The 167,364-nt window shown below is 66.1% G+C and carries 134 protein-coding genes and 1 tRNA gene (1 of these 135 cut by a window edge); 69 read left to right on the top strand and 66 right to left on the bottom strand.

Features of this window, described 5'->3' with window-relative positions:
• Positions 1-128 precede the first annotated feature (128 nt).
• The gene (locus AC07TU_RS19000; protein ID WP_495189499.1) at positions 129-635 is read left to right on the top strand and encodes an O-acetyl-ADP-ribose deacetylase; all 507 of its coding nucleotides are present in this window, start codon (positions 129-131) and stop codon (positions 633-635) included.
• Between the two features lie 58 nt (positions 636-693).
• On the opposite strand, the gene AC07TU_RS18995 is transcribed toward AC07TU_RS19000, so the two are convergent.
• On the bottom strand, positions 694-2,292 hold the full coding sequence (locus tag AC07TU_RS18995) for a peptide MFS transporter (protein ID WP_495189498.1): 1,599 nt from the start codon (positions 2,290-2,292) through the stop codon (positions 694-696).
• A 194-nt stretch (positions 2,293-2,486) separates the two neighbouring features.
• On the opposite strand from AC07TU_RS18995, the gene AC07TU_RS18990 reads away from it, so the two are divergent.
• On the top strand, positions 2,487-3,086 hold the full coding sequence (locus AC07TU_RS18990) for a nitroreductase family protein (RefSeq protein WP_495189497.1): 600 nt from the start codon (positions 2,487-2,489) through the stop codon (positions 3,084-3,086).
• A gap of 64 nt (positions 3,087-3,150) precedes the next feature.
• Positions 3,151-3,507 carry a GntR family transcriptional regulator gene (locus AC07TU_RS18985; RefSeq protein WP_495189496.1) on the top strand — a complete coding sequence of 119 codons (357 nt, stop codon included), beginning with the start codon at positions 3,151-3,153 and terminating at the stop codon, positions 3,505-3,507.
• A 3-nt stretch (positions 3,508-3,510) separates the two neighbouring features.
• Here AC07TU_RS18985 and AC07TU_RS18980 read toward each other — a convergent pair whose 3' ends face one another.
• The 3 genes from AC07TU_RS18980 to AC07TU_RS18970 form a co-directional block, all read right to left on the bottom strand.
• On the bottom strand, positions 3,511-3,936 hold the full coding sequence (locus tag AC07TU_RS18980) for a VOC family protein (protein WP_495189495.1): 426 nt from the start codon (positions 3,934-3,936) through the stop codon (positions 3,511-3,513).
• 110 nt (positions 3,937-4,046) lie between these two features.
• Positions 4,047-4,550: a hypothetical protein gene (locus AC07TU_RS18975; RefSeq protein WP_495189494.1), complete on the bottom strand. Its 504-nt coding sequence runs from the start codon at positions 4,548-4,550 to the stop codon at positions 4,047-4,049.
• Positions 4,547-6,253 (bottom strand): acyl-CoA dehydrogenase family protein, encoded by a 1,707-nt coding sequence (locus tag AC07TU_RS18970; RefSeq protein ID WP_495189493.1) that lies wholly within the window; start codon positions 6,251-6,253, stop codon positions 4,547-4,549. The genes AC07TU_RS18975 and AC07TU_RS18970 overlap by 4 nt, the downstream gene beginning before the upstream one ends.
• 45 nt (positions 6,254-6,298) lie before the next feature.
• Between AC07TU_RS18970 and AC07TU_RS18965 the strand changes: the two genes are divergently transcribed.
• The gene (locus AC07TU_RS18965) at positions 6,299-7,249 is read left to right on the top strand and encodes an L-threonylcarbamoyladenylate synthase (protein ID WP_495189492.1); all 951 of its coding nucleotides are present in this window, start codon (positions 6,299-6,301) and stop codon (positions 7,247-7,249) included.
• A gap of 98 nt (positions 7,250-7,347) precedes the next feature.
• Positions 7,348-8,049 (top strand): aquaporin Z, encoded by a 702-nt coding sequence (gene aqpZ, locus AC07TU_RS18960; protein WP_495189491.1) that lies wholly within the window; start codon positions 7,348-7,350, stop codon positions 8,047-8,049.
• A gap of 61 nt (positions 8,050-8,110) precedes the next feature.
• Here aqpZ and AC07TU_RS18955 read toward each other — a convergent pair whose 3' ends face one another.
• Complete coding sequence (locus AC07TU_RS18955) at positions 8,111-9,202, bottom strand: amidohydrolase family protein (RefSeq protein WP_495189490.1); 1,092 nt, start codon at positions 9,200-9,202, stop codon at positions 8,111-8,113.
• Positions 9,203-9,240: 38 nt separating this feature from the next.
• On the bottom strand, positions 9,241-11,421 hold the full coding sequence (locus tag AC07TU_RS18950) for a TonB-dependent receptor (RefSeq protein WP_495189489.1): 2,181 nt from the start codon (positions 11,419-11,421) through the stop codon (positions 9,241-9,243).
• A gap of 137 nt (positions 11,422-11,558) precedes the next feature.
• On the opposite strand from AC07TU_RS18950, the gene AC07TU_RS18945 reads away from it, so the two are divergent.
• Positions 11,559-12,143, top strand: coding sequence for a TetR/AcrR family transcriptional regulator (locus AC07TU_RS18945; RefSeq protein ID WP_495189488.1), 585 nt, complete (start codon positions 11,559-11,561; stop codon positions 12,141-12,143).
• 9 nt (positions 12,144-12,152) lie between these two features.
• On the opposite strand, the gene msrA is transcribed toward AC07TU_RS18945, so the two are convergent.
• Positions 12,153-12,698 (bottom strand): peptide-methionine (S)-S-oxide reductase MsrA, encoded by a 546-nt coding sequence (gene msrA, locus AC07TU_RS18940; RefSeq protein WP_495189487.1) that lies wholly within the window; start codon positions 12,696-12,698, stop codon positions 12,153-12,155.
• Between the two features lie 68 nt (positions 12,699-12,766).
• Here msrA and galE point away from each other — a divergent pair, with 68 nt between their 5' ends.
• Both galE and AC07TU_RS18930 read left to right on the top strand, forming a co-directional pair.
• Entirely contained in the window at positions 12,767-13,768 is a 1,002-nt protein-coding gene (galE, locus tag AC07TU_RS18935) for a UDP-glucose 4-epimerase GalE (RefSeq protein WP_495189486.1), read from the top strand.
• Positions 13,765-14,388 (top strand): MarC family protein, encoded by a 624-nt coding sequence (locus AC07TU_RS18930; protein WP_495189485.1) that lies wholly within the window; start codon positions 13,765-13,767, stop codon positions 14,386-14,388. Before galE ends, AC07TU_RS18930 begins: the two co-directional genes overlap by 4 nt.
• A 3-nt stretch (positions 14,389-14,391) precedes the next feature.
• Here AC07TU_RS18930 and AC07TU_RS18925 read toward each other — a convergent pair whose 3' ends face one another.
• Entirely contained in the window at positions 14,392-16,194 is a 1,803-nt protein-coding gene (locus AC07TU_RS18925; protein WP_495189484.1) for an AcrB/AcrD/AcrF family protein, read from the bottom strand.
• Positions 16,195-16,343: 149 nt separating this feature from the next.
• Here AC07TU_RS18925 and AC07TU_RS18920 point away from each other — a divergent pair, with 149 nt between their 5' ends.
• From AC07TU_RS18920 to AC07TU_RS18910, 3 genes are all read left to right on the top strand, one after another.
• Positions 16,344-16,796, top strand: a complete 453-nt coding sequence (locus AC07TU_RS18920; protein ID WP_495189483.1) for a GtrA family protein — start codon at positions 16,344-16,346, stop codon at positions 16,794-16,796.
• A 1-nt stretch (position 16,797) separates the two neighbouring features.
• Positions 16,798-17,529: a class I SAM-dependent methyltransferase gene (locus tag AC07TU_RS18915; protein ID WP_495189482.1), complete on the top strand. Its 732-nt coding sequence runs from the start codon at positions 16,798-16,800 to the stop codon at positions 17,527-17,529.
• Positions 17,530-17,605: 76 nt separating this feature from the next.
• Positions 17,606-17,971 carry a hypothetical protein gene (locus tag AC07TU_RS18910; protein ID WP_495189481.1) on the top strand — a complete coding sequence of 122 codons (366 nt, stop codon included), beginning with the start codon at positions 17,606-17,608 and terminating at the stop codon, positions 17,969-17,971.
• Between the two features lie 274 nt (positions 17,972-18,245).
• Here AC07TU_RS18910 and dacB read toward each other — a convergent pair whose 3' ends face one another.
• A complete protein-coding gene (gene dacB, locus AC07TU_RS18905; RefSeq protein WP_495189480.1) occupies positions 18,246-19,685 on the bottom strand; it encodes a D-alanyl-D-alanine carboxypeptidase/D-alanyl-D-alanine endopeptidase in 1,440 nt (479 codons plus the stop codon).
• Positions 19,682-20,800, bottom strand: a complete 1,119-nt coding sequence (locus AC07TU_RS18900) for a glycosyltransferase family 2 protein (RefSeq protein WP_495189479.1) — start codon at positions 20,798-20,800, stop codon at positions 19,682-19,684. The genes dacB and AC07TU_RS18900 overlap by 4 nt, the downstream gene beginning before the upstream one ends.
• Before the next feature lie 150 nt (positions 20,801-20,950).
• Here AC07TU_RS18900 and AC07TU_RS18895 point away from each other — a divergent pair, with 150 nt between their 5' ends.
• From AC07TU_RS18895 to AC07TU_RS18885, 3 genes are all read left to right on the top strand, one after another.
• Positions 20,951-23,125, top strand: coding sequence for a TonB-dependent hemoglobin/transferrin/lactoferrin family receptor (locus AC07TU_RS18895; RefSeq protein WP_495189478.1), 2,175 nt, complete (start codon positions 20,951-20,953; stop codon positions 23,123-23,125).
• A 32-nt stretch (positions 23,126-23,157) separates the two neighbouring features.
• The gene (locus AC07TU_RS18890) at positions 23,158-24,153 is read left to right on the top strand and encodes a DUF6607 family protein (protein WP_495189477.1); all 996 of its coding nucleotides are present in this window, start codon (positions 23,158-23,160) and stop codon (positions 24,151-24,153) included.
• A gap of 167 nt (positions 24,154-24,320) precedes the next feature.
• On the top strand, positions 24,321-26,921 hold the full coding sequence (locus AC07TU_RS18885; protein WP_495189476.1) for a TonB-dependent receptor: 2,601 nt from the start codon (positions 24,321-24,323) through the stop codon (positions 26,919-26,921).
• A gap of 180 nt (positions 26,922-27,101) precedes the next feature.
• On the opposite strand, the gene AC07TU_RS18880 is transcribed toward AC07TU_RS18885, so the two are convergent.
• From AC07TU_RS18880 to AC07TU_RS18870, 3 genes are all read right to left on the bottom strand, one after another.
• Entirely contained in the window at positions 27,102-28,934 is a 1,833-nt protein-coding gene (locus AC07TU_RS18880; protein WP_495189475.1) for a DUF885 domain-containing protein, read from the bottom strand.
• A 64-nt stretch (positions 28,935-28,998) separates the two neighbouring features.
• Positions 28,999-31,086 carry a RelA/SpoT family protein gene (locus tag AC07TU_RS18875; RefSeq protein ID WP_495189474.1) on the bottom strand — a complete coding sequence of 696 codons (2,088 nt, stop codon included), beginning with the start codon at positions 31,084-31,086 and terminating at the stop codon, positions 28,999-29,001.
• Between the two features lie 101 nt (positions 31,087-31,187).
• On the bottom strand, positions 31,188-31,496 hold the full coding sequence (locus AC07TU_RS18870) for a CC_3452 family protein (protein WP_495189473.1): 309 nt from the start codon (positions 31,494-31,496) through the stop codon (positions 31,188-31,190).
• A gap of 146 nt (positions 31,497-31,642) precedes the next feature.
• On the opposite strand from AC07TU_RS18870, the gene AC07TU_RS18865 reads away from it, so the two are divergent.
• A complete protein-coding gene (locus tag AC07TU_RS18865) occupies positions 31,643-32,146 on the top strand; it encodes a winged helix-turn-helix transcriptional regulator (RefSeq protein WP_495189472.1) in 504 nt (167 codons plus the stop codon).
• Positions 32,147-32,150: 4 nt separating this feature from the next.
• Here AC07TU_RS18865 and AC07TU_RS18860 read toward each other — a convergent pair whose 3' ends face one another.
• From AC07TU_RS18860 to AC07TU_RS18850, 3 genes are read right to left on the bottom strand one after another with little or no spacing between them, the layout of a single operon-like run.
• A complete protein-coding gene (locus tag AC07TU_RS18860; RefSeq protein ID WP_495189471.1) occupies positions 32,151-33,926 on the bottom strand; it encodes a sensor domain-containing diguanylate cyclase in 1,776 nt (591 codons plus the stop codon).
• A 52-nt stretch (positions 33,927-33,978) separates the two neighbouring features.
• A complete protein-coding gene (locus tag AC07TU_RS18855; RefSeq protein ID WP_495189470.1) occupies positions 33,979-34,395 on the bottom strand; it encodes an acyl-CoA thioesterase in 417 nt (138 codons plus the stop codon).
• Positions 34,396-34,400: 5 nt separating this feature from the next.
• Complete coding sequence (locus AC07TU_RS18850; protein ID WP_495189469.1) at positions 34,401-35,606, bottom strand: LL-diaminopimelate aminotransferase; 1,206 nt, start codon at positions 35,604-35,606, stop codon at positions 34,401-34,403.
• Between the two features lie 182 nt (positions 35,607-35,788).
• On the opposite strand from AC07TU_RS18850, the gene AC07TU_RS18845 reads away from it, so the two are divergent.
• The 5 genes from AC07TU_RS18845 to AC07TU_RS18825 all read left to right on the top strand — a co-directional run bounded on the left by AC07TU_RS18845 (position 35,789) and on the right by AC07TU_RS18825 (position 42,192).
• Positions 35,789-37,552 carry a PHA/PHB synthase family protein gene (locus tag AC07TU_RS18845; protein ID WP_495189502.1) on the top strand — a complete coding sequence of 588 codons (1,764 nt, stop codon included), beginning with the start codon at positions 35,789-35,791 and terminating at the stop codon, positions 37,550-37,552.
• 91 nt (positions 37,553-37,643) lie between these two features.
• Positions 37,644-38,369: a phasin family protein gene (locus AC07TU_RS18840; RefSeq protein ID WP_495189468.1), complete on the top strand. Its 726-nt coding sequence runs from the start codon at positions 37,644-37,646 to the stop codon at positions 38,367-38,369.
• 157 nt (positions 38,370-38,526) lie between these two features.
• Positions 38,527-38,856 (top strand): ATP-dependent Clp protease adapter ClpS, encoded by a 330-nt coding sequence (gene clpS, locus AC07TU_RS18835; protein ID WP_066580901.1) that lies wholly within the window; start codon positions 38,527-38,529, stop codon positions 38,854-38,856.
• A gap of 270 nt (positions 38,857-39,126) precedes the next feature.
• Positions 39,127-40,410: a UDP-N-acetylglucosamine 1-carboxyvinyltransferase gene (gene murA, locus AC07TU_RS18830; RefSeq protein ID WP_495189467.1), complete on the top strand. Its 1,284-nt coding sequence runs from the start codon at positions 39,127-39,129 to the stop codon at positions 40,408-40,410.
• A gap of 48 nt (positions 40,411-40,458) precedes the next feature.
• Entirely contained in the window at positions 40,459-42,192 is a 1,734-nt protein-coding gene (locus tag AC07TU_RS18825; RefSeq protein ID WP_495189466.1) for a bifunctional metallophosphatase/5'-nucleotidase, read from the top strand.
• Between the two features lie 258 nt (positions 42,193-42,450).
• Here AC07TU_RS18825 and nusB read toward each other — a convergent pair whose 3' ends face one another.
• Genes nusB through hisG form a run of 3 tightly spaced genes read right to left on the bottom strand, consistent with a single transcriptional unit; the run spans position 42,451 to position 44,912 of the window.
• Positions 42,451-42,912 carry a transcription antitermination factor NusB gene (nusB, locus tag AC07TU_RS18820; protein WP_495189465.1) on the bottom strand — a complete coding sequence of 154 codons (462 nt, stop codon included), beginning with the start codon at positions 42,910-42,912 and terminating at the stop codon, positions 42,451-42,453.
• Between the two features lie 57 nt (positions 42,913-42,969).
• Positions 42,970-44,256 (bottom strand): histidinol dehydrogenase, encoded by a 1,287-nt coding sequence (hisD, locus tag AC07TU_RS18815; RefSeq protein WP_495189464.1) that lies wholly within the window; start codon positions 44,254-44,256, stop codon positions 42,970-42,972.
• Positions 44,253-44,912, bottom strand: coding sequence for an ATP phosphoribosyltransferase (gene hisG / locus AC07TU_RS18810; RefSeq protein WP_495189463.1), 660 nt, complete (start codon positions 44,910-44,912; stop codon positions 44,253-44,255). The genes hisD and hisG overlap by 4 nt, the downstream gene beginning before the upstream one ends.
• 86 nt (positions 44,913-44,998) lie before the next feature.
• Here hisG and AC07TU_RS18805 point away from each other — a divergent pair, with 86 nt between their 5' ends.
• Both AC07TU_RS18805 and AC07TU_RS18800 read left to right on the top strand, forming a co-directional pair.
• On the top strand, positions 44,999-46,063 hold the full coding sequence (locus tag AC07TU_RS18805; protein ID WP_495189462.1) for a DUF2332 domain-containing protein: 1,065 nt from the start codon (positions 44,999-45,001) through the stop codon (positions 46,061-46,063).
• On the top strand, positions 46,060-46,440 hold the full coding sequence (locus AC07TU_RS18800; RefSeq protein ID WP_495189461.1) for a DUF6157 family protein: 381 nt from the start codon (positions 46,060-46,062) through the stop codon (positions 46,438-46,440). Before AC07TU_RS18805 ends, AC07TU_RS18800 begins: the two co-directional genes overlap by 4 nt.
• A gap of 184 nt (positions 46,441-46,624) precedes the next feature.
• Here the strand turns inward: AC07TU_RS18800 and AC07TU_RS18795 are convergent, their stop codons facing one another.
• From AC07TU_RS18795 to AC07TU_RS18780, 4 genes are read right to left on the bottom strand one after another with little or no spacing between them, the layout of a single operon-like run.
• Entirely contained in the window at positions 46,625-47,509 is an 885-nt protein-coding gene (locus AC07TU_RS18795) for an alpha/beta fold hydrolase (RefSeq protein WP_495189460.1), read from the bottom strand.
• A 55-nt stretch (positions 47,510-47,564) separates the two neighbouring features.
• Positions 47,565-48,467 (bottom strand): pirin family protein, encoded by a 903-nt coding sequence (locus AC07TU_RS18790; RefSeq protein ID WP_495189459.1) that lies wholly within the window; start codon positions 48,465-48,467, stop codon positions 47,565-47,567.
• On the bottom strand, positions 48,464-48,907 hold the full coding sequence (locus AC07TU_RS18785) for an NUDIX hydrolase (RefSeq protein WP_495189458.1): 444 nt from the start codon (positions 48,905-48,907) through the stop codon (positions 48,464-48,466). Before AC07TU_RS18785 ends, AC07TU_RS18790 begins: the two co-directional genes overlap by 4 nt.
• Entirely contained in the window at positions 48,904-49,191 is a 288-nt protein-coding gene (locus AC07TU_RS18780) for a BolA family protein (RefSeq protein ID WP_495189457.1), read from the bottom strand. Before AC07TU_RS18780 ends, AC07TU_RS18785 begins: the two co-directional genes overlap by 4 nt.
• A 36-nt stretch (positions 49,192-49,227) precedes the next feature.
• On the opposite strand from AC07TU_RS18780, the gene AC07TU_RS18775 reads away from it, so the two are divergent.
• Positions 49,228-49,833 carry a J domain-containing protein gene (locus tag AC07TU_RS18775; protein ID WP_495189456.1) on the top strand — a complete coding sequence of 202 codons (606 nt, stop codon included), beginning with the start codon at positions 49,228-49,230 and terminating at the stop codon, positions 49,831-49,833.
• A 25-nt stretch (positions 49,834-49,858) separates the two neighbouring features.
• Here AC07TU_RS18775 and AC07TU_RS18770 read toward each other — a convergent pair whose 3' ends face one another.
• From AC07TU_RS18770 to AC07TU_RS18730, 9 genes are all read right to left on the bottom strand, one after another.
• Entirely contained in the window at positions 49,859-50,695 is an 837-nt protein-coding gene (locus tag AC07TU_RS18770; protein ID WP_495189455.1) for a TIGR04222 domain-containing membrane protein, read from the bottom strand.
• Between the two features lies 1 nt (position 50,696).
• A complete protein-coding gene (locus AC07TU_RS18765) occupies positions 50,697-51,272 on the bottom strand; it encodes a glycine-rich domain-containing protein (protein WP_495189454.1) in 576 nt (191 codons plus the stop codon).
• Positions 51,273-51,404: 132 nt separating this feature from the next.
• Entirely contained in the window at positions 51,405-52,163 is a 759-nt protein-coding gene (locus AC07TU_RS18760) for a VOC family protein (protein ID WP_495189453.1), read from the bottom strand.
• Positions 52,164-52,233: 70 nt separating this feature from the next.
• Positions 52,234-52,959 (bottom strand): DUF1428 domain-containing protein, encoded by a 726-nt coding sequence (locus AC07TU_RS18755; RefSeq protein ID WP_495189452.1) that lies wholly within the window; start codon positions 52,957-52,959, stop codon positions 52,234-52,236.
• 31 nt (positions 52,960-52,990) lie between these two features.
• The gene (locus AC07TU_RS18750; RefSeq protein WP_495189451.1) at positions 52,991-53,674 is read right to left on the bottom strand and encodes a glutathione S-transferase family protein; all 684 of its coding nucleotides are present in this window, start codon (positions 53,672-53,674) and stop codon (positions 52,991-52,993) included.
• Positions 53,675-53,694: 20 nt separating this feature from the next.
• Complete coding sequence (locus AC07TU_RS18745) at positions 53,695-54,342, bottom strand: glutathione S-transferase family protein (protein WP_495189450.1); 648 nt, start codon at positions 54,340-54,342, stop codon at positions 53,695-53,697.
• Positions 54,339-54,569 (bottom strand): DUF4287 domain-containing protein, encoded by a 231-nt coding sequence (locus AC07TU_RS18740; protein WP_495189449.1) that lies wholly within the window; start codon positions 54,567-54,569, stop codon positions 54,339-54,341. The genes AC07TU_RS18745 and AC07TU_RS18740 overlap by 4 nt, the downstream gene beginning before the upstream one ends.
• 12 nt (positions 54,570-54,581) lie before the next feature.
• Positions 54,582-55,076 carry a VOC family protein gene (locus AC07TU_RS18735; RefSeq protein WP_495189448.1) on the bottom strand — a complete coding sequence of 165 codons (495 nt, stop codon included), beginning with the start codon at positions 55,074-55,076 and terminating at the stop codon, positions 54,582-54,584.
• Between the two features lie 82 nt (positions 55,077-55,158).
• A complete protein-coding gene (locus tag AC07TU_RS18730; protein ID WP_495189447.1) occupies positions 55,159-55,287 on the bottom strand; it encodes a hypothetical protein in 129 nt (42 codons plus the stop codon).
• Positions 55,288-55,383: 96 nt separating this feature from the next.
• On the opposite strand from AC07TU_RS18730, the gene AC07TU_RS18725 reads away from it, so the two are divergent.
• The 9 genes from AC07TU_RS18725 (at position 55,384) to AC07TU_RS18685 (ending at position 67,651) form a co-directional block, all read left to right on the top strand.
• Positions 55,384-56,085 (top strand): winged helix-turn-helix transcriptional regulator, encoded by a 702-nt coding sequence (locus AC07TU_RS18725; RefSeq protein ID WP_495189446.1) that lies wholly within the window; start codon positions 55,384-55,386, stop codon positions 56,083-56,085.
• Positions 56,085-56,378: a DUF6958 family protein gene (locus AC07TU_RS18720; protein WP_495189445.1), complete on the top strand. Its 294-nt coding sequence runs from the start codon at positions 56,085-56,087 to the stop codon at positions 56,376-56,378. The genes AC07TU_RS18725 and AC07TU_RS18720 overlap by 1 nt, the downstream gene beginning before the upstream one ends.
• Positions 56,379-56,484: 106 nt before the next feature.
• Complete coding sequence (gene cobS / locus AC07TU_RS18715; protein ID WP_495189444.1) at positions 56,485-57,489, top strand: cobaltochelatase subunit CobS; 1,005 nt, start codon at positions 56,485-56,487, stop codon at positions 57,487-57,489.
• Between the two features lie 10 nt (positions 57,490-57,499).
• Entirely contained in the window at positions 57,500-59,332 is a 1,833-nt protein-coding gene (gene cobT / locus AC07TU_RS18710) for a cobaltochelatase subunit CobT (protein WP_495189443.1), read from the top strand.
• On the top strand, positions 59,329-59,607 hold the full coding sequence (locus AC07TU_RS18705; protein WP_495189442.1) for a ribbon-helix-helix domain-containing protein: 279 nt from the start codon (positions 59,329-59,331) through the stop codon (positions 59,605-59,607). The genes cobT and AC07TU_RS18705 overlap by 4 nt, the downstream gene beginning before the upstream one ends.
• Before the next feature lie 57 nt (positions 59,608-59,664).
• Positions 59,665-62,148, top strand: coding sequence for a TonB-dependent receptor (locus tag AC07TU_RS18700; protein ID WP_495189441.1), 2,484 nt, complete (start codon positions 59,665-59,667; stop codon positions 62,146-62,148).
• A gap of 79 nt (positions 62,149-62,227) precedes the next feature.
• Complete coding sequence (locus tag AC07TU_RS18695) at positions 62,228-62,911, top strand: Fe2+-dependent dioxygenase (RefSeq protein ID WP_495189440.1); 684 nt, start codon at positions 62,228-62,230, stop codon at positions 62,909-62,911.
• 216 nt (positions 62,912-63,127) lie between these two features.
• Positions 63,128-63,343, top strand: coding sequence for a hypothetical protein (locus tag AC07TU_RS18690; protein WP_495189439.1), 216 nt, complete (start codon positions 63,128-63,130; stop codon positions 63,341-63,343).
• A gap of 78 nt (positions 63,344-63,421) precedes the next feature.
• On the top strand, positions 63,422-67,651 hold the full coding sequence (locus AC07TU_RS18685) for an RHS repeat-associated core domain-containing protein (protein WP_495189438.1): 4,230 nt from the start codon (positions 63,422-63,424) through the stop codon (positions 67,649-67,651).
• A 339-nt stretch (positions 67,652-67,990) separates the two neighbouring features.
• Here AC07TU_RS18685 and AC07TU_RS18680 read toward each other — a convergent pair whose 3' ends face one another.
• The 6 genes from AC07TU_RS18680 to AC07TU_RS18655 all read right to left on the bottom strand — a co-directional run bounded on the left by AC07TU_RS18680 (position 67,991) and on the right by AC07TU_RS18655 (position 77,176).
• Positions 67,991-68,872 carry an FAD:protein FMN transferase gene (locus AC07TU_RS18680; RefSeq protein ID WP_495189437.1) on the bottom strand — a complete coding sequence of 294 codons (882 nt, stop codon included), beginning with the start codon at positions 68,870-68,872 and terminating at the stop codon, positions 67,991-67,993.
• An 89-nt stretch (positions 68,873-68,961) separates the two neighbouring features.
• Positions 68,962-69,792, bottom strand: a complete 831-nt coding sequence (locus tag AC07TU_RS18675) for a DUF4198 domain-containing protein (RefSeq protein WP_495189436.1) — start codon at positions 69,790-69,792, stop codon at positions 68,962-68,964.
• Positions 69,793-69,807: 15 nt separating this feature from the next.
• Complete coding sequence (locus tag AC07TU_RS18670) at positions 69,808-70,311, bottom strand: DUF2271 domain-containing protein (protein ID WP_495189435.1); 504 nt, start codon at positions 70,309-70,311, stop codon at positions 69,808-69,810.
• Positions 70,312-70,323: 12 nt separating this feature from the next.
• Entirely contained in the window at positions 70,324-70,971 is a 648-nt protein-coding gene (locus tag AC07TU_RS18665; protein ID WP_495189501.1) for a PepSY-associated TM helix domain-containing protein, read from the bottom strand.
• Positions 70,972-71,116: 145 nt separating this feature from the next.
• Positions 71,117-75,733, bottom strand: coding sequence for an NAD-glutamate dehydrogenase (locus tag AC07TU_RS18660; RefSeq protein WP_495189434.1), 4,617 nt, complete (start codon positions 75,731-75,733; stop codon positions 71,117-71,119).
• A gap of 165 nt (positions 75,734-75,898) precedes the next feature.
• Positions 75,899-77,176 carry a PAS domain-containing protein gene (locus AC07TU_RS18655; RefSeq protein ID WP_495189433.1) on the bottom strand — a complete coding sequence of 426 codons (1,278 nt, stop codon included), beginning with the start codon at positions 77,174-77,176 and terminating at the stop codon, positions 75,899-75,901.
• A gap of 169 nt (positions 77,177-77,345) precedes the next feature.
• Between AC07TU_RS18655 and AC07TU_RS18650 the strand changes: the two genes are divergently transcribed.
• Positions 77,346-77,421 (top strand) — tRNA-Thr (locus AC07TU_RS18650).
• Positions 77,422-77,723: 302 nt separating this feature from the next.
• On the opposite strand, the gene AC07TU_RS18645 is transcribed toward AC07TU_RS18650, so the two are convergent.
• The gene (locus AC07TU_RS18645; protein WP_495189432.1) at positions 77,724-79,031 is read right to left on the bottom strand and encodes an MFS transporter; all 1,308 of its coding nucleotides are present in this window, start codon (positions 79,029-79,031) and stop codon (positions 77,724-77,726) included.
• Between the two features lie 96 nt (positions 79,032-79,127).
• On the opposite strand from AC07TU_RS18645, the gene AC07TU_RS18640 reads away from it, so the two are divergent.
• The 3 genes from AC07TU_RS18640 to AC07TU_RS18630 all read left to right on the top strand — a co-directional run bounded on the left by AC07TU_RS18640 (position 79,128) and on the right by AC07TU_RS18630 (position 83,936).
• Positions 79,128-80,300 carry a TetR family transcriptional regulator gene (locus AC07TU_RS18640; protein ID WP_495189431.1) on the top strand — a complete coding sequence of 391 codons (1,173 nt, stop codon included), beginning with the start codon at positions 79,128-79,130 and terminating at the stop codon, positions 80,298-80,300.
• Between the two features lie 124 nt (positions 80,301-80,424).
• The gene (locus AC07TU_RS18635) at positions 80,425-82,713 is read left to right on the top strand and encodes a TonB-dependent receptor (RefSeq protein WP_495189430.1); all 2,289 of its coding nucleotides are present in this window, start codon (positions 80,425-80,427) and stop codon (positions 82,711-82,713) included.
• Between the two features lie 17 nt (positions 82,714-82,730).
• Positions 82,731-83,936 carry a Ca2+-dependent phosphoinositide-specific phospholipase C gene (locus tag AC07TU_RS18630; protein WP_495189429.1) on the top strand — a complete coding sequence of 402 codons (1,206 nt, stop codon included), beginning with the start codon at positions 82,731-82,733 and terminating at the stop codon, positions 83,934-83,936.
• Between the two features lie 82 nt (positions 83,937-84,018).
• Here AC07TU_RS18630 and AC07TU_RS18625 read toward each other — a convergent pair whose 3' ends face one another.
• From AC07TU_RS18625 to AC07TU_RS18610, 4 genes are all read right to left on the bottom strand, one after another.
• Positions 84,019-85,326, bottom strand: a complete 1,308-nt coding sequence (locus AC07TU_RS18625; RefSeq protein WP_495189428.1) for a DUF5690 family protein — start codon at positions 85,324-85,326, stop codon at positions 84,019-84,021.
• 61 nt (positions 85,327-85,387) lie between these two features.
• The gene (locus AC07TU_RS18620) at positions 85,388-85,681 is read right to left on the bottom strand and encodes a hypothetical protein (protein WP_495189427.1); all 294 of its coding nucleotides are present in this window, start codon (positions 85,679-85,681) and stop codon (positions 85,388-85,390) included.
• Positions 85,682-85,702: 21 nt separating this feature from the next.
• On the bottom strand, positions 85,703-86,224 hold the full coding sequence (locus AC07TU_RS18615; protein WP_495189426.1) for an HAD family hydrolase: 522 nt from the start codon (positions 86,222-86,224) through the stop codon (positions 85,703-85,705).
• Position 86,225: 1 nt separating this feature from the next.
• Positions 86,226-87,380, bottom strand: coding sequence for a TIGR03364 family FAD-dependent oxidoreductase (locus AC07TU_RS18610; protein WP_495189425.1), 1,155 nt, complete (start codon positions 87,378-87,380; stop codon positions 86,226-86,228).
• A gap of 134 nt (positions 87,381-87,514) precedes the next feature.
• Here AC07TU_RS18610 and AC07TU_RS18605 point away from each other — a divergent pair, with 134 nt between their 5' ends.
• Positions 87,515-88,423, top strand: a complete 909-nt coding sequence (locus tag AC07TU_RS18605; RefSeq protein WP_495189424.1) for a LysR family transcriptional regulator — start codon at positions 87,515-87,517, stop codon at positions 88,421-88,423.
• A gap of 9 nt (positions 88,424-88,432) precedes the next feature.
• On the opposite strand, the gene AC07TU_RS18600 is transcribed toward AC07TU_RS18605, so the two are convergent.
• Positions 88,433-90,106, bottom strand: coding sequence for an amidohydrolase (locus tag AC07TU_RS18600; protein ID WP_495189423.1), 1,674 nt, complete (start codon positions 90,104-90,106; stop codon positions 88,433-88,435).
• A gap of 587 nt (positions 90,107-90,693) precedes the next feature.
• On the opposite strand from AC07TU_RS18600, the gene AC07TU_RS18595 reads away from it, so the two are divergent.
• On the top strand, positions 90,694-93,651 hold the full coding sequence (locus AC07TU_RS18595) for a TonB-dependent receptor (RefSeq protein ID WP_495189422.1): 2,958 nt from the start codon (positions 90,694-90,696) through the stop codon (positions 93,649-93,651).
• Positions 93,652-93,722: 71 nt separating this feature from the next.
• Positions 93,723-94,853, top strand: coding sequence for an alkaline phosphatase (locus tag AC07TU_RS18590; RefSeq protein WP_495189421.1), 1,131 nt, complete (start codon positions 93,723-93,725; stop codon positions 94,851-94,853).
• Positions 94,854-94,923: 70 nt separating this feature from the next.
• Here AC07TU_RS18590 and AC07TU_RS18585 read toward each other — a convergent pair whose 3' ends face one another.
• The 4 genes from AC07TU_RS18585 to AC07TU_RS18570 all read right to left on the bottom strand — a co-directional run bounded on the left by AC07TU_RS18585 (position 94,924) and on the right by AC07TU_RS18570 (position 101,103).
• Entirely contained in the window at positions 94,924-96,597 is a 1,674-nt protein-coding gene (locus tag AC07TU_RS18585) for an FAD-dependent oxidoreductase (protein ID WP_495189420.1), read from the bottom strand.
• A 14-nt stretch (positions 96,598-96,611) separates the two neighbouring features.
• On the bottom strand, positions 96,612-99,560 hold the full coding sequence (locus AC07TU_RS18580) for a TonB-dependent receptor (protein WP_495189419.1): 2,949 nt from the start codon (positions 99,558-99,560) through the stop codon (positions 96,612-96,614).
• Between the two features lie 75 nt (positions 99,561-99,635).
• Positions 99,636-100,583 carry a FecR family protein gene (locus AC07TU_RS18575; protein ID WP_495189418.1) on the bottom strand — a complete coding sequence of 316 codons (948 nt, stop codon included), beginning with the start codon at positions 100,581-100,583 and terminating at the stop codon, positions 99,636-99,638.
• Positions 100,567-101,103, bottom strand: coding sequence for an RNA polymerase sigma factor (locus AC07TU_RS18570; RefSeq protein WP_495189417.1), 537 nt, complete (start codon positions 101,101-101,103; stop codon positions 100,567-100,569). Before AC07TU_RS18570 ends, AC07TU_RS18575 begins: the two co-directional genes overlap by 17 nt.
• A 412-nt stretch (positions 101,104-101,515) precedes the next feature.
• Here AC07TU_RS18570 and AC07TU_RS18565 point away from each other — a divergent pair, with 412 nt between their 5' ends.
• Together AC07TU_RS18565 and AC07TU_RS18560 are read left to right on the top strand one after the other, a co-directional pair.
• Positions 101,516-104,236 (top strand): autotransporter family protein, encoded by a 2,721-nt coding sequence (locus AC07TU_RS18565; RefSeq protein ID WP_495189416.1) that lies wholly within the window; start codon positions 101,516-101,518, stop codon positions 104,234-104,236.
• A gap of 189 nt (positions 104,237-104,425) precedes the next feature.
• Positions 104,426-104,932 (top strand): ECF-type sigma factor, encoded by a 507-nt coding sequence (locus tag AC07TU_RS18560; RefSeq protein WP_495189415.1) that lies wholly within the window; start codon positions 104,426-104,428, stop codon positions 104,930-104,932.
• 135 nt (positions 104,933-105,067) lie between these two features.
• Here AC07TU_RS18560 and AC07TU_RS18555 read toward each other — a convergent pair whose 3' ends face one another.
• Complete coding sequence (locus tag AC07TU_RS18555) at positions 105,068-107,407, bottom strand: protein kinase domain-containing protein (protein ID WP_495189414.1); 2,340 nt, start codon at positions 107,405-107,407, stop codon at positions 105,068-105,070.
• Positions 107,408-107,546: 139 nt separating this feature from the next.
• Here AC07TU_RS18555 and AC07TU_RS18550 point away from each other — a divergent pair, with 139 nt between their 5' ends.
• Entirely contained in the window at positions 107,547-110,702 is a 3,156-nt protein-coding gene (locus tag AC07TU_RS18550; protein WP_495189413.1) for an autotransporter outer membrane beta-barrel domain-containing protein, read from the top strand.
• Between the two features lie 76 nt (positions 110,703-110,778).
• Here the strand turns inward: AC07TU_RS18550 and AC07TU_RS18545 are convergent, their stop codons facing one another.
• Positions 110,779-111,675: a LysR family transcriptional regulator gene (locus tag AC07TU_RS18545; RefSeq protein ID WP_495189412.1), complete on the bottom strand. Its 897-nt coding sequence runs from the start codon at positions 111,673-111,675 to the stop codon at positions 110,779-110,781.
• A gap of 76 nt (positions 111,676-111,751) precedes the next feature.
• Here AC07TU_RS18545 and AC07TU_RS18540 point away from each other — a divergent pair, with 76 nt between their 5' ends.
• From AC07TU_RS18540 to AC07TU_RS18525, 4 genes are all read left to right on the top strand, one after another.
• Entirely contained in the window at positions 111,752-112,996 is a 1,245-nt protein-coding gene (locus tag AC07TU_RS18540; protein ID WP_495189411.1) for an MFS transporter, read from the top strand.
• Positions 112,993-114,105: an alpha/beta hydrolase gene (locus AC07TU_RS18535; RefSeq protein WP_495189410.1), complete on the top strand. Its 1,113-nt coding sequence runs from the start codon at positions 112,993-112,995 to the stop codon at positions 114,103-114,105. Before AC07TU_RS18540 ends, AC07TU_RS18535 begins: the two co-directional genes overlap by 4 nt.
• Before the next feature lie 294 nt (positions 114,106-114,399).
• On the top strand, positions 114,400-114,573 hold the full coding sequence (locus AC07TU_RS18530) for a hypothetical protein (protein WP_495189409.1): 174 nt from the start codon (positions 114,400-114,402) through the stop codon (positions 114,571-114,573).
• Between the two features lie 241 nt (positions 114,574-114,814).
• Positions 114,815-116,146, top strand: a complete 1,332-nt coding sequence (locus AC07TU_RS18525; RefSeq protein WP_495189408.1) for an exopolysaccharide biosynthesis polyprenyl glycosylphosphotransferase — start codon at positions 114,815-114,817, stop codon at positions 116,144-116,146.
• A gap of 114 nt (positions 116,147-116,260) precedes the next feature.
• Here AC07TU_RS18525 and AC07TU_RS18520 read toward each other — a convergent pair whose 3' ends face one another.
• From AC07TU_RS18520 to AC07TU_RS18500, 5 genes are read right to left on the bottom strand one after another with little or no spacing between them, the layout of a single operon-like run.
• Positions 116,261-117,655 (bottom strand): HlyD family type I secretion periplasmic adaptor subunit, encoded by a 1,395-nt coding sequence (locus AC07TU_RS18520; RefSeq protein ID WP_495189407.1) that lies wholly within the window; start codon positions 117,653-117,655, stop codon positions 116,261-116,263.
• Entirely contained in the window at positions 117,652-119,805 is a 2,154-nt protein-coding gene (locus AC07TU_RS18515; RefSeq protein ID WP_495189406.1) for a type I secretion system permease/ATPase, read from the bottom strand. The genes AC07TU_RS18520 and AC07TU_RS18515 overlap by 4 nt, the downstream gene beginning before the upstream one ends.
• Before the next feature lie 26 nt (positions 119,806-119,831).
• Positions 119,832-120,833 carry a polysaccharide pyruvyl transferase family protein gene (locus tag AC07TU_RS18510; protein ID WP_495189405.1) on the bottom strand — a complete coding sequence of 334 codons (1,002 nt, stop codon included), beginning with the start codon at positions 120,831-120,833 and terminating at the stop codon, positions 119,832-119,834.
• The gene (locus AC07TU_RS18505) at positions 120,830-122,311 is read right to left on the bottom strand and encodes a lipopolysaccharide biosynthesis protein (RefSeq protein ID WP_495189404.1); all 1,482 of its coding nucleotides are present in this window, start codon (positions 122,309-122,311) and stop codon (positions 120,830-120,832) included. The genes AC07TU_RS18510 and AC07TU_RS18505 overlap by 4 nt, the downstream gene beginning before the upstream one ends.
• Positions 122,301-123,062 carry a glycosyltransferase family 25 protein gene (locus AC07TU_RS18500; RefSeq protein ID WP_495189403.1) on the bottom strand — a complete coding sequence of 254 codons (762 nt, stop codon included), beginning with the start codon at positions 123,060-123,062 and terminating at the stop codon, positions 122,301-122,303. The genes AC07TU_RS18505 and AC07TU_RS18500 overlap by 11 nt, the downstream gene beginning before the upstream one ends.
• A gap of 225 nt (positions 123,063-123,287) precedes the next feature.
• Between AC07TU_RS18500 and AC07TU_RS18495 the strand changes: the two genes are divergently transcribed.
• From AC07TU_RS18495 to AC07TU_RS18475, 5 genes are read left to right on the top strand one after another with little or no spacing between them, the layout of a single operon-like run.
• Complete coding sequence (locus tag AC07TU_RS18495) at positions 123,288-124,157, top strand: glycosyltransferase family 2 protein (protein WP_495189402.1); 870 nt, start codon at positions 123,288-123,290, stop codon at positions 124,155-124,157.
• Positions 124,157-125,110 (top strand): glycosyltransferase family 2 protein, encoded by a 954-nt coding sequence (locus AC07TU_RS18490; protein WP_495189401.1) that lies wholly within the window; start codon positions 124,157-124,159, stop codon positions 125,108-125,110. Before AC07TU_RS18495 ends, AC07TU_RS18490 begins: the two co-directional genes overlap by 1 nt.
• Positions 125,107-126,024, top strand: a complete 918-nt coding sequence (locus AC07TU_RS18485) for an endonuclease/exonuclease/phosphatase family protein (RefSeq protein ID WP_495189400.1) — start codon at positions 125,107-125,109, stop codon at positions 126,022-126,024. Before AC07TU_RS18490 ends, AC07TU_RS18485 begins: the two co-directional genes overlap by 4 nt.
• Positions 126,021-127,319, top strand: coding sequence for an outer membrane beta-barrel protein (locus AC07TU_RS18480; protein WP_495189399.1), 1,299 nt, complete (start codon positions 126,021-126,023; stop codon positions 127,317-127,319). The genes AC07TU_RS18485 and AC07TU_RS18480 overlap by 4 nt, the downstream gene beginning before the upstream one ends.
• Positions 127,320-127,332: 13 nt before the next feature.
• Positions 127,333-132,144 carry a hypothetical protein gene (locus AC07TU_RS18475; protein WP_495189398.1) on the top strand — a complete coding sequence of 1,604 codons (4,812 nt, stop codon included), beginning with the start codon at positions 127,333-127,335 and terminating at the stop codon, positions 132,142-132,144.
• 2 nt (positions 132,145-132,146) lie between these two features.
• Here the strand turns inward: AC07TU_RS18475 and AC07TU_RS18470 are convergent, their stop codons facing one another.
• From AC07TU_RS18470 to AC07TU_RS18460, 3 genes are read right to left on the bottom strand one after another with little or no spacing between them, the layout of a single operon-like run.
• Entirely contained in the window at positions 132,147-132,851 is a 705-nt protein-coding gene (locus AC07TU_RS18470) for a serine acetyltransferase (protein ID WP_495189397.1), read from the bottom strand.
• Positions 132,852-132,856: 5 nt separating this feature from the next.
• A complete protein-coding gene (locus AC07TU_RS18465; protein ID WP_495189396.1) occupies positions 132,857-133,414 on the bottom strand; it encodes a polysaccharide biosynthesis/export family protein in 558 nt (185 codons plus the stop codon).
• Complete coding sequence (locus AC07TU_RS18460) at positions 133,411-134,604, bottom strand: glycosyltransferase (RefSeq protein ID WP_495189395.1); 1,194 nt, start codon at positions 134,602-134,604, stop codon at positions 133,411-133,413. Before AC07TU_RS18460 ends, AC07TU_RS18465 begins: the two co-directional genes overlap by 4 nt.
• Before the next feature lie 198 nt (positions 134,605-134,802).
• Between AC07TU_RS18460 and AC07TU_RS18455 the strand changes: the two genes are divergently transcribed.
• Positions 134,803-135,972, top strand: a complete 1,170-nt coding sequence (locus AC07TU_RS18455) for an acyltransferase family protein (protein ID WP_495189394.1) — start codon at positions 134,803-134,805, stop codon at positions 135,970-135,972.
• Positions 135,973-135,981: 9 nt separating this feature from the next.
• On the opposite strand, the gene AC07TU_RS18450 is transcribed toward AC07TU_RS18455, so the two are convergent.
• Positions 135,982-138,165 carry a calcium-binding protein gene (locus AC07TU_RS18450; protein WP_495189393.1) on the bottom strand — a complete coding sequence of 728 codons (2,184 nt, stop codon included), beginning with the start codon at positions 138,163-138,165 and terminating at the stop codon, positions 135,982-135,984.
• Positions 138,166-138,247: 82 nt separating this feature from the next.
• On the opposite strand from AC07TU_RS18450, the gene AC07TU_RS18445 reads away from it, so the two are divergent.
• Entirely contained in the window at positions 138,248-138,547 is a 300-nt protein-coding gene (locus AC07TU_RS18445; RefSeq protein WP_495189392.1) for a hypothetical protein, read from the top strand.
• A 23-nt stretch (positions 138,548-138,570) separates the two neighbouring features.
• Here AC07TU_RS18445 and AC07TU_RS18440 read toward each other — a convergent pair whose 3' ends face one another.
• The 3 genes from AC07TU_RS18440 to AC07TU_RS18430 are packed head-to-tail and all read right to left on the bottom strand — an operon-like array spanning position 138,571 to position 142,161.
• On the bottom strand, positions 138,571-139,761 hold the full coding sequence (locus AC07TU_RS18440; RefSeq protein ID WP_495189391.1) for a glycosyltransferase family 4 protein: 1,191 nt from the start codon (positions 139,759-139,761) through the stop codon (positions 138,571-138,573).
• 37 nt (positions 139,762-139,798) lie between these two features.
• A complete protein-coding gene (locus AC07TU_RS18435) occupies positions 139,799-140,809 on the bottom strand; it encodes an NAD-dependent epimerase/dehydratase family protein (RefSeq protein ID WP_495189500.1) in 1,011 nt (336 codons plus the stop codon).
• Positions 140,809-142,161, bottom strand: coding sequence for a UDP-glucose dehydrogenase family protein (locus AC07TU_RS18430; protein WP_495189390.1), 1,353 nt, complete (start codon positions 142,159-142,161; stop codon positions 140,809-140,811). The genes AC07TU_RS18435 and AC07TU_RS18430 overlap by 1 nt, the downstream gene beginning before the upstream one ends.
• Before the next feature lie 536 nt (positions 142,162-142,697).
• Between AC07TU_RS18430 and AC07TU_RS18425 the strand changes: the two genes are divergently transcribed.
• The 6 genes from AC07TU_RS18425 to AC07TU_RS18400 all read left to right on the top strand — a co-directional run bounded on the left by AC07TU_RS18425 (position 142,698) and on the right by AC07TU_RS18400 (position 149,128).
• Positions 142,698-143,636 (top strand): hypothetical protein, encoded by a 939-nt coding sequence (locus AC07TU_RS18425; RefSeq protein ID WP_495189389.1) that lies wholly within the window; start codon positions 142,698-142,700, stop codon positions 143,634-143,636.
• 274 nt (positions 143,637-143,910) lie between these two features.
• Positions 143,911-144,768, top strand: a complete 858-nt coding sequence (locus tag AC07TU_RS18420) for a UTP--glucose-1-phosphate uridylyltransferase (RefSeq protein WP_495189388.1) — start codon at positions 143,911-143,913, stop codon at positions 144,766-144,768.
• A 1-nt stretch (position 144,769) separates the two neighbouring features.
• On the top strand, positions 144,770-146,950 hold the full coding sequence (locus AC07TU_RS18415) for a GumC family protein (RefSeq protein WP_495189387.1): 2,181 nt from the start codon (positions 144,770-144,772) through the stop codon (positions 146,948-146,950).
• A gap of 12 nt (positions 146,951-146,962) precedes the next feature.
• Complete coding sequence (locus AC07TU_RS18410; protein WP_495189386.1) at positions 146,963-148,303, top strand: O-antigen ligase family protein; 1,341 nt, start codon at positions 146,963-146,965, stop codon at positions 148,301-148,303.
• A gap of 175 nt (positions 148,304-148,478) precedes the next feature.
• A complete protein-coding gene (locus AC07TU_RS18405) occupies positions 148,479-148,955 on the top strand; it encodes an SRPBCC family protein (RefSeq protein WP_495189385.1) in 477 nt (158 codons plus the stop codon).
• 38 nt (positions 148,956-148,993) lie between these two features.
• The gene (locus AC07TU_RS18400) at positions 148,994-149,128 is read left to right on the top strand and encodes a hypothetical protein (RefSeq protein WP_495189384.1); all 135 of its coding nucleotides are present in this window, start codon (positions 148,994-148,996) and stop codon (positions 149,126-149,128) included.
• 18 nt (positions 149,129-149,146) lie between these two features.
• On the opposite strand, the gene AC07TU_RS18395 is transcribed toward AC07TU_RS18400, so the two are convergent.
• On the bottom strand, positions 149,147-149,464 hold the full coding sequence (locus AC07TU_RS18395) for an ACT-like domain-containing protein (RefSeq protein WP_495189383.1): 318 nt from the start codon (positions 149,462-149,464) through the stop codon (positions 149,147-149,149).
• Entirely contained in the window at positions 149,442-150,374 is a 933-nt protein-coding gene (locus AC07TU_RS18390) for a dihydrodipicolinate synthase family protein (RefSeq protein ID WP_495189382.1), read from the bottom strand. The genes AC07TU_RS18395 and AC07TU_RS18390 overlap by 23 nt, the downstream gene beginning before the upstream one ends.
• Before the next feature lie 129 nt (positions 150,375-150,503).
• On the opposite strand from AC07TU_RS18390, the gene AC07TU_RS18385 reads away from it, so the two are divergent.
• From AC07TU_RS18385 to AC07TU_RS18340, 10 genes are all read left to right on the top strand, one after another.
• Entirely contained in the window at positions 150,504-151,832 is a 1,329-nt protein-coding gene (locus AC07TU_RS18385) for a metal-dependent hydrolase family protein (protein WP_495189381.1), read from the top strand.
• 68 nt (positions 151,833-151,900) lie between these two features.
• Positions 151,901-153,583, top strand: a complete 1,683-nt coding sequence (locus AC07TU_RS18380; RefSeq protein ID WP_495189380.1) for an alpha/beta hydrolase-fold protein — start codon at positions 151,901-151,903, stop codon at positions 153,581-153,583.
• A gap of 12 nt (positions 153,584-153,595) precedes the next feature.
• Positions 153,596-154,330 carry a hypothetical protein gene (locus AC07TU_RS18375; RefSeq protein ID WP_495189379.1) on the top strand — a complete coding sequence of 245 codons (735 nt, stop codon included), beginning with the start codon at positions 153,596-153,598 and terminating at the stop codon, positions 154,328-154,330.
• Between the two features lie 155 nt (positions 154,331-154,485).
• On the top strand, positions 154,486-155,055 hold the full coding sequence (locus AC07TU_RS18370; RefSeq protein ID WP_495189378.1) for an RNA polymerase sigma factor: 570 nt from the start codon (positions 154,486-154,488) through the stop codon (positions 155,053-155,055).
• Positions 155,024-156,004, top strand: a complete 981-nt coding sequence (locus AC07TU_RS18365) for a FecR family protein (protein WP_495189377.1) — start codon at positions 155,024-155,026, stop codon at positions 156,002-156,004. Before AC07TU_RS18370 ends, AC07TU_RS18365 begins: the two co-directional genes overlap by 32 nt.
• A 152-nt stretch (positions 156,005-156,156) precedes the next feature.
• Positions 156,157-159,405 (top strand): TonB-dependent receptor domain-containing protein, encoded by a 3,249-nt coding sequence (locus AC07TU_RS18360; protein WP_495189376.1) that lies wholly within the window; start codon positions 156,157-156,159, stop codon positions 159,403-159,405.
• Positions 159,405-161,333, top strand: a complete 1,929-nt coding sequence (locus AC07TU_RS18355) for an alpha/beta hydrolase family protein (RefSeq protein ID WP_495189375.1) — start codon at positions 159,405-159,407, stop codon at positions 161,331-161,333. Before AC07TU_RS18360 ends, AC07TU_RS18355 begins: the two co-directional genes overlap by 1 nt.
• Positions 161,330-163,132: a DUF885 domain-containing protein gene (locus AC07TU_RS18350; RefSeq protein ID WP_495189374.1), complete on the top strand. Its 1,803-nt coding sequence runs from the start codon at positions 161,330-161,332 to the stop codon at positions 163,130-163,132. Before AC07TU_RS18355 ends, AC07TU_RS18350 begins: the two co-directional genes overlap by 4 nt.
• Positions 163,129-164,934, top strand: coding sequence for a DUF885 domain-containing protein (locus AC07TU_RS18345; protein ID WP_495189373.1), 1,806 nt, complete (start codon positions 163,129-163,131; stop codon positions 164,932-164,934). Before AC07TU_RS18350 ends, AC07TU_RS18345 begins: the two co-directional genes overlap by 4 nt.
• Complete coding sequence (locus tag AC07TU_RS18340; RefSeq protein WP_495189372.1) at positions 164,931-166,157, top strand: M1 aminopeptidase family protein; 1,227 nt, start codon at positions 164,931-164,933, stop codon at positions 166,155-166,157. Before AC07TU_RS18345 ends, AC07TU_RS18340 begins: the two co-directional genes overlap by 4 nt.
• Positions 166,158-166,183: 26 nt before the next feature.
• On the opposite strand, the gene AC07TU_RS18335 is transcribed toward AC07TU_RS18340, so the two are convergent.
• Both AC07TU_RS18335 and AC07TU_RS18330 read right to left on the bottom strand, forming a co-directional pair.
• Positions 166,184-167,008: an ABC transporter permease gene (locus AC07TU_RS18335; RefSeq protein WP_495189371.1), complete on the bottom strand. Its 825-nt coding sequence runs from the start codon at positions 167,006-167,008 to the stop codon at positions 166,184-166,186.
• Positions 167,005-167,364, bottom strand: the final stretch of a protein-coding gene (locus AC07TU_RS18330) for an ABC transporter permease (RefSeq protein ID WP_495189370.1). It continues 804 nt past the right edge of the window; 360 of the gene's 1,164 nt are visible here — the last part of the coding sequence; its start codon lies off the right edge, out of view — the gene reads right to left on this strand; the stop codon is at positions 167,005-167,007. The genes AC07TU_RS18335 and AC07TU_RS18330 overlap by 4 nt, the downstream gene beginning before the upstream one ends.

Raw genomic sequence — 167,364 nt, 5'->3', positions numbered from 1 at the left:
ACCCGCTCCGGCAAGATCATGCGCCGCATCCTGCGCAAGATCGCCGAAGGCGACACCTCCTCCCTCGGCGATACCTCCACCCTCGCCGACCCCGCAGTCGTCGACGACCTCGTCGCCAACAGAGTGGGGTGAACCTTCGGGTTCTTGAAGGGGACATCACCCGGCTTGAGGTTGATGCCATCGTCAACGCCGCCAACAGCTCCTTGCTGGGTGGCGGCGGGGTCGATGGCGCGATCCATCGCGCGGCGGGGCCGGGACTATTGGAGGAGTGCCGCAAGCTTCGCGCGCTCGGTGGCTGCAAGACCGGTGATGCCAAGCTGACCCGGGGATATAATCTGCCCGCGCGGCATATCATCCACACCGTCGGCCCGGTCTGGCAGGGCGGGGAGAAGGGCGAGCCTGATCTCCTCGCCAGCTGCTATCGCCGCTGTTTCGAGATCGTGCGCGCGAACGCTATCCGCAGCATCGCCTTCCCGGCGATCAGCTGCGGCGTCTATCGCTATCCGGTCGATCAGGCGGTCGCGATCGCGGTGCGTGAGAGCCGCGTGGCGATTGCGGCTGATCCCGGCCTTGACGTGACCTTGGTGGCGTTCGGCGCCGGTATGCGCCGCATCTACGAAGAGGCGCTGGCCTGAAGACATGAAAAAGGGCGCGGGGAGTGATCCCCGCGCCCTTTTTTCGTTCGCCCGGCGATCAGGCCGGCTTGGTCTCGAGATCCGGACGCGTGCCTGCGCCCTGGTTCTCGGCCAGCTCGGCCTCGCCTGCCAGCGCCTCGTCCTTGAGCGTGTCGAGGTGCATCAGCTTCTTGATCAGCGGCGAGATGACCAGCACCGCGACGCCGAAGCCGATCGCGACCCAGCCCACCGTCGAATAGACGTCGAGCACCACAGCCTTGCCCGCGCCTGCGCCCGATGCGGCTTCCGAACCGGTCGCCGCGGCGATCAGGCCGGCGGCGAAGTTGCCGGTCGCCGAGGCGAAGAACCAGGTGCCCATGATCAGCGACGCCATGTGCGCCGGGGCCAGGCGGTTCATCGCGCTGAGGCCGACCGGCGACAGGCAGAGCTCGCCGGTGGTGTGCAGCAGATAGATGAGGAAGATGAAGATGACCGGGGTCAGGTTCTCCATCCCGGCCGCCTGAGCGCCCCAGACCAGGACGAGGAAGCCGAGGCCCAACTGCAGCATCGCGAGGCCGAACTTGGCTGGCGCCGACGGTTCCAGCTTGCGGCGGCCGAGCAGCGTCCATGCCGCGGCGAACAGCGGCGCGAGCAGCACGATGTACATCGCGTTGACCGACTGGAACATCGACGCGGGCACGTCCCAGCCCAGCAGGTTGCGATCGACATGGCGGTCGGTGAACAGGTTGAGCGACGACCCGGCCTGTTCGAACAGCGCCCAGAACAGGATCGAGCCGAGGATCAGGAACATCGCCGCGAAGATGCGGTCGCGATCTTCCGCAGGCAGCTTGACCACCGCGGTCAGCAGCACATAGCCGACCAGGAGGATGCCCGCGACCAGCAGCAGCCAGCCGACCACCGCCTGATACTGGATGAGCTGCCAGATGCCGACTACGGCGACGATGCCGACGAGGTAGAGCAGCCATTCGAGCTTGATGCCGACCACAGGCTGCTTGAGCGCGGCGGGGTCGGGTGCTTCGCCCTTGCCCATCAGCAGCGGCTTGCCCAGCACGAACACGATCAGGCCGAGCAGCATGCCCACGCCCGCCGCGCCGAAGCCGTAGCTCCAGCCATAGGTCTGGCCGAGATAGCCGCACGCCAGCGAGCCGAGGAACGCGCCGAGGTTAATGCCCATGTAGAAGATGGTGTAGGCGCCGTCGCGGCGCACATCGGTGCGCGGATAGAGCTGGCCCACGATCACCGAGATATTGGCTTTCAGGAAGCCCGAGCCGACGATGATGAAGCTCAAGGCCAGCCAGAAGATGCTGAGCGAGGCCGGATCCTGCCCGCCAGTGCCTTCAAAGCCCATCAGGAAATGGCCGAAGGTCAGCAGCACCGCGCCGTAGAGCACCGCCTTGCGTTGTCCCAGATAGCGGTCGGCGAGATAGCCGCCGAGCACCGGGGTGATGTAGACCAGCGCCGTATAGGCGCCGTAGATCACGCCCGACTTCTCATCCGAGAACAACCAGTGCTGCGTCAGATAGAAGATCAGCAGCGCGCGCATGCCGTAGTAGGAGAAGCGCTCCCACATCTCGGCGAAGAAGAGGATGAAAAGCCCGGCCGGATGGCCGAGGAAAGTTCGCTCGCCGCTTGGTGCGGCCGCGGGTGAGTGCGCCATCGGCACCTAGCTCCCTGACAGTTTTCTGAACCCATGTGGGTGGTGGCAGAGAGACTAGCGGCGAAACCCCGCAGATTGAAGCATGATTGTTACAAGGGAAACCGGGGTTGGAATCGCGCAGGAATTATCTGGCCCATTGCGAATCATTCGCAATGGGCCTTTGCGGCGCGCGGCGAAGGCGCTAACGGGCCGGCATGACCTTCAACGACCGCTCCACGCCGCTCTCTTTGCTTGCCACCCGCCGCTCCGCCAAGGCGCGCGACCTGATCGCACCGGGACCGGATGCCGGCGAGCTCGACCGGATTCTCCAGATCGCCGCGCGCACGCCGGACCACGGCAAGCTGGCTCCGTGGCGTTTCGTCGTGGTGCCCGCGGATCAGCGCGATGCGCTCGCCGCCGCGATCGTCGATGCCTATCGCGCCGAGAAGCCCGGGGCGGGGCGCCTGGAGATCGAGGCGATGGACCAGTTCGCGCGGCAGGCGCCGGCTTTGGTCGTCGTGCTCGCTTCACCCAAGGTCGAAAGCCATATCCCGCTTTGGGAACAGGAATTGTCGGTCGGCGCCGCGACGATGAACCTCAAACATGCCGTCCATGCGATGGGTTTCGCCGCCTGCTGGCTCACCGGCTGGGCAGCATTCAGCGACCGGGTGCGCGACCTGTTCGGCACGGCGCCCGAGCGAATCGCCGGCTTTGTGTTCATCGGCACGCCGGGCAAGCCGCTCGAGGAACGCCCCCGGCCGGACATGACGAAAACCGTGTCGATCTGGAACGGCGCCGTAGCATGCGGCGCCTGAAGCGGTATCGGACGAAACCTTCTTAGGAGTGGAACTTTCCGCTCCCATGCTGTATTAAGGCAGCATGACAGCGCTAGAGCATGAAGACAGCCCGGTTTATCTGAAGCTGCGTGCCAGCATCGCGACGGCGATCCTGCGCGGCGAATACCGGGCAGGGGACCAGTTGCCGTCGGTGCGCGCGCTCGCCGCCGAACACGGCGCCAACCCGCTGACCGTGGCCAAGGCCTATCAGAGTTTCCAGGACGACGGCTATGTCGAGGTGCGCCGCGGCGTCGGCATGTTCGTGCTGCCCGGTGCGGTCGAACGGCTCAAGGTCGCCGAGCGCGATCGCTTCCTGTCCAGCTACTGGCCCAAGGTGCGCGAGCATATCGCACTGCTCGGCCTCAATGCGCACGAATTGCTCGATCGCGAGATCGCCTGAACGTCAGACTGTGGTCTGAAAGCAGAGGCAATATCCGTCCGGATCGCTCAGCCAGAGCTGCCGCATGCCATAGGGCGCATCGCGCGGCGGTTGGATAGTAACGCCGGCATCGCGCAGATAGGCGTAGACCGCATCCGGGTCCGGGCAGCTGAAATAGAGGCCGGTATCGCCATGCATCGCCTGCCGGACCGGATCGCGTTCGGGCGGGCGCTCGCCCTCGTCATAGGCGGTGTTGAACATCAGGTGCGCACTGCCGCGGCGCAACCATGCCCAGTGGAAATAGCGGCCCTGCGGCGAATCGATCTCGGGCGAATGCTCGACAATCTCGAACCCCAGGAGGTCGCGATAGAAGGCGATCGCCTCGGGCATGTCGTGGACCTGGATCAGCGGCGTCATGTGATCGAGCTGAAGCGTCATATCGATCTCCATCAATTCTGGCTGAGAAGCCCCCGCCGGAGACGAATTTAGCACATCCGCCGTGGTCATTGCGTGCCTTCAACTCAATGCCCCGGGCGGCAACTGGCCGGGGCATCGGCGGTTCAGCGCCGATAGTCGGGCCTGCTGCCGTGCGCTGCAGCATCGCGCCAGCCGTCGTTCATCCGGTGCCGGCCGAGACCAACCGTATCGAACGCGTCGCTGCCGCCGCGCGCGGCGACCCCGAGCAGCGACAGAATCTGGTTGATCGGTCCGCCCCGATCGTTCTCCGGGCCCCATGCGACATGCCCGCCGGTGAACAATATGGCCCCCTGGCCGCCCTCTCCGCCGAAATACTGCGTCTCGACATAGGCGATCGATCCCAGGTCCGATTGCGCCGAGCACCACTGAATGAGCTCGGGCGTCAGATAGTCGAACGCCTCCCCGTCATCGGCATCGTCTGGCCGGTCGGCGTGGACCGCGCCGACCAGCGGGCCGAGGTTGCTCTGGTCCAGTGGCAGAAATCCCAGCCCTTCGTGCAATTCCGCCGGGGGGTTGAGTGCATGCGACGCCGCGATCTGCTCAAGCACCGCGCGCGCGGCGATGATGCCCGAGATCCAGTGCGTCACGCCGCGAAGGTCTCCGCATCCACTACGTAGAGCACCTCAGCGCTTGCCAGCGCCGCGGCCTTCAGTCCCATCGCCTCGGGCACGATCTGCTCGACATGGAAGCGCGCTGCGGCCTGCTTCATCGCGAGGAAGGCGGGGTCGCCCTCGGCGCCTGCCGCGATGCCACCCTGCTTCTCCATCAGCCAGCCGCATACTGCGACCGACAGCATCGTCAGGAATGGGTAGGAGCCTGCGAGACGGTCGTCGACCTCGCTTGCCAGCATGTGGCGGCCGACCTCTTCGCATGCGTCGATCAGCGCGATCAGGCCTGCATCCCCGGCCTCGCCGCGCATCTGTGCGGTCAGCGCGAACAACGTGCCGCCATTGTCCATGCTGAGCTTGCGGCCGACCAGATCGGCGGCCTGAATACCGTTGGTGCCTTCATAGATCGGGGTGATGCGCGCGTCGCGGAAATGCTGGGCGGCGCCGGTCTCCTCGATATAGCCCATGCCGCCATGGACCTGGACGCCAAGGCTGGCGACCTCGTTGCCGATGTCGGTGCCGTGCGCCTTGGCGAGCGGGGTGAGCAACTCGAGCCGCGCCTTCGCTGCTGCATCGCCCGCGTTCGCGCGATCGACCTGGCTCGCGGCGAGATAGACCAAAGCGCGCGCCGCCATCGTCTGCGCCTTCATGCGCAGCAGCATGCGGCGGACGTCGGGATGCTCGATGATTGCCACCGGTTCGCGCCCATGGCCCGCACGGGCGGACTGGACGCGCTCGCGGGCATAACCCACCGCGCGCTGGGTCGCGCGCTCGGCGACCTGCACGCCCTGCAGCCCGACATTGAGCCGCGCATTGTTCATCATCGTGAACATCGCGCGCATGCCGCCCAATTCCGGTCCGATCAGCTCGCCGACGCAATCGCCATTGTCGCCGAAGGAGAGGACACAGGTGGGGGAGGCGTGAAGCCCCATCTTGTGCTCGATCGAGACGACGCGGACATCGTTGAACTCGCTGGGGTTTCCATCTGCATCCAGCCGGTACTTCGGAACCAGGAACAGCGAGATGCCCTTGGTCCCCGGCGGTGCGTCGGGGGTGCGGGCAAGGACGAGGTGGACGATATTGTCCGCCATGTCGTGATCGCCGAAGCTGATGAAGATCTTGGTCCCGGTGATCGACCATTTGCCGTCGGCACGCGGCGTGGCGCGGCTCTTGAGCGCGCCGACATCGCTGCCCGCCTGTGGTTCGGTCAGGTTCATCGTGCCGGTCCATTCGCCAGTGGCGAGCCTGGGCAGCCACAGGTCCTGCTGTTGGGGCGTGCCGTGATGGACGAGCGATTCGATCGCGCCGACATTGAGCGTCGGGCACAGCGCAAAACCGGTGTTGGCGGTGCCCAGCGTCTCCAGTACCGCGGTCGCCAGCGTGAAGGGCAAGCCCTGGCCGCCAAAGGCTTCGGGCGAACCGATCGTGCCCCAGCCGCCCTCGACATAGGCCTTGTATGCCTCCGGATAGCCCGCGGGCATCTTCACACCCTCGGGCGTCCATTTGGCGCCGACAGTATCGCCCGCGCGGTCGAGCGGCGCCCATTCGCCGGCGGCAAAGGCGCCCGCGCCCTCCAGCACTGCATCGACAAGATCGGGGGTGGCGGCCTCGGACAGGTCCGAAATGCCGGCGACATGCTCAAGCACGAAACGCTGTTCTGCGGTGGCGGGGGTGAAGCTCATCGGTCCTCTCTTGCCGTCATTTTTGCGTCGCTATAGCCAGAGGGCATGTCCGTTCCAAATCCGCCTGTCGAGACCCTTACCTTACCCTACGGCGAGGCGGCGGTTGCGCGCGCCGCCGGGGTGATCGATGGGGGGGGATGCGTCGCGGTGCCGACCGAAACCGTCTATGGGCTCGCCGCCGATGCCACGAATCGCGATGCGGTGGCGGGAATCTACGCGGCCAAGGGCCGCCCGTCGTTCAACCCGCTGATCGTCCATGTTGCGGACCGGCAGGCGGCAGAGAAGATCGCGCTGTTCGATCGCGACGCCCGCGCGCTCGCCGATGCCTTCTGGCCGGGGCCGCTCACGCTCGTGCTGCCGCTGCGTCCAGAGGCCGAGATTGCGGGGATCGTGACGGCGGGGCTCGATACGGTCGCGATCCGCGTACCGCAGCATCGCGCGATGCAGGCGCTGCTCGCGGCCACCGGCAAGCCACTGGCCGCGCCTTCGGCCAATGCCAGCGGCACGATCAGCCCGACGCGCGCCGCGCATGTCGCCACGAGCCTGCATGGCCGCATCCCGCTGATCATCGACGATGGCCCCACCAGCGGCGGCATCGAATCGACCATCGTTGCGCTCGGCGGCAATCCGCGCCTGCTCCGCCCCGGCCCGATTCCGGCCGAGGCGATCGAGCGTGAGATTGGGCGCTGGCTTGCGGGCGGGAGCGAAGCGATCGAGGCGCCCGGACAGCTCGCCAGCCACTATGCGCCGGCCAAGCCCGTGCGGCTCGACGCGACCGAACGCTGCGCCGACGAATGGCTGATCGGGTTCGGTGCGGTCGCGGGCAACGACACGCTCTCCGCCTCCGGAAACCTGATCGAGGCGGCAGCGAATCTGTTCGATGCGCTTCACCGCGCGGACGATTCGGATTGCGCCGCGATCGCCGTTGCCCCCGTGCCGGACGAAGGGATCGGCATTGCGATCAACGATCGCCTCCGCCGCGCTGCGCACCGGTAAGGTCACGAATCTAGGCCTTTACACCCACGCAACGACCCCTAGTCTCCCGCTTGCCGCGTACTGGGCGAGTGTTCGAACACGAGAGTGGGAGAGACATGATGACCAATGTGCAACGGGGGCTGGCCGAACTGGTCGGCACATTCTGGCTGGTCTTTGGTGGCTGCGGCAGCGCGGTGCTGGCTGCGGCGTTTCCGGAAGTGGGGATCGGCTTGCTGGGCGTCAGCCTTGCGTTCGGCCTGACCGTGCTGACCATGGCCTTCGCGATCGGCCATATCTCGGGCTGCCATCTCAATCCGGCGGTGACCTTCGGCCTGTGGGCCGGCGGCCGTTTCGCGGCGAAGGATATCCCGCTCTACGTGATCGCGCAGGTGATCGGCGCGGTGATCGCGGCGTGGCTGCTCTACACCATCGCGAACGGCGCGCCGGGCGGCTATGACCTGGCAGGCGGGCTCGCTGCGAACGGCTTCGCCGATCACTCGCCCGGCAAGTTCAGCATGCATGCTGCGCTGACGATCGAGGTCGTGCTGACCTTCATGTTCATCTTCATCATCATGGGGGCGACCGACGGCCGCGCGCCGGCTGGCTTCGCACCGATCGCGATCGGCCTTGCGCTGACGCTGATCCACCTCATCTCGATCCCGGTCACGAATACATCGGTGAACCCGGCGCGGAGCACCGGACCGGCACTCATCGTCGGCGGATGGGCGATCCAGCAGCTCTGGCTGTTCTGGGTGGCGCCGATCGTCGGCGGTATCTTGGGCGGGATCGCCTACAAGACGCTCGCCGGCAAGCCGGAGTAGCGCGCTGTCCTGAACCGCTCATCCGTCGCCGCGGCACTGCCGCGGCGACGGATGAGCGGGGTCAGCCTCGTTTCCAGCCCCGCCGCAGATAGGGTGCGACATTGCTGCACAACGCCCGCCATTCGGCGTCGGTGACGGGCAGCAGCTTCCGTTCGATCGCGAAATATTCGGCCGGCGGGTGGATCGCTGGCCAGTCGCTCGCAAGGACGAAGCGGTCGAGGCCGATCTGGCGCATCGCCGCGACATAGGCGATCCGCATCTCCTCGACCGTCCGCGTATCGGCGGGGTCCCTGGGGGTTGGCGCCTTGGCAGGGTCGAACTGCGCGACGGCGGACAGGTCGATGACGAGATTGGCCGTCCCCGGCGCCTTGCGCGCGATCGCCGCGCCATAGATTGCGAGCGCGTCGAGCGTCGGCTGGTCGATCCCGCCATAGCCGCCGCCATGCGCGATCTGCACCGGCAGATCGCCTGCCTGCGACAGAACCCTGTCGACGAAGATGCCGATATTGGCGGCCGTGAAGGGCGCCGCACCGCGCAGATGGACGACCAGCGGCATCCGCGCCTTGCTCGCGGCGGCGAAAAAGGCTGCGAGCTGGCGGACCTGCTCCGCATTCGCCGGATCGAATCCGCTGTTCCCGAGGTGCAGCTTGACCCCCGACACGCCGCGCCGGCGCGCCCAGTAATCGAGTTCCTTCAGCGCATTGGGCTTGAACGGGTTGATGCCGACAAAGGCGAGGAGGCGTCCGCGCGAGGCGCGTGCGGCGTCGACATTGAATCGGTTCTCCGCCCGCATCCGCCTTGCCATCTCGTCGGGGGCGAGCGGCACGGCTGCAAAGCCGAACATATAGCCCATGGACAGGATGACGCCTTGCCGGACCTCGGCGCGGTCGAGTTCGCGCACCGCATCGGCGCCGCTGCGCACGGCGAAGAGATCGTCGGAAATCCCGTCAAAGGCGTTCGGCATCGCCGCCTTCATTTCGTGCAGCCAACTGGCGATCAGCTTGCTCTGGATGTGCATGTGGTGATCCGCCAGCGGTGCCGGGTCGGCGCGCTGCACTTCCTGCGCATGGACCGGGCCGGCAGCCAGCAGCACGGCGCTTGCGGCGGCCAGGATCATGCGTGCCGCTCCGATGCGGCGGCTGATGATGGTCATGACGTCCATTCCTTCATTTCCCCTCATGCCGGTCCGCATCAGAAGCGTGTGCTTGCGCTGATCCCGATCGTGCGCGGCTGCAGGACCGCGACCTGTGCCGGACCGCCTAGGAGTGAAAGCAGCGTGAGCGCGGACAATTGCCCGCGCTCGTCGAGCAGGTTTCGAACGAAGAACTGGGCATCGACCGGTCCGAAGCTGGCCCCGGCGCGCAGGTCGATCGTCGTATAATCGGGCAGCGCGTATTGGGGGAACGACGCGCTGCCGTTGAAGCTGGCGCGCCTGTCTGAAACGAAGCGCAGCGTCGCGCCGAGCGCGGGCCCGACCGGGCTGCTGGTAAGGCGATAATCGGCGTTGATCGCCGCAGTGAAGCGCGGAACATTGGGCAGACGCTCACCCTTTGCGGCACCCAGCGCAGCATCGGTCTCCGCGAGCCGCGCATTCTGATAGGCGAAGGCGCCGGAAACGGTGACGGCGGACGATGGACGCGCGGTCATCGACAGCTCAGCGCCGTCGATCCTTGCCTTGCCGGCGTTGGCGATGATCGTTCCGCCGGCGCGCGCGGTGATGACCTGGATGTTGCTCCAGTCGATATGATAGGCCGATGCATCGATCGCGAAGCTCCGGTCGCGCGTTTCGGCCTTGAAACCGGCCTCATAGCTTTTGAGGCTGTCGGATTCGAAGGTCGCCGGACCGGTCGGCAGCCCGGTCGCCGGGTCGTTTACGACGAAATTGGGTCCGCCGGGCCGATAACCGGTGGCATAGCGCAGATAGGCGGTCGCGCGGTCCCCGACCTTGTAGCGGGCATTGGCAAGCCAGGTGACGACATCGTCCTTGGATGCAAGCGCGGGAATGGTGGTGCCGAGCAACCCCGACCCGTCCTGCCGATAGCGCTGGCGGTTGGCCGCGTAGCGAAGACCGCCCGAGACGTCGAAGCGATCGCTGAGGTGCCAGGTCAGGTCGCCAAAGGCGGCATATTCCTCGTAGCGGGTCGGGATCGACAGGGTGGCGAGGTTGATCGCCGCTGGCTGCCCGGCCGGATCGCGGGATACCAGATGCTGCCGGTTGCCGCTCTTCTCATGGGTGTAGAAGCCGCCGATCGCCCACTCGATCGTGCGCTTGCCGGTCGAACCCAGCCGGACTTCCTGCGCGAACTTGTCGAGGTCGCGATTCTGGTCGATCGCGATGGCGCTGAACGGCAGGCCGATCGATCCGAACAGTGGCACATAATAAGCGGAAAGGTCGCTGCGATAACGGACCCGTGCGGTCTGATAGCTGGAGATGGAGGTCAGCGAGGCGCCGCCGAAATCATAGGTGATGGTGCCGGCGACAAGGCGGAATTGCTGGTCGAAGGGTTCGGCGTAGAGCCGCCGCTGGTCGAGTCCGCCATCGACCGGCTTTCCCGCCAGCGTGAAGTCGGCCATGCCCATGCCATCGCGCGCGACATTCTGAAGATAGCCGCTGATCCGGATCGAGAGTGTCTCGGCCGGGGTCAGCAGCAGGTCGAGCCGTCCGCCGTAGATGCGGGCACGATTGACCTCTTTCTGTCCCGGCGAAAGATTGTCGATATATCCGCCGTCGCGGGAATAGAAGCCCGATGCACGAAGGGCGGCCTTGTCGCGCGCGATCGGGATGTTGAGCGCGGCCGCGGCATTGTAACTGATCCCGCCATTGCGCGTGTCGCTGATGCTCGCCTGCGCCGCGCCGCCGAAATCGGCGAGGGAAGGGCGTTTGCTGACATATTTGATCAGCCCGCCCATCGTGCTCGCGCCATAGAGCGTGCCCTGCGGCCCGCGCAGCACTTCGATCCGCTCGACGTCGAACAGGCCGACATCAAGTGCGAGCGAGGCCGCATTGGCGAAGGCGCTGCTCGATCCATAGGGAATTTCATCGACATAGATGCCGACCGTCGGGCCGACGTCAGTACCGGTCGTGACGCCGCGCAGCGAGACTTGCGTCTGTCCGGCGCCTTGCGTGGTGAAGGTCAGTGCCGGCACCATGGTCGCGAAATCGCGGAACTGGGTGGCATTGACCTTGGCAAGATCGTCGGCCGACAGCGCGGTCACCGATTGCGGCGTGTCGAGCAGCCGTTCCTCGCGTTTCTGTGCGGTCACGACGACTTCGGCGGGTTCCGCCTCGTCCGCGCCGGTCTGCGCCATCGCCGCACCCGGAAGAAACGCGCCAATTGCACACCACGAAAGCCACAGCCGCTTCACCGCCATCCTATCTCTCCCCGCGATATCTCGTTCTCTGTTTATAAAAAACAATCATTCGTTTTTCATTGTGGCAAGCGCTTGTCAAGCAGCGATCGCGCGGCCAATGTGAATTAAAGAATGATCGATCTTTTTGAGAGTGAGCGATGCCCAAGCGCGATCCCGAACATATGCAGGCCCAGCGGGAGCGCATCATCCAGGCGACGTTGATCTGCATCTCGCGCAAGGGGGTCGAGGGAACGTCGATCGCCGATATCTGGAAGGAGGCAGGGCTGAGCGCCGGGGCGCTCTACGTTCATTTCAAGAACAAGAACGACCTCGTCACCCAATGCCTGCGCTACACCCGCAAGCCGGTGCACGAGGCACCCGCGACCTGGGACGATCTGAAGCAGCGGCTATTGGGGTTCGAGACCAGCATCGGCTGGGACGCGGCGACGATCGCACGCGTGCGCGTCCATCTCCACGCCGAATGCGTGAACCCCGGCGAACTGCATGACATCATGCGCCCGATCCTGGAGGAGCAGTTCGGCATTCTCGCGGGATGGATCGAACAGATCGCCGACCGCGGGCTGATCACGCTCAGGATGAACGCGCGTCAGACCGCGGCCGCCATCTCCGCGCAGATCGACGGGATGCTGTGGATCGCGCTCGCGAGCGACCGGCCGCTCGACGACAGCATCCCCGAAATCTCGCGGGCGCTGGACTGTTTCGTGTCGTTTCCGTCCGCGTAGCGGACAGTCTCAGGCCTTTGTGCTTTCCTTGATCCGGTTGGCAAAGCTCTTGCGCAGCTTGTTGAGCTTCGGCGGGATCACCGCCAGGCAATAGGGATTGCGCTGGCCTTCGCCCTCCCAATAATCCTGATGATAGCCCTCTGCCGGCCACCAGGTGTCGTTCGCCTCGATCGTGGTGACGATCGGCGCGGGCCATTCGCTCGCATTGCGTTCGATCCCGGCCTTTGCCGCTTCTTCCTGCTCGGGTGACTGGGGGAAGATGGCCGAGCGGTATTGCGTGCCGATGTCGTTGCCCTGGCGGTTTAGCTGGGTCGGATCATGCGTCGCGAAGAAGATGTCGAGCAGGTCGCCGTAGTTGATCTGCGCCGGATCGAACACGACCTTCAGCGCCTCGGCATGGCCGGTATCGCCACCGCACACCGCCTTGTAGGTCGGTTCGGGGACATGCCCGCCGATATAGCCGCTTTCGACCGACTCGACGCCGATCAGGTCCTTGAACACGGCTTCCACGCACCAGAAGCAGCCGCCCGCGAGAATTGCGGTTTCGGTGGTCATTCGCTTCAACTCCTTGCTAGGCCATGCAAGATAGGGTTGAGCGGGGCGTGTAACTAGAGGTGAGCTTTATGCGTGACGGCGCGGTGATGGTGACGGGTGGAGCGGGTTATATCGGCAGCCATGCGGTGCTGGCGCTGCTGGGCGCGGGATGGCGGGTCGTGGTGCTCGACAATCTTGTCACCGGATTCGACTGGGCGGTCGACCCGCGCGCGGCGCTCGTGGTCGCCAATGTCGCCGATGACGACAAGGTCCGTGCCGCGATCCGTGATCATGGGGTCACCGCCATCATGCATTTCGCGGGATCGATCGTCGTGCCGGAATCGGTCAGCGATCCACTCAAATACTATCGCAACAACACTGCCGCGAGCCGCAGCCTGATCGAAAGCGCGGTGAACGAGGGGGTGAAGCACTTCATCTTCTCATCCACTGCCGCGACCTACGGCATCCCCGAAGTGGTTCCGGTGCGCGAGGATTCGCCACAGCTGCCAATCAATCCGTACGGCATGTCGAAGCTGATGACCGAGCATATGTTGCGCGACGTTGCCGCGGCGCACCCGCTCAATTTCGCGGCACTGCGCTATTTCAACGTCGCGGGTGCCGATCCGCAGGGCCGCGCGGGCCAGAACACCGCCGGCGCGACGCACCTCATCAAGATCGCGGCCGAAGCGGCGACCGGAAAACGTGGCCATGTCAGCGTCTTCGGCACCGATTTCGCGACACGCGACGGTACCGGGGTGCGCGACTATATCCATGTCAGCGATCTCGCCGACGCACATGTCGATGCGCTTGACCTGCTCATCGCCGACCCGGGCAAGAGCCATTTCCTCAACGCCGGTTATGGCCGCGGCTATTCGGTGCTCGAAGTGCTCGACGCGGTGGACCGCGTGACCAACATGAAGATCGAGCGCCGCTTCGAAGGTCGCCGCGCGGGCGATTCGGACGAGCTGATCTCGGACAATCGCGCGATCCTTGCGGCGCTTCCCTGGCGCCCGAAGCATGACGATCTCGACCGCATCGTGAAGGACGCGCTCGCCTGGGAGCGGCACCTGGCCGAACGCAGGCCCGCATGATCGAGCTGTTCCTTTCCGCCTTCGCGACGCTGTTCGTCGTGATCGACCCGCCGGGCTGCGCGCCGATCTATGCGGGGCTGACCAAGGGCGCGACACTCGCCCAGCAGCGCAGCATGGCGATCCGCGCCGTGGTGATTGCCAGCGCGATCCTGCTGGTCTTCGCGCTGGTCGGAGAGGCACTGCTCAAGACGCTCGGCATCAGCCTCAATGCCTTCCGCATCGCGGGCGGGATCATGCTGTTCATCATCGCGCTCGAGATGGTGTTCGAGAAGCGGCAGGAACGCCGCGAGGACCGCGCAAACAAGATCATGGAAACGCCCGAGGTCGAGGATGTCTCGGTCTTCCCGATGGGCATGCCGATGATCGCAGGCCCCGGCTCGATCGCCACTGTCATGCTGCTCGTCTCGCGCAGCGACGGGGCAGGCGAGACCGCGGTGGTGTTCGCCGCGCTCGGGCTGGTGCTGGTCATCACCCTGATCGCGCTCCTCGCCGCCGGACCGCTGATGCGGCTGCTCGGCGCCAAGATCGAATCGGTCATCACCCGCCTGCTCGGCGTGCTGCTCTCGGCGCTGGCGATCCAGTTCGTGATCGACGGGATCAAGCGCAGCTTCGGGCTCTAGCGCCTATTTGTCGTAGCGGATGCGCCACAGCCGGTACGGCGCCTTTTCGGGCAGCTTTACCGGATCGAGCCAGACGGGCACCCTGCCCTTGGCAAGCTGGCCATAGAAGCCGTTCGGCGCGCGGCTGCGGTAGATGGTCGTCTCGGCCATGTTGGGGCAGACGAGCAGATACTGAGCGCCATAGCGTTTCGCGATGCCGCGGAACGCGTCCGGGCTGCCGGCAAAGGCGTGGTGCACGTCGAGGATCGCCCGCTCGTTGCGGTGATACGGCCCGGCGATGCCCTTGTGATGCGTCATCACGATCAGCCGCGGCCCAAGATCGACATGGGTGAACAGCGTCGAGGGCGGCAACGCACGATCGATCAGTGACATGCCCGCCGCACTCGCGCAGCGCGCATTGGCCCGCGCCACGACGCTGCGCGCCTTTTGCGGCTTGTCGACCTTCACATATTTGACGACGAACCCGGTGAAGAGGCCCGAGAGCAGCAGGAACGCGACGACCGCGCCGATGACGCGCACCGCCATGTACTTCTGGTTGAGGAACCAGGGCACCACCATCCACACCAAAGCCGTCGCACCGGGGATGGCGAGCAGCTGCGCCGCGGGCCCCGCGCGGACCTGCCAGAGCAGCATCGCCCCGGCGAAGGCGGTGAACAGTCCGATCGCGATCCAGCTGCTGAGCTGTGCCGCCGAGGTGCGGGCGCGCCATGCCGCCACGCCGGCGCCGATCAGTCCGATCACCGGCAGCACCGCGATCGGGAAGGCCATGGCGAAGCTGTGGCGATAGATCGGCCGCGCTTCGCGGACATTGCTCAGCCAGATGTCGTAGAGCTCGTCCGAAACGCCTTCGGGCCGCGACAGGCATTGCGGGAACAATCCGGCGAATCCGCCCGCGATCACCGCGCCGGCGACCGCGGCGAGGCCCAGCCGCGCAACCCGGTTCGCGGGATTGAGCAGGCTGATCGCGAACAGCAATACGCCCGCCGCAATCGTCACGGACAACCATACCGGGGTCAGCGCGTCGCAGCGCATCGCGTAGTTGGCGTTTGAGGCGAAGGCCGCGAAACCCACCGTGCTGCCGCCTGCCAGGGTCAGCGCATAGGCCTGCATGCGCCGTACCTCGCCGCCGTCCCACACCCAGCGCAGCGTCACGATCGCGCCGGCAATGGCGCAATAGGGGAGCAGCTCCAGCCCGATGGTCAGCGACGCGGCACTGGAAAGCCCCACGATCAGCCCGCCGCGCGCGCCTTTGGGGTCGGTGATCCCCGCCAGCGTCAGCGCAAGGCAGGCGAGCTGCCAGCCATGATGATCGATGCGCAACGGCATGAACATCACCATTGCCGCGCCGCAGCCGAGCAGGATGATCGTGGCGATCGGCCAGACGACCGGCGCGACCAGCCGCCGCACGGTTGCGCTCAGCGCCGCCGTCGTCACGGCAAGCGGCAGCAGCGGGGCGATGCCGCAAGCCAGCCGCTCGGCCATCGGCGTGCCCACGAACGGCTTGAACAACAGGATCAGCGCGGCCAGCGGCAGGTCCACCAGCCGCGACCAGTGGATGTCCAGTCCGCCTGGGGGGCTTAGGCGATACTGGCGCAGATCATACCAGCCCTGCCCGTCGAGCAGCGCACGGACCTGCATCAGCCGCATATTGTCATCGGTATCGCCGAGGCCCAGCGCGTTGATCTGCCCCCAGCGGTCCCACAGGAACCATGCGGCAATCAGCGCCCAGGCCAGCAGCGTCCAGCGCAGCCAGTGGACCGACAATTCCCGTTCAAGGTCAAAGTCCGAAAATCGCTTCGAGTCCAAAACCGCTTCCCCTTCGGAGCGAGCCGCTCTAATGGCCCCGCCGTTCGCCCTGACCCCGGACTTGATCCGGGGGAAGGGCTGTCCTTCTTCTTTCCATGGCAAAGAAGCAAGACAGGGCTTCGACAGGCTCAGCTCGAACGGATAGAGTCTTGGAAATTCGCGACAGCAAGGCAGGCGTGACGGCGATCATCCACAGAATAGGCGAATTGCAGCGTAGCGGGGTGCTGGGGCAGATCGTGCGCTTCGGTATCGTCGGCGTCGCTTCGACCGTGATCTATTCCGCCGTCTACCTGCCGCTCGTCTGGTGGGTGTTCCCCAATCTTGCGGTCGCGGCGGTGCCTTTCGCGTTCGCCGTCGCGGTGACCTGCGGCTTCTTCATGCACAGCGCCTGGAGCTTCAAGGGGCACGGCACGCGTGAGAATAGCGGGCGCCAGCACTTCAAATTCCTGATCGTCCAGGGTTTCGGGCTGCTGCTCAACGCGCTCTTCACCTGGCTGATCGCCGATCTGATGCACTATCCCGAATGGGTGCCGCTGATCCCGATCATGACTGTCACCCCCGTCGCGACTTTCGCGCTCAACCGGCAATGGGTATTCGGCTGAAATGGACCGTATCGTTTACGACCGCATGGCCGAGCATGATTCCACCCATTGGTGGTATGTGGCGCGCCGCGACATCCTCGCCGACTTCATCGCGCGTGAGGTGAACCCGCCCAAGGGCGCGCGCATCCTCGAAATCGGCTGCGGCACCGGCCACAACCTTCCGATGCTGGGTGCGTTTGGTGAGGTCGATGCGATCGAGATCGACCCCGCCGCGCGCGACATCGCGAGCAAGCGTCTCGGCAAGGAAGTCGGCAGTTCGCCGCTTCCCGAGCTGACGGGTGTCGCCGACGGCCAGTATGACATGATCGCCGTGCTCGACGTGGTCGAGCATATCGAGGACGATGTCGCCGCGCTCGAAGCGATGGCGAAGCGGCTCAAGCCCGGCGGCACCATCCTGATCACCGTCCCCGCGCACCAGTGGATGTGGAGCGCACACGACGTGGTGAACCACCACAAGCGCCGTTACTCCAAGGCGACGCTGGTCGCCGCGCTCGAACGCGCTGGCCTCAAATGGCGCAAGCTCGGCTATTTCAACTCGCTGTTGTTCCCGGCGGCGGTCGCCGCGCGGCTCGCGGGCAAGCTCACCGGCAAGGACGACAGCGACGATTCGCCGCCTGCAAAGCCGCTCAATGCGATCTTCGAGAAGGTGTTCGGGCTCGAACGCCACCTTGTGGGCCGCGTGCCCCTGCCGCCCGGCCTATCGCTGATCGTGCTGGCTCAGCCCAAGGGGTAGTCCACTGTCCGAGAGGGGCAGCCAGTCGGCTGGCGACCCCATTGCGGACATTTGATTTTTCAGCAGAGCGACCTTGATGAACCAGTATCATTGGCCTGATCAGGAAGCTGTCGAGCTCCTCAACGCCATGCTGGGTCTTCCCATTTCCGGCAACGAGCAGGATTGGGAAATCGAGCTTGCCGACCCAACTCGCGTGGCTGAGTGGCTCGAAACTTTGCAGGCTGGAAATCTTGGATTGGAACTACGGTCTGCCCTCGCATTGCTCGTGTCACATTCATTGTTTGACCCGACAGCGCCCGAACTGACTTCTCGGACTTTATCTCAGCATTTTTGTGCCATTCTGCGTCTGGACCCTGACGTGCAGGCTCGACTGATTAGTTATTGGAGTAGGGGTGACTGGCTTACCGAAAGCCCCGAAGTACGACTGATGCTCGGGCAGTAAAAAGTCGATGAGCGTCCGCTTCCCACCATTAGCCGCCGTGCTTGCAATGTTGGAATTGGTTTGCTTGCATTGGCGGGCCGCGGGGCGGCCGCTCTTTGATTGCGTCGATCCGTTTGGTTCAATGGTCCCCGGAACCTCCGCCGGACAAGGGCGACAAAGTTGGCCGGATGAATCGCGTTCCGCGTAACTTCGTCAACTTCCGGGCGGTCTGCCGTCGGTCGGCAATTTCCGGAAGTCACCCAATTCCGGCCGTTCCCATTGATGTGCTCAGGACTCAGTTCGCCTCGGCGATCGCTACCAGTGCCGCGTCCATCGCCGGCGTCGCTGCGGTGCCCGACGGCACGTCATTGGCATAGGCGGCGAAGGTCAGCGTCTTGCCGCTCTTCGTCGTCATATAGCCCGCCAGCGCGTTGGTGGCGTTGATCGTCCCGGTCTTGGCGAAGATCCGGCCCTCCAGCACCGTGCCCTTGAACCGGCGCGCCAGTGTGCCGTCGACCCCGCCGACCGGCAGCGTCTCGCGCCATGCCGCGCCCCAGGGCTGGGCACCGATCCAGCCGAGCAGCTTGACCATTCCACGCGGGGCGATGCGGTTATAGGTCGACATGCCCGACCCGTCGGAAAAATCCCATGACGTGCGCGGAACGCCCGCCGCGGCGAACATCGCCTCGACCTGGACGTGCCCGTCGGCGACCGACCCGGTGCCCTTCACCAGTCCGACCCGGCGCAGCAGCAGCTCGGTGTGCAGGTTCTGGCTGACCTTGTTGATGACGCGCAGGTCCTCGCTCAGCGGCGGCGGGGTCAGCGTCGCAAGCGGGGCAGGGGGCGTCGCGCGCGGTGGCGGTGCGCCGTTGCGCTGGCGCGGGTCGTCGCTCGCGTCCGGCGTGCGGTACCGCGACTGGAGGGTGCCCGACACCTTGACCCCGCGCTCGCGCAGCAGCGCGGCGAGGCGCCAGACGGCATAGTGGGCAGGATCGTCGATCCCCATCCGGATCTTCTGCGGGACGGCGTCCGCGGCGATCGTGCCGGTCAGGCGGATCGTGCGGTCGAAGGGCAGGCGGTCGACATTGAGGTCGGTCTTGCCGCCCGCCGCCACAGTGACGGCGCGGTTGTCGATCGTGAGATAGCCGAGATGCGCGACACCCGGTGCTGCACCAGTCTTTCCGGGTGTTGCGGTGGCGATCAGCTCATTGTCGTCGAGCGTCAGTGCGGTGAGCGCGGTGCCATAGGGGCTCGGGATGTTGTTCCAGCTCATCCCCGAACTCCAGCGCTCGTCGGGGAACAGGGTCGCGTCGCCGGTGATGTTGTGCACGCGCTTCGTCTTCGCGGCGACCGCATCGGCAAGCTGCGCCAGGCAGTCGGTTGCGCAGTCCGCCGCGCTCGACAGCCGCGCGTCGCCGCGGCCGGTCAGCACCACGTCGCGCCCTTCCAGCCGGACGCTTGCTCCGCCGTCGCTATCGGGCCGGTCGATCCCCGGAAGCGTCATATAGGCCGCAGCGGTGGTGACGATCTTGGTGTTCGACGCCGGAATGAAGCGCTGGTCGGGATTGACCGCGACGATCTCGTGGCCCTGCGCATCGGTGACCACCAGGCCGAAGCGCGTGCCGGGCGCGGCCTTGGCAAGCTCGGTCTCGACACGGCTCTGAAGCGGCGCAACCTGCTCCGCGGCGAGCGGCGTCGCGGTGGCGAGCGCGAGAAGGGTGAGCGGGCGCTTCAAAGCAGCGTGGGCGGCTCGTCGGCGCCTTCGGCCACGCTCTGCGCGGGCTTGCGGCGGGGCGTCTTGTCCTGAAGGGCGCCCGGGGTGGCATCGATCTGCCCGGATCGGGCCGGGGCATGCGGCGACACGGTCACCTCACCCGAATCGGCGAAGCGATAGCCGAGCGAAGCATGGCCCTTCACCGGCCCGGCGACGTCCGCGACCAGATAGAGCGGGCGCCGCTTCGATTCGACATAGAGGCGGCCGAGATATTCGCCGATCATGCCCAGCACGAACATCTGCACTGCGCCCAGGAACACGACGACCAGCATCGTCGAGGTCCAGCCCTGCACCGCATTACCGAGCAGCCAGCCGATGACGATGTAGAGAAACAGCAGCGCCGACAGGCCGGTGAGCGCGAGACCGGCATGGCTGGCGAAGCGCAGCGGCGCGGTCGAGAAGCCGGTGACCGCGTCGAGCGCGAAGCGGATCATCTTGGCGAGCGGATATTTGGTCTCGCCTGCGTGCCGCTCATGCCGGTCATAGACGAAGGGCACCTGGCGGAAGCCGACCCAGGCGACCATCCCGCGGATGAAGCGCGCCTGTTCGGGCAGCGACAGGAACGCATCGAGCGCGCGGCGCGTCATCAGGCGGAAGTCGCCGGTGTCGAGCGGGATCGGCGTGTCGGTGATGCGGTCGAGCATGCGGTAGAAGAACGCCGCCGTGACCTTCTTGAAGAAAGTCTCGCCCTCGCGCTTGCGGCGCACGGCATAGACGACGTCGGCGCCCTGCTCGCGCATCGTCGCGCGCATCTCGGTCAGCAGTTCGGGCGGGTCCTGCAGGTCCGCGTCGATGATCAGGATTTCCTCGCCGGCGCACAGGTCGAGGCCCGCGGTGAGTGCAAGCTGGTGGCCGTGGTTGCGCGAGAGGTTGACCGCGACGAGGCGCGGATCGGCGGCCGACAGCCGCTGCATCACCGCCCAGCTGCCGTCGCGCGAGCCGTCATTGACCAGCACGATCTCGTAATCGTCGCCGACTGCGGCGCGTGCGGCGGCCGAGACCCGGCCGTGCAGCAGCTCGAGACAACCTTCTTCATTGTAACACGGTACGACGACCGAGAGCTTGGGACGTTGCATGACGAGCGGCTTTAGCGCGCCGCCCGCGAAACGTCATGCGCGATTTGCACACGATTTCGTCACCTCCACCTAATTGACAATGGTTCGCAACAAGCTTAGGCGCCAAGGCTAATGCGAGTCAGTCGCAATCAGTATATCCAAGGGGAAATCATGTACGGATCACGCAGCTTCCTTGCCGCCGGAGCCAGCCTGCTGGCACTCGCCGCGGTCCCGGCATTTGCCGAGGAAGCCGATACCGATGCGCGCGACACGGTCACCGTCACCGCGACGCGCTCGCCGCTGGCGACGCAGGATGCGCCTGCGACCGTCAGCGTGATCGGCGAGGAGCAGATCGCCGACGAGCTGGTGACCGACATCAAGGAACTGGTGCGGTTCGAGCCGGGCGTCAGCGTCAACCGTCAGCCGGCCCGCTTCGGTGCGGCGCTGGGCACGACCGGGCGTGCGGGCAATGAGGGCTTCAACATCCGCGGCATGGGCGGCAACCGCGTCCTGATCCAGGTCGATGGCGTGCGCGTGCCCGACGGGTTCACCTTCGGTGCGCAGGGCGTAGGGCGCGGCGACTATGTCGATCTCGGCCTGATCAAGTCGGTCGAGATCCTGCGCGGTCCGGCCTCGGCACTCTATGGCAGCGATGGTCTGGCGGGTGCGGTGAGCTTCATCACCGCCGATCCGAAGGACTTCCTGCGCGAGGGCGAGAGCTTCGGTGGCCGTGCCCGCGCCGCATATTCGTCCGCTGATAACGAGTTCAGCGAGACGCTGATCGTTGCCGGGCGCTCGGGGGATTGGTCGGCGATGGCTGCCTATACCCGCCGCGACTTCAACGAGTATGAGAATCACGGCAGCGTCGGCGGCACCGGTGCGGCGCGCACCAAGGCGAACCCGCAGGACGGGCGCTCGAATGCGGCGCTGGGCCGGATCGTCTATGAAAGCGGCGGCCACCGCTTCCGCCTGACCGGCGAATATCTCGACACCTACCTCTTCTCCGATATTCTGTCGGGGCATGCGACGCCGCCGCTGGCTGCGACCAGCGTCCTTAACCTCGACGCGACCGATACCGGGCATCGCTGGCGCGGCGCGTTCGACTGGACCTGGACCGGCAACGGCACGGTCGAACAGGCGCGGCTGACCGCCTATCTTCAGGATTCGGAAGATCGTCAGTTTACTGCGGAAGACCGCAACACCGCGGCCGACCGCACCCGGCTCAACACCTTCGAGAACCGTGTCTATGGCGCGGCGGGTGATGTGCGGATCAACTTCGGCTCGGCGGAGGCGCCGCAGCGCATCGTGCTGGGCGGCGACATCAGCGTCACCACCCAGAAGGGGCTGCGCAGCGGCACCGTGCCGACCCCGCCCGACGTCTTCCCGTCGCGCGCCTTCCCCGAGACCGATTACACGCTTGCTGGACTGTTTGCGGCCGGTGAGGTGACGCTGGGGCCGGTGACGCTGCATCCGGCGCTGCGTTTCGATCACTATAATCTGTCGCCGGACAAGGATCCGCTGCTTCCCAACTTCGCAGCGGCGAAGCAGGACGGCTCGCGCGTCTCGCCCAAGATCGGCGCGGTGGTGAAGCTGGGCGAGACGGTCCGCTTGTTCGCCAACTATGCGCAGGGCTTCAAGGCGCCCGAGCCGAGCCAGGTGAACCAGTTCTTCGAGAACCTCGCCTTCGGCTATACCTCGCGGCCCAATCCCAACCTCAAGCCCGAGACCAGCGAGGCGTTCGAGGCCGGTTTGCGCATCATCGGCAGCAACGTCCGGGTCGATCTGACCGCCTTCCATGTCGACTATGACGACTTCATCTCGCAGGAAAGCGTCGGCGGCGCTGGCACTGCGGCCAATCCCACGACCTTCCAGTTCATCAATATCGATCGCGCGCGGGTGAAGGGTGCCGAGGCGAGGTTCGAGGCGTGGAACGACGCAGGCTTCACCGGCCGCCTCGCCATTTCCTACGCCACCGGCGACGAGATCAGCCCGGCGGGCGTCAAGACGCCCTTGCTCTCGGTCGATCCGCTCAAGGTCGTCGCGGGCGTTGGCTGGCGCGATCCCGGCGGCCGTTTCGGTGGGCAGCTGATCGCGACCCACAGCGCGCAGAAGGAGGCACGCCGCGCCGGCGGCCAGTACACGCCGCCCGGTTTCACGACGCTCGACGTCACGGCGTTCGTAAAGATCGCGGACATGGTCACGCTGCGCGGCGGCCTCTTCAACCTGACCGACGAGAAATATGCCTGGTGGAGCGATGTGCGCGGCCTGTCGCCGACCTCGACCATCAAGGACGCCTACACCCAGCCGGGACGCAACGGCAGCGTGTCGGTGAGCGTGCGCTTTTGAACTTCGAACGATCAAAAAAGAGGGCAACAAGAATGAAGACAATGATGTGGATCGCCGGGGCCGCGCTGATCGCGTGCGCCACCCCCGCGCTCGCCGACGGTCCGGTCAAACAGGGCAGCGAAGCCGAAGCCAAGGCATCGTTCGAAGCCGACCGCAAGGACATCCTGGCGATGGCCGGCAACTACAAGGTCAGGTTCGACATGCAGGAATCGACGCCCTGGCGCGCCGATTACACGCCGATCTCGGCCAAGGTTTCGGGCGGCCATGAATCGGTCCGCGTGATCGAGGACACCGGCCGCGTGATCCGTCTCCAGCACCTTCTGGTCGTGAGCCATGAGGGCAAGGACATGATCATCAAGCACTGGCGCCAGGACTGGGAATATGAGCCCGCCAAGGTACTGGTCTATTCCGGCCCCGACAGCTGGACCTGGGAAGAGGTGCCCGAGCGGATGCGCAAGGGCCGCTGGTCGCAGACCGTCTATCAGGTCGATGACAGCCCCCGCTATGGTGGCTGGGGCCAGTGGACCACCGAAGCGGGCGTTCGCCGCTGGCGCTCCAACTGGACCTGGCGCCCGCTCGCCCGCCGCGATGCGGTGCGCGGCCCGGTCTATGACCGCTATTACGGGATCAACCGCCACCAGATCAGCCCGGCGGGCTGGATCCACTGGCAGGACAATACCAAGATGGGCCAGTTCGACGGCAAGCTCGAGCCGGTGGTCCAGGAATATGTCCTGAACAGCTACACCAGATTCGACGGCTATGCCGTGAAGGCGGCCGACGATTACTGGGCGGCAACCAAGGGCTATTGGGCCGCGGTCCGCGGCGAATGGGATCGCATCGCCAGCGCCAAGAACGGCATCCGCATCACCGAGGCGGCCGAGGCCGGCACGGTGATCGCGAGCCGGCTGCTCGGCATCGCCGACGATATCCAGAGCGGCAAGGCCAAGGAAGCCGACGGCATCAGGACTGCCAAGGCGCTGATGGATCAGGCCACGCGTGCGGCAGGGCAGGGCGCCGCCGCCAACTGAGTTTTACGAGACCCTCCGGCACCCCATGTGCCGATTCCCTCGCCCGTCCGGCCTTGTGCCGGGCGGGCATTTTTCTTTGCGCAATGGTGCGCTGCAACAGGTTCGTCACCAATTGCCGACATGAGGCCGCAGGGACATTCCGTCCGCGTCAACAGGGGCTCTCAATCATGTCGATCCGCTTCCCGATACTTACGCTTGCCAGCCCGATCGCGCTCGCTGCAGCCGTTCCCGCGCTGGCGCAGGAAGCGCCCGCAGAAGCTCCGTCGGACGACGAGATCGTCGTGACCGCCCAGTTCACCAAGCAGCGCCCGATCGAGGTGCCCTTCGCGCTCACCGCCTATGACGACCGCTTCCTTGAGCGTCTGAACATTCAGGAGTTCGATGCGCTCTCGCGTTACGTTCCGGGCTTCGAGGTGCAAAATCAGTCGCCCAACAACCCTGGCTTCGTGATGCGCGGGATCACTTCGGATTCAGGCAGTTCCTTCAACGAGCCGCGCGTGTCGGTTTTCCAGGACGGCGTCTCGATCTCCAAGTCGCGTGGCTCCTATGTCGAGCTGTTCGATATGGAGCGGATCGAGGTCGCCAAGGGACCGCAATCGACGCTTTACGGCCGCGGCGCGCTGATCGGCGCGGTCAACCTGATCCAGGCCAAGGCCGATCCGAAAGCGGGCTATGGCATGCTGCGCGTATCGGGTGGCGACTATGGCATGTACCGGGTGGACGGCACCTGGAATATCCCGCTGGCCGACAATCTCGCGATCCGCGCCGCTGGGCGCGTCAAGAAGCGCGATGGCTTTGTCGAGGATCTGCTGGACGGCCGCGACTTCAACGGGATCGAGAGCGAGGCGGTGCGCGGCAGCATCCGCTGGGAGCCCGCCGGTTTCACCTTCGACCTGATCGGCAACTACCAGACCGATCGCGCGACGGGCACCGCGTTCAAGTCGATCGCCTATAATCCGACCGATACGATCACCGGCGCGGTCATCGGCAATCGCGGCCGCAACACCGGCGCGGCGCTTGCCGCGGGGCCGGGCTTCGAGGGCGGCAAGCGGCTTGGCCTCGAGCGTGAAGTGTGGGGTGTCACCGGCATCGCCAATGCGGAACTCGGCAACGGCTTCTCGCTCAACGGCACGGTCGCCTATCGCGCGTTCAGCGGTACCGAGATCTTCGACGCCGATGGCATTTCGCTCCCGGCGCTGACTGCTGCAGAGGATGCGGCGGGGACGCAGACCATGGCGACGCTGCGCCTCAACTGGGACAATGGCGGTCCGTTCAAGGGGTTTGTCGGCGCGACCTATTTCTATGAAGACGGCCACCAGCGCGCGCCGTCGCAGTTCGACGAGCGCGTCGCGCTGGCGCGGGTCGCGAACGCGCTGAACGGCGGCGGTGCGATCCCGGGCCGTCCGGCGACCGATCCGGCGCCGATCTCGGTATTCAGCAATACGGCCTTCACCAGCCAGCTGCTGCGCGGCATCGTGCGTCAGAATGTCTCGGCGCTGGTTCCGGCGGCGACGCCCAACCGCGACGCGGTGATCGACGCGCAGACCAACGCGATCCTTCCGGTTGCCACCGCTGCGGGCATCGCCGCGAACCTCAAGAGCGCGCATCGCGAGACCAGCACCAATTTCAGCCGCACCAAGGCATGGGACCTGTTCGCCGATGCCACCTTCGATGTGACCGATGCATTCCAGATCGGCGGTGGCATCCGCTACAGCCGCGACGACAAGCGGACCCGCTACACTGCGTCGGTGCAGAATGGCCGGTCGATCCTCGGCGGCTTCATCGGCGCGCTCAGCCAGAGCGAGCCGACGCGGACCGCACTGCTGAGCGCGCTTGCTGTGCCCGGGGCGGCGAACATTCCGCAATCGGCGCTCTATCCGGTGCCGATGTTCGGCCTCGGCCTCCAGCCGACCGCGGGCAACGGCAATCTGGCCGAAGCGACCAACGACAGCGGCGGCTTCACCTGGCGTGTCACCGCCCGCTACGAACTCAGCCCGCAGGCGAGCGTCTATGCCAATTATGCCCGCGGCCGCCGGCCCGAAGTGCTGGGCGTCTCGCCGCCTGCGGCGCCGGGCGGGGCGGCGCGGTTCAACCTGCTTCCGGCCGAGACGGTGGACAGCTTCGAGCTGGGCGTGAAGACCGAACTGGCGGACCGCACGCTGTTCGTCGACGGCGCCGTCTTCTACTACGACTACAGCAACTTCCAGACGACCGAGCAGGTCGGCACCAGCTTCGTCACGATCAATGCCGGCAAGGCGCAGAGCTATGGGTTCGAGGGCCAGATGCGCTGGAACCCGGCGGATTGGGTCAATCTGTTCGCGACCTACGCCTATAACCACAGCCGCTTCAAGGCGGGCGCACGCGACGGCAACCGCTTCCGCCTCTCGCCCGATCACAGTGCGTCGGCGGGTGTGACGCTGCGCGGCGACGTCGGGCCGGTGGCGATCGATTTCACCCCGGACGTGACCTGGCAGTCGCGTGTCTTCTTCGATGACGACAACGACATCGCCCGACTGCAGACCGGCAACCTGATCCCCGACACGGTTCAGGACGAGGTGCAGGGCGCATTTGCCACGGTCAATGCGCGGATCGGCATCGAAACCGCCAATGGTCGCTGGCGGATCGAGGGCTTCGTCACCAACCTGTTCGACAAGGAATACATCAAGGACGCGGGCAACACCGGCGACGGCCTAGGCATGCCGACCTTCATCGCGGGCGAGCCGCGGATGTGGGGGGCGTCGGTCACGCTGCGGCTGGGCGGGAAGTAAGGAGATACTCCTCCCCAAATACTTCCTTCGTCACCCCGGCCTTGTGCCGGGGGCCACTCAGTCTCGCGGACCGACCTTTCGCTTCTATTCCTGGACTTGCCTCCCGGTGCACCCCGGCACAAGGCCGGGGTGACGGTGGAAAGAGCGGCGAAAGACTGGCGCTTCGGGCGCCAGTCCGCCTTACCCCGCTGCCATCCGGCACGCGTCCTCCTCCACCAGCCGTTCGAGCGTGGTGAGCGGGACGGCGCCGCGGCGGATCACCTCGTGGAAGCGCTTGAGGTCGAACTTCGCGCCGGCGATCTCCTGCGCCTTCTTGCGCGCACGGACCCAGCTGGTGTGGCCGATCTTGTAGCTGCACGCCTGCCCTGGCTGGGTGCAGTAGCGCTCGATCTCGCGCTGTGAACGCGGGCGGGCGAAGCCGACGGTGTTGACCATATAGTCGGTCGCCTGCTCGCGGGTCCATTTCTTGGCGTGGAGGCCGGTGTCGATGACGAGGCGCGCGGCGCGGAACAGGAAGGACTGGAGATAGCCCGCGCGCTCGAGGTCGCTCGCATAGGCGCCCAGCTCGTCGGCGACCTGTTCGGCATAGAGCGCCCAGCCTTCGCTATAGGCGCCGAAGAAGCTGAACTTGCGGATCATCGGTCCCTCGGCACCCTGCGAGGTGCTGATCTGGAGGTGATGGCCAGGCAGTCCCTCATGATAGGTCAGCGAGGGCAGGGTGTATTTGGGCCAGTCGCCGACGCTCTTCAGATTGATGAAATAGATGGCCGGGCGTGAGCCATCGAGCGCAGCGCGGCTGTAATAGCCGTTCGACGCGCCGTCCTGGATCTCGACCGGCACCGCACGGATCTCCAGCGGCGCCCTGGTCGGATCGATGAACATCCTGGGCAGCAGCTTGGCGACCTTGTCATTGTCGACGTTGAGCGACTTGATGAGGTCGATCCGCCCCTGGGCCGTGTCGGGCCAGAGCTGGTCGGGGCGCTGGTTGAGCGCGGTCAGCCGTTCACCGACGCTGCCCTTGGTCAGGCCCTGCGCCTTCAGGATCTTGTCGAGTTCGGCGCTGATCTCCGCGACTTCCTCCAGCCCGATCTTGTGAACTTCGTCGGGGGTGAAGTTGGTTGTGGTCGCCTGCATCAGCGCGGCAGCGTAGATGTCGGCGCCCTGCGGTACGTCCCATACCCCTGCGGTAGCCCGTGCCTTGGCGCGCTGTTGCTTGATCAACGTGATCTGACGGTCGAGCGCCGGATAGACCGTGCCCTCGATGATCTTCGCTGCCCGCGGACCCCAGTCGCCCGCGATGCCCTTGGCTGCGGTGCGCTGGACCAGCGATTTGGCGATCGTGTTGTCGATTGCGGCGGGCGCGCGCAGCTTGGCCATCTGCTCGATGGTCAGGTCGAGACAGAAATCGGGTGCGACGACACCGCGCCTGCCCAGATCGGCCTGTTCCTGCGTGTTGTAGTCGAGTGCCTGCCCCATTTGTTCGAGCCGCGACAGCAGCGCTTCAGCGTCGTCCGCCGTAGCGATCGTGTGCGATGTATTGAGAAAATCGGGCATCGAGAAATAGATGCCGCCCTGCTGGAAGATCGCGAACGGGCGCATGACCGCATCGAGGTCGAACCGCTCGCGGGGCACAAGCTGGGTCTTGAGCGAATAGGCAACGATCTCGCGGTCGAGCTTCGAGGCTTCGGAGAGGGTTGCAGGACTGACTGCTTCGATCCGGGCGAGCGCATCCTTGGTCTCGGCCTGCGCCTTGGCCTTGGCGGCGGGCGAGCGGTCGGTCAGCTGGCGCTTGAGCGCCGCGCCCGGCCCCTTGTCGAAGCCGATCGAGGTCGCGAGTTCGGGCGAGCGCTGGATCGTCTTCTTGAGGACATCGTCGAAGATTGCGTTGAGACCGGCATCGCCCGGCCCGGCGGCGGGCTTGGCAGTCGAGGCTTGCAGCGTGCGCGCGACGGCGGGGGAGGCGGCAAGCGCGGCGGTCGCGGTTCCGGAAGCAAGGAAGGTGCGGCGGTCCAAGGGAGGGTCCTTTCGGCTGGTGTGCTGCCAGCCTAGCGCACCCGTTTGCCGCCGCAAGAATCTTTCAGGCCCGCTCCGCCGAACTCACGGCATCCGCTGCGCGCAAGGCGCCGATCAGCTTCATCAGATGCGCCGCGTCGCGCACCTCCAGGTCGATCATGTTTGTGTGGAAGGTCGTGTCGCGCGTGTCGAAGCGGATGTTGAGGATGTTCGCCTTGTGCTGGCCAAGTAAGGTCGCGACCGCGCCGAGCGCACCGGGCTCGTTCTTCACCGTCACTGCAATGCGCGCGGTACCGCCTTCGGCCTTGTCGCCCCAGCCGATGTCGATCCAGTCCTTGTCCTCGACATTGTCGAGCTTGGGGCAGCTGATCTGGTGGATCTCGATCGGCTCGCCGGGTTGGCGCACGCCGACGATGCGGTCGCCCGGGATCGGGTGGCAGCAGGGCGCGAGGGTGAAGGCGACGCCGGGGGTGAGGCCCTTGATTGAGATCGGATCGCGTGTCGCGGGGAGGGGAGCAAGGTCGCCCTCGGTCGATCCCGGCATCAGCGCTTCCATCACCTGGATATCGGAAAGCTTGCGCCGCGCGATCGCCTCCATCAGCGCATCGGCGTCGTCCAGCTTGAGCCGCGTCAGCGCGGCGCCCAGCGCTTCCTCGCCGATCGGCACGGGCAGGCGGCGGACGATGTCGTCATAGAGCTTGCGGCCGAGCGCGATCGTCTCGTCCAGCTCCTTGTGCCGCAGATGCCGGCGGATCGCGGCGCGCGCCTTGCCGGTGATCGCGAAGTTGAGCCAGTTATCCTGCGGCCGCTGCGCCTTGGAGCGAAGGATGGCGACCTGATCGCCCTGCTGGATTTCGGTGCGGAGCGGTACGACCTGGCCGTTGATCTTGGCGCCGACCGCCTGGTCGCCGAGATCGGTGTGGACGGCATAGGCGAAGTCGATCGGGGTCGCGCCCTTGGGCAGCTGAATCAGTTCGCCCTTGGGCGTGAAGGCGAAGATCCGGTCCTGATACATCGCCATCCGGGTATGCTCGAGCAGCTCCTCCGGGCTTTCGGCGGTCTCGAGGATCTCGACCAGATCCTGGATCCAGCGCACCTGCGTATCAGGGCGCACGCCGGACTGCTTGTATGCCCAGTGGGCGGCGAGCCCGTGCTCGGCCTGGGCATGCATTTCCTGCGTGCGGATCTGGATTTCGACCCGGGTGTCGCCCGCGTGCATCACCGTGGTGTGCAGCGAGCGATAGCCGTTGCGCTTGGGCGTCGAGATATAGTCCTTGAACCGCCCCGGCACGAACGGCCAGCGGCGGTGGATGATGCCGAGTGCGCGGTAGCATTCCTCTTCGGTGCCGACGATGGCGCGGAAGGCCATGATGTCCGAAAGCTGCTCGAAGCTGACGTGCCGCTCCGACATCTTCTTCCAGATCGAATAGGGGTGTTTCTCGCGCCCCAGCACTTCGGCATCCACCCCGCCGCGCGACAGCAGCAGCTTGAAGCCCGAGCCGATCTTGGCGATGCGGTCCTCGCCTTCGACCTTCAGTCCCTCAAGCCGCTTCGTGATCGATTCATAGGCCTCGGGCTCGAGCTCGCGGAAGGCGAGCGTCTGCATCTCTGTCATGAATTCGTACATGCCGATCCGCTCGGCGAGCGGCGCATAGATATCCATCGTCTCGCGCGCGATGCGGCGGCGCTTCTCGGGCTTCGGGATGTGATGAAGCGTGCGCATGTTGTGCAGCCGGTCGGCCAGCTTGACCAGCAGCACGCGAATGTCGTCCGACATGGCGAGCAGGAATTTGCGGAGATTCTCCGCAGCGCGCTCATTCTCGGTCTGTGCTTCGATCTTCGAAAGCTTGGTGACCCCGTCCACCAGCCGCGCGACGCTGGGGCCGAACTTGCTCAATATCTCCTCGGGCGTCGCGACCGTGTCCTCGATCGTGTCGTGGAGGATCGCGGTCGCGATCGTCTCGTCATCGAGATGCAGGTCGGTCAGGATGCCCGCCACCTCGATAGGATGGCTGAAATAGGGATCGCCCGATGCGCGCTTCTGGCTGCCGTGCGCGTGCATCGAAAACACGTAAGCGCGGTTGAGAAGCGCTTCATCCGCTTCGGGATCGTAGCTCAGGACCCGATCGACAAGTTCATATTGACGCAGCACGGCTCCAAGATGGTGCGGCGGGCTGCTGCTTTGCAATAAGTTTCAACGCAAAGCGGGCACCGGCAATGCCGATGCCCGCTCCGGTGTGGCTTTGGTGTGACTTACTTGGCGCGCGCGTTGCAGGCGGCGAGCGCCTCGGCGTCGAATGCGGTGCCGCCTGCCGTGAAGGCGGACAGGGTGCCGACGTTACGCACGACGCGCTCGCACACCACCTTGTCCTGCGACGAGGCGCGGGGGGCGGTGCACACGGCGTCCTTGCACTTCCAGATCGTGTTCTGCGTGACGAAGCTGCTCTTGCCGGGTGCTTCGACCGCGGTCGCCGCATAATGGGCGCCCGACTGGGCGTGTGCGGCGGGCATGATCGCCGCGAGCGACAGCGCGGCGGCGGCAAGCGAAACGAGGCGGGTCATGATGCAATTCTCCCTGGGGATACGCAACAAAGGTTGCGAATCGCTACTTATATCGATAGACATTAAGTTGCAATCGGAAACTAGTGCTGCATTGCGGCAACTTAAGCGGTTTGTCCACCACGGAATTTGGAGTAGGTTCGTCGGTTATGGGTCAGAATGGACTGCGAGAACCGCTTCGTCAGTTGGCCAACAACTGCAGCCTGCCCGCCGCGCTGGAGGCGATGGGCGAGCGATGGTCCTTCCTGATTTTGCGCGGGTCGTTCAACGGCCTCTATCATTTTGAGGAATTCCAGTCCGAACTGGGCATCGCCCGCAATATCCTGGCCAACCGCCTCGCGCGGCTGGTCGATCACGGAATCCTGGCGCGCCAGACCTGCGACGATGACCGGCGCAAGGTGGAGTACCGTCTGACCGACAAGGGCTTTGCACTGCTGCCGACGATGGTGGCGCTGCGCCAGTGGGGCGAGCGCTGGGAGACCGGGATGCCTGCGACCCCGGTGCTGGTCGATGCGCGCGATCACCGGCGGATCGCGCCTGTGCAGGTGATGAGCCATGATGGCCGCCCGCTGACCAAGCACGATCTGCTCTGGTCGTTGCCCGAAGATGTCGCGGGCGAGGGGCGCAATGCCGCGCAGGAGGCGGCGGAGTAATCCCTCAACTGTCGGCGAGGACGGTGCGGTTGCGGCCCGCGGACTTGGCGCGATAGAGTGCGGCGTCGGCGCGGCGCATCAGCTCGTCCGCAGGGATGCCGGGCTGCATGGGCGCGAGGCCGATGCTGACCGTGACACGGAAATTCCCCTCCGCCGCGGCGATGTCGGTCCGTTCGAGCGCACGGCGCAGGCGTTCGCAAGTGGCGAGCGCCGCGGGCGCGGAAAGCGTCGGAAACAGAATGGCGAACTCTTCGCCGCCAAGGCGTGCGATCGCGTCCTCCCCGCGCAGATTGGCACGCATCAGATCGGCAAAGCTGAGCAATGCGGCATCGCCCGCGGCGTGGCCGAGCCGATCGTTCACCCCCTTGAAGTGATCGAGATCGAGCACCGCCAGCGTGCCGACATGGCCGAATTCGCGCGATGCGTTCTCCGATAACCGCCGCTCGAACGCGCGACGGTTGAGCACGCCGGTCATCGGATCGGTCGTCGCCTGGCGTTCCAGATCGGCTTCGCGCGCCTTGTACTGGCTCAAGTCGCGAACGACGCTGACGATGCTCGCGACGCGCCCGTCTTCCTTGGCCACGGCGCGCGCGGTTGTCTCGAACCAGCGCGTGGCGCCGGCCGCGGTCAGGCCGCGATATTCGACACGATGTGCCGAATCGGGCGTGGCGATCGCCGCCAGATGGACGGTGCGGACATGCTCGCGATCCTCTTCAGCGATCAGGCTGAGTGCGTTCCGGCCGATCAGCGCCAGTGGCTCGAAGCCGGTGAGCTCGCGCACGGAAGGGGAGGCGAAGCGGATCGTGCCCCAGGGGTCGAGCGTCAGCATCGCGTCCGACGCGTGGTCGGCAATCATCCGGTAGCGCGCTTCGCTCGCCGCGACGGCATCGGCGAGGCGGCGATTCTCCGCCATCAGCGTGGCGAAGGGCAGGACGATCAGGAAGACGATGCCGAGGTAGAACTGGAAGAACTGGAGGTGGAGCGCCTGGCTCCCGATCACCAGTTCGACTGGCCCATAGCCTGCCATGGTGAAGATCGCGCCGATCGCCGTGATCGCGAACACGCTGAGCGCCGCGCCCGCGAAGCGGAACATTGCCGTCGCGATGATCGCCGGAAGGATCGGCAGGAACAGCAGCGGCAAGTGGTTCTGGGCGAAGGTTGCGGTGACGACCGCGATCGTCCCGGTCATCACCAGGATCAGGCGAGCGACGTCGATCCGGCGGGTCAGCCCCTCCCAATAGGCACGTCCGCCCAGCGCGAGCAGGGCAACCGGGGTACCGATCAGGACGCCCAGGCCATGGCCGATCATCCAGTTGGTCCAGGTGAATGCCGGTTCAGTGCCATGCGCGAGCCACAAGGTGATTCCGGCGATCGAGCCGCTTGCGGCTGGCGCGATGAACCCTGCCGACAGGACGAAGGCCGGAATAGAGCGCAAGCGCAGGAAGACACCGCGTGCCTGGCCCAGATAGCGCAGCAGATACCAGCCGAGCACGACTTCGCCGATATTGGCTAGGATGAAGATTGGCGCGAGCGGCGAGAAGGGCGAGATCACCGTCGTCGCCAGCCCGGACGCGACTGCGGTGACGAGCAGGAGCTGCCGATGCTCGCGCGCCGGACGGGTGCAGAGCGCGGCCAGCAACGGCGCGTTGGCAAGCCAGAGCAAGGCGACGTTGTCGGAGAGCCGGGTGAAGGAAATTGCAGCGAGTGCGAGCGCGAAATATGCGACACCCACGCCCCCGGCAATGAGCGTGCTGCGGCCTGGACGCGCGAACTCCAACATCGTAGCGCGATTCTAACCGGGCAGGGTTAAGAGGCGGTTTCCCTTCGGCAGTTCAGCGGGTGGGAAGCATGCGCTCACGAATGGCGGGCGGGACCGGCGACGAAGTGCCGGCATCCAGATCGACATTGACGTAGACCAGCTCGATCACCGTATGGAGCGCGCCGGTTTCGGCGTGGCAGAGCTCGACCCGGCTGGTGAGGCTGGAGGTGCCGATCCGGTCGGTACGGGCCCAGGCGTCGATCTCGTCGCCATAGCGGAAGGGCGCTTGGAAATCGACGGTGGCGCGGGCGACGTGGAACTCCATGCCTTCCCATTCGGACAGTTCGGAGAGCTTCAGCCAACGCCAATATTCGCTGAGCGCGACGTCCGCATATTCGAGATAACGCGAGTTGAAGACGACCTTTTGCCCGTCGATCTCCGAATAGCGGACGCGAAGGCGCGTCGAGAAGTCGAAGCCTTCGCGTCCCATATCCGTCAGGCCGATTTGACGCCGGTGTTGACGCCCATCGACTGGAGATATTTGCGCACGTTGCGCGCCGCTTGGCGCAGGCGCTGCTCATTCTCGACCATCGCGATGCGGACGAAGCCTTCGCCATTCTCGCCGTAACCGACGCCCGGTGCGACCGCGACCTTGGCGTGACTGAGGAGCTGCTTCGAGAATTCGAGGCTGCCGAGATGCGCGAGCGCCGGGGGCAGTGGCGCCCAGGCGAACATCGACGCGGCGGGCGAAGGGATGTCCCAGCCCGCGCGGCCGAAGCTTTCGACCAGCACGTCGCGGCGCTTGTGATAGAGCTGGCGATTGGCCTCGACGATATCCTGCGGGCCGTTGAGTGCGGCGCAGGCCGCGGCCTGGATCGGCGTGAAGGCGCCATAGTCGAGATAGGATTTCACCCGGCTCATTGCCGCGATCAGATCCTTGTTGCCGACCGCGAAGCCGATCCGCCAGCCGGCCATCGAATAGGTCTTCGACAGCGAGGTGAACTCGATCGCCACGTCCTTCGCGCCCTTGACCTGAAGGATCGAGACGGTCGGCTTGCCGTCATAATAGAGCTCCGAATAGGCAAGGTCGGAGATGATCCAGACCTTGTTCTCCTTCGCCCAGGCGACCAGCCGTTCGTAGAAGGCGAGGTCCACCGTCTCCGCCGTCGGGTTCGACGGATAGTTCACCACCAGGATGCTGGGGCGCGGCACGGTAAAGTTCATCGCGCGCTCGAGGCTCTCGAAATAGCGCTCGTCGGGCGTGGTCGGCACCGCGCGGATCGTCGCGCCCGCGATGATGAAGCCGAAGGTGTGGATCGGGTAGGACGGGTTGGGCGCCAGGATCACGTCGCCCGGCGCGGTGATCGCAGTGGCGAGGCTGGCCAGCCCCTCCTTCGACCCCATCGTCACGACGACTTCGGTCTCGGGATCGACATCGACGCCGAAACGGCGGCCATAATAGTTCGCCTGGGCGCGGCGCAGGCCGGGAATGCCCTTGGACTGCGAATAGCCGTGTGCGGAGGGCTTCTGCGCAACCTCGCACAGCTTGTCTATGACATGCTGGGGCGGCGGCAGGTCGGGGTTGCCCATGCCGAGATCGATGATGTCCTCGCCTGCCGCTCGTGCTGCTGCCCGCATGCCATTGACTTCGGCGATGACGTAGGGCGGCAGGCGCTTCATGCGGTAGAATTCTTCGGACATCGTATTTCTCGGTGAGCTCCTCTTGAGGTCGCGCTGGATGCGCGGGGCCGTTATACAGGGGGCGGGCGGGCATGCCAGAGGAGAGGCGAGTGGTGGCGGAAAAGAAAAAGACTGCGGCTCCCAAGACCGCGAAATCGACCAAGCCCCGCAAACCCGCCGCCAAACCGAAACCGAAACCCGAGGTGAAGGCGGAAGCGCCCTCGGCGGCAGCGCCCGAGGCAGCGGCCCCGAGCCTCGAGGATCTCCAGCACTGGACCTGGGTCTGGGGCCGCGCGCAGCAGATGCTGATGGAGCAGGGCTTCGACCTGATGGCCAAGGCGCCGCAGATGCCGTCCTTGCCGAATCTGCCGGCCATGGCCCCGGTCGATCCCGCCGCGGCGATGCGGGCGGGCGCCGATTTCTGGGCCGATACCATGACGCTGTGGCAGCGCTTCCTCGACCCGTCCAAGGCGGGGACGTTCGAGGAGACGCCCGAACAGGCGCGCGACAAAAGGTTCAAGGCGCCGCAATGGCGCGAACAGCCGGTGTTCGATTTCATCCGGCAAAGCTATTTCACCGTTGCCGATCACCTGCTCAAGGGCGTCGATGCGATCGACGGACTGACGCCGAAGCAGAGGGAGCAGGCGCGGTTCGCGACGCAAGGATTCATCGATGCGATGAGCCCGTCCAACTTCCCCGCGACCAACCCGGTGGTGCTCGAGAAGATCGTCGAGACCAAGGGCGAGAGCCTGCTCAAGGGCCTGGCGCACATGCTCAAGGATCTGAGCAAGGGCCAGATGACCCAGACCGCCGAGGGCGTGTTCGCGCTGGGCGAGAATATCGCGATGACCCCTGGCAAGGTCGTCAAGCGCACCCCGCTCTACGAACTGATCCAGTATTCGCCGACGACCGACACGGTGATCGAGACGCCGCTGCTGATCTTCCCGCCGTGGATCAACCGCTTCTACATCCTCGATCTGAGCCCCGAGAAGAGCTTCATCCGCTGGGCGGTGGCGCAGGGGCTGACGGTGTTCGTCGTCTCCTGGAAGTCTGCCGACGCGTCGATGGCCGATGTCGTGTGGGACGATTATGTCCAGCATGGCCAGATCGACGCGATCGACAGTGTGCGTGAACTGCTGGGCGTCGATGGCGTCCATACGATCGGCTATTGCGTTGCCGGGACGACGCTCGCTGCGACGCTGGCGGTGCTCGCCGCGCGCGGGCAGGCGGAGAAGGTGAAGAGCGCGACCTTCTTCACCGCGCAGGTCGATTTCAGCGAGGCAGGCGACCTCAACGTCTTTGTCGATGACGAGCAGTTGGCGCTGATCCAGTCGCTGACTACCGATGGCTTCCTCGACGGGCGCTATATGGCCGCGACCTTCAACCTGCTGCGTGGCCGCGACCTGATCTGGAACTATGTGTCGAGCAACTATCTGCTCGGCGAAGACTATATGCCGTTCGACCTGCTTCACTGGAATTCGGACGTCACCAACCTGCCCGCCAAATGGCATGCGAGCTATCTGGCGGACCTCTATCGTGACAACCGGCTGGCACAGGCGGGCGCGCTCAGCATCGGCGATACGCCGGTCGATCTCGGCAAGGTCGCGACCCCGGCCTATATCCAGGCGGGGCGTGAGGACCATATCGCCCCGGCGCGCAGCGTATGGAAGATCACTGAGCATTTCGCGGGCCCGCTGCGTTTCGTGCTGGCCGGATCGGGGCATATCGCCGGGGTGGTCAACCCGCCGTCCGCGCAGAAATACCAATATTGGACGAACGAAGCCGCTGCCGCGACTCTGGAAGAGTTTGTTGCGGGTGCGACTGAGACCAAGGGCAGCTGGTGGCCCGACTGGATGGGCTGGATCGAAGGATTCGGCGAGCCGCGAACTGCGGTGAAGGGGCCAAGAATTCCTAAGTCAAAAGAAGGGCTTGGTGATGCTCCCGGGAGCTATGTGAAGACCCGCTGATGGTTTTTGTGCAGTGCACAAAAAACTGTCTTGAAACTGTCTCGCTCGAAGCGTATATGCTGCATCGCAACAATCGCTGCGAGGACGTTCAATGGCCAGCAAGGCTCCACGTACCGGTGCGAAGAAGCCCGTCGCGAAGACCCCGGTGATCAAGCCCAAGGCCGCTGCGCCGAAGGTGGAAACGCGGAAGGTTGAACCGATTGCCGCCGAAGTGGCGCCGGTCATCGAAGCTCCGGCCGCTGCGCCGGCGATCGAAACCGTGACAGAGGCCGCCGAAGTGTTGGCGGATACGCTTACCGAGACTGTCGAGGAAACCGCCGCGCCGGTCGCCGAGATCATCGAAGATACCGCCGCCAAGATGGCGGAAACCGCAACCAAGGGAACTGACATCATGGAAAACACGATCGAAAAGACCCAGGCTCTGTTCGCCGACTTCAACGAGCGCGCCAAGGCCGCCGTCGAGAAGAACACCAAGCTGGCCGGTGAATTCACCGATTTCGCCAAGGGCAATGTCGAAGCGCTCGTCGAGAGCGGCAAGATCGCTGCCAAGGGCTTCGAAACCCTGGGTCAGGACGCCGCCGAGTACAGCCGCAAGTCGTTCGAGAACGCGACCGCGACCCTGAAGAACCTGTCGGCGGTCAAGACCCCGGCCGACTTCTTCAAGCTGCAGAGCGACTATGTCCGCTCGGTCTTCGACTCGGTCGTCGCCGAGACCTCGAAGAACACCGAAGCCTTCATCAAGCTGGCCGGCGACGCCGCGCAGCCGATCTCCAGCCGCGTCGCGGTTGCGGTCGAGAAGGTGAAGACCGCGGCCTGATCGCCCCGGTACGGAACGAACAAATGGGGCGGCCGCGCGAGCGGTCGCCCTTTTTGCTGTTCGGACCTGCAGAAAATCGAGGTTAGCGCCCTTGCCCTCGATTCACCGCTATCATATTTTTGAAGTCCTCATGACAGTGCCGTTCCAACCGATTTCGATGGCTGACGATGCCGACCGCGACGACGATGGCGACGCCTCGACCGGCGTTGCGACCCGCACGCGTGCCAGGACCAAGAAGCCGACCCCCTATCGCGTGCTGATGCTCAACGACGATTATACGCCGATGGAGTTCGTCGTGCTGGTGCTCCAGCGCTTCTTCAAGATGGACATGGAGCAGGCGACTCAGGTGATGCTCCACGTCCACCAGCGCGGCGTAGGCGTGTGCGGCGTGTTCACTTATGAGGTCGCGGAGACCAAGGTGGCGCAGGTGATCGACTTCGCGCGCCAGAACCAGCACCCGCTCCAGTGCACGCTGGAGAAGGCGTGATGCCGGTCAAGGATCTCGAGGGTCCCCCGCCCCGCGATCCGCGCGATGAGACGCTCTTCTGGCAGATCATGACGCGCGTTCGTCCCGATCTGAACTGGTGGCCCCGCTGGCGGGGCGGCGGTGGGGATGCGGTGGCCGCGATAGTGCCGGGTTCTCCCACCCGTGGGTCGGGTGGTGCGGAAGCGACGCCCAGCGACTGATTTCCGTGTCGCCTCCGGTTCGTGTCCGTGCGCGCTTGCGTGACGCCCGCGAGTCGATAGAAGCCCGAAAATGGACCGTATCCTCATTCGCGGCGGCAAGCGCCTTTCCGGAACCATCGCCATCTCTGGTGCGAAGAATTCGGCGCTCGCGCTGATGCCCTGCGCGCTGCTGACCGACGAGCCGCTGACGTTGCGCAATCTGCCGCGGCTGGCCGATGCCGACGGGTTTGGACACCTGCTCAACGAACTGGGTGCCTCGACCGCGATCGAGGGGACGCGGCCCAACGATTTCGGCCGTGTGCTGACGGTGCGCGCCTCGCGCCTGACCTCGACGGTCGCGCCGTACGACATCGTGCGGAAGATGCGCGCGTCGATCCTGGTGCTGGGACCGCTGCTCGGTCGTGCGGGCGAGGCGACGGTGTCGCTGCCGGGCGGCTGCGCGATCGGCAACCGCCCGATCGACCTGCATCTCAAGGCGCTCGAGGCGATGGGCGCGGAGATCGAACTGGCGGCCGGCTACGTCAAGGCGACCGCGCCGGGCGGGCGTCTGGCAGGCGGGCGTTACCGTTTCCCGGTGGTGTCGGTGGGCGCGACCGAGAATGCGCTGATGGCAGCTGCGACCGCACGCGGCACCACAGTGCTGGAGAATGCGGCGCGCGAGCCGGAGATCGTCGACCTCTGCAACCTGCTGGTGGCGATGGGCGCCTCGATCGACGGGATCGGCAGCGAGACGCTGACGATCGAAGGCCGCGACCGGCTGTATGGCGCGACCTACAAGGTCATGCCCGACCGGATCGAGGCAGGCAGCTATGCCTGTGCCGCGGCGATCACCGGCGGTGACGTGTTCCTTCAGGGCGCCAAGGGCGACGACATGCGCGCGACGCTCGACGCGCTGGTCGAGGCGGGGGTGACCGTCGAGGAGAAGGCCGATGGCGTGCGGGTTGCCGCCAACGGCCCGCTCAAGCCGCTGACGCTCTCGACTGCGCCGTACCCCGGCTTCGCGACGGACATGCAGGCGCAGTTCATGGCGATGCTGTGCAAGGCCGATGGCGCGAGCGTGCTGACCGAGACGATCTTCGAGAACCGCTACATGCACGTGCCCGAGCTGGCGCGCATGGGGGCGAACATCGACGTGCGCGGGCGGACCGCGGTGGTGCATGGGGTTGACCGGCTGGTCGGCGCGCCGGTGATGGCGACCGACCTGCGTGCGTCGATGAGCCTGATCCTCGCCGGCCTGATCGCCGATGGGGAGACCCAAGTCAGCCGCATCTATCACCTCGACCGTGGCTATGAGCGGCTTGAGGAAAAGCTGCAGGGCGTGGGTGCGGATATCGAACGCGTCGGTGACGGCTAGGGTCCGCACTGGTATCCGCGGTCACGAACGAGTCGCGGGAGCATTTCGATGAAGCGGATCACTGTGACGGCGCTGGGCGCGCTGGCGCTGGCAGGCTGTGCGCAGCAGCGGGCCGAGGGCCCGGCCGCGCCGGTGACGGTCAAGATCATCGCCTTCAACGATTTCCACGGCGCGCTCGAGACGCCGGGGCGGGCGATCGACGTGCAGGCCGCCGACGGATCGGTGGCCAAGGTGCCCGCGGGCGGCGCGGCCTATTTCGCGAGCGCCGTGAAGTCGCTGAAGGCGAAGGCAGCACACAGCGTCGTGGTCGCGGCGGGGGATCTGACCAGCGCCAGCCCGCTGGTCTCCTCGCTGTTCCTCGACGAACCGACGGTCAAGGCGCTGAGCATGGCCGGGCTCGAGATCAACGCCGCGGGCAACCATGAATTCGACCGCGGGACAGGGGAGCTGAAGCGGCTCCAGAGCGGCGGCTGCGCCAAGCTGACCAAGGTCGAGCCGTGCCAGATCGAGCCGTTCAAGGGCGCGAGCTACACCTACCTTGCCGGCAACACGATCCAGGCGGACGGGACCAGCCTGCTGCCCGGTACCGCGCTGCGGAGCTTCGGCAGCGGGCGGGGCAAGGTGACGATCGGGTTTATCGGGCTGACGACGCGGCTGACCGGCAATTATGTCGATCCGGCGGGGATCAAGGGCATCACCTTTGCCGATGAGGCCGAAACGGCGAACAAGCTGGCCGCGGATCTGAAGGCCAGGGGTGCGGATGCCGTCGTAATGCTGGTGCATGAGGGCGGCTACCCCGCGCGTAGCGACCAGCCCGCGAAGTGCGACGGGCTGTCGGGGCCCATCCTCGACATCATGGATCGGCTGACCCCGGCGGTTGACGTGATCGTCTCGGGTCACACCCACCGCGCCTATATCTGCGACTATTCGGCCACCAACCCCGCCAAGCCGGTGCTGCTGACCAGTGCGGGCAATAATGGGGTGATGCTGACCGATATCGATCTGAGCTTCGATCCCGTGACGAAGCGAGTGACGGCCAAGCACGCCAATCAGGTGATCGTGCAGGGCGATGGCGTGACGAGCAGCGCGGGCCCGGTGCGGCCGAGCGCGGCGTTCCCGACCTTTGCCGCCGATCCGGCGGTGGCGGCGCATGTCGCGCGCTATGCCGCGGCGGCGGAGCCGCGGGCGAAGCGGGTGGTGGGCACGGCCTCCGCGCCGATCCTGCGCGACGAGGACGACGACATGAAGGAGTCGCCGCTAGGTCTGCTGATCGCCGACTCGCAGCTCGCGGCGACGCGGGCGAGCGGGGCGCAGGTGGCGCTGATGAACCCGGGCGGCGTGCGCGCATCGATCACCGCGACCGACGGCAAGGTGACGTTCGGCGACATCTACACGGTGCAGCCGTTCGGCAATAACCTTCAGGTCAAGGAGCTGACCGGGGCGCAGCTGCGCGCGGTGCTGGAGCAGCAATTCGCCAAGAAGGATGGCACGGCTTTGCTGTTCCCGTCAGGGCTGACCTACAGCTACGACCTGTCCAGGCCCGAGGGGCAGCGGATCATCATGCCGATGGTGGATGGCAAGCCGATGCGTGACGATGCGGTATACCGCGTGACGGTGAACAGTTTCCTTGGCGGCGGCGGCGACGGTTTCACGACGTTCAAGGCGGGCAAGGATGTCGCCGGCGGGATGCTCGACCTCGACGCGCTGGAGGCGTTGTTCGCCGGCGGGCAGGTGGTCGCGCCGCCCCAACTGGGCCGAGCGAAGGATGTGACGCCGCGCTAAGTTGACAGCGCCTACCCGGAATGAGCGAAATTGATAGGGCTCTGAGGGGACGTTGACGCGGAAGACATGTTTTTCGCGCGCAGTGTCAGGTGGCGCGCATATGCGGTTGTCAAAGGGCGGGCCGGTAATCCGGCACGCCCTGAGCCGAGCAAATCAGTTCCAACATTGCAAGCAAGGCCAGTCGAGCGCGGGCAGAGAAGGGCTTGCGGCGACTGCCCCACCCCAACCCCTCCCCTGAACGGGAGGGGCTAGTTCAGGTCAGCTCCGCACCGCCTTGGCGATGGCGTCGAGCAGGCCGTTGACGAAGCCCTTTTCGCGGCGGTCGTAAAAGGCGTCGGTGACGTCGAGATATTCGCTGATCGCGGCGCCGGTGGGCACGTCGTTGCGGGCAAGCAGTTCGTAGGTGCCGGCGCGCAGGATCTGGCGCATCGGGCGATCGAGCCGGTCGAAGCTCCAGTCGCTGCTGAGCTTGGACGCGATCAGTGCGTCGATCTCGTCACGGCGCGCATCGACGCCCTTGACCAGGTCGTCGAAGAAATTCGGGTCGGCGTCGATATACTCCGCTTCCTCGATCGTCGCGCCAAGCCGGTGCTGATGGAACTCGTTGAGCAGCTGGGGAAGCGGAGTCTTCTCCATTTCCTGCTGGTAGAGCGCTTGCACGGCGGCGAGGCGCGCAGCGGCGCGGGCTTTGGAACGGGTCTTTGCGGTTGGGCTAGGCATGGCGCGCGCATATAGGCCCGGTCGCCCGGCGCGTCACCCCCTCGCGAAACGCATGTCTCAGCCGAGCCGCTTCGCCACGCTGGCGGCGTGCGCCGGAAGACCTTCCGCCTCAGCCAGCGCGACCGCTGCGGGACCGATCGCGGCAAGGCCGGCGGCATCGAGCGCGAGGAAGCTGGTGCGCTTCATGAAGTCGAGCACCGACAGGCCGCTGGCGAAGCGTGCGCGCCGCCCGGTGGGGAGGACGTGGTTGGGACCCGCGACATAATCGCCGATCGCCTCGGGCGTCATGCGGCCGAGAAACACCGAGCCGGCGTGGCGCACGCGCGCGAACAGCCCGTCGGGATCGTCGCAGGCGAGCTCGAGATGCTCGGGGGCGAGCCGGTTGACCAGCGGAATCGCCTCGTCGAGCGAACCGGTCAGGATGATCGCGCCATTGGCGTCCCAGCTCTGGCGCGCGACCGCCTTGGTCGAGAGCGTGCCGATCTGGCGGTCGACCGCTTCCGCCACCTTGCCCGCGAAGATCGCGTCGTCGGTGAGCAGGATCGACTGGCTGGTGGGGTCATGCTCGGACTGGCTGAGCAGATCGGCGGCGATCCATTCGGGATCATTCTTGCCGTCGGCGATCACGACGATCTCCGACGGGCCGGCGACCATGTCGATGCCGACCACGCCGTAGAGCTGGCGCTTCGCCTCAGCCACCCAGGCATTGCCAGGGCCGGTGATGACGTCGACCGCGGCGATGCGGCCGGTGCCATAGGCAAGCGCAGCGATCGCCTGCGCGCCACCAATGCGCCACATCTCGTCCACCCCGGCGATATGCGCGGCGGCGAGGACGAGCGGATTGACCTCGCCATTCGGGGTCGGTGTGACCATGACGAGGCGATCGACGCCCGCGACCTTGGCCGGAATCGCGTTCATCAGCACCGACGACGGATAGGCCGCGCGCCCACCGGGAACATAGACGCCCGCGGCCTCGACCGCCTGCCAGCGTGCGCCGGTGCGGACGCCCGCGGCGTCGGTGGTATCGCTGTCGGCCGGCTTCTGCTTCTCGTGATATGCGGCGATGCGGTCGGCGGCGAGCTGGAGCGCGTCGCGCAGCTTCGGCTCGAGCGCGTCGTACGCGGCTACGCAATCGGCTTTCTCGATCCGCCAGCCGGTCTCGTTGAGGTCGTGGCGGTCGAACTTCTTGGTGAAGGCGTTGAGCGCGGCATCGCCTTCGTCACGGACCGACGCGACGATGGTGCGGACATCGCGCGCGACATCGGCATCGGCTTCGCGGCGGGCATCGACCAGCTCACGGAACGCCTGGGCGAAGCCGGGTTCGGAGGTGGAGAGGCGGATCATGCTGCTTTGGCCTCGACCGCGCGGCGGAAGGCATCAACCAAGGGGACGATCTCCGGCCGGGTCTTGAACGCAGCGCGGTTGGCGACGAGCCGGCTCGACACTTCCATGATCGTCTCGACCTCGACCAGGCCGTTCTCCTTGAGCGTGCGGCCCGAGGAGACGAGATCGACGATGCGCGGGGCGAGGGCGAGCAACGGCGCCAGCTCCATCGCGCCATTGAGCTTGATGCACTCGGCCTGCACGCCGCGTGCCTCGAAATGGCGGCGGGTGAGCGAGGGGTATTTGGTCGCGACGCGGACATGGCTCCAGCCGCGCGGATCATCGGTCGCGGCGAGCTCGGCCGGTTCGGCGACCGACAGGCGGCAATAACCGATGCCGAGGTCGACGGGAGCGTAGAGCTCCGAATAGGCGAATTCGGCGAGTACGTCCGATCCGACGATGCCGAGCTGTGCTGCGCCGTGCGCGACGAAGGTCGCGACATCGAACGCGCGGACGCGGATCAGGTCGATATCCGGGCGGTTGGTCTTGAAGCGCAGCGCGCGGCTGTTTTCATCGACAAAAGCCGGCTCGGGGATGATCCCGGCGTGCGCAAGCAGGGGAAGCGCCTCTTCGAGGATGCGACCCTTTGGCACGGCGAGGATGATCGGTTCGGACATCGGCTGACTCTCTGAGGCAGCGCGCCTTTACTTGGGGGGGCGTGCGGGCGCAACAAGCGCGGGCGATTCGGTGGAGGATAGCGGCGATGCGCGACTGGATGACCTCGAACGATGTGCGGGCGGCCTTCGCCAACCAGGTCGCCTATTGCCGGGCGAATGGCGGGACGATCACCATGCGCGTGGTCGAAGGGATTCTCGCCAATCTCGACGGTCCCGGCGCCTTCCTGAAGGCGATCCGCGAGTGGCCGGGCATTCCGATGGCCGATGCGCTGCCGCTGCGCGCGGCGGCGGGGCTGCATGCGTTGAACCTGAGCGGGGCCGAGCCGGGGCTGGCGCCGCTCTATGCCGGTGAGCCGGAAGCGCTGGCCGATGCCGAGCGGCTGGTGGGCGATGCGATCGCGCGGCACGATGCGGAGCTGCTGCCGTGGCTCGACGGGCCGCCGCAGACCAATGAGGCGGGGCGGTCATGGGGCTATGTCGCGGCGTTGCTGTGGCTGGCGGGGCAGGGGCTGCCGCCGCGCTGGGACTGTATCGAGATCGGATCGAGCGCGGGGATCAATCTGATGATCGACCGCTATCGATATGAGCTGGGCGGGGTCGGCGTAGGGCCGGTCGAGTCGGGGATGCGGATCGCGCCCGAATGGCGGGGGCCGCCGCCGCCGGGAGTGCCGGCCGGATGGGCATTCGCGTCGATCAAGGGGTGCGATGTCGCGCCGGTGGACTTGACCGACCCGGTACAGCTGCTGCGGCTGCGCGCTTTCGTGTGGCGCGAGCATGTCGAGCGGTTCGCGCGGCTGGATTTCGCGGCGCAGTCGGCGGGGGAACAGAAGCCCGATCTGGTGCAGGCCGATGCCGCCGAATTTGTGGAGGCGCAACTGGCGTTGCCGCAGGCGGCGGGGACGACCCGCGTGCTGATGCACTCGATCGTCTGGCAGTATCTGGGCGACGCGCGGCGGGCGCGGATCACCGCGGCGATGGAGGAAGCGGGCGCCAGGGCAAGCGCCGATCGGCCGCTGGCGTGGATCATGCTGGAGGCGAATCGCGAGACGCTGCAACATGAGCTGGTGGTGCGCTACTGGCCGGGGGGAGGCGAACCGCGCCTGCTGGGCAAGGCCCATCCGCATGGCGCATGGGCGGAGTGGGTGGCATGAAGACGACCAACTATCGCGATACGCTGATCACCGCATCGCCCGACACGCCGGTTTCGGTGGGGACGATCCCCGAGAAGCCGGAAACGGTGGCCGGGGCGCAGCATGCGCTGCTCGACGGGCGGCCTTATGCGATGACCAGCGACGACCTGCTTCATGCCGCGCATCTCGCACGCGGCGGGGACAAGGATCGCGAGACCTTCTTCGCCAAGCCACAGGCGTGCCTGCGTGCGTCGCCGCTGGTCAAGCAGTTCGGTTGGGGCGTCCATCATGATGGCGAAGGCCGGATCGCGCTGGTGGCGATGGAGAGCGAGGACTATGCGCGCCTGCTGGCCGATCCGGAGGTGAAGAAGGCGCCGGGTATGCGGCGCAGCCGTTAGGGCGGGTCGGCATCTGAACCTTACATCTCTTTCCTCGTCACCCCGGCCTTGTGCCGGGGTCCACTCAGCCTTGCGGACTGAGCTAGCGCCTCTTCTCCGGCGCATGCCTCCCGGTGGACCCCGGCACAAGGCCGGGGTGACGGTTGGGAATGACGCTAACCAAGACCCCAGGCCTCGACCGGTTCTAGTCAATCCAGTCGCGGATCGCGGCGTTGACGGCTCCGGGATTCTCCCAGGGGACGAAGTGGCCAGCGTCGACCTGCACGACCTTGAGATCGGGGACCAGTTGGTCGAGTCCTTCGAGCTGGACGGGGAGCAATGCCTTGTCGCCCATGCCCCAGATGACCAGCACCGGCATCTGAAGCGGCGGGAAGGGGCCGTCGAGGAAAGCGGGGCGTTCGGGCGTCTCGTCCATGCCGGGGACGACGATGGCGCTGGCACGATACCAGTTGAGCATTGCGGTCATCGCGCCGGGCTGGCCCCATTCGTCGAGATAGGCGTCGCGCTCAGGCGCGAGCAAGGCGGGGTCGGCGTGCCGGGCGAAGGTGGTGTCGAAGAAGGTGCCGAGGCCCATCGCCTCGAGCTGAGCTTCGAGGCCGGTGTTGCGGAAGAGGCGGATATACTGGCTGGCGGCGCGCTGTTCCATGTCGTCGAACAGCGATTTCTGGAAGACGAAGGGGTGGGGGGCGTTGACGATGATCAGGCGCTCGATCCGGTTCGGATGCTGGAGTGCGGCCATCCATGCGATCGCGCCGCCCCAGTCATGGCCGATCAGGACGAAGCGGTCCTTGCCGAAATGGTCGGCGAGCGCGATCAGGTCACCGACGGTCTTGTCGGGGGTATAGTTCTCCGCACCCTCGGGCTTGGACGAGCGGGCAAAGCCGCGCTGGTCGGGGGCGATGACGAAATGGGTCTTGGCCAGTTCGGGTATCTGGTGGCGCCAGGTGCGATGCGATTCGGGAAAGCCGTGGAGCAGGACGATCGCCGGCGCAGCGGGATCGCCCGCAGTGGGGACGTCGAGCTCGACGCCGGTTGGCAGTGCAATCCGCTGAAGCTCGAAACCCGCCATATGTCTCTCCTCTTTCGAATGGAGGGTATGGCGGGTTGCGGCCGGGTTCAAGCCCTCAGGGGTAGCTGACGGTCTTCGGGACTTCGGGGATCGGGATGAATTCCTTGTCGTCGCCGGGGACCTTGGGGAAGAGGCCTGCCTTCCAGTCCTCCTTGGCCTGGTTGATCCGGTCGCGGTCCGAGGAGACGAAGTTCCACCAGACATGGCGCGGGGTGGTGAAGGCCTCGCCGCCGCACAGCATCACGCGGCCGCCCGACGCGGAACGCAGCGTCGCCGCGATGCCGGGGCGCAGGACGTAGAGGGTCTGCGGCTCGAGCTCCCAGCCGTCGATCGAGGCCTGGCCCATGGCGAGATAGATGGCGCGCTCGTCGGCTTCGGCGTCGATCGGCACGCTGGCGTTCGCCGCCAGCTCGATATCGGCATAGATGGTGCCGGCATAGGTGGTGGTCGGTGCGCTGGCGCCCCAGAGCGAGCCCATGATGACGCGCGCGCGGGCGTTGCCGCTGTCGACGATGGGAAGGTCGGCGGCGGCGACATGCTCGAACGCCGGGTCGATCTCCTCGAACCGCTCGGGCAAAGCGAGCCAGGTCTGGATGCCCGAGAGTTCGGGGCCGACGTCGCGCTGGGCCTGGGGCGAGCGCTCCGAATGGACGATGCCGTTGCCGGCGGTCATCAGATTGACCGCGCCCGGCTCGATCGTGGCGAAGGTGCCGATGCTGTCGCGATGGTCGATCGCACCGGCGAAGAGATAGGTGACGGTGGCGAGGTTGATATGCGGGTGCGGGCGCACGTCGATGCCGGTGCCGACCTCGAGGTGAGCCGGACCCATCTGATCGAAGAAGATGAACGGGCCGACCATCGTGCGCGGGCGCGAGGGGAGGGTGCGGTGGACCTTGAACCCGCCCAGATCGTGCGTGGTCGGCAGGATCGTCTGGGTGAAGAGATCGTCGGTCATCATCGTGTCTCCGTCAGTGCGAGCATCGTCCCGAGGTCCTCGGGGAAATAGGGTTCGTCGTGCTGGTCCAGCTCGGCGCGGTCGAACCAGCGCCATTCGCGCATCACGCGCTGTTCGAGGTCGGTATGGCCGTCGCTGGCGATGACCGTGGTTTCGGTGCGCACCGCGAAATAGCGTTCGTCGGCGCTGACCGGGACACCCTCGATCGTCACGAACTCGACCTGGCGGCGCGCGACTTCGGGCCCGCAATCGAGGTCGAGCCCGGTCTCCTCGCGTAGCTCGCGCCGGGCGGCTGCCTCATAGCTTTCGCCCGGATCGAGCGCGCCGCCGGGCGTGCACCAGAAGGGCGGGCGATCGTCCGGTGTGAAGCGGAACAGCAGCACGCGCCCGTCCGGATCGGTCAGCAAGATGCGTGACGCGGGGCGCGGTGTGCGCCCGCTCATACTTCGCCGGGCGCGGTCGCGCGGATGGCGAGGGCGTGGACGCGCTCGACCATGATGTCGCCGAGCGCGCGATTGACCATGCGCTGGCGTTCGAGGCGGGACTTGCCGGCGAAGGCCGCGCTTTCGATCACCACGGTGAAGTGCGATTCGCCGCTGCCGTCGTCGCCCATATGGCCGCGATGCTTGGCGCTGTCGTTGATCACATCGAGCTTCGACGGGGTGAGTGCGGCGGTCAGGCGAGCGGTGATGTCGCGGGCGGCGGGTCCGGTGGCGGTATCGGTCATCGCGCCTATATAGGCGGTTTTCCGCCCGGAGTTCGAGTGTCTCGTCAGCCGCCCAAATATCGTCCCAACACACGCTTCCACGGCCGGGTGGAGGCGCCTGGGCGGCCGTGCGCGGAGCCGGGCTGTACGGAACCCGGCGAATTCCGCGCGCCGCTGCTGGGCGCCGGGCGTCCGAGTGACCAGCCGCCCGAATATCGCTGGCTGTGCCTCGATCATGTCCGCGCGTTCAACACGAGCTACAACTTCTTCACCGGGATGAGCCCGGATGAGATCCATGACGCGCAGCGGCCGCTGGCGGGATGGGAGCGCGAGACGCGGGCCTTCGCGACGAGTGGCGGCGCGGACCGGCCGCCGCGCTGGGCCGATTTCAGCGATCCGCTTGATGCGATCGGTGCGCGCTGGCGCAACGCCATGCCGGCCGAGCGCAAGGACGGACGGCCGCTGTCGGGCAAGGACCGCGAGGCGCTGCGCACGCTGGCGCTGGAGGTCGATGCGGACCGGACGGCGCTGCGGCGGCGCTATTCGGAGCTGGTGCGGAAATACCATCCCGACCGCAATGGCGGCGACCGCAGCCATGAGGCGATGCTGCAACGGGTGATCGAGGCGTATCAGCAACTCAAGGCATCGCCTGCCTTTGCTTAGGCCTGCCTTTGCTTAGGATTGGCGCCTAGCCCCCGCAGCCCCCGCAGCCCCCGCAGCCACCACCGCCGCAGCCTCCGCCATCACCGCCGCCGCCGTCTCCGCCCGAGGAGCCGCTGTCGCCGCCGCTCGCCGCGCGCATCTTGTGGAAGGCATCCAGATCGGAGCCGAGCAGCACTGTGGTGCCGAACAGCGCCACCGCCAGCCCCATCTCGCCCGCGAGCGGGGCGCGGCGAATGCGGTCCGCTTCCTCGCGCGCGTCGCCGAGGGCGGCGATGCCCGCACTCGTGAGCTTGGGGATGGTGAGGGCGCGGATCAGCGCGAAGATCGCGGTGACGATCAGCAGCACCGTGAGGAAGCCGATCGGCCGGTCGCGGGCCTCGCCGATGAGCCATTTGGTCGCACCAAACATCAGCAGCGTGAGATAGGGCAGCAGCGCCCAGTAGCGCAGATTGGCGCGCTCGCTGCTGGTGAGCATGAGGCCTGCGCGCTGGAGACGATCGTTCAGGCTGTCGGCGGTAGGTCGCAGCGTACGTTCGATCCGCGTCCAGTCGAGCGGGGAGGTGAGCGCGAGCACGCTGTTCTCCGCGGCGCTGGCGCCATTGCGCATCCGCACGTCGAGCTTGTCCTTGCCGTCCATCACCAGCGCACGCCCGGCGAGCAATCGCGCGACGATGCTGTCGGCGAAGCGCGCCTTGCCGCCGGCGAGGAAGGCAAGCTGATCAGGATCGCTGACCTTCTGGCGGCGGCCTTCGGGCAGTTGCCAGGCGGGAATCAGCACCCCCGCGATCACGACGATGACCAGCAAGACCAGATAGAGAATGAGAAAGGGTCCGCCGGTCCAGTCAAGGGGGCCGAGAGACATATCAGGTCACTCCCAGAAAGAGCGCGAGCGCGACAAGTCCGATAAACGCCAGCAGGATCAGCGCGGCCTGCGGGCGTGAAAGGAGGATCGCGTCGCGCGGATGCACCCGCCGCGCGCGGGGATCGTCCAGCAGCCGCTGCGCGGCCGATGGCCAGATATCGGAAGGGGGCAGGGCGCCGAACGCTGCCTGATAGCGGGCGAGCGTATCGGCATATTGGGCGAAGAAGCGATTGCGCTCGTCGGGCCCGCCTGCGGTGGGGCCGTGGTGGAGCGGCTTGCCCAGCACGTCGGGGCAGAAGCGCTCCCAATAATCGCGGGTGTAGGTGAGGTGGAGGTGCCAGACCTGATCGACCGCGTCGGATGGGGTGACCTGGGTTTCGCCGGTTGCGGCGAGGAAGGCGAAGCGGCGATATTCCTCGATCACGCGCTCGGTCTTCGCGGCGCTCCAGCCATTGTCGCGTGCAAGCCGTGCACTGAAGGGGAGCGAGGCTTCGAGAGGGCCGAACTGGTAACTGGAAATCCGTTGCCAGACCGGGTGTCCGGCGGTTGAGGCGGGGACGGTATCCGCTTCGCGCATCTAATCTCCTACTATCACAATAGGAGATTTTGTCAAGGTAGCGGGCGGCGGAGCCGCTTCCACGGATGATTGTCTCGGCGAGAAATCCTCCACCCCAACCCCTCCCCTGAAGGGGAGGGGCTAATTACCGTGCTACTTGGGGGCGACGAGGCCGAAGCCGGCGCCCTGGGGGTCGATGGCGAAGAAGACGCGTTCGCCGCCGGGGACCTCCATCGGTTCCATCACCGGGTTACCGCCCAGTTCCTTCACCTTGGCATAGGCGGCGTCGATATCGGGGACGCGGAAGTAGAAGCTCCATGCGACCGGATGCTCCGCCTTCTCGCGCGGCATCACGGCGCCCCACATTGCGTCGCTGCCGCCGCCCTTAAGGAAGGTGTAGTCGCCCCAGGGCATCGGCATCGCGCCATCGGTTTTCCAGCCGAACAGCGTGCCGTAGAAATCGAGCGCGGCGGTATCGTCGGTGGTCTGGAGCTCGTTCCAGCTCGCCTTGCCCAGCTCGGTTCGGCCAAAGGCCTTGCTCGCCTCGGGCGAGGCACCGCGCATGACGTAGAAATGGGCGCCCTGAGGATCCTGAACCATCGACATGCGGCCGACGCCCGGGAGATCCATCGGCGGCACATGGACCTTGCCGCCCAGCGACTCGACCGCCGCGACGGTCGCATCGACATCGTCGACGCCGACATAGCCGAGCCAGGCGGACGGGGTCGGGGCGGGGTTCTTCATGATCCCGCCGACACCCTCCTCGCCTGCCGACATGATAGTGTAGTCGATTGTTCCGCCAGGGAATTTGCTCGGAGTCCAGCCGACGATCTGACGGTAGAAATCGATCGCCGCATCGGCATCGGTGGTCAACAGCTCGTACCAGATCCAGCTTCCGTTCGGGTTGCTCATCGCGTGGCTCCTCGAAGAACGTGGCGGGGCGGCACTGGGCAAGGGATCCGGCACCGCCCCGCGCGGGGGCTCAGGCCTTGGTGTCGAGGATCGGCGCGAAGCCGCCCCACATCATCCGCTGGCCGTCGAACGGCATATTCTCGAAGTCCGGCTTCATCCGCTCATCTTCCATCAGCTTGGGCCAGGCGGTGTCGCGCGCTTCCTTGCTGGGCCATTCGACCCAGCTGTAGACGACGCGCTCGCCGTCCTTGCGCAGCGTGGCGCGGTTATAGTCGGTCTTCTGGCCGTCGGGGATTTCCTCCCCCCAGGCCTCGACCACGCGCAGTGCGCCATAGTCCTGGAACACGGCGGCAGCCTTGGTCGCCATGTCCCTATAGGCGTCGCGGTTCGCCTCCGGGACAGGGAGGACATAGCCGTCGACATAGCCGGTGCCGTCGCCGTTGCCGACATCGACGAAGGAGTCGAACCCGGCGAAGATCATGCGGCTGCCGTCGAACGGCATGTCCTTCATCTGCTCGGCGGTGGCGGGATCGCTCATCATCTTGGCGTTGGCGGCATCGCGCGTCGCCTTGTCGGGATATTCGAGCCAGCTGAACAGCACGGTCTCGTCATCCTTGAGATCGACGGCCTTTTTGAGGTCGTTGGTCTTGCCGTCGGGTACGTCGTCGCCCCAGGCTTCGACGAAGCGGGTGGCGCCGAGATTGGTGAACAATGCCACCGCGCCCTCGGCATGCTTCTTGTACTCGTCCTTGTTGGCGGTGGGGACGGGGGTGAGGAATCCTTCAACAAAGGTCATCTTCTCTCTCCTTGGGGACGTAGGTTTCAATTCAGGCCGCGGCAGCGGGGGACGGCTTGAAATCGGCGAGCTGCGCCGCGAGCGCGGCCTTGAACGCCGGACGGCTGATGGCGCGCTCCAGATACGCCATCAGGACGGGGCGCTCTTCCAGCAGGCCGCTGCCCTCGATATCGCGCAGCACGGTCGCCATCGCGATATCGGCGATGCTGAACTGACCCGCGAGCCATTCGCGCCCGTCGATCGCCGTGGCGAGCCGATCAAGCCGCTGGCCCGCGAATTCAATGAGGCTGGGGCGACGAAGTTCCGCCCATTGCTCGCCGGCCGAGAAAATCTCGATATTCGAGAGTTCGAAGGCTGTCGGCTCGACGCTGTTGTACGCGGCGAACAGCCAGCTGATCGCGGTCGCGCGCGCCTGCGGATCACGGGGCAGGAGGCGTTCGTCCTTCTCGCCGAGATGGAGCAGGATCGCGCCGCTTTCGAACAGGTTGAGGTCGCTGCCCTGATCGACCATCGCCGGCACTTGGCCCCAGGGCTGTTCCTTGTAATAGGCCTCGGGACGCGGTCCGGCGGCGTTGAGCAGCCGCATCGAATAGGGAAGGCCGATCTCCTCGCACGCCCAGCGCGGGCGAAGGTCGCGAACGAAGCCCCGGGCGAAATCGGGCACCCAGTTGAAACCGGTGATCTCGAGCTGGGCGGGTTGCGGGGTGGCTGACATGCTTCTCTCCTTCTTCTTGTTCAGTAGCCCGCAGGCCACTCAAAGGGTGTGCCGGGGCGATAGGGACGGCCCTCATCGATCATGCGGGCGACCGAGGGACGGGCGCGCAGTCGATCGAACAGGCTGGCGAGCAACGGGCGATCACCGATCGGGACCATCAGGTTGGCGTAGAAGAGCGACGGCGCCGCGGCGCAGTCGGCGAGACTGAACTCCGCGCCCGCGGCCCATGTACGGCCGGGCAGTCGTGCCTCGATGAAGTCATAGGCGGTGGCGATCAGCGCCCGGTCGGCATCCTCGTCGCACGGCTTGCCCATCAGCCTGGCGAGCACCAGCCGGGTGAGCGGATCGGCGACATAATTGTCGAATACCCGTTCGAGCGTGCGCGGCTCGAGCCCCGCGAGCCGGTCTTCGGGCACCAGCGGGGTACGGCCGGGCGCCAGCGTATCGAGATACTCGACGATCACGCCGGACTCGCCCAGCACCGTGCCGTCGCCGGTCTCGAGCGCCGGGAATTTGGTGAAGGGCCAGACGCTGGCGAGCGCCGCGCGATGATCGGGATTGCCGAGATCAACGAAAACCGGCTCGAACGGCAGATCATGCTCGTAGAGCGCGATCAGCACCTTCTGACAATATTGCGCGAAGGGATGGTAGTGGAGGCGGAGCGTCACGCGTCGCCCTCCTTCTTCAGCCCTTTGAGCAGGGCGACCACGGCCATCGCATGGCCATGGCCGAGCCCGAGCTCGTCCTTGAGCGAGGCGACGATCGCCATCGGCTTGACCCTCTCGGCGAGGGTCGCGCCAGCGGTCCAGCCGCGGGCCGCGCCCATCGCCCGCAGGTCGGCCGGTGACTTGCCGGTCTTCTGCTCGATCGTGTTCAGATAGGCCTGGAAGGACATGGAATCCGCTCCTCAGGCGTTGACCGGCGAGCCGGCGGCAGCGGCCTCGACCGTGGCGATGTCGATCTTGCCCATCGTCATCATCGCATCCATCGCGCGCTTGCTTGCGGCGGCGTCGGGATTCTCCCAGACCAGCTGCATCAGGCGGCGCGGCGTGATCTGCCAGTTGACGCCCCATTTGTCCTTGCACCAGCCGCAGGCGCTCTCCTTGCCGCCATTGCCGACGATCGCGTTCCAAAGCCGGTCGGTTTCTTCCTGGTCCTCGGTGAAGAGCATGAAGCTGACTGCTTCGGTCTGGGGGAAGATCGGGCCGCCGTTGAGGCCGATGAACTTCTGCCCCGCCACTTCGAAATCGACGGTGATCACCTCACCCGCCTTTTGCGAGGGGGTATCGGAAGGGGTCCGGTGGACCGCGACGACCCGGCTGTCGGGCAGCACGGAAGCGTAGAAATTCGCGGCTTCCTCGGCGGTGTGATTATACCAGATGCATGTAGTGAGCTGAGTCATGGTGATTTTCCTCTCGAAATCTATGTCGGACTCGCGGCGGTGAACCCGCCAATGTTTTTCGATCAACGACCTGCCGGTGCGGTCAGGCGAAAGGGCCTGCGCCGTTGAGGGCGCCGTGGCCGAGCATCGCCACCGCCGTGAAGCAGAACGCAGCAACGCCGATTGCGATGCTTTGGGCGACGGGCAGATATTCGCGGAACAGGCTACGCATCGGACATCTCCATTCGGGGGCGGCTCATTCGTCGATTGGGGGCGCCGCGAATCGCTTGCTTGATGTTGATGCGCGTTTGAGTTATCAAAAGCAACCATGAAGTTAGAAAAAGTGACTAAAGAGGAAAAAGTGGCGGAAAAGCGCTGGTATGACGATGCGTGCGGCACTGCGCTGGCGCTGGAGTTTCTGGGCGAGCGCTGGTCGATGCTGATCGTGCGCGAGCTGATGCTGGGGCCGCGCCGCTTTGGAGAGTTGAAGGCCGACCTGACCGGGATCAGCGCCAATGTGCTGACCCAGCGGCTCGAAAGCCTCGAACAGGCCGGCGTCCTCATGCGGCGCAAGCTGGCGCCGCCCGCCAATGTGCAGGTCTATGAGCTGACGCCCTGGGGCTATGAGAGCGAGCCGATCTTCCAGGCGACGGGGCGCTGGGCAACGCGCTCGCCGCGGCATGATCCGACACTGCCGCTCTCGCCCGTCTCGGCGATGCTGTCGTTGCGCACGATGATCGATCCCAACCGGCCGGACATCCGGATGACGATCGGTTTCCGCTTTCCGGGTGCGTCGTTCGTGGGGAGGCTCGACCGGCATGATCTGGCGATCACCCCCGGCAGCGCCGATGACGCGGACGTCGTGTTCGAGACCGACACCACCCGCTTCGTCACGCTCGTCTACGGCAAATGGCCGTTCGAGGAATCCGAGGCCGAAGGGCGGCTGAAGCTGATCGGCGACCGCGCCAAGGCGCAACAGTTCGTCGACCTGTTCGCGCTGCCCGAGAAACTAACCCCTGGAGACGCATGATGGCCAAGCCCGAACGGATCGAGATCGAGAATGTCCTTCAGCCCGGCAAGACCTATCGGGTCGAGGCAGGCAAGTTCGCGGCGATGCGCGATGCGATGCTCGCCGTGCTTCCCGCCGAAGCGCCGGGGCTGACCCCGGGCGAGATCAAGGCGGCGGTGCTGTCGCGCCTGCCCGAGGATCTGTTTCCGGGCGGCGACAAGGCCGGGTGGTGGATCAAGGCGGTTCAACTCGATCAGGAGGCCAAGGGCGTATTGGCGCGATCGACGGCGCCGGTGCGGCTCTATCGGGCCTGAAGGATCGGGCGGATCGGGCACGGAAATGATGCGGCGCGGCACAAGTGTCTCGACTTGGGGTCGCGCTGGGGGCTAGGGACTGCGGCGACTCTTCGAAGGCCCTGCCATGACCGACATCCCGAACACCCAGCCCGACAGCCGGGAAACCACGATCCTCGAAGCGCCCGACAAGCAGGTAAGCGTACGCGACCTCTTCGGGATCGACATCGACATGCAGGTGCCGGCGTTCAGCGAGGCGGACGAGCGCGTCCCCGATCTCGACCCCGCTTATGTGTTCGATCCCGACACCACGCTCGCGATCCTGGCGGGCTTCGCGCACAACCGCCGCGTGATGGTGCAGGGCTATCACGGCACCGGCAAGTCGTCGCACATCGAACAGGTGGCGGCGCGCCTGAACTGGCCGTGCATCCGCATCAACCTCGACGCGCATATCAGCCGTATCGACCTGATCGGCCGCGATGCGATCGTGCTCAAGGACGGGCAGCAGGTCACCGAGTTCCGCGAGGGGCTGCTGCCCTGGGCGATCCAGACGCCGACCGCGCTCGTCTTCGACGAATATGATGCAGGCCGTCCCGACGTGATGTTCGTGATCCAGCGCGTGCTGGAGACCGAGGGCAAGCTGACCCTGCTCGACCAGAACCGGGTGATCCGCCCGAACCCCTATTTCCGCCTGTTTGCGACCGCGAACACGGTGGGCCTGGGCGATACGAGCGGGCTGTATCACGGCACGCAGCAGATCAACCAGGGCCAGATGGACCGCTGGAACATCGTCGTCACGCTCAACTATCTGCCCGCCGCGACCGAGGCGCAGATCGTGCTCGCCAAGAGCGGCGACTATGACAAGCCGGGCGGCAAGGAGCTGGTCGAGAACATGGTCCGCGTCGCGGACCTGACGCGCCGCGGCTTCATCAACGGCGATATCTCGACCGTGATGAGCCCGCGCACGGTGATCACCTGGGCGCAGAATACCGAGATATTCAAGGATGTCGGCTTCGCCTTCCGCCTGTCGTTCCTGAACAAGTGCGATGAGGCGGAGCGGGCGCTGGTGGCGGAATATTACCAGCGCGTGTTCGGCAAGGATCTGCCCGAGAGCGTGGTGGGGAAGGCGTAAGCCGGCCGCCATGGCCACCGACTCTCCCCTCGACCAGTTCAAGTCGGTCCTGACCGGGGCGACGCGCGCGCTTGCCAATGAGCCGGAGATCGAGCTGGCGTTTACCGCGGACGCGCCCACTCAGTCGGGGCGGCACATCAAGGTGCCGATGCCGGGCCGCAACTTGCCGCCCGAACAGGTCGCTGAGGCGCGCGGCTTTGCGGACGGCTTCGCGTTGCGCATGCGGCTGCACGACGCAGCGCTGCACCAGAAGCGCGCGCCAAAGGAAGCAGTTGCGCGCGCCGTGTTCGATGCGGTGGAAACGGCGCGGGTCGAGGCACTGGGATCGCGTGGCTATGCGGGGATCGGCGAGAATCTGGATCATGCACTGCATATGCGGATGCGGTCCGATCCGATCAGTCGTGCGCGCACGCGCGACGAGGTGCCGCTGTCCACCGCGATCCAGCTGATGGTGCGCGAACGGCTGACCGGGCGCGAGGCGCCGGCCGAGGCTGCGCTGGGCCTTGCACTGGTGCGCGACTGGATCGAGGACAAGGGCGGCGCCGATCTGGATGCGCTGGCGCTGGCGATCGACGATCAGGCGGCGTTCGCCAAGCTGGTCGGCGACCTGCTTGAGGATCTCGAACTGACCGAGGGTGATCTGGTCCCCGACGAAGCCGATGAGGGCGGCGGCGAGGACGAAGGGGCCGAGGAGCAGGAACAGGACGAAGGCGAGGACGGCGAGCAGGACGGCGAGACCGGCGAGGGTGAGGTCGAGGCGCGCGGCGAGCAGAACGAAGCCGAGACCGAGGACGGCCAGGAAAGCGAGCAGGAGCAGGGCGAGTTCGACGACGCCGAAGGCGAGCCGGGCGACGAGGGCGAGGAAGGGATGATGCCCGTCCGGCCCAATCGCCCCTGGTCCGATCTGCCGCCGCAGTTCGACTACAAGGCCTTCACCACGCAATATGACGAGGTGATCGCCGCGACCGAGCTGTGCGACGAGGAGGAGCTGGAGCGGCTGCGCGCCTATCTCGACCAGCAGCTGCTGCATTTGCAGGGCGTGGTCACCAAGCTCGCCAACCGGCTCCAGCGGCGGTTGATGGCGCAGCAGTCGCGCAGCTGGGACTTCGATCAGGACGAGGGGATGCTCGACGCGGCGCGGCTGGCGCGCGTGGTGGTCAACCCGATGCAGTCGCTGAGCTACAAGGTCGAAAAGGACGCCAAGTTCCGCGACACGGTCGTCACGCTGCTGATCGACAATTCGGGATCGATGCGCGGGCGGCCGATCTCGATCGCGGCGATCAGCGCCGACATCCTTGCGCGTACCCTGGAGCGGGTCGGGGTCAAGACCGAGATTCTCGGCTTCACGACCAAGGCGTGGAAGGGTGGACAGAGCCGCGAGAAATGGCTCGCCGAGGGGCGGATCCCGCAGCCGGGGCGCCTCAACGATGTGCGCCACATCGTCTACAAACAGGCCGACGAGCCGTGGCGGCGGGCGAAAAAGTCGCTCGGCCTGATGATGCGCGAGGGGCTGCTCAAGGAGAATATCGACGGCGAGGCGCTGCTATGGGCGCATCACCGGCTGATCGCACGGCCGGAGGATCGCAAGATCCTGATGGTGATCAGCGACGGCGCGCCGGTCGACGACTCGACACTGTCGGTGAATAGCGGGTCGTATCTGGAGCGGCATCTGCGGCAGGTGATCGGCTGGATCGAGCAGCGCTCGCCGGTCGGGCTAGTCGCGATCGGTATTGGCCATGACGTAACGCGCTATTACAGCCGCGCGGTGACGATCATGGATGCCGACCAGCTGGCCGGCACGATGATCGAGCAGCTGGCGTCCCTGTTCGACATCGACGCATGATCGAAGCCCCGCCCGGCGGGTTTCAGGGGCCGGTCAAGCGGTCGATCACTATCGCGGGGCACCCGACATCGATCAGCCTGGAGCCGGTCTTCTGGGCTGCGCTCGAAGCTGCGGCAGCGCATCGCGGCCTGCCGATCAATGCGATCGTTGCCCAGATCGACCATCTGCGCATCGGTGCGGAGGATCCCCCAAATCTGGCGAGCGCGATCCGCAGCTGGCTGTTCGGGCTGCGACAAAATTGCGACACTGATGAAAATGATTCGCAACTTCGTTGACTCTGCGAACGACTCTCAATAGCTGGCCCCAAAATACATAAGGCTAAAGGGGCCAATATGACTCGCACGACTTCCGACGGCCGCAAGGCTGCGCCCGCCTTCCTCGCGCTCGCCGCAGTCGGCTTCATCGCCTCGGCGCCCGCGCACGCCGCGGATCCGGTGGCGGGTGAGGACACCCCGGCCCAGCAGCGCGACGATGTGGTCGTGATCGGCCAGGACACGGCGCCGGAGCAGGAAAGCCCCAAGGCGACCGCACCGCTGCTCGACACGCCGCAGACGGTGACGGTGATCAGCGACCAGACGCTGCGCCGCCAGAACCTGCTGACGCTGCGCGACGCGCTGGCCACCGTGCCGGGCATCACCTTCGGCGCCGGCGAGGGCGGCGGCGGCTATGGCGATTCGATCAACCTGCGCGGCTATTCGGGCAGCAACGACATCACCGTCGACGGGGTTCGCGACAGCGCCCAGTACAGCCGCACCGATCCGTTCAACCTCCAGCAGATCGAGATCGTCAACGGCGCCAATTCGGTGTTCGGCGGTTCGGGCAGCGTCGGCGGCACGATCAACCTGGTGTCCAAGACGCCGCAGGCCAGTGACCTGACCATCCTTCAGGCCGGGATCGGCACCGACGACTATTATCGTGCGGCGGTCGACAGCAATGTGCGCGTCAACGAGCTGATCGCGGTGCGCCTGAACGCGATGTACCATCGCAACGACTATCCCGGTCGTGACTTCGAGAAGTATCGCCGCTGGGGCGTCGCGCCGTCGATCACCCTGGGGATCGAGGGGCCGACCAGCCTGACGATCGCCTACGTCCACCAGCGCGACGACAATATTCCGATCTATGGCGTGCCGTTCTTCCGCAACCAGCTGAACGCTGGCGCGCTGCCGGGATCCGACACCAGCGACTATTATGGCTATCGCAACCTCGACACGCAGGAAACGACGGTCGACCGGCTGACCGCGACGTTCCGGCACCAGTTCAGCGACGGCCTGTCGGTGCGCAACCTCACCCGCTGGCAGCGGGTCGGCCAATACAGCCAGACCAGCGCGCCGCAGGGCACCTTCTGCCTGGCCGGCACCGGCCTGCAGCCGGTACCCGCCAACGGCACCGCGACCACCGGCATCGGTTGCACGACGTCATTCACCAACGTCGTCGATTCGGCTGGCGTGTTCCGTACCGCCGCCAACCCGCTCACCGTGACGATCGCGCCCGGTTTCTGGCAGCCCTCGGGACCGCGCGGGTTCGTGCGCGACCAGGAGAACCAGCTCTTCTACAACCAGACCGATCTGCGGTTCGTGACCGGCGAGGCAAACCGGCTGCGTAACACGCTGGTGGTCGGCGCTGCCTTCGCCTGGGAAGACTATAGCATCGAGACGGCGTCGCTTACGCGCGACGCGCTGGGCCGGCAGGTCGTGCTGCCGCAGCAGAGCATCGTCAATCCGACCGGCATCTATACCGGCCCGATCAATTACACGGTGACCGCGCGCTCGCGTGCCAGCACCAAGAATCAGGCGATCTACGCGTTCGACACGCTCGAGATCGGTTCGATGTTCGAACTCAACGGCGGCGTGCGGCTGGAGTGGAACGATGCGACCTTCCGCAACGTGCCGCTCGCTTCCTATCCGCCGGGCACGACGCCGCTGACGGCGCTTCAGGCCGCACCGCAGCGCAGCGACGAGCGCCTGTTCTCCTACCGCATCGGCGCGGTGTTCAAGCCGTCGGCGAACAGCAGCCTCTATGCGGCATTCGCCAATTCCAAGACGCCCTCGTCTTCGACGGTGCGGCTCGGCTGCGGCGTGATCGGTGCCGGCGCGAACCAGGCCGATCCCTGTGCGGTCGCGCCGGAAACCGCGCGCAACTACGAGATCGGCGGGAAGATCGAGCTGATGAACCGCAAGCTGCTGCTGACCGCGGCGGCGTTCCGCAACGAGCGCAGCAACTTCCGCGTGGCCTCCAACGATCCGGCACAGCCGGTCGCGTTGCAGGTGCTGGACGGGCGGTCGCGGGTCGATGGCATCGCGCTCGGCGCAAGCGGCTTCATCACGCCCGAGTGGCAGATCTTCGCCAACTACACCTATCTCGATGGCGAGATCCTTCAGGCGACGTCGAACTTCTGTCTCGCCAATCCGGGCGCGACCGGGTGCGGTAACAGCGCGGCCAATCGCGATCCGCAGCGCGGCAATTTCATCGTCCAGACGCCGAAGCATTCGGGCAGCCTGTTCACCAGCTATCGCCTGCCGTTCGGCCTGGAGCTTGGCTATGGGTTCACTTACCAGGGCAGCTTCGCGCTCAACAATGCGACGCTGGCCAACCCCAACCAGTATCGGTCGGACGACTATCTGGTCCATCGCGCGTTCCTTTCCTACGCGATCACCGACGGCCTGACCGCACAGCTCAACGTCCAGAACTTCACCAACGAGAAGTATTTCACCAACATCCGCAACAACATCAACACCACCTCCGGTGCGGTGACGGGCGGCTGGGCGATGCCGGGTGAAGGACGGTCGGCGGTGCTGAGCCTGTTCTACAGCTTCTGAACAAGGGGGAGGAGCGGGTGCGGTCCACCTGTCCCCCGGACCGTTGCCCGCTCCCACCCCTTGAGGCTAGACCAGTGCCATGATGATCGCGATCCCCGAGCTGTTGGACGCCGAGACGGTGGCGAAGGTGCGGGCGATCATCGATGCGGCCGACTGGGTCGACGGCAACGTCACCTCCGGCCACCAGTCGGCCCTGGCCAAGAAGAACGAGCAGCTGCCGGAGGGAAGCCCGGCAGCGCTTGAGGCCGGGGGCATCATCCTTGATGCCCTCGGCCGTTCGCCGCTGTTCTTCGCCGCGGCGTTGCCGCTGAAAGTCTTTCCGCCGCTGTTCAACCGCTATGGCGAAGGCCAGACCTTCGGCACGCATGTCGACAATGCGATCCGCATCAGGCGCGGCAGCGAGTTCCGGATCCGCAGCGACCTGTCGGTTACGGTCTTTCTAGAGGATCCCGCCGCCTATGATGGCGGCGAGCTGGTGGTCGAGGACCATTTCGGCGAGCAGCGGGTGAAGCTGCCTGCCGGACATGCGGTGGTCTACCCCTCATCCAGCCTGCATCATGTGACGCCGGTGACGCGCGGCGTGCGGGTGGCGAGCTTCTTCTGGCTGCAATCGATGGTCCGCGACGATGGCGCGCGGCGCATCCTGTTCGACCTGGACGGGAGCGTGCAGCGGTTGAGCGGTCAGCTGGGTGGGGAGGATCGCAGCGTGATCGAGCTGACCGGCGTGTATCACAACCTGCTGAGGCGCTGGGCGGACGCCTGAGCCGGTCTCCAATGCCGGAAAGTCGCGAACGTCGCCCGACTGCGTCATGGCACCGCGAATCCAACAAATTCTCAGACTCGTATGAAGTCGTGTTGGAATAATCCAACATGCTGGCAAGTCACTGCCGCGGCAGGACTATTCCCGCCGTAAGTATTTGTGCTTGCAATGTTGGAATTCAAATGTTCCTAGAATGTTCCTCAATGGCGGAGTGGGAACATGAAGAACGTCAGGACCGGCGCGGTGATTGCGATCGCCGCATTGACGGGGCTCGCGGTCGCGGCTGCGAGCGAGACCGTCACCTATAGCTATGACGCGCGCGGCCGGCTGGTCGCGACGAAACACAGCGGGACGGTGAACAACAACGTCCAGTCCAACTACACTTACGACAAGGCGGATAACCGCACCAACAAGACGGTGACCGGCGCGCCGTAACGGGCGCGCATAGCAGCCAGAAGCTGAGGCCGGGTCGCGAGCGATCGCGCCAGCCACGATTCAAGATTGGAGTAATATATGACGACGAACCCAAGGTTCGGCGCGCGTGGACGCGCGTGCCTCAAATCCCTGCTTGCAGCATCGACCGTGCTCGCGGCCGGCATGGTCGCCGCGCCGGCGCTGGCTCAGGAGGCCAGCATCGTTGCCTATCCGGTCCGCCAGTATCCCGACGAGAACGGCGTCGATCTTCTGACCGGCACGTTCACGGCTAACAGTCCGGGGCTTACCGTTGGCGACCAGGAGACAGGCCTTACCTACATCCGGCAGATCCGTGCCAACAAGTATCGCGACAGCATGATGGGCTCGATTACGGTTTCGGGGAGTACATACACGGTCGCGATCGGCTCCGCTTCGGAGCAGTTTACCTTGGCTGGCAGCACGTTCACACCGGTTGAGCAAAATGGATCGACGCTCACCTCGAGCGTTGCCGGAACCCAGTTTACTTATACTCGCGCAGACGGAACGGTGGCTACATTTGCCTTCCGTCCGAACAACTTCGGCATTGCACAAGGTATCTGGATAGACAGTCTGGCATATCCGACGGGTCGGAGCCTTATTTTCCACTATCACGATGACAGCTGGACCAATGAACGCGGTGTGACGCGTCTGGGCAGGCGTCTGGCAGCTGTAACCAGCAACAATGGCTGGCACATCAAGTTCAACTACGAGAGCGACGATCCGCAGGACATGGTTTCCTGGGGGCGTATCACCAAGGTGTCCGGCCTCAACACGCTAACCGACAGCTGTCTGCCGTCCGCCTTGTCCTGCTCCGTTCCGGGCAGGCCGGAGCTCACCGTGTCCACCCCTGCTGGCGGAACGCACGAATATACGGATAGTGAAGGGCGAACGACCCGTTTCACGATTTCCGGAAGCGATGTGACGGGCATCCGGTTTCCCGGCAGCGCGAGCGACGATGTCACCGTTGCCTACACGTCCGGGAAGGTGAGTTCGGTCACCAACCGCGGGGTGACGACCGCCTATGGTTTTTCGGATGCATCCGGCATCCGCACGGTGACGGTCACCAAGGGCAGCAACCCCGCGCGAACGGTCAAATTCGACATCGCCAAATCCCGCATGACCTGGTCGCAGGACGAACTGGGGAAGGTGACCGAATATGAATATGACGCCAGTAATCGTCCAAGCAAGGTCATCGCGCCCGAGCTGAATTTCGTTCAGTTCGGCTATGATGCGCGTGGCAACCTGACCGAGACGCGTCGGCGCGACAAGGCGGGGGACAGCGCCAACGACATCGTGACGAGCGCGGCCTATCCCGCATCGTGCACCAGCGCGATCACCTGCAACCAGCCGTCGAGCACGACCGATGCGCGTGGCAACACGACCGACTACACCTATGACACGACGCATGGCGGGGTGCTGACCGTTACCGGTGCGGCGCCGGTGTCAGGGGGTGACCGGCCGCAGACCCGTTACGCCTATACGCGGCTCGACGCCAACGGTGCTTCGAGTGCGACCGGCATCTACAAGCTGACTTCGGTCTCCGCATGTGCTGCCGGAGCGGCGCCCGGCTGCATCGGCACGGCGAACGAGAGCAAGACGGCGATCGTCTATGGGAGCAATCTCAACGCTGCATCGGTAACGAGCGGCGCGGGTAACGGCAGCCCGAGCGCGACGCAGGCGATGACCTATGACGCGGTGGGCAACCTGTTGACGGTGGATGGCCCGCTTGCGGGAACAGCCGACACCACGCGGGTACGCTACAACGCCGTGCGCGAAGTTGTGGGTGTTGTCGGGCCGGATCCGGACGGCGCCGGCGCGTACAAGCACCAGGCGTCGCGCACTACCTACAACGCCAAGGGGCAGGTCACGAAGAGCGAGACCGGCGCGGTCGATAGCCAGTCGGACGGCGACTGGGCGGCGTTCGCGCCGATACAGGCGGTCGAGACGGGCTATGACGCCAACGCCCGGCCGGTCGAGCAGAAGCTGACCGCGGGCGGGACGACCTATCAGCTTGCGCAGGTGAGCTACGACACGGTCGGCCGGGCTGAATGCGTAGCGCAGCGGATGAACCCGGCGGCGTTCGGATCGCTGCCTGCCTCAGCCTGCACCCCCGGCACGGCTGGCGGCAACGGACCGGATCGTATCGTCAAGAACCATCATGACGCCGCGGGCCGGGTCATCCGCACCGAAAGCGCGGTGGGTACGGCCGATCAGGCGGACGAAGCCGTGGTTACGTTCACCGACAACGGTCAGGTTGCGACTGTTGCCGACGGCAAGGGCAACAAGACGACCTATGAATATGACGGACATGATCGTCTCAAGAAGACGCGCTATCCCGATCCCACGACAGCCAGCGCCAGCTCGACCACAGACTATGAGGAGCTGGGCTATGATGCCGGTTCGAACGTCACCAGCCTGCGCAAGCGCGACGGGCGGTCGATCGCGTACGGCTATGACGCGCTCGACCGGCTGACGAGCCGGACCTATCCTGATGGCGGGGCGCGACCGGTCTACTATGCCTATGACCTGCGCGGACTCCAGACGGCAGCGCGGTTCGATTCCGCGTCGGGCAGCGATGCGGTGCTGAGCGCATGGGACGCGCTTGGACGCCAGACTTCGAGCACCACCAGTATGGGCGGAACAAGCCGTACGCTCACCCAGGGCCATGACGCCAATGGTAACCGAATCTGGATCACCCATCCGGATGGCCAGTATTTCGACTATCACTATCATAGCAACGGCCAGCTCTATTTCGCGCAGCACAATGATGTGACGCCGCTGTTCTACCCGACTTACGACGCGGCGGGGCGTGTCGCTTCGTTGCTGCGATTGAACGTCCCGGCGTGGAATTGGACGTTCGGAACCAACTTTGCCTATGACGGCGTCTCGCGGCTGTCGAGCCATGGGCATGTGTTCACGAATAGCGGCGCGAACGTCACCACGTCGCTCACGCACAATCCGGCCAGCCAGATCGCGACGCGTGCGCAGGACAATGACGATTACCGGTTCACCGGCTTTGCGAACGTCAGCCGCAGCTATGCGGTGAACGGGCTCAACCAATATACCGGTGCGGGCGGCGCGACGCTGACCCATGACGCGAACGGCAACCTGACCTCGGACGGGACGACCAGCTACACTTATGACATCGAGAACCGGCTGACGGGCACCAGCGCCGGCGTGACGCTGACCTACGACCCGCTGGGGCGGCTTGCGCAGACCTATGGTCCGAGCACCGGCACGACGCAGTTCCTGTATGACGGTATTGCGCTGGTCGCGGAATATGACGGGTCGGGCAGCATGCTCAAACGCTATGTCCACGGGCTGGGCGTGGACAATCCGCTGGTGGAATATGTGGGCGCCGGTACCAGCGCGCCGCGCTACCTGTTCCCGGACCAGCAGGGGTCGATCATCGCGATCGCCGACGCCAATGGCAATCGGATCGCCGTCAACAGCTATGACGAATATGGCGTCCCGGCGAGCGGCAACACCGGGCGGTTCCAGTATACCGGTCAGGCGTGGATCCCGGAGCTTGGCGCTTACTACTACAAGGCGCGTATCTACAATCCGGCGCTGGGGCGGTTCATGCAGACCGACCCGATCGGGTACGGCGATGGGATGAACCTGTATGGGTATGTTGGTGGTGATCCGGTTAATTTTGTGGATCCGCTCGGGCTGAAAACGGAGTGGCCGCAATGTCCCGAGGGTTATAGCGATGCCGACGAGTGTGAAGTCAAAATTGGTAAAGGTGGGTTCTGGCTACCGGGTTGGAGTTGGGTACGTAGTTGGCCGGGCGGTGAGGATGGCGGCCGTAGTGTTACGCAACGGCTTCTGGGCGATCTTTTCGACGGTCTCTCAGCGGTGGTTACGGATGCAATCTGCGCGCTGCCTCCCTTGGAAGCTACAGTTGGTGGAGATGCGTACTCTCCGATTGTCGGAGCGAGTGCCGGGTTCGGTGGCTCTCTTGATCTTAGTACGGGTCAGCTTCGGTTTGTTACAACGGGCGCATTAGGCGTTGGCGCAGGCGGCGGCTTGGGAGTGTCGGCGGGTCCTGGGGATAGGCAGGAGGGAACTTCGATCTCTTCCAATATTACAGGGGGCGCGCTTGTGACTCTCACGATGACTAAGCCAAGTGACAGTTTTAGTAAGCCTATTGACAATTTTAAGAACTTTCAAATGCCAGATAGATTTGGCGGTCTTGCCACGGGTTGGGGTGCAGAGGCTGGGTTGTGGGCAAATCAACAAGTTAAATACACGTCAAGTCCAACCAGGCCGCTCTACAGGATTTGTTGATATGTTGTGGTTTTCCAAAATATATATAGTATTGTCGCCGATTTTTGCGATTATATCAATGTATTTCAATAGTGTTGTTCTGACTTATGTCGTATTTTCTCTAATGGTAGTGTGCTCTGCTATAGTCATATTTGGATTCTGCGTGAAATGTGGAAAGCTGATTGTGCGCATGGATTTCTTATATGGGAAATTTCCGAGCGACGATGCAGTTAGTATATGTAGATCCTGTTCTACAAGTGATAAATAGGGGTTGTTATTTATCAGGCGATCTATTTTCTTAATGAATTTATGTAGTTGGTGTAAGTATTCTTTGAAAGTTTTGTTATAGATCCGGTTGATCTACTGTCGCGTTAGAAGGTGTGTCGTTACTCCTTCTAGCGCGACAAGTGTTTTTCCCTCAGATATCCCGAGGGTAGTCATGACACTCGCCCAGGCGTCAGCCTGGGCGCAGTCGCGATGGAGGGCGGTGGCGCTAGCAATCCCGTTAGTCGCCGGCCGACCGGTACGCGGATCGAGGGTATGACTGTAGGTCGTGCCACCCTCCACGAAATTCCGCCAATAGTCCCCCGACGTCGCCACGGCCATCCCGTGCAGCGCAATCCGCAACGGTTCGGCGTCCACGCCCGGCGGGGTCTCGACATCGACCCACCAAGGCTGGCCGTCGGGCTGAATGCCTTCGCCGACCAGCTCTCCGCCGATCTCGACCAGGAAGTCGAGGCAGCCCATGGCCTTCAGCCGGGCGGCGACCGCATCGACGGCATAGCCCTTGGCGATGCCCGAGAGGTCGAGCCGGACGGGGCGGGTGAGGCGGAGGCGCAGGAGCAGGGGATCGAAGTCGATCGCGTCGTACCCACATAGGGCGCGGGCGGCTTCGATCTCGGCTTCGCTGGGCAGGGCGGCGCCCAAAGCACTTCTAGGCCCGGGCGGGCCGAAACCCCACAGATCGACTGCCACGCCCATCGCCGGATCGAATGCGCCGCCGGACTTCTCGGCGATGTCGAGCGCGATCGTCATCACCTGTGCGAATTCGGGGCCGATGCGGTGCCAGGTGTTGGGCGGGGAATTGTTGATGCGGCTGAGCTGTGACGTCGGCTCCCAATGGCTCATCTGGGCGATGATGGTGGCGAGCACGCTCTCGATCGCGGCCTGAACGCCGGCGGGCGGGGCGACGATCTTCGCGGACCAGGTGGTGCCCATGGTTTCGCCGCCGAACGTCTCCACACGTGCATTCGCCCGCCGCCTGTAGAAGGCTGCGGGCGAAATCTCGTTCGGGATGATGATCCGGGGTTCGCGGGGCGCCTTGAGGGTGGTCAGGGGGCCATTACCTCGAGCGTCGTCACATAGCTGGCGCGGCGGGCGCCGGGAGCGGGCGCTGCGCCTTCCTCGCCAGCGGGGCGCGGCGTGGTGACGTTGATCCAGTACATGCCGGGATCGCCCCACTTCACCACGACCTTGCCGTCGGCGCCGGTCTTGAGGTCCTGCTGGTTGAGCTGGTTGCGGTAGCGGATGCCGCCCGGGATGACGGTGACGGGCAGCCCCGAAGCGGGCTTGCCGTCGAGCAGGAACTGGAAGGTCGCGGGCTCGCCCGAAACGAGGTCGTTGGGGTGGGTGACCGGGACCAGCTCGATACCCTTGCCGGTGGGCTTGAACACGGTGGAGGTCGGCTCGCCCGCGGTCACGAAGATCTCGTTGCGGTTGCTGGACTCGGTGGTCTTCACGTCGGTCGCGCCGGCGGGGATGGCCGCGGCCAGGTTGGCGGTTGTGGTGCCGCGGGGCAGCCGCTTCTCCTCGCCATTGAGCTTGTACGTGCCCATAACGCCGTCGATCGCGTAGAAGATTTTGTAGGTGCCGCGCTTGCCGATCTGCACGTCGAAGGTGGTGCGGTAACGGCCGGTGGCCTTGTTCTTGACCTCACCCGGCGTGCCGTCGGGCAGCAGCACGCTGACATCGGCGCGCATCGGCTGATGCTCGAAATAGAAGAGGTCGTTGGAGACCGCGGCATCGACCGTGACCCAGACGTCGTCGCCTTCGCCCGAGACGACGGTCATCGATGGGAGCATCCACTGGCGGTGGGCCTGGACGGCGGCAGGAACGGTGATCGCAATGCCCGCGGCGGCGATCAGCAGGTTGCGGAACTTCATCAGGCTATCCCCTTGTTAGCGCTTGACGGTGAGGGTGACGGCGCCGAGCTCGGACGTGCCGGCGGCGCGGGCGGTATCGCCCTTGGGCAGCGAGAAGGGCAGGCGGAGCAGCTCGCGGCCGCCGACTTCGCGTGCGGCCTCGACGACCAGCGTGTAGTTGCCGGGGGCTAGCTGCGGCTTGAAGCTGAGTTTGTGCGTGCCGGGCGCCTTGGTCGCGCCGGTGACGCCTGCTGCGGGGAACTTCATCGTGCGGCCGGAGACACGCCACCACTGGCGGATGTCGCGCAGCCATTTGGTGCCTTCATTCGCTTTCATGTCGTCGTCGTAGAAGACGGCGAGGGTCTTGGCGGGCGCGCCCTCCTTCTCGATCCAGATCGCGACATAGGGCCGGTGATATTCGGCGACGCTGAGGCGCGGGATGGTGAGGCTGACGTCGAGCGTCTGCGCCGCCGCCATGCCGGGGGCGAACAGGCCCGCGCCGATCGCGGTGGCGGTCAATCCGGTGATGCGAAGCTGCATGACGGCGTTCCCCTAGTGGATGAAATAGATGGCCAGGATGGCAGGAATGATCAGGCCCGCGGCGACCAGCGGCCAGGTGCTGGGCCGGTGGCGCGCATGGAGCTGGAGCAGAACGAGGCCGGTGAGCGAGAAGATCACGCAGGCGACGACGAAGATGTCGATGAACCATTTCCACACGGTGCCGGCGTTGCGGCCCTTGTGGAGGTCGTTGAGCCAGGCGATCCAGCCGCGGCTGGTGCTCTCGTTGGTCACCTCGCCGGTCTCCCGGTCGATCGCGACCCAGCCGTCGCCGCCGGGACGGGGAAGGGCGAGGTAGATCTCGCCCGAGGACCATTCGGCCTCACCTGTGGCGCGGGTGACGGGGAGGTTGGCCTGAACCCAGTCGGCAACGGGCTTGGGCAGGGGCTTCTTGGCGTCGGGCGCGTCGTCGGGCTTGATCGTCGCGAGCAGCGGCGCGGGAAGCTGTGCCTTCTTCTCGACCGTGACCGGCGATCCCTCGATCTCCGCGGCGTGATTGAGGGTGAAGCCGGTGATCGCGAACAGCAGCAGGCCGATCAGGCTGATCGCAGAGCTGACCCAGTGCCAGGTGTGAAGCTGCTTGAGCCAGAAGGCTTTCCGGCTTTTCTTGCGAGGGGCCGGTTTGGCGGCGGTGCCGTGCATCGGGCGAGGTCGTTCCAATTGCGAGTCGCTCGCGGGATTAGCGAGAATGATTCGCAATTACAACGTGTGTGAGGTGCCGATTCTACCCGAGCGTCGCCGTCACCCCAGCCCTGTGCCGGGGTGACGGTTGATGGCGCCGGGACGCCTACCGGCCCAGCAGGACGCGCGCCTGCCCGGCGATCTGGGCGAGCATCGCAGCGTTGGGCGACGATGCCTTGCGCGCGCGGTTCACCAGTGCGGCGAACTGGGCGACGCGCGGGCCGTGGTCGGCAAGCCAGCTATCGACCGCGGCGCGCGGATCCTTGCCCTCGGCACGTGCGAGGAACTCGAGACGCAGCTGCTGGAAGTCGCGCGCGAGGCCCGCGATCAGCAACCGCTCCCACGGATCGCCCGCAACGATGCGCGCGGCCACCGCCTGTGCCCAGTCGAGGCCAAGCTCCTGGCCCAGATGGGTGAAGGCGTGGGTCAGTTCGGTCTCGTCGATGCCGCGGCGCTGGCCGAGATCGGCAAGGCCGACCGCACCGTCGAGCTCGAAGATGCGGACGATCTTGGTGACCAGATCGTGCGGCGCGCCGGCTTCCTCAAGCTTCGCGGCGATGCGGCCCGATTGCGCGCGCGCTTCGTCCTTGAGCAGCTTCTTGGTCTGGCGGTCGAGGCCGGCGATGCCGGGCTTGAGGCGCGCAATCAGTTCGCCCGGCCCTTCGTCCGGACGATCGACGCGAAGCAGATCGGCAATCTGCGCGCGCGTCGCGACGGCGACCTCGTCGAGCAGCGCAAGGCGCGCCTGTTCGCTGATCGCTGCGGTCTCGATCGCTGCCCAGATCGCGGGCAGGCCGAACAGCCGCTCGGCGACGACGAACATCGCGGCGATGTCGCGCAGCGAGGCGCCTTCCTCTTCGGCCAGCTCGAACGGGTGCAGCACGCCGAGCCGGTTGACGATGCGGTTGGCGAGCTTGGTCGCGACGATCTCACCGCGCAGGCGATGCTCCTCGATCGGCTTCTTGAACTTCTTCTGCATCGCCGGCGGGAAGGCGGCGATCAGATCGGGTTCGAGTTCGGGATCGAGGCCGAGATTATCCTCCTCGATGGCATCCTGCAGCGCGAGCTTGGACGTAGCGAGCAGCACTGCGAGTTCGGGCCGGGTCAGGCCGCGGCCTTCCTGCGCGCGGCGCAGGAAATCCTCGTTCGAGCCGAGGCCTTCGACCGCGCGGTCGAGCCGGCCGGCGGCTTCGAGGATCTCGATCACGCGCACGAAGCTCGGCACCGCGACCGCGCCGTCATTCTCGAGGAACGAGAGCGCGAGCGTCTGGAGGCGGTTATCCTCCAGCACCAGATGCGCGACGTCGTCGGTCATGCTGGCGAGCAATGTGTTGCGATCGTCGATCTTCAGGCGGCCCTCAATCACCTCGCGGTTCAGGGCGATCTTGATGTTCACCTCGTTATCCGAGCAATCGACGCCTGCGGAGTTGTCGATGAAGTCGGTGTTGAGGCGGCCGCCGCGCAGCGAGAAGGCGATGCGCGCAGCCTGGGTGACGCCCAGATTCGCGCCTTCGCCGATCGCGCGGGCGCGCATGTCTTCGGCATTGACGCGCAGGCGATCATTGGCGGGGTCACCCACCTCGATATGCGCTTCGGACGCCGCCTTCACATAGGTGCCGATGCCGCCGAACCAGATGAGGTCGACGGGCGCCTTGAGGATCGCGGAGATGAGCGCGTTGGGCTCCATCTCCTCGGCATCGATGCCGAGCACTTCGCGGACCTGCGGGCTGAGCTTGATCACCTTCTCGGTCCGCGCGAACACGCCGCCGCCCTTGGAGATCAGCGCAGGGTCGTAATCGGCCCAGCTCGACCGCGGCAGCGCGAACATGCGTGCACGCTCGTCCCAGCTTGCGGCGGGGTCGGCGGGGTCGGGATCGAGGAAGATGTGGCGATGGTCGAACGCCGCAACGAGCTTGATCGCCTTGGACAGCAGCATGCCGTTGCCGAACACGTCGCCCGACATGTCGCCGCAGCCCGCGACGCGGATGCTCTGCGTCTGGACGTCGGTGCCCATTTCCAGGAAGTGGCGCTGGACGCTGACCCACGCGCCCTTGGCGGTGATGCCCATCGCCTTGTGGTCGTAGCCGACCGATCCGCCGCTAGCGAAGGCGTCGCCCAGCCAGAAATTCCGCTCGATCGCGATCGCGTTGGCGACGTCGGAGAAGGTCGCCGTGCCCTTGTCCGCGGCGACGACGAAATAGGGATCCTCGCCATCGAGGATCGCGACGCTGTCCGGATGGACGACCTTGCCGCTGACGATGTTGTCGGTGATCGACAGCAGCGAGCGGATGAAGATGCGGTAGCTTTCCTTGCCCTCTTCGAACCACGCGTCGCGATCGATCTGCGGCGAGGGGAGCTGCTTGGGATAGAAGCCGCCCTTGGCGCCGGTCGGCACGATGACGGCGTTCTTGACGCGTTGCGCCTTCATCAGCCCGAGGATCTCGGTGCGGAAATCGTCGCGCCGGTCGGACCAGCGCAGGCCGCCGCGTGCGACCGGGCCGGCGCGCAGGTGGATACCCTCGACCCGCGGGCTGTAGACCCAGATCTCGCGCCAGGGGAGCGGCGCGGGAAGGTTCGGCACCTTGGCGCTGTCGAGCTTGAACGCCAGCGCCTCGGCCGCCGCCGGGGCAAAGGCGTTGGTACGCAGCGTCGCACGGATCACCCCTGCGATCGCGCGCAGGATACGGTCGTCGTCGATCGCCGACACGGCATCGAGACCAGTCGCGATGGCGGCGTCGGCGGCCTTGATCGCATCCGCGCTGCCCTTGGCCCGGGCAGGATCGTGCGCGGCGGCGAACCGCTCGACCAGCGCCGTGGCGACGGCCGGCGCGCGGCGCAGTGCTTCGACTACGGTGACGAGCCCATAGGTGAGGCCGGTCTGGCGCAGGTAGCGGAACCAGGCACGGAGAAGGACCACGGACGCGGGCGCGATGCCCGCCTCAACGATCAGGCGATTGAAGGCGTCATTCTCCGCGCGCCCTTCGAGCACGGCGGCGATCGCGTCCTCAACGGTCGGGATTTCGCCCTTGAGCCTGGCTTCACCGCTCAGCTCGACTTCGAAGTCGTGGATATAGGCGCCGGTTTCACCCGGGAGTGCGGTCGGCAGTTCCTCGATCACGCGGAAACCGAAATTCTCGAACACCGGTACCGCATCCGACAGCGGCAGCGCACCACCGAGGCGATAGAGCTTGATGCGCAGCTTGCCTGCCTGCTCGAAGAAGCGGACCGATCGCGCGCCGGCATCGGCGAGGCCGGCGATGCGGACGATGTCGCGCGCGGCTTCTTCCGGCGGGTTGTTGTTGCGGTAGCCAAGCGGGAAGGCGGGGGCATGGCGCAGCGCGAGCCGTGCGGCACGGGCGGCGGCAAGGCCGTCCTCGATCAGCGCGGCCTCGACCGCGGGCAGCCAGCCGCGAACCATCCGCTCCAGCTCGGCGTCGAGCGTCGCGGCATCGGGCATGCGGCCCTCGCCGCGCAGATCGAGCGTGTAGCGCAGCAGTGCGACCGGCCCGTCCTCGAGCGCGATCGACCAGCTGATCTGGGTGGCATTGGCGGCGCGCTCAAGCATCTCGCCGATCGCGACGCGGCGGCCGGTCGAGACGTCGTCGCGCGGCAGCCACACAAATGCGAAGAGGTGACGGCCGAGCGCGCTGCGGACCAGGATGAGCTTCGATCGCGGCCGGTCGGTCACCGACATGGCGGTGAGCGCGATCTTCTCCAGCGCTTCCTGCGGGAAGGCGATGGTGAGATCGTGCGGGAGACCGGTCAACGCATGCGCCAGCGCCTTACCGGTATGGCCGCGCGGGTCGAAGCCGAACTTGGTTTCGAGCGAGGACAGGCGCGCGCGCAGCAGCGGCACTTCATCGGGCGTCGAATGGAGCGCGGCGCTGGTCCACAGGCCCGCATGGATCGACAGGCCGGTGACCTTGCCGCCATCGCGCAGCGGCACGAGCACCAGATCGAGCGGTGCGCGGCGATGGACGGTAGAGATCAGGTTGGACTTGAGCAGCAGCGGCGGCTGTCCGCCCTTTTCGAACCACTCGACCGCGAGTGCGCGCGAGGCATCGGCGAGCAGCGGCGTGTCGAGCTTCATGCGGCAGATGCCGGCGGCGTCGGTGACGCTGCCATCGACATGCCAGGTCTCGTGCCCGACCAGGGTCATGCTGCCGCCCTGGAACCAGCGCAGCAGCGAAGCGCCCTCAGGATCGCCGACGCGGTTGGCGTCGTCACTCATCGCCCGGCGCAACTCGGGCCAGTCGGTCACTGCGGCACGAACATGGCCGAGATTGCGTTCGAGGTCGCGGACAAGACCGGTGCGGTCGCGCGCATCGGCGCGCTCCAGTTCCATATAGACCATTGATTCGCGGGCGCCGCCGGCACCGATGCCGGTCAGAGCGCCGTCGCCGGTGCGTTCGACGGCGACAACGGGATGGATCACGCGGCGGATGGCAATGTCGTGGGCAGCAATGGTGGCAGAGATCGAATCAACGAGGAAGGGCATGTCGTCATTGACGACGGCAAGGCGCATCGTGCGGCTGTCCTCGCCAAGACCGGTTTCAAGCGCGATTCCCGGTACACCAGGCGGACGGGTCGCGGCGGCCTCCGCGACGAACCGGGCGGCAACGGCGCGCTCGGCATCGCCGAACCCCTCTAGCTCTCCCGGCAGGGCTCCATCGGTAAGACGCGCCTGCAGCGCATCGGCGAGCGACTTGATCGGCTTGCTCATGCCCGCGGGCTATGCGCCGGGATTCGGCGCGGCTCAAGGCTTGCTGCACTGCAACGTGACAATTGAGACGAAGTTGCGATGTCACCGGTGACATTCGATACAAAGATGCGCGGCGCGCGCGGGACCGCTAAGCTCGTGTCGATGCCGTTACGGGAATTGCGCGGGTCAGGCCGCGGCTTTGCGCACCACGCGTTCGGCGAAGGCCGCATCTCCCTCAACCTTGGCCAGGATGTCGAGCATCCCGTCGCTTCCGGCACGGGCCAGCAGGACGACGAACTCCGATTCGCCGGCCTCGATCTCGACATGGGCGAGCGGCGGACGGCTGCGCAGCTCTTCGGCGGCGCGGGCATAGACGTCGGGCTGGGGTGCGGGCTTGCGGAGCGCGCGCTCGTTCTTGACGATCGCCTTGATCCCGCCCGGTTCCGCGGTGAGGAAGGCGTCGAGCCCGCCTTCGCCGACTTCGTTGCGGCGTGCGTTGTTCATCACCGCGGCGAATTCGGTGAGGCGCGTCTTGTCATAGCCTGCGCCGAAGACGAGCTTTGCGGCGGCGGTCATCGGCGCGCGCGCCTGAACGGTGATCGATGCGTCGCTGAGCAGTTCGGCATAGGCGTCCGCGTCCGACTCCGCGGCGCGCACGAAGTCATAGGCACGCGAAAGCGCGCGGTAGAGTGAGGCGTGGCTGCGGATATCGGCGGCGCGCGCCATGGCGGCGCTTTCGCGCGCAAGCATCAGGCGGCCGGCGAGCGTATCGGGGACGGCGGCGACGTCGTCGTGCGGAACCGCGGGTTCGACGGCTTCTTCGACGATCGGTGCGCTGGGGCCATCGGCCCAGACCGGCGCGGCGGCGGTCGGCGGCGGCGCGGCGCGGCGGGCTTCCTCGACCTCGCGTTCGAGCTTGGCCTGGGTCTCGGCGTCGACCATCTCCTTCCAGTTGATGACGCCGTAGATGAAGTCGATCGTGTCCTCGTCGGACGAATAGGGCATCAGGATGCCGCGATAGAGCGTGTTGTGGCCGCGCTGACCGACGAATTCGGCCTCGAAGCCAATCGGCGAGCGATTGGCGATGATCTGGAGATAATGATCGGTCAGGCGCGAGAGCAGCGAGCGGGTAGGCACTTCGCCGACATGGGTGATCAGGTTGGTGACCCCGCATTCCTCGCGAAGCGACGCGCCGAGATAGCGGATCGCGGGATTTTCGACACCGCCACTGAAGTCCAGCAGCACACTGTGCGGGCCAAAATCGGCGATGCTTTCGGGATCGAGATCCTCGATCGACGGATAGGCGCGTCCGCGCAGCAGCGATACCCAGTGATTATATGCGCGCACATGCATCCGGCGCTCGTCGGTCCCGATATCGAGCCGCTGCCGGCCGTCACCCGAATCGCCGACGCCGGTGTCGTCGTGGCCGGTTTGGTGGCGGTCTTCGAGTCCGCGGGTGTCCATGCGCATGCTCCACAGAGGGCAGTTGCCCTTGAATATCCCGAGTCTGCGCATGGCATGGTAAATCTTGCGTAAAGACGGGCAGGGCTTTCGGCGCGTATCTGGAACGCTTGTCAGCCGCGAAAGAGGCTGGTAAGCGCCGCCACCTTCCACCGGCGGTTCCGCCGGCCGGGCCGCTTTAGCTCAGTTGGTAGAGCATCGCATTCGTAATGCGGGGGTCACAGGTTCGAGTCCTGTAAGCGGCACCATTACATATTGGGAACATTGTAGAAATCCGCAGAAATCTGCGGCATGTTGCCTCCTGTTTGTCCGGCAAAGCCCCACTTTGTTCCGCCGTGGTCCGCTCAAAGTGGGCCAGGAATCGGTGGGCCACGAACAGTGCAGGAGACGTGGTCCACCCTGCTTACGACGGTTCAGATTCGCCCGCTCAAGCCTGGGCAGCGGCCATATAAGGTCGCAGACTCGGACGGCTTGCTCCTGCTGGTGTAGCCAACAGGCGCTTTGCTCTGGCGATTTCGGTACAAAGTGTTCGGGCATGAACGGAAAGGGTTCACTGAAGCGTTTCAACGGAAGATCTCGGCCCAATGGCGGCCGTTCGTTCGAGCCGCTCAAGGACCCCGCCCGGCCCGTCATAGGCGTGAGCCCGCCACCATTCACAGGCGGCACACAGCAACGCTGCCAATGCAAGCAGCATCGCCAGCCCCGACAGCGAAGCACCTTGTGTGTTCGCCTGGTTCACGCCTCCAGCCAGCCAGTGCCCCGCCAGATATGCCGAGCCACCCAGCCCGATCTTGGACGACGCCGTGAAGATGCCGTAGCGCGACGCCGCCATGCCGGGCACGGTGGCGCAGACCTGCTCGAGCAGTTGCGAGAAAGCGGACCATATCAACAGGATCACGCCGCCAAGCCCAATACCCAGCAAGGCGAAGGCAAGGGCGGTTCCGGCCATTCCTGACGCAAGTCCCGCCGGCAATGTCACGATCGCCACCGCGCTCACGCCATAGGCCAGTACTAACCCGCCGGTAACTCCCAGCCTACGCGCGAGCCCCGACCATAGCGGAATCGAGCCGAGCCGGGCAGCAGCGAGCAGCAACGGTACCGTCGTCACAATCCCGGCATGCGAAGCGTCCAGATGGAGCGCCGCCTTGCCCACCGCCGCGAGTGCACCGATGCCGACCATATGGACGAGACAGAAGGTGAGCACGGGCGTTAGCCGCCCGCGTTCTTGCGAGTTCGTCACGCCGGGTGACTGGTCGGCTGGAGCCTGCAGCGGAATGGCCAGCAACCACGCCAGCGGCATCAGGAGCAGCAGGGCCGCCGCGCCGATCGTCATCATCGCGGCGACAGGCAGTACCGTTCCCTTCGCCGCGAGCAGCGGGATCGCCGCCACGGCCACGACGATCCCCGCCGCGCTGCTGCCGGCGGTGCGCAACCGCATGAAATGCAGATGCCCGTGGCGTGCCGCAAGGATCGCGGAAAGGGCGTTGTGCGGAACATCGAACAGCGCGAAGGCGGTGCGAAAGAGGATCAACAGGATCGCGGCGGACGCCAGTGATCCGCTTGCGGCCAGTGGCAGAGCGGCAAAGCTCAGACAGGCAATGAGCGCCGCACCGCCGCCGATTTGCGGCGTCCAGCGGCGCAGCCGGTCGAAGCGTGCCAGCGCCGCGCCCCAAGCCGCGTCCAGCGCTGCGTTCCAGAGCGATCCGGCGAGGAACAACGTCCCTGCCGTCACTGGCGGCAGCTTCAGGAGCGCCACCATGATGTAGAGCGCGAACGCATCCCCGGCGACCCAGAGCAGGCTCTTGCCGCAGTGCGATGCCATGAAGGCGTAGAGCGCCAACCTCCGGACCGTCGTCATGCTGCGCCCCTAGAGCGGTGCCGTGACTGTTTGGCGTCTTCGGCCAGCCCGCGAGCTCTGGACTGGTCCCTGCACTCCACTAAGACCGCAGGCGAAATGAGCAAACACTCCCCATCCATCCGCGAACGCCCCGGCGACGCCGGTTCCGCGATCCTCGATGCGGCGCGCGAAGTGGCGGCGGAGCGCGGGCTCGGCCAGCTCAGCCTGCGCGTCGTCGCGGAGCGGGCGGGCGTATCGGTTGGCACGATCAGCTATCGCATCGGTGATCGCGGGGCGCTGATCGAGGGGCTCGCACGGCGCGAGGTGGTGCTGACGGAAACTCAGGCAGCGCACTGGGCACGCCGAATGGGCGGAATCGCGCCCGGAAATACCGACTTCCTGTCGGATATGGTCGAGGCATGGCTGGGCGAATGCGGAAATGCGAACCGCGTCCCGGCGGTGATGCAGAGCGAATTGCTGTCGGCCGCCTATCGCGACGAGCGCCTTGCCGAACCTGTCGCTGCGATCACCGGCGCGCACGCCGATATGTGGCGCGCGATGCTCGACGGCTGGGATGAAGCGGACCGGCTGGCGCGCCGCATCGCCGCCTACTGCGCCGACGAGCGGCCTTTCTCGACCCTGCTCGGCGCAGACACCGACTATGGCCTGCTGCGCGCCTCCACCATCCGTGCGCTGCTGCGCGATCGCAATGCGGCGCCCGGCTCCCCGACGGATGCCTGGCACATGCGGCTGGTCGCGCGGCTGGAGGAGCCGGCGCGCGCCGCCTTCGATGCGGGCGAGCCGCCGCTGGGGGCCAAGGCCGCTATCGCCGAGCACATCGCCGACATGATCATTGCCGGCGGGATCGAGACGCTGTCGCACCGCTCCATCGCGCAGGCGCTGACGATGCCCGTCTCCAGCCTGGCGCATCACTTCCCCATGCAGCGCGACATCCTGCTTGGCGGTGTCGAGACGCTCTATCGCCGGCTTCGGTCGGAGGTCCAGGATGCCACGGGCGAGCGGCCGGCCGGTGCAACGGTTATCGTGCTGGGGCACGAGATGGCGCTGGCCGCACGGCGCGAGCCCGGATTCCTGCCGTTCGCGATCGATATGCGCCGCCGCCGCGCCGAGAACGTCCATCCGATCATCAGCCGCATCCTCACTGGCAGCGAAGACGCCGACCATGCGCTGACCCAGGCCTATGTGATGGCGATGATCGGTTTCGGGCTGGGCGGGTTGATGGGACACGAGCATCGCTACGACTATGAGGAGATCCTGCGTCTGATATGAAATCCTGATCCAGTACGACTGTTTTTTTTGTACAAAAATTCGCTGATATTTTACCGTACGATCGTCTCAATACCGTAACAGTCCATGGCTAGGAGCCCCTGACTCGATTGATCAGGGGAATACGATGACTCGTTTCGGATCCATGGTGCGGTCGCGCACCGCATGGGCGCTGCTGCTGGCCGGCACCGCCGTGCTGCCGCTATCGGCGCAGGCGCAGGAGGCGAAGGATCCTTCCGCCGAGGACGGGCTTCAGGACATTGTCATCACCGCCCAGCGCCGCGAGGAACGCGTCCAGGACGTACCGCTCTCGATCCAGAGCGTCACCGGCGAGGCGCTGGCGCAATCAGGCTATACCGACTTCACCGACCTCCAATATCTCGTGCCGGGCGTGCAGTACGACCCGACCCAGGGAGCGGCCTTCCAGATCCGCGGCGTCGGCAGCACCTCGTTCGACTTCTCCAACGCCAAGTCGGTCAGCGTCGTCGTCGACGACGTGGTGATGGACGGCCAGCGCGCCAACGGCCTGATCGGCATGGTCGATATCGGTCGCGTCGATGTCCTCAAGGGTCCGCAGGGCACGCTGTTCGGCAAGAATTCCACGTCGGGCGTGATCGCGGTCAGCACCAACCGCCCCGCGCTCGGCACCTTCTCGCTGCGCGCGAGCGCGAGCTATGGTGAGCACAACGAACGCATCCTCAACGCGACGGTCAACGTGCCGCTCGGCAGCATCGCGGCGCTGCGTGTTTCGGGGTTTGACCAGGCACAGGACGGTTTCGGGAGGAACGTGACGCTCGACCGTCTCGTCGGCTCGACCCACGACTATGGCGGCCGCGCCCGCCTGCTGATCGAACCGTCGAGCACGCTCAGCATGCTGCTCTCGGCCGACTATGCCCATCATTGGGACAGCAGCGTCCGCACGCCCGTATCCGGCCAGCCCGCCGCGGTCACGGCAATGCTCCGCGAACTCGGTGTCTTTCCGGGGCCGAAGAGCGCCGACACCGCCGACGGCAGCTTCGGCGAGATCGCGACCGAGGAATGGGGCACATCGCTCAATATCACCGCCAAGCTCGGCAGCCATGAGCTGCGATCGATCTCTTCCTTGCGCTTTACCGGCTACAACAACTCGACGCCGGTCAACCTGCTGCCGCTCGACAAATATGCCTATGTCCCGTTCAACCTGGGCGAGCTCGACACCGACAAGCTGAGCCAGGAGATCCACCTCGCCTCACCGACCGGCGGCTTCGTCGAATATGTGGTGGGCGCGTTCTACAACCGGCTGCATGCGCGCCAGACCCAGCTGCAATGGGCAACGCTCGGCCAGCCGCTCTACCGGCCGAACGGTACGCCGCAGCCGACGCTCTATGCGCTGACCGGCGCGATCGGCGTCAACGCCAACGCCTCGCTGTTCGACACGGTGAACGAAACCGCCGCCGCCTTCGGCCAGTTGAAGTTCAACCTGGCGCCGCGCCTCAGCCTGACGCTCGGCGGCCGCTACACCAAGGACTGGAATTCGCAGCGGCTGACCTTCATCACCATCGATCCGCTGCCCATCGCCGGCTATCGCCCGACCTTTGTCGGCAGCAGCGCTGCGCCCGCCTATCCCTATGGCAAGGTGACCGGCGACAACTTCTCCTATCGCGTCTCGCCCGAATGGCAGATCAACGACAATGCGATGCTCTATGCCACCTATTCGACCGGCTACAAGCCGGCCGGTATCGCCTTTGTCGGCAACAAATATAACCCGTATCGCGCCGAGACGGTCAAGGCGATCGAGCTCGGCATCAAATCCGAATGGTTCGATCGGCGCCTGCGCGTGAACCTCGGCATATTCCGGTCGGACTTCACCGATTTCCAGACGACCATCCTCACGACCATCCCGGACGGCGCGGGCGGCGTGATCCAGACAACCGCCATCGGCAATGCCGGCGGGCTTCGGTCGCAGGGCGTCGAGGGCGAGATCGCGATCGCGCCGGTTCGGGGCGTGTCCCTGACCGGCAACTTCACCTACACCGACGGCCATTTCACCGATTACGTCTACAACAAGACCACCGACTATACCGGCACGCGCCTGACCAACTCGCCCGACTGGGCGGCGAGCGTCGCAGCCGATTTCAGCCATGAGTTCGCGTCCGGCTTCAGCGCCCGGGCCCATATCGATTACGCTTGGCGCAACGACTATTGGACCGTTGTCGGCCAGCCCGAATATTCGCGCGTGCCGAGCTACGGCCTCGCCAACATGCGCGTCACCTTCACGCTCCCGGACCGGAATGTCGAGTTCGGCGCCTATGCCCGCAACCTGTTCGACACCTATTTCTCGACCGGTTGGCAGAATTACGGCGCGGTCGGGCTGCTCCACTACACCTCGCCGGGCGCGCGCCGCACCGCCGGCGGTTTCGTCAACTTCCGTTTCTAAGCCGGGGAGCCTGATCCATGCTCAGCAACAAGCTCCTTCTTATCGGCGCGGCCGCACTGGCACTGTCGGGTGCGGCCATGGCAGGAAAGCCAGGCCCTGAAGCCGCGGATCTTCCCGCGTCGCTCCCGATCAACCGCATCCAGATCCTGGGCACCCACAACAGCTATTCGCTGCCCATCGATCCCCAGCTGCGCGTGCTGTTACGCCCGATCTTCGCCGGCTTCGACAAGATGATTCAGGCAATGCCGGACGCGCAGAAGAAGCTCTTCAGTGAAGAGCATCCCAATCCGATCACCATCGAGGAGGGGTTGAACTACACGCACGACAGCCTGACCGCGCAGCTCGACCTTGGCGTGCGCAGCCTTGAGATCGACCTCAATCCCGACCCCAAGGGGGGACAGTATCTCGACCCCGCCGGCTATCGCCAGTTGCGGGCGCAGGGGGTGCACGACCTGCTGCCGATCGACACGGCAGCTCTCGCGAAACCCGGCTTCAAGGTCCATCACATCACCGATGCGGACTTCCGCAGCCACTGCCCGCTCTTCACCGATTGCCTGCGCGAGATCCGGGATTGGTCAGATGCGCATCCGGGCCACGTCCCGCTGTTCATCCTGATCGAGGCGAAGAGCCAGGCGATGCCACTCTTCAAGGACGCCACGCCGCCGCTCCCCTTTTCGCCGGAACGGTTCGACGACATCGACCGGGAGATTCTGTCGGTGTTCCCGCGCCAGCGGATCGTGACACCGGACGATGTGCGGGGACGCCATCCCACGCTGAACGCTGCGGTCCGTGCCGGCAGCTGGCCGACGCTGGCGAAGGCGCGCGGCAAGATCGTGTTCCTGATGATCACCGCCAACGGCCCGAAGGGAGCCGAAGGCTATCTGGCAGGCCACCCCTCACTTGAGGGCCGCATCGCCTTCCTCCGGGCCCAACCCGGCGAAGACCATGCCGCTTTCCTGATGTACGACAATGCGCTGCTGCGCGAACGCGAGATCCGCGCTGCCGTGGCGCAGGGCTATCTCGTCCGCACACGTTCGGACATCGAGACCTATGAGGCCAAGGTGAATGACCGCAAGCGTGCCGACACCGCGTTCGCCAGCGGTGCCCAGATCGTCTCGACGGACTTTGAGAAGCCCGGCAACGCTTATGGTACATCCTATTTGGTCCGACTGCCGGGTGGTGAAGCGGCGCGGGAAAGTCCTGTCTTCAAGTCTCAGCGCTGAAAGCAGACGGTAGTGCTTGCCGCGCTGCCGCTCTCCGCCGCCGCGATGATCGTTCCCCGATGATCCCGGCAACGAAGCGCCGTCATACGGGATATGGTGCCGGCCGAGGGGGGGGAGACGCTGACGCCGCCGCAGTCCCGATGCCTGCCATTGCCTTGTCCGAAATCGGTGCCAGTTGCGCGCGGCCAGCAAAATGGGTCAGGAGCATCATCAGCAAGATGGCTGCCGCACCGAGATAGTTCAGCGAAACGACGAATTGCAGCCAATCGACGGAAAACGTCATGAAGCTCTTCGCGAACATCACGACAACGCTGCCGAGATACCCCGAGGCGTCGGCGACATAAATCAGAAAGCCGGCATTACCCGTCCGGCCCGTGGCAGCGAGCAGCCGATCGAAGTAAATTGCGTTGAACGGGGTGTAGCCAAGATAGAGACCCGCCCCTGACAGGATCATCCACCCTATCGGTCCGAGCACGCCGTTCTGGAACGCCAGCGTTGCCAGGAAGATCGTCGTGGCCCCCAAGCATATCAGGAGATTGAGACAGCGTAACGCCCGCGCGCTGTCGCGGATCGCGATGAAGCCCCCGAGTACGATCAACAGCGCGATGGCGATCGGCGCCTCGGTCGCGGTGAATAGGCCCGCGACGCGTCCGAAGCCCATTTCGGCCCAAATCTCTGCGGAAAAATTGTCCCGAAGGTCGCGGATGATCGTGAAGATCACATAGCTTGTGACGAGGGGGAGCATGAGCGGCCAATGCGCACGCAGGAAGCGCCAGCGCTCCACCTTGTCCATCGGGGCCCGCTCGATCCGCTCAACGATGTCCCGCGCGTCGGGCGGCGGCAATCGCGACAGTCCTAACACCGAGACGAGCAGCAATGGCAGGAACAGCGCACCGGTCGCCGCCGGCATCCAATATTCCGACACGCCGAAGTCGGCCATCAGCCACGCGCCGATGCTTTTGACCATGCCGGACGAAACGATGAAGCTCGCGCAGAGCATCGCACCAACGATATCGCTGATCCGGCGGCCTTCGAGATAGCCGAACACGAGACCCCAGATCATGCCGAGCGGCAGACCGTTTAGAAACAACACCGCCGGCTTCCAGGCGATGGGGACGATCGCGAACAGCACGAGCGCGACCCAGGAGAGACCGATCAGTCCGAGGATCGCTGCTGCACGATGCCGCGGATCGATTTCGGAGACGACCTTGAGGCCGATGAACTTGGACAGGGCATAACCGGCGATCTGCGCGATCACCAATGCGATCTTGAAATCGAGCGCAAACGCCCAAGCGCCCGCATCGGCATAGCTCGCTGCGGTGAACGGCCTGCGAAAGGCGTACATCGAGAAATAGGCGCTGAATGCGGCCCCGCCGGCCCAGAGGATCAACAGCGCGCGGTTGATCGGCGCACCGTCGGCCTGGTCGCGGGGCGAGAAACGCATATCGGCTTCAGCCGGCGAGGCAGATCGTGGCCGGGTGGAGGCCTGGCCGCTCGCCGCGAAGCAACGCCGCCTCGATCCGTTCGATCGCATTCGGCAGATCCGCGACGGTCGGTATCACGAAGTCTGCACCGGCTTTCGCCAATTCGCTGGCCGCATTCCGCAGCCGCTCGCGACCCTCCGCTGCGGGCAATGCCTTGTAGGCCGCCAGCGGCAGCCCAATGCCGTTACCCGACGCGGCAACGCCGACCGTCCAAAGCCCGGCGTTCCGTCCGGCCACGATGCCGACCTGCGCGTCATCCACGGCCACACAATGCGACACCGGCTAGGCGCTCAGCATTTCGAGCGCGCGCCAGAGCATGAGCGGGGCAGGTCTGCCGGCTTCGGTCTCGCCTGCGCAAACCACGATTTCGGGCGCATAACCCTGGCTCTCGGCAGCGGGGAGGATGCCGCGCATCATCGCCCGGGTATAGCCGGTGGTGGAGCCGATCCGCGCGCCGCGGTCGCGTAGCCACGCTGTCACCTCGGCCGCGCCCGGCACTAGATCGCGGTGTTCGAACGCAGCTGCGGCCATCGCAGGTTCGAGCGCGCGCATCAGTGCGTCGATGTCCGCTTCGCTTCCGGCGCGGCCCTGCGCATGCCGCCAGGCAGCGTCGCCCTCCGCCTCAGCCAGAATCGCAGCGACATGGTCGCGCTTGGCGCGGCCCATATGCCGGCGGATCAGGCGTTCGGATACTGGCGCACCCGCCTCGTCGAACACCGATTCCATCGCGCGGACCGGTGCGCAGGATCCGAAATCGACCATGGTTCCGGCCCAGTCGAAGACGACGGCAGCGATCTTGTCCATGTCAGCTAGCGCCCTTCATGGGCGCGCCGAAAGCGGCGCGAACCACATCCTCACCGATCGCGAAGGCAGTCGACATGCCTGCGCCGCATGTCACGACGGTGACATGCACGCCGGGCTCGACCTCGCGGCTGAACCAATTGCGGTCGGGCGACCAGGCATAGGAGCCGACCCAGCGCTCGATCACCGGCGGCGGCTCGCCCAGGACCTGACGGAACTCATCGAGAATCAGGTCGTCCACACCGGCGTGCTGGAACGGATCTATGACGTCGCCATAGGCATGGCTGTCACCGACGACGAGGCTGCCATCCGCGGATTGTGCGACGATCAGGTGCACACCCGCTGCGCTTTGCGCCTCTTGCTCCCGCTCAAGCCGGTCGCGCAGTTTCGCCGCCTGCGGTAAGGCGGCATAGCCCTCGTAGCGCGTGAGGCCGAGGTCGCTCATGACCGGTGCGGGCAGCCGGTATCCGGGATCGGCGAGACGCAGCATCTGCAGCTTGCAGCGAGAGACGCCCATTTCGTTGGCCAGTGCGGGATAGAGCGCGGCCAACTGATCGCCCGGACACACGAAGATCCGTTCGCTCCGGATGACCCGGTCCGCCGTCACGATCTCACCCGCGGCTACGTGGCGGATCTGCGCAGGCGGCAACAGCGTGACACCCCAGCGATCGACCAGCCAGGCAAGCAGACGCGGCAGCGCGTCGCGCGCTTCGACGCGAATTTCGTGCGGACTGAGCAAGACCGCCTCGCATTGCGGAAAGGTCATCCGCTCCATCGATGCTGCGAATTCGCCGCCACCGACCAGCCGGCATTCCGCGCCCATCTCGGTCGCGAGGAACGCTTCAAGCACGGCGACGGCTTCGGGCCGGCGCGCGACCATAGCAAGGCCGGTCTGCACCACTTCGATCCCGGCCGATGGCGCGACCTGCGCCCAGATATCCCGGCTCCGACGTGCGAGATTCCACATCTCGTGGCGTTCCTGCCCGGTGACTGTGATGAAGCCGAAATTGCGGATACTTGCGCCGACCGCCCGTGCCGATGCGTCGATCAGCGCGACCTGCGCGCCGCTACGAGCGGCGGCGAGCGCGTGGGCGATCCCGATGATACCGATTCCGACCACGACAACGTCGAATGGGCCGGCCTTGCCAACAGTTTCCATGACGACGCTGCTACGCACCCGGCCGGTGCGGAACGAATAGCTTGTGTGCATGAGGGGCATAGCCAATGCCCCTCGCGCCGGCGTATCGCCGCTCCTGTCACATGCCGGACGCGGATCCATGTCAGCGGGCCGGGATGAGCATCAACTTTCAGCATTTGCGGTCCTTCTACGCGATCGCATCGGACCGCAGCGTCTCGCGCGCCGCACGGCGGCTCAATATCTCTCAGCCGACGTTGTCGAAACAGCTGCGGGCGTTGGAGGACCGGTATCAGGTCAAGCTGATCGACGGCGTGCGGCCGCCGCTCATGCTTACGCCGGCGGGGCAGGCGCTGTATGACAAGGCGCATATCCTGTTCGACGTGGCGTCCGAGATCGCCACGATGCTGGCGGAGGCGACGACCGGCTCGATCGGCACCGTGCGCTTGGGTACGGATTCCCCGCCCTTCGCCGCCCGGTTCATGACGGCCCTGCGCGCGGCGCTGCCGCAGATTGACTTCAAGGTCGCGATCGCCAACGCGAGCACGACCAACGACGCGCTCATCCAGGCGCAGATCGATATGGCGATCGTGTGCGAGCCGCGCGTGCATGCCGACTATATCTATACCCCGCTATATCGCGACGAGCTGGTGGCGGTGGTTCCTGCTGGCTGGGACGGGTCGCAAGGCGCCTATTTCCCGCTCGATGCGCTAACCCGCGAAACGCTGCTGGTGCGGGAGCCGACATCGCGCACGCTTGGCGCGACGCGGCAGGTTCTGGAGGAAGCTGGCATCCGCCCTGCGCGGACGATGGAGATGCACACGCGCGAAATGATCCGCGAGGGCGTGGCGCACGGGCTCGGCATCACCTTCATGTTCCGCGAGGAGTGTCCGCCGGACACGCGGCTGCGGACGATGCCGGTCGATTCAGGGTCGAGCGCGCGCTTCGTCCACGGCTATTTCGCGATCCGCGCGGAGCGCTTCCGGATCGCGGGGTATCGCAGGGCGCTGGAGGTGGCGAAGGAGATCGCCGCCGCGCGCAGCATCGGTCATCCGGTGACCGAATAGGCAACAAGGTCACCAGCAATATTGCGGCTGGCCCTTGTCGTCCTTCCGGTAACAGATCTTACCGCCGATAATCGTGTAATCGACCGCGACGCGTTCGATCCTGTCCGGCATGACCTTGGCCGGATCGATGGCGAGGATCACGAGGTCGGCGCGCTTGCCTACAGCGATCGTGCCGCGCTTCCGTTCCTCGAACTGTAGGTAGGCGCTGCCCTTCGACCAGATTGACAGCGCTTGTGCGACGCTGACGCGCTGTTTCTCGCCATAGACCTTGCCATTGCCGCGCGCGCGGCGCGTCACCAGGCTCTGGATGCGCTCCATCACCCTCGCCGGGCTGACCGGGCTATCCGAACTGCCGCCCACCGGAATGCCGAGTTCGAGCGCGCTGTGATTGGGATGCATCATGTTCCAGCGCGCCGCGCCGAAATCCTCCATCTTCTCGCCGTGGTTGATGACGTAGGAATGGAGCGACACCGCAACGCCGCTTGCCTTCATTCGCTGCAGGATGCCGGGGTTGACGACGCTCGCATGCTCGATGCGATGGCGTGGATCAGGCCGCGGATTGGCACGCTGGGCGGCGTCGATGGCGTTGAGCACCATGTCGATCTCGCGGTCGCCATTGGAATGCACCGCGGCCTGCAGGCCAGCATTGTGGACGCGCGCGACCATGCGGTCGAGCTCGGCCTGATCGCGGCCCGGGGCGATGCCGTGATAGCGCGCGTCATGGGCATAGGGTTCGTAGAGCCACGCGGTGCGGCCCGACAGCGAATTGCCGTGGAACAGCTTCACCCCGTCCAGCGTCAGGCCGGGCACGTTCCATTCCGTCTTGAACCGGTTTTCGATCAGCCAGTCGAGATGGCGATACGAGGTCAACGCATAGACGCTGACTGGCATCCCGCTTTTGAGCAGGGCACGATAGATGCGCAGTTTTTCCGGGGACGCACCGGCATCGCCGACGCCGACGATGCCGTAGGACAGCAAGGTGCGGAATTCGGTGCGATAAGCCTCCAGCGTCTCCGCTTCGGTCGGTTTGGGCGTGGTGTCGTACAGGCGGGCGAGACCCGGAATGCCTTCGAGCAGGATGCCGGTCGCCTTGCCAGCGGCATCCCGTACAATTTTGCTGCCTGGCGGGTCGGGCGTATCGTCGGTGATATTGGCCATCTTGAGCGCGAGCGAGTTCACCACGCTGCGATGTCCGCTTGAATGGCGCAGGATGACAGGGTGATCCGGCACGACCGCGTCGAGTTCGCGCGCGGTGGGATGGCCGTCGATTAGCTCGTCATAATAGCCGCGACCGGCGACGAGCTGCCCATTCGGCGTCAGCGCCGCCTTGCGCCGCAGCTTGGCGAACAGTGCGGCGCGTGAGCCGACGCCGCCCTCGGGTGTCAGGTCAAGCAGACCGTACACCCCCATCTCGTCGAATTGCGCGCGCGGGTGGATGTGGGAATCGATGAAGCCCGGCAGCACGGGGCGTCCGCGCGCGTCGATCACGGTCGTATCGGGTCCGGCCAGCGCCATCACCTCGGCCTTCGCTCCGATCTTCACGATGACCCCGTCATCGATCGCCATTGCCGTGGCCGGCGCCTGACCCTCGGCGCGGATGTCGCCATCGACGATGATCAGCCTCGCCGTATCATCGCGCGCGTCTGCGGGCGAAGCGGTCATCGTGCCGATCAGCGACAGCACCGGCAAAGCGGTCCTGATCCATGCGCGCAATGAATGGGAGCGAGCGTCAGTGAGGGCGTGCATCATCGTTCAGGTTCCCGACAAGACGTGTTTCGGCGTCGAGAGCGCCACTTCAGCATCCACCGCCGGCACGCCAATTCATTTGAGGAATGGTGATGATAGCGCTGGCAACTGCCTATCGGCCGCGCCGCGCCACTGAAGATCAGCGGCTTAGCCGTTGTGTTCCATGGCAGAAGCTCGACAAGGATCAGGCCGTCATCACGACCCCGGACCGCAGTCGAAGCAATCGCGCACGCGCATTCGCGGCGCGGCGACGGGCAGGATGTCACGCTCAAGTCATTTAAGAACTTCCTGCTGTCGCGAAACGGTCATCCCGCACGGCCACCCGCCGCTTCGAATTCGGAAGGGGGCCATGCGGGATCAATCGACTTCGGCGTGCCGGGCATCATCGCCGTGGCATGTGCGCATCAAGCGCATGTGCTCCGGCTGGTCGCCATGACCCGGTCCGAGAGCGCCAACCACCTGCCGCACGGCGGCGACTGAAGCCTTCTCAGAAACATAAACCCATATCATCAAGGAGACTGAAAATGACGGGCCACCCCGCCATTGCGCGTATCGTTTTGCTTTCGACCGCGGCACCGCTCGCCCTTGGCCTGGCGCTGCCGGTACACGCGGCGAACGGACGTGATGACGATAGCGCGGCAGTCGCGGCCGACGGCACAGCGCTTGCCGACGCCGCACTGGGCCAGGTTTCCGGCGTCGTCACCGATGAGTCCGGCCGCTTCATCAACGGCGCCGAGGTGCGAATTGAGGGATCGGCGGTCGTCGCGACGACGGATACCGAGGGCCGCTTCCGCCTGTCGCGCGTCCCGGCCGGCGCACATACGCTGGTCGTCACCTATATCGGCTTCGACGCCGGCCGCCAGCAGGTCACCGTGCAGCCGAGGGTGCCGATCGACATCGCCGTGTCACTCAACGCGACGTCGGAGGGCGGCGATATCGTGGTCACCGGTTCGCGCCCCATCGCCGAGTCCGAAGCGGCCGCCTTGCAGCTGCAGCGCTCGTCGCCTGCGCTGGTCAGCGTGGTCGCGGCGGACAGCATCGGGCGCTTCCCCGACCAGAATATCGCTGCCGCGCTGAGCCGTTTGCCCGGCATCGCGGTCGAGCGTGACCAGGGTCAGGAGCGGTTCGTCAGCCTGCGCGGCGCGCAGTCGAGCTGGACCACCATCTCGTTCGACGGCATCAACGTGATCAGCCCGGCGGGTCGCACCACCCGCTTCGACACCATCCCGTCCTCGATCGCCAGCGCCGTCATCGTGCGCAAGGCGGTGACCGCCGACATGACCGGCGAAACCGTCGCCGGCAATATCGACGTGCGCACGCGCGGTGCGTTCGACTACCCCGGCTTTCGCGCGGCGGGCGACATTGGGCTCGGCTTCAACGATCTGGGCGGCGGCAAACAGTATAATGCGAGCGGCTACATCTCCGACCGCTTCGCCAACGACACCATCGGCATCCTGCTGACCGCCTCGCGCTACGAGCGCGACATGGTCACCGACAATTTCGAGGGCAGCTGGCAGTTGCGCAACAACGTGGTCTGGAACAACAACACCCAGAACAAGCTGTATCGTCTCACACGCTCCAACACTGCGTTCGGCGGCCGGCTCGACTGGCGCCCTTCGCCGGAGCACCAGTTGTTCCTGATGTCGGTCCACACCGAATTCCGCGACGACGAACTGCGCAACCAGTATCAGTTCGACGTCGACGACAGCCGAAACGGCCCCGGTTACGCCAATGCCGCGCTGGGCAACACGCCGTACAAGGGCACCATCTATGGCGTCGAAATCGACTCCACGCTGAACAGCAACTCGTCGCGTCAGCGCATCTTCACCAACACGCTCGGCGGCAATCACGATCTGGGCAACAGCTGGGACGCGAGCTGGCGGTTCAACTTCACCCGCGCGCAGGACGATAGCCGCGGGCCGTTCAGCTCGACCTGGCTCAGCCCGCGCGACGTGCTGCTGCGGCCGACGGTCGACTATGATCTGACCGACCCGCGTCTCGCCAAGGTCCGGCTCTACCAGACGCTCCGCAACGCGGCCGGCGTGTACAGCAAGGGTGCCGAACGTCCGTTCATCGGCGCCAGCGAACTCGACTATTCGACCATGACGCGCACGCGGCGTCGCGACCAGACCGACGCCTACACCGCGCGTCTCGATCTGACGCATGATCTGAACTTCCTCGGCAACGAGACCAAGCTGCAGTTCGGCTTCAACTTCAACGACCGCACCAAGGAATCGAACCGCACCGTGCTGGAAGCGCGCGCGGCCGATCTGACTGCGGCTGGCATCGCGCTGCCGCGTCAGCAAGCGTTCTCGATCACCGACCCGTTCAAGGGCGCGATCCCGCTCGGCTACAGCTTCCGTTACTTCTCATCGGATGCCGGCGCGGCGCTGTTCGACTCCTTCATCGCACGCGGGGGTACGCGGGTGCAGCCGAATACGGCGGAGCAGAACTACTACAAGGTGAATGAACGCATCTATGCTGGTTATGCCATGGGTACGTCGTTCTTCGACTGGGGCAACATCCTGGCGGGCGCGCGCATCGAGCATATCCGCAACGACAGCCGCGCCAACATCCAGACGACGGTGGGCGGGGTCACCCGCTTCACCCCGGCGGAACTGACCTCCAGCACGACGATGGTCTTCCCCAGTGCGCACATCAACTGGGACGTGACGCAGGACATGAAGATGCGCCTCTCGCTCAACACGGGCGCGGCGCGGCCCGATTATTCGGACCTGCGCCCCAACCTGTCGATCAGCGACGAGGCGCAGACGGTTTCCGGCGGCAACCCGCGGGCCAAGCCGGAAAAGGCCAAGGGTGTCGATCTCTATTATGAATGGTACATGCCCTCGCGCGGCTTCTTCTCGGTCGGTGTCTTCTACAAGGACATCCGCGACGTCCTGTTCGACATCGAATATCCGCAGTTCGACATCACCGATTTCGACACGCCGGAACTGAAGCGTTCGACATACCTCTATTCGACGATCGGCAACGGCGCGAGCGGATCGATCAAGGGCTTTGAAATCGCCTTCTCGCAGCCGTTCGAAGGGATCGCGCGCAGCCTCGGCCTGCCGGACTGGATGGGCGGCTTCGGCGTCCAGGCCAACCTCACCTACAATGACTCCGAAGCGACCACGCCGGACGGCCGCAAGGTAGCGCTGCCCGGGTCGTCCAGGACCGTGTACAACGTCTCGGGCTATTACGAGAAAGCCGGCTTCTCGGTTCGCGCCAGCTGGCAGTATCGTACCAAGTGGATCGAATCGCTCGGTTCGAACGCCGTCGTGGGCGACAATTATTGGGGCGATGTAGGCCGCCTCGACGTGTCGGCGCGCTATGCGATCAACAAGAATATCGAACTCTACTTCGATGCCAACAACCTGCTGAACGAGCCGGGCGTGCGCTATGTCGGCGACGCCCGCCGCTCGCTCGAGGTCGAGACCTTCGGCGCGCGCTACATGTTTGGCGCCCGCTTGAACTTCTGATCCATTTCCCCCTGACTGACCGGAGTGCCGCGCGCGGTGCTCCGGTCTCTCGTTCGACAAGGATGCCTCATATGCGCCGCTTCAAGACCCTGTTCCTCGCCTGCACGCTGCTGGCGCCGCCCGCACTCGCCCAGACCGCCGAGCAGGCACCAGCGCCCGTACCGAATGCGCGCAACGTGATCGTCTTCATGGGTGACGCTGGCGGCTTGCCGACGCTCAGCGCGGCGGGCATCCTCGCCCATGACAAGCCGCAGTCGCTGTTCATCCAGTCGATGCCGCACATCGCGCTGTCCGACACCTCGTCGCTCAATCGCTGGGTGACGGATTCGGGTGCGGGTATGACCGCGATCATGACCGGCCATAAGACCAACAACGCAATGGTGTCCGCCATCCCGACGGGTCAGGGCGATGCGGTCACCCCGGTCAAGACGCTGCTCGAATATGCCGAGCAAAGGGGCCTCTCGACCGGCGTCGTAACCAACAAGGCGATCTGGGACGCGACCCCCGCTGCCACTTATGCCCATGTCGCTGCACGCCGCGACAAGGACGAAATCTTCCGACAGATGCTCGCGCCGCGTTTCGGCGATGGGGTCGATATCCTGATCGGCAAGGGCCGGGCCGACGCCATCGCGTCATTCGCAAAGGCTGGAGTACCTGCGGAGCAGGCATTCGCCAAAGCAGGCTATCGGTTCGGCGAAGATCCCGTACTGGTGCGTGAGGCGAAGCGCGTCGCGGTGTTCCGCGATGCGGATTTCGAGCCGCTCCCGGCGGTCGAGGCGACGATCGCCCAGCTTGCCAAAAACCCCAAGGGCTATTTCCTGATGGTCGAATGGGACATGCATACCGACAAGCCCCAGGCTGGCCTGCGTCGCGTGATCGAAATGGACGACATGATCCGCCGCGTCAGTGCGATTGCCGGCAAGGACACGCTGATCATCTTCACGGCGGACCACAGCTTCGGACTGCGCATGGGTGGCGGAACGCGGGGTACGCCGCTGGCCGGGCAATATGCGGCGGAAGCCGCGAAGCCCGACGCAACCAGCGCGAGCAACAAGGTGATCGGTGTTCAGGACGGCCATACCGGCGAGGAAGTGATCGTTGCCGCCTCCGGCCCCGGTGCCGAGAAGGTGCGCGGCTTCATGCCAAACACCCGTTTGTTCCAGATCATGATGGATGCCTACGGGTGGAAGGCTGACAAGTAGGGCTTGCGCTGATCTGGCGGGACATTCCCGCCAGATCAGGCGCGAAGCCGTGCGCCCATCCGGAAGCTGCTCATTCGTCTGTCGCGTCTTCGGGCAGACTCAGTATCTGCCCGTTGGCGATCAACCGTTCACGCAACCCGGCGTAGTCGATATCCTGCACCGGGCGACCGCTCGCGATGGCGAGCGAGGCCGCGGCCGCGGCGGATTCGCCGAGGATCATGAACACCGGCTCCATCCGGATCGAACCATAGGCGATGTGTGATGCGGACAGTGCCACCGGCACCAGCAAGTTGCTCGCCTCGCTCCGCTTCGGGATGATCGCGGCATAGCTGATCGGGTAAGCACGGCCGGGGCTGATCTCGATATTGCCCTCGTTGCGCGCGAAGCCGCGGGCGTCGACGATGCGCTGCACATTATGCGAATCCATGTTGTACGAGCCCATGCCGATCGGCTTGGGGGTCGGTTTGCTGCCGCGCAGATGCGGTTCGGCCATCACGAAATCGGAGACCATCCGCCGGGCTTCGCGGACATAGACTTCGCGCGGCCAGTGGCCGTTGCCGGCGAACTCGTCCTTGCACAGACCCCATTTCGACATTTCCGCGCGCGTCTCCGCCGGAACGCTGGCGTCGTTGGCCATGAACCAGAGCAGGCCTTGCTGATAGGTGACATGCTCCGCGACGATCGCGGCGCGCTCCGCGTCGGTGCCCGTCGGATAACCATAGTTCATGCCGATATTGTCGAATGAGAAGGCGCCGAAATTATTGGTGTCGGTCTTGCCATTCGGGATGCGATCGAACTTGCGGAAGAAGTCGCGATAACCCGCATCCATATAGCGCTTGAGCAGCGTGTACTGGCTCGCATCATAGCCGCGCGGCCTGGGGAGGGGGACGCGATTGGCGGGCACGTCGGTCAGGCACATGCGGAAGGTGTAGGCCTGGATCTTCTTGTCGGCGCTGCCGTGCGGCCCGACGGTGTTGCCGCTGATCCGCGGTACCAGGCCGCTCGCGGGATCGCCGGGCACGCGATAGGGGTCGATGTCGAGCGTGAACTGGTGGTTGGTCGTGTTCTTGAGCTGCACGCCGTTCAGCGTCTCGCCATATTGGCTGTTCGCCTCGCGGCCGGTGGCGAAGGAGACGCCGGCGCCGGCCATCAGGTCGCCTTCATAGGTCGCGTCGATGAACATCGCGCCCTCGAAGCGCTGGCCGGTCTTCGATTGGAAGGCGACGATCCGGTTGCCCTTGCGCGTGACGCCCCTGCGATCGCGCTGCAGCGGCTGGTTGCGGACCACCGTCACGCCGGCCTCGCGCACCCAGTCCTCGAAGATGCGTTCGGCGACCTTGGGTTCGAACTGCCACATCGCATCGTCGTCGACGAAGTTCTCGGTGGCTTTGGCGGGACGCTCCGACCAGATCCACACGGCGGGATCGTCATAATATCGCTTCACCCGGCGATAGAATTCGCGCGAGAGTCCGCCGATCGCACGATGCTGGCCGGTATCCGACCAGCCAAGCCCGTTGGTGGTCATCCCGCCAAGGTAGCCGGCGGTGCAGACGAGTAGCACCGAGCGATCCAATCTCCGCGCTTCGATCGCGGCAATGACCCCGCCCGAGGTGCAGCCATAGATGACGATGTCGGCGCGCATCGGCGTCGACGGCTCGGCGGCTGCAGGGGCGGAAAGTCCGGCCGCGGCAGGGATCAGGCAGGCAGCGGTTGCGGCCAGCCGGCGAAGCAGGTTCCGGTTCATATCGTTCCCCGCTCTCAGAAGTTCGCTGCAATGCCGAAGAAGATCCGGCGATCCTCGCGCGCGGTGAACGTCAGGCGATCGGGCTCGCCCAGATATTGCCGGTCGATCGCCTTGGTGAGGTTGATGCCCTCGACCGTCAGACGGACATTGGGTGTCAGGTTGATCTGCGCTGAGGCATCGAGCTGCCCGCGCCCGTCGACATAGGTATTGCCGCCGCTCGCCGCGCCGCCCACCGAGTTCAGATATTTGCTGCGATAGGTATAGGCCGCACGGAGCGAGAAGGTGTCGTCCTCATAATAGCCGATCAGCGTATAGCTGTCGCGCGACAGGCCGGGCAGGGGCAGGCGCTCGCCGGTAATCGCGTCGACAAGCGGGGTCTTGCTGTCGACATAGGTGTAGTTGAGCTGCACGCCGAGATTGTCGAACGGCGCGGGCAGGAAGCGGAAGGCGTGTTGATAGGCGAGTTCGAAGCCCTGGATCGTGCCGTCCTCGCCATTCTGCGGCTGCGAGATGTCGAACAGGCCGAAGCGTTCGGAAAAGCCCGGCACAAATTCGCGCGTGACGGTGGTCACCGTGAAGGAGTCGACCTTCTTGTAGAACAGCGCGCCGGTGAGCGAACTGGCCGGGGCGAAATACCATTCGAGCGTCGCGTCCGCCTGAAGCGCCTCGAACGGGCGCAGGTTGGGATTGCCGCGCGATCCGGTCATCGAAACCGTGTTCGGGACGAAGCTCGCGCTGACCTGGTTGAGGCCCGGCCGCGCAACGACCTTGGCGCCGGCGAGGCGGAGCGTCAGATCCTCATTGAAGTCGATCGACAGGTTTGCGCTCGGCAGCCAGTAGCCGAAATCGGCCTTCACCACGGTGGTAGCCGTGGGTGACAGGAAGCCGGTCGTCGCACGCGCCGTGTCGATATAGCGCAGGCCGAGATTGCCGCTGTAGCGCGTGCCCCCGATCGTGCCCTTGAAATTGCCCTTCACATAAGCGCCGAGCGTCTCCTGCCTGACGTCCTTGATCGAGGTCGGGCCGACAGTGATCGAGGTGTCGTAGGGATCGGGTGCCATCAGCCCGAAGCCGTCGCGGGCAACGCGCTTGTCGAGCGTTCCGCCGAGCAGATCGCGCGGAAACGTGCCGTTTGTGCCGGGAAAGAAGTGGGCGGGAGCCGTGCTGTAGCTCAGCCCGGGCAACTCATCGATGGTGAGAATGCCGTCGCCGTTGCGGTCTCCCCTCGCGAGCAGGCTCGCCGCGACCGGGAGGTTCTGCGGATCGGCGGCAAGCAGTTCGACCCGCTCGTAGCGGACGCCGGCCTCGACTGACGAGAGGATGCCCCAGTCGGTGTCATACCCCCAGTCGAGCCGCGCATCATAGCCGCGATTCTCGGTCACCGCGTCATAGTCGAAGACCGAAAGCAGCTGGTACTGGCCGGGATCATTGGGGTTGAAGTTGGCGTCGATCGACAGGTCGGGTACGGGATTGCCGCTGCGGAAATCGTAGCTTGCATTGGCGGTATTGCCGGCGCGCGGCACGACGACATAAGTGAAGGAGGCGCCGGGTCCGCCGTCGCTGCCCTTGCCGTGCGCATAGGACATGTCGAAGCGGATGCGTGCCCGATCCTTCTCCCACTTCAGCGATCCGCCGAGCAGGGTGGATTTGAGATCGGTCGGCTCGTCATAGATCAGCGGCCGTACCGTCACGCCTTGAAAGGTGCCGGCGACCACCGTGCCCTGGTCGTTGACCACGGCTGCCGTGTCGTTGTTGTTGAACAGCACCTGATAATTGACGCTGTTGCGCTGGCGCTTGAGGTGATTGAACGTGGCGTCGAGGATAATCTCGAGCGTGTCGGTCGGCCGCCATTGCGCGGTGCCGTTGACGGTCAGGCGCTGCTCGGCTCGGTCGAATATCCGCGCCATGAAGCGATTGGGCCGGAACAGCCCGGGATCGTCGATCCCATCGCCATTGCCGTCGATCGCATTGGTCCGTGTCCAGCCGCCCGCGTCGAACGAATGGCCGCGCGTCTTCGTGTCCGAGTAGGCGACGCTGGCGAGCAGACCGAACCGGTCGCCAAAGCGCTTCGAGACCATCGCCGATCCGCGATAGCCGATATGATCCGCCTGATCGGCATGGGCGCCCTGAAGGCGACCGGCGACGACCAGATCCGCAAGGTCCAACGGGCGCTTGGTCTTGAGGTTGACGGTCGCGCCGAGCGCGCCTTCGGGCATGTCCGCGGTTGGCGACTTGGCCACAACGATTGAGGAGAGGATCTCGGGGCTGACCGATTCCAGCGCGGCATTTCCACCATTGCCCGGCCCGATATAGTTGCGGCCGTTGATCTCGAGCCGGTTCTGCGAGATGCCGCGGATCGTGAAGTTGGAGCCGTCACCCTCGCGCCGGCTGATCTGGACACCGGTCACACGGCTCATCGCTTCGGCGACATTCTGGTCGGGCAGCTTGCCGATATCCTGTGCGCTGATCACGTCGACGATCGAATCCGCTGCCCGCTTGGCCGCGATCGATTCCTGCAGCGAGGCGCGGATACCGGTGACGACGACCTCTTGCGCCGCGTCTGGCGCCGGCTCCGTGCTGTCCTGCGCCGGCTCAGGGGACTGGGCGGCATAGGTTTCGGGCGCCGCTGCCGCGGTGGTGCGGACGGCCGGTGCGGACGATCGCCGCTTCAGCGCGATGGCGCGCCCGACCCTGATGGGGACAAGGTCGGTGCCCGCCAGCAGCATCTGCAATGCGGCGGATACCTCCATCGACCCTTGAACACGGTTGACCCGGATTCCGTCCGTGACCGTTCCGGAGGCCAGGATCTGGACCCCGGCCTGGTGTGCGAAGAGCGGGATGCCGGTTCGGGCATCTTGAGGCTGGATGTCGAAGCGCCGGACCTGTGCAGCGGCCTCGGTGGGTATCGAGAGCCCGCAGGCAAGCGCCGCGGATGCCAGCAAACACGAACGCAGGTTAGTCATTCGATCCTCCCCATATCGGGCGTCCGTTTTTCGGTACGCTCTCGACTGACAAGAGTCGGGGCTGGTTCTTTTCCGTCAGGGTGAGGCGATCTTTTTTCGGCTCAGCCGGATATCCGAAGGGGTCATGGTGACGCTGACCTGGTGTGAAACGGCCAGCGTTTCGGCAAAGGCCGCAGGGTTGTCGAGACGGAACAGGCCGACCAGCCGCTCTCCGGCCAAGTCCGGATCGGCGAGGATCAATTGCTGACGATTGTAGCGGTTGAACTGGGCCACGGCGTTACCCAGCGTGTCGTTCTCCAGCGCGATCTCGCCGCCGCGCCAGGCCAGCGAACGCTCGATCGCAGCAGGAGCGGTGCCGGTCACCGGCGCGGACTGGCCTTGCCGGAAGGTGGCGTATTGCCCGGCCTGAAGGATGGTCATCGCGCCACTGTCATTGCCGGCCCAGACACCGACGATGCCCTCGGTCACCGCCACCTGCACGCCGTCTTCAGTCCGCCGCACGGAGAAGGCGGTGCCGAGCGCGCGCGCCTGGGCGATCCCGGCATCGACGATGAAGGGGCGCTTGCGATCCTTGGCGACCTGAAAATAGGCTTGGCCCTTGTCGAGCGCGATGCGGCGTCGGTCGTCGCCGAGTACGACCCGCAACGCGCTGTTCGTGTCGATCGTCGCGACCGAGCCATCGGCTAGCGGCAGGCGCCGGATTTCACCGCGTTCGGTGGTGACTCGCGCGCCGGCCAGCTGGGACCAGCCGACGAGACCGGCGATTGACGCGGCAACCGCGCCGCCCGCTCCCATAAGCATCCATCGGCGTGTGGGGTGCGGCGCCGGGAGTTCGTGCGCGGTTTCGGCGGGATCGGGTGCCAATGCGCGATCGATTGCACTCAGCGCGGCCTGCGCGCGGAGCAATGCGCCGGCGCGGCGAGGGTCCTGTGCCAGCCATGCATCGAGCTCAACCTGTCCGGCGGCGTCGAGCGGATGGCGCAGGGCCCAGCGGGCGGCGGCATCTTCAACGGGATCGTGCATGGCTGACACCTCCCGTGCTCACATCGTCCTCTGTCTCGGCATGGGTCAGCAGTCGCACGACCGCGCGCAGCGTGCGACTTGCTTCGTTCTCGACAATCGTTTCGCTCACGCCAAGGGCCTGCGCGATTTCCTTCTGCGAAAGGCCTTCGACCCTGCGCATGATGAAGATCTGCCGCGCGCGATCCGAAAGCGTAGCAAGCGCCGCCTGCACGCGTCCCAGCTCCTGCCGGGCGCTGGCGACCCGGTCCGGAGACAAAGGGTCGCTTTCCAGTTGCGCCTCCGCTGCATCAGTCAGGGACTCGATCCGCACCACACGGGCGCGCTTCCGCTGCTGCTCGGCGAAGTTGCGGGCCATGGTGAAGAGATAGGCGCGCGGCACCGTGATGTGGGAAACATCGGAAAGCTGCGCGAGCCGACAGTAACATTCCTGCACCACATCCTCCACGTCGGCGGCAGCCACGAGCCGCCGCCGGAGCCAGATCCGCAGCTCGCGTTCATGGGGCAGGATCTCCCGCCCCACCCATTCGGCAAGCGCCTCCCGTTCCGTCGTTCCTCTCCTCTCTCGTGCGTATAGAGCTTGGCGATCGGTGTTTCCGTCAATGAAGACACAATTTCCGCAAGGCCCGGAAGTCCATGCCGCACCACGGAGGGGTTGTTCAGGAAATCAGCGAAGCGGCCCCATAGCCAGCGCCCTGCTTGCCACGGGCACAAGCTTCTAGTGATCAAGCACCCGAAAGTGGCCGCGAGTCCGCCGTCGTCGCGCAAATTGGTAATTTGGTAACGCTCTCGTATCTAAGGGCAAAATAGGGGGGCAGTCGACCCAATAGGGGAGAGTGCTCATGATCTTGCGCGTATCGCAGCGTTGTTCGGTCGGGCTGGTTGCCGGCCACAAGCATGTTCTGCTTTGCACGGCTGCTGGCATGGCGTTCTGCATGGCATCGCCCGCCCGTGCCGACTGCGTCCTCACGCCGACCCCCGGCGACGATATCTATATCTGCGATAGCGGCACCGATCCCGGCGGGCTCAACGATCCTGGCGGGAACAACCGCCTCACGCTTCCCGCGGGCGGAAGCGGGACGATCGATGGCAATGTGACCTTCGGGGGCGGTGCCGACACCGTGATCATGGCTTCGGGCCGGGTCAATGGCTCGATCGACCAGGGCAATGGCGACGACCGGTTCGAGATCAGCGCGGGAATCGTCGCTGGTCAGGTGCAGCAGGGCGAAGGCGTCGATCATTTCGCGATGACCGGTGGCGAGATCAACACGCTCAACCAGGGCGGCGCGCTCGACACGTTCGTCATGTCCGGCGGACGGATCGTCGATGCCTTTGACGATGGCGATCATGCGGTGATGACCGGCGGCCGCATCGGCCGAGTCAACATGAAGCTGGCGGACAATCTGTTCGACATGTCGGGCGGCACGATCGACCGCAACCTCGTCACCGGGTTCGGCAACGACACGATCATTGTGTCGGGCGGGACGATCGGCGGCAACATCAGCGTGTCCGGCGGCACCGACAGCGTCACCGTCACTGGCGGATCGATCGGCGGCGACGTGCTGCTGAGTGTCGGCACCGACCGCTTCGTCTGGAACGGCGGCGGCGTGGTCCACGGGACCGTCGATCTGGGCGGCGACAACGACAGCGCGCAGCTCACCAATCTGACCGATGCCAATCTGGGCCGCAGCCCGCGGATCGCGGGCGGCGAGGGAATGGATTCCCTGGTTTTTGCCAACATCACGACCAACAACGTTGCACGGTTCGACGGCTGGGAGCGCATCGACGCGACGAACGACACCGAACTGACATTCGACCGCTTCCTGACACTCGGCGATGCCGGGACCGGGACCGGCGTCATGACGCTCGATGCATCGAGCACGATCTTCGGCGGCGGCGCGAACGGAGGCATCGCCGCCTTTACCGCCGGCCAGCGCGCTCGGCTGATCAATGCCGGCCGTATCGACCTCACCAACGGCAGCGGCGGGGCGGGGGACCGCTTCACCGTGCGCGGCGATTATGTGGGCAATGGCGGGCTGCTGCTGCTCAATACCGTGCTGGGCAACGACACGTCGGCATCGGACAGGCTGGTGATCGACGGCGGCTCGGCGACGGGGGCAACCAGCGTCACGATCTTGAACGCCGGGGGAAGCGGGGCGTCGACGACGCAGAATGGCATCCTGGTGGTCGAAGCGATCAACGGCGGGACGACGGCCAGCGGCGCCTTCTCGCTCAACCATCGTGTCGCGGTCGGTGCCTTCGAATATTATCTGTTCAAGGGCGGCGTTTCGGCGGGTACCACCGACAATTGGTATCTGCGCTCGACGCTGGTGACTCCGCCCGCCGCGACACCGCCGCCCGAGCCTGCCCCGGCTCCGCCGGCGCTCACCCCGCTGCCGCCGCCACCTGCGCCGGCGCCGCCCGAACCGCCGGCGCTGCCGCCGCCGCCGGCTCCGCCACCGCCACCACTGCCGCCCGAGCCGACCCCGGTCGATCCCAATCCGGTCGATCCCGCGCCGCCGGTGACCGTGACCGATCCGGCGCCGCCGCCGACGCCTGCGCCACCGCCCGCACCGCCGCCCGCGCCACCGCCCGCACCGCCCGCGCCGCCGGAGGAACCCGCGCCGGTGCCCTCGCCCGTTCCGACGGTCGTGGTCGAACCACCGACGCCGGGCGCGACGCCCGTGGTGGCGGAGCTCGTGCCGCTCTACCGCCCCGAGGTACCGGTCTATGTCGCCGCGGTGCCGATCGCGCACCGTCTCGCTGCGGCGACGCTCGGTACCTTCCATGAGCGTCGGGGCGAGCAGGGGCTGCTTCGCGGCGGCGGGGTGCTTCCGGCGACCTGGGGGCGCGTATTCGCCGAAGCTAGTGAGATCGGTTGGAAGGGCGATGTCGCCCCCTCGTTCGACGGCGATCTCACCGGCTTCCAGATCGGGCAGGACCTGGTCGGCTGGGGCGAGGAGGGGGGCGTCAACGCGCGCCTTGGCGCCTTTGTCGGGCGGACGGGTACCGACGGTATTGTGCGCGGTCGCGCGCTGGGCTGGAACAACCTCACCGTCGGCCATGCCGACCTCAAGAGCACCAGTGTCGGCGGCTATGTCACGCTGGTTGGCGACAGCGGTTGGTATGTCGATGCCGTGGGGATGCACAGCTGGTTCGACGGCGAGACTGTCGCCAGCACCGGGCTCGGCGTCGATGTCGATGGCCGCGGCTGGGCTGCCTCGCTCGAGGCGGGCTATCCGCTCGCGCTATCCGGTCGCTGGACGCTGGAGCCGCAGGCGCAGATCGTCTGGCAGCGGATTACGCTCGACGACGGCGTGGACTCATTCTCCACGGTCGATTTTGCCGCGGGCCAGTCATGGACCGGACGCCTCGGCCTGCGTCTGCAGGGGGACTATGGCGACGAGGGGCGGCGATTGCACCCCTATCTCCATGCCAGCCTGTGGAAGGGCTTCTCCGGGAAGCAGGACACCCGTTTTGGTGCCAACCCTATCCGCACCGAGCTCGACCGCAACGAAGCCGAGGTCGGGCTGGGCTTTGTCGCGCGTTTCGGCGGAAACGTGGCGGTCCATGCCAGGGGCGATTACGGCTTCGAGATCGATGGGCCACGAAGCCGCCGCTGGAGCGGGACCGCGGGCCTGACGATCGGCTGGTAGTGAGCTCGCGGCCGCCGCGGACAGGTTGTACCTAGGCGGTGGGCGCGGTGGCGTTGGTGCTGGGCTCCCGGATTGCGCTTGACAGGGCAAGATGACGGCCAGGGCCCTCATCCCGGACGCCCAGTCCACCGCCGCTACAGAAAGTTTCGCTTCCCCAAAACAGCCGTTGCCCGATATTCCATGGCGTGCATGAGTGATCCGAGCGACAGCGACCGAGATCGGATGTTGAGCGATCTCTACGATGAGCTGCGCGCAGCCGCCGCGCGGCTGCTGCGCCGCGAGGCTTCGTTCCTGACCCTGCAGCCAACCGAACTGGTCCACGAGGCGGCGATGCGGATCGTTCAGCTCGACCGGATGAGCTGGCACGATCGACAACATTTCTTCGCCACCGGCGCGCGCATCCTGCGTCAGGCGATGATGGACGAGATCCGCAAGAAGCGCAGTGCCAAGCGGCAAGCACCGACCGTGAGGGTCACGATGGACGCGTCCGTCGGCATCGACGTCGAGGCACTCGACGCGGCTTTGGTCAAGCTGGAGTCGGCTTCACCCGACCTCGCGCGTCTGGTCGAACTGCGCTATTTCGTCGGTCTCGGCATCCCCGAAATCGCCGCCGTTTCGCAGGCATCGGAATCGACGATCAAGCGGCGATGGCAGACCGCCCGGCTCTGGCTGGCGAGCGAGCTGAAGGCCGCCTAGAGTGGGATTCAGCTTCGCTGATCGCGGTGCTGGCCCGCTCCCCCACCCGGCCACCCATATCATACGATGCCGTTGGGTGGCCGGGTGGGGGAGCGGGCCGGCACCGCAACCGATCCAGCGTTGCTGGATCAACGTCTAGCAATAGCGGCGTACGGCTGTGGTGACCGGCGCGATTTCGTTCTCGGCGTCGCGCGCGCCGAGGTCACCGGCATCGCGGAGCGCCTCCCACGCTTGCCCAGCGGCACGCGCGGCGGCGCAGGCCTCGCCCCGTGCACCCGCCTCGGCCAATATTCTGGCGTGATTGGCGCCCGCGACACCAACCTCGCGACGATGCTGGGGGTCGCCGGGCGACCGCGTGAGCCGTGCCGCGCGCAAGGAGAATCCCAACCGCGACATCGCGGCGGCTTCGTCATGACGGCCAAGGCCGTTCAGCACGAGTGCGCCCTGGCCGTAGAGGATCGACAGGCGACGCTCGAGATTGACATCCGGTCCGAAGCTCAGCGTCCGTTCCAGCGCGGTTATGCCCTCGCGTGCCTGCGCCAGCGCCTCTTCGCGGCGGCCGGGCAATTCGGCCAGCGTCCCGGATAGGTTGAACTTCGCCTCGCCCAGCTTGTCCGTCCAGACCGCCGAAGGGTGGCGAGCCAGTTGCGCGCGGACGAGGGCGTCTTGCTGGCGATACCAGGGCAGCGCGCCGGCGACGTCGCCCGAATAATAGACTGCATCGCCGATCCGGCTCAACATGCTCGCTTCCAACGCGCGGGCGTCGCGTTCGAGCCGGCCGCTGAAATGCGCGCGCCGCAGGTCGGCAAGCGCGGCCCGAATGACTCTGGCGGCAGAGCGCGGCCGATCGGACCAGAGCAGATCATAGCCGCGATTGCGGCGCGCGGTGAGCAGGCCGAGACGTGCCTCCGGCAGCCCGGGGTCGCGCCGCAAGGCTGCCGCGAACAAGCTCGCCGCGCGCCGTGTGGTGGCTTCACTGTCCGGTCCGTTGCCGAGCAGCGTCCAACGCCCCAACGTGACCCATCCGGCCTCGGTGAGGGCGCCGGCGTCGGCAGGATCTGTGGCCAGAATCGCCCGAACCTGAGCTTCGGCGCGATCAAGCGACTGCCGGGCACGCTCGGGCTGGCCAAGGCTCGAGACGCCCGACAGCCCTTCCACCGCCGCCAGCCGCCGCCAGCCGCGCGCGATATCGAGCTGGAGGTCGACCGGCGCATCCGGGACCCTTTGCAGCCGCTCCAGATAACGGCGCGCGGTCTCGGCGAGCCGGAGCCGGCTCGGCAAGGTGCCGGGAGAGTCTGCCAGCTCGTCATAAAGGTCGAACAGCATGAAGCGCGACAGCGCGCGCACCTCCATGAAGCGCCGCTCAGCCTCGATCCGTGCCTGCTCCGCGCGCACATAGAGGATGGTCGAGACGATTGCCGCCGCACCAAGCAGGAGGATGATGGCGGTCGTGATCATCGCGCCGGTGCGATGCCGGCGCAGAAACTTGCGGGCGCGATAGACGGCCCCCACCGAAGCCCGCGCCGCCACCGGAAAATGCGCCTGATAGGCTCCCAGATCCGCGACCAGCGCGGGAACGTCCGGATAGCGGTCCGCGGGAGCGGGCGCGCGAGCCCGCGCGACGATCGCGTCCAGATCGTCGTCGCGGACCTGATCCTTGAGAAGCGCGTCGAGCAGGACGCCGAGGCTGTAAATATCCCCGGCGACGGTCGGAGCGCCGCCCTTGACCCGCTCCGGCGCGGCATAGCCCGGGGTCAGCGGATAGGGCGCGCCGGTTTCGGCGGGCTCGATCTCTCCGATCAACCGGGAGATTCCGAAATCGAGCAGTTTCACCACGCCGTCGGCGCGCAGCACGACATTGGCCGGCTTGATATCAGCGTGGACGACAAGGGCACGATGCGCGAAGGCGACCGCCTCGCAAATATCGAGAAAGGCGGCGAGCCGCCGTTCGCGCGCTGCGGCGGCACGGTCGAGCGCCGTCGTGACCGCCTCGCCGTCGACATATTCGATGGCGAGCCAGGGCCGGCCGTCCTGGCTGCCGCCATCGACCACCCGGGCGATGCCGGGATGGTCGAGCCGGGCGAGGATCCGGCGCTCCTCGGCGAAGCGGCCTTCGGCGTCGGCGGCGGAAAGGTCGGCGCGGATCAGTTTGATCGCGACGGTCTGGACATAGACGCCGTCATCGCGCTCGCCGCGGACGACGCTGCCCATGCCGCCTTCGGCGATCAGCCTGGTGATGCGGAACGGGCCGACCCGCTCGGGCATCGGCAACGGCGCGACACTGGTAGCGACGAAATTTCGGGTGGCGAGCGCCTGGAAATCGTCGCCGGCGCGGGAAAGCAGTTCCGCCACGCGCGCGCGGAGCGCCGGCCGGTCTCCGGTCAGCGCCCGGACGCGGGCATCGCGCGCGGCGCCCGCGGGCAGGTCGAGGCATTCCTCGACGATCGCCAATGCGTCCGCGTCAAGCTGCGCCACAGGACCACCCCCGCCAAATGCTCGCATAGCGGCGGCAAGGGGAACAGCCCCCGCAAATATTTTTCAACCGTGCTGAACCGTCCCGCCCGCGGATCGCGCCTTGGTCTTTCGGAAACGCATGAGAGTGGGGGACTGGGGCATGGCGAAGACGATCGGCGAAATCGCGAAAGGGCTGCGGTTGAGGCATCTCGTCGCGGCGACATCCTCATTGGCAGCGCTCGTCATGGCCGATCCGGCTTTCGCGCAATGCGCAACGACGACGGCACCCGACGGCACGGTGACGCTGGCCTGCGGCGACACCATCACCAACTCCCGCGTCAATCGGAGCGGTAACAACCCCTCGACCAACGCGAACTACCAGGCTTTGGAAGCCCCGCTCAACGTGACCGTGAACAGCGGCGTCACGATCAGCGGATGGGGGTTGTACGTGTACAATGGCACCCAGCCCGCGAGCACCACGCCACGGCCGCTCAATGTCGTCAACAACGGCAGGGTCAGCCACACTGTCGCCTGGAACGATGCTGACGAGAACGATGGTTTCAACATCGGCAGCAACAGCGGTCCGATCCGCTATTCCGGCAATGGCAACGTCACCACCAACGGCACAGTGGATGTCTCTAGTTTCGTCGGGGCAACCGCCCTCGTGATCCACGCGTCCGGTCTGGGGCATTCCGTCACGTTCGGATCGCAGGCGGCTCCTGTCAGCGCCACGTTCAGCGGCGAAGGGGGCATCCGCATGGTCGCGGAGAACAGCAGCCTCGATGCATGGTTCGCGGGCGGCACGATCACCGCGACACGGCGGGACAATGGCGTGGGCGCGCTCGACATCCAGGCCGCCGACAGCATCAACCTGACCATGACCGGCGGGACAGTCGTGAACGGCGGCATTTCCGTCTCCCTCACCGCTGGTTCCGGACATAGCGTGTCGTCGCTGCTCTCGATCACCACCGATGCGCGGGTGACCAACAGCTATTCGGCCGGGGCGGGACTGACCGCCTTCAGCCGGGAAGCCGGCGCCAACGTGGCGCTGACCAGCGGCGCATCGATCAACGTCGCGAATGTCGGCGTCATACTCGTGCCTATTGGGGGCGAGAGCCGCTTCACGACGGCGTCCGGCACGGCGATCAGCCAGACCGGGCCGACCGGCGCCGTCCGGGCCGGCCTCTGGTTCAATCCGACCGGCACGGGTTCGCTGGCGGCCGACCTCTCCGGCAGCATCACCGCCAGCGGCACCGGTATCATTCTTCAGCCTGCCAACGGCAATGCCAGTGTCACGATCCGCGCGGGCGGCAGCGTCGGCGGCGATCAGACGGGCATCCAGGTTTTCCAAAGCGCGGGGGCGACGGGCGCGGTCGATATCCGGAACTTCGGGACGCTCAGCGGCGGCGTGGCCGTCGCGGGGACACCCGCCGGAACCGCCTTCACGCTGACCAACAGCGGCACGATGACCGGCAGGGTCAACGTCACCGGATCCTCGGTCGCCGCGTCGCAACTGACCAATTCGGGGACGTGGAACCTCGGGACAGGCGATTCCGCATTCTCGGGCAATATGACCAGCAGCGGTACGCTCAACATGGCCGACGGCGCGATCAACACGCTGACCGTCAACGGCAATCTCTCCTTCGGCACGGGAAGCGTCTTCCGGGTCGATGTCGGCAATGGCGTCAGCGATCGCGTCAACGTCACCGGTACCGCGACGTTGAACGGCAGCCTCCTGGCGTTCGCGACCGGCTCGGTCTTCACCGCCGGTACCTACACCTTGCTCAACGCCGCCGGCGGGATCAGCGGCACGTTCAGCACGCTGGCAACAACGCCGAACACGCCGGCACTGTTGCGCTACGATACCAGCAACGTGATCCTCGAAGTGGCCAACAACCAGGTCTTCACCACCTCCACGCGCGAAGCGCTCGTCTTCAACGCGCCGGCCGTCACGACCAACCGGGTGAATGTCTTCTCGACGCAGATCATCGGGCGTCTGCTGGGCGGCCAGCCGCTTTATGATCAGACCTTCGCCGCCGCGTTCAACAGCGTCGCCGTCCAGAACGGCCTGACGGCCGCGCGCGCAGCCATCACGACGGCAGGCGGCCCAGGCGTGATCATCGGCGATCCGGTCCGCACCTCGTCCACAACATCCAGCGCGACCAGCTCGGCCACCACCTTCTCGCTCGCCGGACCCGGCGTGGCGACGCAGACCGTGCAGACCGTTTTCGGTCCGGCCACTTTCCAGATCGGCGCACTGTCGACCTGCAATGTCTCGTCTCTGCCCTCATCGACTCGGCCGGCCTGCACAACCGGCGGCACCGCCTTCAACCTCGGCGATGCGCTCGAGGGGTTCAACATGATCACCACTACTACCTACACGGTCAACGAGACGCGCACCGACACGATCACCGAGACGCTGCGCGAGGTCTATGAACTGACCGGCCAGGTCGCCGCGGTCGGCATGATCCATGCCGAGGTCCAGTCGGGCGTGCTCGATCTCGGCGGGCGGCTGCTCGGGCGGCTGGTGGCGGTCAATGGCGGCAATGAAGGTTGGGGCGAGGTCTATCGCTTCCGGGTGAACCAGAGCGGGCGGCGGGACGCCTGGGGATTCGCGGGCGGCTTCGGCGTCGCGGTCGCGCCGGGAATCACGCTCGGGCTGGGAGTCGACCATGGCAATCTCGACATCGGCGTGCCGGGCGCCAACGAGGAAGGCGATGTCGAGCTGACCCAACTCGGCGCGCTCCTCAGGATCGAGAGCGGCCCGTTCGCCGCCAGCCTGGCGCTGGTTCACGGCTTCGGCAAGGCCGGGACGCTGCGCACGATCATCGGCTCCTCGCGTGCCGACTATGATGTTCGCGTCACCGGCGGCGCGCTAGATTTCGGCTATGCGATCGAGGCAGGTGGCTGGATGGTGCGCCCGGTCGCGGCGCTCGACTTCCTCCGTCTGTCGACCGAGGCCTTCGCCGAAACTGACACGCTCGGCCTGATCGCCGCGGAGCGGAGCGTCGATCGGGTGCGCGCCTCGGCCGGTGTCGAGGTCGCCCGCGATTTCGGCGGCATCGCGGTCGGCACTTCGGCGCGCTATCTCGCCGTCCTGGACGGCGACGAACGGACGCTTCCCGTCGCCTTCGCCGCGGCGCCTGGCCGGTTGCTCGACATGACCGGGCCGAGCGAACCGGACACATTGATGGTCGGTGCTCGCGCCCGCATTCCGCTGGCGCGCAACGCCGCGTTCAGCGTCTCCTACGGCGGGCGGTTCGGCGGCGGCTATGACGGTCATGCGATCGCCGCAGGGATCGGTGTCTCGTTTTAGAGCCATCCGATTCTGCTCGGCGGGAGACGCCCGAAGCAAGTTTGCGTGCCGCCAACAGCGGAGCTCCGCATGCCCGTTAGTCGCCGCGATAGCGCAGTGCCTCCACCAGCAACGCAAAGGCCGGTGATTGCTGACGACGGCTGGGGTAATAGAGGTGGTAACCGGGAAATGGAGGCGTCCAGTCGGCCAGCACCCGGATCAGGTCGCCGGAATCGAGATGGGGCTGGGCCACATCTTCGGGCATGAAGGCGATACCGAGACCATGGAGCGCGGCATTCCTGATCACGACGATGTCGTTGACGGTCAACTGCCCTTCGACGCGCACATTGATCTCGCGCGTCCCCTTTTCGAACTCCCAGACATAGACCCCGCCCAGCGTCGCCAGGCGTAGATTGATGCAGACATGGTTCGCCAGATCCTGCGGGATCTTCGGCTTGCCATGTTCCCTGAAATAGGCCGGCGCCGCGACGGCGGCCATCCGGAGGTCCGGTCCGATCCGCACGGCGATCATGTCGCGGGCGACGCGTTCGCCCATCCGGATGCCGGCGTCGAAACGCTCGACAACGATGTCCCGCAGCGTGTTGTCTACGATCAGATCGACCTGAATGTCCGGATACGCCGCCAGGAAGGTCGCAAGAGCGGGCCAGAGAACGGTTTCCGCCGCGTGATCGACAGCGGTGATCCGGATCGTACCCGCGGGCTTGTCGCGAAACGCGGTCAAGTCCGCGAGGCCCATCTCGATTCCTTCCAGATGCGGGCCCACCGTCGCGATCAGCCGCTCGCCCGCGTCGGTCGGAGCGACGCTGCGCGTCGTGCGGGTCAACAAGCGCACGCCCAGCCTTTCCTCCAGCGCGCGCATGGTCTGGCTGAGGGCGGAAGGGGACACGCCCAGTTGCGCGGCCGCGCGCGTGAAACTGCGTTCACGCGCCACCACGATGAAGGCACCAAGATCGGCGAGCTGGGAACGGGACATTTTGAAGTACTGCTTAAAGATGCATGCCGATTATAGCATCTAATTGCTCGTACATGCAGCCGCTATCTGAGCTGCCATGCAAATCGATACGACCTCTTCCCCGGCCGGCACCGGGTGGCAGGCCGCGCCTGCGCGAGCAGCAAGCTGGAGCTCGGTGTTCGCGCTGACACTGTGCGTATCGACGCTGATCGCGTCGGAATTCATGCCCGTCAGCCTCCTGACGCCGATCGCATCCGATCTTCACCTGAGCGAAGGTATGGCCGGGCAGGCGATCTCGGTATCCGGGCTGTTCGCCGTGCTGACCAGCCTGACCATCGCATCGCTGACGCGCGGTATCGATCGTCGCACCGTCCTGCTCGGTCTCACCATATTCATGCTGCTTTCGGGCCTGCTCGTCAGCTTCGCCCCGAACTATGCCGTGCTGATGATCGGACGTGCGGTGCTCGGCATCGTCATCGGCGGCTTCTGGTCGCTGTCCATTGCTACCGTCATGCGCCTTGTGCCGGAGGATCAGGTGCCGCGCGCGCTGGCGATCCTCAACGGCGGCAATGCGCTGGCGACGACGATCGCCGCCCCGCTCGGCAGCTTCCTCGGTCAGTTCATCGGCTGGCGCGGGGCGTTCTTCGTGGTCGTTCCGTTCGCGGCGGTCACGTTCGCGTGGCAATGGCTCACATTGCCTTCAATGCCTTCGGATCGCTCGGTCCGCAGCGCCGGCACGCTTGGCGTGCTGCGCCTGCCGAAAGCCGCCAGCGGCATGGTCGCGGTCGCGTTGCTGTTCGCGGGTCAGTTCGCGCTGTTCACCTATCTGCGGCCCTTTCTGGAGAGCACGACGGGCGTGAGCGTATCGCTTCTGTCGCTCATCCTGCTGGTGATGGGCGGGGCGGGCTTGATCGGAACCTGGCTGATCAGCCGCGTCGTTGCCAGGAATCTGACCGTGGCGCTGGTATTTGGGCCGTTTGCCATGGCGGTGGTTGCCGTCGCGCTCGTGCTGCTGGGCACTGTGCCGCTGCCGACCGGGATTCTGCTCGCGATCTGGGGCCTCATCGGGACTGCGATGCCCGTTGCCTGGAGCACATGGATGACCCGAACCCTGCCCAACGACGCCGAGGCGGGCGGCGGGCTGATGGTCGCGGTCATCCAGCTCGCGATTACGCTCGGCACCGCAGGAGGCGGCCTGCTGTTCGATGCGGGCGGCTATCGGGCGACCTTCCTTGTCAGCGCGGTCCTGCTCGGCGCCTCCGCCCTCGTCGGTACCGCCATCGCACGCCACTCCACCGCTGAACCCGCCATTCTCCAGCCCCCACAAGGAGCGATTTCATGAGCCTTGCCGACCTCACACTTCCGCCAGAGCGCGAACCCGCACCTTCGCTCAGCCGGCGGCGGTTGCTGCACCTTGCCAGCGCTGGTGCCGCGGCGCTCGGCATCTCACTCTTCACCCCGAATTTCGCGAAGGCCCGGGACATGACCAGCGGTGCTGACAATTTCTACAAGAGCGATGCCGTCGATATCCGGAAGGTGACGTTCAGAACCCAGTACAACATGCGGGTGACGGGCAACCTGGTATCGCCCAAGGCGAATGCCGCCGGACGGAGTCCGGCGATCATCGTCGGCCATCCGATGGGCGCGGTGAAGGAGCAGAGCTCGATGCTCTATGCACAGAAGCTGGCCGAGCAGGGGTTCGTGACGCTGGCGATCGACCTGCCCTTCTGGGGCGAGAGCGAGGGCGAGACGCGCAATCTGGTCGCGCCCGAACACTATACGGAAGCGTTCAGTGCCGCGGTCGACTATCTCGGCACCCGCGACTTCATCGACCGCGAGCGGATCGGGGTGCTCGGCATTTGCGGGAGCGGCAGCTTCTCGATCAGCGCCGCGAAGATGGACCCGAGGCTGAGGGCCCTCGCCACGGTCAGCATGTATGACATGGGCGCGGCCGCGCGCGATGGGCTGGGTCATTCAGTATCGGTCGAGCAGCGCAAGGCCATGCTCGCGAAGGCGGCGGAGCAGCGCTATACTGAATTCACGACCGGCAAGCCGATTTTCCAGAATTATCTGCCCGTGCGATTGGGGGCAGATGCCGATCCGGTCACGCGCGAATTCTGGGACTTCTACCGCACGCCCCGCGGCATCGCGATCCCCGCTGGCCGGACGCTGGAGCAGACCCAGAACCGGACGCTGTCGAGTGAGGTCCGCTTCGTCAATTTTTACCCGTTCAACGATATCGAGACGATCTCGCCCCGTCCGATGCTGTTCATCGCAGGTGATCAGGCGCACTCGCGCGAGTTCAGCGAGGACGCCTACAAGCGGGCGGCCGAACCGAAGGAACTGTTCATCGTTCCACGCGCCGGCCACGTCGACCTGTACGACCGGGCGAATCTTATCCCCTTCGACAAGCTCGCCGCGTTCTTCCGCCAGCACCTGGCGGCTCGCTGATGCTCCTTCATCCGCTTTCAGGGACTCGCGCCCTGAAAGCGGACAAGTCGCTTGCAGTCCAAGAGACCGCCGGACGGCTATGCGCCCTGACATCAGCCATGCAGCATTTAGGGCAATTGCGAGCTCTGCCGGGGCTATCGTGCCACGTTGATGCAGAGGCCGCTGCTGCCCAGTAGCTCGTTTCGGAATGGGAAACGGGATCGCCCCGGCCAGATTGGATCGAGGCGTTTTACTCCTCCGCTCATCTCGGCTATAGGTCGTCCTGTCTTAAACAAGCGATTCACGTGGGAGAGGATGGGCGTGTTCGTGGACGATCCGATCGTTCCATTGGCGCAGCGTCAGGACCTGTCGTCGAGCCCGGTGCACGACGATGATCCCGTCGAGCGAATCATTCGCCGTCTGTCGCGTCTCGCGGGCTATGTTGCGCTGGCCGCGGCAGTGGGCGGGTTGTTCTTCCTTCTTCGCTGATCCTGTTCCTGTATCGCCGGGACGAGCAATGCTCGCATATCGCTGCGCTGCGGCGTCTGCGGCGAACGCGTCGTCGGATGGAGCCAACGGCCAGTCGCTAAACGTTGCCGGCGGCTGGCTCCGCGGGTTGCATTGCACTGCAGTATAAATACCCTTTGAGCGCACCCGGACAGCTGTCCTAGCCCAAGGGATCCCGCCAACGATGGACGCATCTACTCACGGAGAGTTCATCGCCCCGCGCGTGCGATCGAAACGCCTCCAGCGCATTCAGCTCTATCTTGAGCTGTTGATGCTGGATTGTGTGGCGATCGTTTCGGCATTCCTGATCTCCAGCCGTTTCGGTGGTGACACGAAAGTGTTCGACGGCTGGCAGCTCGCCCTGATGGCGCTGATCGGCTATCTGGGCTTTGCGCTGGCAGCCAATGTCTACAGCGCGACCAACTTCACCAATCCCCGCGCCAGTCTCAAGCGTTCGGTCTCGGCGCTTCTCTATGCGCTGGTGGCGATGGTGTTCTTCACCTATGTCGTGCACGCGAGCCAGCAGATCTCGCGGATTGCCTTTGGTTTCGGCGCCATGCTGGCGCTGTTTTTCCTGGTCGCCGGGCGTGCCCTGTTCGTTCGCGTCGCGCTTCGTCGGCTCGAAGGATCGCTGCTCAACGAACTGGTGATCTGCGACGGCGTGGAGACGCCAACGCTTCCCATCCGCCACCGGCTGAACGCGCGCGCACTCGGGCTTCGCCCGGACCTCGACGATCCCGAGATGCTCGATCGCATCGGCCGGCATCTTCGGGGGTTCGATCGGGTGGTGGTCTCCTGCCCGCCCGAGCGGTGCGACGCCTGGACGCTGCTGCTGCGCGGCGCCAACATCGACGGCGAATTCCTGTTGAGCGATCGCACGGCGGCCGACGTCATCGCGCTGGGACGAGTCGGCTCCCATTCGACGCATATCGTGTCGCGCGGGCCGCTCAGCACCAGCAACCGCGCCGCCAAACGCTGCCTCGACCTGGCAATCACCGTGCCGGCAATCCTTCTGTTCAGCCCGCTCCTGCTGATCGTGGCGCTGGCGATCAAGCTGGACGGCCCGGGACCGGTCTTCTTCAACCAGCTGCGCGTGGGCCGCGGCAACCAGCTGTTCCGCATCTACAAGTTCAGGACGATGCGAAGCGAGCAGAGCGATCACGCTGGCACGCGATCGGCGAGCCGCGACGATGATCGCATCACCCGGGTCGGCCGGTTCCTGCGCCGGACCAGCATCGACGAACTGCCGCAGCTCTTCAACGTCCTCGAGGGCGATATGAGTCTGGTGGGACCACGCCCGCACGCGCTGGGTTCACTCGCCGGCGACAAGCTGTTCTGGCAGGTCGACCGCCGCTACTGGCTCCGCCACGCGTTGAAGCCGGGTATCACCGGCCTGGCCCAGGTGCGCGGCCTGCGTGGGGCGACCGAGTCCGAAGCGGATCTGGAGGACAGGCTGGCAGCGGACCTCGAATATCTTCAGGGCTGGTCGCTATGGCGCGAGGTCATCATCCTCATTTCGACCGCAATGGTGGTGGTGCATCGCAAGGCCTTCTGACAGCGGATGGTTCTGAAGCGGCGGGCTCTTCCGGCCGTTGCCGCGTGAGTGGCCCCGGGAAGAATTCCACTTGGGTGCTGCGCGATTGCAGGGGCCGTCAGAGCAGGGAGAGAGCTAGCGTTCCCGCGCTGCGGTCGTGCGGATCTCGTCGATCGGGCTCAGCAGATATGAGGCAAGCGAACGCCGGCCGGTGCGGATGTCGGCGGTGACTGCCATGCCCGCGGTAAGGGGAACATTCGTACCGTCGCGTCGTATTGTTGCGCGGTCGAGGGTGACGCGGGCGGTGTAGATCAGCCCGCGCTTCTCGTCCTGTATCGCGTCCGAGCTGATCTGTTCGAGCCGGCCCGGCACTGCGCCGTAGCGCGTAAAGGGGAAGGCCTCGACCTTGAGCGCGACCGGCTGGCCGGCGCCGACGAAGCCGACATCCTTGTTGGCGATCGCCACTTCGGCGACCAGCTTCCCGCGCGCAGGCACGATCACCATGATCGGCTTGGCCGCCTCGACCACGCCGCCCACGGTGTGGACCGCGAGTTGGGTGACGGTGCCGTCGACCGGGCTGACCAGCCGCTGCAGGCTGGAGCGTTTCGTCGCCTTGGTCAGCTCTTCCTTGCGGAGCCGCGCGTCGCTCTCGGCCTTGGCAAGATCAGCGAGGATGCGAGCGCGCGCCTCGGCGGTGGATTGGCTCGAATTGCCGCCGGCTACCGCGATCTGCGCCTCCGCTTTGCGCGCGCTGGCGAGCGCGGCATCGCGGTCGCGCGCGGCGGCGAGGCGCTGGCGGCGCATCTCGATCACGCGCAGCTTCGAGACATAGCCTTTCTCCAGCAGCGTCTCGTTGGCGGCGATCTGTTCGTCGAGCAGGGGCAGGGTCTCGGTCAGCTTGGCTGCCTGGATCTGCGCCTCGGCGCGGGCTGCGCGGGCCGCTGCGGTGTCGGCGGCGCGGGTCCGCGTTCCAGCCTGGATCCCGGCTAGCTGGGCGCGGGCGAGCGCGACCTGGGTGGCGGCGACCTCCGCCGTGGTACCGGCGGGCGGCGTGAAGCGCAGGCCGTAGCCGTCAAGCGCCGAGAGGATGGCGCGGAGGCGCGCCGCGTCGAGCTGCGCGGCTTCCAGCGCCTTACCCGCCTGGGCAGTGTCGGCATCGGAGACGGTGGGATCAAGCTCGACCAGCGGCTGGCCGGCGCGGACGTTTTGGCCGTCGCGCACCAATATGGCGTGGACGATGCCCGCCGCGCCGGGCTGGATCAGCTTGACGTCGTCGGCGGGGACCAGCTTGCCCGGCGCGGAGGCGACGACATCGAGCCGGCCGAGCGTCAGCCAGAGCAGGGCGACGGCGAGAAGACCGAGCAGGACCCAGGCGGTGATGCGCGCGGTCGGCGAGACCGGGCGCTCGACCACTTCGAGTGCGGCGGGGAGAAAGTCGGTCTCTTCAGTGCGCAGAACCGCACGCGATCGCGCCCGCTCATTGTCGAGCGCGTCACGCACCGCAGTCCAGTGACGGGTGAACGCGTTCATGCCGCCGCTCCCGCCTGGACGCCGATCTGGCGATGATGGAGCGCGGCATAGCGGCCGCCGAGATGAAGCAACTCGTCATGTGTGCCGCTCTCGACGATATGGCCTTTATCCATCGTCAGGATGCGGTCGCACTGACGGATCGCGGAAAGGCGGTGTGCGATGATCAGCACGGTTCGGCCCGTAGCGATCGCCTTCAGATTGCGCTGGACGATCTCCTCGCTCTCGGCGTCGAGCGCTGAGGTCGCCTCGTCGAGGATCAGGATGCGCGGATTGGTGATCAGCGCGCGGGCAATCGCGAGCCGCTGGCGCTGGCCGCCCGAGAAATTGACGCCGCGCTCCTCGACGATCGTGTCGTATCCCTGGGGGAGGGCGAGGATGAAGTCGTGCGCGCCGGCAAGGCGGGCCGCGGTCATCACGCGCTCGATCGGCATGGCCGGATCGGCGAGCGCGACATTCTCGCGGATCGAGCGGTTGAACAGGATATTCTCTTGCAGCACGACGCCGATCTGGCGGCGGAGCCAGGCGGGGTCGATTTGGGCCAGGTCGACGCCGTCAACCAATACCCGGCCGGCGGCGGGGAGGTAGAGGCGCTGGAGCAATTTGGTCAGCGTCGACTTGCCCGATCCTGACGCGCCGGCGATGCCGAGCGTGGTGCCGGCGGGCAGGTCGATATCGATGTCCTCGAGCGTCCAGGGACCATCGGCGGCATAACGGAAGCGGACGGCCTCGAAACGGACATGGCCTTCGAGCGCGGGCAGGGTCGTGCGCGAACCGGCACCAGGCTCTGTGCCTGTGTTGAGAATGTCGCCCATTCGCTGGACCGAGAGGCGGACCTGCTGGAAGTCCTGCCAGAGCTGCGCCATGCGGATCACAGGGCCGGAGACGCGCTGGGCGAACATGTTGAACGCGACCAGCCCGCCAATGGTCAGCGCGCCGGCGATCACCTGCTGGGCGCCGAAGAACAGGATCGCGGCGAGGCTCAGCTTCGAGATGAGCTGCACCAACTGGCTGCCCGAATTGCCGAGGTTGATCACACGCTGGTTGGCGGCGCTGTACGCGGCGAGCTGGCGTTCCCAGCGATCCTGCCATTGCGGCTCGACCGCGGCGGCCTTGAGCGTCTGCATGCCCGAGACGCTCTCGACGAGCAGCGCGTTGTTGGCGGCGCCACGAGCGAACTTCTCGTCGAGGCGGCGGCGCAAGGGGCCGGTGACCACGAGCGAGACGATCACATAGGCAGGGAGGGTCAACGCGACGATGACGAAAAGGAGCGGCGAGTACAGCCACATCGCGACGAGGAAGACGATCGTGAACAGCGGATCGACCAGTACCGTCAGCGATGCATTGGTCATGAACTCGCGGACCGTCTCCAGCTCGCGGACCCGGGTGACGGTGTCGCCGACGCGGCGATTCTCGAAATAGGCGAGCGGCAGGCGGAGCAGATGGCGGAAGAGGCGGCTGCCCAGCTCGACGTCGAGTTTCTGGCTGGTCTCCGAATAGAGGCGGGTGCGCAGCCAGCCGAACGCGACTTCCCAGAGCGAGACCAGTACCAAGCCTAGCGCGAGCACCTGGAGGGTGGCGAGGCTGTTGTGGGCGAGTACCTTGTCGACGACGTTCTGGAAGAAAAGCGGCGCGGCGAGGCCGAGCAGGTTGAGCGCCAGGGTGATCAGCAGCACTTCGCCGATCAGCCGGCGATACTTGACGATCTGGGGGATAAACCAGGTGAAGTCGAAGCGATGTGCAGCGACCTGGGTGGTCTCGCGGGTGGCAATAAGGATGAGTTGTCCCGACCAGCGTGTCTCGAGCGCGGCGCGGTCCCAGCGCTCGATTTCTGCGCCGGGGCGCTGGACCGCGACGGCATCCTCGCCGGCCCTGCCGATCACGAACCAGCCCTCCGCGCCACTGGCCAATACCGGCATCGGCAGGCGGCGGAGCCGCTCGAAATCGCCGGTGGTGGCGCGGGCGCGGACGCCTTCGATGCGCATTGCCAGGCGCAACAGATCATCAGCTCCAGCCTGACCGGCATGGCCGAGCGCATGGCGCAGCTCCACCGGGTCGGCCGCGACGCGATGCATCGTGAGGATCAGCGCGAGGGCGGCGAGTCCGTTGTCGACGGGCTCCGGGGCGGAGTCGAAGGACAGGTCCTGCTTCACGGATCGCTCCTCTAGGTGCGGGCTCCTCAGCCGGCGACCATCTGCGGGGTGCGGCATGCCAGTGCGGCGGCGAAGCCCTCGGCCCGGCTGGTGGCGCGCAGCAGGCCGGCATAGTCGCCCGTCCACTGGTCGGCGAAACCGGCAACTTTGCCGTAGCTGTTGTCGAGCAGCACGTGCGGGATATCGAGCAGCAGCGAGAGGATATGTGCGTGCAGCCGATCGGTGACGACGATCTCGCCCGCCGACAGCATCGCCAGGCCGCGGCGGAAGCGCCATTCGGCGAGACGGCGCTGACGTGTGGCGCGTCGCGCCATCGGATCGAGGGTGAACAGGCGGTTCAACCTGAGCGAGAGGCGCAGATGGCGTTTCTGGGCGGGATCTTCCTCGAGCCAATCGTCGGCGATCACGCCCGGGAGCAGTGCATCGGGCTCGCTGGCGGCGCGCTCATGGTCGGTACGGAGCAGTGCGAAGACCGGTACGGTTGCGGAACTGCGCTGCTGGCGGCCAAGCATCAGTGCGGCGTCCGGGCAGAGATGGACCGGGCAGTCGAAATATTCCTGCGCGAAGGCGAACGAGCGGGCGTCGCGGACCAATAGAGTGAACCTGCCATGCGCGCGGATCGCCTCGGCCATCTCCCTTGCCGCTTCGGGATCGGCATAGTGGATCGACTCGGGCATCTGAATGATCGGGTGGCCGCGCTGGGTCCGGAGGAGGTGGAGGCGAAAAGCCTCGTGCTTCGGCCAGAGCGTGCCCATGTTTCCGCCGCCATGGATCAGGATCGGGCCGTCGCCGATCGCTGCGCGACAAGCGGCACCGTCGAAATCGGCGATCGCGGAATAATAGACCGGCAGACGTGCACGCTTCCGGAGATAGGCCATCTCGCCCAGCCAGATGGCGGAATCGCCGACATTGGAGTGATCGGGGAAATCGACCAGTGCGATGCGGCCCGCGGGCAGCACGCCGTCGAGCACCTGAGCAAAACGCTCGGCGAGTTCGCCGACGAGCTGATCGGCGGTCTTGGTGGTCATATCCGGCCCTTTCTTAGGCGTCTGGACAGGGACAGGAGGCGCTCGCGCCACGGCCGCGAGATGGTGAGCAGCAGAGCGGCATAGAACAGCCCGCCGAGCGTGGTGAGCAGGAGCAGAAGGCTCCAGCCCGCGAGATGTGTGTCGAGCAGCCGCATCGCGATCGCGAGCGCCACGCCCATCGCGGTGGAGGCGATCAGCGGCGCCCCGACTGCGCGCCAGGTATCGACCGGGCGGATGCCCGAAGCACGGCGGAGCAGCAGGATTTGCATCGGCAGCGTGAGATAGGCGCGCCCGACATAGGAGATGGCGACCGCGAGCAGGCCATGGGGCAGGGCGGCGAGCGTCAGGATCACACCGAGGACCAACTGCGTCGTCGACAGTGACATCAGGCTGCGCGAAGCGCCGAGTACGCTCAAGGAGGGCGAGGCGAAGAAGTTGAGCGTGAACGGCACCGCCATGAACGCGAAGATCTGCGCGAGTTGCCCGGCCTCGTGCCACTTTTCGCCGAACACGGTAGGGATCGCGATCGGTGCCAGCGCCCCGAACCCGACCAAGGCGGGGAAGGAGATGGTCGAAGCCTGGGCGATCATCCAGCGATAGGCCTGGCGCAGCTCGGCGGGATCGTCCTTGACGCGTGCCAGCGTCTGTACCGCGACCTGGGTGAAGGGCTGGATCGCGCCGCGGCCGATCAGCTCAACGGTGCGCCATGCGGTACGATAGACGCCGACCGCAGCGAGGCCGATGCCTGCGCCGATCGCCATCTCCTGCACGCGCACGGTCGCGAGGAAGACGAGCTGGACATAGATCAGGCTGGCGTTGATCATCAGGTTTTCGCGCAGGATCGGGACTTCGAACTTCCAGCCCGGTTTCCAGTCATAGGATGCGCGCGACAGGATCGTGCCGGCGATCTCGGTGACGAGGCGCTGGATCACCAGGCTCCAGAGACCAAGTCCGGCAAAGGCGGCGATCACCGCGCAGGTGCCGCCGATCAGGCCGCCAACCACGGATCTCAGCGCAGTCGTGCGGTGGCCGAACTCGCGCAGGCGAAGCGCGAGATGCGTGCCTCCGAAGGAGGAGATCGGCAGGACGAGGCTCATCACCGCGAGCGGCAGCGCGATCTCCGGCGCCCCCATCAGGTCGGCGATCGGCTGGGCGAGCGCGACGATGAGGACGGCGGAGAGGAAGGAGAAGCCCTGCTGCGAGCGATAAATGGTGTCGAGAAAGGCGGGCGTGATCTCGCTGCGTCGGGCGATCGTCTGGACGAGGCCGGCGGTGGCGATGATGCGGAAAGCCTCGGCCGTCACCGCCATCACCGCAAAGGCACCGATGTCGGCGCGCGTGAGCAGGCGCGCGAGGATGACGAAGACGATGAAGGAAAAGATCTGGTCCGACAGGAAGCGCATGATCGTCCAGCCGATCGAGCTGCGGCTGCGCGCGCGCAATCCGTCGTCGAAGCGGACAGGGGTCTCAACGTTCAAGCAGGCGCCTCGCTTTCAACATCCGCATCCGCATCCGCTCGACCTGGCGCCAGGCCCTTTGCCGGAGCGAATGATAGAGCGGGTCGCTCTTGGGCCCGAAGCGCGCGGCGCCGATGTCGGAAACGACCGCCGCCTCCAGGATCGGCGCAGGATAAAGAACGAGGTTCGGCAGGCCATGCGCCCAGCTGCGGTCCATTTCGTCGTCGATCGGACGGCGGACGCTGGCGCAATGCGCGGCCAGCCGGCGAGCGCCTTCCAGCGTGATCACATAGCCCTGGGTGCCATAGGCCGGGCCGACCAGCTCGACGATCGTGCGTGAATGCTGGAGGAAGTCACGCCGCACTACGCGCTGCCAGGTGGGCCGCTTGGCGTAGAGGCGCAGATAGTCGATGCCGAGCGCGCGGAGGTCGGTGCGGGCGAGCGACTCAAGATAGGCCCAGTCGACCACCGTGTCGTCTTCGAGCACGATCGCCTGGGCGATGCCGCGCGCGACCATGTCCTGCCAGATCGAGAAATGACTGGCATAGCAACCGATCTCGCCCCGGCTCATCGGCCGGCCCTTGTTCCGGCGGATCGCCGGCTCGTCGAGCGTCATGCCCGGTGCGGCGCCGGTGCACGCATCGAAGAAGCGCCAGGCGAGCGAGGTGCCCGCCGCACGCGCGGCAAAGGCGGCGCGACGCGCTTCGGCGGTTTCGAGCGACACCACCAGAATTTCGGCGGCGTCGCCCATTTCGGGTAGCGACTCACCCATAACGCACACGCCTCCAGCTCACAGCCGCTGCATTGCTTTTGCAGCGCAGCAATTCGCAATTGTCCGGCGGGATCATTGGTAGCGTTCAATGCCTGGAGAGCGAAGGCATTCGCGGCTCCGGTCGTCGGAGCAAAGGGGCGATTCAGCTTTCGCACCTGCGGCATATGGTTGACCCGGGCGCCGCCACAGGCTGTCTGATCGCGACTGCACTGAACAGGCGTATCTATGTTTGAAGTAGCCGTCGTCATCCCGGTCTGGAACGGAGAAGCGGTCATCGCCCGCTGCCTGGACGCGCTCGCCCGGCAGACGCTGCCACGCGAGCGGTTCCAGATCATCGTTGTCGACAATGGATCGAGCGACTCCACCGCCGACATCGTGCGCAGCTATCCCGGCGTCGAACTGCTCGAGGAAAAGCGTCCCGGCTCCTATGTTGCGCGCAACCTGGGGATCGGGCGCGTGCAGGCGCCGGTCACGGCCTTCACCGACGCCGATTGCACACCCGCCCCCGACTGGCTCGAACAGGTGCTGCGCGCGGCGGCGGCGAATCCGGGCTTTGGCGTGCTCGCCGGCAAGATCGAGCTGTTCGATGAGATCGCGCAGGAGCGCGAGGTGTTCGGTGACTATGAGCGGCTGTTCAGCTTCCCCCAGGCGCATGCCGCACGCGGCAATTGCGCCACCGCCAACTGGGCGAGCCCGACAGCCCTGCTCCGCACGCTGGGCGGGTTCGACGCGGCGCTCAAGTCCGGCGGCGACCGGCAAATGGCGTTGCGCATCCGCGATGCCGGGTACCCGCTGGTCTATGTGCCCGGAATGGTAGTGCGCCACCCGGTGCGCGCGAGCCGGGCGGAGCTGATCCGCAAGCGCCAGCGGTTGAGCGGCGGACGCTGGGACCGCACCGCGCGTCGGCCGCGGCTGGCGCATGTTCTGGGCGTCACCGCGGTCGACACGGTTCGGCGGCTGCGCCGCGCGGCGATCTCGCGCGAACTCTCGTTGCAGCGGCGGCTGGCGGTGATGCTGCTGACGCTGGAGCTCGCCGGGGTGGCGGTGCGCGAATTCCTTCATCTCGCCGGGGGGCGAAAGGCAGCTCGAGACTGATGACCACACCCCGTTTCTCCGTGGTGATGCCGCTCTACAACAAGGCCGGGCATGTCCGCACCGCGATCGAGAGTGTGCTTGCCCAGACGATGCCCGCGCACGAGATACTGGTGATCGACAATCGCTCGACCGATGGCGGGCGTGAGCTGATCGCCGGGCTTCGGCACGAGCGGATCACGCTGCTGGACCTGCCGGCGCCGGGCCCCGGCGGCTATGCCGGGCGCAACCTGGGCATCCGTGCGGCGAGCGGCGACTGGATTGCCTTTCTCGACGCCGACGATCTGTGGTTGCCCGATCATCTCGCGGTGCTGGCCGACGGCATCGCCTCTGATTCCGGCGTGTGCGCCGCGACGACTCGATTCGACCATGTCTTCGCCGATCGCAGCCAGAAGCAGCGGATCGCGCGGACACTGGAGCAGCCGGTCACGCTGGACCTCGCCGGGTTTCTGGAGGCTTGGCTGGCGGTACGCGAATGCCCGATGTGGACGGGCGCGATCGCGATACGGCGTGACACATTGTTCGATGCTGGACTGTTTCCCGAAGGCAAGGCGGTGCGCGGCGGTGACAAGGATCTGTGGCTGCGCGTGCTGGCACAGGGGCGGCTGCGCTACGACCCAGCGGTCACAGCGGTGTTTCACCGCGATTCCGAGAACAAGGTCAGCAAGTCGACCACCACGCTGGGGCTGCCCTGCCTGGTCGATACCGCGCGAGGGATGATCGCCGGGGCGGATCCGTGCGAGGCGGCGCTGTTGCGGCGGCTGGTGAACCAGGAGATCGCCCATTACGCGCGCTATGCGATGAAGCATCCGGGCCGGACGGAGATTGGTCTGGGTGACGTCTATCTGCCTGAAGGGGCCGGCACCGCGGCGCTGTTGATCGCCGCCAAGCTGATCCCCGCCCCGCTCCGGCAATCCGGCCATGCCCTGCGCAATCGGCTGCTCGCCCGCGCGTGAGGCTGCTCCGCAGCCTTGGGCGCCTGCTGATCGGCGGGGGCTGTATCGCCGCGTGGCTGGCACTGGCGGGGATGTGGGTAGCGTCGCTGGATATGCTGGCGTCGTTCCTGCCGGTGTTCGGCCTGGCGATCCTGCTGGGATTGCCGCTGGCCTGGCGGCCGGGGCGATGGACGATTGTCGCCGCGCTGCTTGGCCTCGCGCCGGTGGCACTGCGCGTCGCCCCCGAGCTGATCCGCGAAGTCCCGATGGCGCGTCCGGGGGCGGCGCAGGTCCGCATGCTCACCCACAATGTCTGGCAGCGCGACACCAGCCCGGCCGATACCGCGCAGGCGATCCTGGACGCCCGGCCCGATGTGGTGATGCTCCAGGAAGTGGACGGCAGCTTCCGCCCGATGCTTGCGGCGCTGCGTCAGCATCTCGCTTATGGTACGGCCTGTCCGCCGGGCTGCGATCTCGCCATCCTGTCGCGCTGGCCGATCGCCGACAGCGACTATTTCCTGAAGGACCGCGCGGGCCGCAAATTCGGTCCGGCCTTGCTCTGGGCGCGGATCACCGGTCCGGACCAGCAGCCGTTCACCGTGGTGACGCTCCACTATCCGCGGCCCACGTCGCGCGACCAGGCGTTGCGTCGGCGGGCCGTGGCGCAGGCGCTGGCACGGATCGATCGCGGCCCGCTCATCGTTGCAGGCGACATGAATCTCACACCCTGGGCCGCGGCGATGGACGCGCAGGATCGCGCGTTCGCGCCGCTCACGCGCATGACGCGCGCGCTGCCGAGCTGGCCGCGCACCTTGCCCTTTCTGCCGATCGACCATCTCTATGCCGGGCCGGACTGGGGGCTGGTGGCAGCAGAGCAACTGCCGGCGACCGGTTCGGATCATCGCCCGCTGCTGGTCACACTGGGGCGCCGGTGAAGCGCGCCACGCTCCTTGCGCTGCTCGGCAGCTGCGCGGTCACGGCGCCTGCGCTCGCCCAGCAATCGGATGCGACCGACGGACTCGGCTCGGTCACGAGCGAGAATCCGTTCGGGCGCGACCGCAACGTCAGCGTGCTCGAGCGGCGGCGGCCCGACTACGCGCCCGAGCCAATCCGTATCGGCACGGTCGAGCTGATGCCGCGGGTAGCCATCGGCGCCGGTTATGACGACAATCTCTATGCCCAGCCCGGCGACCGGATCGGGGACGCCTATCTGCGCATCCGTCCCAAGCTCGCGCTGGTGCGCCCATCGCCCGATCTGAAGCTGTCGCTCGACGGCGAGCTGGACCTGCTGCGCTATGCCGATCGCGCGAGCGAGAACGCGACCCAGTACACCGTGAACGCCGGCGCGCTCTACACGATCAGCAAGTCGGACACGCTGAACCTCACGCTGCGCAACGGGCGGTACAGCCAGGAACGCGTCTCGCCCGATTCGCCGACCCAGGCGTCGCGCCCGATCCGCTTCGCGCTGAGTGAGGGAACGGCGGCCTATACCCATGTCTTCAACCGGCTGCGGGTGCGCGGCGTGTTCAATGTCGAGAACCGCAACTATGCCGACAGCGTGACGCCGGACGGTACGCCGATCGACCAGGATTTCCGCGACCATACGACCTATACCGGCACCGCGATCGGCGAATATGCGCTGAGCCCCAGCATTGCGCTGTTCGTGGCGGGATCGCTCAACCAGCGCGATTATCGCGAGCGGACGGGGCCGGTCCCGGCGCGCGATTCGAGCGGGTTCGAGCTGGCGGGCGGCGCGAGTTTCGAGCTGGGGCGCAAGGCGCGCGGGGCGCTGCGGCTCGGCTATATGCGCCAGGACTATAAGCCTGCGCAGTTCGACGACATTTCCGGTTTCCTGGTGCGCGGCGAGCTCGCCTATTTCCTGACGCCGCTGGTGACGATCACCGGCACGATCGACCGCGGCATCCGCGAGACCGGCGTCAATGGCGCGACCGGCTACCTGGCCACCAACATGACGTTGCGCGCGGACTATGAGTTGTTGCGCAACCTGATCCTGGGCGCGGGCGTCGAGCTGGAGAAGCGCGACTTCAACAATATCGACCGGCAGGACGATCGCTGGACCTGGCGCGCCAGCGGTTCCTACCTGGTGAGCAAGCGGATGGCATTCCGGCTCGACCTGCAGCGGCGCACCCAGTCGAGCTGGGGCGGGACGCCGGGGCGGCGCTTTGCGGACGATCGGATTTCGGTGGGGGTGACTTTTTCGGGCCTATGACGGGAGCCTTGCCATGCCTACCCTCTACATCTCGCCGACCGGCAGCGGTTCGGGCGACGGCTCGAGCGCCGCGAATGCCGCGACGCTGGAGGATCTGCCGCAGCTGATCGCGGCGGCGGGGCCGGGCGGGCAGGTGCTGCTGCTCGCCGACCGGGGGGCCTATACCGCGCCGGCCGGAGCGCTGGCGATCGTCGCGGGCGGCACGGCGAGCGCGCCGGTGACGATCCGCGGGGTCGATAGCGCGGGCAATGCGATGGCGGCGACGATCACCGGTACCAGGGCCGAGCCGTTCGATCCGGCCAGTCCCTCGGGCGAAGAGGTCTTCCGGCTGCTCGGCGGCGCGAACAATCTGCGCTTCAGCGATCTTGCCTTCGAGAATGTCGGCACGGCGTTTCGCGTCGGGGCGGACCTGGGCAACCTGACGATCGAGCATGTCGATGCCGCGAACGTCGCGCGCTTCTTCGACAACATGGTCTCGGGCGCCAACGCCAGCGCGTCGATCACCGGGCTCACGATCCGCGATGTCGCGGTGAATGGCTATTCCAAGGGCGCGATCCGTATCCAGTATGACAGCAACAACGTGCTGATCCAGGATGTGCGCGGGGACAGCCAGTTCCAGGACGGCGACAATTTCGCGATCGGCGTCCACATCACCGGCACCGCGCACGACGTGACGATCGATCGCGTCGCGATGCGCAACGCGCTCGACACGGTGAACGACTATCGCAACGGGGACGGGTTCGCGACCGAGCGCGGCACCTACGACATCACGCTGCGCAACGTGATCGCCACCGGCAACAGCGATGGCGGGCTCGACCTGAAGAGCGACAACATCGTTGTCGACGGTGCGATCGTTTCGGGCAATGGCCGCAACATCCGGCTGTGGGGCACGGGCGCGCAGCTCAGCAATATCGTCAGCCTCGACGCGGGTGCGCCGCTGGCGGGCGGCAATCGCGAGCATATCTGGCTGGCCGAAGGCGCCAGTGCGACCATCGACGGGGCGTTCTTCTCCGACCCCGGCTCGCCGACCTTGTTCAACCTCGCCGAGCGAAACGGCGCGTTGACGGTGCGCGATTATGGCCTTGCCACTGGTGCGGGCACGGTGATCTCGAAGAAGGGCACCGGGTCGGTGCTGACCCTGGACGGGCAGCACGTGGTGGTCGCGGCCGGGACGGCGGGCGACGACCTGATCGGCGGAACGGCCGAGGCGGATGCCCTGCTGGGCGGAGCTGGCAATGACATGCTGGTCGGCAATGCCGGCGATGATGTGCTGGTCGGCGGTGCGGGGGCGGACATACTGGCCGGCGGCGCGGGGCGCGATTTGCTCAGCTATGCGGGCAGCACCGCCGCGGTGCGGGTCGATCTGACACGGCTCACCGCCAGTGGCGGCGATGCCGCGGGCGATCTGTTCGACGGGTTCGAGGATGTCGAAGGCTCGGCCTTCGCCGATGTCCTTGCGGGGGATGTCGGGGCGAACCGGCTGTTCGGCGGTGCGGGCGACGACGCGCTGTCGGGCGGTGCCGGCGATGACATGCTGGACGGCGGCGCGGGCGCGGACCTGCTCGACGGCGGGGCCGGGATCGATCGGGTGGATTTTGGGAGCAGCGGTGCCGGCGTGGTCGTCGACCTCGCCAATGGCGCGGCGAGTGGTGGCGAAGCGGCGGGCGACCGGCTGATCGGGATCGAGGCGGTGGAGGGCTCGGCCTTTGCCGATACGCTCTCCGGCAGCGAAGGTGCGGACTGGCTGGGCGGCGGCGCGGGCGACGACCGGATCGACGGACGCGGCGGCGACGATCTGCTGGTCGGCGGTGCGGGAGGCGACATGCTGATCGGCGGCGCCGGGTTCGACAGCGCGGATTATTCGGGCAGCGGCGCTGCGGTCACGATCGACCTTGTCGCCGGCACCGGCAGTGGCGGCGACGCCCAGGGCGACCGCCTTCAGGGGATCGAGCGGCTGGTCGGTTCGGGCTTTGGCGACGTGCTGTCCGGCGACGGCTTGGACAATGTGCTGATCGGCGGTGCGGGCGCGGACCGGCTGGCCGGCGGTGGCGGGATCGACACCGCCGACTATTCGACGAGCGGCGCGTCGGTGAACGCGGTGCTGGGCGGCACCGGCAGTGGCGGCGATGCCCAGGGCGACGTGCTGGCGGGGATCGAGAATCTGGTCGGCGGCGGCTTTGGCGATGTGCTGGTCGGCGATGGCGCGGCCAATATGCTGTCGGGCGGTGCCGGGGACGACCGGCTCGCAGGCAAGGGCGGGGCGGACCGGCTCGACGGTGGAACGGGTGTCGACACTGCCGACTTTTCGACCGGTACGAGCATGGTGACCGCGGACCTTGCGGCCGGCACCGCCTCGGGCGGAGTGAGCCTCGTCGCGATCGAGGGCCTGATCGGCTCGGCATTCGACGACGTGTTGAGCGGCGATGCGGGTGATAACCGGCTGACCGGCGGCAAGGGCGCGGACCGGATCGACGGGCGCGACGGCCTCGATACCGCCGACTATTCGGGGTCGACGGCGGCGGTGCAGGTCGATCTTGCCCTGGCGGTGCAGGCCGGCACCGGCGAAGCGGCGGGCGACCGGCTGACGAGCATCGAGGCGCTGCTCGGCTCGGCCTTCGACGATGCGCTGACAGGTGTGGGCGGTGCCGAGGCGCTGTATGGCGGCGCAGGCGCGGACCGGCTCGAAGGGCGCGGCGGCGACGATCTGCTCCAAGGCGGTGCGGGCGCCGATCTGCTGATCGGCGGGGATGGTGTCGATACGGTCGACTACAGCGCCAATGCGAGTGGCGTTTCGATCAATCTCCAGACCGGCGCGAGCAGCGGCGGCGATGCCGAGGGCGACCGGTTCGACGGGGTCGAGCATTTCATCGGCACCGGCTTCGCGGATACGATCATCGGCGACGGGGCGGACCAGATCCTGGTCGGCGGCGCGGCGGGCGACCGGCTGGACGGCGCCGGCGGTTTCGACATGGCAGTCTATTCGGGCAGCGCCGCCGGCGTGAAGATCAACCTCGCCACCGGCGCCGTGTCGGGCGGCGATGCGCAGGGCGACAGCCTTGCCGGGATCGAAGGATTGGTCGGCAGCGCCTTCGCCGACACGCTGACGGGTGACGCAAACGCCAACCGGATCGAGGGCGGGGTGGGCAACGACACGATCGACGGCGGCGTCGGCGCAGATGCGATGATCGGCGGCGCGGGCGACGACTCCTATGTGGTCGACAATGCCGGCGACCAGGTGACCGAGACGGTTGGCGGCGGGCTCGACATCGTGCGCACCAGCCTGTCCTCGCTGACCCTGGCCGATGGGGTCGAGGACCTCAGCTATACCGGCGGCGGCGCCTTTTCGGGTACAGGCAATGCGCTCGACAACAGTCTCTACGGCAAGGCGCTGAACGATGCGCTCTACGGCCTTGACGGCGACGACAAGCTTGTGGGCGGTGCGGGCGCGGACCTGCTCGACGGCGGCGCGGGGCGCGATCAGGTCGACTACACCAAGTCCGCCGCGATTACCGTGAACCTCGTCACCAACCTCAATCGCGGCGGTGAGGCCGAGGGAGACCGGCTGATCGGCATCGAGACCGTGATCGGCTCCAACTATGCCGACAGCATCACCGGCAGCGACGATCTGCTGGCCGGCGATATCCTCTACGGGCGGGGCGGCGACGATCTTCTGTCCGGCGGCGCCGGCGACGACCAGCTCGATGGCGGCAGCGGCAACGACGTGATGCGCGGCGGCACGGGCAACGACCTCTATGTCGTCTATGAGACGGGCGACCAGGTGATCGAGGCGGCGGGGGAGGGGCGCGACCGCATCCGCACCGCCGCGACCAGCTACACGCTCGGCGCCAATATCGAGGAGCTCGTCTATACCGGCACGATCGGCGCGACGATGACCGGCAATGTGCTCGATAATTTCATCGTCGGCAGCGGGGGTGAGGATCGGCTGAACGGCGGCGACGGCGCGGATGTTCTGCGCGGCGGCGCAGGCGGCGATCTGCTCGACGGCGGCGCGGGATCGGACACGGTGGAATATGCGGGCTCGCTCGGCGGGGTGCTGGTCAATCTGCGCGCCCAGACCGCGACCGGCGGCGACGCGATGGGCGACCGGCTGATCAGTATCGAGAATGCGCAGGGCTCGGCCTTCGCCGATGTCCTGCTCGGCAGCGCCGGCGCCAATGTCCTGACTGGCGGCGAAGGCGACGACGCGCTCTCCGGCGACGACGGCAACGACACGCTGCGGGGCGGCACCGGCGCCGACCGGCTCGACGGCGGCAAGAACGAGGATGCGCTTTACGGTGAGGATGACGGCGACACGCTGTACGGCGGCCAGCAGACCGACCGGCTCTATGGCGGCGCAGGCAACGACCTTCTGGTCGGCGACACCGAATGGGTTTCTTCGGCCGCTGCCAGGGATACGCTGGATGGCGGCGACGGCGACGATATGCTGGTTGGCGACGGAATGAGCATGACGGCGACCGGGGTCGGCGGCGCGGACACGCTGATCGGCGGGCTCGGCAACGACGTGCTGGTCGGCGATGCTGTGAACATGGCGGCCGGCGCGCGTGGCGGCGCGGACAGGCTGACCGGCGGCGGCGGGAGCGACCGCTTCGTCTTCGCGCGCGGTTCGGGTGCCGACGAGATTACCGACTTTACCCGCGGCGGCGCCGAGGCCGACCGGATCGATCTCAGCGCCTTCGATATCGCCTATGAGGCACTGCGCTTCACCACGAGCAGCGCGGGGGTGACGATCCAGCTGGGCGGCACCGACACGATCTTCGTGCGCGGCGTTACCGCGCTCGATCAGGCGGACTTCTTGTTCGGCTGAGCCTAGCGCCAGCCGTGCAGCGCGCCCTCACACGCGGCGAGCAGCTCCGGCGGGGCGAGACGGTTGATATAGCCGTCCGATCCCTGGTCCGAGAGCAGCTTGGCGGGAATCCCGCCGACCACGCCGCGCGCCGGCACGTCCTTCGTCACCACGGCATTGGCGCCGATCGCTGCCTCCGCACCGACATGCACGCCGCCGATCACCTTGGCGCCCGAGCCCAGGAAGGTCCGGTCGCCGATCACCGGGGCGCCGGAGCGCGCGCCGCGGTTCATGTAGCCGAGCACCACGCCGTGCGTGACGTTGACGTTGCTGCCCAGCACCGTGTCGCCATGAAAGTAGAAGCCGCCGAACCGGTTGAGGAACAGACCTGGGCCGATCTCCATATATTCGGGGATGGCGAAGCCATATTTGTAGCGCGCGCGCAGCAGCATCCACTTGGCGAGCGGATAGAGACCAAAGGCCTTGGCGGGCTTGAGCTTGAGCCAGCCGGCGGTGCGCATCAATACGGTGTATTTATAGCCCGGGGTGAAGGCATAGTGCCGCGCGAAGGCGCCGAGGCTGACGCGCCCGGCATAGCGATAGAGATCGGCGGCGAGCAGCGCGCGGAGTTTGGCGAAGCTGACCGGGCAGCCGCGCAGATGGGGCTTGCCGCTTTCGGGCAGCGGCTCTTCGAGCGCCGGATCGGGCGCGAGCGATGCGGTGGCCATGTCCATCAGAAATAGCGCTCGCCAAAACGGATCGTGTCGCCGGGCAGCACGGCGAAATCGGCAGTCAGCGGATAGGTGCGCTCGCCGGCCTCGCCCGCGCGCTTGAGGAAGACGCGCTTCTCGTTGGCTCGGTAGGTGAAGCCGTCCGCCTTCGCGACTGCGCCGCGGATCGTGAGCCCCTGCGTATAGGGGTATTCGCCGGGCTTGTTGACCTCGCCCAATATATAGACGGGGCGGAAGCTCGCGACCTGCACCGTGACCTTGGGCTGGAGCAGATAGCCGTCGAGCAACTCGGTTTCGATCGTCTTGGAAAGCTGGTCGGGCTGGAGGCCGGCGGCCTTGATCTCGCCGAGCAGCGGGAAGGCGATCGTGCCGGCGGGCGAGACTTCGAAATCGCCGCTGAGCGCAACCTCGCCATAGGTCGCGACCTTGATCTTGTCGCCGGGAGACAAGGTGAAGGCGGCGGCGGCCGGCGGCGGGGTGCCGCTACCGGCGAGCGGCGTCTGGCCGGCGCATCCGCTGAGCAGCGCCCCCGCCAATGCGATCTGCATATGCCATTTCATGTGCTTACTCCCGAACGCGCCTGTACATGGTCTCTGGGTCGGGGCGCGGCGGCGGGCGACGCGGCAAGCGCTGCCTCGATCCGCGCCCAATAGTTCGCGGCGGCCTGCTCGACGCCATAAGCGCGCGACCGGGCGAGGGCGCGCGCGCCACAGGCGCTGCGGTGCGGCTCGCTGAGCACCCGGCGGAGCGCCGCGGCGAAGCTTGCAGGGTCATCCGTGGGGACTAATGCGCCGGCATCGACATCGATCCCGCCCGTGACGGCCTTTCGGGGAAGATCGGCCAGAATCTCGGACGGGCCTGAGGCGCAATTGGTGGCGACGACGGGGATGCCGCAGGCCATCGCCTCGACCAGCCCGTTGGGAAACCCCTCGGCATTGGAGGGCATGGCATAGGCCCGGGCGCGGGCGAGCAGCGCATAGGGGTTGGCGACGAAACCGGGCATGTCGACCCGGTCGGCGATGCCCAGAGTGGTGGCCAGCGCCGTGAGCGCGGCGCGCTCCGGCCCTTCGCCGAGGATGACGAGCCGCTCGGCGGGATTCGCCTGCGCATAGGCGCGCAGCAGCATCGCGAAATTCTTGTTGGGCACCAACCGTCCGGCGGCGGCGATATAGGGGCCGGCAGGGGTGAAGGCGGGCGCTTCGGCGGCGAGGCGCGCGATCTGCACATGATCGACCGGGTTGGCGATCGCCGACATGCGTGTGCGTGCCACGCCGAAATTGCCGGCGAGATCGTCGACCACGCCCCGGGACACCGCGATGATGTGCGCGGCGCGCGGATAGGTCATGCGGACCATCGCCTTGGCGGCGATCGCCCCGCGTCCCTTGCCCAGATGCGCGCTGGTGTTGACCCGCTCGCTGATCAGCCAGGGCCGGCCGCGCCCGGCCATCGCCCAGGCATTGGCGACATTGGCGCGAGTGAGGAAGCTGAGCGTGGCATCGGGCGAGAGCCGGCCGATGAGCGTGCGCAGCTGGTTGAGGCTCGGCAGCAGCCGGTGGCGCGCATCGAGCTGATGGACTTCGACCCAGTCGGGCACGGCATAGGCGCGCGGCTCGTCGTCGAGCAGCGCCAGATGCACCTCGTAACGCGCGCGCCACGGTGACGAGCCGCCGAGCAACGTGGTGAGCACGCGTTCGGCGCCGCCACCTGCGAGCGAGTTGATCGCGAACACTATCCGCTTTCTGTCCGGCATCGTTCCCTCGCTGGAATTTGGTGCGTAATCCGGCTCCGGTGAAAAGGCCTATCACGCGAATTTGTTGCGATGCACCATGCGTGGACCCGCTCCATCGTCCGGGTGGGGCGGCTGGCCGATTAGCGAGCGCCGCGCAGTAGTTTCACGGCACCGGGCGGCTATCACCCGCACATCCAGTAACGACGGCGGAGGCGCACGATGGACCTGGGACGAGTCGATACGCGGCGAGTCGAATGTCTCGACGGCCTGCGCGGCCTGGCGGCGTTCTGGGTGCTGATCGGGCACATGATGATCCTCACCGGCTTTCGCCTGCCGCTGGTGAGCAAGCCCGATCTGGGCGTCGATCTGTTCATCCTGCTCTCGGGCTTCCTGATGGTGTTCCAGTATCAGTTGCGCGCCGGCAGCGAGGACTGGAACGCGCCGGGCACCTGGACGGCGTTCTGGACGCGCCGCTTCTTCCGCCTCGCGCCGCTCTTCTACGTGACGCTGGCCGCGGCACTGATCGCGGGGCCCGCCATCTATGAGAGCCGGGTGGCGATCGACAGCTTTCTGGGGCAGGCGCTCCAGCCACGCGAGCGTTATGCCGATGCGAGCCTCGCCAATATTGCCGCGCATCTGAGCTTCGTGTTCGGGCTGCTGCCCGGCTATGCCTTCCGCACCCCGCTGCCCGACTGGAGCCTGGGGCTCGAGATGCAGTTCTACATGGTCTTCCCCTTCCTGGTGCTGCTCGCCCGGCGCACCGGCTGGGTGCCGGCGGCGCTGATCGCCGGCGGTGCGGGCGCGGCGGCGGCGCTGGTGGCGATGGCGGCGGGGCTCGACTATCCGATGCCATCCTTTCTGCCGCTCAAGCTTCACCTTTTCCTGTGCGGCATGTTGATCGCGGCCGATCCCGGGCCGGGCAGGCGGGTCTGGCTGCATCTCGCGGCGGCGATGCTGCTCGCGGCGATCCCCATCGGTGGCGATCAGGATGTGCTCCACTTCGCGGTGCGCGAGCTGCTCGTGCTCGGCTTCTTCGCGTTGGTCCACCTGCGCAGGCTGAGCGCGATCGATAGTGTGGCGCGGCTGCTCGGGAGCCGGCCATTCTACTGGCTGGGAGAGCTTTCCTACGGCACCTATCTGATACACCTGCTGATCCTCCAGCCGGTCGCGGCTGCGATGATCGGCCGGTTCGGCACCGGGCTCAGCGCGCTTGAGCGGTTCGCGCTGACCGGGGCGATCGTCGTGCCGGTCACCTATGGCCTCGCCTATCTCACCTATCGTCTGGTCGAGCTGCCGGGGCAGCGGCTGGGCAAGGCGGTGATCCGGCGCACGACGGGCAGCACCGCGCGATCGCGCCAGACGGCGCCGGAAGAGCTCGCGGCGCCCTGATCCCGCGCGTCAGCCGAAGATGAAATCACTCGGGCTGAGGCTCTGCGTGCCGCGAACGAAGATGCTGTCCATACCCATGGAGATACGAACGCCGTCGGCGCTCGTCGTGAAGCCGAGTTGCTCGTAGGCGATGTCGAAGGCGCTGAGATCGATATGGTCCGCGCCCGCGGCGAAATCGCTGATTTCGTCGGCGCCCGATCCCGGGGCGAAGACGAACCAGTCGGCGCCGCCGCCGCCCACAAGCAGGTCGTTGCCGCCGCCGCCGATCAGGTAATCGGGACCATCGCCGCCATAGAGCTTGTCGGCGCCGCCGGCCACCGTCGCGGTCGACTCGCGGTCGTCGCCATAGAGCCAGTCATTGCCTTCGCCGCCCTCCAGCGTGTCGGCGCCGCCCCTGGCGTTGTCCCGCATCACGTCACCGTCGCCGATCAGGATGTCATCGCCTGCGCCGCCGGCCAGCCGGTCGCTGCCCCCCTTGCCGCTGCTGTAGATATTGGTCGCGTCGCCGATCAGCAGGTCGGCATCGTCGCCGCCGTCGAGCCGGTCATTGGCGCCCTGGCTGCTCAGCCATTCCTGGTCACCGACCAGCCGGTCCGCGCCCGCGCCGCCGATGAGCGTGTCCGACTGCCAGCCGCCGATCAGCATGTCGGCACCCGCCTGGCCCTGAAGCAGATCCTCGCCATTGCCGCCCGCGAGCGAATCGTCGCCCGAATTGCCGGCGATGCTGTCGCCGCCGTCGAGCCCGCCCAGTGAGTCGCTGCCCGCGCCGCCGATCATCGCATTGGCGAGCGCATTGCCGTTGCCGATGAAATCGGTCGCACCGCGGCGGATCAGTCCCTCGACATTGCCGGCAAGCGTGTAGCTGTCGAGCGTTGTCTCGACCCGGTCGACTCCCGCGCCGGCCGCCTCGGTGATCCGGTCACCGATGTCGTCGACCAGGAAGATATCATCACCCACAGTGCCGGACAGCGCATCCGCCGCCGGAATGGCGGGGAGGGGAAGCAGCGCGACAAAGCTGGTCGCGCCGGGCGAGGCCTCGCCCTGATCGATGGTCAGCGTTTCGCGGATCGTCTCGGCGCCGATGAGGCCGGGAAGCGAATCGCGCGTGGCGAGCGTCGACAGCTCGGACCGCGTGATCTCCACGCCCTGCAAGGTGAGTCGTCCCTGCGAGGAAATCACCTTGGTGCGCGATCCGGCATCAGAGAAGTGCCCGCCGATCACGGTGACTTCGGCGTCGTCGTCGAGCCAGAGCTGGTTCTGCTCGGAGATGCCGCCGCGCAGCACCGGGTTCAGGCCGATCGAGTCGATCAGCGTCGCTTCGCCCCAGAGCCGGTAGTTGCGGCCGTTCTCCTCGCTCAGCGCGCCGACGAGCACGGTGCCGGTCGACTTGAGGTCGTAGCCGCCGTCGCTGTTGCCGCGCGCGACCGTGTCGATGAAGCGCACGTCGTGGACGCCGCGCTCGCTCGCGAAGCCGTCGCCGTTGAAATAGGCGCCGGCGGTGCTCTGGATATTCTCCATCACCACGCGGCTGAGCGTGACGTTGTGAACGGTGCCGTCGAGATGGACGCCCGCGGGCAGATCGTCGCCGGTCTGTCCGGCCATGTCCGCCGTGACATCCTCGATCACCACGTTGTTGGTGTCGTACTGCAGGCGGATCGCGGTCCTGGAGAAGCCCTGCACATCGACGTCGCGGATCGCCAGCCCTGCGATCGTCGCTGTATTCGAAGGCCCGCTGGCGTAATTCTCGAAGAAGCGGCGCACATTGTTTGCGTCGACACCCTCGATATGGAGGTTGCTGAGATCGGCAGTCACGCGGAAAGCTGTACCGACATTGTCGATCTGCAGGTCGCGGAACTCGAGATTGTCTGCGCCGGTGCCCAGCTTGAACAGCTCGTTGCCGGCGGCATCGCCCGCTTGCCAGTCGGCTGGACGCGAGCCGACGAAATGCGCCGCCCTGGCATTGCCGGCGGAATCGATGCCGCGCACCACCACCGGCTGGCCCTCCACCCCGCCGCGGGTGATGCCGAGGATGCCGGTGACATTGTAATCGCCCTGGTCGGCCAGCAGCAGCACCTCACCGCCGGGGCCCGCCCTTCCGATCAGCGTGTTGAGCGAACCGATCGCCGCTGCGTTATTGATGTCGCTGCCGCTTTTGTCCCCCGATCCGGTTGGCGAGATGTACAGGCTTGGCATAGCGAACGACCCCTTGCTGTTGTGGCAACGCTAACATCGATCGAGTCGCCATGCTGCGCTGCAGCATGGTTAACTTGGCATTATGCTGATCATCGGTGAGGTTATCGCGATGGACCGTCGTGGACTTTTGACTTCGATTGCAGGACTTGCAGGTGCCGGTGCGTGCGCCGCGCAGAATCCCGCGGGCGAAGACACCGGGCGGCCGCCGCTGGCGATCGACGCCGATGGAGCGGGGCGCTGGCGGATCCGCAGCTGGGCGTGGCGTGACGATGCGTGGCGACCCTCGATTGTGCATGCGGTGCGGGATGCGGCGGGCATCGAGGTGCGCGGGCGGATCGATGCGGCGGACCGGGCGGAAGTGGTGGCCCAGCTGACCGGATAGCTCATTTCACGGACAAAGAGGGGTTAGCCCTCGGCCATACCCGGATGGCCCGAAACGCGAGGCGCCGCCCGGCTCTGAGCCAGTGCGCTGCGATAGACCGCGAGCGTGTCTTCCGCCGCCTTGTCCCAGCTGAAACGGCCACGGATCGTGTCGCGGTCGACCAGGAAATCCGCACAATCCATGTCGAGCCGCTGCGTGAGCGCCGTGACGTCGCCGACCGGGAAATAGTTCCTCGGCTCGAGGCCGATATCGAGATTGGCGGGGATGTCGCTCAGCAGCATCCGTGCGCCGCAGCTTGCCGCCTCGAGCGCTGCGATCGGCAGGCCCTCGTGGTGGGAAGGCATCACGAACAGGGCACAATGTTCGTAGAGGCATTTGAGCGTGGCGCGGGACTGGACTCCGGCGAAGATCACGCGCTCGCCGGCGCGCTCCATCAGCGCGCGGGCATAGTCGCTCTTGTGATCGGTGGCACCGGCGATCACCAGCTTCGCGGTGCTGTTCGATGCTTCGAAGGCGGCGATCAGGTCGTGCAGGCCCTTTTCGGGCACCAGCCGGGCGACGGCGAGCAAGAAGCTGCCACTTTCCACGCCGATCCGCTCCAGCACAAGGCCCGAGTCGGCATCGTCGGGCAGGTCTGACGTGCCGTTCGGAATATAGCTGATCGCCTGGGCGCGGGCGGGGAAGCTGCGCTTGAGCTGGATCGCCAGCGATGGCGAAACGGCGATCACCCGGTGCGCGAAATTGACCGCAAGCCACTCGCCGGCGCGAAGCGCGTTGCGCGCGAGCAGACCCCATTTGGCGCGGTGGTAGTCGGTGCCGTGATGCGTCACGATCACATTCAGCCCGAGCAGCCAGGCAAGCGGCGCCATCAGTCCCGGCCCGATCGCATGGATGTGGATCAAGTCCGCGCCGCGCCGCCAAGCGGAGAGCACGGCGAGGAAGGTGGCGACGATGGCCTCGAGATGCTGCGAGCGGGGGCAGGGGATGCCGATGATCTCGACGCCGCGATGTTCGGTCTCGAGCTCGGGCAGATAGGGCGCCCGGCCCAGCACGATCGATCGATGATCGGGCCACAGCGCCTTGATCCGCGGCAGCAGTTCCTCGCAATGGCTCTCGATCCCGCCCATCACGTGCGGGAATCCGCGCAATCCGGTCACGCAGATGGTAGGCGCGCCATCGGGATCGCCGGTATGCACGCTCGTCCGTTGCAGCATGTTGATACTCCGCACTTGCACCGCCGGATTTCCCGGCTCAGGCCACCGCTGCCATCGGCCCTCTCCCACCCTGTTCGATTTCACTGAGATACCAGTCGACGAACCGCTCGATGCCCAGGGCGAGTGGAACCTTGGGGCTGTATCCGGTTAGGTCGTGGATCGCCGAGATGTCGGCATAGGTCGCGGTGACGTCGCCGGGCTGCATCGGCCGCATCATCTTGATCGCGGGCCGGCCGAGCGCGCGCTCGAGCGTCGCGATCATGTCCATCAGGCCGACGGGATTGCAGTCGCCGATGTTGAGCAGCCGATGCGCGCCGCCGGCCGGTGGTCTGTCGAGCACGCCGACGATGCCGTCGACGATGTCGTCGATATAGGTGAAGTCGCGCGCCATCCGGCCCTCGCCGAACACCTCGATCGGCTGGCCGAGCAGGATCTTCTGCGCGAAGCTGAAATAGGCCATGTCGGGCCGGCCCCAGGGGCCGTAGACCGTGAAGAATCGGAGCCCGCTCTGCGGCAGGCCGTAGAGCGCGGCATAGCTCTGGCTCATCAGTTCGCAGCTTCGCTTGGTGGCCGCATAGAGCGAAACCGGCGCGGTGCAGGGCTCATCCTCGCGGAAGCCGGAGCCGCCCAAAGGCCGCTCGCCATAGACCGAGCTCGACGAGGCATAGACGAGATGCTCGACATTGCCCGCCTGGCGCGCCGCTTCCAGCACGGCGAGATGGCCTTTCAGGTTACTGTGCTCATAGGCGAAAGGGTTCTCGATGCTGTACCGCACCCCCGCCTGGGCGGCGAGATGGACGATGCGCCGCACCCCGTTTCCCGCTACCAGCTCGGCGAGCAATTCGGGGCTGGCGACGTCGCCGCGGACCAGCCGGAAGTCTGCATTGTCAACCAGCCGCGCCGTGCGCGCCTCTTTGAGCGACACGTCGTAATAGTCGGTGAAATTGTCCAGCCCGATCACGCGCTCGCCGCGCGTGAGGAGCCGTTCGGACACCGCATGGCCGATGAAGCCAGCGGCGCCCGTCACAAGGACGGGGCCGCCGACCATCATGCTGCCTGCCTCTCGTTCGAGGTCTCGGCATCCTGCTCCAACTTGCCCGGCCGGCCGACGCTCACATAGCGCAGGCCCGCTTCCTCCGCCTGAGCAGGCGGGTAGATGTTGCGCAGATCGACCAGCACCGGTTCGGCCATGGCCGCCTTCAGGCGCTTGAGGTCGAGCGCACGGAATGCGTCCCATTCGGTGACGATCACCGTGGCTGCCGCACCCTCCGCCGCAGCATAGGCGGACGCCGCATATTCGACGTCGCGAAGCACCGCCGCCGCCGCGGCCATTCCTTCGGGATCGTAAGCACGGACCTTCGCACCGGCATCCTGCAGGGCCTGGATGATCGCGATTGACGGCGCATCGCGCATGTCGTCGGTGTTGGGCTTGAAGGTGAGGCCGAGCACCGCGACGGTGCGGCCACGTGCGCGCCCGTCCATCGCCGCCAGCACCTTGCGGCCCATCGCGCGCTTGCGCTGCTCGTTGACCGCGATCGTCGCCTCGATCAGCCGCAGCGGCGCGTCGTGATCCTGCGCGGTCTTCATCAGCGCCAGCGTGTCCTTGGGGAAGCAGGAGCCGCCATAGCCTGGGCCGGCATGGAGGAACCTGGCCCCGATCCGGTTGTCGAGCCCGATGCCGCGCGCGACTTCCTGGACGTCGGCGCCGACCTGCTCGCACAGGTCCGCCATCTCGTTGATGTAGGTGATCTTCATCGCGAGAAAGGCGTTGGCCGCGTATTTGATCAGCTCGCTCGTACGGCGGCTGGTGAAGAGCACTGGTGCCTTGTTGAGCGAGAGCGGGCGATAGACTTCTGCCATCGGCGCGCGGGCGCGTTCGTCCTCGATGCCGATGACCACCCGGTCGGGCCGCTTGAAGTCCTCGATCGCGGCGCCTTCGCGCAGGAACTCGGGATTGGACGCAACGGCGAACTCGGCTGCCGGATTGCACTCGCGGATGATCCGCTCGACCTCGTCGCCGGTGCCGACAGGCACGGTCGACTTGGTGACGATCACGGTGAAGCCGTCCAGCGCGCCGGCGATCTCGCGCGCGGCGGCATGGACATAGGACAGGTCGGCGTGGCCGTCGCCGCGCCGGCTTGGCGTACCGACAGCGATGAACACGACGTCCGCCGCGCCTACCGGTTCGGAGAGCTCGGTGGTGAATTCCAGATTGCCCGCCGCGACGTTGCGCGCGACCAGTTCGTCCAGTCCGGGCTCGTAGATGGGGATGCCCCCGGCGCTGAGACGGGCAATCTTGTTCGCGTCCTTGTCGACGCAGGTCACGTGATGGCCGAAATCGGCAAAGCACGCGCCCGAAACCAGTCCGACATAGCCGGACCCGATCATTACGATACGCATTACGCATTGCTCCCTGTACGCGGAGACGAAATTTCTGCTGCGTGTGCGAACACTCTGCTTGCGCAGCTGAAGCGTCAACTTGCCAGCTTCGAGGTGAGGGAAATCGGCGGCGAAATGATTTCCGCTCGAATTATGGTTCCAAGCTCGCTGCGCTGCGCAAAAATTACGATGTCGTAATGAATGGCTTCGGCTTCTGCTCGAACGGTTCGTGGGCAATTCGGGTCCACGCGTCGAAACGCTTCGACCTGAACTTGCCACGCACCGGCGATGGAGCAGGAGATTGCTGTGATAAGCGAGGGGGAAATGCCGATGCCTGAAGCTCAACGCACGGCATGCTTCGCCAAGCCAAAGGCGATTTGGCGCGATCAGCTGCAGCGTGATGATCGGCCGGACCGGAATGCGCTCGGTGCCGCGCCTGCCGGCGGCCCGGCGAATCAAGACGCCGAATCGGCACCCGCGTTGCACTGAGCACGCAGGCGCCACACTGCGCCGCATCGTGCTGGTCACGCAACGCCTCTGCCGCCTAGCGCGGCGCCATGGCCGGCATGAACTCCAGCGCCGTCATGGGTCCGGTACGGATCGCCGCGGAAGGCGAGCCCGTTTATGTCGTGCAATCGGGCGCGGCGTATCGTGGCGTGCATGCGCGCAATGTCGGCAACGGCTTGTTCGTGATCCGCGATTCGGTTCGCGGGGTGCAGATTTCCGACATCGAGGTTGTGGGCGGCTACCGCGTGATCGAGAATACTGCCGTGCCGCGTGGAGCAAGCGCCGATTGCGTCGGCCTGCGCGTGCGCGGTGCCAGCGCGAGGGATCTGCGCCGCAGCTTCGCCCGCATCCGCTATGGCAGCCATGACGGCGTGATCGAGGACGTGACCGCCAGCGGCGCGCTCACCGTCGGCGCGCACGACTTGCCGGTGGGCATCGCCTTCGCCGATACCGCACATGATTTCCGGCTTGAGCGCTGCACCATGCGCGGTTTCCGCTGGAAGCGTGGCGACAACAAATACTGGAATGGCGACGGCTTCTCGACCGAGCGCGGCAATGCCCGGATCCTGTTCCGCAAGTGCGCCGCCTGGGACAATAGCGACGGCGGGTTCGACCTGAAATCCACGCAGACTATGCTCGACGACTGCATCAGTGGCCGCAACGCGCGCAACTTCCGGCTCTGGTCGAGCATTCGCGCGACACGGCTGACCAGCCTCGATCCGCGAAAGATCGGCGGGATCGGCGACACCAACCATTTCGCGATCATGGCTGCACAGGGGCTGCGCGTGCCGCTGGTGATCCATATCGAGCATCTGACGGTAAAGAGCGATCATGCCTGGCCGATCTTCGATGTGCATGACGGGCCGGTCCGAATCATCATCGGCTCGCACGATATCCAGGTACCGCCGGGCACGCCGCTTGTGCGCGCGCGCGGCAAGGGTTCTGTGCCGGGTGGGGTATCCTTCGCCGGGCCGCCGCCCAGGCTCTAGGTCGAGAAAGTGGGATGGCGACGGAAGGCCTGCAACGCGCCGCCCCGGAATGTCGCGATACGGGAGCCGATGGGCCGGACGCAGTTCGGACACGCTTCGACGCCACCCTCTTGCTGCAACGCAGCGCAGAAGCGCAGCGTCGGTTTGTCAGGACGTGGCGAAGGTGTTTGCGGATCCGACTGACCTGTTTGGGTAGCGTGTCCGCGAGTTCGTCTCGCCCTGATGATTGATGCTGGTCTTCCGGGGGGAATCAGCAGCCAGGAAAGGGTCGAAGATGCGAAAAGTACGCAAGGCGGTTTTCCCCATTGGCGGCCTCGGAACCCGGTTCCTTCCGGCCACCAAATCGATGCCCAAGGAGATGCTTCCGGTCGTCGACCGGCCGTTGATCCAATATGCCGTCGACGAGGCGCGTGAGGCGGGCATCGAGCAATTCATCTTCGTCACCAGCCGCGGCAAGAGCCTGATCGACGATCATTTCGATCACGCCTTCGAGCTCGAGGAAACCATGACGCGTCGCGGCAAATCGCTCGAGGCGCTCGACGGCACGCGGACGTCCCCGGGTGACATCACCATCGTCCGGCAGCAGGAGCCGCTGGGGCTGGGCCATGCAGTGTGGTGTGCGCGCCGCATCGTCGGCGACGAACCCTTTGCAGTGCTGCTGCCCGACGATCTGATGATCGGCCAGCCGGGCTGCCTCAAGCAGATGGTCGACGCCTATGCCGAGCTTGGCGGCAACCTGATCTGCACCGAGGAAGTAGCGCCGGAGGACACGCGCAAATACGGCATTGTCACGCCCGGCACGCGTGTCGGCGCGACGACCGAGGTGCTGGGACTGGTCGAGAAACCGGCCCCGGAAGTGGCGCCATCCACGTTGGCGGTGATCGGCCGCTACATCCTTCAGCCCGAGGTGATGGACATATTGGGCAGTCAGGAGGAGGGCGCGGGCGGTGAGATCCAGCTCACCGACGCGCTGGCGCGGATGATCGGACAGCAGTCTTTCCACGGCGTCACCTTCCAGGGCAGGCGTTATGATTGCGGCGACAAGAGCGGTTTCGTGACCGCGACGCTCGCGCTTGCGCTTGCGCGGCCCGACATTGCGCCTGCGGTCCGCGCCTTCATGGCTACGGCGTGATATGGATGCGATCACCCGGCGCCTGCCGCCGCGCCGTGATGCGGACCCGCAGGTCGATCGCGGCGCGCTGATCGATCTGCGCCATGTCGGCGCAGTTCTCCGCCGGCGCTGGATGATCCTCTGTGCGGCGATGCTCGCGGCGATCACAGTCGCCGCGGCCGCCTATCTGGTCGCCGAGCCGCGCTATCTCGCCACTGCACAGGTTGCGCTCGAGCGCACGGCCGAGCGCGTGATCAACGTCGATTCGGTCATCCCCACTACCGATCCCGATTCGGCAGCGGTGGATACCGAGGTGCAGGCACTGCGCTCACCCGAGCTGATCGGGCGGGTGGTTGACCGGTTGCATCTCGATCGCGACCCTGCGTTCAACAAGGCCGCCGTGCCGGATCAGCCCGTGCCTGCGCAGCCCGACCTGATCGGGCGTCAGCGCGCGATCGGCACGTTGCTGGGCGGCCTCACGGTGAAGCGCGACGGACTCTCCTACTCGATCAGCGTCTCGTATGAAGGGGCCACGCCGGCCCAGGCGGCGCAAATCGCCAATGCGCTGGTCGACGACTATGTCTCCGGTCAGGCGGGCGCCAAGGCCGACGCGACACAGCGCGCGCGGAAGTTCCTCGATCAGCGGTTGCAACAGCTGCGGTCGCAAGTGCTCAACGCGGAACGTGCGGTTGCCGATTATCGTTCGGCGAACAATCTGTTCGCCGTCTCCAACGCCAGCACAATAACCCAGCAGGAACTGTCCGGCCTCTCGACGCAGCTCGCCCAGGCCAGGGCTGAGAATGCTGCGGCCCAGGCGCGGCTCGCGGCGGCGCGCGCGCAGCTGCGCGGCGGGCGGAGCGGCGAAGAACTGGGCGATTCGCTTGATTCGCCGGTGGTCAGCCAGCTGCGTGGCCAGCGTGCCGAGGTGGCGCGCGAAGTGGCGGCGCTGGAGCGGCGTTACGGCCCGCGCCATCCGGAACTCGTCCGTGCGCAGAGTCAGCTCCGCGTGGCCGATCAGGCGATTGCTGCCGAAGTGCAGCGCATCGTCAGCAATGTCTCCATTCAGGCGAGCATCGCCAGCCAGCGGGCGGCCTCGCTTGCCGGATCGGTGGCGCAATCGCAGGGCAAGCTCGCCAACGACAACGAAGCCTCGGTCCGGCTGGGTGAACTTGAGCGCAACGCGGAATCGTCGCGTACACTCTATCAGGCGTTCCTCGACCGCTATCGCCAGACGGTAGCGCAGTCCGGTCTTGAGCGCAGCGATTCCTACATCGTCAGCCGGGCGCGCGTACCAGGTGCGCCAAGCTCGCCCAACGCGCTGATCTATGCAGCGATGGCGGTGGTCGGTGGACTGGGTGTGGGCGTGTTGCTTGTGGTGCTGCTCCAGTTGCTCGAGCGCGGGCTCGAGACCAGCGACGCGATCGAGGAGGCGCTGGCACTGCCGACGCTCGCCTCGATCCCCGATGCCGGCACGCTGCCCGGCTATCGCAAGTCCGGCCTGCCCGCGCCACCGGCGGAATTGCTGCTCAAACGGCCGCAATCGACCTTCGCCGAGGCGTTCCGCACTTTGCGCACCTCGATTCAGTTCGCCGAGGCGACCAAACCGATCCGCGTCGTCGCGATCACCTCCGCGGTGCCCGGCGAAGGCAAGACCACAACCGCAATGGGTCTGGCGCGCGCAGTGGCGGCGGCCGGCGGCAAGGTGCTGCTGATCGACTGCGATGCGCGCCGACGCGCCTCCAGCCGCCAGTTCACCGACAATGTCACGCTGGGGCTGGACGAGGTCCTCGCCGGCCGCGCCACGCTGGAGCAGGCGATCGTCAAGGACAGCCTGTCCGATGCGTGCGTGTTGCCGCAGCGGCTCGATTCCAGGGGCATCAGCCTGGCCGAGAGCCCGAGGCTCGCCGAGCTGATCGAGCAGGTACGCGAGCGCTACGACCTGGTGATTCTCGACACGCCGCCGGTGCTGCCGGTCGACGAAGCGCGCGTGATCGCCAGCATGGCGGACGGCGTGGTGTTCCTGGTACGCTGGCGCAGGACGCCGTCCAAGGCGGCCTCGGTGGCGCTCAGGCGGCTCTATGACGTCCATGCCGAGATACTCGGCGCGGTACTGACGCTGGTGGACGTGCGCGAGCAGGAGCGGGCCGGCTATGAGGGCGGCGGCACCTTCCTGAAAAGCTACCGCCATTATTATGCGGACTGACCGGGCGGTGCCGTGAACCCGCAGGCGCTGCCCTACGGCCCGGCCTTCGGGCTTGGCGTGCTGTTGCCGGTGACGGTGCTGCTACTGGTGCCGTTGGTGATCGCGGCGCGGCGGGCGGGAAGTATCGCGGGCACCTTCGTCGTGGTGGCATTGTGGCTGCGCTATACCGCCGGGGCCTATCACCTCTACATGTTCAAGCCGCTTGCGGCCGGGCTTTCGGGCAATGCGCTGCTCTCGATCGGGGTGACCGTGTTCGGACTGCTCTTCGTGGTGCGGCCGGCCAATCTCGCGCTCAAATGGCTGCTGCCGGTCTATGCGCTGGTCGTGCTGGCGCTGGTCAGCGCGGCGCTCAACGGTGATCCGGCGGGCGGAATCAATGCGGGCGTCAAATACGCCTATATGATCGTGATCGTCCTCGCGGTGTTCCAGGCGTTGCGGATCGACCCCGAGGCGCGGTTCCTCAGCTGGGCGATGGTCTCCTTTCTGCCGCTGCTGGTGTTCCAGGCGCTGTCGCTGGCACTGCACCTGCCCAAGGGCTCGGAGGATGGCGACGGGCTCGTCTGGATCGGCGGCTACAACCACGAAGCGGCGTTCTCGGTAGCGATGATGACCGGATTCCTGGTCGGATGTTTCGCCAGATCGGCGCCGCGCTGGGTGCAGGCCGCGTTCCTGGCGGCGACGTTCCTCGGTGTCCTGCTCGCCGGCTACCGCACGACGATCCTGGCGTTCGCACCGCTGGCGCTGGCGATCTTCCTGAGCGGGCTCACGCTGAGCGTGCGGCGCGACCAGCGCGTGCCGATGGCGGTGACGGCAGCGGTGGCGGGGGTGCTGCTCGTTGCGGTCGGGGTGTTGCTCTACAGCGCCAGGTTCACGGACCTGGCCGCTTTCCTCTCGGACCCCGTCGGCCTCATCAAGCCGCCTCGCGACTTCGACTATCTCGAGCGCCAGGTGATGTCGGCGCGGCCGCTGATCTGGAGCAGCTACATATACGCCTGGGCAGATGGCACGCCGCTCCAGCATCTGCTCGGCTTCGGACCCGAGAGCTGGCAAGGGGTGTTCAAGGTCTATCCGCACAATACCCTGGTCAGCACGCTCTATGAGCTTGGCTGGTTCGGCGTGGCGGCGATGATCGCGCTCTGGACGGTGATGTTCGCGGCGGCCGCCGCCGCGCGGGGCGAGCGCTTCAAGCTGCTCGCGGCGCATTTCGCCTTCTTCCTGCTCAATATGGCGACAATGCCGTTCTGGCAGGTGGAGGGGCTGGCGATGTACGGGCTGCTCTGCGGCTACACGATATTCGCCATGCGGACGGCGGCGCGGCCTCGCCTGGCTCCGCTGCGCCTCGCCCATTCCTGAGCGAGAAAGCCGGTCTGTCCGGATTCTGAAATGGCCGCCTCCCGGGTTTCGACCGTCAGCAAGCGTGGCTGCAGTTCGCGCCTACCTCGCGGCAAGCCATTGCCTTGGGGATGGTAGCTGCTCAGGCTTGCTGCAACTGCAGGCTAATCCGCAAACGACTATTGAGGATTGAACTATGTCTTTTCAGACAGTCACCCAATCCGTCCGTATCGCGGCCAAACCTCAGGATGTGTGGGACGCCCTCATTGATCCCGATGCCGGAGACAAGTGGCGCAATGCGCACTTCAGGACCGATTGGCAGGCTGGCGGGCAAATCCAAATAGAAGCGTTCATCGGGACAAAGCGCTACCGCGACAAAGGCCGCGTCATTCAAATCCAGGCGCCCTTGCTTCTCGAATACAGCTATTGGTCACGGGTTTCCGGTTTGGCCGACGTCCCTCAGTCCTATTCGACCGTCACGATGGCGCTTGAAGCTGATGGAGCAGATACGACCCTGACGGTGACGCAGAAGGTGCCTCCATCACCCGTTCGCCGAGGGAAGGGATGGGAAATCGGAGAAGATTCCGGCTGGAGGCATGTCTCGTTCTATTGGCGCATGACTCTTCCGATCCTGAAGCGGATCGTCGAGGAAAAGGGCACAGCAGATATGTGATGAGAGAAACACGAAGCAGATCGGATTCGACAGCGATCGTGACTATTGCGGCCCGCTTTCCCGAGGATGGCGACTTCGAGCAGCGCATGCAGGCGGCTGAGCTTGACTATGTGGCCAGTTCGAAGGCGATGCAGATGGCGATAGCCGAGAATTACGCCGGGCTTCCGCTCTAGGAGAAGTCCTCAGCCGCTTCAAAAATCGCGGCTCGGGCCCGGCGTCCGGCTTGAGGGTGAAGTCGCTGGTTCGATTCGCATCACTATGATCGACCGTATCGAAATAACGCGCTGGATGCGGCTGACCAGCAGATCGGCCAGGCGCTCTTCAGGGTCGTCGAAGATGATCGTGAGCGAGAGACCTGCGCCAAGTCCGTGCAATGACATCGCCGCCGGTATCAGCGATTGCTGGGAAAAGATGCCGAGCACGCGCGGCAACATTTCGGCACAGCGATCGGCTTCGATGGTCAGGCGAACGCGACCATGATCCCGCTCAGACCGGGCGGTCGCGGACATCGTAGCCATAATGCTTGTCGAGCTCGAGTTCGCTGATCGCGCGAATGCCCGCCGAAAGCGTCGCGGGATCGAGCCCACGAAGCGGCTTGCGCAGGCTGCCCACCGGGAGCCCGCATGCGCGCATCAGCGACTTCACCGCAACCGGATTGATCGCCGAATAGTTGAAGTGCATCAGCGGCAGCAGCGCCAGATATTGCTCGCGGAAACGCGCGGAGTCGCCGTGGTTGCGCCAGGGCGTCGACAGCGTCGCCATCTCCGCCGGGGCGAGGTTGCCGGTCATGTTGGCGGTGCCGTGTCCGCCCAGCGCCATCGTGGGCACGACCAGCCCCAGATTGGGGGAGTCGCAGCACATCACTGATATGTCCGGGCGCGCGGCAAGGATCCGGCCGACCTGGCCCACGCGCGCGGTCGATTCCTTGTGAACGACAATGTTCGGGTGCGCGAACAGCTTGAGCAGCTGCGTCCAGTCGAGGTCGGTCTTCACGCGCGGCGGGTTATTGTAGATGCCGAGCGGCAGGTCGGTCGCGTCGGCGATCTCCATATAAAAGTCGACGATGTCGCTCTCCGGCGCGCAGATATAGGGTGGCGGGGCGATGATCGCCCCATCGGCGCCGCTCGCCGCGGCGAAGCGGACATTGTCGATCACCTGATCGGTGGTGGCGCCGCTGCAGCCGTAGAAGAATAGCATGTCGGCGGGGCGTAGCTTCACCGTTTCGACGATCAGGCGCTTCTTCTCCTCAGGAGTCAGCAGGGTCGGCTCGCCGGTCGATCCCATGAACAGCACCGCGCGGGTGCCATGGTCGCCCAGATGCCGGATCAGCGTACGGAAGGCGCCGAAGTCGATGCCCCCGCTTGAATCGAACGGGGTCACCGTCGCCACGAACGAACCTTCGATCCGCATCTTCGCCATCTGTGTCTTCCTTGCCCTCTGGATTGTCGCAGGCCCTTCCAGCTACGACGGGTAAGCCGCACCGATCCGCCAGTCCGACTGGCGGAAATGCGCGCGCCGGGCGTCGTTCCGGGCAGGAGGAGGGCAGGCATGGGGATGACTCGCATCGGGAAAGTGGTGGCAGCGGCGCTTGCCGGGGTGATGCTCTGCTCGGCGGCACCGCAACGCGGCGTGCCGCCGGCGGGGGAGGGGCTGATCGCGCTCAAGGCGGCGCGGCTGTTCGATGCGACCAGCGAGCGGATGCGCGACGACGCAGTGGTGCTGGTCCGCGACGGCCGGATCGCCGGGGTCGGTGCTTCCGCCGATATCCCGCCGGGAACGCAGGTGATCGACCTGGGCGATGCGACTTTGCTGCCCGGCTTCATCGACGCGCATTCGCACCTGACGCTCGAATCCGATGCCGATTACTATCGTCACGTCTTCAAGCAGATGATGCGCACGCAGAGCGAGCAGGCCTTCTACGCCGGGGCCAATGCCCGGGCGACGCTGGAGGCCGGCTTCACCACCGTGCGCCATGTCGGCGCGCGCTATTTCATCGACATCGGGCTGCGCAACGCGATCAACGCTGGTCTCATACCCGGTCCGCGCATCCTGGCCGCAGGCAACCCGATCACCGCGCGCGGCGGAAGCTGCGACCAGCCGCCATTTCCCGCTGAACGTGTCGCACCCAAGACTGCGATCGACGGCGTCTGTTCGGGCGGTGCCGAATGCCGTGAGGCGGTTCGCCACCAGATGAACAACGGCGCCGACGCGATCAAGATCTGCGTCTCCGGCGGGGTCCTGTCCTGGGACCCGGTGGACGTGCCGCAGCTGACGCGCGAGGAGATCACGGCCGCCGTCGAGGAAGCGCATAATTGGGGCCGCAAGGTCGCTGCGCACGCGCATGGCGATACCGTCGCGCGGATCGCGATCGAGGCGGGCGTGGATTCGATCGAGCATGGCAGCTTCCTCAGCGAAGCGACGCTCAAGCTGATGAAGGCCAAGGGCGTGTTCCTGGTGCCGACCTGTACCGCGATCGACTGGGTCGAGAGCCATTCGGGCAACTATCCGCCCAACATCGCCGAAAAGGCGATCACCGCATCGAAGGCGCATCACGACATGCTGCGCATGGCGATCCGCATCGGTGTGCCGATCGCGGCCGGCACCGACATGAGCGTGGTCGACAAGGGCCATGGCAAGAACGCGATCGAGATGGTGCTGCTCACCCGTTACGGCATGCGTCCGGCCACGGCGCTGATCGCCGGCACACGCGAAGCGGCGCGGCTGCTCGGCATCGCCGATCGGGTCGGAACGATCGAGACCGGCAAGGATGCCGACATCGTCGCGGTCGCGGGAAATCCGGTTGCGGATATCGCTGCGACGCAGAAACCGATGCTGGTGATGCAGCGCGGGCGGATCGTGATGCGAAAAACCGGCTGACCGACTAGCGGAAACCGCTGCCGCATCCATCCTCCCTTTGAAGGGATAGTTTTGCGAGGGGGATGCACGTGATCGGACTGGGTTCGTCAATCGGCAGGGCATGGCGTTTGATCGTCATGCTGATCACGGTCACGCTGGCGCTTCCCGCCGCGGCGCAGCTCAATTTCTCGGTCCAGCTTCCCGCCGATGCCGGCGGTCCGGTGACCGGGCGGCTGATCGTGGTTGCCGCCGGCACCGATGTCGCCGAGCCGCGCAACGCGATCGGAATGCTTGGCCCGCCATCCTTCGCGGTCAATGTCGATGCGCTGAAGCCGGGGGCCAGCGTCACCGTCGGGCAGGATTCGGTCGGCTACCCGATCGATCTCAAGAGTCTCCCGCCCGGCGAGTACAACGTCCAGGCGGTGCTGATCCGTTATGTCCAGACAAAACGATCGGACGGTCATACTTTATGGGTGCCTGCACCCAACCAGGCCCGCGCGCCCGCCTATCTCAGTGGCGGCAATCTCTTCAGCAAGGTCGCCAAGGTCCGCATCTCGCCGGTGGCGAGCGCGCCGATCGCGCTGGCGCTGACCGAAACGATTCCGCCGCCGGCGGCCCCTGTCGAGACGCCCTGGCTCAAGCATGTGCGCATCAAGAGCAAGGTGCTGTCGGACTTCTGGGGCATCCCGATGACCATCGGCGCGACGGTGCTGCTGCCCAAGGGCTTCGACGAGCATCCGAACGCACGCTACCCGGCGGTCTATGCGTTGAGCCATGGCGACATCCCGTTTGGCTTCACCACCGATGAGTCGACCGATACGCCGCGAGCGCGTGAGCGCGCTGCCGACGGCGCGCTGGAGACCGGATACCAGTTCTACAAGGATTGGGACGGTGAGGGGATGCCGCGCTTCGTCGCAATCACGCTGGAGCAGTACAGCCCCTATTTCTTCGAATCCTATGTCCTCAACTCGGCCAATAACGGCCCGTGGGGCGACGCGATCACCAAGGAGCTGATGCCCTATCTGGAGAAGAAGTTCCGGTTGATCGACCAGCCCTATGGCCGGATCGTCGAGGGCGCATCGACGGGGGGGTGGGAGACGCTCGCGCTTCAGCTCCACTATCCCGACATGTTCGGCGGGGCATGGATCTTCAATCCCGATCCGATCGACTTCACCCGCTGGGGCGTGGCCGACATCTATCGCGAGCCGAACATGTTCGAATATCGCGTCAGCGAGTGGCAGGTTGCCGAGCGCCCATTCCGCCGGACACGCGAGGGGCTGCCCGGCCTGTCGATGCGCGACCTGTCCAAGCTGGAGCTGATGCTGGGCGATCGCGGGCGCGGCTTCTATCAGCTCGCGATCTGGCAATCGACCTATGGCCCGACTGACAAGGATGGCTATCCGCGCGCGCTGTTCGACCCGCTGACCGGCGTCATCGACCGCGAGGTCGCCGAATATTACCGCACCAACGGCTTCGACTTGACCCATTACGCGAAGACCAACTGGGCGAAGCTCGCGCCGAAACTGTCGGGCAAGCTCAACTTCTTCGCCGGCGAGCAGGACGAATTCTTCCTCAACTTGGGCGTCTACAAGTTCGAGGAGATGGTGCGCGAGGTCGGCGGCGCGAACTATCCGATCCGCTTCGAATATGGCCGGCCCAAGAAGGGGCATAACTGGCACCACACCGACTGGACCGGGGTGATCAAGGAGATGGGCGCGCATGTGCGCAAGAACGCCCCCGCCGGCGCGCCCGTCGCCGACTGGAACTATTGAGGAGAGCGAACGATGACGGCACCCTCCTGGAGAATGGCGCTGGCGCTTGGCACCGCGCTCGGCATCGGCTCATTGCTGCCCGGCGGCTGGGCGGTCGCCACCTCGACCCCGGCGGAGAAGTCGCGCGTCGCGACCTTTGACGAGATCAATGTCGGCCGGGTCAACATCGTCGAACCGAACGGGAAATACCGGCTGGTGCTCGCCAACAAGGCGCGCTTCCCGGGCCTGTTCATGGATGGCAAGGAGTATAAGCATCACAGCCGCGATCAGGGCGGGATGCTGTTCTTCAATGACAATGGCGACGAGGTTGGCGGCATGGGCTTCGGCAACCGCACCGTCGACGGCAAGAATTCGGCGAGCGCCTCGATCCTGTTCGATCAGTACAAGCAGGATCAGACTGTCGGGATGGTCTATTCAGAGAACGACCGCAGGCGCGTGGCCGGGGTCCGCGTCTGGGATCGCCCCGATGCGTCGATCCAGCCGCTGATGGAGATGAGCGACCGCGCCGCGCGCGAGCCGACCGAGGCGGGCAAGGCGAGGATCCGCGAGGAGATGATGGCGCATGCCAAGGCCAATGGCGGCGTTGGCGCCGAGCGCTTCTTTGCCGGCAAGCAATTGGAGGACGCGATCGTCCGGCTTGCCGACAAGGAAGGACGGCCGCGGCTGGTCATGAAAGTGGGCAGTGACGGATTGCCGGTGATCGAGTTCCTGGGCGAGGATGGTAAGGTAGTGAAGCGTATCACGTAGTAGATGCTTCTTGGTTGATGCAAAGATTGTGCGTTGCGGATGCTTCGATGTCCGTGCGGTATTCTCGTGATTTGTCAGTATATTACTTCAATATTATTTGGTGTTTTTGACGATTTTTCCTTGACGGCTGCGCGGTTTGCTGATGCTCTGCCGGGATGGACCATCAGGCCCGCCTTCTCTGGTTCGCGCGCGAAGTGCTTCCGCACGAGGGCGACGTTCGGCACTGGCTTGCGGGACGTATCCGCGGCCTCATCTCGTGTGAACTCGATGAGGTGGTGCAGGAGGCCTATGCTCGCATCTGGACGGTCGATATCGATCGGATCGTGAGTGGGCGCGCTTATCTGTTCGTCACCGCGCGCCATATCGTCGGCGAGCATCTTCGCCGGTCGCGGATCGTGTCGATCGAACTGATGGCGGATTTCGACTCGCTGAACATCGTCGATGAAGAGATCGGCGCGTTTCGCCGGCTGAGTGGCGAGCAGGAGCTGGCGCGGCTGCACGCCGCGATCGCAACCTTGCCTCCCAAATGCCGGCAGGCGTTCCAGCTCAAGAAATTCGAGGAGTTGTCGCAACGTGAGATCGCCGAGCGTATGGGCATCTCGGAAAGCACGGTCGAGAAGCACCTGGCGAAGGCGCTGCGGCTGTTGATGGAAGCGATGAAGGCGCCACGGATGGGCGCGGAGGATGACGAGCGTGGCAAGCGTAGGTTCTGGGGATTCGGATAACGCCGAGTCGCGCGCCGCCGCCTGGGTCATCCGTTCTTCCGAAGGTCCGCTGACCGCTGAAGACCAGCAGGCGCTCGACGCGTGGCTGGCGAGTGACACGCGGAACCTCGGGGCATGGGTGAAGGCGCAGGCGGCGTGGCTCGATGTCGACCGGCTGGTCGCGCTGGATACCGGCACGGCGAACGAGCCGGTGCGCGTCACCAAACCGCTGCCGTGGCGCAAGATGGCGATCGCTGCATCTGTGCTGCTTGCGGTCGGGCTCGGCTTCGTCGCCGAGGACCGGCTGCCCGGCCGGATCGAGACCGCGCGCGGCGAGGTGCGCCGCGTCGCGCTCGACGACGGATCGACGATGTTCCTGAACGGCGACACGTTGCTTCAGGTGCGCTTTTCCGATGGCCAGCGCCGCATCGTGCTGCGCCGCGGTGAAGCATCGTTCAAGGTCGCGCATGATGCCGCACGGCCATTCGTGGTCGAGGCGGGGAATGTCTCCGCGCGTGCGGTTGGTACCGACTTCACGGTCGGCAAGGCAGCGGACGGCGATATTGCGGTGACGGTCGCCGAAGGACGCGTGAAGGTGACCGACGCCGAACGCGGGGCGGCGCGCCAGCTCGTGCTGGACCGTGATGAACAGTTCGTTGCCGCGACGATCGGTCCGCGCCGCGCGCGGCTCGATCCGCGCGAGGTGCAGCGGCAGCTTGCCTGGCGCAGCGGCCAGCTCATCTTCCGCGGCCAGATGCTCGCGACCGCCGCGGCTGAGGTCAACCGGCATGCCGCCAAGCCGGTGGTGATCAACGATTCCTCGCTCGGGCGGGCCGAGTTCATGGGGGTATTCCGCGTAGGCGATTCGCGTGCCTTTGCCGACGCCGCGGCGGCGGCCTTCAACGGCGAGGTAAGCGAGACCCCTGACGCCTTCGTCCTCGCACGCAAGCAAAATTCTCCCTCGCACTAGCGTCCGATCAGGGGCTGCGCGGACGGAAGCACATCCCGAGTGGGGGATTTCGCACATCCGTCCCTCTCTTCCCCATGAGGCCGGATAACCGGCGAACCAGGGGGAGACAGCCAATGCGCAAGCAGCAGCAAGTACGGAACGGGGCACGGGCTATGTTTCTGGCCGGGGCGGCGATTGCCAGCCTTGGTGCCAGCGTCGTGGCGGCACCCGCCTGGGCACAGACGGCGCGGCAATATTCGGTTCCCGCGGGCGATGCGGGGGATGCGGTGCAGGCCGTCGCGCAGCAATCCGGTCTTCAGGTGATCGCCCCGGCGGCGGATCTGGCGGGCGTGCGCACCAACGCGATCAAGGGCAATTTCAGCGCGGTCGAGGCGCTGCGGCGGATGTTCGCCGGGACCGGGCTCGAGGTCGTGCAGACCGCGGGCGGCGCGGTGATGATCCGCCGTGCTGCGGCGGCACCTGTGGCGCAGGCGGATCAGGAAGCGCCGGTCCCCGCCGCGAGCGAGGACGTCGTCGTCACCGGCTCGCGTATCCTCCGGCCGGGTTTCGACACGCTGCAGGCGGCGACCTCGACCGATTCAGAGGAGATCGAGCGGCGCAGCTACACCAACGTGCTTGAGGCGTTGCAGGACACGCCCGGCTTCGCACCCGCGGCGTCGAGCCAGATCGGGACCAGCCAGGGCAATCTCGGCATCGCGCAGAGCTTCGCCAATTTCTTCGGGCTGGGATCGCAGCGCACGCTGAGCCTGGTCAACGGGCGGCGCTTCGTCTCGTCGAACACCGTGTCGGGATCGGGCGGATCGACCGCGCCGGGATCGCAGGTCGACCTCAACCTCATCCCCGTGGGGCTGGTGGAGCGGGTCGAGACGGTCGCGATCGGCGGCGCGCCGGTCTATGGTTCGGATGCGATTGCGGGCACGGTCAACGTCATCCTCAAGGAGAAGTACGAAGGGTTCCAGCTCACCGGCCAGGCGAGCATCAGCGACCGTGGCGACGCCGGCAACCAGATGGTGCGTGCGTTGATCGGCAAGAATTTCGCGAGCGGACGGGGTAATGTCGTGCTCGGCGCCGAATATGTCCGGCAGGACGGCATGCTGCTCACCGAGCGCTTCCCGTTTCGCTTCCTGACCTCGTCGGGCAACACCAATCCCAGCGACGGCATCTCCGCGCTGATGGTGGTCGACGATCTGCGCTACGCACCGCTGACCGATGGCGGGCTGCCATACACCGCGGGCGTGCCGATGCCTGGAACCTATATCGTCGATTCGGCAGGCAGGCCGCTTCAGTTCGGGACCAATGGCGATCTCGTCCCCTTCAAGCTGGGGGCGCCGTTCTTCGGTTCGTCCGCCGGGACCATCCCGATCTTCACCGATGGCGGGGACGGGCTGAACCCGGCGAAATACACCAGCCTGTTGTCGCCCAACGAGCGGTACCTGTTCAACCTCAACGCCAATTACGACGTCACCGACGGCATCAACTTCTTCGTCGAGGGCTCCTACGCCCATACCAGCGGCACCAAGCTGTCCGACCTGTTCCAGTTCGCCGCGCCCGGCATCCTCGGCGGTCCGGCGATTACGGTCAGCGTCAACAACCCGTTCCTGACACCGCAGGCGCGTGCGATCCTTGCGGCGAACGGCATCACCACCTCGTTCCGGCTCAACCGCAACTTCAACGACATCGTCGACCGTTTCCCGGCCCGGTCGGAGTTCGACGTCTATCGCATCGTCGCGGGGCTGAAGGGCGACTTCAAGCTCGGCGGCGCGGACTGGAACTGGGACGCCTCGTACAATTACGGGCACAGCCGCAACCGCTCCGAATTCAACCAGATCAACCTCACCCGGCTGCAGAACGCGATCAATGCGACCAGCACTACGACCTGCGCGGTCGGGGGCAGCTGCGTGCCGATCAACATCTTCGGCGAGGGTGCGGCGAGCGACGCGGCGGTCAACTATGTGCTCGATCGAGGCGTGGGGATCAGCGAGAATTCGATGGAGGTGTTCTCCGCGAACATGGGCGGCGCGCTGCCGTTCGGTATCGGCGGGCCGATCTCGATCGGCATCGGTTATGAGCATCGCCGCGAGTCCGGGTCGTTCGAAGGCGACGCGATCCTCAATGGCGGCCTGACGCTACTGGGCGGCGCCGTCGCCTTCCCGGACGCGCCCAGGGGCAGCTTCAACACCGACGAACTCTATGGCGAAGCGGTCGTCCCGCTCATCAGCGACGCGATGAATGTGCCGCTGGTCAAGTCGCTCCAGGCAGAGGGTTCGATCCGCTATGTCGACCATTCGGTCTCGGGCGGGGACATCACCTGGTCGGGCGGTGCGCGGATGCAGACGCGGTTCCTTGACGGGCTGACGCTGCGCGGCGTCTATACCCGCGCGATCCGCAACCCCTCGCTGGTCGAGTTGTTTCTCAACACCACACCGGTCGCGCGCGCGGGCAACGACGTGTGTGCCGCCAGCCGGGTCAATGCCGGTCCCAACCCGGCGGTCCGTCTCGCCAACTGCACCGCGGCACTCGCCGCGGTCGGCGGTCCGGCGCCGGGCGCCTTCCTCGCGACCACCAACGGCGCGTCGCCCTTTGGCCAGGTCGGCGGCAACCGCGAGCTGGAGAACGAGAAGGCGCGGTCCTGGTCGCTGGGGCTGGTCTATCAGCCGCCGTCGATCCGCAACCTGCGGCTATCGCTCGACTATAGCCGCATCCGGCTGGCCAATGCGATCTCGCGCTTCGACCTCGGCACTGCGCAGGCGGCCTGTTACGACAGCCCCAATTATCCGAACGAGAGCGCCTGCCAGGCCTTCCGCCGCCTGAACGTGGCGGAGGCGGCGGCCCAGAGCGCGGCGACGGGGCGGCAGCGCATCGCCGGCGACATCGCCGACGGCTATCAGGAAAGCTATTACAACAGCGCGCTGCTCGACTTCGCCGGGATCATCGGCGAGATCAACTACGCCTTCGCCGTGCCCAACATCGCCGGCACCGAGCCGGGCCAGCTGCGGTTGGGCTTCAAGGCCTTCTATATCGACTATTTCCGTACCCAGACGTCGGGCGGTTCGCCGGTGCTTCAGTCGCAAGGCACGGTCGGCTCGCCGCGCTGGGACGTCAACGGCCGCATCGGTTACAGCTTCGATCCGTTCGATTGGGACGTTCAGCTGCTCTGGACCAGCAAGACCGTCGGCAGCCGGACGCTCACCTACGAGAATACCCCGGTCAACGACTATCCGTCCTACACGCTGGTCAACACGACGTTCAGCGCGAAGGTGACCGAGAATTTCTCGCTCCAGTTCACCGTGCGTAACCTGTTCGACCGGCAAGTGCCGTATTCGGCGACGGTGACGCGGGCGTTCGGGGCATTCGATCCGATCGGCCGAACCTTCACGGCGCGCGCGGCGGTGGCGTTTTGATGCGGGCCAGTTTCGGCCTGTTCGCCACGGCGCTGTTGCTGGCACTGCCGTCCGCCGAGGCGGCAGCACAGCAGACCAAACGCTATACGATCGAACAGCTGATGGCCGCGGAAACGTTCGGCGGCATCTCTTTCTCGCCCGACGACCAGCTGCTGCTGACCACCAGCAACCGCACCGGCATCGCCAATCTCTACACGGTGCCGGTCGCGGGCGGGCCGATGCAACAGCTGACCCATTCGACCAAGGAGACGGTGAACGCAATCGGCTATTTCCCCGACGACCGGCGTATTCTCTATTCGAGCGATCAGGGCGGAAACGAACTCGCGCACATCTATGTCCGCGAACTCGACGGCAGCGTACGCGACACCACCCCGGGGACGAAGCACGTCGCGCGTTTCGTCGAATGGGCGAAGGACGGTAAATCCTTCTTCGTTCAGACCAACGAGCGCGACCCGCGTTACTTCGACCTCTACGAAATCACCACCGACGGCTATGTGAAGACGCTGCTGTTCGAGAATGACAAGGCGTACCAGATCCGCGCGGTCAGCGCCGATCGCCGCTATGTCGCGATGAGCCGCATCCACGACAACGCCAACAAGCGCGTCTATGTCTATGACCGCACCGAAAGGGCGCTGCGGGAAGTGACCGCGGGCTCGACCCCGGTGTCGGGCGAGCCCGAGACCTTCGCGCAGACCGGAGCGACCCTCTACTTCACCACCGACGATGGCGGCGAGTTCACCAGGCTCGCCCGGGTCGATCTTGCGACCGGGCGGCGCGAGACGATCTTCGCGCCCAAATGGGATGTGGCGGGCGCCGCGCTCAGCCGCGACGGCCGCACGATCGTCGCGACGGTGAATGAGGACGCGCGCAGCCGGCCCTATCTGTTCGACGCGGCGACACTGAAGCCGATCCCGCTCGCCGATCCGGCGCCGGGCGCCAGCATCGGCCTGCGCCTCGGCAATCGCGGCGGCATCGCCGCGATCTCGCTGACCAATGGCGCGACGCCCGGCGACATCGCGATCCTCGACCTCAGGACCGGCAAGCGCCGTCCGCTACTCAATGCGCAGGCGCCCGGCGTCGCGCAGAGCGACCTCGTCCCCGGCAAGATGGTCCGCTTCGCCTCCTATGACGGGGTCAAGGTGCCGGGCGTGCTCTACGTGCCGCACGACGCCAGACCCGGCGACAAGCGGCCGGCGGTCATCCATGTCCATGGCGGCCCCGGTGACGAGAGCCGGATCGGCTACCGCCCGCTGATGCAGTATCTGACCAACGGCGGTTACGTCGTGTTCGAGATCAACAATCGCGGCAGCTCGGGCTCGGGCCGTACCTTCTATCATATGGACGACAAGAAGCACGGTGACGCCGATCTCGACGATGTCGTCGCGGCGAAGAAGATGCTGGTCGCGACCGGTTTCGTCGACGGCGACAAGATCGCGATCGAGGGGCAGAGCTATGGCGGCTACATGACGCTTGCCGGGCTCGCCTTCCGCCCGAAGGAATTCGCGGCGGGCGTCGATATCTACGGCGTGTCGAACTGGGTGCGGCTGCTCAAGAACACGCCTGCCTGGTGGGAGGATCTGCGCCGCCTGCTCTATACCGAAGTCGGCGATCCCGCGACCGATGAGGCGTACCTGACCAAGATCTCGCCGGTCTTTCATGCTGACCGGATCGAGCGGCCGCTGCTCGTGCTTCAGGGCGCGAACGATCCGCGTGTGCTGCCCGTTGAATCCGAAGATATCGTCGCCAAGGTCAAGGCGCGCGGCGTTCCGGTCGAATATATCTCCTTCCCCGACGAGGGGCATGGCTTCCGCAAGAAGGCCAACCAGATCGTCGCCTATCGCGCGATCCGCGACTTTCTCGACAAGCATGTCGCCAAACGCGGCGACGATCCGGATGCGGCGCGCGGCGGCCTGCCGATCGGCGAATGAGCGGCCCGACGATAGGCCGGCGGGCGCTGCTCGCCGGCGGTGCAGCGCTTGCCGCATGGCCGGCCGCGGCAGCATCGGATGAGGCTGCGCGGCTCGATGCGTTCTTCGAGGCGTCGTTCCGCAAGCGCATTGCCCGCAATCCGCTCAGCCAGTCGGGCCTCGGCATCAAGGACGGACAGGATCGCTGGCCTGATCCCGGCGATGCACGTGCCGTCGAGGACGCCGGACTCGTGCGCGCCGAGCTGGCCGAGCTTTCCCGTTTCGATACGAGCGCCCTCGATCCCGAGCGGAAGCTCAGCGTGCGGCTGTTCGACTATACCGGGCGGCAGGCGCTGACCGCACATCGCTGGCGCGGCAATCGCTATCCGGTGTGCCAGATGCGCGGGCCTCAGCGCGTCATTCCCCAGACGCTGATCAACAACCACCCGATCGCCGATCGGGCGGATGCGCAGGCCTATGTCGCACGGCTGCGCGGCGTGAAGCCCTATCTGGAGGGGATCGTTGCGGGACTGGACGCGCAGGCCGCGGCGGGCGTGCTGCCGCCCAATTTTTCCTATCCGCTGGTGATCGGCAATTGCGCGGCGCTGATCCGCGGCGCGCCGTTCGGCGGCACCGGCGACAGCCCGATCCTCGCCGATTTCCGGGAGAAGGTCGGCAAGCTGGCGATGGCCGAGGGCGAGCGCGCCCGGCTGGTGGAGGAAGCCGAGGCGGCGATGCGCGATGGTTTCGGTCCCGGTTTCCGGACGCTGATCGCCTGGCTCGAACGCGGGCAGGCGCGAATGACGCGCAATGACGGGGTGTGGAGCCTGCCCGAGGGCGACGCCTATTACCGTGCTGCGCTCGAGCTCGAGACGACGCTGCCACTCACGCCTCAGGAGGTGCATCGCACCGGACTGGAAGAAGTGGCGCGGCTTCATGCGGCGATGCGCGCGGTGATGGCCAAATCGGGCTTCACCGGGTCGCTCACCGATTTCTTCGCGTTCGTCGGCAAGGACGATCGCTTCTACTATCCCAATACCCCGGCGGGCAGGGCTGCCTATCTCGACGCGATGCGCGGGCATATCGCGGCGGTCGAGGCCCGGCTGGGAGAGGTGATGACGCGCGTCCCCAAGGCCGGGATGATCGTCAAGCCGGTCGAGCCCTGGCTCGAACGCTCGGCCGCGACCGCGGGCTATTTCGCACCTACGCCCGACGGGTCGCGGCCGGGGATCCTCTACGTCAACACCGTCGAGATGCGGAACCTGCCCAAATACGAGCTGTCTGCGCTTGCCTTTCACGAGGGGGTTCCCGGACACCATCTCGAACGCGCGATCAGCCAGGAGCTGACGCACCTGCCCGCTTTCCGCCGTCAGGGCGGTTATACCGCCTATAGCGAGGGCTGGGCGCTCTACGCCGAGCAACTGCCCTATGCGATGGGGCTGTACACCGATCCCTATCAGGAATTCGGCCAGCTCTCGCAGGAGCTGATGCGCGCCGGGCGGTTGGTCGTCGATACCGGGCTGCATCATCTGCGCTGGAGCCGCGAGCGCGCGATCGACTGGCTCGTCGCTAACACGCCGGGCAGCCGCGCCGATCATGTGACCGCGGTGCAGCGCTACATCGTCACGCCCGGGCAGGCGACCGCCTATGAGATCGGCAAGCTCAAGATGGTCGAACTGCGCGAGCGTGCCGAGAAGCGCCTGGGGCGCCGCTATGACGCGCGACGGTTCAACGACGCGCTGCTCGGCAGCGGGCCGCTGCCGCTCGCGCTGCTCGACGAAGTGATGACGCGATGGATCGCGAATGGAGGCGGGGCATGAGGGCAGGGGTGACGCGGCGCGGATTGATGGGCGCTTTCGCGGCGGCGGCGCTGCCGGCGCGTGCCTGGGCGTTGACGGGTGGCGAGGACGCCCGGCTCGACGCCTTTTTCGAGGCGGTGTGGCAGCGCGGGATCGATCGCAACCCTGTGCGTCAGTCGCAGCTCGGCATCAAGCGCGATCAGGACAAGTGGAACGATGTGAGCGAGGCGAACGCGATCGAGAGCCAGAAGCTGCTTGAGCAGGATCTGGCGGCGCTGGCAGGGTTCGATCGCACGAAGCTGTCGCTGCAGGCGCGGATCAGCCTCCGCATGTTCGAGGATAATGGCCGCGAGGCGATCGAGCGCTTCGCGCTGCGCCGCAACGATTATGTGATGACGCAGATGGGCGGGATGCATACCCGCGTTCCGATCACTCTGCTCAACACGCACAGTATCGCCGACCGTGCCGATGCCGAAGCCTATTGCGCGCGGATCGAGCGCGTCGGACCGCTGATGGATCAGGTGGTCGCGGAGCTGGAGCGCCAGGAGGCGGCCGGGGTCTTGCCGCCGCGCTTCGTCTATCCGCTGGTGATCGGGCCGAGCGAGAATATGCTCAAGGGCCACCCGTTCGATGTCAGCGGGGCCGACTGCCCGATCCTCGCCGATTTCCGCGCCAAGCTTGCCAAGGCAGGCATCGCCGATACCGATCCGCTGGTTGCCCGCGCGCAGGCGGGGCTCAGTGGGCCGTTCGCCAATGGCTATCGCAAGCTGATCGCGCATCTTCGCGGCGCCGAGGCGCGGGCGGATACGCGCGACGGGGTGTGGAAGCTGCCGCAGGGCGACGTCTATTACCGCCAGCAGCTGGAGGCCTATACCTCGCTGCCGCTCACGGCAGAGGCGATCCATGATCTTGGTCTGGAGCAGGTCGCGCGCATCCATCGCGAAATGAGCGCGATCATGCGCAAGGTCGGCTTCGCCGGCACGCTGCAGGCCTTCTTCGAGCATGTCCGCACCGATCCGCGCTTCTTCTATCCGCAGACCGATGCCGGCAAGGCCGCCTATGTCGCCGATGCCGAGCGGCTGCTCGCCGAGATTCGCGGGCGGCAGGGCGACATGTTCACGATCATCCCCAAGGCGCCGGTGGTGGTGCGGCCGGTCGAGGCATGGCGCGAGCAGTCGGCGGCCAAGGCCTTCTACCAGAACCCGCCGCAGGACGGATCTCGGCCGGGCGTGTTCTACATCAATCTCTACGACATGAAGGCGCAGCCCAAATGGCAGCTCGCCGCGACGCTCTATCACGAGGCGATCCCGGGCCATCACATCGAGACCTGCGTCGCGCACGACATGGCCGGGTTGCCCAAGTTCCGGCGTTTCGCGAGCGCCACGGCGTTCAGCGAGGGCTGGGGGCTGTATTCGGAGCGGCTGCCCAAGGAACTGGGGCTGTATGCCGATCCCTATGACGATTTCGGGCGCCTCTCGCTTGAACTGATGCGCGCGTGCCGGCTGGTGGTCGACACCGGAATCCACGCCAAACGCTGGAGCCGCGAGCGCGCGGTTGCCTACATGGATGCGAACATGCCGAGCAGTCACTACGACAACCAGCGCGAGATCGACCGCTATATCGTGCTGCCGGGTCAGGCCTGCTCCTACTATGTCGGGATGCGCAAGATCCTCGAACTGCGCGAGCGGGCAAAGGCGAAGCTGGGCGCAAAATTCGACATTCGCGGCTTCCACGACACCATTTTGGGTAACGGGCCGCTGCCGCTGCCGATCCTGGAGGAACAGGTCGATGGCTGGATCGCGCGGGGAGGGCGCCGGACATGAAGCGGTCATTGATCAGCGTGACGGCGCTGCTGCTCGCGAGCGCGGCCCATGCCGAGGCACCGCATTATGACGTGAAGGCGAAGTTCGCTCCCGACGGCGCACTCACCGCCGACGTCACCGTGACACTGACCGAGGCGCTGCCGGAAAAGGCGTTCCTGCTCTCGAAGCGCTTTACGCTTGAGCCGATGCAGCTTCCGCGCGGCGTGACGATGAAGAGCGAGGCGTCGGCCTCACCGATGCCCGATCTCGTCAAATACAGCTTCAGCTTCGATCGGCCGAGCGCGCAGCCGCGCAAGCTGCGCTTCCGCTACGCCGGCCCGATCGTGACGGCGAACGACAGCGGCAATCCGCCGCTGCGGCCCGAAGGCTATGAGCTGTTCATCGATCATATGTGGTTTCCGGTCGGCGCCGATATCCAGACGCGCTTCACGGTCGATGCGACGATCGACGGCCTCGCGCCGGATCTCGTCGTGGTCGCGCAGGGCGATGTCACGCGGACCCCGACCGGTGCGCGCATCCGTCGCAACTTCGTCGATATCGATCTGCCGATGGTGGCGATGCGCGGCCTGAAGCGCGCCGACGCCCATGGCGTCGAATTCTACGCCCGCGATCTCGATACGCGGCTGTCGGGTTTCTACGTCAAGCATGCCGAGGGCGCGGCACGCTATTTCGAGGCGATGTTCGGGCCGCTGCCGCGCAAGGTGCGGATCGCGCAGGTGTGGCGGCCCAAGTCGCTGGGCTATGCCCGCACGGCCTATACCGTCGTGTCGGAAGGCGGCCGCAGCGGGCCCGACGTCGCAGAGATCAACCCGGCCGCCTATGTCGCGCACGAGATCTCGCACGCCTGGTGGATGCTCGCCAGCCCGCTGACCGATGATTTCTGGCTGGTTGAATCGACCGCCTCCTACATGGCGCAGCGCTACCGCGAGGCGGCGTTCGGCGTTGCCGAAGCCGAGAAGGCGCTTGTCGAGTTGCGTAAGGCCGCGGCGACCGCGGGGCCGGTGATGGGGCATGGCCGGCCGAACCGCGTTCAGCTCTATGCCAAGGGTCCGGTGCTGCTGGTCGACCTTGAACGGCGGATCGGGCGTCCGGCAATGGATCGGCTGATGGCCGTCATGGCGCGCGAGCCGGTGCACACCACCGCGATCTTCCTCAAGCATCTGACCGAAATTGGCGGGGCCGATGCCGCGCGGGACTTCAAGGCGGCGCTGCTCGCCGCCTGAGCCTCAGGGCTGAATGTCGATCCGCCCTAGTGGGTGGGCGGTCCGTAGAGCCGCTCCGCCCGCCGGCGCAGCAGCTCGGCGCTCCCCAGCAGCAAGGTGGAGGCGATCACCAGCAGCGTCGCGGCGGCGGTGATCGCCGGGCTGATCTGCTCGCGTACCCCCTCGAACATCTGGATCGGCAGCGTGCGCTGCTCGGGCCCGGCGAGGAACAAGGTGACGACGGTCTCGTCGAACGAAGTCATGAACGCGAACACCGCCCCTGCTGCGACACCGGGCGCAATCAGCGGCAGCAGCACACGAAGCAATACCGTCAATGGTGGCGCCCCAAGGCTGATGCCCGCGCGCAGTAGCGACCCGTCGAAGCCATGGAGCGAGGCGGCGACCACGATCACCACGAAGGGCGCCGCAAGGACGGTATGCGCAATGATCAGTCCGACGAAGCTGTTGGTGAGGCCGATGGGCGCGAACAGGAAGTAGAAGGCGATCGCGACGACGATCACCGGTACTACCAACGGCGCGCCGAGCAGGGCGACGACCAGCGGTCGCGCGCGCGACTTCAGATTGACCAGCCCGATCGCGGCGAGCGTGCCGAGCGGGGTCGCGATCGCGGTGGTCGCGCCGGCGATGATCAGGCTGTTGGCGAAGGAGCGCGTCCAGTCGGGCGACGCCGCCAGCATCCGGTACCAGCGCAGCGACAGGCCGTTCTCGGGAAGGACGAGGAAACTGGTCGGGTTGAACGACATCGGCACGATCGCGAGGATCGGCAGCAGCAGGAAGGCGAGGACGAGCCCCGCGACCCCGATCAGCGCGATGCGCGCGACCCGCTCGCCCCTGGAAGCCGGCACGCTCATATCGGCCGCCAGCCAGAGACGGTGCGGCCGAGGATCAGCACAGCGCCGAGTGGAATCACCAGCAGGATGCTGAGCGCCGCCGCCATGCCCCAGTTGAGCGAGCGGTTGGTGTAGAAGGCGATCGAAGCGCTGACCATCTGATCGGCGCCGCCGCCGACCAATGCCGGGGTGACGTAATAGCCAAGCGCCAGCGTAAACACGATCACCGCGCCTGCGATCACGCCGGGCAGGGTCTGCGGGAAGTAGACGCGGACGAACGCGGAGACCGGTCCGGCGCCGAGCGAGCGCGCCGCGCGCAGCGTGTCGGGCGGCACCCCCCGCATCACGCCGTAGAGTGGCAGGATGAAGAAGGGCAG

It is taken from the genome of Sphingomonas sp. GW821-FHT03E12, assembly GCF_059420685.1.
The sequence above is the reverse complement of the archived record's forward strand: the minus strand, read 5'-3'. Positions and strand labels throughout refer to the sequence as shown.

What these genes read in the sequence shown, in the direction of transcription:
- AC07TU_RS18590 (WP_495189421.1), top strand. Translation starts at nt 93,723, where the DNA reads ATGCGCCGCTTCAAGACCCTGTTCCTCGCCTGCACGCTGCTGGCGCCG.
- msrA (WP_495189487.1), bottom strand. Translation starts at nt 12,698, where the DNA reads ATGACCACCGAAACCGCAATTCTCGCGGGCGGCTGCTTCTGGTGCGTG.
- AC07TU_RS18860 (WP_495189471.1), bottom strand. Translation starts at nt 33,926, where the DNA reads ATGTTGGAGTTCGCGCGTCCAGGCCGCAGCACGCTCATTGCCGGGGGC.
- AC07TU_RS18415 (WP_495189387.1), top strand. Translation starts at nt 144,770, where the DNA reads ATGGATGCGATCACCCGGCGCCTGCCGCCGCGCCGTGATGCGGACCCG.
- AC07TU_RS18955 (WP_495189490.1), bottom strand. Translation starts at nt 9,202, where the DNA reads ATGACCATCATCAGCCGCCGCATCGGAGCGGCACGCATGATCCTGGCC.
- AC07TU_RS18685 (WP_495189438.1), top strand. Translation starts at nt 63,422, where the DNA reads ATGACGACGAACCCAAGGTTCGGCGCGCGTGGACGCGCGTGCCTCAAA.
- AC07TU_RS18780 (WP_495189457.1), bottom strand. Translation starts at nt 49,191, where the DNA reads ATGACCGATACCGCCACCGGACCCGCCGCCCGCGACATCACCGCTCGC.
- AC07TU_RS18490 (WP_495189401.1), top strand. Translation starts at nt 124,157, where the DNA reads ATGACCACACCCCGTTTCTCCGTGGTGATGCCGCTCTACAACAAGGCC.
- AC07TU_RS18495 (WP_495189402.1), top strand. Translation starts at nt 123,288, where the DNA reads ATGTTTGAAGTAGCCGTCGTCATCCCGGTCTGGAACGGAGAAGCGGTC.
- AC07TU_RS18545 (WP_495189412.1), bottom strand. Translation starts at nt 111,675, where the DNA reads ATGTCCCGTTCCCAGCTCGCCGATCTTGGTGCCTTCATCGTGGTGGCG.
- AC07TU_RS18755 (WP_495189452.1), bottom strand. Translation starts at nt 52,959, where the DNA reads ATGACCTTTGTTGAAGGATTCCTCACCCCCGTCCCCACCGCCAACAAG.
- AC07TU_RS18735 (WP_495189448.1), bottom strand. Translation starts at nt 55,076, where the DNA reads ATGACTCAGCTCACTACATGCATCTGGTATAATCACACCGCCGAGGAA.
- AC07TU_RS18985 (WP_495189496.1), top strand. Translation starts at nt 3,151, where the DNA reads ATGACAGCGCTAGAGCATGAAGACAGCCCGGTTTATCTGAAGCTGCGT.
- AC07TU_RS18700 (WP_495189441.1), top strand. Translation starts at nt 59,665, where the DNA reads ATGACTCGCACGACTTCCGACGGCCGCAAGGCTGCGCCCGCCTTCCTC.
- AC07TU_RS18850 (WP_495189469.1), bottom strand. Translation starts at nt 35,606, where the DNA reads ATGTCCGAAGAATTCTACCGCATGAAGCGCCTGCCGCCCTACGTCATC.
- AC07TU_RS18540 (WP_495189411.1), top strand. Translation starts at nt 111,752, where the DNA reads ATGCAAATCGATACGACCTCTTCCCCGGCCGGCACCGGGTGGCAGGCC.
- AC07TU_RS18580 (WP_495189419.1), bottom strand. Translation starts at nt 99,560, where the DNA reads ATGACTAACCTGCGTTCGTGTTTGCTGGCATCCGCGGCGCTTGCCTGC.
- AC07TU_RS18980 (WP_495189495.1), bottom strand. Translation starts at nt 3,936, where the DNA reads ATGGAGATCGATATGACGCTTCAGCTCGATCACATGACGCCGCTGATC.
- AC07TU_RS18785 (WP_495189458.1), bottom strand. Translation starts at nt 48,907, where the DNA reads ATGAGCGGGCGCACACCGCGCCCCGCGTCACGCATCTTGCTGACCGAT.
- AC07TU_RS18805 (WP_495189462.1), top strand. Translation starts at nt 44,999, where the DNA reads ATGCGCGACTGGATGACCTCGAACGATGTGCGGGCGGCCTTCGCCAAC.
- AC07TU_RS18895 (WP_495189478.1), top strand. Translation starts at nt 20,951, where the DNA reads ATGTACGGATCACGCAGCTTCCTTGCCGCCGGAGCCAGCCTGCTGGCA.
- AC07TU_RS18930 (WP_495189485.1), top strand. Translation starts at nt 13,765, where the DNA reads ATGATCGAGCTGTTCCTTTCCGCCTTCGCGACGCTGTTCGTCGTGATC.
- AC07TU_RS18740 (WP_495189449.1), bottom strand. Translation starts at nt 54,569, where the DNA reads ATGTCCTTCCAGGCCTATCTGAACACGATCGAGCAGAAGACCGGCAAG.
- AC07TU_RS18405 (WP_495189385.1), top strand. Translation starts at nt 148,479, where the DNA reads ATGTCTTTTCAGACAGTCACCCAATCCGTCCGTATCGCGGCCAAACCT.
- AC07TU_RS18675 (WP_495189436.1), bottom strand. Translation starts at nt 69,792, where the DNA reads ATGAAGTTCCGCAACCTGCTGATCGCCGCCGCGGGCATTGCGATCACC.
- AC07TU_RS18430 (WP_495189390.1), bottom strand. Translation starts at nt 142,161, where the DNA reads ATGCGTATCGTAATGATCGGGTCCGGCTATGTCGGACTGGTTTCGGGC.
- AC07TU_RS18435 (WP_495189500.1), bottom strand. Translation starts at nt 140,809, where the DNA reads ATGGTCGGCGGCCCCGTCCTTGTGACGGGCGCCGCTGGCTTCATCGGC.
- AC07TU_RS18840 (WP_495189468.1), top strand. Translation starts at nt 37,644, where the DNA reads ATGGCCAGCAAGGCTCCACGTACCGGTGCGAAGAAGCCCGTCGCGAAG.
- AC07TU_RS18690 (WP_495189439.1), top strand. Translation starts at nt 63,128, where the DNA reads ATGAAGAACGTCAGGACCGGCGCGGTGATTGCGATCGCCGCATTGACG.
- AC07TU_RS18750 (WP_495189451.1), bottom strand. Translation starts at nt 53,674, where the DNA reads ATGTCAGCCACCCCGCAACCCGCCCAGCTCGAGATCACCGGTTTCAAC.
- AC07TU_RS18350 (WP_495189374.1), top strand. Translation starts at nt 161,330, where the DNA reads ATGAGCGGCCCGACGATAGGCCGGCGGGCGCTGCTCGCCGGCGGTGCA.
- AC07TU_RS18455 (WP_495189394.1), top strand. Translation starts at nt 134,803, where the DNA reads ATGGACCTGGGACGAGTCGATACGCGGCGAGTCGAATGTCTCGACGGC.
- AC07TU_RS18890 (WP_495189477.1), top strand. Translation starts at nt 23,158, where the DNA reads ATGAAGACAATGATGTGGATCGCCGGGGCCGCGCTGATCGCGTGCGCC.
- AC07TU_RS18465 (WP_495189396.1), bottom strand. Translation starts at nt 133,414, where the DNA reads ATGAAATGGCATATGCAGATCGCATTGGCGGGGGCGCTGCTCAGCGGA.
- AC07TU_RS18855 (WP_495189470.1), bottom strand. Translation starts at nt 34,395, where the DNA reads ATGGGACGCGAAGGCTTCGACTTCTCGACGCGCCTTCGCGTCCGCTAT.
- AC07TU_RS18730 (WP_495189447.1), bottom strand. Translation starts at nt 55,287, where the DNA reads ATGCGTAGCCTGTTCCGCGAATATCTGCCCGTCGCCCAAAGCATCGCA.
- AC07TU_RS18970 (WP_495189493.1), bottom strand. Translation starts at nt 6,253, where the DNA reads ATGAGCTTCACCCCCGCCACCGCAGAACAGCGTTTCGTGCTTGAGCAT.
- AC07TU_RS18550 (WP_495189413.1), top strand. Translation starts at nt 107,547, where the DNA reads ATGGCGAAGACGATCGGCGAAATCGCGAAAGGGCTGCGGTTGAGGCAT.
- AC07TU_RS18450 (WP_495189393.1), bottom strand. Translation starts at nt 138,165, where the DNA reads ATGCCAAGCCTGTACATCTCGCCAACCGGATCGGGGGACAAAAGCGGC.
- AC07TU_RS18470 (WP_495189397.1), bottom strand. Translation starts at nt 132,851, where the DNA reads ATGGCCACCGCATCGCTCGCGCCCGATCCGGCGCTCGAAGAGCCGCTG.
- cobT (WP_495189443.1), top strand. Translation starts at nt 57,500, where the DNA reads ATGGCCACCGACTCTCCCCTCGACCAGTTCAAGTCGGTCCTGACCGGG.
- AC07TU_RS18610 (WP_495189425.1), bottom strand. Translation starts at nt 87,380, where the DNA reads ATGGAAACTGTTGGCAAGGCCGGCCCATTCGACGTTGTCGTGGTCGGA.
- AC07TU_RS18695 (WP_495189440.1), top strand. Translation starts at nt 62,228, where the DNA reads ATGATGATCGCGATCCCCGAGCTGTTGGACGCCGAGACGGTGGCGAAG.
- AC07TU_RS18720 (WP_495189445.1), top strand. Translation starts at nt 56,085, where the DNA reads ATGGCCAAGCCCGAACGGATCGAGATCGAGAATGTCCTTCAGCCCGGC.
- AC07TU_RS18360 (WP_495189376.1), top strand. Translation starts at nt 156,157, where the DNA reads ATGTTTCTGGCCGGGGCGGCGATTGCCAGCCTTGGTGCCAGCGTCGTG.
- AC07TU_RS18760 (WP_495189453.1), bottom strand. Translation starts at nt 52,163, where the DNA reads ATGAGCAACCCGAACGGAAGCTGGATCTGGTACGAGCTGTTGACCACC.
- AC07TU_RS18440 (WP_495189391.1), bottom strand. Translation starts at nt 139,761, where the DNA reads ATGCTGCAACGGACGAGCGTGCATACCGGCGATCCCGATGGCGCGCCT.
- AC07TU_RS18605 (WP_495189424.1), top strand. Translation starts at nt 87,515, where the DNA reads ATGAGCATCAACTTTCAGCATTTGCGGTCCTTCTACGCGATCGCATCG.
- AC07TU_RS18800 (WP_495189461.1), top strand. Translation starts at nt 46,060, where the DNA reads ATGAAGACGACCAACTATCGCGATACGCTGATCACCGCATCGCCCGAC.
- nusB (WP_495189465.1), bottom strand. Translation starts at nt 42,912, where the DNA reads ATGCCTAGCCCAACCGCAAAGACCCGTTCCAAAGCCCGCGCCGCTGCG.
- AC07TU_RS18825 (WP_495189466.1), top strand. Translation starts at nt 40,459, where the DNA reads ATGAAGCGGATCACTGTGACGGCGCTGGGCGCGCTGGCGCTGGCAGGC.
- AC07TU_RS18795 (WP_495189460.1), bottom strand. Translation starts at nt 47,509, where the DNA reads ATGGCGGGTTTCGAGCTTCAGCGGATTGCACTGCCAACCGGCGTCGAG.
- hisD (WP_495189464.1), bottom strand. Translation starts at nt 44,256, where the DNA reads ATGATCCGCCTCTCCACCTCCGAACCCGGCTTCGCCCAGGCGTTCCGT.
- AC07TU_RS18425 (WP_495189389.1), top strand. Translation starts at nt 142,698, where the DNA reads ATGGCCGGCATGAACTCCAGCGCCGTCATGGGTCCGGTACGGATCGCC.
- AC07TU_RS18615 (WP_495189426.1), bottom strand. Translation starts at nt 86,224, where the DNA reads ATGGACAAGATCGCTGCCGTCGTCTTCGACTGGGCCGGAACCATGGTC.
- AC07TU_RS18995 (WP_495189498.1), bottom strand. Translation starts at nt 2,292, where the DNA reads ATGGCGCACTCACCCGCGGCCGCACCAAGCGGCGAGCGAACTTTCCTC.
- AC07TU_RS18865 (WP_495189472.1), top strand. Translation starts at nt 31,643, where the DNA reads ATGGGTCAGAATGGACTGCGAGAACCGCTTCGTCAGTTGGCCAACAAC.
- AC07TU_RS18665 (WP_495189501.1), bottom strand. Translation starts at nt 70,971, where the DNA reads ATGCACGGCACCGCCGCCAAACCGGCCCCTCGCAAGAAAAGCCGGAAA.
- AC07TU_RS18885 (WP_495189476.1), top strand. Translation starts at nt 24,321, where the DNA reads ATGTCGATCCGCTTCCCGATACTTACGCTTGCCAGCCCGATCGCGCTC.
- cobS (WP_495189444.1), top strand. Translation starts at nt 56,485, where the DNA reads ATGACCGACATCCCGAACACCCAGCCCGACAGCCGGGAAACCACGATC.
- AC07TU_RS18385 (WP_495189381.1), top strand. Translation starts at nt 150,504, where the DNA reads ATGGGGATGACTCGCATCGGGAAAGTGGTGGCAGCGGCGCTTGCCGGG.
- AC07TU_RS18870 (WP_495189473.1), bottom strand. Translation starts at nt 31,496, where the DNA reads ATGACCCGCCTCGTTTCGCTTGCCGCCGCCGCGCTGTCGCTCGCGGCG.
- AC07TU_RS18510 (WP_495189405.1), bottom strand. Translation starts at nt 120,833, where the DNA reads ATGACCACCAAGACCGCCGATCAGCTCGTCGGCGAACTCGCCGAGCGT.
- AC07TU_RS18395 (WP_495189383.1), bottom strand. Translation starts at nt 149,464, where the DNA reads ATGTCCGCGACCGCCCGGTCTGAGCGGGATCATGGTCGCGTTCGCCTG.
- AC07TU_RS18575 (WP_495189418.1), bottom strand. Translation starts at nt 100,583, where the DNA reads ATGCACGATCCCGTTGAAGATGCCGCCGCCCGCTGGGCCCTGCGCCAT.
- AC07TU_RS18660 (WP_495189434.1), bottom strand. Translation starts at nt 75,733, where the DNA reads ATGAGCAAGCCGATCAAGTCGCTCGCCGATGCGCTGCAGGCGCGTCTT.
- AC07TU_RS18900 (WP_495189479.1), bottom strand. Translation starts at nt 20,800, where the DNA reads ATGCAACGTCCCAAGCTCTCGGTCGTCGTACCGTGTTACAATGAAGAA.
- AC07TU_RS18765 (WP_495189454.1), bottom strand. Translation starts at nt 51,272, where the DNA reads ATGCGCGAAGCGGATACCGTCCCCGCCTCAACCGCCGGACACCCGGTC.
- murA (WP_495189467.1), top strand. Translation starts at nt 39,127, where the DNA reads ATGGACCGTATCCTCATTCGCGGCGGCAAGCGCCTTTCCGGAACCATC.
- AC07TU_RS18790 (WP_495189459.1), bottom strand. Translation starts at nt 48,467, where the DNA reads ATGATGACCGACGATCTCTTCACCCAGACGATCCTGCCGACCACGCAC.
- AC07TU_RS18500 (WP_495189403.1), bottom strand. Translation starts at nt 123,062, where the DNA reads ATGGGTGAGTCGCTACCCGAAATGGGCGACGCCGCCGAAATTCTGGTG.
- AC07TU_RS18560 (WP_495189415.1), top strand. Translation starts at nt 104,426, where the DNA reads ATGAGTGATCCGAGCGACAGCGACCGAGATCGGATGTTGAGCGATCTC.
- AC07TU_RS18950 (WP_495189489.1), bottom strand. Translation starts at nt 11,421, where the DNA reads ATGGCGGTGAAGCGGCTGTGGCTTTCGTGGTGTGCAATTGGCGCGTTT.
- clpS (WP_066580901.1), top strand. Translation starts at nt 38,527, where the DNA reads ATGGCTGACGATGCCGACCGCGACGACGATGGCGACGCCTCGACCGGC.
- AC07TU_RS18445 (WP_495189392.1), top strand. Translation starts at nt 138,248, where the DNA reads ATGCTGATCATCGGTGAGGTTATCGCGATGGACCGTCGTGGACTTTTG.
- AC07TU_RS18345 (WP_495189373.1), top strand. Translation starts at nt 163,129, where the DNA reads ATGAGGGCAGGGGTGACGCGGCGCGGATTGATGGGCGCTTTCGCGGCG.
- AC07TU_RS18390 (WP_495189382.1), bottom strand. Translation starts at nt 150,374, where the DNA reads ATGGCGAAGATGCGGATCGAAGGTTCGTTCGTGGCGACGGTGACCCCG.
- AC07TU_RS18645 (WP_495189432.1), bottom strand. Translation starts at nt 79,031, where the DNA reads ATGACGACGGTCCGGAGGTTGGCGCTCTACGCCTTCATGGCATCGCAC.
- AC07TU_RS18335 (WP_495189371.1), bottom strand. Translation starts at nt 167,008, where the DNA reads ATGAGCGTGCCGGCTTCCAGGGGCGAGCGGGTCGCGCGCATCGCGCTG.
- AC07TU_RS18595 (WP_495189422.1), top strand. Translation starts at nt 90,694, where the DNA reads ATGACGGGCCACCCCGCCATTGCGCGTATCGTTTTGCTTTCGACCGCG.
- AC07TU_RS18770 (WP_495189455.1), bottom strand. Translation starts at nt 50,695, where the DNA reads ATGTCTCTCGGCCCCCTTGACTGGACCGGCGGACCCTTTCTCATTCTC.
- AC07TU_RS18340 (WP_495189372.1), top strand. Translation starts at nt 164,931, where the DNA reads ATGAAGCGGTCATTGATCAGCGTGACGGCGCTGCTGCTCGCGAGCGCG.
- AC07TU_RS18585 (WP_495189420.1), bottom strand. Translation starts at nt 96,597, where the DNA reads ATGAACCGGAACCTGCTTCGCCGGCTGGCCGCAACCGCTGCCTGCCTG.
- AC07TU_RS18965 (WP_495189492.1), top strand. Translation starts at nt 6,299, where the DNA reads ATGTCCGTTCCAAATCCGCCTGTCGAGACCCTTACCTTACCCTACGGC.
- AC07TU_RS18635 (WP_495189430.1), top strand. Translation starts at nt 80,425, where the DNA reads ATGACTCGTTTCGGATCCATGGTGCGGTCGCGCACCGCATGGGCGCTG.
- AC07TU_RS18910 (WP_495189481.1), top strand. Translation starts at nt 17,606, where the DNA reads ATGAACCAGTATCATTGGCCTGATCAGGAAGCTGTCGAGCTCCTCAAC.
- AC07TU_RS18990 (WP_495189497.1), top strand. Translation starts at nt 2,487, where the DNA reads ATGACCTTCAACGACCGCTCCACGCCGCTCTCTTTGCTTGCCACCCGC.
- AC07TU_RS18565 (WP_495189416.1), top strand. Translation starts at nt 101,516, where the DNA reads ATGGCATCGCCCGCCCGTGCCGACTGCGTCCTCACGCCGACCCCCGGC.
- AC07TU_RS18535 (WP_495189410.1), top strand. Translation starts at nt 112,993, where the DNA reads ATGAGCCTTGCCGACCTCACACTTCCGCCAGAGCGCGAACCCGCACCT.
- hisG (WP_495189463.1), bottom strand. Translation starts at nt 44,912, where the DNA reads ATGTCCGAACCGATCATCCTCGCCGTGCCAAAGGGTCGCATCCTCGAA.
- AC07TU_RS18670 (WP_495189435.1), bottom strand. Translation starts at nt 70,311, where the DNA reads ATGCAGCTTCGCATCACCGGATTGACCGCCACCGCGATCGGCGCGGGC.
- AC07TU_RS18630 (WP_495189429.1), top strand. Translation starts at nt 82,731, where the DNA reads ATGCTCAGCAACAAGCTCCTTCTTATCGGCGCGGCCGCACTGGCACTG.
- AC07TU_RS18475 (WP_495189398.1), top strand. Translation starts at nt 127,333, where the DNA reads ATGCCTACCCTCTACATCTCGCCGACCGGCAGCGGTTCGGGCGACGGC.
- AC07TU_RS18460 (WP_495189395.1), bottom strand. Translation starts at nt 134,604, where the DNA reads ATGCCGGACAGAAAGCGGATAGTGTTCGCGATCAACTCGCTCGCAGGT.
- AC07TU_RS18655 (WP_495189433.1), bottom strand. Translation starts at nt 77,176, where the DNA reads ATGGACACCCGCGGACTCGAAGACCGCCACCAAACCGGCCACGACGAC.
- AC07TU_RS18370 (WP_495189378.1), top strand. Translation starts at nt 154,486, where the DNA reads ATGGACCATCAGGCCCGCCTTCTCTGGTTCGCGCGCGAAGTGCTTCCG.
- AC07TU_RS18520 (WP_495189407.1), bottom strand. Translation starts at nt 117,655, where the DNA reads ATGAACGCGTTCACCCGTCACTGGACTGCGGTGCGTGACGCGCTCGAC.
- AC07TU_RS18420 (WP_495189388.1), top strand. Translation starts at nt 143,911, where the DNA reads ATGCGAAAAGTACGCAAGGCGGTTTTCCCCATTGGCGGCCTCGGAACC.
- AC07TU_RS18705 (WP_495189442.1), top strand. Translation starts at nt 59,329, where the DNA reads ATGATCGAAGCCCCGCCCGGCGGGTTTCAGGGGCCGGTCAAGCGGTCG.
- galE (WP_495189486.1), top strand. Translation starts at nt 12,767, where the DNA reads ATGCGTGACGGCGCGGTGATGGTGACGGGTGGAGCGGGTTATATCGGC.
- AC07TU_RS18530 (WP_495189409.1), top strand. Translation starts at nt 114,400, where the DNA reads ATGGGCGTGTTCGTGGACGATCCGATCGTTCCATTGGCGCAGCGTCAG.
- AC07TU_RS18355 (WP_495189375.1), top strand. Translation starts at nt 159,405, where the DNA reads ATGCGGGCCAGTTTCGGCCTGTTCGCCACGGCGCTGTTGCTGGCACTG.
- AC07TU_RS18375 (WP_495189379.1), top strand. Translation starts at nt 153,596, where the DNA reads ATGACGGCACCCTCCTGGAGAATGGCGCTGGCGCTTGGCACCGCGCTC.
- AC07TU_RS18915 (WP_495189482.1), top strand. Translation starts at nt 16,798, where the DNA reads ATGGACCGTATCGTTTACGACCGCATGGCCGAGCATGATTCCACCCAT.
- AC07TU_RS18945 (WP_495189488.1), top strand. Translation starts at nt 11,559, where the DNA reads ATGCCCAAGCGCGATCCCGAACATATGCAGGCCCAGCGGGAGCGCATC.
- aqpZ (WP_495189491.1), top strand. Translation starts at nt 7,348, where the DNA reads ATGACCAATGTGCAACGGGGGCTGGCCGAACTGGTCGGCACATTCTGG.
- AC07TU_RS18640 (WP_495189431.1), top strand. Translation starts at nt 79,128, where the DNA reads ATGAGCAAACACTCCCCATCCATCCGCGAACGCCCCGGCGACGCCGGT.
- AC07TU_RS18725 (WP_495189446.1), top strand. Translation starts at nt 55,384, where the DNA reads ATGAAGTTAGAAAAAGTGACTAAAGAGGAAAAAGTGGCGGAAAAGCGC.